This window comes from Rhizobium sp. CCGE531, from assembly GCF_003627795.1.
Taxonomy (GTDB): domain Bacteria; phylum Pseudomonadota; class Alphaproteobacteria; order Rhizobiales; family Rhizobiaceae; genus Rhizobium.
On the sequence record NZ_CP032684.1, the window covers coordinates 3,105,003 to 3,334,011 of the forward strand.

214 protein-coding genes, 1 tRNA gene and 1 other RNA gene (1 of these 216 running past the window's edge) are annotated in these 229,009 nt (G+C 61.1%); 110 read left to right on the plus strand and 106 right to left on the minus strand.

Going from position 1 to position 229,009, the window contains the following annotated elements:
* From CCGE531_RS15145 to ruvC, 6 genes are all read right to left on the minus strand, one after another.
* Positions 1-372 carry the 5' portion of a metallophosphoesterase gene (locus CCGE531_RS15145; protein ID WP_120664913.1) on the minus strand. 531 nt of this gene lie to the left of the window's left edge, so 372 of the gene's 903 nt are visible here — the first part of the coding sequence; the start codon lies at positions 370-372; its stop codon lies off the left edge, out of view.
* Complete coding sequence (gene ruvB / locus CCGE531_RS15150) at positions 373-1,413, minus strand: Holliday junction branch migration DNA helicase RuvB (RefSeq protein ID WP_120664914.1); 1,041 nt, start codon at positions 1,411-1,413, stop codon at positions 373-375. It abuts the gene before it with no gap.
* A gap of 153 nt (positions 1,414-1,566) precedes the next feature.
* Complete coding sequence (gene ruvA, locus CCGE531_RS15155; protein WP_120664915.1) at positions 1,567-2,181, minus strand: Holliday junction branch migration protein RuvA; 615 nt, start codon at positions 2,179-2,181, stop codon at positions 1,567-1,569.
* A gap of 12 nt (positions 2,182-2,193) precedes the next feature.
* Positions 2,194-2,607, minus strand: a complete 414-nt coding sequence (locus CCGE531_RS15160) for a type II toxin-antitoxin system VapC family toxin (protein ID WP_120664916.1) — start codon at positions 2,605-2,607, stop codon at positions 2,194-2,196.
* 2 nt (positions 2,608-2,609) lie between these two features.
* Positions 2,610-2,861, minus strand: a complete 252-nt coding sequence (locus CCGE531_RS15165; protein WP_120664917.1) for an AbrB/MazE/SpoVT family DNA-binding domain-containing protein — start codon at positions 2,859-2,861, stop codon at positions 2,610-2,612.
* Positions 2,862-2,921: 60 nt separating this feature from the next.
* Positions 2,922-3,434: a crossover junction endodeoxyribonuclease RuvC gene (gene ruvC / locus CCGE531_RS15170; RefSeq protein ID WP_120664918.1), complete on the minus strand. Its 513-nt coding sequence runs from the start codon at positions 3,432-3,434 to the stop codon at positions 2,922-2,924.
* Between the two features lie 192 nt (positions 3,435-3,626).
* Between ruvC and CCGE531_RS15175 the strand changes: the two genes are divergently transcribed.
* Positions 3,627-4,625, plus strand: coding sequence for an LLM class flavin-dependent oxidoreductase (locus tag CCGE531_RS15175; RefSeq protein ID WP_120664919.1), 999 nt, complete (start codon positions 3,627-3,629; stop codon positions 4,623-4,625).
* Positions 4,626-4,693: 68 nt separating this feature from the next.
* Here the strand turns inward: CCGE531_RS15175 and CCGE531_RS15180 are convergent, their stop codons facing one another.
* The 3 genes from CCGE531_RS15180 to CCGE531_RS15190 form a co-directional block, all read right to left on the minus strand.
* Positions 4,694-5,131, minus strand: a complete 438-nt coding sequence (locus tag CCGE531_RS15180; RefSeq protein WP_120664920.1) for a DoxX family protein — start codon at positions 5,129-5,131, stop codon at positions 4,694-4,696.
* A gap of 104 nt (positions 5,132-5,235) precedes the next feature.
* A complete protein-coding gene (locus CCGE531_RS15185; RefSeq protein ID WP_120664921.1) occupies positions 5,236-5,697 on the minus strand; it encodes a tetratricopeptide repeat protein in 462 nt (153 codons plus the stop codon).
* 24 nt (positions 5,698-5,721) lie between these two features.
* Positions 5,722-6,696, minus strand: a complete 975-nt coding sequence (locus CCGE531_RS15190; RefSeq protein WP_120664922.1) for an MBL fold metallo-hydrolase — start codon at positions 6,694-6,696, stop codon at positions 5,722-5,724.
* A gap of 342 nt (positions 6,697-7,038) precedes the next feature.
* On the opposite strand from CCGE531_RS15190, the gene CCGE531_RS15195 reads away from it, so the two are divergent.
* Complete coding sequence (locus CCGE531_RS15195; RefSeq protein WP_120664923.1) at positions 7,039-7,803, plus strand: sigma-70 family RNA polymerase sigma factor; 765 nt, start codon at positions 7,039-7,041, stop codon at positions 7,801-7,803.
* On the plus strand, positions 7,800-8,603 hold the full coding sequence (locus CCGE531_RS15200; protein ID WP_120664924.1) for an anti-sigma factor: 804 nt from the start codon (positions 7,800-7,802) through the stop codon (positions 8,601-8,603). The genes CCGE531_RS15195 and CCGE531_RS15200 overlap by 4 nt, the downstream gene beginning before the upstream one ends.
* A gap of 159 nt (positions 8,604-8,762) precedes the next feature.
* Here CCGE531_RS15200 and CCGE531_RS15205 read toward each other — a convergent pair whose 3' ends face one another.
* The 8 genes from CCGE531_RS15205 to CCGE531_RS15245 form a co-directional block, all read right to left on the minus strand.
* A complete protein-coding gene (locus CCGE531_RS15205) occupies positions 8,763-9,509 on the minus strand; it encodes a YebC/PmpR family DNA-binding transcriptional regulator (RefSeq protein ID WP_120664925.1) in 747 nt (248 codons plus the stop codon).
* Positions 9,510-9,642: 133 nt separating this feature from the next.
* On the minus strand, positions 9,643-10,512 hold the full coding sequence (locus tag CCGE531_RS15210) for an MBL fold metallo-hydrolase (protein WP_120664926.1): 870 nt from the start codon (positions 10,510-10,512) through the stop codon (positions 9,643-9,645).
* Positions 10,513-10,628: 116 nt separating this feature from the next.
* Entirely contained in the window at positions 10,629-11,453 is an 825-nt protein-coding gene (locus tag CCGE531_RS15215) for a TIGR00282 family metallophosphoesterase (RefSeq protein WP_120664927.1), read from the minus strand.
* A 3-nt stretch (positions 11,454-11,456) separates the two neighbouring features.
* Positions 11,457-12,044 (minus strand): 5-formyltetrahydrofolate cyclo-ligase, encoded by a 588-nt coding sequence (locus CCGE531_RS15220; protein WP_120664928.1) that lies wholly within the window; start codon positions 12,042-12,044, stop codon positions 11,457-11,459.
* A 104-nt stretch (positions 12,045-12,148) separates the two neighbouring features.
* Positions 12,149-12,823: an HAD family hydrolase gene (locus CCGE531_RS15225; RefSeq protein ID WP_120664929.1), complete on the minus strand. Its 675-nt coding sequence runs from the start codon at positions 12,821-12,823 to the stop codon at positions 12,149-12,151.
* Between the two features lie 196 nt (positions 12,824-13,019).
* Positions 13,020-14,378, minus strand: coding sequence for an AcvB/VirJ family lysyl-phosphatidylglycerol hydrolase (locus CCGE531_RS15230; protein ID WP_245459160.1), 1,359 nt, complete (start codon positions 14,376-14,378; stop codon positions 13,020-13,022).
* A gap of 35 nt (positions 14,379-14,413) precedes the next feature.
* Positions 14,414-17,023: a bifunctional lysylphosphatidylglycerol flippase/synthetase MprF gene (gene mprF / locus CCGE531_RS15235; RefSeq protein WP_120664931.1), complete on the minus strand. Its 2,610-nt coding sequence runs from the start codon at positions 17,021-17,023 to the stop codon at positions 14,414-14,416.
* 467 nt (positions 17,024-17,490) lie between these two features.
* On the minus strand, positions 17,491-17,973 hold the full coding sequence (locus tag CCGE531_RS15245) for an SRPBCC domain-containing protein (RefSeq protein ID WP_120664933.1): 483 nt from the start codon (positions 17,971-17,973) through the stop codon (positions 17,491-17,493).
* Positions 17,974-18,046: 73 nt separating this feature from the next.
* Here CCGE531_RS15245 and CCGE531_RS15250 point away from each other — a divergent pair, with 73 nt between their 5' ends.
* Positions 18,047-18,370, plus strand: coding sequence for a helix-turn-helix domain-containing protein (locus CCGE531_RS15250; RefSeq protein WP_120664934.1), 324 nt, complete (start codon positions 18,047-18,049; stop codon positions 18,368-18,370).
* 36 nt (positions 18,371-18,406) lie between these two features.
* On the opposite strand, the gene CCGE531_RS15255 is transcribed toward CCGE531_RS15250, so the two are convergent.
* Positions 18,407-19,270, minus strand: coding sequence for a helix-turn-helix transcriptional regulator (locus CCGE531_RS15255; protein WP_120664935.1), 864 nt, complete (start codon positions 19,268-19,270; stop codon positions 18,407-18,409).
* Positions 19,271-19,370: 100 nt separating this feature from the next.
* Here CCGE531_RS15255 and CCGE531_RS15260 point away from each other — a divergent pair, with 100 nt between their 5' ends.
* Both CCGE531_RS15260 and CCGE531_RS15265 read left to right on the plus strand, forming a co-directional pair.
* On the plus strand, positions 19,371-20,189 hold the full coding sequence (locus CCGE531_RS15260) for an SDR family NAD(P)-dependent oxidoreductase (protein ID WP_120666867.1): 819 nt from the start codon (positions 19,371-19,373) through the stop codon (positions 20,187-20,189).
* Positions 20,190-20,234: 45 nt separating this feature from the next.
* On the plus strand, positions 20,235-20,951 hold the full coding sequence (locus CCGE531_RS15265) for an SDR family oxidoreductase (RefSeq protein ID WP_120664936.1): 717 nt from the start codon (positions 20,235-20,237) through the stop codon (positions 20,949-20,951).
* 38 nt (positions 20,952-20,989) lie between these two features.
* Here CCGE531_RS15265 and CCGE531_RS15270 read toward each other — a convergent pair whose 3' ends face one another.
* Entirely contained in the window at positions 20,990-21,427 is a 438-nt protein-coding gene (locus CCGE531_RS15270) for a helix-turn-helix domain-containing protein (protein WP_120664937.1), read from the minus strand.
* Between the two features lie 328 nt (positions 21,428-21,755).
* Here CCGE531_RS15270 and CCGE531_RS15275 point away from each other — a divergent pair, with 328 nt between their 5' ends.
* A complete protein-coding gene (locus CCGE531_RS15275) occupies positions 21,756-23,555 on the plus strand; it encodes a chloride channel protein (RefSeq protein ID WP_120664938.1) in 1,800 nt (599 codons plus the stop codon).
* A gap of 93 nt (positions 23,556-23,648) precedes the next feature.
* Here the strand turns inward: CCGE531_RS15275 and ssrS are convergent.
* The 3 genes from ssrS to CCGE531_RS15290 form a co-directional block, all read right to left on the minus strand.
* Positions 23,649-23,807, minus strand: a non-coding RNA gene (ssrS, locus tag CCGE531_RS15280) — 6S RNA.
* 67 nt (positions 23,808-23,874) lie between these two features.
* Positions 23,875-24,252, minus strand: coding sequence for a cell division protein ZapA (locus CCGE531_RS15285; protein ID WP_120664939.1), 378 nt, complete (start codon positions 24,250-24,252; stop codon positions 23,875-23,877).
* A 47-nt stretch (positions 24,253-24,299) separates the two neighbouring features.
* Positions 24,300-24,575: a DUF4164 domain-containing protein gene (locus tag CCGE531_RS15290; protein WP_015341018.1), complete on the minus strand. Its 276-nt coding sequence runs from the start codon at positions 24,573-24,575 to the stop codon at positions 24,300-24,302.
* Positions 24,576-24,976: 401 nt separating this feature from the next.
* Between CCGE531_RS15290 and tkt the strand changes: the two genes are divergently transcribed.
* The 6 genes from tkt (at position 24,977) to CCGE531_RS15320 (ending at position 33,570) form a co-directional block, all read left to right on the plus strand.
* On the plus strand, positions 24,977-26,959 hold the full coding sequence (tkt, locus tag CCGE531_RS15295; protein ID WP_120664940.1) for a transketolase: 1,983 nt from the start codon (positions 24,977-24,979) through the stop codon (positions 26,957-26,959).
* A 64-nt stretch (positions 26,960-27,023) separates the two neighbouring features.
* Positions 27,024-28,034 carry a type I glyceraldehyde-3-phosphate dehydrogenase gene (gene gap / locus CCGE531_RS15300; RefSeq protein ID WP_120664941.1) on the plus strand — a complete coding sequence of 337 codons (1,011 nt, stop codon included), beginning with the start codon at positions 27,024-27,026 and terminating at the stop codon, positions 28,032-28,034.
* A 2-nt stretch (positions 28,035-28,036) separates the two neighbouring features.
* Entirely contained in the window at positions 28,037-28,621 is a 585-nt protein-coding gene (locus tag CCGE531_RS15305) for a putative glycolipid-binding domain-containing protein (protein WP_120664942.1), read from the plus strand.
* A gap of 583 nt (positions 28,622-29,204) precedes the next feature.
* Complete coding sequence (locus CCGE531_RS15310) at positions 29,205-31,055, plus strand: potassium/proton antiporter (RefSeq protein ID WP_120664943.1); 1,851 nt, start codon at positions 29,205-29,207, stop codon at positions 31,053-31,055.
* Positions 31,056-31,128: 73 nt separating this feature from the next.
* Positions 31,129-32,331 (plus strand): phosphoglycerate kinase, encoded by a 1,203-nt coding sequence (locus CCGE531_RS15315; protein ID WP_120664944.1) that lies wholly within the window; start codon positions 31,129-31,131, stop codon positions 32,329-32,331.
* Between the two features lie 213 nt (positions 32,332-32,544).
* Positions 32,545-33,570 (plus strand): class I fructose-bisphosphate aldolase, encoded by a 1,026-nt coding sequence (locus CCGE531_RS15320; protein ID WP_120664945.1) that lies wholly within the window; start codon positions 32,545-32,547, stop codon positions 33,568-33,570.
* Positions 33,571-33,798: 228 nt separating this feature from the next.
* On the opposite strand, the gene CCGE531_RS15325 is transcribed toward CCGE531_RS15320, so the two are convergent.
* Positions 33,799-34,602 (minus strand): helix-turn-helix transcriptional regulator, encoded by an 804-nt coding sequence (locus CCGE531_RS15325; protein ID WP_120664946.1) that lies wholly within the window; start codon positions 34,600-34,602, stop codon positions 33,799-33,801.
* A gap of 74 nt (positions 34,603-34,676) precedes the next feature.
* Here CCGE531_RS15325 and CCGE531_RS15330 point away from each other — a divergent pair, with 74 nt between their 5' ends.
* The gene (locus CCGE531_RS15330) at positions 34,677-35,618 is read left to right on the plus strand and encodes an NmrA family NAD(P)-binding protein (protein WP_120664947.1); all 942 of its coding nucleotides are present in this window, start codon (positions 34,677-34,679) and stop codon (positions 35,616-35,618) included.
* 158 nt (positions 35,619-35,776) lie between these two features.
* Here CCGE531_RS15330 and CCGE531_RS15335 read toward each other — a convergent pair whose 3' ends face one another.
* Positions 35,777-36,586, minus strand: coding sequence for an SDR family NAD(P)-dependent oxidoreductase (locus CCGE531_RS15335; protein WP_120664948.1), 810 nt, complete (start codon positions 36,584-36,586; stop codon positions 35,777-35,779).
* A gap of 47 nt (positions 36,587-36,633) precedes the next feature.
* On the opposite strand from CCGE531_RS15335, the gene CCGE531_RS15340 reads away from it, so the two are divergent.
* Positions 36,634-37,014, plus strand: a complete 381-nt coding sequence (locus CCGE531_RS15340; RefSeq protein WP_120664949.1) for a helix-turn-helix domain-containing protein — start codon at positions 36,634-36,636, stop codon at positions 37,012-37,014.
* A gap of 134 nt (positions 37,015-37,148) precedes the next feature.
* Positions 37,149-38,066, plus strand: coding sequence for a PhzF family phenazine biosynthesis protein (locus tag CCGE531_RS15345; RefSeq protein ID WP_120664950.1), 918 nt, complete (start codon positions 37,149-37,151; stop codon positions 38,064-38,066).
* A 49-nt stretch (positions 38,067-38,115) separates the two neighbouring features.
* Here the strand turns inward: CCGE531_RS15345 and CCGE531_RS15350 are convergent, their stop codons facing one another.
* Complete coding sequence (locus tag CCGE531_RS15350) at positions 38,116-38,277, minus strand: hypothetical protein (RefSeq protein ID WP_162943910.1); 162 nt, start codon at positions 38,275-38,277, stop codon at positions 38,116-38,118.
* Between the two features lie 226 nt (positions 38,278-38,503).
* Here CCGE531_RS15350 and CCGE531_RS15355 point away from each other — a divergent pair, with 226 nt between their 5' ends.
* The 4 genes from CCGE531_RS15355 to CCGE531_RS15370 all read left to right on the plus strand — a co-directional run bounded on the left by CCGE531_RS15355 (position 38,504) and on the right by CCGE531_RS15370 (position 43,091).
* The gene (locus CCGE531_RS15355) at positions 38,504-39,778 is read left to right on the plus strand and encodes an MFS transporter (protein ID WP_120664952.1); all 1,275 of its coding nucleotides are present in this window, start codon (positions 38,504-38,506) and stop codon (positions 39,776-39,778) included.
* Between the two features lie 28 nt (positions 39,779-39,806).
* Positions 39,807-39,998, plus strand: a complete 192-nt coding sequence (locus CCGE531_RS15360) for a DUF1192 domain-containing protein (RefSeq protein ID WP_120664953.1) — start codon at positions 39,807-39,809, stop codon at positions 39,996-39,998.
* Positions 39,999-40,358: 360 nt separating this feature from the next.
* Positions 40,359-40,874: a DUF1465 family protein gene (locus tag CCGE531_RS15365; protein ID WP_120664954.1), complete on the plus strand. Its 516-nt coding sequence runs from the start codon at positions 40,359-40,361 to the stop codon at positions 40,872-40,874.
* Positions 40,875-41,153: 279 nt separating this feature from the next.
* Positions 41,154-43,091, plus strand: coding sequence for a TetM/TetW/TetO/TetS family tetracycline resistance ribosomal protection protein (locus CCGE531_RS15370; protein ID WP_120664955.1), 1,938 nt, complete (start codon positions 41,154-41,156; stop codon positions 43,089-43,091).
* Positions 43,092-43,167: 76 nt separating this feature from the next.
* Here CCGE531_RS15370 and rpmE read toward each other — a convergent pair whose 3' ends face one another.
* Complete coding sequence (gene rpmE / locus CCGE531_RS15375) at positions 43,168-43,389, minus strand: 50S ribosomal protein L31 (RefSeq protein ID WP_120664956.1); 222 nt, start codon at positions 43,387-43,389, stop codon at positions 43,168-43,170.
* A 192-nt stretch (positions 43,390-43,581) separates the two neighbouring features.
* Here rpmE and CCGE531_RS15380 point away from each other — a divergent pair, with 192 nt between their 5' ends.
* From CCGE531_RS15380 to CCGE531_RS15395, 4 genes are all read left to right on the plus strand, one after another.
* On the plus strand, positions 43,582-45,384 hold the full coding sequence (locus tag CCGE531_RS15380) for an ABC transporter transmembrane domain-containing protein (protein WP_120664957.1): 1,803 nt from the start codon (positions 43,582-43,584) through the stop codon (positions 45,382-45,384).
* Positions 45,385-45,493: 109 nt separating this feature from the next.
* Positions 45,494-45,682 carry a YegP family protein gene (locus tag CCGE531_RS15385; RefSeq protein ID WP_120664958.1) on the plus strand — a complete coding sequence of 63 codons (189 nt, stop codon included), beginning with the start codon at positions 45,494-45,496 and terminating at the stop codon, positions 45,680-45,682.
* A 247-nt stretch (positions 45,683-45,929) separates the two neighbouring features.
* Entirely contained in the window at positions 45,930-46,268 is a 339-nt protein-coding gene (locus CCGE531_RS15390; protein ID WP_120664959.1) for a YciI family protein, read from the plus strand.
* Between the two features lie 5 nt (positions 46,269-46,273).
* Positions 46,274-47,521 carry a DUF6596 domain-containing protein gene (locus CCGE531_RS15395; protein WP_120664960.1) on the plus strand — a complete coding sequence of 416 codons (1,248 nt, stop codon included), beginning with the start codon at positions 46,274-46,276 and terminating at the stop codon, positions 47,519-47,521.
* A 4-nt stretch (positions 47,522-47,525) separates the two neighbouring features.
* Here the strand turns inward: CCGE531_RS15395 and CCGE531_RS15400 are convergent, their stop codons facing one another.
* From CCGE531_RS15400 to CCGE531_RS15420, 5 genes are all read right to left on the minus strand, one after another.
* The gene (locus tag CCGE531_RS15400) at positions 47,526-48,557 is read right to left on the minus strand and encodes a peptidoglycan -binding protein (protein WP_120664961.1); all 1,032 of its coding nucleotides are present in this window, start codon (positions 48,555-48,557) and stop codon (positions 47,526-47,528) included.
* Positions 48,558-48,560: 3 nt separating this feature from the next.
* Entirely contained in the window at positions 48,561-49,604 is a 1,044-nt protein-coding gene (locus tag CCGE531_RS15405; RefSeq protein ID WP_120666869.1) for a flagellar motor protein MotA, read from the minus strand.
* Between the two features lie 135 nt (positions 49,605-49,739).
* The gene (locus CCGE531_RS15410) at positions 49,740-50,540 is read right to left on the minus strand and encodes an inositol monophosphatase family protein (RefSeq protein ID WP_120664962.1); all 801 of its coding nucleotides are present in this window, start codon (positions 50,538-50,540) and stop codon (positions 49,740-49,742) included.
* A 191-nt stretch (positions 50,541-50,731) separates the two neighbouring features.
* The gene (locus tag CCGE531_RS15415; RefSeq protein WP_120664963.1) at positions 50,732-51,952 is read right to left on the minus strand and encodes a tetratricopeptide repeat protein; all 1,221 of its coding nucleotides are present in this window, start codon (positions 51,950-51,952) and stop codon (positions 50,732-50,734) included.
* 9 nt (positions 51,953-51,961) lie between these two features.
* Complete coding sequence (locus CCGE531_RS15420; RefSeq protein WP_120666871.1) at positions 51,962-52,612, minus strand: thiamine phosphate synthase; 651 nt, start codon at positions 52,610-52,612, stop codon at positions 51,962-51,964.
* Between the two features lie 223 nt (positions 52,613-52,835).
* Between CCGE531_RS15420 and CCGE531_RS15425 the strand changes: the two genes are divergently transcribed.
* On the plus strand, positions 52,836-53,096 hold the full coding sequence (locus tag CCGE531_RS15425; RefSeq protein ID WP_034476040.1) for a metalloregulator ArsR/SmtB family transcription factor: 261 nt from the start codon (positions 52,836-52,838) through the stop codon (positions 53,094-53,096).
* Positions 53,097-53,268: 172 nt separating this feature from the next.
* Here the strand turns inward: CCGE531_RS15425 and CCGE531_RS15430 are convergent, their stop codons facing one another.
* Positions 53,269-53,442 (minus strand): DUF465 domain-containing protein, encoded by a 174-nt coding sequence (locus tag CCGE531_RS15430; RefSeq protein WP_120664964.1) that lies wholly within the window; start codon positions 53,440-53,442, stop codon positions 53,269-53,271.
* Between the two features lie 231 nt (positions 53,443-53,673).
* Here CCGE531_RS15430 and CCGE531_RS15440 point away from each other — a divergent pair, with 231 nt between their 5' ends.
* From CCGE531_RS15440 to CCGE531_RS15465, 6 genes are all read left to right on the plus strand, one after another.
* The gene (locus CCGE531_RS15440) at positions 53,674-53,877 is read left to right on the plus strand and encodes a DUF465 domain-containing protein (RefSeq protein WP_120664966.1); all 204 of its coding nucleotides are present in this window, start codon (positions 53,674-53,676) and stop codon (positions 53,875-53,877) included.
* Between the two features lie 19 nt (positions 53,878-53,896).
* Entirely contained in the window at positions 53,897-54,391 is a 495-nt protein-coding gene (gene purE, locus CCGE531_RS15445) for a 5-(carboxyamino)imidazole ribonucleotide mutase (protein WP_113371182.1), read from the plus strand.
* A complete protein-coding gene (locus CCGE531_RS15450) occupies positions 54,388-55,446 on the plus strand; it encodes a 5-(carboxyamino)imidazole ribonucleotide synthase (RefSeq protein WP_120664967.1) in 1,059 nt (352 codons plus the stop codon). Before purE ends, CCGE531_RS15450 begins: the two co-directional genes overlap by 4 nt.
* 153 nt (positions 55,447-55,599) lie before the next feature.
* Positions 55,600-55,725 carry a type B 50S ribosomal protein L36 gene (gene ykgO / locus CCGE531_RS15455; RefSeq protein ID WP_003582204.1) on the plus strand — a complete coding sequence of 42 codons (126 nt, stop codon included), beginning with the start codon at positions 55,600-55,602 and terminating at the stop codon, positions 55,723-55,725.
* Between the two features lie 92 nt (positions 55,726-55,817).
* Positions 55,818-56,447, plus strand: a complete 630-nt coding sequence (locus tag CCGE531_RS15460; protein WP_120664968.1) for a hypothetical protein — start codon at positions 55,818-55,820, stop codon at positions 56,445-56,447.
* A 127-nt stretch (positions 56,448-56,574) separates the two neighbouring features.
* Positions 56,575-57,624, plus strand: coding sequence for an alpha/beta hydrolase (locus CCGE531_RS15465; protein WP_120664969.1), 1,050 nt, complete (start codon positions 56,575-56,577; stop codon positions 57,622-57,624).
* On the opposite strand, the gene CCGE531_RS15470 is transcribed toward CCGE531_RS15465, so the two are convergent.
* The gene (locus CCGE531_RS15470) at positions 57,603-58,544 is read right to left on the minus strand and encodes a LysR substrate-binding domain-containing protein (protein WP_120664970.1); all 942 of its coding nucleotides are present in this window, start codon (positions 58,542-58,544) and stop codon (positions 57,603-57,605) included. The two genes, CCGE531_RS15465 and CCGE531_RS15470, sit on opposite strands and share 22 nt — an antisense overlap.
* A gap of 110 nt (positions 58,545-58,654) precedes the next feature.
* On the opposite strand from CCGE531_RS15470, the gene CCGE531_RS15475 reads away from it, so the two are divergent.
* The 4 genes from CCGE531_RS15475 (at position 58,655) to CCGE531_RS15490 (ending at position 61,085) form a co-directional block, all read left to right on the plus strand.
* Complete coding sequence (locus tag CCGE531_RS15475; RefSeq protein ID WP_120664971.1) at positions 58,655-59,047, plus strand: tautomerase family protein; 393 nt, start codon at positions 58,655-58,657, stop codon at positions 59,045-59,047.
* Between the two features lie 5 nt (positions 59,048-59,052).
* Positions 59,053-59,448, plus strand: coding sequence for a cupin domain-containing protein (locus CCGE531_RS15480; RefSeq protein WP_120664972.1), 396 nt, complete (start codon positions 59,053-59,055; stop codon positions 59,446-59,448).
* A gap of 3 nt (positions 59,449-59,451) precedes the next feature.
* A complete protein-coding gene (locus CCGE531_RS15485; protein ID WP_120664973.1) occupies positions 59,452-60,024 on the plus strand; it encodes a DUF4865 family protein in 573 nt (190 codons plus the stop codon).
* Between the two features lie 89 nt (positions 60,025-60,113).
* Positions 60,114-61,085 (plus strand): threonine/serine dehydratase, encoded by a 972-nt coding sequence (locus CCGE531_RS15490; protein WP_120664974.1) that lies wholly within the window; start codon positions 60,114-60,116, stop codon positions 61,083-61,085.
* A 1-nt stretch (position 61,086) separates the two neighbouring features.
* Here CCGE531_RS15490 and CCGE531_RS15495 read toward each other — a convergent pair whose 3' ends face one another.
* From CCGE531_RS15495 to CCGE531_RS15515, 5 genes are all read right to left on the minus strand, one after another.
* Positions 61,087-61,722, minus strand: a complete 636-nt coding sequence (locus CCGE531_RS15495) for a LysE family translocator (RefSeq protein ID WP_120664975.1) — start codon at positions 61,720-61,722, stop codon at positions 61,087-61,089.
* 385 nt (positions 61,723-62,107) lie between these two features.
* Positions 62,108-63,175 carry an IS5 family transposase gene (locus tag CCGE531_RS15500; RefSeq protein WP_162943911.1) on the minus strand — a complete coding sequence of 356 codons (1,068 nt, stop codon included), beginning with the start codon at positions 63,173-63,175 and terminating at the stop codon, positions 62,108-62,110.
* Positions 63,176-63,304: 129 nt separating this feature from the next.
* Positions 63,305-64,186: an NAD(P)-dependent oxidoreductase gene (locus tag CCGE531_RS15505; protein ID WP_120664976.1), complete on the minus strand. Its 882-nt coding sequence runs from the start codon at positions 64,184-64,186 to the stop codon at positions 63,305-63,307.
* Positions 64,187-64,318: 132 nt separating this feature from the next.
* Positions 64,319-65,758, minus strand: coding sequence for a pyruvate kinase (pyk, locus tag CCGE531_RS15510; protein ID WP_120664977.1), 1,440 nt, complete (start codon positions 65,756-65,758; stop codon positions 64,319-64,321).
* Entirely contained in the window at positions 65,758-66,246 is a 489-nt protein-coding gene (locus CCGE531_RS15515) for a DUF1036 domain-containing protein (RefSeq protein WP_120664978.1), read from the minus strand. The genes pyk and CCGE531_RS15515 overlap by 1 nt, the downstream gene beginning before the upstream one ends.
* Positions 66,247-66,449: 203 nt before the next feature.
* Between CCGE531_RS15515 and CCGE531_RS15520 the strand changes: the two genes are divergently transcribed.
* From CCGE531_RS15520 to CCGE531_RS15530, 3 genes are all read left to right on the plus strand, one after another.
* The gene (locus CCGE531_RS15520; RefSeq protein ID WP_120664979.1) at positions 66,450-67,244 is read left to right on the plus strand and encodes an N-formylglutamate amidohydrolase; all 795 of its coding nucleotides are present in this window, start codon (positions 66,450-66,452) and stop codon (positions 67,242-67,244) included.
* A 40-nt stretch (positions 67,245-67,284) separates the two neighbouring features.
* A complete protein-coding gene (locus tag CCGE531_RS15525) occupies positions 67,285-67,590 on the plus strand; it encodes a DUF1244 domain-containing protein (RefSeq protein ID WP_120664980.1) in 306 nt (101 codons plus the stop codon).
* A gap of 171 nt (positions 67,591-67,761) precedes the next feature.
* Positions 67,762-68,013 (plus strand): DUF2312 domain-containing protein, encoded by a 252-nt coding sequence (locus tag CCGE531_RS15530; protein WP_015341059.1) that lies wholly within the window; start codon positions 67,762-67,764, stop codon positions 68,011-68,013.
* A 77-nt stretch (positions 68,014-68,090) separates the two neighbouring features.
* Here the strand turns inward: CCGE531_RS15530 and CCGE531_RS15535 are convergent, their stop codons facing one another.
* From CCGE531_RS15535 to CCGE531_RS15545, 3 genes are all read right to left on the minus strand, one after another.
* Positions 68,091-69,143 carry a nitronate monooxygenase gene (locus CCGE531_RS15535; protein WP_120664981.1) on the minus strand — a complete coding sequence of 351 codons (1,053 nt, stop codon included), beginning with the start codon at positions 69,141-69,143 and terminating at the stop codon, positions 68,091-68,093.
* A gap of 280 nt (positions 69,144-69,423) precedes the next feature.
* A complete protein-coding gene (locus CCGE531_RS15540; RefSeq protein ID WP_120664982.1) occupies positions 69,424-70,521 on the minus strand; it encodes a branched-chain amino acid aminotransferase in 1,098 nt (365 codons plus the stop codon).
* A gap of 191 nt (positions 70,522-70,712) precedes the next feature.
* The gene (locus CCGE531_RS15545; RefSeq protein WP_120664983.1) at positions 70,713-71,975 is read right to left on the minus strand and encodes an NAD(P)/FAD-dependent oxidoreductase; all 1,263 of its coding nucleotides are present in this window, start codon (positions 71,973-71,975) and stop codon (positions 70,713-70,715) included.
* A gap of 334 nt (positions 71,976-72,309) precedes the next feature.
* On the opposite strand from CCGE531_RS15545, the gene CCGE531_RS15550 reads away from it, so the two are divergent.
* Positions 72,310-72,579: a hypothetical protein gene (locus CCGE531_RS15550; RefSeq protein WP_120664984.1), complete on the plus strand. Its 270-nt coding sequence runs from the start codon at positions 72,310-72,312 to the stop codon at positions 72,577-72,579.
* A 132-nt stretch (positions 72,580-72,711) separates the two neighbouring features.
* Here CCGE531_RS15550 and CCGE531_RS15555 read toward each other — a convergent pair whose 3' ends face one another.
* The 5 genes from CCGE531_RS15555 to CCGE531_RS15575 all read right to left on the minus strand — a co-directional run bounded on the left by CCGE531_RS15555 (position 72,712) and on the right by CCGE531_RS15575 (position 78,948).
* Complete coding sequence (locus CCGE531_RS15555) at positions 72,712-73,413, minus strand: polysaccharide deacetylase family protein (protein ID WP_120664985.1); 702 nt, start codon at positions 73,411-73,413, stop codon at positions 72,712-72,714.
* An 11-nt stretch (positions 73,414-73,424) separates the two neighbouring features.
* On the minus strand, positions 73,425-74,267 hold the full coding sequence (locus CCGE531_RS15560) for a glycosyltransferase family 25 protein (RefSeq protein WP_120664986.1): 843 nt from the start codon (positions 74,265-74,267) through the stop codon (positions 73,425-73,427).
* 119 nt (positions 74,268-74,386) lie between these two features.
* A complete protein-coding gene (locus CCGE531_RS15565; RefSeq protein ID WP_120664987.1) occupies positions 74,387-75,004 on the minus strand; it encodes a hypothetical protein in 618 nt (205 codons plus the stop codon).
* Between the two features lie 217 nt (positions 75,005-75,221).
* Positions 75,222-77,192 carry a DUF882 domain-containing protein gene (locus CCGE531_RS15570; RefSeq protein WP_120664988.1) on the minus strand — a complete coding sequence of 657 codons (1,971 nt, stop codon included), beginning with the start codon at positions 77,190-77,192 and terminating at the stop codon, positions 75,222-75,224.
* A 175-nt stretch (positions 77,193-77,367) separates the two neighbouring features.
* A complete protein-coding gene (locus CCGE531_RS15575; protein ID WP_120664989.1) occupies positions 77,368-78,948 on the minus strand; it encodes a sigma-54 dependent transcriptional regulator in 1,581 nt (526 codons plus the stop codon).
* A 220-nt stretch (positions 78,949-79,168) separates the two neighbouring features.
* Between CCGE531_RS15575 and CCGE531_RS15580 the strand changes: the two genes are divergently transcribed.
* From CCGE531_RS15580 to hemH, 9 genes are all read left to right on the plus strand, one after another.
* Positions 79,169-81,013: a M3 family oligoendopeptidase gene (locus CCGE531_RS15580; protein WP_120664990.1), complete on the plus strand. Its 1,845-nt coding sequence runs from the start codon at positions 79,169-79,171 to the stop codon at positions 81,011-81,013.
* Positions 81,014-81,297: 284 nt separating this feature from the next.
* Positions 81,298-82,458, plus strand: a complete 1,161-nt coding sequence (locus tag CCGE531_RS15585) for an aminodeoxychorismate synthase component I (RefSeq protein WP_120666874.1) — start codon at positions 81,298-81,300, stop codon at positions 82,456-82,458.
* Entirely contained in the window at positions 82,443-83,084 is a 642-nt protein-coding gene (locus tag CCGE531_RS15590; protein ID WP_120664991.1) for an aminotransferase class IV family protein, read from the plus strand. The genes CCGE531_RS15585 and CCGE531_RS15590 overlap by 16 nt, the downstream gene beginning before the upstream one ends.
* 4 nt (positions 83,085-83,088) lie before the next feature.
* Positions 83,089-83,373, plus strand: coding sequence for a YciI family protein (locus CCGE531_RS15595; RefSeq protein WP_120664992.1), 285 nt, complete (start codon positions 83,089-83,091; stop codon positions 83,371-83,373).
* 262 nt (positions 83,374-83,635) lie between these two features.
* Positions 83,636-85,087 carry a homospermidine synthase gene (locus tag CCGE531_RS15600; protein WP_120664993.1) on the plus strand — a complete coding sequence of 484 codons (1,452 nt, stop codon included), beginning with the start codon at positions 83,636-83,638 and terminating at the stop codon, positions 85,085-85,087.
* 181 nt (positions 85,088-85,268) lie between these two features.
* Positions 85,269-85,655: a hypothetical protein gene (locus tag CCGE531_RS15605; protein ID WP_120664994.1), complete on the plus strand. Its 387-nt coding sequence runs from the start codon at positions 85,269-85,271 to the stop codon at positions 85,653-85,655.
* 28 nt (positions 85,656-85,683) lie between these two features.
* Entirely contained in the window at positions 85,684-86,007 is a 324-nt protein-coding gene (locus CCGE531_RS15610) for a hypothetical protein (RefSeq protein ID WP_120664995.1), read from the plus strand.
* A gap of 148 nt (positions 86,008-86,155) precedes the next feature.
* Positions 86,156-88,273 (plus strand): 5'-nucleotidase C-terminal domain-containing protein, encoded by a 2,118-nt coding sequence (locus CCGE531_RS15615; RefSeq protein WP_120664996.1) that lies wholly within the window; start codon positions 86,156-86,158, stop codon positions 88,271-88,273.
* Between the two features lie 97 nt (positions 88,274-88,370).
* Entirely contained in the window at positions 88,371-89,396 is a 1,026-nt protein-coding gene (hemH, locus tag CCGE531_RS15620; protein ID WP_120664997.1) for a ferrochelatase, read from the plus strand.
* 125 nt (positions 89,397-89,521) lie between these two features.
* On the opposite strand, the gene CCGE531_RS15625 is transcribed toward hemH, so the two are convergent.
* A complete protein-coding gene (locus CCGE531_RS15625; protein WP_120664998.1) occupies positions 89,522-90,430 on the minus strand; it encodes a S1C family serine protease in 909 nt (302 codons plus the stop codon).
* 302 nt (positions 90,431-90,732) lie between these two features.
* On the opposite strand from CCGE531_RS15625, the gene CCGE531_RS15630 reads away from it, so the two are divergent.
* Both CCGE531_RS15630 and CCGE531_RS15635 read left to right on the plus strand, forming a co-directional pair.
* Positions 90,733-91,749, plus strand: a complete 1,017-nt coding sequence (locus tag CCGE531_RS15630) for an SPFH domain-containing protein (protein WP_120664999.1) — start codon at positions 90,733-90,735, stop codon at positions 91,747-91,749.
* A gap of 1 nt (position 91,750) precedes the next feature.
* A complete protein-coding gene (locus tag CCGE531_RS15635) occupies positions 91,751-92,209 on the plus strand; it encodes an NfeD family protein (RefSeq protein WP_120665000.1) in 459 nt (152 codons plus the stop codon).
* Here CCGE531_RS15635 and CCGE531_RS15640 read toward each other — a convergent pair whose 3' ends face one another.
* Positions 92,210-93,205 carry a KpsF/GutQ family sugar-phosphate isomerase gene (locus tag CCGE531_RS15640; RefSeq protein ID WP_120665001.1) on the minus strand — a complete coding sequence of 332 codons (996 nt, stop codon included), beginning with the start codon at positions 93,203-93,205 and terminating at the stop codon, positions 92,210-92,212.
* Positions 93,206-93,402: 197 nt separating this feature from the next.
* On the opposite strand from CCGE531_RS15640, the gene CCGE531_RS15645 reads away from it, so the two are divergent.
* A complete protein-coding gene (locus tag CCGE531_RS15645) occupies positions 93,403-94,929 on the plus strand; it encodes an outer membrane beta-barrel protein (RefSeq protein WP_120665002.1) in 1,527 nt (508 codons plus the stop codon).
* Positions 94,930-95,020: 91 nt separating this feature from the next.
* Here CCGE531_RS15645 and galU read toward each other — a convergent pair whose 3' ends face one another.
* Positions 95,021-95,908 carry a UTP--glucose-1-phosphate uridylyltransferase GalU gene (galU, locus tag CCGE531_RS15650; RefSeq protein ID WP_120665003.1) on the minus strand — a complete coding sequence of 296 codons (888 nt, stop codon included), beginning with the start codon at positions 95,906-95,908 and terminating at the stop codon, positions 95,021-95,023.
* 202 nt (positions 95,909-96,110) lie between these two features.
* Between galU and CCGE531_RS15655 the strand changes: the two genes are divergently transcribed.
* Complete coding sequence (locus CCGE531_RS15655; protein ID WP_120665004.1) at positions 96,111-97,334, plus strand: lytic murein transglycosylase; 1,224 nt, start codon at positions 96,111-96,113, stop codon at positions 97,332-97,334.
* A 79-nt stretch (positions 97,335-97,413) separates the two neighbouring features.
* A complete protein-coding gene (locus CCGE531_RS15660) occupies positions 97,414-98,604 on the plus strand; it encodes a DUF459 domain-containing protein (RefSeq protein WP_120665005.1) in 1,191 nt (396 codons plus the stop codon).
* 124 nt (positions 98,605-98,728) lie between these two features.
* Here CCGE531_RS15660 and CCGE531_RS15665 read toward each other — a convergent pair whose 3' ends face one another.
* Together CCGE531_RS15665 and gltB are read right to left on the minus strand one after the other, a co-directional pair.
* On the minus strand, positions 98,729-100,183 hold the full coding sequence (locus CCGE531_RS15665; RefSeq protein ID WP_120665006.1) for a glutamate synthase subunit beta: 1,455 nt from the start codon (positions 100,181-100,183) through the stop codon (positions 98,729-98,731).
* A 177-nt stretch (positions 100,184-100,360) separates the two neighbouring features.
* Complete coding sequence (gene gltB / locus CCGE531_RS15670) at positions 100,361-105,100, minus strand: glutamate synthase large subunit (protein ID WP_120665007.1); 4,740 nt, start codon at positions 105,098-105,100, stop codon at positions 100,361-100,363.
* A 567-nt stretch (positions 105,101-105,667) separates the two neighbouring features.
* Between gltB and CCGE531_RS15675 the strand changes: the two genes are divergently transcribed.
* Positions 105,668-106,714 (plus strand): low specificity L-threonine aldolase, encoded by a 1,047-nt coding sequence (locus CCGE531_RS15675; protein WP_120665008.1) that lies wholly within the window; start codon positions 105,668-105,670, stop codon positions 106,712-106,714.
* A 402-nt stretch (positions 106,715-107,116) separates the two neighbouring features.
* Here CCGE531_RS15675 and CCGE531_RS15680 read toward each other — a convergent pair whose 3' ends face one another.
* A complete protein-coding gene (locus CCGE531_RS15680) occupies positions 107,117-107,974 on the minus strand; it encodes a LysR family transcriptional regulator (RefSeq protein ID WP_120665009.1) in 858 nt (285 codons plus the stop codon).
* A gap of 110 nt (positions 107,975-108,084) precedes the next feature.
* On the opposite strand from CCGE531_RS15680, the gene CCGE531_RS15685 reads away from it, so the two are divergent.
* Complete coding sequence (locus CCGE531_RS15685) at positions 108,085-109,107, plus strand: bile acid:sodium symporter family protein (RefSeq protein ID WP_120665010.1); 1,023 nt, start codon at positions 108,085-108,087, stop codon at positions 109,105-109,107.
* A 105-nt stretch (positions 109,108-109,212) separates the two neighbouring features.
* On the opposite strand, the gene CCGE531_RS15690 is transcribed toward CCGE531_RS15685, so the two are convergent.
* The gene (locus tag CCGE531_RS15690) at positions 109,213-109,677 is read right to left on the minus strand and encodes an Hsp20 family protein (RefSeq protein WP_120665011.1); all 465 of its coding nucleotides are present in this window, start codon (positions 109,675-109,677) and stop codon (positions 109,213-109,215) included.
* Between the two features lie 416 nt (positions 109,678-110,093).
* The gene (locus tag CCGE531_RS15695; protein WP_120665012.1) at positions 110,094-110,510 is read right to left on the minus strand and encodes a DUF2000 domain-containing protein; all 417 of its coding nucleotides are present in this window, start codon (positions 110,508-110,510) and stop codon (positions 110,094-110,096) included.
* Positions 110,511-110,641: 131 nt separating this feature from the next.
* Here CCGE531_RS15695 and CCGE531_RS15700 point away from each other — a divergent pair, with 131 nt between their 5' ends.
* The 3 genes from CCGE531_RS15700 (at position 110,642) to CCGE531_RS15710 (ending at position 113,479) form a co-directional block, all read left to right on the plus strand.
* On the plus strand, positions 110,642-111,121 hold the full coding sequence (locus tag CCGE531_RS15700; RefSeq protein WP_120665013.1) for an Lrp/AsnC family transcriptional regulator: 480 nt from the start codon (positions 110,642-110,644) through the stop codon (positions 111,119-111,121).
* 114 nt (positions 111,122-111,235) lie between these two features.
* Positions 111,236-112,303 carry a cyclic nucleotide-gated ion channel gene (locus tag CCGE531_RS15705; RefSeq protein WP_120665014.1) on the plus strand — a complete coding sequence of 356 codons (1,068 nt, stop codon included), beginning with the start codon at positions 111,236-111,238 and terminating at the stop codon, positions 112,301-112,303.
* A 201-nt stretch (positions 112,304-112,504) separates the two neighbouring features.
* Entirely contained in the window at positions 112,505-113,479 is a 975-nt protein-coding gene (locus CCGE531_RS15710; protein WP_120665015.1) for an alpha/beta hydrolase, read from the plus strand.
* Between the two features lie 101 nt (positions 113,480-113,580).
* On the opposite strand, the gene hisN is transcribed toward CCGE531_RS15710, so the two are convergent.
* Positions 113,581-114,354, minus strand: coding sequence for a histidinol-phosphatase (gene hisN, locus CCGE531_RS15715; protein WP_120665016.1), 774 nt, complete (start codon positions 114,352-114,354; stop codon positions 113,581-113,583).
* A gap of 553 nt (positions 114,355-114,907) precedes the next feature.
* A complete protein-coding gene (locus CCGE531_RS15720; RefSeq protein ID WP_120666876.1) occupies positions 114,908-115,792 on the minus strand; it encodes an N-formylglutamate amidohydrolase in 885 nt (294 codons plus the stop codon).
* Positions 115,793-116,080: 288 nt separating this feature from the next.
* On the opposite strand from CCGE531_RS15720, the gene cpdR1 reads away from it, so the two are divergent.
* Positions 116,081-116,443: a response regulator CpdR1 gene (gene cpdR1 / locus CCGE531_RS15725; protein WP_004117561.1), complete on the plus strand. Its 363-nt coding sequence runs from the start codon at positions 116,081-116,083 to the stop codon at positions 116,441-116,443.
* Positions 116,444-116,527: 84 nt separating this feature from the next.
* Positions 116,528-116,602: transfer RNA gene (locus tag CCGE531_RS15730), tRNA-Val, on the plus strand.
* 137 nt (positions 116,603-116,739) lie between these two features.
* On the opposite strand, the gene CCGE531_RS15735 is transcribed toward CCGE531_RS15730, so the two are convergent.
* A complete protein-coding gene (locus CCGE531_RS15735; RefSeq protein ID WP_120665017.1) occupies positions 116,740-117,048 on the minus strand; it encodes a hypothetical protein in 309 nt (102 codons plus the stop codon).
* Positions 117,049-117,260: 212 nt separating this feature from the next.
* Here CCGE531_RS15735 and CCGE531_RS15740 point away from each other — a divergent pair, with 212 nt between their 5' ends.
* Together CCGE531_RS15740 and CCGE531_RS15745 are read left to right on the plus strand one after the other, a co-directional pair.
* Positions 117,261-117,503, plus strand: a complete 243-nt coding sequence (locus tag CCGE531_RS15740; protein WP_120665018.1) for a hypothetical protein — start codon at positions 117,261-117,263, stop codon at positions 117,501-117,503.
* 172 nt (positions 117,504-117,675) lie between these two features.
* Positions 117,676-118,146 carry a hypothetical protein gene (locus tag CCGE531_RS15745; RefSeq protein WP_120665019.1) on the plus strand — a complete coding sequence of 157 codons (471 nt, stop codon included), beginning with the start codon at positions 117,676-117,678 and terminating at the stop codon, positions 118,144-118,146.
* Between the two features lie 33 nt (positions 118,147-118,179).
* Here the strand turns inward: CCGE531_RS15745 and CCGE531_RS15750 are convergent, their stop codons facing one another.
* Positions 118,180-118,431, minus strand: a complete 252-nt coding sequence (locus tag CCGE531_RS15750; RefSeq protein WP_120665020.1) for a hypothetical protein — start codon at positions 118,429-118,431, stop codon at positions 118,180-118,182.
* A 419-nt stretch (positions 118,432-118,850) separates the two neighbouring features.
* Here CCGE531_RS15750 and CCGE531_RS15755 point away from each other — a divergent pair, with 419 nt between their 5' ends.
* From CCGE531_RS15755 to CCGE531_RS15815, 13 genes are all read left to right on the plus strand, one after another.
* Complete coding sequence (locus CCGE531_RS15755) at positions 118,851-119,963, plus strand: DUF475 domain-containing protein (RefSeq protein WP_120665021.1); 1,113 nt, start codon at positions 118,851-118,853, stop codon at positions 119,961-119,963.
* Positions 119,964-120,254: 291 nt separating this feature from the next.
* Positions 120,255-121,682 carry a mannose-1-phosphate guanylyltransferase/mannose-6-phosphate isomerase gene (locus tag CCGE531_RS15760; RefSeq protein WP_120665022.1) on the plus strand — a complete coding sequence of 476 codons (1,428 nt, stop codon included), beginning with the start codon at positions 120,255-120,257 and terminating at the stop codon, positions 121,680-121,682.
* 182 nt (positions 121,683-121,864) lie between these two features.
* Positions 121,865-125,185 carry a transglutaminase family protein gene (locus CCGE531_RS15765; protein ID WP_120665023.1) on the plus strand — a complete coding sequence of 1,107 codons (3,321 nt, stop codon included), beginning with the start codon at positions 121,865-121,867 and terminating at the stop codon, positions 125,183-125,185.
* A 13-nt stretch (positions 125,186-125,198) separates the two neighbouring features.
* Positions 125,199-127,616, plus strand: coding sequence for a circularly permuted type 2 ATP-grasp protein (locus CCGE531_RS15770; RefSeq protein ID WP_120665024.1), 2,418 nt, complete (start codon positions 125,199-125,201; stop codon positions 127,614-127,616).
* 4 nt (positions 127,617-127,620) lie between these two features.
* Positions 127,621-128,499 (plus strand): transglutaminase family protein, encoded by an 879-nt coding sequence (locus CCGE531_RS15775; RefSeq protein WP_120665025.1) that lies wholly within the window; start codon positions 127,621-127,623, stop codon positions 128,497-128,499.
* A gap of 148 nt (positions 128,500-128,647) precedes the next feature.
* Positions 128,648-129,850, plus strand: coding sequence for a pilus assembly protein (locus CCGE531_RS15780; RefSeq protein ID WP_348633012.1), 1,203 nt, complete (start codon positions 128,648-128,650; stop codon positions 129,848-129,850).
* 295 nt (positions 129,851-130,145) lie between these two features.
* Positions 130,146-132,608 (plus strand): glycogen/starch/alpha-glucan phosphorylase, encoded by a 2,463-nt coding sequence (locus tag CCGE531_RS15785; protein WP_120665026.1) that lies wholly within the window; start codon positions 130,146-130,148, stop codon positions 132,606-132,608.
* A complete protein-coding gene (gene glgB / locus CCGE531_RS15790; protein ID WP_120665027.1) occupies positions 132,605-134,812 on the plus strand; it encodes a 1,4-alpha-glucan branching protein GlgB in 2,208 nt (735 codons plus the stop codon). The genes CCGE531_RS15785 and glgB overlap by 4 nt, the downstream gene beginning before the upstream one ends.
* 26 nt (positions 134,813-134,838) lie before the next feature.
* Positions 134,839-136,101, plus strand: coding sequence for a glucose-1-phosphate adenylyltransferase (gene glgC, locus CCGE531_RS15795; protein ID WP_120665028.1), 1,263 nt, complete (start codon positions 134,839-134,841; stop codon positions 136,099-136,101).
* A gap of 3 nt (positions 136,102-136,104) precedes the next feature.
* The gene (gene glgA, locus CCGE531_RS15800; RefSeq protein WP_120665029.1) at positions 136,105-137,547 is read left to right on the plus strand and encodes a glycogen synthase GlgA; all 1,443 of its coding nucleotides are present in this window, start codon (positions 136,105-136,107) and stop codon (positions 137,545-137,547) included.
* A 4-nt stretch (positions 137,548-137,551) separates the two neighbouring features.
* Positions 137,552-139,180, plus strand: a complete 1,629-nt coding sequence (locus CCGE531_RS15805) for an alpha-D-glucose phosphate-specific phosphoglucomutase (RefSeq protein WP_120665030.1) — start codon at positions 137,552-137,554, stop codon at positions 139,178-139,180.
* Between the two features lie 214 nt (positions 139,181-139,394).
* Positions 139,395-141,365, plus strand: a complete 1,971-nt coding sequence (gene glgX, locus CCGE531_RS15810; protein WP_120665031.1) for a glycogen debranching protein GlgX — start codon at positions 139,395-139,397, stop codon at positions 141,363-141,365.
* A gap of 68 nt (positions 141,366-141,433) precedes the next feature.
* A complete protein-coding gene (locus tag CCGE531_RS15815; protein WP_120665032.1) occupies positions 141,434-141,922 on the plus strand; it encodes a MaoC family dehydratase in 489 nt (162 codons plus the stop codon).
* Here the strand turns inward: CCGE531_RS15815 and CCGE531_RS15820 are convergent.
* The 6 genes from CCGE531_RS15820 to CCGE531_RS15845 form a co-directional block, all read right to left on the minus strand.
* Positions 141,919-142,467: a sarcosine oxidase subunit gamma gene (locus CCGE531_RS15820; RefSeq protein ID WP_120665033.1), complete on the minus strand. Its 549-nt coding sequence runs from the start codon at positions 142,465-142,467 to the stop codon at positions 141,919-141,921. The two genes, CCGE531_RS15815 and CCGE531_RS15820, sit on opposite strands and share 4 nt — an antisense overlap.
* Positions 142,460-145,456 carry a sarcosine oxidase subunit alpha gene (locus CCGE531_RS15825; protein WP_120665034.1) on the minus strand — a complete coding sequence of 999 codons (2,997 nt, stop codon included), beginning with the start codon at positions 145,454-145,456 and terminating at the stop codon, positions 142,460-142,462. Before CCGE531_RS15825 ends, CCGE531_RS15820 begins: the two co-directional genes overlap by 8 nt.
* Positions 145,453-145,818 (minus strand): sarcosine oxidase subunit delta, encoded by a 366-nt coding sequence (locus CCGE531_RS15830; protein WP_120665035.1) that lies wholly within the window; start codon positions 145,816-145,818, stop codon positions 145,453-145,455. Before CCGE531_RS15830 ends, CCGE531_RS15825 begins: the two co-directional genes overlap by 4 nt.
* 15 nt (positions 145,819-145,833) lie before the next feature.
* Positions 145,834-146,253, minus strand: coding sequence for a hypothetical protein (locus CCGE531_RS15835; protein WP_120665036.1), 420 nt, complete (start codon positions 146,251-146,253; stop codon positions 145,834-145,836).
* On the minus strand, positions 146,253-147,506 hold the full coding sequence (locus CCGE531_RS15840; RefSeq protein ID WP_120665037.1) for a sarcosine oxidase subunit beta family protein: 1,254 nt from the start codon (positions 147,504-147,506) through the stop codon (positions 146,253-146,255). Before CCGE531_RS15840 ends, CCGE531_RS15835 begins: the two co-directional genes overlap by 1 nt.
* A gap of 162 nt (positions 147,507-147,668) precedes the next feature.
* A complete protein-coding gene (locus tag CCGE531_RS15845; protein WP_120665038.1) occupies positions 147,669-147,947 on the minus strand; it encodes a hypothetical protein in 279 nt (92 codons plus the stop codon).
* 348 nt (positions 147,948-148,295) lie between these two features.
* Here CCGE531_RS15845 and rpsU point away from each other — a divergent pair, with 348 nt between their 5' ends.
* The 4 genes from rpsU to CCGE531_RS15870 all read left to right on the plus strand — a co-directional run bounded on the left by rpsU (position 148,296) and on the right by CCGE531_RS15870 (position 152,827).
* A complete protein-coding gene (gene rpsU / locus CCGE531_RS15850) occupies positions 148,296-148,508 on the plus strand; it encodes a 30S ribosomal protein S21 (RefSeq protein WP_004117638.1) in 213 nt (70 codons plus the stop codon).
* Between the two features lie 138 nt (positions 148,509-148,646).
* Positions 148,647-149,522: a tetratricopeptide repeat protein gene (locus CCGE531_RS15855; protein ID WP_120665039.1), complete on the plus strand. Its 876-nt coding sequence runs from the start codon at positions 148,647-148,649 to the stop codon at positions 149,520-149,522.
* Positions 149,523-149,846: 324 nt separating this feature from the next.
* Entirely contained in the window at positions 149,847-150,917 is a 1,071-nt protein-coding gene (locus tag CCGE531_RS15865) for an FAD-binding oxidoreductase (RefSeq protein ID WP_120665041.1), read from the plus strand.
* 254 nt (positions 150,918-151,171) lie between these two features.
* The gene (locus CCGE531_RS15870) at positions 151,172-152,827 is read left to right on the plus strand and encodes a sensor histidine kinase (protein ID WP_120665042.1); all 1,656 of its coding nucleotides are present in this window, start codon (positions 151,172-151,174) and stop codon (positions 152,825-152,827) included.
* A gap of 106 nt (positions 152,828-152,933) precedes the next feature.
* Here CCGE531_RS15870 and CCGE531_RS15875 read toward each other — a convergent pair whose 3' ends face one another.
* From CCGE531_RS15875 to CCGE531_RS15915, 9 genes are all read right to left on the minus strand, one after another.
* On the minus strand, positions 152,934-154,190 hold the full coding sequence (locus CCGE531_RS15875; RefSeq protein WP_120665043.1) for an RNA polymerase sigma factor: 1,257 nt from the start codon (positions 154,188-154,190) through the stop codon (positions 152,934-152,936).
* A complete protein-coding gene (locus CCGE531_RS15880) occupies positions 154,187-154,591 on the minus strand; it encodes a YciI family protein (protein WP_120665044.1) in 405 nt (134 codons plus the stop codon). Before CCGE531_RS15880 ends, CCGE531_RS15875 begins: the two co-directional genes overlap by 4 nt.
* 233 nt (positions 154,592-154,824) lie before the next feature.
* Positions 154,825-156,219, minus strand: coding sequence for an NAD(P)(+) transhydrogenase (Re/Si-specific) subunit beta (locus tag CCGE531_RS15885; RefSeq protein WP_120666880.1), 1,395 nt, complete (start codon positions 156,217-156,219; stop codon positions 154,825-154,827).
* A gap of 10 nt (positions 156,220-156,229) precedes the next feature.
* Positions 156,230-156,628 (minus strand): NAD(P) transhydrogenase subunit alpha, encoded by a 399-nt coding sequence (locus CCGE531_RS15890; protein WP_120665045.1) that lies wholly within the window; start codon positions 156,626-156,628, stop codon positions 156,230-156,232.
* 1 nt (position 156,629) lies between these two features.
* Complete coding sequence (locus CCGE531_RS15895; protein ID WP_120666882.1) at positions 156,630-157,793, minus strand: Re/Si-specific NAD(P)(+) transhydrogenase subunit alpha; 1,164 nt, start codon at positions 157,791-157,793, stop codon at positions 156,630-156,632.
* A 110-nt stretch (positions 157,794-157,903) separates the two neighbouring features.
* Entirely contained in the window at positions 157,904-158,128 is a 225-nt protein-coding gene (locus CCGE531_RS15900) for an aa3-type cytochrome c oxidase subunit IV (protein ID WP_120665046.1), read from the minus strand.
* 278 nt (positions 158,129-158,406) lie between these two features.
* Positions 158,407-159,162, minus strand: coding sequence for a hypothetical protein (locus CCGE531_RS15905; protein WP_120665047.1), 756 nt, complete (start codon positions 159,160-159,162; stop codon positions 158,407-158,409).
* A gap of 356 nt (positions 159,163-159,518) precedes the next feature.
* On the minus strand, positions 159,519-161,822 hold the full coding sequence (locus CCGE531_RS15910; protein WP_120665048.1) for an EAL domain-containing protein: 2,304 nt from the start codon (positions 161,820-161,822) through the stop codon (positions 159,519-159,521).
* A 228-nt stretch (positions 161,823-162,050) separates the two neighbouring features.
* Entirely contained in the window at positions 162,051-163,157 is a 1,107-nt protein-coding gene (locus CCGE531_RS15915) for a TRAP transporter substrate-binding protein (RefSeq protein ID WP_120665049.1), read from the minus strand.
* Positions 163,158-163,567: 410 nt separating this feature from the next.
* Here CCGE531_RS15915 and CCGE531_RS15925 point away from each other — a divergent pair, with 410 nt between their 5' ends.
* Positions 163,568-164,356: a gamma-glutamyl-gamma-aminobutyrate hydrolase family protein gene (locus tag CCGE531_RS15925; RefSeq protein ID WP_120665051.1), complete on the plus strand. Its 789-nt coding sequence runs from the start codon at positions 163,568-163,570 to the stop codon at positions 164,354-164,356.
* Here CCGE531_RS15925 and CCGE531_RS15930 read toward each other — a convergent pair whose 3' ends face one another.
* The 3 genes from CCGE531_RS15930 to CCGE531_RS15940 form a co-directional block, all read right to left on the minus strand.
* Positions 164,357-165,325 carry a 2-hydroxyacid dehydrogenase gene (locus tag CCGE531_RS15930; RefSeq protein WP_120665052.1) on the minus strand — a complete coding sequence of 323 codons (969 nt, stop codon included), beginning with the start codon at positions 165,323-165,325 and terminating at the stop codon, positions 164,357-164,359.
* A gap of 41 nt (positions 165,326-165,366) precedes the next feature.
* Positions 165,367-166,386: a LacI family DNA-binding transcriptional regulator gene (locus CCGE531_RS15935; protein WP_112335169.1), complete on the minus strand. Its 1,020-nt coding sequence runs from the start codon at positions 166,384-166,386 to the stop codon at positions 165,367-165,369.
* Positions 166,387-166,505: 119 nt separating this feature from the next.
* On the minus strand, positions 166,506-167,018 hold the full coding sequence (locus tag CCGE531_RS15940) for a MarR family winged helix-turn-helix transcriptional regulator (RefSeq protein WP_120665053.1): 513 nt from the start codon (positions 167,016-167,018) through the stop codon (positions 166,506-166,508).
* An 86-nt stretch (positions 167,019-167,104) separates the two neighbouring features.
* Between CCGE531_RS15940 and CCGE531_RS15945 the strand changes: the two genes are divergently transcribed.
* From CCGE531_RS15945 to CCGE531_RS15980, 9 genes are all read left to right on the plus strand, one after another.
* Positions 167,105-167,896: a creatininase family protein gene (locus tag CCGE531_RS15945; protein ID WP_120665054.1), complete on the plus strand. Its 792-nt coding sequence runs from the start codon at positions 167,105-167,107 to the stop codon at positions 167,894-167,896.
* Between the two features lie 75 nt (positions 167,897-167,971).
* Positions 167,972-168,232 carry a type II toxin-antitoxin system prevent-host-death family antitoxin gene (locus CCGE531_RS15950; protein ID WP_120665055.1) on the plus strand — a complete coding sequence of 87 codons (261 nt, stop codon included), beginning with the start codon at positions 167,972-167,974 and terminating at the stop codon, positions 168,230-168,232.
* Positions 168,229-168,627 (plus strand): type II toxin-antitoxin system VapC family toxin, encoded by a 399-nt coding sequence (locus CCGE531_RS15955; protein WP_120665056.1) that lies wholly within the window; start codon positions 168,229-168,231, stop codon positions 168,625-168,627. Before CCGE531_RS15950 ends, CCGE531_RS15955 begins: the two co-directional genes overlap by 4 nt.
* A 107-nt stretch (positions 168,628-168,734) precedes the next feature.
* A complete protein-coding gene (locus tag CCGE531_RS15960) occupies positions 168,735-169,823 on the plus strand; it encodes a GTP-binding protein (protein ID WP_120665057.1) in 1,089 nt (362 codons plus the stop codon).
* Complete coding sequence (locus CCGE531_RS15965) at positions 169,823-170,812, plus strand: WD40 repeat domain-containing protein (protein ID WP_120666884.1); 990 nt, start codon at positions 169,823-169,825, stop codon at positions 170,810-170,812. Before CCGE531_RS15960 ends, CCGE531_RS15965 begins: the two co-directional genes overlap by 1 nt.
* A gap of 118 nt (positions 170,813-170,930) precedes the next feature.
* Positions 170,931-171,746, plus strand: coding sequence for a serine O-acetyltransferase (gene cysE / locus CCGE531_RS15970; RefSeq protein ID WP_120665058.1), 816 nt, complete (start codon positions 170,931-170,933; stop codon positions 171,744-171,746).
* A gap of 41 nt (positions 171,747-171,787) precedes the next feature.
* Positions 171,788-171,946 (plus strand): hypothetical protein, encoded by a 159-nt coding sequence (locus CCGE531_RS34275; RefSeq protein ID WP_205586447.1) that lies wholly within the window; start codon positions 171,788-171,790, stop codon positions 171,944-171,946.
* 423 nt (positions 171,947-172,369) lie between these two features.
* Entirely contained in the window at positions 172,370-173,998 is a 1,629-nt protein-coding gene (locus CCGE531_RS15975) for an alkaline phosphatase family protein (protein ID WP_120666885.1), read from the plus strand.
* A 20-nt stretch (positions 173,999-174,018) separates the two neighbouring features.
* A complete protein-coding gene (locus CCGE531_RS15980) occupies positions 174,019-175,398 on the plus strand; it encodes a cytochrome c peroxidase (protein WP_120665059.1) in 1,380 nt (459 codons plus the stop codon).
* A 58-nt stretch (positions 175,399-175,456) separates the two neighbouring features.
* On the opposite strand, the gene CCGE531_RS15985 is transcribed toward CCGE531_RS15980, so the two are convergent.
* Both CCGE531_RS15985 and odc2 read right to left on the minus strand, forming a co-directional pair.
* Positions 175,457-176,047, minus strand: a complete 591-nt coding sequence (locus CCGE531_RS15985; protein WP_120665060.1) for an N-acetyltransferase — start codon at positions 176,045-176,047, stop codon at positions 175,457-175,459.
* Positions 176,048-176,215: 168 nt separating this feature from the next.
* Positions 176,216-177,349 carry an ornithine/lysine decarboxylase gene (gene odc2 / locus CCGE531_RS15990; RefSeq protein ID WP_120665061.1) on the minus strand — a complete coding sequence of 378 codons (1,134 nt, stop codon included), beginning with the start codon at positions 177,347-177,349 and terminating at the stop codon, positions 176,216-176,218.
* 528 nt (positions 177,350-177,877) lie between these two features.
* Here odc2 and CCGE531_RS15995 point away from each other — a divergent pair.
* The 3 genes from CCGE531_RS15995 (at position 177,878) to CCGE531_RS16005 (ending at position 180,629) form a co-directional block, all read left to right on the plus strand.
* Positions 177,878-178,771, plus strand: a complete 894-nt coding sequence (locus tag CCGE531_RS15995) for a LysR family transcriptional regulator (protein ID WP_120665062.1) — start codon at positions 177,878-177,880, stop codon at positions 178,769-178,771.
* Between the two features lie 68 nt (positions 178,772-178,839).
* The gene (locus tag CCGE531_RS16000) at positions 178,840-179,523 is read left to right on the plus strand and encodes a DUF1007 family protein (RefSeq protein WP_120665063.1); all 684 of its coding nucleotides are present in this window, start codon (positions 178,840-178,842) and stop codon (positions 179,521-179,523) included.
* Positions 179,517-180,629: a nickel/cobalt transporter gene (locus CCGE531_RS16005; RefSeq protein ID WP_120665064.1), complete on the plus strand. Its 1,113-nt coding sequence runs from the start codon at positions 179,517-179,519 to the stop codon at positions 180,627-180,629. The genes CCGE531_RS16000 and CCGE531_RS16005 overlap by 7 nt, the downstream gene beginning before the upstream one ends.
* 6 nt (positions 180,630-180,635) lie before the next feature.
* Here CCGE531_RS16005 and CCGE531_RS16010 read toward each other — a convergent pair whose 3' ends face one another.
* From CCGE531_RS16010 to CCGE531_RS16020, 3 genes are all read right to left on the minus strand, one after another.
* On the minus strand, positions 180,636-180,878 hold the full coding sequence (locus CCGE531_RS16010; protein WP_120665065.1) for a hypothetical protein: 243 nt from the start codon (positions 180,876-180,878) through the stop codon (positions 180,636-180,638).
* A gap of 55 nt (positions 180,879-180,933) precedes the next feature.
* Positions 180,934-181,647: a tellurite resistance TerB family protein gene (locus tag CCGE531_RS16015; RefSeq protein WP_120665066.1), complete on the minus strand. Its 714-nt coding sequence runs from the start codon at positions 181,645-181,647 to the stop codon at positions 180,934-180,936.
* Between the two features lie 127 nt (positions 181,648-181,774).
* Positions 181,775-182,413 (minus strand): 2-dehydro-3-deoxy-phosphogluconate aldolase, encoded by a 639-nt coding sequence (locus CCGE531_RS16020; RefSeq protein ID WP_120665067.1) that lies wholly within the window; start codon positions 182,411-182,413, stop codon positions 181,775-181,777.
* A 158-nt stretch (positions 182,414-182,571) separates the two neighbouring features.
* On the opposite strand from CCGE531_RS16020, the gene CCGE531_RS16025 reads away from it, so the two are divergent.
* From CCGE531_RS16025 to CCGE531_RS16040, 3 genes are all read left to right on the plus strand, one after another.
* Positions 182,572-183,057: a CYTH domain-containing protein gene (locus tag CCGE531_RS16025; RefSeq protein ID WP_120666887.1), complete on the plus strand. Its 486-nt coding sequence runs from the start codon at positions 182,572-182,574 to the stop codon at positions 183,055-183,057.
* A complete protein-coding gene (locus tag CCGE531_RS16030) occupies positions 183,035-183,946 on the plus strand; it encodes a CHAD domain-containing protein (protein ID WP_120665068.1) in 912 nt (303 codons plus the stop codon). Before CCGE531_RS16025 ends, CCGE531_RS16030 begins: the two co-directional genes overlap by 23 nt.
* A 270-nt stretch (positions 183,947-184,216) precedes the next feature.
* Positions 184,217-185,158, plus strand: coding sequence for a rhodanese-related sulfurtransferase (locus CCGE531_RS16040; protein ID WP_120665070.1), 942 nt, complete (start codon positions 184,217-184,219; stop codon positions 185,156-185,158).
* Between the two features lie 36 nt (positions 185,159-185,194).
* On the opposite strand, the gene CCGE531_RS16045 is transcribed toward CCGE531_RS16040, so the two are convergent.
* The 3 genes from CCGE531_RS16045 to CCGE531_RS16055 all read right to left on the minus strand — a co-directional run bounded on the left by CCGE531_RS16045 (position 185,195) and on the right by CCGE531_RS16055 (position 189,601).
* Positions 185,195-187,405 carry an EAL domain-containing protein gene (locus CCGE531_RS16045; protein WP_120665071.1) on the minus strand — a complete coding sequence of 737 codons (2,211 nt, stop codon included), beginning with the start codon at positions 187,403-187,405 and terminating at the stop codon, positions 185,195-185,197.
* Between the two features lie 109 nt (positions 187,406-187,514).
* A complete protein-coding gene (locus CCGE531_RS16050) occupies positions 187,515-188,063 on the minus strand; it encodes an NADPH-dependent FMN reductase (RefSeq protein WP_205586448.1) in 549 nt (182 codons plus the stop codon).
* A gap of 164 nt (positions 188,064-188,227) precedes the next feature.
* Positions 188,228-189,601 carry a GH1 family beta-glucosidase gene (locus CCGE531_RS16055; protein ID WP_120665072.1) on the minus strand — a complete coding sequence of 458 codons (1,374 nt, stop codon included), beginning with the start codon at positions 189,599-189,601 and terminating at the stop codon, positions 188,228-188,230.
* A gap of 237 nt (positions 189,602-189,838) precedes the next feature.
* Between CCGE531_RS16055 and CCGE531_RS16060 the strand changes: the two genes are divergently transcribed.
* Positions 189,839-190,243, plus strand: a complete 405-nt coding sequence (locus CCGE531_RS16060; RefSeq protein ID WP_120665073.1) for a DoxX family protein — start codon at positions 189,839-189,841, stop codon at positions 190,241-190,243.
* Between the two features lie 52 nt (positions 190,244-190,295).
* On the opposite strand, the gene CCGE531_RS16065 is transcribed toward CCGE531_RS16060, so the two are convergent.
* The 5 genes from CCGE531_RS16065 to CCGE531_RS16085 form a co-directional block, all read right to left on the minus strand.
* Positions 190,296-191,483 carry a Gfo/Idh/MocA family oxidoreductase gene (locus CCGE531_RS16065; protein WP_120665074.1) on the minus strand — a complete coding sequence of 396 codons (1,188 nt, stop codon included), beginning with the start codon at positions 191,481-191,483 and terminating at the stop codon, positions 190,296-190,298.
* A gap of 293 nt (positions 191,484-191,776) precedes the next feature.
* Complete coding sequence (locus tag CCGE531_RS16070; protein WP_120665075.1) at positions 191,777-192,832, minus strand: sugar phosphate isomerase/epimerase; 1,056 nt, start codon at positions 192,830-192,832, stop codon at positions 191,777-191,779.
* Between the two features lie 259 nt (positions 192,833-193,091).
* The gene (locus CCGE531_RS16075; protein WP_120665076.1) at positions 193,092-194,039 is read right to left on the minus strand and encodes a substrate-binding domain-containing protein; all 948 of its coding nucleotides are present in this window, start codon (positions 194,037-194,039) and stop codon (positions 193,092-193,094) included.
* Between the two features lie 69 nt (positions 194,040-194,108).
* Positions 194,109-195,119, minus strand: a complete 1,011-nt coding sequence (locus CCGE531_RS16080; protein WP_120665077.1) for an ABC transporter permease — start codon at positions 195,117-195,119, stop codon at positions 194,109-194,111.
* A gap of 61 nt (positions 195,120-195,180) precedes the next feature.
* Positions 195,181-196,704, minus strand: a complete 1,524-nt coding sequence (locus CCGE531_RS16085; RefSeq protein WP_120665078.1) for a sugar ABC transporter ATP-binding protein — start codon at positions 196,702-196,704, stop codon at positions 195,181-195,183.
* Between the two features lie 166 nt (positions 196,705-196,870).
* Here CCGE531_RS16085 and CCGE531_RS16090 point away from each other — a divergent pair, with 166 nt between their 5' ends.
* Together CCGE531_RS16090 and CCGE531_RS16095 are read left to right on the plus strand one after the other, a co-directional pair.
* Positions 196,871-197,896: a LacI family DNA-binding transcriptional regulator gene (locus tag CCGE531_RS16090; protein WP_120665079.1), complete on the plus strand. Its 1,026-nt coding sequence runs from the start codon at positions 196,871-196,873 to the stop codon at positions 197,894-197,896.
* 12 nt (positions 197,897-197,908) lie between these two features.
* Positions 197,909-198,313: a VOC family protein gene (locus CCGE531_RS16095; protein ID WP_120665080.1), complete on the plus strand. Its 405-nt coding sequence runs from the start codon at positions 197,909-197,911 to the stop codon at positions 198,311-198,313.
* Here the strand turns inward: CCGE531_RS16095 and xylA are convergent.
* From xylA to CCGE531_RS16120, 5 genes are all read right to left on the minus strand, one after another.
* Complete coding sequence (gene xylA, locus CCGE531_RS16100) at positions 198,304-199,614, minus strand: xylose isomerase (protein ID WP_120665081.1); 1,311 nt, start codon at positions 199,612-199,614, stop codon at positions 198,304-198,306. The genes CCGE531_RS16095 and xylA overlap by 10 nt on opposite strands.
* A 169-nt stretch (positions 199,615-199,783) precedes the next feature.
* Positions 199,784-201,241 carry a xylulokinase gene (gene xylB, locus CCGE531_RS16105; protein ID WP_120665082.1) on the minus strand — a complete coding sequence of 486 codons (1,458 nt, stop codon included), beginning with the start codon at positions 201,239-201,241 and terminating at the stop codon, positions 199,784-199,786.
* Positions 201,242-201,278: 37 nt separating this feature from the next.
* Entirely contained in the window at positions 201,279-202,304 is a 1,026-nt protein-coding gene (locus CCGE531_RS16110; protein WP_120665083.1) for a LacI family DNA-binding transcriptional regulator, read from the minus strand.
* A gap of 150 nt (positions 202,305-202,454) precedes the next feature.
* On the minus strand, positions 202,455-204,068 hold the full coding sequence (locus tag CCGE531_RS16115; protein ID WP_205586504.1) for a DHA2 family efflux MFS transporter permease subunit: 1,614 nt from the start codon (positions 204,066-204,068) through the stop codon (positions 202,455-202,457).
* Positions 204,069-204,091: 23 nt separating this feature from the next.
* Positions 204,092-205,312 carry an HlyD family secretion protein gene (locus CCGE531_RS16120; protein WP_120665085.1) on the minus strand — a complete coding sequence of 407 codons (1,221 nt, stop codon included), beginning with the start codon at positions 205,310-205,312 and terminating at the stop codon, positions 204,092-204,094.
* Positions 205,313-205,475: 163 nt separating this feature from the next.
* On the opposite strand from CCGE531_RS16120, the gene CCGE531_RS16125 reads away from it, so the two are divergent.
* From CCGE531_RS16125 to CCGE531_RS16135, 3 genes are all read left to right on the plus strand, one after another.
* On the plus strand, positions 205,476-206,162 hold the full coding sequence (locus CCGE531_RS16125; RefSeq protein ID WP_120665086.1) for a TetR/AcrR family transcriptional regulator: 687 nt from the start codon (positions 205,476-205,478) through the stop codon (positions 206,160-206,162).
* Positions 206,163-206,270: 108 nt separating this feature from the next.
* On the plus strand, positions 206,271-207,110 hold the full coding sequence (locus tag CCGE531_RS16130) for an AraC family transcriptional regulator (protein WP_120665087.1): 840 nt from the start codon (positions 206,271-206,273) through the stop codon (positions 207,108-207,110).
* Positions 207,111-207,258: 148 nt separating this feature from the next.
* Positions 207,259-208,002 (plus strand): TerC family protein, encoded by a 744-nt coding sequence (locus tag CCGE531_RS16135; protein ID WP_120665088.1) that lies wholly within the window; start codon positions 207,259-207,261, stop codon positions 208,000-208,002.
* A 47-nt stretch (positions 208,003-208,049) separates the two neighbouring features.
* On the opposite strand, the gene CCGE531_RS16140 is transcribed toward CCGE531_RS16135, so the two are convergent.
* On the minus strand, positions 208,050-208,460 hold the full coding sequence (locus tag CCGE531_RS16140; RefSeq protein ID WP_120665089.1) for a hypothetical protein: 411 nt from the start codon (positions 208,458-208,460) through the stop codon (positions 208,050-208,052).
* Between the two features lie 357 nt (positions 208,461-208,817).
* Between CCGE531_RS16140 and gltX the strand changes: the two genes are divergently transcribed.
* Together gltX and lysS are read left to right on the plus strand one after the other, a co-directional pair.
* The gene (gltX, locus tag CCGE531_RS16145; RefSeq protein ID WP_120665090.1) at positions 208,818-210,275 is read left to right on the plus strand and encodes a glutamate--tRNA ligase; all 1,458 of its coding nucleotides are present in this window, start codon (positions 208,818-208,820) and stop codon (positions 210,273-210,275) included.
* 15 nt (positions 210,276-210,290) lie between these two features.
* Positions 210,291-211,787, plus strand: coding sequence for a lysine--tRNA ligase (lysS, locus tag CCGE531_RS16150; protein ID WP_120665091.1), 1,497 nt, complete (start codon positions 210,291-210,293; stop codon positions 211,785-211,787).
* Positions 211,788-211,967: 180 nt separating this feature from the next.
* Here lysS and CCGE531_RS16155 read toward each other — a convergent pair whose 3' ends face one another.
* A complete protein-coding gene (locus tag CCGE531_RS16155) occupies positions 211,968-212,804 on the minus strand; it encodes a hypothetical protein (RefSeq protein ID WP_120665092.1) in 837 nt (278 codons plus the stop codon).
* A gap of 195 nt (positions 212,805-212,999) precedes the next feature.
* Here CCGE531_RS16155 and CCGE531_RS16160 point away from each other — a divergent pair, with 195 nt between their 5' ends.
* The 7 genes from CCGE531_RS16160 (at position 213,000) to CCGE531_RS16190 (ending at position 220,179) form a co-directional block, all read left to right on the plus strand.
* Positions 213,000-213,908 (plus strand): LysR substrate-binding domain-containing protein, encoded by a 909-nt coding sequence (locus CCGE531_RS16160; protein WP_120665093.1) that lies wholly within the window; start codon positions 213,000-213,002, stop codon positions 213,906-213,908.
* A 173-nt stretch (positions 213,909-214,081) separates the two neighbouring features.
* A complete protein-coding gene (locus tag CCGE531_RS16165) occupies positions 214,082-215,242 on the plus strand; it encodes an ABC transporter substrate-binding protein (protein ID WP_120665094.1) in 1,161 nt (386 codons plus the stop codon).
* Between the two features lie 193 nt (positions 215,243-215,435).
* Positions 215,436-216,422: an ABC transporter ATP-binding protein gene (locus tag CCGE531_RS16170; RefSeq protein WP_120665095.1), complete on the plus strand. Its 987-nt coding sequence runs from the start codon at positions 215,436-215,438 to the stop codon at positions 216,420-216,422.
* Entirely contained in the window at positions 216,419-217,393 is a 975-nt protein-coding gene (locus CCGE531_RS16175) for an ABC transporter permease (RefSeq protein ID WP_120665096.1), read from the plus strand. Before CCGE531_RS16170 ends, CCGE531_RS16175 begins: the two co-directional genes overlap by 4 nt.
* Positions 217,383-218,198: an ABC transporter permease gene (locus tag CCGE531_RS16180; RefSeq protein ID WP_120665097.1), complete on the plus strand. Its 816-nt coding sequence runs from the start codon at positions 217,383-217,385 to the stop codon at positions 218,196-218,198. Before CCGE531_RS16175 ends, CCGE531_RS16180 begins: the two co-directional genes overlap by 11 nt.
* 13 nt (positions 218,199-218,211) lie before the next feature.
* On the plus strand, positions 218,212-219,639 hold the full coding sequence (locus tag CCGE531_RS16185) for a gamma-aminobutyraldehyde dehydrogenase (protein WP_120665098.1): 1,428 nt from the start codon (positions 218,212-218,214) through the stop codon (positions 219,637-219,639).
* A gap of 366 nt (positions 219,640-220,005) precedes the next feature.
* A complete protein-coding gene (locus CCGE531_RS16190) occupies positions 220,006-220,179 on the plus strand; it encodes a DUF1328 domain-containing protein (RefSeq protein ID WP_015341190.1) in 174 nt (57 codons plus the stop codon).
* 33 nt (positions 220,180-220,212) lie between these two features.
* Here the strand turns inward: CCGE531_RS16190 and CCGE531_RS16195 are convergent, their stop codons facing one another.
* The 10 genes from CCGE531_RS16195 to CCGE531_RS16240 form a co-directional block, all read right to left on the minus strand.
* A complete protein-coding gene (locus CCGE531_RS16195; protein ID WP_120665099.1) occupies positions 220,213-220,887 on the minus strand; it encodes a DUF1345 domain-containing protein in 675 nt (224 codons plus the stop codon).
* A gap of 106 nt (positions 220,888-220,993) precedes the next feature.
* Positions 220,994-221,725 carry an SDR family oxidoreductase gene (locus tag CCGE531_RS16200; protein ID WP_120665100.1) on the minus strand — a complete coding sequence of 244 codons (732 nt, stop codon included), beginning with the start codon at positions 221,723-221,725 and terminating at the stop codon, positions 220,994-220,996.
* A gap of 106 nt (positions 221,726-221,831) precedes the next feature.
* Positions 221,832-222,965: an extracellular solute-binding protein gene (locus CCGE531_RS16205; RefSeq protein WP_120665101.1), complete on the minus strand. Its 1,134-nt coding sequence runs from the start codon at positions 222,963-222,965 to the stop codon at positions 221,832-221,834.
* Positions 222,962-223,423: a MaoC/PaaZ C-terminal domain-containing protein gene (locus CCGE531_RS16210; RefSeq protein ID WP_120665102.1), complete on the minus strand. Its 462-nt coding sequence runs from the start codon at positions 223,421-223,423 to the stop codon at positions 222,962-222,964. The genes CCGE531_RS16205 and CCGE531_RS16210 overlap by 4 nt, the downstream gene beginning before the upstream one ends.
* A gap of 3 nt (positions 223,424-223,426) precedes the next feature.
* Positions 223,427-224,500, minus strand: a complete 1,074-nt coding sequence (locus CCGE531_RS16215; RefSeq protein WP_120665103.1) for a Gfo/Idh/MocA family oxidoreductase — start codon at positions 224,498-224,500, stop codon at positions 223,427-223,429.
* A gap of 173 nt (positions 224,501-224,673) precedes the next feature.
* On the minus strand, positions 224,674-225,003 hold the full coding sequence (locus CCGE531_RS16220) for an L-rhamnose mutarotase (protein ID WP_120665104.1): 330 nt from the start codon (positions 225,001-225,003) through the stop codon (positions 224,674-224,676).
* Between the two features lie 13 nt (positions 225,004-225,016).
* Positions 225,017-226,129 (minus strand): mandelate racemase/muconate lactonizing enzyme family protein, encoded by a 1,113-nt coding sequence (locus tag CCGE531_RS16225; protein WP_120665105.1) that lies wholly within the window; start codon positions 226,127-226,129, stop codon positions 225,017-225,019.
* Positions 226,130-226,140: 11 nt separating this feature from the next.
* Positions 226,141-227,238 (minus strand): sn-glycerol-3-phosphate ABC transporter ATP-binding protein UgpC, encoded by a 1,098-nt coding sequence (gene ugpC / locus CCGE531_RS16230; protein WP_120665106.1) that lies wholly within the window; start codon positions 227,236-227,238, stop codon positions 226,141-226,143.
* A gap of 5 nt (positions 227,239-227,243) precedes the next feature.
* Entirely contained in the window at positions 227,244-228,110 is an 867-nt protein-coding gene (locus tag CCGE531_RS16235; RefSeq protein WP_120665107.1) for a carbohydrate ABC transporter permease, read from the minus strand.
* 2 nt (positions 228,111-228,112) lie between these two features.
* A complete protein-coding gene (locus tag CCGE531_RS16240; RefSeq protein ID WP_120665108.1) occupies positions 228,113-229,006 on the minus strand; it encodes a sugar ABC transporter permease in 894 nt (297 codons plus the stop codon).
* Positions 229,007-229,009: the final 3 nt, after the last annotated feature.

A 229,009-nucleotide genomic window follows, 5' to 3' on the forward strand; every position in this document is an offset into this window, starting at 1 on the left:
GGCGTGAACGCCGAGCGGCGCCCGCAGCTTTGCCAGTTCTGCCGCCCATAGGCGGTGATCGACCCGGGCGGTAATGAGATCGGTTCCCGACGTATAATCGCCGAGCAACAAAATAATGTCGCCGCCGAGTTGGTTTGCGCGGGCACAGATCGACGCGATGCGCTCGGTGCTCATCCACGGTTCGCAGGCATGGAAATCGGCAAGCGCCACGATCCTGAGCTTCAGCCCCTGCGTCCATCCCGGCGGGACCAAGGCGTAGCGGGTGACATTGAGACGGACGACCGGCTCATACCCGAAGGCATATCCCCCAAGTGCCATCAATCCGAATATGCTGCCGCCGAAAAGCTTCAAAAAGGCACGACGGCCGAGCATTCAATCTTCCTCCCGGAACAACCCGAACTGTGCGGCCTCCAGATCCTTGGGCGGCTGCATGCCGAGATGTTTCCAGGCGATCGCGGTCAAAACACGGCCGCGGGGCGTACGCTGGATGAAACCCTGCTGGATCATATAGGGCTCGATAATATCCTCGATCGCATCGCGTGGCTCGGAGAGGCCGGCGGCAATGGTTTCGATGCCGACTGGACCGCCCCCGAAATTGACCGCGATCATGTTGAGATAGCGTTTGTCGAGCTGATCAAAGCCGACATTGTCGACGAGAAGCCGCGTCAGGGCCTCGTCGGCAACCTCGCGCGTCACCGCTTCGGCCTTGGCGACCTCGGCGAAATCGCGCACGCGCCGCAGCAGCCGGCCGGCGATACGCGGCGTACCGCGCGCACGGCGCGCGATCTCGCGCGCGCCTTCATCCGTCATGCCGAGACCCATCAGCCGCGCACCGCGCCGAACGATCAGCTCCAGCTCCTCGACCGTATAGAAACTCAGCCGCACCGGGATGCCAAAGCGGTCCCGCAACGGCGTCGTCAGCAGGCCGAGACGGGTGGTGGCGGCGACTAGCGTGAACTTGGCGAGATCGATCTTGACCGAACGCGCTGCCGGTCCCTCGCCGATGATGAGATCGAGCTGGAAATCCTCCATCGCCGGATAGAGGATCTCCTCGACGGCCGGATTGAGACGATGGATCTCGTCGATGAAGAGCACGTCGCGCTCCTCGAGATTGGTGAGCAGCGCCGCAAGATCGCCCGCCTTGGCGATGACGGGGCCGGAGGTCGAACGGAAATTGACCCCGAGTTCCTTCGCCATGATCTGCGCCAGCGTCGTCTTGCCGAGGCCGGGCGGACCGACGAACAGCACATGATCCAGCGCCTCGCCGCGCCCCTTGGCCGCTTCGATGAAGATCTTCAGATTGGCGCGCGCCTCTGCCTGGCCGGTGAATTCGTCCAGCGATTGCGGCCTGAGCGTCACATCGATGTCTTCGCCCCGCTTTTCCGGCGATATCAGACGTGCGGCTTCACTCATGTCAGAGGTTCCATTCCCGGTATGCGTTTTGCGGCTCCCGCGCCGAAGGCGGTATCAAACCCACCACATCAAAAATATTTTTTGACGAAGGAACGCCGAAGCTCGATCCCTCGACTTTGCGACAATAGTAAGGATTGCGGAAGGTGCAAAGCCTCACCGCGACAGTTCCTTGAGGCCGAGCCGGATCAGCTTGGCGCTATCGGCATCCTCGCCGGCCGCCTTCATCGCAGCTGCGACGGCATTGGCGGCCTGATCGCGCGAATAGCCGAGATTGGTCAGCGCCGAAACGGCGTCGGCAACGGGTGCAGCGGCAACCCCTTCGCCCAGCTCCTGCTTGAGCCCGATATTGATCGCATCGCCGGCAAGGGCCGGCGCCTTGTTCTTGAGTTCGGTCACGATGCGCATGGCCACTTTCGGGCCGACGCCCGGCGCCCGCGAGACGGCGGCACGATCCTGCAAGGCGATCGCATTGGCGAGCTCAGCCGGCGTGAGGGTCGACAGCAGGGCGAGCGCAACTTTCGCTCCGACACCCTGAACCGTCTGCACGATGTTGAACCATTCGCGTTCCATGGCTGTCATGAAACCAAAGAGCCGGATCTGGTCCTCGCGGACGTAGGTTTCGATGAAGACAACGCAGGCCTCGCCGACGGAGCCGAGCTTCGACAGCGTGCGCGCCGAGCAATAGGCGACATAGCAGACGCCATGGACGTCCACGAGCACATAGTCCTCGCCGATCTCTTCGATTGTGCCTTTCAGCTTGCCGATCATGGGTGATGTCCGTCAGGGGTGGGTTTCGGGAGAGATGAGGTCAAGCGAGGGAAAGTAGACACGGTAGCCCTTGGGATCTCGCGTCAATATGGAATAGCCGCGCACCGCAGCGTGTGCGCCGATCAGAAAATCAGGAAGAATGCGTTCTCTCCCGCCGCCAGCCTGACGATAAACCCGAAAAGCCGCCGCTGCGGCGAAGGCTGCTGACCAGGGCAGGCTTTCACGGCGAAACTCGCTTTGCGGCAGCAGCTCATCCACTCGATCCATGCTGCTGTAACGCACCGAGAATTCCGCATAGATAATGGGGTTGATGACAACAGGCCCTCGCTTGAAAGCGGAGAAAACCTGGCCGCTGGACCAGCCATGCCAAGCTGAACCAGGTATCGCCAGATCAACCAGCACATTCGTGTCGACGATGGTGACCATGATTACCGGTCACGCGTCATCGACATCAGCGCTTCGGCGTCGATATCCTGATCGCCGGTCCCTTCCAGGCGCTTGAGAGTGGCCATGAACCGATCGAGCCGCTGCCGATCCTCGATTTCCCGCTTACCATTCTTGGGCGAAACGACCAGCTTTCCATCCTCGATGGAAAATATGACTTCGCTGTTGAGCTCTATGCCGGCCAACTCGCGCAAGTCACGAGGGATGGTCACCTGTCCTTTGGATGTCACACGCATTCCTGCTCTCCAATCTCGCGGTAAGAATTATCATTACCACAAGAACAAGTCAAGAACAAACTACCCTGCCAATGCCGCCTGCCGCAGCCGGCTGGCGCCGCGGTTATGGGCATGGCAGATGGCGATAGCAAGCGCATCGGCCGCGTCGTTGCCCTTGAACTCGGCCTTGGGCATCAGGATTTTCAGCATCATATGGATCTGCTGCTTTTCGCCGTGACCGACGCCGATCACTGCCTTCTTCACCGCATTCGGCGCATATTCCGAAACAGGCAGGCCGGCGCGAGCCGGGACCAGCATGACGACGCCGCGCGCCTGTCCGAGCTTCAGTGTCGCTACCGCATCCTTGTTGACGAAGGTTTGTTCGACCGCCGCCTCATCCGGCTGATAGCTGTGAACGATATCGGCAAGCCCGTCATGCAGCTGGCAAAGACGGGATGCGAGATCCATGTCGCCATCCGACGTCACGGTTCCCGATGCCACGAAACGCAGGGAATTACCGAGCGTATCGATGATACCCCAGCCGGTGCGGCGCAGGCCTGGATCGATGCCGATGATGCGAATCGTATTCTGCATGGGGTCAACCTATCTTTCAGGCCTGACATGTGCCAGAAAAATGTGAACAAAACAAAAACAAGACACAGTTTGCGCCTCTGAGCGCCACGCCGAAAACATCGTGACGAAATTGCGGCGACAGGGTTTGGAATGAGCGGCCGGCACTCCTACATGTGGAGGCAACCCTCCCGTCCACCACGCAGGTTTCTTGCCATGGTTCCCTTTTCCATCCTCGATCTTTCGCCCGTTGCCGAAGGCAGCACCATCCGCCAGTCCTTCGACAGTTCGAAGCGCATGGCGCAGAAGGCGGAAGAGCTGGGCTATAACCGGTTCTGGCTCGCCGAGCATCACGGCATGCCGGGCGTCGCCAGCGCCGCGACATCGGTCGTCATCGGCCATGTCGGCGCGGCAACCTCGCGCATCCGCATCGGTTCGGGCGGCGTCATGCTGCCGAACCATTCGCCGCTCGTGATTGCCGAGCAGTTCGGCACGCTGGAAGCCCTGTTTCCCGGCCGCGTTGATCTCGGCCTCGGCCGCGCGCCGGGCACCGACATGCGCACCGCGCAGGCCCTGCGCCGCAATATCGAGGCCGGCGCGCAAAGCTTCCCCAACGATATCGTCGAGCTGCAGCATCTCTTCAGCCCCGCCGACGAGAACCAGATCATCCTTGCCGTTCCCGGTCATGGCGCCAATGTGCCGATCTGGCTCCTCGGCTCCAGCCTCTACAGCGCCCACCTCGCCGGCATGCTCGGCCTGCCCTATGCCTTCGCCTCGCATTTCGCGCCGGAAGCACTGTTCGATGCCATCGGCATCTACCGCGAGCGCTTCACGCCATCGGCCACGCTCGGCAAGCCCTATGTCATGGTCGGCGTGATGGGCGCGGTGGCCGACACGGATGAAGAGGCGCAATATCACTTCACCTCCGCGCAGCAGCAATTCGTCAATCTTCGCCGCAACGTGCGCGGCCCCTTCCCGCGCCCGCGCAGCGACATGGATGATTTCTGGACGCCGATGGAAAAGCTGAACGTGGAAAATACGTTGCGCTACGCCGTGGTCGGCTCGCCGGCAACAGCCGAAACGAAGCTCTCGCAATTCATCAAGGACACCGAGGCCGATGAGGTCATCATTTCGATGCCGATTCACGACATCGAGGCACGCTTGAAATCGGTGGAGCTGTTCGCGACACTTCCAAGCTTCCAGAAAGTGTCCTGATTTTCCAGAAAAGGAGAATATCCGGTGAGCCGATTTCGTATATCCGGCTCACCGGATGACGGACGGGCTCAAGCCACGAGCCTCGTCTTCCAATGACGCCGGATGAGCATGTCCAGGGACAGCTTGCCGGCGCCGGCGACGATCAGCGCGAACATGCCGCCCGAGATCGCCAAATCCTTTTCGAAGTGCAGCAGCTCGTTGTGGCTGGCAAAGTTCGTGTGAAAGAGCATTGCCGTCAGCAGGCAGAACAGCCCGAGGCCGAACGCCGCCAACCGGGTCATCAGACCAAGCGCAATGGCGAGACCCGCGCCAAGCTGCAGCACGATGGTTGCAATCGCGACGGGGGCCATGACGCCCAGTCTGGCCATGGCATCCAACGCATTGTCGAGATTACTGGCAAGCTCGATGCCCTCTTCCAGGAAGAGCAACGACAGTAGTATGCGGCCGAACAGCAATGCCATATCGGTCATATTGACAAGAACGGCACTCTCCTCTTCGAATTCCATGGCCTATCTCCTTCCCATCAAGATCCGCGCGGCTTCCGATCCCGCCCGGCGGCATCTCCACGACTCGGTCGAATGGAAATGCCGCCGGATCGGTTGAGGCCGAGTTAGTTGGTTGCCTTGGCGGTAATCGCCTTGGTCAGGTCCTCAAGCTCTTCGCAGCCCGCTGGGCAGAGCTTGGTGAGCGCGGCAAGCTGCTCGCGAGCCTTGGGCATTTCGCCGGTTTCGACATAGAGTTCGCCGAGATATTCGTGCGCACCCTTGTGATCCGGCTGTAGTTCCAGGGCCTTGGTGTAGTAGGTCAGCGATGTCCGGAAGTCGCCGGTCTTGCGCAGGGTGAAGCCCATCAGGTTGTAGACATCGGCCTGCTGATGCTCCTCGGCAATGTCGCGAAGCTCGGCGAGCGCGCCGGTATAATCCTTCGCATCGATCTTGGCACGCACCGAGGTCAGATCCGGCGCGTCGGTCGATTCCATATTGTCGACGGCAAAGGCGACGCCTGCGGTGGCGGCCGGAAGGATGGTGACGGCACACAGGCCGGCGAACCCGAAAATGGCATATTTGAACATGGTCTTGCTCCTCTGTTTGGCCGTTCAGGCCTGGATGGTGGGGGTGAATCCGTAGGTATTGCCGTCCTTGACGAAGGTGCCGGAGCCCGGGAACGGGAAATGCGAGCCGCAGATCCTGATCTTGTCGGCAATGACGCGATCGATCAGCTTGCGGCGGGTTGCAACGGCCATCGGACCGTCCTGGTCGTAAGCGCCTTGCCATTCCGGATGCGGGGCGAGCAGCGCCGGCACATACATGATGTCGGCCGAGACCATCAGCTGCTCGCCGCCGCCGTCGACGAGGAAGATCGAATGGCCCGGCGTATGGCCGGGTGCCGCCATGATGCGCACGCCCGGTGCCACTTCGGCACCATCATCGACCAGCTTCCAGTTCTTCCATTTCGGGAAGACGGAGGCGATGCGCCGGCCGGCCTCCTTGCGGCCCTCCGCCAGCTTGTCGACGCGGCCGGGATCGGTCCACCAATTGTATTCGGCCGCGTTGACGATCAGCTCGGCATTCGGGAAGACGGCCTCATTCGTTCCCTTTTCCATCAGGCCCCAGACATGGTCCGGATGGAAATGCGAGATCATGATCGTATCGATCTTTTTGTAGTCGATGCCGGCGGCGGCCATGTTGGCCGGCAGATGCGTGGCATTGGTCTGCCATTGCCCGACACCCGAGCCGGCATCCATCATGATCTTGCGCCCGCCGATATCGAGAACGACGACCGTCAGCGGAATGGGCATGAACTCCGTCGTCAGGCCGGCCTTGGAGAGTGCTTCCTTGGTGTCGTCGACGGAAGCATTCTTGATGAAGGCCGGGTCGTGCGGCTTGCGCCAGATACCGTCATAGACGGCCGTGACCTCGATCGAACCGACCTTGTATTTGTAGAAGCCGACCGTCGGCTCCAGCGGTGTTGCGGCAAAGGCTTGCGGGATGAATTCGAGCTTCGACGACAGCCCGAAGGCTGCCGCGGCGGCGGCCGTGCCGAGCACGGCGCGGCGGGTCATATCAAACATCGCACTATCTCCTCAGGGTTATGGCTTTCGGGCCAAGCGGAGGTCGCGAGTGATCGCGGCCATCCGCTGAGGAAGAAGATCGGCGGTCGTGGGTACTTATTCCCCGCAGCACGCGGAATTCTCGCAAGCTATTGAAATATATTTGATTATTTTAGCGAACATGGATTGAAACGATGGAATGGCGCGCATCCGCTTTTCGCGCCCGCGAATTTTTGTATTCGATCGGGAATAAAACCTGCGCGAGCGCGATCTAGCCTTTCAGGCAACATTGCAAGCGCCCTATCCGAAGCTTACAGTCGGCATCGGCGTTTTGCGGGGATCATGATGACAGACGCCCGAATTATGAGTTCGATAACGTTCGGCGACCCATTCCACACATGGACCTGGTGGACCTGGCGCTGGCTGCGAGACACCGCGACAAGCAGGCTGGCGCGACTTCCGACCCGCCTGCGCGCGCTTGTTGCTGAACCGAAAACGCTCAAACGCGCCGTCCTCATGACGATGGCGAAACCATCGGCAGATGCCGCGTCGTTGCAGCATGCGATCTCCTCTCCCGACGAGACCATGCGACGCTTCCAGCACACGATCATCCCGCATCTGGACGCCGCCTATAATTTCGCGCGCTTCCTGAGCCGGGACGCCAATGCCGCCGAGGACATCGTGCAGGAGGCATATCTTCGCGCCTATCGCGGCTTTGGCGGTTTCCGCGATGGCGATGCGCGGGCCTGGACCTTCACCATCGTCCGCAACTGCTATCACGCCTGGCTGCAGGAGGGGCGGCGCAAGGCCCGTTATGAACAGCCGATGGGCGACGACAGAGACTTCGATGAAGGCTCGCCCTCCCCCGATCCCGCATCCGAAGAGGACACGCCGGAGGCAGCCTTTATCCGCAAGACGGAAACGCTGCGCGTGCGCGAGGTCATCAACAAGCTGCCCGATACCATGCGCGAAGTCCTGGTCCTGCGCGAGCTGGAGGATCTCTCCTATAAGGAAATCGCCGAGATCATCGATGCCCCGATCGGCACCGTCATGTCGCGCCTCGCCCGGGCCCGTCGCGATTTCGGCGAAGTCTGGCGTAGCCTCGAAGGAAATGAGGCGGCGCGATGAGCGGTGGGAAGCACAATGATCATGGCGAATGGGCGGATTTGCTGCACGGCTTCATCGACGGCGAACTGGACGCAGCCAATGCCGCGCGTTTCGAGGCGCATCTGGCTACCTGCCGGGAATGTGCCGACGAGATGGAGAATGCTCTGATGGTCAAGCGTGTTTCAGCGCACGAAGGCGTGAAATGGCAGGCGCCGGAGGCTGTCCATGCCCGCGTGCGGGCGGCGCTTACACTGGAACAGGCCATGATGAGGCGCGCAACGATTACCGCGAGCCAATCGGAAAGCCCGTGGCAACGCTTCTGGCGGTTCGTCCGAGAATGGAGCTTCGTGCCGTCGCTCGCGGTGCTCGCCGCAAGCCTCATGCTGGTGCTGAACGTGCCGCAGCAGAGCCAGACCCTCGAAGACCAACTTCTTGCGAGCCACGTCCGCTCCATGCTGGCCGATCATCTGACCGACGTGCTGACCTCCGACCAGCATACCGTGAAGCCATGGTTCAACGGCAAGATCGATTTTTCACCGCCCGTGGTCGATCTGGCGGTGCAAGGCTTTCCGCTCGTCGGCGGCAGGGTGGATTATCTCGACGGCCGCGTGGTGGCGGCGCTGATCTATCATCGGCACGGCCATGTCATCAATCTCTTCATCTGGCCGGGCGCGTCGGGAACTCGGGGAACCGCCGAAAAGGACGGCTACAATTTCGTCGAATGGTATGCTGACGGGCTGGTCTTCTGGGCCATCTCCGATGTCGCTGCACCGGATCTTACCGCCTTCCGCGACGACTTCACCCGCGCGACGACCCCATAAAGCAGTTCCGGGAAAAGTGCGCGGCGGTTTTCCGTCCGGAATTGCGCAAAGAAACAACGCGATAGAGCGTTTTCGCATTTCGGAGAAAAGCGGAAATGCTCTCAAGCAAAAAAGCCGGCCGCATCGCTGCAGCCGGCTCTTCTGATTCATTGCGAGGGGTCAGGCCGAGAGCTTGGCCAATACTTCCTCGGAGACTTCGAAGTTCGAATAGACATTCTGAACGTCATCGTCATCTTCGAGGCTGTCGATCATCCTGATCAGCGACTGGGCCTTTTCTTCATCGACCGGCACGTTGTTCTGCGCGCGCCAGATCGTCTTGACCGTTTCGGCTTCGCCGAGCGTCGCTTCAAGCGCCTTGGCAACTTCGCCGAGGGATTCGAAGGCGCAGATGATCACATGGCCCTCCTCGTCGCTTTCGACATCGTCGGCGCCGGCTTCGATCGCCGCTTCCATCACCTTGTCGGCATCGCCGACTGATGGCTTGTAGGTGATTTCGCCGACGTGGTCGAAGGAGAAGGATACCGAACCGGTTTCACCGAGCACGCCACCCGCCTTGGTGAAGATCGAGCGGACGTTGGAAGCCGTGCGGTTGCGATTGTCGGTCAGCGCCTCGACGATGATCGCCGTGCCGCCTGGGCCGTAGCCTTCGTAGCGGACCGCATCGTAATTCTCGGTGTCGGCGCCGGAGGCCTTCTTGATGGCGCGATCGATATTGTCCTTCGGCATCGACTGCGCCTTGGCGTTCTGGATCGCCAGACGCAGGCTCGCATTCATGGTCGGGTCGGGCAGGCCCGTCTTGGCGGCGACGGTGATTTCACGCGCCAGCTTCGAGAACATTTTCGAACGCACCGAGTCCTGACGGCCCTTGCGGTGCATGATGTTTTTAAACTGTGAATGGCCAGCCATGGCACCCCTGTTCACGTCTTTTGTTGGGAATGGCGCCTTATAAGAGCGAAGCGGCCTTCATTCAAGCAAAAAGCCGGATAATGGGGATGGAGGATGCTGCATATCAAGAAGATCGCAGGGGCGGCCGTGGCGATCAAAGCCCCTTGAGCACATAGATCAGCGGCTTGCGCGGCAAGGTCTTCACCGACACCGTGACACTTGGCGTCGGCGCATAGGCTACGTCGAAGTCCGGGCCGAACAGGGCAAGGAACTGGTCGACCGGCGGACCCCAGCGATGCATGGGCAGGATGAGCGACGAGCGCAGCCGCTTGACCACGCGGCTCATGCTGTCGGCCCCCATGGTCAGGCCACCGTCGACCGGCACCATCACCACATCGAGCCTGCCGATCTCGGCATATTGCTGATCGGTCAGCTCGAAATGCAGATGTCCGAGATGGCCGATGCACAGGCCCGCCACCTCGAAGATGAAGATCGAATTGCCGTTGGCCTCGATGCCGCCACCGCCCCAGGAGCGAATGTCGGTGACGACATTGCGGATCAGCGTGTCGCCCACGGTCATATGGATCTTTGCCGGCTCTCCCGGCACATCGCTCCACCCGTGCAGCACATATTTGATCGCCGGATCGGGCGTCAGCGTATAGTGGCTCGGATGCGCCTTGTTCATCGTCACGACTTCGGGCGTATAGGGCGGCGGATATGCGCCGCTATAATCCGTGGCGATGGAAACGCCGCCCGGCGTTTCGATGAAGAGCGTCGCGTGGCCGAGGAACGTGATCTTCACGTCGCCACCGATGGGGCCATTGATGACGCCATCGACGGGATCATTGGCAAGCGTCGGACCAGGAGGAGAAAAGCTGGCGAATGTTGCCTTGGGCAGGGATTGCGCGATCGCCTGGCATTGGCTGGGCTGCGGGCGCAAAGGCTCTTGCTGGGCCTCAGCCGCGCTCCAGCAGAACATCATCGACAGGAAGAACACGGCAAGGACAGGAAATCGCGGCATCATGCCATCCCCTCAAGCCCGAGAGGATGCGGCATGAGCGGACACGGGTCCAGCAACAATCAGGCGCGATTGCTCACATTCTTGTCATCGTGTGGCGATGATGAATTGTCGTGCAGCGATCAGCGCCAGAAGTCCGGAATGGTCTCGGAAAGCCGTGGGCCGAGCCGCAGCGGCGCGATCTTTTCGGCCAGCCCCGTCGCATCGGAAATCTCCACCCCGACGCCGCAGATGGTGGCCGGCCCCGAAGCCGCTTCGAAACGGCCCTTCGGCATCTTCGAAATAAAGCGGTTGAGCGGCTCTTCCTTCTCCATGCCAAGCGAGGAATCGTAGTCACCGCACATGCCGGCATCCGATATATAGGCCGTGCCGCCATTGAGAATCTGCGCGTCGGCGGTCGGCACATGCGTATGCGTGCCGACGACGAAGCTCGCGCGACCATCGACGAAATGGCCGAAGCACTGCTTCTCGCTCGTCGCCTCAGCATGGAAATCGAAGATAATGGCATCGGCCTGTTCCTTCAGCGGACAGGCATCGAGGATGGCTTCTGCCGATTTGAAGGGATCGTCCAGCTCCGGATGCATGAAGACCCGGCCCATGATGTTGGCAACGAGGACGCGGGCGCCATTGCGGGCATAATAGATACCGGAGCCGCGACCGGGCGTGCCGGCCGGATAGTTGGCGGGGCGCAGGAACTGGTCGTGGCGCTCGCAGAAAACGACGGCTTCCTTCTGGTCCCAGACATGATTGCCCGTCGTCACGACATCGGCGCCGGCATTGATCGTCTCGAGGAAGATATCCTCGGTAATGCCGAATCCGCCGGCGGCATTCTCGCCGTTGACGATGACGAAATCGAGCTTCAGGTCGGATACGAGCCCCGGCAGGCGTTCCCACACCGCGCTTCGTCCCGTCTTGCCGACCATGTCACCCAGAAAAAGCAGCCGCATTCGCTATCCAATCACTTCCGAAACGAAACTGAGTCCGCTCTCGGTCAAAATCGCGTCAAGACGGACATCATGCGGCTCAGCCGGTACTGATGGCACTTCTTGGCAATCGAATGCAATGCCGATCAGCTGGGGATTCAACCCTTTTTGATGCAACCGCTCGATCGCGCGATCATAATAGCCGGCCCCATAGCCGATGCGATGGCCGGTGTTGTCGAACGCCGAAAGGGGTACGAGCATGACATCCGGGTCCAGTTCTTCCGCATCAGGTCCCGGCCCAAAGGTCCCAAACCCACTTTGGACTAACGCCGCACCCGCAACGAGCTCCCGGAAGACGATCGTGCTGCGGTCGAGGATCACAGGCACGCAAAGCCGCCCGCCGCGCTCCCGCAGCCGCGCCATCAATGGCCTTATATCCACTTCGGAGCGGATCGGCAGGAAGCCGGAGACAACCCTTCCCGGTTCGACATCGATGACATCGCCGCCATGGGCAAGCATGGCAAGGCCTTTTTCGATACGCTCATCGGCCGGGATGGCATCGCGCGCCGCCAGGCATTCGTTGCGATATCGGGCTTTCAGCTCTTTAGGGGTCATCGGATCCTAGCGAAATTCATGAGATCACGAAAACATAATGAGCCGGCGGCCTATTGCAATGCGCGAAAGCGACATGCAAGCCCGCCGGTGAATGCGCGATGAGATCAATCCCTGTGAAGGATCGACAACAGACCTTCGCCAGCCACGTGTGCCCGGACGTTTTCATAATTCTGCAGCATCGTGTGATTGGTTTCGATCGGATGCGAATGCGTCGCGGTGATAACAAGCACATCGGCACCCGCCGCCTCGCCCGCCTTGACGCCGGCCAAGACGTCTTCAAACACCAGACATTCCGAAGGGCTGAGGCCAAGGCGCTGCGCGCCGAGGATATAGCCTTGCGGATCAGGCTTGCCGACCTTCACATCCTCGGCCGTGACGATGAAGCGCGGCACCGGGATCCCCGCAGCGTCCAGCCGCGCCAGCGCCAGACGATAGGGCGACGAGGTAACGATCGCCCAGCGCTCCGGCGGCAGTGACGCGAGGAAATCGACGGCGCCCGGCAGTGCGACCACACCCTCGACATCGGCAATCTCGGCTTCGGTGATCTTCAGTGCCTCCGCGACCGGATCGACGCCAGGCAGATTCAACTGGCCAATCGTATCAACACCGCGCTTGCCATGCATGGTCGGCATAAACTTTTCGACATCGAGACCCTTGCCGCGGGCCCAATTGCCCCAGACGCGCTCGGCGGCCGCGATCGAATTGATGATCGTGCCGTCCATGTCGAACAGGAAACCGGAATAGGTCTTGGTGAAGGCGGAGGACGATGCAGCGGACAAGGGTGGGCCTTTCTGGATCTGACGGCGAGCGGCGTCGTAAAACAGGCGCTCATGCTATGCGCCCTTCCCGACTAGCGGCAGCCGCGGCAAGAAGCAAATGAATGCTGCGCCGGGCATCCGGGAAAAGGCATCTGCCTGTGGTGACGGGGAAGGACGGGAAGGAACGCGGCAATAAGGGTGCCGCGCGCCATGAGTGCTATTCGCCAAGGCGGCTCTTCAGGCCATTGATGATATGGTTCGCCAGGGCCTCGTAGTCGTCATCGAAATGATGACCGCCATCCATGGCGATGACTTCGGCGCCGGTGCCCTTCAGCACCGGGCATGCGACGTCCTCGTCATCGTCCTTGCCGTAGACGCACTGCACCATCTTCGGATTGACGGACTTGAGGTCATTGACGGGATCGCCGCCCTTGCCCGCGCTTGAAGCGCCAAGCCAGCCCATCACCGAGATCACATAGTCGACCTTCTGCGACAGCGACAGCAGCGACATCTGGACGATCTTGTCCTTTTCGGCCTGCTTCAGGCGGTTATAGCTCGCCGGCAACACATCGGCGCCGAAGGAATAACCCACCAGCACCACATGCTTGACCTTGAAGCGCTTGGTGTAGAAATCGATGATCCGGGCAAGGTCATCGGCCGTCTGCTGCGGATCGCGCTCCGACCAGAAATAGTGCAGGGAATCGATGCCCACGACCGGGATGCCCTGATCCTGCAGGTAGCTGCCGACTTCCTTGTCGATATCGCGCCAGCCGCCATCACCCGAATAGACGATCGCAAGCGTATCCTCGGTCGGCGTGGTTTCCATAACGTCGAGAGGAAGGCCGAGCGGCGACTTGGAGCTGTCGATCGACTTCATCAGGTCGGCGAGCGAAGCCTCGAGCGCCGCATAGGTATCTGCATTGCCGGAATCGGTCGACTGGACGTCGGGGTGCTCCTTCTGGATCTCCTCGACATGGTCGCGACCATCCTTCGGTGCATTCGGCGTGAAGGTCACGAGGATAGGATTGGGCAAAGCGCCTTCCTGCAAGCCCAGGGAGACCATGTCGCCATCGGTCTTCTTTTCGGCAGGCGTGCAGAGCTCCTGCTTCAGCCCGATGCCGGCTGTCGGATCGACGGCCAGCGTGCCGGCGACCGTCGCATCCGGCGTCTGGGCGGCAATGGTCAGCGCCATGGCGCCGCCCGCGCCGACGCCGGCAATGATGGGCAGCTGATAGGTGCTGTCGGCAAAGGAGCGCTGCACCTGCTGGCTCAGCGATTCCAGATCCGCGACGATATAGATGCAGCCGTCATTCTGACTGACGTCGTATTTGTTGAGCGAAGCCAGAAAGGACGGATAGTCGATGCCGATGACCAGCGAGCCGCTGGCGACGAGTTTATCGGCGACCGCCTTTTCCTTGTCGCTCCAGCCGGCGAGGTCTGAAATCAGAATGACTTCGCTCGTCACCTTGCCCTGCGGACGCATGATATGCGGCGCCGGAATCACGCCCAGATCGTATTTGGCATCGTCAGCTTCAGCCCGGGCCGAGCCTGATACCAGAAGGCCCAGCGACACCATGCCTGCGAAAGCCAACGACATTGCGTATTTCAAGATCATTTCCTCACGACCCCCTTAAGTCCGCCTCCGATGAGGAATGTGGCATCCATCAACGCGATCATTGGACTGACACCTCCCGAAACAGCCAGATAGCGCGGCTGCCATTCGGGATGGAATTTGGATTTGAAGGCACGAAGCCCCTTGAAGTTGTAGAAGCGCTCGCCGTGTTCGAACACAGTCCCCCCGACCCTGTCCCAAACCGGCGCCGATTCCCGTCTCGACATGCCCGACAGCGGCGCCATGCCGAGGTTGAAACGCTGAAAGCCCTGTTCCTTAAGGTATTCGAGAATCTGCACGAACAGAAAATCCATCGAACCCTTCGGGGCATCGGGCGAAAAACGCATCAGGTCGACGGAACCCTCCTCCTTGGTTTCCGTCATCAGAATATTCGCAAATGCGACGATCTTTCCATCCTTTTTCAAGACGCCGATCAGCTGCGAACACACATAATCCGGATCGAACGCGCCAAGCGAAAAGCTCTTTTCCTTGGCATTGTGATCGGAGAGCCATGTGTCCGACACATGGGCAAGCTCATCCATAGCAGCGGGTATATCTTGAGGCTCGATAACGGCAAATTCTAGTCCGTCGCGAACCGCACGGCTCGCGGTCTGCCTGAGGTTGGCCCATTTGCCGCCCTTCAGCTCGAAATTGGCGAGGTTGACCACGGCCAATTCACCCAGCTTGAAGGCGCGCAAACCGGCATCCGCGCAATAGGACAGAAGCGCCGGCGAAATCTGGTAGAACACCGAGCGGCATCCCGCGGCTCGCGCGGCCTCGACGAAGCGCCAAATGAGATCGGGGAGCGCCTGACGCGGGCCGACCGGATCGAACAACGCAATCCAGGAACGGCCCTGCTTGCCGTACATGATGAAGGCATCGCCCTTTTCCGAGAACATGATGCTCTTGTCGCCCATGCGCACCAGATTGGCGTCGGCGACACCCTGCTTGCGGACGATTTCCACGGCGCGCGTCACCGCATCGTCGGTCACGGGCTCCAGCCGCTTTGTCGCGGGACGCAACAGGCTGAAGATCGCGATCGCCGAGGACAGGATGGAAATGCCAAGGGCTGCTCGAAGGCCGCGCGGCGCCTCGTCGGCAAACTCGAACTGCCACCAGAGCTGGTTGCTGTATCCGACATCGCGATAGACGAAAAACAGGACCACGATAGCGCCGATGCAGATGACGGCAATCGCCGTCAGCCATCCTGCGGTGAGCGTCTGGTTGAGAAGCGAAGCCGGCCGCTTGAACAGGCGACGGCTGACGACGAGATTGAAGACGAAGAAGGCGAGCAGCCCGGCCTCGACGAGGGCAATGGCCTTCAGCAGCGACAGGAACAGGGCGAGCAGCGACGAGAAAATCGAGACCCACCAGGCGCCGTCGAGACGCTGGCTGAGGCCGCGCGCTGCGACGATGATCGCAAGGCCGAGAAGGCTCGACAGGAAATGCGCGCTTTCGACGAGCGACAGCGGCAAGTAATCGGAAAGCACGATCAGGTTCCGGTCCGGCGTCGGCGTCACGCTCGAAAAGACCAGCATCATGCCGAGCAGCAGGGCAAAGGCCGACAGCAATTGCGGCATGAGGCGAGCGCCGATGCGGCGCATGCTCGAAGCGACGGGATGATCGACGAAACGGCGCAGCTCCGCCACCGAGATCGCGGCAATCGCGATGACGAGCGGAATGACGTTGTAGATGACGCGGTAGAGGACCAGCGAGCTCAGAACCGCATCCGCGTTCACCGAGCTGCCGAGCCAGGCAATGATGATCGTCTCGAAGACGCCGAAGCCAGCCGGGACATGGCTCAACACGCCAAGACCGACGGCGATGGCATAGATGGCGAAGAAGCCCGGCCAGCCGATCGACGATTCCGGCAGCAGCACGTAGAGCACGGAAGCCGATGCGGCGATATCGAATGCGGTGACGAGGAACTGCCGGGACCAGGTGCGCGAATCCGGAAGACGGACGGCGATCGGCCCGATGCGAACCTCGCGGCCGTTGCGCCCGGCATGGACGACGAAGGCCAGTGCCGCAAGAATGGCGATGGCAACCAGCCGCAACCACAATCCATCGACATTGATCAACGGGCCGATCTCGTCGGCGATAATAAGCAACGCAATGGCGCCGACGGCTGCCAGCCCGAGACCGAAGGCGAGCGTCACGAAGGCGATGACGCGGGTGATGTCATCGGGTGACAGGCCGAGCCGGGTATAGGCGCGATAGCGGATCGCACCCGCGCTGAGCGCACCGAAGCCGGCGGTATTGCCGACCGCATAGGCGCTGAAGGAGGTCAGCGCCACATGCGGGAACGGTAACCGCTTGCCGATATAGTCAAGCGCGTTCTGGTCGTAGAAGATCAGGGAAGCAAAACTCAGGCCGGTGAATAGCAGCGCGAGCAGCACCGATGAGATCTTCGTTGTCGTCAAGGCGTGGACGACGTCGTCATAGCGCACTTCATTGGTCAGGTCGTAGATCGCATAGCCGGCGATGCAGAAGACGGCGACAGTGAGAACGGCGATGATCAGCGCGCGATAGCGGTTCAGCAAACCGACGATACCGCCGCGCTCTTCCAATTCCTCATCGGCATTTTCCAGATCGATTGGGCTCGACATGTTCTACCTGTTTATAGTGACCTTCGTCGGTCCCGATCGTTGCGAATATCCAGTAACACCGACGATGCGTCTTCGTGTTGCTGCATACACTTCTTTCGATAGGCCCGTTGTGACGCGCGCTCCCATCGTTCTGAATTTAGGCAATTTTGGCGCAGGCCCCGTTCCACCACCAATGAATCTGCTATTATTTAAAGGATTTTGTCATTCACCCGGCTTTTGAGCTTATCCACACACAAAAATGATCTTCCCATTCCCCCTGAACGTTGCTCCCTATCAGGAATCCGCGGCGCGGTCACCTGCAGTCGCCGCCGTCCACTCAGGCATTGCCTCCCACCGGCAGACCATCCAAGCCGGGTCGTTCGGCAAGATTCCAATCAGGCGGCATCATCAGGCCAAAATGAAACCGGCCGCCGGCACGGGTTGGTGCGGGCGAGCCGGAAGCATGTTTTGTCGATGTCGAGATTCCTTCAACGATCCGGCGCTTGCGCCGGCTCACCGCGCATCTCGCTCAGGAAAAAGCCTTCGCGCAGGTTGATGCCGTATTCGACGAAGGCCTTCATGCAGCAAAGCATCTGCGTCCAACCCTCGCAATTCAGATAGGTGCCGCGACGGCCGGCTTCGTCCTCGCGCCAGCCGGATTCCTCGATAATGACAAGCGTGCCGCCATCGTCCAAGGCATCGAACGTCATCTCCACTCTGGTCCTGTAACGGACACCGTCTTCCCCGGTGCCGCCTTCCCAGTGGAAGACGATGCGCCTGTTCTCCTCGACTTCATTGACTTCGACGGGCGCATTTTTCCACCAGATGACGGTGGTTCCCGCCACGAGCGGCGCGCTGGCGCCGCCGACGGTGGTGAAATAGCTCGAAAGCTTCTTCGGATTGACGACCGCATCGAAGACTTCGTCGACCTTGCGGCCGATCCGTCCTGAAATCCGAACGTTCAATGCCATGGCATTTCCTCCGTTATCTGTCTGTCGCTATCGCTCCATTGCGAGCGGCCTTATTATGTTATAAAAACATAACATGTCAAACGAATCGGATAGCGACCTCATCTTCAAGGCACTCGCCCATCGTCGCCGGCGCGAAATCCTGGACATGCTCAAGGATGCGCCGCGCACCACGGGCATGCTCTGCGAAACCTTCACGGATATGGACCGCTGTACTGTCATGCAGCATCTGAAAGTGCTGGAGGAAGCGGATCTCGTGATCGCCAAAAAGGACGGACGCGAGCGCTGGAACCATCTGAACAGCCTGCCGATCAAAAAGATCCACGACCGCTGGATCAGCGCTTATGCCAGCCATGCGCTATCTATCCTCGATCGACTGAAAAGCGATTTGGAAGATTGAAAAGGGAAATGATGGCGCGGTCGACGCAAGCCGGATTTATACCGCACCAGCTCGATGCAACAGTTGCTCCAGCCTGTCACTCGTTCCATCCCCATCGAGCGGGGTATAGACCACCAGCTTCATATCGGCGCGATCCATGACGGCAAGCGCGGTATATTCGAATGTCATGAGGCCACCTTCGGGATGGCGCAGGCGCTTGTGACCGGTCAATGGCCGCAACACGTCTTGCCTCGGCCACCAAGCCCGAAATTCCGGACTTGCCTGCGTCAAACCGGTGATCAGCCGCTCGAAATCCGGATCACCGGCATAACGGGCACTATCGGCACGAAACATCGCCAGCGAATTCGCAGCCACAATCTCCCAATCGACCAATAGCTGCCGATGGGCGGGATCGGTGAATACCCGATGGATGCTGTTGCGCGCATCGCCCTGCAACCGGCTGTAATCGCCGAATATTGCGACTGCCGCCGCGTTCCAGGCCAGCACATCCCAGCGCCGGCCGAGAACATAGGCGGGCTGGCCCTTAAGGCTCGCAAGCATGCGCAGCAACGCATCCGGCACATCCTCGGGTCCGCGCGACGGAACCTCCGCCGACGGCCGGTCGCTCAGCGTAAAAAGATGCCGCCGCTCGGCCGGATCGAGACGCAGCGCGTCGGCCAGCGCCGAAAGAACCTCCGCGGAGGCGCGTACGTCCCGGCCTTGTTCCAGCCATGTGTACCAGGTGGTGCCGACACCGGCGAGCAACGCCACCTCTTCACGCCTGAGCCCCGGCGTGCGGCGTCGAAACCCCTCAGGAAGCCCAACGCCTGCCGGGGTCAATTTTTCTCGGCGAGAGCGCAGGAAGGCAGCGAATTCGCGGCGCCTGGCTTCGAGAATGGTCTGGTTTTGATTGATGGTCATCGCTCATCATAGCAGGATTAATACTAGGATAAAACCGGAACTGTTTGTCGCCTCGGCAAGCTGCCAAATATCGGATGCAAACTATATGGAGGCTGTTGCGATGGACATGAGCGGCAAGACGATCCTGATCACGGGCTCGACCGATGGCGTCGGTCGGCGGATTGCCGAAAGACTGGCGGAGACGGGTGCCAGGGTGCTGATCCACGGCCGCAACCGGGCGCGGGCCGAAGAGGTAGTCTCCGGCATTCGCGATAAAGGCGGCAATGCGGCCATCTATCTCGCCGACTTCTCCTCGCTGGACGAAGTCCGCGCACTTGCCGATGCCGTCGAACGCGACCATGATCGCCTTGACGTCCTCATCAACAATGCCGGCATCGGCACCAGCGGCGGCGCCGCGGGACGCCAGGAGAGCCGCGATGGGCATGAGCTGCGCTTTGCGGTGAATTATCTCGCCGGCTTTCTGCTGACGCGCCGCCTCCTGCCGCTGTTGAAGGCAAGCACTCCCGCCCGCATCGTCAATGTTTCCTCGGTCGGTCAACAGGCCATCGACTTCTCCGATGTCATGCTGACATGCGGCTATAGCGGCGTGCGCGCCTATTGCCAGAGCAAGCTGGCGCAGATCGCCTCCACCTTTGATCTTGCCGAGGAGCTGGCCGGTTCCGGCGTCACCGCCAACTGCCTGCACCCGGCAACCTATATGGACACGACCATGGTGCGCCAGGCAGGTGTCGCACCGCTGAGCTCCGTCGATGAGGGCGCCGATGCGATCCTCAATCTGGCTGTCGGCAACGCCTTGGAAGGGCGCACAGGCCTCTATTACGACGGACTGCGCCCGTCCCGCGCCATCGCCCAGGCCTATGATGCGACCGCGCGACAGAACCTGCGAACACTCAGCCAAAGCCTTACCCAGCTCGCCTGAGCGGTAACCTTCCCACAACTTCCCCAGCCCAGAAAGGAGACACTCATGTCGTCTCAACACGCAGTTATTGTCGGCGGTTCATCCGGTATCGGCCTTGCGACCGCAGCCCATCTTCTCGAAAAAGGATATCGCGTCACGATCACGGGTCGCGACGCGGCGAAACTCCAGGTAGCCGCACAAAGCCTGCATGGCGATGTCACCGCCACCGTCATGGATGCGGCCGACTTTACCGGTCTTGTCAAAGCCTTCCAGGCAATTGGACCGCTGGATCATCTCGTCCTGGCACTGGGCGGCGGAAATGGGGCCGGTCCCTTCGCCACCGTTGATCTCGCCGATGTCAGAAAAGGTTTCGAGCAGAAGACGTTGGCGCACTTCGCCTGTGCCCAGGCTTGCCTTCCCCATCTCTCGAGACAGGGCAGCATCACCTTCGTCTCCGCCGTATCGGCGCAGGCGGCCATGCCCGGAACCGCAGGCCTCGGAGCCATCAATGCCGCCATTGCCGCCTTAGCACCGATCCTCGCCGTCGAACTCAAGCCCATCCGGGTGAACTGCGTTTCCCCAGGGGTCGTCGACACGCCCTGGTGGGATTTCCTATCCGCGGAGCAGAAAGAGCCCACCTTCGCCGGCTTCGCGGCACGCACCCCGGTTGGCCGCGTCGGTAGCCCACGGGAGATCGCCGAAGCCATCGCCTTCCTGATCGGCAACGGCTTCACAAGCGGTCATACGCTGATCTGCGACGGCGGCATCCGGCTCGGCCAGTAATCCCCAGCACCATTGCCGGCCACACCCGCGATGGCGCTTCAGCCATTGCGGGCATCCGCCTGAAGCTGCGTGAGGATTTCGATCAGTCTTGGCGCCATTTCACGGATTTCGACCAGATGGATCGAGCTCAGCGCTTGAAGAACCTCTTCGGACTTATCCGTCAATTGCAGGGTCTGGCGGCGCTTGTCCGTGGGGTCGGGATGGCGGGTGACATAGCCGCCATCGATCAGCCGTCCCACAAGCTCCGTCGCCGTATGCGGCGCAATCAGCAGCTTTTCCGCCAGCATGCCGATAGTCATCGCCTCGCCGGCGCTGTTCCCCTTGATGGCAAGCAACGCCTGATGCTGCTGCGGCGGCAAACCTGCCTCATGCGCCGCCGAGGTGCTGAAATCCATGAACTTGCGCAGGGTATGGCGCAGTGTCGCCAGCGCCTCGTAATCCGCCTGAGAAAGGCTTTTATCCAAACGTCGCACCATCAAATCGTCCTCATTGCCGCAGTTCGCGGTCCTACAGCATGTCGCGCAGAATGTTCAGCGGTTCTGCAGCAACATCGCGCTCCAGATCAAGGAACTATAGTGCCGAAAACGAATCTTGCAGATCGCGATACGCTTTGGTTGATTTATATCGCATTACGATATATTTGCCATCTCGAAGCGGGGAGCGGCTGAAAAGGACGGCCCCGCGCTTGGAGCATTCCAGGAAAAGTGCGCAGCGGTTTTCCGTCCGGAATGCGTAAAAACAGGAAGATAGAGCGCTTTCGCTATTCGAAGAAAAGTGAAAGCGCTCTGGCACAGAAGGCCTCCAATGCAGGACACCCCCATCCAACCAAGTCACAGTCACGATTTCTCTGCCGGCGCCTCGCGCAAGGACAATGGCGATTTCACCACGGACAAGCGCGTCTTGGTGCTGATTGCCATGGCGCTCGTCGTGGGCACGGGCGGCGCCTTCGCCGCCTGGGTGCTCATCAATCTCATCGCACTCGTCAGCAATGCCGTCTGGCTGTTCAAGATCAGCACCGAGCCGTTGTCCTTCACCATGGTGACGCGCTCGCCCTGGATGGTCGCCGCGCCCGTTCTCGGCGGCATCGTCATCGGCCTCATGGCGCGATACGGCTCTGAGAAGATCCGCGGCCACGGCATTCCCGAAGCCATCGAGGCGATCCTGATCGGCGGCAGCCGCATGTCGCCGAAAGTGGCGGTGCTGAAGCCACTATCGTCGGCAATCTCGATCGGCTCCGGCGGCCCCTTCGGCGCGGAAGGTCCGATCATCATGACGGGCGGTGCCATCGGCTCGCTCTTCGCACAGCTCTTTCATATGAGTGCGGCCGAGAGAAAGACCCTGCTCGTCGCCGGCGCCGCAGCCGGTATGACCGCGGTCTTCGGCACGCCGATCGCCGCCGTCATGCTCGCAGTCGAACTGCTGCTGTTCGAATGGAAGCCGCGCAGCTTCATCCCCGTCGCGGTCGCGGCCTGCGTTTCGGTCGTCTGGCGTCCGTTGCTGATCGGCGGCGGCGCGTTGTTTCCCGCCCATTTCGATGTGCCGCTCTCCTGGTGGGGCGTCGTGCTCGCCGCCGGCCTCGGCATTATCTCGGGCCTGCAGTCCGGCCTGCTGACGACCCTGCTCTATAAGATCGAGGATGCCTTCGAAAAGCTGCCGATCCACTGGATGTGGTGGCCAGCACTTGGCGGCCTCATCGTCGGGGTCGGCGGATTGATCGAGCCGCGTGCGCTGGGCGTCGGTTACGACATCATCGCCGATCTCCTGCACAGCCATGTCACCATCGGCGCCGTGCTGGCGATCCTGCTGGTCAAGGCAGGCATTTGGCTGGTGGCACTATCCTCTGGCACATCGGGCGGTGTCCTGGCGCCGCTGCTCATCCTCGGCGGCACGCTCGGCTGGCTGGTGGGCCTTACCCTGCCCGGCGATCCCGGCTTCTGGGCGATGCTCGGCATGGCCGCAATGATGGGCGGCACCATGCGCGCGCCGCTCACCGGCACCTTCTTCGCCGTCGAACTGACGGGAGACACCAGCGCAATGGTGCCTCTGCTTGCCGCGACAGTCGCGGCCTATGCCGTCACCGTGCTGCTGCTGCGCCGCTCCATCCTCACGGAAAAGATCGCGCGGCGCGGCCAGCACATCACCCGCGAATATGGTGTCGACCCGTTCGAACTGACGCGCGCCCGCGATATCATGATCGCCAAGGTGGACACCCTGCCCGCCTCCATGCGCCTGTCGGAAGCGCTGGCGCAGATGACGGAGCAGCCGGATGCGCATCGCTTCTATCCGGTCGTCGGGGACAACGATCGCCTCGTCGGCATGATTTCGCGCGCCGACGCCCTGCGCTGGCAGAGCGAGCCGGATCTGATGGATCAATCGCTCTATGACGTGATCTCGGATACGTCGCTCCCGGTCGCCCATGCCGACGATACGGTCGGGCGCGTCGCGGATATCATGATCCATGCCGATACGGGACGCGTTCCCGTCGTCGAGGCCCAGACCGGCCGCCTCGTCGGCCTGATCGCCCGCAAGGACCTGCTGCGGCTGCGCAGCGCGACGAACCGGGCGGAACTCGAGCGCGGTGCCTATCTCAGGTCGAAAGGATAAGGGGAGGAGGAGTGGCGTCAGCGCGGCGGAAGAACTGCGCGGCGCCTTCCTTGGCCATCTGCTGGAAAATTGGCCATCAGCCGGAAAATTCGAGAGCGATCCACGACGACCGATGGATGTTTACGATCCTGGGTGCCTACAAACGTAGGTGGGCACCGTGTGTCCAGGCCCACAGGCCTAGTCAGGGACAGCTCCCTTTGGATCGAGTATGGCCCCAGGGATTGTGGTTCCTGTCGGGAAGCGCAGACCGCTTGAGCTATATAGAGCGAATTACGCCGTCGCACCAGAGGCCCGCAGTTGGCATCCGCAGAAATAAACTTTAAGCCTGCTCGGCGCCCGGCCGCTCCAGAAGCTTCTCGGTAATGCCGTGAATGCGCATCGTCACCTCGTCGATGACGCTTGCCAGTGTTTCCTCCGCGCGCGCATTGGCGGCCACGGTCGTATCCCGGCTGCTGGTCAGGGTTTCCAGTTCGGCCTCCAGCGAAGACACGCGCCGCGTCAATTCGCTCACCTCGTCCATGATCATGATGCCGGCCATGACCGTCACCCGCAGATCGCCGATTTCGCCGAACTGGCTCTTCAAATGCATGACATAGCGGTCGAAGCGATTGGCGAGATCCGTCAGATGGTCTTCCTGCCCCTCTTCGCAGGCCATCCGGTAGGCTTTGCCGTCGATCGTTACCGTTACTTGCGCCATTCGACTTTCCGATCACTGCCGCGCTGCGACGGCTGCCTCCCGAGGGATCAGCGGTCCAGCACGGCTCTTATGGTTTCCATCGCCGTAACCAGCCGGCGCGACACTTCACGATTGACCTCCTCGAGCCGGTTCGCGCGGAACTCGGCCTGATCCAATTCCTGGGCAAGGCGCGAACGGTCGGCGTGAACCCTCCGGACCTCGCCTTCTATATCGCTCTGTGCCCGTTCCCGCTCGAACCGTCCGTCGACGGCGCTCTCCAAAGTCGAGAGTGCCTGGCGCAATTGGGCGAGCGCCGCATCCACCGTTTTGCCTGAAGGTGTCATACCCTTCGCTTCTCCGCGCAAGGCCCGAATCAAAACATCCGGCCACTTGTCTGATTTCGCAACAATATTCAACTCGGCAACAGCACGTCAATAAAGGCTGTCATGTGACACCCCTCCTATTCTGTGGATGAATACCGCCTTTTCCGGCTGCACAGGCCTTGTCGCACTATTGTCGTCTTTTGTAAAAGTGAACGGGCAAATGTTAAAAAATTGCCGCGGGAGGGTCTGATTGAGCCCTCGATTTGTTGACTTGCTCGCCCTAACTGCTATGTCTCAGCCGCCTGAGGCGACGTTGGAAATGACGTTCGGAAGAGCGTCGCCTTTCACCCGCCTTTCAACCGATGGCCCTCCTTCCCAAGCGTGCGGCCATCCCCCGAACCCGGAACATTGCGGAAAAACCCATGAACTCTCGCGAACAACACGACCGGATGGCGAATGCGATCCGTTTCCTTGCCATGGATGCTGTCGAGAAGGCCAATTCCGGTCACCCCGGTTTGCCGATGGGGATGGCCGATGTCGCCACCGTTCTCTTTGGCAAATATCTGCGCTTCGATCCGAAGAACCCCCATTGGCCGGACCGCGACCGTTTCGTCCTGTCGGCTGGCCACGGCTCGATGCTGCTCTATTCGGTCCTTTACCTCACCGGCTATCCGGACATGACGGTCGATGAGCTGCAGCGCTTCCGCCAGCTCGGCTCCAAGACCGCGGGCCATCCCGAATATGGTCATGCCACCGGCATCGAAACCACGACCGGCCCGCTCGGCCAGGGCATTGCCAATGCCGTCGGCATGGCGATCGCCGAACGCAAGCTGCGCGAGGAATTCGGCGCCGACCTGCAGGATCACTACACCTATGCCATGTGCGGTGACGGCTGCCTGATGGAAGGCATCAGCCATGAGGCGATCGCGCTTGCCGGCCACCTCAAGCTCAACAAGCTGGTCCTGTTCTGGGACAACAACTCCATCACCATCGACGGCGCCGTCTCGCTGTCGGATTCGACCGACCAGGTCATGCGCTTCAAGGCCGTTCACTGGAACACGATCGAAGTTGACGGTCACGACCAGGCCGCCATCAGCGCCGCCATCGAAGCCGCCCACCAGTCCGACCGCCCGACGCTGATCGCCTGCAAGACGATCATCGGCTTCGGCGCTCCGAACAAGCAGGGCACCCACAAGGTCCACGGCTCGCCGCTCGGCGCCGAGGAAATCGCCGCGACCCGCGTCGCGCTCGACTGGCCCTACGAGCCTTTCGTCATTCCGAACGACATCCTCGGTGAATGGCGCGCCGCCGGTGAACGCTCCATCGGCACGCGCGAAGCCTGGGAAGGCCGCCTTGCCGCCGCCGATGCGGCCAGGAAGGCCGAATTCAACCGCCGCTTCGCCCATGAGCTGCCTGCCGGTTTCGACGCCGCCATCAGCGACTACAAGAAGAAGCTCGCCGAAACCAAGCCGACGGTCGCCACCCGCAAGGCATCGGAAGACGCGCTCGAAGTCATCAACGGCTTCCTGCCGGAAACGCTCGGCGGCTCCGCCGACCTGACGCCGTCGAACAACACCAAGACCAGCCAGATGAAGTCGATCACCCCGACCGATTTCTCCGGCCGCTACATGCACTGGGGTATCCGCGAACACGGCATGGCAGCTGCCATGAACGGCATCGCGCTGCACGGCGGTCTGATCCCCTACAGCGGCGGCTTCCTGATCTTCTCGGACTATTGCCGCCCGCCGCTGCGCCTGGCCGCCCTGATGGGCATCCGCTCCATCCACGTCCTGACGCATGATTCCATCGGCGTCGGCGAAGACGGCCCGACCCACCAGCCGGTCGAGCAGGTCGCCAGCCTGCGCGCCATCCCGAACTTCCAGCTGTTCCGCCCTGCGGACGCAACGGAAACGGCCGAATGCTGGCAGATCGCCATCAAGACGACGAACCGTCCGTCCGGCCTTGCGCTGACCCGCCAGAACCTGCTGGCCGCTCGTACCGAATACAGCGAGAAGAACCTCTGCGAACTCGGCGCTTACACGCTGGCAGGCAATGCCGACGCCAAGGTGACGATCTTCGCTTCGGGCTCTGAAGTCGAACTCGCCGTTGCCGCCCGCACCGTTCTCGAAGGCAAGGGCGTCTCCACGCGCGTCGTCTCCGTTCCCTGCACCGAACTCTTCTTCGAGCAGCCGGACGCCTACCGCAAGGACATCATCGGCAATTCGCCGGTCAAGGTTGCCGTCGAAGCCGGCGTTCGCGAAGGCTGGGATGCCTTTATCGGACCGGAAGGCGCCTTTATCGGCATGAAGAGCTTCGGCGCTTCCGCTCCGTACAAGGACGTCTACAAGCATTTCGGCATCACGACGGAGGCCGTTGTCGCCGCCGCCGAGGCAAAGCTTTCCTGAGGGCGCTGACAAGCGCTCTCAAATCCAATAGATAAACACCCTGAGTGAACGGGAGTGAATTTCAATGACTGTAAAAGTTGCCATCAACGGCTTTGGCCGCATCGGCCGTAACGTTCTGCGCGCAATCGTCGAATCCGGCCGCACCGATATCGAAGTCGTCGCCATCAACGACCTAGGCCCGGTCGAGACCAATGCCCACCTGCTGCGTTACGATTCCATCCACGGTCGCTTCCCGGCCGAAGTGAAGGTCGAAGGTGACACAATCATCGTCGGCGGCGGCAAGCCGATCAAGGTCACGGCGATCAAGGACCCGGCAACCCTGCCGCACCGCGATCTCGGCGTCGACATCGCGATGGAATGCACCGGCATCTTCACGTCTCGCGACAAGGCTGCCGCCCACCTGACGGCCGGTGCCAAGCGCGTCATCGTTTCGGCTCCTGCTGACGGCGCCGACCTGACCGTCGTTTTCGGCGTCAACCACGACCAGCTCACCAAGGAGCACTTGGTCATCTCCAATGCTTCCTGCACCACGAACTGCCTGGTGCCGGTGGTCAAGGTTCTTGACGACGCCGTCGGCATCGACCACGGCTTCATGACGACGATCCACTCCTACACCGGCGATCAGCCGACGCTCGACACCATGCACAAGGACCTGTACCGCGCCCGCGCCGCAGCCCTGTCCATGATCCCGACGTCGACGGGCGCCGCAAAGGCCGTCGGTCTGGTTCTGCCGCATCTGAAGGGCAAGCTCGACGGCACGTCGATCCGCGTTCCGACCCCGAACGTCTCGGTTGTCGACTTCAAGTTCGTGGCCAAGAAGGCAACGACGGTCGGCGAAATCAACGAAGCCATCAAGGCTGCGTCGAACGGCAAGCTGAAGGGCATCCTCGGCTACACCGACGAGCCGCTGGTTTCCCGCGACTTCAACCATGACAGCCACTCGTCGATCTTGGCGACCGACCAGACCAAGGTCATGGAAGGCAACTTCGTGCGCGTCCTGTCCTGGTACGACAACGAATGGGGCTTCTCCAGCCGCATGTCCGACACGGCCGTCGCGCTTGCCAAGCTGATCTGATCATGGCCTTCCGCCCGCTCCTTCCGACGACAGTCCGCTGGCGTCCCATGGAAGGAGACGGGCTGGAGCACTTAACGATCGCTCCTATCGACAATGTCGGCGCCGCGGCCATCCGCGCCGCCGGCATTATCATTGGCGGACGCGGCGGCACGCCCTACGGCGTCTCCTACCGCATCGATTGCTCCGCCGAGTGGGCCGTTCTTTCCTTCTCCGTCGAAACCACCGATGGACGCCGTCTCGCGCTAAACTCGGACTGCAAGGGACATTGGCGCACCGAGGACGGCGTGGCGCTGCCGCAATTCGATGGCTGCATCGATATCGATCTCTACGGCTCACCCTTCACCAACAGCCTGCCGATCCGCCGGCTTGAGATGACGCCGGAAAGCGGAACCGCCAGGCTTTCCATGCTCTATTTCCCGTTCGACACGTTCGAACCGATGCGCGATGGGCAGCACTACACCTGCATCGTGCCGGAGAAACTTTATCGCTACGCCGCCGAAGACAGGGATTTCACCGTCGATCTTCCGGTCGACGCGGATGGGCTGGTGATCGACTATCCGATCTATTTCAGGCGCGTGGATGTTTGAGCTGCGGTATCGATATCGATACCCTTGCTCATTCGGCGAGCAGCGACGCTTGTGCATGGATCCTCGGGTCAAGCCCGAGGATGACGGAGCATTTGGGTTAGGCCGGCGGGCAGACGATAGTTTCTTAGATAAGAGTTCACTGTCGCAAAGCAGTCAATCAACGAAATGCATCTCCAAAGTCGCTATGTATCTTTGGCCTATCCTCAAGCACCGTCATCCTCGGGCTTGACCCGAGGATCCACGCACAAGCCTTTCGGTGTGTCTCTAAAGCATCGTGAGCACTAGTCGCAATTGCCCTTCAAAACGCCCCAATCTTTGCTCTCCCTGCCCTGCTATGGTCCAGATTTACCAATAAATTTTGGGTAGGAAGTCTCCCAGAGCATTCCAAGCCGCTTCGCCGTTCTGGCTAGGCGCATCACACCATGACGTCGCAATCGTCGGAGCGGGCTTCAGTCGTAAAGCTCTCTCTGAACGATGCCATATTTGCCAATGTGGCCGGCAAGACTGCATGATGGGATGACGAAGGGATTTCCGTATTCCGGGCTTTTGGCCCAGGAGCGGCGCACGGAAAGGGGAAGACAAGGTGGAGGCATTTTACGTCATCGTGCTGGTCAGCACGGTCCTTGTTCTCATTGCGGCCTTTTCCAGCCTTCTCGCCTTCCGCTTCGGCGCGCCCTTGCTGCTGCTTTTCCTGATGATCGGGCTTGCCGCCGGCACCGACGGGCTCGGCATCGAATTCTCCAACAATTATCTCGCCTATATTCTCGGTTCGCTGGCCCTCGCCATCATCCTCTTCGATTCCGGCTACGGCACGCCGATCCAGGCCCTCAAGCTTGCTGCGGCACCAGCGCTGACCATCGCCTCTGTCGGCGTCATCGTCACGGCGGCGCTGTTCGGCCTTGCCGCCACCTGGCTGCTCGGCTTCACCTGGCTGCAGGGCCTCCTGCTCGGCTCGATCGTCGCCTCGACGGATGCCGCGGCCGTCTTCTTCCTGCTGCGCATCGGCGGCATCAATATCCGCGACAAGGTGCGCTCGACGCTGGAAGTCGAATCCGGCACCAACGACCCGATGGCGATCTTCCTGACGCTCGCCTTGGTCGAGCTGCTGGCAAGCGGCGAAGGCTACGCCGGCATCAATCTCGCCATGCTCGCCACCTTCGTCCAGCAGATGGGGCTTGGCGTCATCCTTGGCCTGCTCGGCGGCATGATGATCGTGCTCATCGTCAGCCGGCTGGAAACCGATCGCGGCCTGACGCCCATCTTCGTGCTGGCGCTGGCGCTCCTCGTCTTCTCCTTCACCGGCGCCGTCGGCGGCAGCGGCTTCCTGGCCGTCTATGTCGCCGGCATCTATGCCGGCAATCGCAAAATGCCGGCCTCAGCCTCGATCAAGCGCTTCCAGGACGGCATGACATGGCTGGCGCAGATCATCATGTTCCTCGTCCTCGGCTTGCTCGCGACGCCGTCGCAATTCCCGGCCATCGCCATTCCCGCCGTGGCATTGGCTCTTTTCCTGATCTTCATTGCCCGGCCGATCGCCGTGTGGCTCTGCCTGCTGCCCTTCGACTACACCCAGCGCGAGACCGGCTTCGTCGCCTGGGTCGGCCTGCGCGGCGCAGTCTCCATCCTGCTTGCCATCATGCCCGTCCTCGGCAACCTGCAGGCCGGCCAGACCTATTTCAACGTCGCCTTCATCGTCGTGCTGGTGTCGCTGCTCGTCCAGGGCTGGACCATCAAGCCGATGGCGCGCCGCCTCGGCCTCATCATTCCGCCGCGCATGGGAGCGATCGACAAGGTCGAAGTCGACCTGCCCGGCACGGTCAACCACGAACTTCTCTCCTATCGTGTCGTGAAGGATAGTCCGGTTCTGCGCGGCGAGCGCATTCCGCGTTGGGCCATGCCCTCGCTCGTCATCCGCGACGGCAAATCCATGCGCTATCAATATGCCGGCCGCCTGCGCGAAAACGATATCGTCTATCTCTTCATCTCGCCCAATTATTCGCGGCTTCTCGACCGGCTTTTCGCCAGCCGCGCACCCGTCGACCCTGACGACGCCGAATTCTTCGGCGCTTTCTCGATCTCGCCGCTGCGCCCCGCCGCCGATCTCGATGCCGCCTATGGGCCTGGCCTGCTGAGCGAACAGGAAAAGGGGCTCACCATCGCCGAACTCATGCGCCATCGCCTGGGCGGCAAGGCCGACTATGCGGATCGCGTTCGCCTGGGCGAGATCATCCTCATCGTCCGTGATCTCGACGAGAACGACCATATTCAGTCGGTCGGCATGTCGCTCGAGGCGGTTGAACCGCCCGTCATCCTTCCGATCTTCATCAATCTCCACGATATTTTTAAGAACATTCGCGCTCACCTGCAAAAGCGCCGGGAACACCCGGAAGACGGCGTTTCAAACGATTCAAATGCCGGGAAAAACGACGCCTGAATGGCCTTGCGTCTCCGATCATCCGTAGTATGGTCGGCGCACTTTTCGCCACCAACAACATTGGATCCTCCCCATGGCAGCCTTCAAAACCCTCGACGATCTCACCGACATCACCGGCAAGCGCGTGCTCGTGCGCGTCGACCTCAACGTGCCGGTCAAGGATGGCAAGGTCACCGATGCGACCCGCATCGAACGTGTCGCTCCGACGATCCTCGAACTGTCCGAAAAGGGCGCCAAGGTCATCCTGCTTGCCCATTTCGGCCGCCCGAAGGATGGCCCCTCCCCGGACCTTTCGCTCGGTCTTATCGTGCCCGCCGTCGAGGAAGTTCTGGATCATGCCGTTCTCTTCGCCTCCGACTGCATTGGCGCTCCTGCCGCCGACGCGGTTGCTGGGATGAACAACGGCGACATCCTGCTGCTGGAAAACACCCGCTTCCACAAAGAAGAGGAAAAGAACGACGCAGCCTTCACCAAGGCGCTTGCCGCCAATGGCGATATCTACGTCAACGACGCCTTCTCGGCCGCCCACCGAGCGCATTCCTCGACTGAAGGCCTCGCCCACCTGCTGCCGGCCTATGCAGGCCGCACGATGCAGGCGGAACTCGAAGCCCTGGAGAAGGGCCTCGGCAATCCGGTCCGCCCGGTCGTCGCCATCGTCGGCGGCGCCAAGGTTTCCTCCAAGATCGACCTGCTGATGAACCTCGTGAAGAAGGTCGACGCGCTTGTCATCGGCGGCGGCATGGCGAACACCTTCCTCGCAGCTCGCGGCACCAATGTCGGCAAGTCGCTCTGCGAACACGATCTCGCCGACACCGCCAAGCAGATCATGATCGAAGCGGCCACGGCCGGCTGCGCGATCGTCCTGCCGGAAGACGGCGTCGTTGCGCGTGAATTCAAGGCCGGCGCTGATAACGAGGTCGTGGCGATCGAGGCCATCCCGGCCGATGCCATGGTGCTCGATGTCGGCCCGAAGTCGGTCGAGGCCGTCAACGCCTGGATCGGCCGTGCCACGACGCTGGTCTGGAACGGCCCGCTCGGCGCCTTCGAAATCGCTCCCTTCGATGCCGCAACCGTCGCGGCCGCCAAATATGCCGCCGAATGCACCAAGGCCGGCAAGCTGACCTCGGTCGCCGGCGGCGGCGACACCGTCTCGGCACTCAACCACGCCGGCGTTGCCGACGACTTCACCTATGTCTCGACGGCCGGCGGCGCCTTCCTCGAATGGATGGAAGGCAAGGTTCTTCCCGGCGTCGCCGTTCTGCAGTCTGCCAAGTAAACAAGCCTCTTTGCCATCATTGACGGAAGCCGCGAAAGCCAAGACTTTCGCGGCTTTTCCATGAGTGCTAGGATGACATCCGAAACATTCAAACGGTTGAAATCATTTCAATCGTTTCAATTAGTTAGCCTGCCATTTCCCTCCTTCTACACTTCTGTTATCGCCGATCTATATTGATCCTGTCGCCGACTGAAATCGCCTTGGAGAAACAAAATGAGCGAACGAATTGAAGACATTGCCGTAAAGATGGTTGCTGGTGGCAAGGGCCTCCTGGCGGCGGACGAATCCACCGCCACAAACAAGAAGCGCTTCGACACCATCTCTCTCGTATCAACGGAAGAGAGCCGCCGCGACTATCGCGAGATGCTCTTCCGCTCAGACGACGCCATGAAGAAGTACATCTCCGGCGTCATCCTCTATGAGGAAACCCTTTTCCAGAAGGCTGCGGATGGCACCCCCTTCGTCGACGTCATCAGGGCTGCGGATAGCATTCCCGGCATCAAGGTCGATATCGGCGCCAAGCCTTTGGCCGGTTTCCCCGGCGAAACCATCACCGAAGGCCTCGACGGCCTCGCCGATCGCCTGGCGAAATATTATGACGCCGGCGCCCGCTTCGCCAAGTGGCGCGGCGTAATCGCCATTTCCGACACGCTCCCGACCTATGGCGCCGTCAAGGCCAATGCCCACGCGCTTGCCCGCTACGCCGCCCTTTGCCAGCAGGCAAAGATCGTCCCGATCGTCGAGCCGGAAGTGCTGATGGATGGCGAACCCGGCACGCAGAGCCTCGACCGCAGCGAGGAAGTTACCCGCTGGACGCTGCAGATTGTCTTCCAGGAACTGGCGGAAGCCCGCATCAACCTCGAAGGCATGATCCTGAAGCCGAGCATGGTCATCGACGGCAAGAAGGTCCGCAAGGCCTCCGTCGAGCAGGTCGCCGAGCGCACCGTCAAGGTTCTGAAGGAAACCGTTCCTTCCGCGGTGCCGGGCATCGCCTTCCTCTCCGGCGGCCAGTCGACCGAAGAAGCGACCGCCCACCTCTCCGCCATCAACTCCGGTTACGACCTGCCCTGGCATGTGACCTTCTCCTACGGCCGCGCCCTGCAGGACAGCGCGCTGAAGGCATGGGGCGGCAAGGCTGAGAACGTCGCCGCCGGCCAGCGCGCCTTCACCCACCGCGCCGAGATGAACTATCTCGCCGCGAAAGGTAGCTGGACGAAGGACAGCGAAAAGGCTGCCTGATTTCAGGTAGCGTTCGCATGAACAAAAAGCCCTGATCGCGATGCGGCCGGGGCTTTTTGCGTCTATCCTGTCAATACAATTGGAAAGCCCGCTTCCTTTCCCAACAAGTGGCAGAGAAGGATGCGATCTTATTTAACAAGTGCCGGCAATGACTACTTTCGGCCCATTGCGGTCACGGCACGTGCCGTAAAGGCCGACCAGTGTTGCCGAATTCGGCCACTCGGCAAATCATCTCGCGAAGTAGCGCGTTGGCGTTGTGCCCAATGCCTTCTTAAACATGACGATAAAGGCGGTAGCGGATTCATATCCCAAGTCGCTCGACACCCTCTGGACCGTCGCGCCGCTGGCCAGTTCGCGCAACGCGATGACTAGGTGCAGTTGCCGCCGCCATCGGCCGAAGGTCAGTCCCGTTTCCTGGACCATCAGCCGCTTTAGGGATCGCTCACTCATGGCAACGTGTGCCGCCCAATCGACCAGGGTGCGACGGTCGCTCGGCTCCGCCATCAGGGCAGCAGTGATCGCGGCGATTTTGGGATGGCTGGACGCGGGTAAGTCCAGCCCCTGTATCGGCATTTGCGCGAGTTCATCCAGCAAGACCCGCACCATACGGCCGACATGATCCTCCGGAGCAGAATTGACCGGTACATCCGCCAGTCGGAGGATCATCTCGCGGAGCATCGGCGACACAGACAGAGTGCAGCACTCCTGCGGCAGCTTGGCCGCTTCAGGTTGAACGAACAGATAGGACAGGCGTGCGTTGGACGTGACCTGGTTGCTGTGGGGCACGCCGCCGGGTATCCAGACTCCGCAGTCCGGTGGGACAATCCAGATGCCATTCTCCGTCCTGCATGTGACGGCCCCGTGCAGAGCCAAAATGAGCTGCCCTTCCTTGTGCTGGTGCTGGGGCACTTCAGCCTCATAGTCACTGAAGTCGAGGCGGACAGCGACGGCCGGGCGATCTGACCAGTCGGGATCAAAGTCGTCGTAGCAGGAACGCAGCAGTTTTGCGGATTGACCCGATTTGGAGATCATTTGGCATTATCTCCAAATTCGTACGGACTGCAATAGTCTACTACTGGGTGGTCAACAACCGAAAGGAGACTGTCATGCGAATTTCTGTCGTCGGCGCCACGGGACGAGTTGGCGCTAAGCTGACCCGGACCCTGCTGAGCGCCGGGCATCAGGTCAGAGCGTTGTCGAGAGGTGGCCCAGCGCTTGACGCACTGGTCGAGCTCGGAGCAGAGCCATTCCTGGGAAGCTTTGACACAGGAGCGGGAGACCTTGACCAATTTTTCCAGGGTGCAGATGCCGCGTTCCTGATGGTGAAGACCGATTGGAACAACATCGAGGGACACTACCCCGCTGTTGCCCAGCGCTTTGTCGATGCGCTCGAAAAATCCTCCGTCAAACTGGCCGTAAGCCTAACGGCCATGGGTTCGGACGTGAAGGGGAAAACGGGTCATTTCGAGTGCTTCCACGATCTGGACGAAAAGCTCAACGAACTCAGCAATATCAATTTGGTCCACCTGCGCGCCGCCTGGTTCATGGAAGACGTGTCGGCGTGGACGGGGCCGGTTGCCAAATACGGTCGAATTGCCTGGTTCTGCAAACCTGATTTAAAGATGCCCTGGGTGGCGACCGATGACATCGCATGGCTGGCAGCGAAGGAACTGACCAATCCGACGGGCAGACACCGCGTCTATCTCGAAGTCGGCTCGGAAGATGTCTCGATGAACGAACTGGCCGTGATCATTGGCAAGGAGATCGGCAGGCCGGTGGAGTACCGATACATCGAGACAACCCGCAAAGACGTGGAAGCTGAATTTCTGGCGCGGTTCGGGACGCCGGAGAAATGGCAGGACGACACCCTGAGTGCTGACGCTTTGAACAATGGCATCGTAAGGTTCCATGGGGAGCACGAGGATCGTCCGAAATTGCCCACAACGATGGAGGTGTTCATTGGTGACGTTTGGAAGCCGCGTTACCTGGAGGCGGTCAGAGCGGGAGACCAACGAGAGACGTTTCCCATGTGGACCGCCAGGGACTAGCTGGATGTCATGCTGGTTCTTTTGAATTGTCCCAGCAATCTCGAGTCTTTATTGGACGCTACCGCAAATTATTAAATTGCGGTAGCTATATGACCGCAATTGGCGCGTTCGAGCCATGATGCTGTCGGCCTAATGCGGCCATCTCCAACAAACTCTTCCTAGATAGTCGGCAACATTCCGCCGTCAAGCCTCAGATTGACACCGGTTATGTACGCGGCCCGCGGACTGACGAGGAAGGAAACGGCATCGGCTATCTCCTCCAGGGTTCCCACCCGGCCTGCGGGCACCTGGGCGAACGTCGGAAGCACGGCTTGTTCGATCGCCTCCCACGGAGCATCTTCCGCAAGTCCTTGCTCCACGGCGACCTCGCGAAACCGCGCGTCCAGCCTGGCGCTGCGTATAGTGCCTGGCGATACCGTATTGACTGTGACCCCGTCGGCCGCGACCGCTTTCGCCATGGAGACCGTCATTGCGTTCATGGCGGCCTTGCAGGCGGAATAATCCGGCCTCGAGGCCGGTGGCATCAAACCGGCCAGGCTGGAAATGTTGACGACCCGTCCCCACTTGGCTTGCCGCATTCTTGGCAGCAGCAGGGTCGTGACTCTCACGGCGGCGAGGACGTTGCGGTCGTAGGCGGACATCCATGAGGCGGGGCGGCTGCTGGTCCAATCCTCCGCGTCACCTGAGCCCCCGGCATTGTTGATCGCGATGTCTATCGGACCGGCAAGCGCTTGCGCCTCATCGACAAGCCGGCGCACGTCGTCATCGATCGTGAGGTCCCCGAGAACGGCGTGGGCACGTCCTCCTTCGGCGATGATGTCCTGGGCGACCCGCTCCGTCTGTGTCCTGTCGCGGCCGTGGACGACGACGACCGCCTTCTCACGAGCAAGCCCTCTAGCGATCGCTTCTCCTATGCCCTTGCTGCTCCCGGTGATGAGCGCTGTCTTCCCATCCAGTTTCAAATCCATTGTCCGGTACCTATCTTGAAGTCGGTACCTCACAAAAGAACAGAACGATGATCGAGACAATTACGCACTTTAAAGTGCCTGTAGAACGCGAAGACCGATCCGTATGCCTTGGTCCGGACGGATCCGTGGCGCATGTCACCAGGATGCTTCGAATGATCAGCGGGCGCTGGAAGCTTCCGATCCTGTTCCGCCTCTTTGCCGGGCCATCGATGCGCACCTCGCAATTGAAACGGGACATGCCGGGCATTTCGCAAAAGATGCTCACGCAACACCTGCGGGAGCTTGAAAATGACCGCCTTGTCGAGAGGCGGGATTTTGGCGAGCAGCCGCCCCGCGTGGAGTATCAGCTTACCGACGCCGGTCGAGGGCTTATGCCTGTCCTGATGGCCGCAAGGGAATTTTCGATACGCCATGTCGCCGAAAGGTAGTTCCCTACCTGCGTTCGGATTTTACTCGAATTATGCGGACGACCTGAACTTGTCACCAGCACAAGTTCTCGCTTCAAGCCATGGTCGGGCAGCGTCTATATCCTGACAGTCCCATGAAAGCATCAGGAGCCGCCATGAACACCGTCGCTTATGTCACCGTCGACGTCTTCACATCGGAGCGCTTCGTCGGCAATCCACTGGCTGTGATCCCCGATGCCCGTGGCCTCGGCAGCGACGCCATGCAGAAGATCGCAGCCGAGTTTTGTTATTCGGAAACGACCTTCGTGCTGCCGCCGGAAAGCCACGATCACACCGCGCGCGTCCGCATCTTCACGCCGACGGCCGAAATTCCCTTTGCCGGCCATCCCAATGTCGGCACCGCTTTCGTTCTCGGGCAACAGCGGGAAATCTTCGGAAAGCCCGCGGGCGACAGGCTGACCTTCGAGGAGGATGCCGGCCTGGTGGAAGCAACGCTGCTGCGCACCGATGGTGCCGTCACCAGCGCAAGCATACGTGCGCCGGCGAGCCTGACGATCGGCGAAACGATTGCCGACGAATTGATTGCGCGTTGCGTCCAGATCGACCCACAAGCGATCCGCAAAACCACGCATGCTCCGACCTTCGCCTCGGTTGGCCTGCCTTTCGCCTTTGCGGAGCTGGACAGCCTCGGGGTGCTTGGAAAGGCAAGGCCGAACGCGGCGGTTTTTGCCGAAGCGGCCGCGCGGCATAAAGAGGACAAGACCGGCTTTTCACTCTTTCTCTACGTGCGTTCCGCCGAAAATCCCTGGCATATCCGCGCCCGCATGTTTGCGCCGCTCGACAATGTGACGGAAGACCCCGCGACCGGCAGCGCCTCCGCGGCCCTCGGCGCGTATCTGACCTCCCTGCTGCCGGCACCGGACGCGGAAGTGAAAATCACCATCGAGCAGGGCGTGGAGATGGGAAGACGCAGCCTCATCGGCGTCGAAGTCAAGAAAACCGCCGGCACGGTAAATGAAGTCTTGCTGTCGGGCAGCAGCGTCTCCGTTATGCGCGGAGAAATCCAACTTTAGGAAGCGGCGCATGGCGGGGCCGAAGCTCCGGCGTCCAGCCTGAAATACGCTAAAACGTCTCGTTGATGACCAGCGCCACCGTCCAGATGGCAAAGGCGAAGATGGCGATCTTCCAGAAATCTGCCCTGCGCTTCAGTCCCGGCAGTCCCAGGGGCTTGATGATATGCACCGCCATGGCGAGCAGAAGAAGCACCGCTATGGCTTTTGTCACGCTCTTTTTCCCCGTTTTCGCAAGAGTGAGAGCCGCCGCGACCAAAAATCGCTGCATAGCTTTCGCGTTCATGCTGTAATCGCCACAGGACGGACATCTTTCCGCGCCAACAGACTGTTTCTACAGGCCGATAGCGGCAATCCGGGACACAATCAATAGTGAAAACAGGCAGGGCGGGATCCTGTCTTATCGGTTCCTTAAGCGGAGCCGCATGAAGGTGGGGAGCATGAAAAGAAATATTTTGCCCGTACTCGCTCTGCTGTTCGGTACGCTCTTCCTCTTCACGGGAAACGGCCTGCATAGCCTGCTGCTGCCGATGCGCGGCACGGCCGAAGGCTACGCGACCACGACGCTCGGCCTGCTCGGCACGACCTGGGCCACTGGCTTCGTACTCGGCTGCCTGACTGCGCCGAAGCTGGTCAGGCGCATCGGCCATGTTCGCGCCTTTTCGGGCTTCATCTCCGTCATCGCCATCATCGCGCTGCTGACCGGCATCGTCGTCGATCCGATCTGGTGGGTGGCGCTGCGCGCCGTCACCGGCTTCTGCACGGCCGGCACCTCGATGATCATCGAAAGCTGGCTCAACGAACGCGCCACCAACGAGAGCCGCGGCGCGATCTTCTCGCTCTATATCGGCATCACCCTCCTCGGCGCCGTCGCCGGCCAGATGATGGTGCCCTTTGCCGATATCCACACGCCCATCCTCTTCATGATGTGCGGCATCTGCTATTGCGTCGCCATGCTGCCGACCACGCTGTCGACCGCCGCCTCCCCGCAGCCGCTCAAGGCCGTCAGCCTCGACCTGAAGGCGCTCTACCGCAATTCGCCGGTCGCCTCGATCGGCATCCTGCTCGTCGGCATCGCCAACGGCGCCTATGGCACGCTCGGCGCCGTCTTCGGCGCCAATGCCGGCCTTTCCCAAAGCGATATCGCGCTGATGATGAGCTTGACCATCTTTGCAGGCGCCGTCATGCAGTTGCCGGCAGGCCGCCTTTCCGATCGCATCGACCGCCGCTACGTACTGGCGGGCATGGCCGCCGTGGCAGCACTCGACGGCCTGCTGCTTTTCCTGGTGCAGCCCGGCAATCCCGCCTTCCTCATCGGCATGGTGGTGATCTATGGCGCGGTCGCCAACACCCTCTATCCGATCGCGGTTGCCCATGCCAACGACTTCGCCGCACCGGAGGATTTCGTCAAGGTTTCCGGCGGCCTGTTGCTGCTCTATGGCATCGGCACCATCATCGGCCCGACGCTCGGCGGACCGGTCATGTCCTCCGTCGGCCCCTACTCGCTGTTCTTCCTCACGGCCGTCGCCCATGTGCTGATCACGGCCTATTCGATCTTCCGCAGCCGCATGCGCGCCGCCAAGCCGGCGGGCGATCGCGACGCCTATACGACCATGCCTTCAGCCAATGCGCAGATGATCACGCCGGAGAGCATGGCACTCGCGCGAAGCGAGACTTCAAAAAAGGACGATATAACTGTAAATTACGGCACCTGATCCCCCAAAAGGGAAAGGAGGAGCCGAAATGAGCTTATTCGACGATGATCGTTCGCAGCAGCCGTCAGCCCACGAGATCGGTAGCGACTTGTCGCTGCTATCAGTGGACGAGCTGAAAAACCGCATAGCATTGCTCCAGGGCGAGATCGCCCGGCTGCAAGAGGAAATCGAAACCAAGGCATCCGGACGCAAGGCGGCAGAGGGCCTCTTCCGTTTCTGAAGCCTCCGGCGGCAGCGGCGGAGGTCCAAGATCAAGGCATGCTCAACCGAATATTAAGCTTTACGACATATTACTATGACCATCCAGATTCGCTCTGGACTCAGACAGTTCCTCCACTCGGCGAATTGGTCTGATTTTTCTCCCTGTTTTACCTTGAGAGCCGCTTTTGCGGCTCTTCTTTTTTCATCCTGTAACACCGCCTTCATCGAAACTGTGGAGATTAACCCTTTCTTAAGAATGGCCTTGCGGATTTCAGTTAAAACCAGCATCCTAAAGTCATAAAAGCGGATGCCGAAAGCTCTTAGGGACTTGACCGGCTTTTCCTGAACAAAAGTGTTGCGTGAAGCAGGGATTTATTCGATGTCGGAACTTGGGTTGAACACGATCAGCTTTGCTGGCCATGCCGCATCGTCGGCACAGTTCAGGGTACTGTATTCTGAAGGCATGTCGCTGGTCGAGGAAACCGCCAGCTATCTTGACGGCCAGGGCCGTGCTGCCTCCAAGGTTCTGCCGCGCATGGCTTCCGTGCTCTACGCCGCCGAATCCATGCGGCTGACGACCCGCCTGATGCAGATGGCCTCCTGGCTGCTGCTGCAGCGCGCCGTCAACAATGGCGAAATGTCGCGCGACCAGGTGCTGGCCGAGAAGAACAAGGTTCGTCTCGACGGCTTCAACGTCGATCGCAGCGCTCCGGGCTGGAACGACCTGCCGGAAGCTTTCCGCGATCTGGTCGAGCGCTCGCTGCGCCTGCAGAACCGCGTCGCCCTGCTCGACCGCGAGATCTATCGCCCGACCGAGCCCGCCATCGTTCCGGACAACCAGAACAGCGTCAAGGCACAGTTGACCCTGCTGCAGACGGCCTTCGGCGGCAACTGAGCTACCGAACCATCGGTAATGAATTTGAACCGGTCGCGCCTGGCGCGGCCGGTTTCGTTTTGGCAACCATGCCACACTCGGATAAGGCACGCGCGGAGTTAAGCCCAGAGTAGAAACCGGGCCAGGCTTGACGGATTCCGTGAAACATCTGTAAAACGGGTGCCAGCTTCTCCCAACCGGAGCGGCTGGCAAGCCGATATCGAATGTGCGTGGAGGACCCAATGCGCCGACTCACTTCTCACGAAAATCAAATCCGAAATTCTGAGAAGATGATGAACCATGCGCACATTGAATCTGGGCATTCTCGCCCATGTAGACGCGGGCAAGACTAGCCTTACGGAACGACTCCTTTTCGACACCGGTATTATCGGCAAACTCGGCAGCGTCGACGCCGGCAATACGCAGACCGATAGTCTCGAACTCGAAAGACAACGCGGCATCACCATCGCCGCGGCAGTGGTCTCCTTTACCATCGGCGATGTGGCGGTAAACCTCATCGACACGCCAGGCCACCCGGACTTCATCGCCGAGATCGAACGGATCCTGCAATTGCTCGATGCGGCCGTGGTCGTCGTTTCGGCCGTCGAGGGCGTGCAGCCGCAGACCCGCGTGCTCGTCCGGGCATTGCGACGCCTCGGCATTCCCTTCCTATTCTTCATCAACAAGGTCGATCGCCTCGGCGCGCGCTACGACGACGTTCTTGAAGAGATTTCGACCCAGCTGGCGGTTTGCCCCGTTGCAATGTCGGATGTCAGCGATGCCGGCGGCAGGCTCGCCGCCGTGGGAGCCGTCGATATCGAAAGCGATCCCCATTTCTCGCGCCTATGCGAGGTGCTTGCGAGCAACGATGAGGCGCTGCTGAACGATTATGTGCTTCATCCGGAGTGCCTGACGAGACAAAGGCTGGAGCGCGCCCTTATCGATCAGGTGGCGAAAGCTCTCATTCATCCGGCATTTGCCGGTGCGGCCACAAGGGACCTCGGTATCCCCGCCCTGATCTCGGCGATCGAGACCCTGCTTCCCAGCCGCCGCCCGAATCCTGATGGTCCGGTCTCCGGGAAAATCTTCAAGATCGAGCGAGGATGGGGCGGGGAGAAGCTCGCCTATCTCTATCTGGCGTCAGGCACGATCGGACTTCGTGACGATCTCGAACTCCCGAATGGCCCGGCAAAGATCAGCAGCCTTCAGCTTTTCCGGGACGGCCGGGCGGACAAGGTCACACAGTTCAGCGCCGGGCGGATCGCCAAGGTCGGCGGGCTCGCGAATGCCCGCATCGGTGATTGGATCGGCACCGAGACGTCCCCCGGCACCCTTCGCCACTTTGCGCCGCCCACTTTGGAAACCCGCATCCGCCCGATGCGTCCTTCCGAAAACGCGGCGCTGTGGCTGGCCCTTGGCCAGCTCGCAGAGCAGGATCCGCTCATCAACCTGCGCGCCAACGAGGAAACCGGCGACATGTACGTCTCGCTCTATGGCGAGGTGCAGAAGGAGGTCATTCAGGCAACGCTGTCGAGCGAGTTCGGCCTGGATATCGCCTTCGAGGAAAGCACCGTCATCTACGTCGAGAGGCTGGTCGGAACCGGGAGCGGGCTGGAGCTGATATTCAAGGAGCCCAATCCGTTTCTCGCAACGGTCGGATTGCGCATCGAGCCGCGGCCGGAAGGCGCCGGCAACAGCTTTGCCCTGGAGGTGGAGGTCGGCCAGATGCCCGCAAGCTTCTATAGAGCTGTCGAGGAAGCCGCTTTCGAAACGCTCAAGGAAGGTCTTTTCGGTTGGCAGGTCATCGATTGCCATGTCGCGATGACATCAGCGCGCCAAAGCTCGCCGGCCACGACCGCTGTGGATTTCCGCAAGCTGACGCCGTTGGTGCTGGCATCGGCGCTTTCGTCCGCGCGCACGATCCTATGCGAGCCCGTTGAGCATTTTCACATCGAAATACTGGCAACGGCGCTCACCGGCATCCACAGCCTGCTGGCAAAATCCGGCGCATCGATGAAGAAAACGCTGATCGACGGTGGGCTGGCGCGGCTGGAAGGCACGGTGGCGTCCTCGATGATCCAGAACATTCAAAGGCAGTTGCCAGGATTGTCGGGCGGAGCGGGCGCCTTGGATCACGCCTTCGACCACTACGCGCCGCTGGCCGGTCCGCAGCACTTGCGAGAGCGCGCGGGCGCAAACCCGTTCGATCGCGCCGATTACCTGCGGCGCGTGCGATGAGGCGCCAAAGCTCCGTATGAAACGCAAAAAAGCCCGGCAAAACCGGGCTCTTTTCAAACAGCAAATCGCAGAGCGATTAGATGCCGAGACCGCCGAAGCGCTTGTTGAACTTCGAAACGCGGCCGGCACGGTCCATCATCTGCTGGTTGCCGCCCGTCCAAGCCGGATGGGACTTGGAGTCGATTTCGAGGTTCATGACAGCGCCTTCAGAACCCCAGGTCGAGCGGGTTTCATATTCGGTGCCGTCGGTCATGACTACCTTGATAACGTGGTAGTCGGGATGAATGTTGGCCTTCATAACAATCTTCCTGTCATGCCAGGGTCCATTTGTCGCAAGCCATTGCGGCAACCGAACCGATTGAATAAATGAAGCCGCAGTCCGTTAAAGGCCACGGCTTCCAATTAAGATGGCGTGCCTATACATGAAGGCAGCGGCGATAACAAGGGGCGAAACGTCGAGTCCCTTGCTGATATGGGGATTGGAGACGACTTGTCAGAGACTGGCCAGGCAGAGGAAAAGAAAACCCGATCAATCCGTCCCCTTGGGCGATTGACGCCGTACCTCGGGCGATATCGCGGCATGGTGACCGGAGCGCTTGTCTCGCTCGTCCTCGCAGCCGTCACCTCGCTCGCTCTGCCGGTCGCCGTCCGCCGCATGATCGACCACGGCTTCGATGAGGCCGACCGCGGACTGGTCGACAGCTATTTCATCGCGATCATGGGCATGGCCCTGGTGCTCGCCGCGGCGAGCGCGCTGCGCTACTATTTCGTCATCTCCATCGGCGAGCGCATCGTTTCCGACATGCGCCGCGAGGTCTTCGACCACGTCACGCGGCTGTCGCCCTCCTTCTTCGACGTCAACCAATCCGGCGAAATCGTCTCGCGGCTGACGGCCGACACGACTCAGATCAAATCCGCCGTCGGTGCCACTGCCTCGGTCGCCCTGCGCAACCTCATCCTCTGTCTCGGCGCCGTGATCATGATGATCGTCACCAGCCCGAAGCTTTCCAGCATCGTCCTGATCGCCATCCCGATCATCGTGCTGCCGCTGGTCAGCTTCGGCCGTTCCGTGCGCAAGCGCTCGCGTGCCGCCCAGGATACTTTGGCGCAGGCATCCGCCTATGCCAATGAGACCATCGCAGCCAACCGCACCATACAGGCCTACAACGGCGAGATCGCCGCTTCCCAGCGTTACGGAGCTACGGTCGAGGATGCCTATCAGGCGGCGCGCGCGGCGATCAAATCCCGCTCGCTGCTGACGGGCTTCGCCATTGCCATGATCTTCGGCAGCATTGTCGCCGTTCTCTGGGTGGGGGCGCAAAATGTGCTCGCCGGCACCATGTCGGCCGGCACGCTCGGCCAGTTCCTGCTCTATTCCGTCATTGCCGGCTCCTCGCTCGGTTCACTGTCGGAAGTCTGGGGCGAGCTGTCGCAGGCCGCGGGCGCGGCCGACCGCCTGGGCGAGCTGCTTGCCGAGGTTTCGCCGATTGCCGCTCCGGCCAATCCCCTGCCCTTGCCGCAGCCGGCGCAAGGTCGCGTGGAATTCACCGATGTCCATTTCTCCTATCCGTCCCGTCCCGGCAGATCGGCGCTGCATGGGCTCTCCTTCTCGGTGAAGCCGGGCGAGACGGTCGCGATCGTCGGGGCATCTGGCGCCGGCAAAAGCACCATTTTTTCGCTGCTGCTGCGCTTCTATGATCCACAGAAGGGCGGTGTCGCCATAGATGGCGTCGACGCTCGCGATGTTCTGCCGGACGCCCTGCGCGAGCGCATCGCCATCGTGCCCCAAGACACGACGATCTTCGCCGCTTCCATCCATGACAACATCGCCTTCGGCCGCCCGGATGCCTCTCGCGACGAAGTATACGCCGCCGCCATCGCCGCACAGGCGGACGAATTCGTCTCGCGCCTGGAAAAGGGATACGACACGCAAGTCGGCGAGCGCGGTGTAACGCTCTCCGGCGGCCAGCGGCAACGCATCGCCATTGCCCGCGCCATCCTGAAGAACGCGCCGATCCTGCTGCTCGACGAGGCAACCTCCGCGCTTGATGCGGAAAGCGAAACCCTGGTGCAGAAGGCCCTGGAAGGCCTCATGGAAACACGCACCACCCTCGTCATCGCCCATCGCCTGGCGACCGTGCTGAAGGCTGACCGCATTCTGGTGCTGGATCAGGGCCGTATCGTCGAGGAAGGCACGCATCAAAGCCTGATTCGTCACGGCGGCATTTACGCGAAGCTTGCGCGCCTGCAGTTCGATGCCGGCATAGAGGAGCACATGCTTATCGCGAAATAGTGTGTGCAGTGTTCGGTTGCCGCAAATACAACCATATGGAAATAACTTTGAAGTTGAGCTAGATTTTCCGCGTTATCCCGCGCTGACGCGATTCTAGGAGACGTGAACCATGTATAAATTTGAAGTCTACAAGGACAAGGCCGGCGAGTTTCGCTTCCGCTTCAAAGCCTCGAACGGCGAAACCATGTTCGGTTCCGAAGGCTACAAGGCAAAGGCTTCGGCTCTGCATGCCATCGAATCGATCAAGGCTCATGTCGGCGCCGCCGCCATCGACGACCAGACCACCGCAACGGCCTGAGGCTTCGCGTCAAGCATCCGCTGTAAAGCCATATCCGGCCGGCTGCCCCTGGGCATGCCGGCCGTTTTGATTTTTCGGCGATGAATTCAAAAATCTTTCTGCGCGTGTCGAATTCGCCCGAGCTCGCGGCTCATTATATCGAAGCGGCAGGAAGCCGTTTTGCCAGCGGTGTTGTATATTCCGGCATTCAGCTTTGTGGGATACGCCGTCCGGCCATCGTCAAAACTGCAAATGGGAGAATTATCTCATGCAATATGCTTTGATCATCCGTGAATCAGCCGAGGATTTCGAGCGTCGCGCGGACCCGACCTATAAGAACAGCTGGATTGCCTACACGCAGGCGCTTATCCAGGCCGGCATCATGACTGGTGGCGCGGGATTGACCGCGCCGGAAACGGCAACTGTCGTCCGTCGCCAAGGCGAGGACCACGAAGTGCAGGACGGTCCCTTCCCTGACGGTAAGGAGCAGCTTGGCGGCTTCTATCTGATCGAGGTTCCGGATCTCGATGCCGCGCTGGAATGGGCCCTGCGCATACCGATCTCCCAGCAAGGCTCGGTCGAGATACGGCCGCGATTGCAGATGTAGCCATCATGGCATTGGATGCCCGACGCGCTGCAGAGCAAGCAGCGCGTCAATCCTACGGCAAGCTGATTGCTTTTCTCGCCGCGCGCTTCCGTGACGTGCCGGCGGCTGAGGATGCTCTGTCCGATGCGATCGCGGCAGCGCTGAGTACCTGGCCGGAGCGCGGCATCCCCGACAATCCTGAAGCCTGGCTGCTGGTTGCGGCCAAGCGTAATCTCCTTCGCCGGGTCAGGCACGAGAACGTCAGGGCCGGCGCGCGCGACAGGATCATGATGGCCTTCGAAGAGGCAGAGGAACGCATGAATGCCGATAATCCAACATTTCCGGATGAACGGTTGAAGCTCCTCTTCGTCTGCACCCATCCGGCTTTGCATCGCTCCGCTCACACCCCGCTGATGCTGCAATCCGTACTGGCCGTCGATGCCGCAACCATAGCCAAGGCCTTCCTCGTTTCGCCGCAAGCCATGAGCCAGCGGCTCGTGCGGGCAAAAATCAAGATCCGCGACGCACATATTCCTTTTATCGTTCCGGAGCGGTCCGTGTTGCCGGACCGATTGGAAAGCGTGCTTTCGGCGATATATGCCGCCTACGGCCTCGGCTGGGACGGGGTCGACGGAGAGACCGGCAAGCAAGGCTCGCTCGCGGAGGAAGCCATCTGGCTCGGCCGCACACTGCTTGCAACCCTGCCCCAGGAACCGGAGGCGGCGGGCTTGTTGTCGCTGATGCTCTACAGCGAATCCCGTCGTGAAGCACGGCGCGATGCGAATGGACGATATGTCCCGCTCGACCAGCAGGAACCCGCGCTCTGGAATGCCGAAATGATCGCCGAGGCCGACAATCTGCTGCGAAAGGCCGGTGCAGTCGGCCGTTTCGGCCCGTTTCAGTGTCAGGCCGCGATCCAGTCCGTACATGCCGAACGGCGACGCTCCGGCGCGACCGACTGGGCCGCGCTTGCCAAGCTCTATGAAGCGCTTGTGATCATGAAGCCGACAGCTGGCGCCCGCGTCAGCCACGCGGCCGTGACAGGCAGAGTAAAGGGTCCGTCAGCCGGCCTGGCGCTCCTTGACCGGATAGCCGAGCGCGACATGGTCACTTATCAGCCCTATTGGGCTGTGCGCGCCCACCTCCTGGCCGAGACGGGGGATACGGAAAACGCCGCCAGCGCATATCGCACCGCGATCGGCCTCAGCGACAGCGAAGCCGTGCGGCAATTCCTGCAGGCACGCCTCGATAGCGTCGCATCGCCGGGGCGCTGATCGACTATTTTTCCGTCAGCTTCAGTTCGATGCGCCGGTTGGTGGCACGAGCATCCGGCGTATCGCCGGGTGCGATCGGCTGGAATTCGCCGAAGCCGGCCGCAACCAGCCTATCGGCGGGGACGCCCTGCGAGATCAGGAACTTGACGACGGCGATGGCGCGCGCCGACGACAGCGCCCAGTTGTCCGGATAGCGGCCACTGCCCGAAAGCGGCACATTGTCCGTATGGCCATCGACGCGCAGCACCCAATTGATTTCAGGCGGGATTTCCTTGGAAAGATCGATGAGAGCCGCCGCGAGCTTGGTCATCTCCGCCTGGCCGGCCGGATTGAGATCGGCCGCTCCCGACGGGAACAGCACTTCCGACTGGAACACGAAACGGTCGCCGACGATGCGGATATTATCACGGTCGGACAGGATTTCGCGCAAGCGGCCAAAGAAATCCGAGCGGTAGCGGTTCAGTTCCTGCACACGCTGGGCCAGCGCCACGTTCAGCCGCCGCCCGAGATCGGCGATCTTCACCTGCGACGTCTGGTCCTTGGTCTCGGAAGCCTGCAGTGCCGCCTCCACGGCCGCGATCTGGCTGCGCAGAGCGGCTATCTGCTGATTGAGGAGATCGACCTGGCTGAGGGCCCGCGTACTCACCTGCTTCTGCTCGTCGAGCTGCTGCGACAGCGTACCGGCCCGCTGCTCGGCGGCCTGGCTATTGCCGGACCCCGCGGCAAGCAGGGTCTGCAGGCGCGAGCGCTCGCCCTCCGCGGCGGAAAGGGAGGCTTGCAGATTGGCGACGGTATCTTCCAGATCCTGCTTGCCATTTTTTTCGAGCGCCAGCTGCTCCACCAGATCGTTGATGCGGCTGTTGAGACGGTTGAGAACCTCGTCACGCCCGGAGATTTCGCGACTGAGGATGAATTGGCCGACGACGAATACCGTCAGCAGGAACATGATGGCCATCAGCAGCGTGGACAGCGCGTCGACGAAGCCTGGCCAGTAGTCGACGCTTCTCTGGTGGCGTCGGTTGCGGGCGAGCGCCATGGCCTACTTGCTCCCGGTCTTCTCGGTGTGACCGATGCGGTCGGCAAGGCGATCGAGCGTGCGGCGCATCGATTTCGCCTCTTCCTGCTGTGCCTCGATCCAGTCCCGCAGCATCTGTTGTTCGTTGCGCATGTTCTTGACCAGGCCCTGAATGCCTTCGGCGAGGTTGGCCATGGCGGTTACCGAGCGCTGGCCGCCGCCTTCGTCGGCGATCTTGCGCAGATAGTCCGACAGCGCCCGCACATCCTCCGAGGAGGCACCGGCCGCGCCTTCGATGACGGGGGCGATATCGGAGCCGACATCGGTGACCGACGAGAGCCAGTTTTCGAGCTCGGTATAGAAGCGGTTCTGCGCGCGGCCGGCCTGCAGGTCGAGGAAGCCGAGGATCAGCGAGCCGGAAAGGCCGAGCAGCGACGACGAGAAGGCCGTGCCCATGCCGACCAGCGGGCCGGAAAGCCCGCTCTTCAGGGCGCTCAGAATATCGCCGCTGCCGCCGGTGCCAGCATCGAGGCCCTGAATGACGTCGTTAATCGAGCCGATCGTACCGATCAGACCCCAGAAGGTGCCGAGCAGGCCCAGAAAGACCAGCAGGCCGATGAGATAGCGCGAGGTATCGCGCGATTCGTCGAGGCGCGTGGCGATCGAATCGAGAATGGAGCGCAATGTCGCCGTGGAGAGCTGCATCGCGCGGCGGTTGCCGAGCAGCGCGCGCATCGGCGCGAGAAGCCGCGGATTGCGGCCAACCTTGTCCGCATTGCCGACGGCGCGGAAATGATTGAACCAGCGAACCTCAGGCCTCAGCATCAGCACATGATTGAAGACCAGCAGGATACCGACGGCCAGAACGCCGAGGATCAGGCCGTTGAGGCCGGGATTATGGAGGAAAGCGACCTGGGCCTGACGGAAGAGGATGGCCACTATGAAGCCGACGATGATCAGGAAAAGAACCATCGTCCAGAAAAAGGCCATCGGACTTGAGAGCTTGTAGGTGTAAGTGCCCGATACGTTGTCGGTCGATCCCAGATCCGACAGATTCACATTTTCCATCATACGCTCCGCCACCGCATTTTCCGCAGGCGGAGACTAGAGCAACATTGTGCCGAATTGAAGAGACGGAAAGCACAAAACAGTCCGTTGGCAACAGACTGTTTTGTCATTCGAAAAAGCGAACTGGGGAATGGCTTACTTCGTCGGGATCGGACGCTTGATCACTTCGGCGAGCGCCTTCTGGATGTGCTCGTTGCCGCAGATGATCGAACTTGTGCCGAGCATGTCGTTGCCGCCATGGAAATCCGAGACGAAACCGCCGGCTTCACGGATCAGCAGAATGCCGGCCGCGACATCCCAGGGGGACAGGCCGGTTTCCCAGAAACCGTCGAAACGGCCGGCCGCGACATAGGCGAGATCGAGCGATGCGGAGCCGAGGCGGCGCACACCGGCGACTTCGCCCATGACGTGGCGCAGCTCGACGAGGAATTTGCCGTGATTGCCGCGGCCGAGATGCGGGACACCACAGCCGATGACGCTGTCCGACAGTACGCGGCGCGAAGCGACGCGCAGGCGGCGATCGTTGAGGAATGCGCCGCCGCCGCGTTCGGTCGTATAGAGTTCGTCGGTCGCCGGATTGAAGATGACGCCGGCAACGATCTCGTCATTGCGCTCAAGCGCGATCGAAACGGCGAACATCGGAATACCGTGCAGGAAGTTGGTGGTGCCGTCGAGCGGATCGACGATCCAGCGATGCGCGCCGTCGGTTCCCTTGATCTCCTCGTCTTCTTCGCCGAGGAAACCGTAGGTCGGGCGGGCCTTCAGGAGTTCGTCACGAATGATCTTCTGTGCCTTGAGGTCGGCCTGGCTGACGAAATCGCCCGGCCCCTTCACCGAAACCTGCAGGTTCTGCACTTCGCCGAAATCGCGGCTGAGCGACTTGCCTGCCTTGAGGGCAGCCTGAACCATGACATTGAGAAGAGCAGAACGGGCCATCGGGTTTCCTTGGATAATGCAGAAAGCGCTGACCGGGCCCGAAAGCAGGCCCCGACGGAGCGGGAGCGTCAGCGGAAATAAAGATTGGCGGCCTCAAGACCATAAAATCGGGGGAATTTCAAGTGGTGAGGCTATGCCACGCGCAAACTGACGTCATATCGGGCCCGTTACGGCTGGTTTCGGCCTCGCTGCTACCGCGCGCGACGATACTTGTTCGCAGCGTCGATGGCCGCCTTCTGCTGATAGTCCTCGATGCCCTGATAGAAATCCTCGAGCTCTGCATCCTTCAGACCGGCGCGGCGGGAAACGACATACCAGGTGGCCGCAGCCACCGGATCCTGCTTCGTGCCGATGGCGTTGATATAAAGGTGCGCCAGCTTGTTCTGGGCGACGACATTGCCGCGAAAGGCGGCGACCCGCATCCAGTTGAAGCCGTTTTCCAGATCCTTGCCGCCGCCGATGCCGTTGATGAGCCACAGGCCCATGTCGAGCTGCGCGGTGTCGAAACCGGAATTGGCGGCGCGCGACAGCCACTCCCGCGCGCGGGCCTTCTTCTCCGGCGGCAGGTCGGGAAGATTGAGATAGAGCTGCGAGACGGCATATTGCGCGTCGGCGATGCCCTGCTGGGCGGATTTCTCATAATAGGGAAGCGCCATTTGCAGGCCCTTCGCGCCGGGATTTTCGGCCGTCAGCATCTGTGCCACGTTGAATTCGGCCGAAGGCTGCCCGGCTTCGGCAGCCTTCCTCATCCATTCATCCGCCTTCTTCTGATCGCGGGGCACGTCGCGACCTTCCATCAGGATCAAGGCGTATTTGAACATCGAGGTCGCATCGCCGCCATCGGCGGCCTTGCTGTACCAGAAAGCGGCATCCTTGGTGTCGCGCTTGACGCCCAATCCCTGCGACATCAGCTCGGCAATGAGGGTCTGCGCGGCCGGGTCGCCGAGCTGCGCCCGCGGCAGCGCCCTCTGAAAGGCGGTCAGATAATAGCCGCGCTGGAAAGCGCCATAGGCGTCATCGACCTTGCCCTTGAAGGGTTTTTCCGGCGGCAGAGCGGGCAGATTGGCGCCCATGCGCTCGAAGACGCCGACGCCTTCGGAGGGCTTGACGTCGCCGTCGGCCTTCGGCTCGGCACCCGGCTGGATCTTCTCGGTCTTGAAGGTACCGGCATCGGTACCCAGCGGCCGCGTCACGATGCTTTCGTTGGCCGCCGGCGCATCCGGCACGGTGGATGCGTCGTCGGACTGCGCCTTGTCGTCGGGCCTCGCCCCCTTGTCGGCCGGTACCGCGACGCCCGGCAGCGACGTGGCGCCATTATCCGATTGCGCTGCAGCCAGCAGTGGAAATATCGCCAAGCCGGCCGTGAGCGCGACAAGAAAAGGTTTATGGCGGAATCGAGGCTTTGACGACATGAAACGCTATCAATCCTCAAACCGTGGCGCTTTTTCGTCCAGAAGCGCATTCACTTGCGCAACGATGGACGGAGCCGCCGCAGGATCGGCAAAAACCGCTGTACGCAACGCGACGAACTCGGCACCCGTCAAGGCCACTTCGAGTGCCGATTGCGGATCGGTGCCACCCATGACGATACAAGGGATTTCCACCATCGAGGCCCACCATTCGCCGAGTGCCAGATTCTTCGGATGCGCCTCCGGCTTGATGTCGCCGTCCAGCTTGCCGAAAAAGATATAATCCGGTCGCAACTCGCCGACCTCCAGCGCGCCGTGCCTGTCGGCAGCGCTTCCGCCGACGATCAGCTTCGGCACGAATTTTTCGACGGCATCGGCAAGTTCCGTGCGATTGCCGGCAATATGCAGCCCGTCGGCCTTGACCCTGCCCGCCACGCGGCTGTCGCCGGCAATTAATGCCGCAGCCCCCGCCGCCTGCACCGCTGGCACCAGTTTTTCCGCATGTTTCTGGAAAGCGCCGTCATCCAGCCCGTATTGGGGAATGATCACCGAGGCGACGTCTCCGCCCCTAAGCGCGTCGGCCACGACCTTCGCCTGCAGCTCGATATCGGCAATATCGGGAACGATGAGAACGAGGCGGCAACGATCTTCGGGCACGGTCATGCGAGCTTCCATGGTTTTGGCTTCCATCGTCAGCGATGGCTCACCGGTTCGACAATCGTGAGTAAATCCGTTAGCTCTGTCTGACAAGGGGCAGCGTCCGAAACCGCCGGCCCGCGGGAAGATGAAGTGCTCGCCAAGTTCAAGCAATCGGCTAGGTCGCACAATATATCATGCAGCGCACAATTAACTTGCCGCCCTTTGGTGTTTGACGTAGCTTTCCGCCATGTCGACCATGGACCCTTTCGCAGCCATCGCGGATCCGAACCGGCGCTACCTGCTGGAGGAATTGCGCCGCGCACCCAAAACGGTCAACGAACTGGCGCAGGGCCTGCCGATCAGCCGCCCGGCGGTCTCGCAGCATCTCAAGGCGCTGCTCGACAGCAATCTCGTTTCCGTCACCAATGAAGGCACGAAACGCATATACGCGGTCAACAGCCGCGGTTTCGACAAGCTGAATTTATGGCTGGATCAGTTCTGGTCCTGAAAACGCTTCGCTTTCGCTGCTTCAGGAAAATTGCGCCAACTTCTACCCCTAACGCTATGATGTTGGCGCATCCGTTTTTGACGGGAATGCTCATCGACCCTGGCTGGAAAATTTTTGATCCGCCTCTCTTGCCCCCAAGATCAATGGCTTCTTGACCTTTAAAAACGTTATGTCAGTGAACCGGCGAACGCAGACGTTGGATTTCGTCCTTGACGCGCAGTTTTCTGCGTTTGATGTCGGCTATTTCCGTATCATTCATAGAGGGAGATGACAGTGCCAGATGTAGCTCCTCCTCGAGAGCAACATGTTTCTTTTCGAGCGATTCAAGATGAGCTTGAACAGTCATATGACCCTTCCTTCCTCTTTAAGAGCCCTGACCATCCATTCGCCAAGACTCTGGGTGTCAACCCTCCCACTGTGCCATAATATCGAGCCTTTGTCGAAGGCGAAAACGTGGCCTATAAGCGGCAAATTCGTGATGAAGGATAACTTCCCGTTATCGCCATTTGGTGATAGGAGCTTGCGGGATTCAGGAGACGGAACGAACGCGATTCCGCTATATGCTGGGGAAATGAACATGGCCGATCAGGAACAGGCGGAAATCAGGCTGGTCGTGGCGCGGCTGCGCCAGGAACACGAGGATTATGATACCGCAATCAATGCCATGATCCAGACGGGCTGCGATGCCCTTCGAATCCAGCGCATGAAGAAGAAGAAGCTCGTCATCAAGGACAAGCTGACCAAGCTGGAAGACCAGATCATTCCCGACATCATAGCCTGAGGAGGACAACGGAACGATGATGACTGAAAGACCGCCTGTCGCCATCATCATGGGAAGCCAGTCCGACTGGGAAACCATGAAGAATGCCGCGGACACTCTGGAAGCGCTTGAGATCACCTATGATGCGCGCATCATCTCGGCTCATCGTACGCCCGACAGGCTGATGAACTTCGCCAAGGGCGCAAGGGACGAAGGCTTCAAGGTGATCATCGCCGGCGCGGGCGGCGCGGCGCACCTGCCGGGCATGGCCGCATCCATGACGCCTCTGCCTGTTTTCGGCGTGCCGGTGCAGTCCCGCGCGCTGTCCGGACAAGATAGCCTCCTTTCCATCGTCCAGATGCCGGCCGGCATTCCCGTCGGGACGCTGGCGATCGGCAAGGCCGGCGCGATCAATGCCGCCCTTCTTGCCGCCGCCGTGCTCGCGCTTGGCGACGAGGAGATCGCCGACCGGCTCGACGAATGGCGCGCGCGCCAAAGTGCTGCGGTCGCCGAATATCCGATGGACGACCTATGAGCGCGAAGACAATCGGCATCATCGGCGGTGGCCAGCTCGGCCGCATGCTGGCCATGGCGGCTGCGCGCCTGAGTTTTCGCACCGTCATCCTCGAGCCGCAGACGGATTGTCCCGCAGCCCAGGTCGCCAGCGAGCAGATTGCCGCCGCCTACGACGATGCGGCCGCTCTCGCCGAGCTGGCGAAGCGCTGCGATGTCGTGACCTACGAGTTCGAGAACGTCCCGGTTTCCGCCGCCGAGGAACTTGCCTCGCAGATAACCGTCTATCCGCCCCCCAAGGCGCTGGAGATGGCGCAGGACCGGGTGACCGAGAAGCAGTTCATCAATGATTGCGGCATTCCGACAGCCCGCTTCCATGCCGTCGACAGCCAGGCCGATCTTGAAAAGGCGCTGGCCGATTTCGGCGGGCAAGGCGTGCTGAAAACCCGCCGCCTCGGTTATGACGGCAAAGGGCAACGCGTCTATCGCTCTACCGCCGACAGCGCCGAGGGCGGCTATGCTGCGCTCGGCAACGTGCCGCTCATTCTCGAAAGCTTCGTATCCTTCGAGCGCGAGATTTCCATCATCGCCGCGCGCGGGATCGACGGAGAGGTCGCCTGTTACGATCCGGCCGAAAATATCCATCGCAACGGCATTCTACACACGTCCACCCTACCCGCAGCCATTTCGGACCATACTGCCAAAGCTGCCCGGGAAGCCGCAGAGAAGATCCTGACGGCTCTCGGCTATGTCGGCGTCATCGGCATCGAGTTCTTTGCACTGGCCGACGGCAGCCTGATCGCCAATGAAATGGCGCCGCGCGTACACAATTCCGGCCACTGGACGGAAGCCGCCTGCGTCATCTCGCAATTCGAACAGCATATCCGCGCCGTCGCCGGCCTGCCCCTTGGAAAGCCTGAGCGTCATTCGGACTGTGTCATGACGAATCTGATCGGCGACGACATCGACGCCCTGCCGGAATGGCTGCGCCTTGACGACACGCTGGTGCATCTTTATGGCAAGACCGAAGCGCGGCCGGGCCGCAAGATGGGGCATGTTACACAGCTTCTCCGCTAAGAGCGGCGGGAAAAAGCCCCTGACATGGTTGACAGGGCACGGGCGACAGGGTATTTGCTCCCCACCCTAAAGAGCGCGCCCTGAGCGCGCTTTTGATTGTTAAAAGACACGGGCGAATGTGACATTCCCCCTCAGAGATCGCGGATCAGAAAAATGAAGATCAAGAATTCGCTCAAGTCGCTCAAGGCGCGTCACCGTGACAACCGTCTGGTCCGCCGCAAGGGCCGCATCTACATCATCAACAAGCTGAACCCGCGCTACAAGGCTCGTCAGGGCTGATATAGCGCGCGGCTCGGATCCTATGGATTCGACGCTCAGTTTTAGTTGATCGCATCAAATTTGGTTTTGATCTTCGACATTGGCGGGCTACTATGCCCGCCATGCGCGTTTTTGCTTTGTCATATCTAGCCCTGCCGATTCTTATTGCTCTCACGGCCTCCGCCGCCCATCCGGCCTTGGCGGATGAACCGGGCATAATGGAGAAGAAGAATCCCGGTGATTCCTCCGGCAGCCTGTCGCCGAAGCAGCAGCTCGACAATCTCTTCACGGCGCTGAAGCGCCAACGCGATCCCGATCAGGCAAGCCTGATCGCGGATCAGATCAACACCGAGCTCAGCAATTCCGGCAGCGCCACGATCAATCTCCTGATGCAATGGGCCGACAAGGCCATCCGGGACAAGCGCAATGCCGCCGCCATGGACTATCTCGATCAGGTGATTTCGCTGAAGCCCGACTATGTCGAGGGCTGGAATCGCCGTGCGACGCTCAACTTCGCCATCGGCGACTATCGCAAGTCGATGGAAGATATCAATCAGGTCCTCCGGATAGAGCCGCGCCATTTCGGCGCGCTGGCCGGCATGGCGGCAATCCTGACCGAAGGCGGCAATGACGCGCTCGCCCTCAGGGCTTGGGAGCGCTTCCTGGAAGTGTATCCGGCGAATCGGTCGGCTCAGGAAGAAGCCGGCAAGCTCGCGGAAAAGGTTGCCGGCAGCCGCACCTGAGATCATGGCCGCGAACGCTCTTTCCTTCGTTGAATCAAATGCCCCTTCGTTGAAATCGCGTTGGAAGGGATGAAAAGCCGCGAGAATGCGCTAGATTAGTGGCATACGATATTTGATCCGTGCTGCAATGTTTGATTCTCTTCTCGCCGCCATTGTCATGCTTCTTGCCGTTGCCGCGGGCTTCTCCGCCTACAAGACGCGCGCCATAGAGCAGACCTATCCCAATATCGGCGAGCTCACTGACATCGGCGGCTACCGCCTGAACGCCGTGCATCTGCCACGACCGATAACGGCGGACCTGCCGGCTCTGGTCTTCATCCACGGCGCCAGCGGTAATCTGCGCGATCAGTTCGAGGCCTTTGCGGCACCCTTAAGCGGCCGCGCGGAAATGCTGTTCGTCGATCGTCCCGGTCATGGCTATTCCGAGCGCGGGACAGCCGAAAACGCCCTTCCCTCCGGCCAGGCCGATACCATCGCCAAGCTGATGGAGAGGCGCGGCATCAAGAGTGCCGTCATCATCGGTCATTCCTTCGGCGGTGCCATCGCCGCCGCCTTCGGCATGCGCCATCCCGAAAAGACCGAAGGGCTGCTCTTCCTCGCTCCGGCGACACATCCCTGGCCCGGCGGCGTCGACTGGTACTATACGCTCGCCGCCATGCCGGTCTTCGGCTGGCTCTTCACCCAGCTCTTCGTCATTCCGATCGGCCTGCGCCGGGTCGATACCGGCACGCTCAGCATCTTCCATCCGAACACGCGGCCGATAGACTATATCATGAAGACAGCGCCGGAACTCGTGCTGCGGCCACAGACCTTCCGCAACAATGCAATCGACGTGGTCAATCTCTTTGCCTATGTCTCCGCCCATGCGCCGCGTTACAGCGAGATCAAGGCGCCCACCGTCATCATCACCGGCGACAGCGACGATATCGTGCTGGAGGAATTGCATTCACGCGGGCTTGCGCGGGATATCGCCGGTGCCGAACTCATCACCATCCGCAATCTCGGCCACAAGCCCGATTATGTGACGACGGATGTTGCGATCGCAGCCATCGAACGTCTGGCGGGCCAGCCGCGTGACCTGGAGATACTGGCAGCCGAGGCCGAAATCCGGATAGCCAGCTTGCCGAAGGAGCCTTCCGAATCCAGCGCCGTCTCTCAGGCCGTAACGACATCATAGTCTGGCGCATCCTCGAATATCCGGCTCTGCGGCACGGTGTCGACCGTCTGCCGTACGGCCTGCAGCATGATCGATGCCAGCCGTTCCGTTGCCGGGCTCGCCTCGGCCTCGGCACGATGCAATACGAGATCGAGCTTCGGCAGGGCTGGCAAACCGGCTTCCCTCGGCGTCAGTTGCCGTACCTTACTTGGCAAGCCGAGCGGGGTGCGCAGCGCCAGGCCGAGGCCCGCCGCCGTTGCTGCCCAAAGGCCTCCGAGGCTCGGGCTGACGAAGGATATCCGCCAGCCGATACCGGCGCGATCGAGCGTCTTCGTGGCGATCGTCCGCAGCAGGCAGGGTGCCTCGAGCGAGGCCAGCGGCATGACCTCACCGCTGTCAGCGTGCCAATGCACCGCACCATTCGCCGGGCCGACCCAGCAGAGGGGTACTTCGGCGATACGATCCGTATGCGCCGTGCGAAAACCGTCACTCCAGGCAAGCGCCAGATCAAGCTTGCCTGACGTCACCCGCTCGACCAGCTCGGCATTGCGCACGACGCGCGCCTCGATGCGCACCTTTGGATGCGCGCGCGCGAAACGTCCAAGCACTTCCGGCAACAGGGTTTCCCCAAAATCCTCCTGCAAGCCCAGGCGCACCCAACCTTCCAGTTCGGTGCCATGGAGCGCCGTGGCCGCCTCGTCGTTCAGGTCCAGCAGCCGTCGCGCATAACCGAGCATCGTCTCGCCGGCCTCCGTCAGCGCCAATCCTCGCCCTACCTTGCGGAAGATCGGCGTACCCGCCTGCTCTTCCAGCTTCTTGAGCTGGGCGCTGATCGCAGACGTCGAACGCCCGAGCCGGTCGGCTGCCTTGGCATAACTGCCAAGATCCATGCCGGTGACGAAGCTGCGCAGCACATCGAGATCGAAGATAATCTTCCGCATGGATAACCATCCATATTTTTGGGACTATAAATCCAGAATTATCTGATTTTCAGGATGATTATCTGCTGGCATTCTATGCTCGTCAAGTGACACGGAAACAGGAGCATCCCATGCCATTCACCCGCATCACCCTTCTGCGCGGCAAGTCGCCGGAATATCTAAAGGCGCTGTCCGATAATTTTCACCGTGCCATGGTCGAAGCCTTCGACGTGCCGCCGACCGATCGCTTCCAGGCCATTCATCAGTTGGAGCCGCATGAGCTCGTCTTCGATCGGACCTATTTCGCCGGCACTCCGCGCTCGGATAATTACATCTTCTTTGATGTCACGATCGGCAAGCCGCGCAGCACCGAGGTCAAGAAGGCCTTCTATCGCCGCGTCGCCGAGCTTCTTGGCGAGGCGCCCGGCATCCGTCCCGAGGACATCATGATCACCATCACGACGGCGACGCGCGAGGACTGGTCCTTTTCCGATGGCCGCGCGCAGATGATCGAGCAGGTCTGAAAGCGATGCCTCAGACCACATCCGCCCAATCGCCCGCCATTCACCGTGCCGGCACGAACATGCGACCATCGCCCGAGGGCATCGCCACCGCTTCCTTCTGGGTGGAGTCGCTCGTGGAGAATGGTGACAACGGCGGCCTGACCGCGATGCGCTGCAGCCTTGAGCCCGGCGTCATGTCGCGCTGGCATACGCACCCGCACGGACAGATCCTCTATGTTCTGTCCGGCGTCGGGCTAGCCGAACGTTTCGGCGGCTCGGCGGAGGAGCTGCGGGCCGGCGATTGCATCAGCTTCGCGCCCAATGAACGCCATCGCCACGGCGCGGCAGCGGAAAGCACCTTTTCCTATATCAGCATCCAGGCGGCGCAGGATGGCAGCGCCGTGACTTGGTTGGAGGAATGACCAATGATCGCCATGCAGTATAATTTCCCCCTGCCCGCGGATTACGACATGACGATCATCGATCGCCGCATCCGTGACAAGGGTCCTCTGCTCGACAATCTCCCGGGCCTGAAGTTCAAGGCCTATCTTACGACGAGAAAGGGCGATGCGGTGACGGGAAGCCGCGAAAATCTCTATGCCCCCTTTTACGTCTGGCAGCAGGAGGAAGGTCTGAGCGATTTCGTCTGCGGCCCCGGCTTCGTGGCCTTGACCGAGAGCTTCGGCCGCCCCCGGGTCAACACGTGGATCGCCTGGCACGCCGATACCTCGGCGGATATTCGCAGCGCCAGCTTCGCCACCCGCGAGGTGGTCGCAATCGATCCCAGCGCATCACTCGCCGAACTCCGGCAAGAACAAAGCGAAGCTGCGGCCAAGGCGATATCAGATGGCGCAGCACTCGCTTCGGTCGTGGCTTTCGAGCCGACCCATTGGACGCTTGTGCGCTTCCGCCTCTTGGCCGAACCGCAGAAAGATCCAGCCCGGTCCGGCCTGCAGGCCTATAATGTCGGGCATCTCTCGCTGCCAGGCGTTGCCTGAAGTGTCACGGAGACAATCTCCTTGTTTCAAAGAGAAGCTGTGCGCCTTATGGATGGAAAGCCTTTCTAAATCAGAAGAGTGATCCCTCCATGGTCGATATCGCAATGATCGAAGCCGCCCGCGCTCGCCTCGGCAGCCGGGCCCGGCGCACGCCGCTTCTCTCCTCGCCCTTTCTCGATGAGATTGCCGGGCGGCGCTTGTTCGTGAAGGCCGAATGCCTGCAGCACTCCGGCTCCTTCAAGTTTCGTGGCGGCTGGTCGGCAGTCTCGGCGCTGGAGCCGTCCGTGCGCGCCAGGGGCGTCATCGCCTTCTCGTCCGGCAACCATGCGCAGGGCGTGGCGCTGGCAGCAAAGCTGCACGGCATCCCCTCTGTCATCGTCATGCCGATGAATGCTCCGAAGCTGAAGATTGCCAATACTCGAGCCTTCGGCGCCGAAGTTGTGCTCTACGATCGCATCAAGGAAGATCGCGACGAGATCGGCGCGCGCCTGTCGGAGGAGCGTAACCTGACGCTCATCAGGCCCTTCGACGAACCGCAGGTGATCGCCGGCCAGGGAACCACGGGACTGGAAATCGCCGAACAGGCAGCCGAAGAAGGCATTGAGGCTGCAAGCGTGCTCGTGCCTTGCGGCGGTGGCGGCCTGACCTCGGGTATCGCACTGGCGCTCGAATCCCGCGCGCCGGGCTTCAAGGTGCGCCCATGCGAACCGGAAAATTTCGACGACACCGCCCGTTCGCTGGCCTCGGGCAAGATCGAGCGCAATGCCGCGCTGCAAGGCTCGATCTGCGACGCCATCATCGGCCCGCAACCGGGCGACATCACCTTCCCGATCCTGAAGCGCCTCTGCGGCCCCGGTCTCGTCGTGACGGATGAGGAAGCGCAAAAGGCCATGGCGCTCGCCTTCACCCGTTTGAAGATCGTCGTGGAACCGGGCGGCGCCGTCGCACTGGCCGCGGCGCTCTTCCACGGCGGGGATATCGACAGCGATACGGTGATCGCTGTCACGTCAGGCGGCAATGTCGACCAAGATGTCTTCGAAGCGGCGTTGAGCCGTCGTTAAATCAATTGACGGCGCGACGATAGAGCGCCAGTGACCCGGCAAGAGCCAGCAGCGCGCCGCCACAGGCGCGCTCGAGCCATTTCGCCCCTTCCGATTTCAGGACGCGAACGGCCTGCGAGCCGAACACCGCATAGCCGAACATGATCATGAAATCGAGTGTCGCGAAGATGGCGCCCAGAACGACATATTGCTGCAGCTGCGGCGCGGAGGGATCGATGAACTGCGGCAGGAAGGCCGAGAAGAAGAGATAGCCCTTGGGGTTGGTGACGGCGACCATGAAACTCTTCAGGCCGATGGCAAAGGCTGTGCCCTTCGGCAGGCTCGCGCTCGCCTGCAAAGCCCCGTCGATGCTTCCTTTCGAACGCAGCATCATGATGCCGAGAAAGGCGAGATAGGCAGCACCCACCCATTTCAGGGCCGAGAACCAGAATTCGGAAGCCGCAAGCAGGGCGCCAAGACCGATGGCGACGGCGCTGATCAGAACGGCATCGGAAAGAACGGCACCAACCATGCCCGGCAAGGCGCGCCTCACGCCGAAGCGCGAACCGTTCGTCAGCGCCAGAAGTACGGTCGGCCCCGGCGTCGCAATACCGATGAAGGAAACGGCGGCAAAGGCTAGCAACGTGGTGAGATGCATGGGGTCCCTCCTCTTTGAGCGAAGAAGGTTGCATGCGGTGCGGCGGTTAGCAAGTGTCTGCTTGCTTCCAGTCTGCCGCACCTCTGATACCCCCCTCTGTCGCTGCCGCGACATCTCCCCCACAAGGGTGGAGATTGGTAGCTCGCGGCACCGATGGTCTTCAAATGAACATCGAGTTCGCAGAGCCTGTTGTTTATCGATTTGGGAAGAACGGGCAGCAGGCTCCTAACGATCTCCCCCCTTGTGGGATCGTTGCATAAACGAGAGCAGAGACACGGCCTAAGGGTTGGGGCGGAGTTTTTGGGTCCGCTATGTTGGTGAGCGGGCTGTTTTTAGGTGGCTGTTTTGGTTTTGAGCGGGTGGCGGACAGAGTCCGCCCCTCGGATTAGGCGGTCAGCGTCACCCAGCGGCGCATGTTGAAGGCGATTGCCGTCATCAGCACCTGGGCTTGCGCCTTGATCAGTCCGCGATAACGAATGACCGAAAGACCCATGCGGCGCTTCCATGTAGCAAAGGTCGTCTCGACGGCAGCGCGCCGGCGAGCGATCAGATCATTCAAGCGTTGCAGCTTCGGGGGCAGTGTGCGGTGATGTTTGTTGGGCCGGCGCATCAGCCGCGCCTTGATGCCCCTGGCCTTCAGCGTCTTCTCGCGGGCATGGGTATGATAAGCGCTGTCGGCCAATACCGCCTGTTCGTCACCGCAGATCAGATCATCGGCACAGACCGTATCGTTGACATTGGCCGGGGTGGTGATCAGCCGGCGCACCAGGCCCGAGCCCTCATCGACGCCGACATGGGCCTTGTAGCCATAGGACGAGCCCTGCCGGCCCTTGCGCCGCGTGAAACGGGCGTCCGGGTCGCTCAGCCTCACCGGCGGCACCGTGTCCACGCCATCGGCATCTCCCCCACGCTCGGCAATCTCCCGTCCGGGCTCCTGTCCGGGCTCCCGTCCCGGCTCCTGTCCAGGCAGGCGCCCCTTCGGCGGCCGAGCCGCTCCCGTCTCGATGATGGTGGCGTCCAGCATCGTGCCACGCCGCAGAATCAACCCGGCTTTGTCCAATTGACTGTCGAGTTCAGCAAACAGCGCCTCCAGCAGTCGCGCCTCGATCAGATGATTGCGGAACCGGCACAAGGTCGTGTGATCGGGAACAGTCTCTTCCAAGCTCAGGCCAACAAAGCGGCGGAACGACAGCCGATCATACAGCGCTTCTTCCAGCTCCATGTCCGACAGGCCGTACAGCGACTGCAAGAGCAGTGCCTTGAACATCATCAACGGTGGATAGGCCGGGCGGCCGGCAGCCGCATCATTGCGCAGCCGCTGCAGCACCTTCTCGAACCGGTACCATTTGACAAGACCCGATAACCGATCCAGACGCTGGTTGCCGCCACCGGCCGGCATCAACGCATCCACAAAACTGAACTGACCTGTCCGCTTCAGCACCATGACAATCATCCCCGTTCAATAACAGGGAATCATATCCACTCAATTTTGCAATAGTCCCCTTGTGGGGGAGATGTCACGATAGTGACAGAGGGGGGTGCACACTCTCCACAAACTCGAACGTCGATGGGACGCCCCGATTTACTCCACCAATCCCGCATCTTTCGCAGCCAGCGCCCCGATGGCCGACCAATCCAACTCCTCGCCGCCATGGGCAAGCAGGGTCAGGAACCGGTCGCGCAGCAGGCTGGCAAGCGGCAGCGGCACGTTCAGCGCCTCGCCGGCGGCCAGTGCCAATCGGACATCCTTCTGGCCGAGCGGTGCGGTGAAGCCGGCGGGCTTGAACTTGCGGTCCGCGATCAGCCCGCCATAGGTCTTGTAAACAGGCGCATTGAAGAGCGTCGATGTCAGCAGATCGAGATAGGCATGCCGGTCGACACCGCCCTTCTCCACCAGCGCCATGGCCTCGCCGAGCGACTCGATGACAGCGGCGATGAGGAAATTGCCGCTGAGCTTGACGAGATTGGCAGCCTTCGGCTCCTCGCCAAGCACGAAAGTGCGTTGGCCAATCGCCTCGAAGAGCGGCGCGACCGACTGGATGGCATCCGGCGCACCCGCTGCTGCAATGAAGAGCTTTGCCGCGGCGGCAGCTTCCGGACGGCCGAAGACGGGTGCTGCAACGAAACGCTGGCCGGCGGCGGCATGTTCCCCGGTCAGCCGTTCGGACAAGGCGACGCTGATCGTGCTTGCGGAGATATGGACCGCACCCTTGCCAAGGCTCTTGAGAACGCCGCCATCGCCGTGAACGACGGCCGACAACGCATCGTCATGGGCAAGCATGGTGAAGACGGCCTCACCGCCGCAGGCCTCCGCCACTGTTCCAGCGACCTTCGCGCCCTCGCCGGCCAGAGCCGCGGCTTTGTCCCGCGAGCGATTGTAGACCGTCACCTCATGCCCGGCCCTGACGAGATTGACCGCCATGGCGCTGCCCATCTGGCCCAATCCGATAAATCCGACTTTCATTAGCATATCTCCTTCTCAATCCGCCTGCCCGGGGGATGATCGCAGGCGCTTCGGCTTCAAGAAAAAACCCGCCGTCTTTCGACAGCGGGTTTCGGATGTTTCAGGGGTGCTGCCGTAATCGGATGTCGGCAATCACACGCCGGACTGGCCGTCCGAACCGATATAGGCAATGCGCAGCATGTTGGTGGCGCCGGGCGTGCCGAGCGGAACACCTGCCGAAATGATGATACGGTCGCCCGGCTTGCCGAAGCCTTCCTCGGCAACGATGCGGCAGGCATTGTTGACCATGTCGTCAAGATCGGTCGCATCGTGCGTGACGACACAGTGCATGCCCCAGACGACGGAGAGGCGGCGTGCCGTCTGGATGATCGGCGACAGCGCCAGGATCGGAACCTGCGGACGCTCGCGCGAGGCACGCAGGCCTGTCGTGCCCGACGAGGTGTAGCAGACGATGGCGGCGAGCTTCAGCGTCTCGGCGATCTGGCGGGCGGCTAGCGAGATCGCATCGGCGCCGGTCGCTTCCGGAAGGGCGCGCTGGGCATAGATGATGCCCGGATAATGTGGCTCGCGCTCGATGGTGCCGGCGATCGAGGCCATCATGGAGACGGCTTCGACCGGATAGTCGCCGGATGCGGATTCCGCCGAGAGCATGACCGCATCGGCGCCTTCGAAGACGGCGGTTGCCACGTCGGACACTTCGGCGCGGGTCGGAACCGGCGCGGAAATCATCGATTCCAGCATCTGCGTGGCGACGACCACCGGCTTGCCGGAACGGCGGCAGGCGCGGATCAGCTGCTTCTGAATGCCCGGAACAGCCTCCAGCGGCATTTCCACGCCGAGGTCGCCACGGGCCACCATCAACGCATCGGAAAGCTCGATGATTTCCTCGATGCGCTCGACGGCCTGCGGCTTCTCGATCTTCGACATCAGGCCGACGCGGCCATGGGAGATCTTGCGGACCTCAATCAGGTCTTCGGGGCGCTGGATGAAGGAGAGCGCTACCCAGTCGACTTCGTTGGTGGCGAGAACAGCATCGAGGTCGACGCGGTCCTTGTCGGTCAGCGCGCCGACGCCAAGCAGCGTGTCGGGCAGGCTGACGCCCTTGCGGTCCGAAATCTTCGTGCCCGAAATAACTGTGGTGACGATGCTCTTGCCATCGCACTTCTCGGCACGCAGCGCCAGCTTGCCATCGTCGATCAGCAGGCGATGGCCTGGCTGGACCGATTCCAGGATTTCCGGATGTGGCAAGAACACGCGCGTGTTGTCGCCGGGCGTATCCTGATTGTCGAGTGTAAACGTCTGGCCGGGCTTGAGATCGACCTTGCCTTCGGCAAACTTGCCAACGCGCAGCTTGGGACCCTGCAAGTCGGCGAGAATGCCGATCGGGCGACCACAGCGGGCCTCGACGGCGCGAATACGCTGGATCAACATGCGCATCACATCGTGGCTGGCATGGCTCATGTTGATGCGGAACAGATCTGCCCCGGCCTCATGGAGCTTCTGGATCATTTCCTCCGAAGAGGAGGCTGGACCGAGCGTTGCGAGGATTTTGACTTTGCGGTTGCGTCTCATCAATTCTGGCTTTCTTGGCTGCCCGAGGTATCGGAAAGCTGAACCATCCAGCTCGCCTGACGCCCCGTGTCGTATTCCTTGAATCCCATCTTCTGATAGCCACGAGCGTAGCAGTCCTTCACGCCTGGGATTTTGAATTCATTTTCCGCCACGCACATTTCGACGTCGCCCGTCCAGCGGCCGCCACGAGCCGCATCTTCTGCGTAGAGATAATAATAGCGGGATTGAAGCGGTCCCTCGATCAGCGTGGCGCAGGTGGTCGCCGGAACCTGCCACCATCCCTCCGTCATCCAGCCATCCTTTGCGCGATAGCCGATCGCGACACCGACGAGAGTCTGCGTGCCGTTGCAAACGCGGAAGTCGGCATGAGCCGCATTTGGCATGAAGAAGAACGGCGCTGCAGCAGCGAGAATGAGGAAGGTGATTCGGGCGAGCGGACCTGACCGCTTAACGAAACGTGGCGCGACTTGGCTGGACACGGCTTCCAATTGGCTCCCGGTTATTCGTTGTTGCGTCTTCTTGCGCCGCCATCCCATGAATGTCAACGCAACTCTAATCGATTGTATTTTCTTCACGGCACCGTGACGACGCGCTGCGCCGCCTCCGTCCGATCGAAGCTGCAAACCTTGCACCTTCCATCCGCACATGCAATCAAACAAAGAGTTGAAAATTTCGATAACCGACAATCCGCATGACCGACTTCAGACCGTTTGAAATCATATCCGGCAATCGTGACAAAGGCATGGTCATTCTCGGCGATCATGCCATGCGGCATCTGCCCGAACGCTATGGCAGCCTCGGCTTGCCGGAAGCCGCCTTCTCCCGCCACATCGCCTATGATATCGGCATCGAAAACCTGTGCCGCCATCTCTGCGAGAGATTGGACGTGCCGGGCGTGCTCGGTGGTTTTTCCCGCCTGCTGATCGACCCGAACCGCGGCGAGGACGACCCGACCCTGATCATGAAGATCTCGGACGGCGCGATCATATCAGGCAATCATCCGATCACCGACGAGGAATGGAACTACCGCATCGAAGCCTTCCACCGGCCCTATCATCGCGCCGTCGACGAGACGATTTCCGCCGTGGCGGAGGCGACGGGCAAGGCACCGCTGGTGCTATCGATGCATTCCTTCACCCCGGCCTGGAAGGGTGTAGCAAGACCCTGGCATGCGAGCGTGCTCTGGGACAGCGACGATCGTGCCGTTACGCCGCTTCTTGCAAAGCTCGGCGCCGATACCAATCTCGTTGTCGGAGACAATGAGCCCTACGACGGCGCCCTGCGCAACGACACCATGTTCCGCCATTGCATGATGAAGGGCATTCCGCATGCGCTGCTGGAGGTCCGGCAGGATCTGATCGGCAACGAGGCCGGCATCGCCGAATGGACCGACCGGCTGACACCGATCTTCGCCGAGATCAATGACGATCCGGCCCTGCACGAATACAAGCGGTATCCTTCGCGCACCGGGCCTTATGAGGCGTAGGATGATGCGCACCGCCGAGAGCGAACCGAGGAGAATAGAAATGACCACGCTCACCAAGGAACAAGAGACCCAGCTCGAGGCCGCCGCCTTCCGCCGTCTCGTCGCGCATCTGCGCGAACGCGGCGACGTTCAGAACATCGACCTGATGAACCTTGCCGGCTTTTGCCGCAACTGCCTCTCCAACTGGTATCGCGAAGCGGCCGAAGAAGCAGGCCTGCCCGTCAGCAAGGACGAGTCGCGCGAGATGATCTACGGCATGCCCTATGAAGATTGGAAAAACCTGCACCAGAAAGAAGCCTCGCCTGTGCAAAAAGCCGCTTTCGAGCAGAACAAGCCAAAAGATTAACCCTCCCTTCACCAATCCGGCTTGACCTTGCGCACCATTCGCGGCAGGTCAACTGCCCGATCGAATTCGAAATACCGTGCAGACCCTGAAGCGATGTGCCGTATCGGTGATTGACCGATCTCATTGGCGACCGGCTGCAAGCGACCCTTTAAGACCCCTTAGGAGAAGTGCATGGAAGAGAACAGCGTCGAGAACGTGGCCGCGGCGGAACTGCGTCAATTCATCGAACGGATCGAACGCCTGGAAGAAGAAAAGGCCGCGATCGGCAGCGACATCAAGGATGTGATGGGCGAAGCCAAGGGTCGCGGCTACGACACCAAGGCGATCCGCACTATCATCCGCCTTCGCAAGAAGGACGCGAATGAACGTCTGGAAGAAGAATCCATCCTGCAGACCTACATGGCCGCACTCGGCATGGAATAATCAAGGCTCTCATCAGCCTCGCGAGACGATCGGGAGCCGGCTTGCCGGCTCCTTTCTTTTTGGAACGCGTGAAAGCATCACTCCGGAAAGAGGCGGTCGATCAAGGCGGCAGTACTGCCCTGCCAGAGTTCGCCGTTGCCGGTTCCCGACCAGAGAGACAGGAAATCCGGCAATCCCTTCGCCGTCGATGCGCCGCGCATATCCCGTGTGAATTTGTTTTGCGCCGGAAAGGGAAGGATGGCATCCGGTTTGCCATCCATCTCATCCATGAAGCGATTTTCGATGCCGCGTGCGAAACGGCCAGAAAAGGCGCGTGTCGTGCGCGTCCAGCGCTCGGAGGTTTCGAGAAGCTTCCTGCGATAGGGTGCCGAAGTTCCGGCTTCCGCGCAGGCGAGAAACGCCGTGCCCATCTGGACCGCCTGCGCACCCGCCTGCAGCGCCGCCCGAATATCGCTTGACGTCATGATGCCGCCGGCTGCGATGAGCGGGACGCGAATGGTGCCGGCGCATTGCGCCAGGAGATCGTGCATCCCGATTTCCGGATCCGCCGCCCCGGCATCGAAAATGCCGCGATGACCGCCCGCTTCGAAGCCCTGCAGCACGATCGCATCCACGCCGCTCTCTTCCAGAGCCCTCGCCTCATCGAGCGTCGTCGCCGTGCCGATCAGCGGAATGCCGGCCTTTTTCGCCTCATGGACATGATCGGCGGAGAGCAAACCGAAGACGAAGCTGAAGCATGCCGGCTTGACGCGCAACACAGCTTCGAACTGCGCATCGAAATCCTCCTCATAGGGAGCCTCAAGCTGCGGCGAAGGCAGCTCCAGTTCCTGTCGATAGCGAGCGGTCGCCGCCACCGCGCGCTCAAGACGGTCGGCCGCAACATCGGCGATCGAATGCGGAATGAAGAGATTGATCGAAAACGGCTTGTCGGTTCGCTGGCGCACCTGATCCGCAAAAGCCTCGATGGCCGCGGCGTTGGAATAGGCGCCACCCATGGCGCCAAGCGCGCCCGCGGCCGACGCAGCCGCCGCGAGCTCCACCGACGAGGGACCGCCGGCCATCGGCGCGACGATCAGCGGGTGCTTCAAACCGAGTTGGCGAAAGAGATTGCTATTCGCGGCAGCCGGCATATCCGTCTTCCTCTCGGGAGTGTTTCCGTCTCAATGCAACATAGGTGCGGGCGCGACGCTTTCCCAGGATCGGTCGAGAGCGTCGCGGGACCTCACTCCAGCACCGTTTCACCCGGCTCGACGCCGGGACGCTCGCGGACGTTGGTCATCATAACAACTCCGATGTCTCGGGTGACTATGCGATCTCTCACGTCAGAGCCCGGCGGGAGAGCCGATATGCGTTTCCCGCCGAGTATCGATCAAAGTCCGGTCAGAACCTGACGCGGATCAAAGTTTCCAATCAGAACAGGCGGTCCAACCACTCATGCTTGTCGGGCGCGCGGCCGAACTGGATGTCGGTCAGCGCGGCCTTCAGGCGCATGGTCGTGGGGCCGGCATTGCCGTCGCCGATGGTGAAGCCGTGCTTGCGCCCCTTCAGCTTGCCGATCGGCGTGACGACCGCTGCCGTTCCGCAGGCGAAGGCTTCGCTCAGGCGCCCGCTCTCGGCATCGGCCTGCCACTGCTCGATCGAATAGGGCTCCTCGCGAACGGTCAGGCCCATGTCGCGTCCGAGCTTGATCAGCGAGTCGCGCGTGATGCCGGGCAGGATCGTACCGCCGAGCGGCGGTGTCTGCAGCGAGCCGTCATCGAAGACGAAGAAGACGTTCATGCCGCCAAGCTCTTCGATCCAGCGCTTTTCGACGGCATCGAGGAAGACGACCTGCTCGCAGCCTTCGCGCTGACCCTCCGCGACCGCGGCAAGGCTTGCGGCGTAATTGCCGCCGCACTTGGCAGCACCCGTACCGCCAGGAGCGGCGCGCGTGTAATTCTCGGAAACCCAGAGCGTGACGGCCGATGCGCCGCTTTTGAAATAGGAGGCGACCGGAGAGGCAACAACGCAGTAGAGATAGTCTGTCGCGGGCCGCGTGCCGAGCGCGGCTTCCGAGCCGATCATGAACGGCCGTAGGTAGAGCGATGCGCCCTCGGCGGTCGGGATCCACGCGCGATCGATCTTGACCAGCTCGCGGACGGACTCGACGAACAGATCCTCGGGCAAGGTCGCCATCGCCAGCCGCTCGGCCGAATTGTGGAAGCGCCGTGCGTTGGCGCTCGGGCGGAAGAGCGCCGCACCCCCGTCTGGCAGATGGTAGGCCTTCATCCCTTCGAAGATTTCCTGCGCATAGTGAAGCACCACGGTCGCCGGATCGAGAGCCAGCGCCTTGCGCGGCTCGATCTTGGCGCTATGCCAGCCGCGATCCTGCGAATAGCGGATCGTCACCATGTGATCGGTGAATACGCGACCGAAACCCGGATTTTGCAGTAGCGCTTCGCGCTCGCTGGCCGTTGCAGGGTTCGGATTTTTCTCGATGGCGAAGGTTAACGTGTCGCCGTTGCTCATGGCTCCTCCAATGCTGCATTAATCGCGGCTTTCGCCGCCCATCTCCCGAAGGATGGTTTAAATCAAATCGGGTGGTGTTTGATTGCGTTTACGCCTGTTCCTGCGCAAGTTTAAGAGTGATTTTCAGAAATTCATGGGGCAAACCGCCATTTCCCGTCCGCAACCGGCACGCCCCTCCCATCCGCCTTCCGTCACAGCGCTTTCGCGACAGCTTCGGCGGCACCGGCACCGGTCTCATAAGCACCATGCGCCGTCGAATATCGTGCCCTCGAACAGGCTTCTCCAGCAAAGAACAATCGGTCGTCCCGGGTGGCTGCCAGTACCCCACGGAGATCGGACGCGCCAGGCGTCGCATAGGAATAGGACCCGCCGACGAAAGGCTCGCCCGCCCAGGCGGACCTGACCAAAGGCGACAGTTTCGCACCGACATCCGAACCGAAGACGCGCTTCAGCTGTTCCACCGAAAAAGCAAACATCGCCTCCATAGCTTGCCGTTCCAGATCGAGCGCAAGATCGCCGGCAAAATAGGCTTCGATGACGGGCGCGCCGAACGGCCTCAGCTGATAGGCGCCTGTCCGGCGGCTGTGCTGCGATCCCATGACATGCGTATCCTCCGGAAACATATCCGGCTCGGCGATGCGAATGAAAAGCTTGTTCGCCAGACCGAGCGGCAGGCGCGACGCCGCCTCGATCTTCTCCGGCAGCGGCGGCCAGAAGGCGATGCGTTCGGCAGCGAGCACGTTGGTGGAGACGGTGACGATAACGGCCTTTGCCCGCAGTTGGCCCTTGCTCGTGGAAAGCACGATATGGCCGATGGCGCCATGGTCGATGCGACTGACCTCGACGCAAAGGACGGTCGGCACCGGCAGGCCATAGGTCGCAACCAGCGTTCCATAACCCTGCCGCACCCGCCAATCCGGACCAGGACCGGGATCATAGCGGCCAAGATCGATCACGGAGGACTTGTCGAGCTCTCCCCCGGTCATGAACGCCCCGACGGCATGGATCCGTTCGCTCCATGGATCGTCGGGCGCCATCAGGGTCGAAAGATCCGCATCGTCATCGCCCTCATATGCATAGGCGCGTTCGAAAAATCCGTTCACCGCCGCTCCGGCCGCCTTTACCCCGGGGTCGTCCTGCTCGAGCCGATGCCCGCCATCGCTCCAGGGCGCCGGCGTGCGATCGACGGTCAGGCCGACCTCTTCGGCGATCCCGGTCCAGGCATTGGTTCGCGCGCCATGCAGCCAGCCGCAACCAAGATCGAGCCCGGCCCCATCCGCGCCGAACGGATGGATCGTGCGAGCACGACCGCCGACGCGATCAGAGGCTTCCAGCAATAGGATGGAGAGATCCGGGCGAAGCAACTGCAATTGCCGGGCGGCGCCCACACCGGCGGCTCCGGCACCGATCACGGCAACGTCGACCTCGCCGCCTCTCCAGGACATGATGGGCATTCCAATTCCTTTGCGCACAAGCGCCGGAGTGCGATCCGGCCGCGCGCGACGATAGACGATAGGAGGCCCGCCAATCCGCCAGCGCGAGCTCTCGCAATCATCTGTAGCCGACCTCGACGCGGCATGTAAACGGGCGCGACGGCGGCGATACCAAATTGCCGCATTGAGCTGAAACGGCGAATGTCGTACCTGCTTCATCCAGACAGACAATGGAGAGAGATCGTGCGCAAGCGGGTCTTCGCAACAACGCAATGGCCAGTGCGCATTCTATGCGCCGTCCCGTTGATGTCTGTCGGCCCCTACTCTGCCTGGACGCCTAGTTTTGGAGGCAACGATGCCGACACAGCTTAATAAGACGGCGGCCGGCCGCCGCGCCACGTTCAAGCCTCGCCGGCAGACGCCGATGTTCACGAAAGAATGGTCCGTTCCGGCGATTCTCACCGTCTTTCTGTTCGGTGTCTGCGGCCTGATCGCCTATTTCACATGGACCCTAATGCCGCCGGCAACGACGGTGCGAAACCATGTCGGCAGCCCTATCACGCTCAGCGACATCAATGGCAAGCCCATCGCGGATCCCGCTCCCGCACCGAAAAAGCAGCCATAACCGGTGCCGCCGCGAATTAGAGCATTTCCAGGAAAAGTGCGCAGCGGTTTTCCGTCCGGAATGCATTAGGAAATAAGAAGATAGAGCGTTTTCGCGATTCGAAGAACGGCGAAAAGCTCTAACGGCAGCCCGCTATCCGACAACGCATTTCTTGACGAAATGCAGCCAGCTGTCGTTGCGCCGCACGGTTACACGCGGCAAGCCGAATGGGTCATTGCCCGGCCGCGCCCGGCCGCGCCGCGTGGTCGTCGCGGCACTATAGCCTGCCTCGTAGGTCAGCACCCGGTCGAGCGGCGTTTCGTCGCCATAGGGGAAGCAAAAAGACGAGATGCCCTCGTCGAGCAGGTCTTCCAGCAACTCGCGCGAATGCGTAATCTGGCGGCGCGCCTCTTCCATCGGCAATTGCGGGAGGCGCACATGATCGAGCGTATGCGATCCCACCTCGTGCCCCAGGCTGTGCCAGCGGCGCAACTGTTCGACCGACATGCAGGGCGCATACTCTACACCGATGGGCGTATCCCAGACGTTGCTGCCGCCGATCTGGTTCACCACCACGAAATTCGTGGCGGTAAAGCCGAACTCCTGCAACACGGGCAATGCATTCTCGTAGACATTGGCATAGCTGTCGTCGAAGGTGATGGCGGCGACCTTTCCGGTCTTTTCGCCCCGGATGTAGGGCATTGCTTCGCGCAGCGAGATGCCCTGAATACCCAGCCTTTTCAGCCATTCCATCTGGCGATGGAAGGCTTCGGGATGGACGACCATGCTTCTGAACGGCGTCTTGCGCGAAGGCGGCACCGCAATCTGATGATAAGCGAGGATTGGAACGGTCACGATATGGCGTCTCAGATGAAGCGGCGCGAACGAAGGGCTATTTTCGCGCGATAGAGTGGCCGCAACACCTCTCTGGAAAGCCGCTCCGCCAACGTCTTGTTGCTTTTGATGGTGCTGCCGCCAAGCTGCGGGGAAATTTCATGCACCCCGCCCGGCAGGACTGCCAGCGGGGATACGCGGGTGAACCAACTCATCTGCACGGTCGTATCCACGGGCCGATCAAAAACCGCCGTCGCCTCCAGCAGGCGGATGGCAGCATCGCGGCTGACGAGCTGGGCCACCATGCCGAGACCGATTCGGGTCGGCTGAATGACATTGGCCTGCCCCTCGGAGAGAACGCACTTGCCATGCTCCTTGCCCATGCGGAATGGAAAACGAATGAACGAACCCGGCTTCAGGCAAGCCTTGGCCGCGGTAAAGGCAGTCCGGAACGCATCGTCGATCTCGACGTCATCCTCGAAGACGAGACCGGCGTCGATTCCCTGCTCGACAATGGCGGCCCATGCCTTGCGGTGCGACAGGAAACAGGCAATTTCGCCGCTGCTCATTGCAAAGGGATAATACGGCTTCTGCAGCCGGCGGCGATAGACGCGCTCGACCTCGCCATCCGTCAGGGTGCGGCCGTCGACCGCTTGGATGATCTCGCTTGGCACCGGAAGCTTGGCCGCAAGCCGTTCGACCTGGGGCATGCGGTCGCGGGCGCGCTCCAGATGGATGATGAAGCCGCGAATGACGGGCTGTTTGGCTTCTTCCAGTCTGGCGCCGACGGAACTCTGCGCATGATCGAACTCGAATCCCGTATGAGATCTTTCGAGCGGCATCGCCGAAGACGGGTTGAATTCGTGGGTTTGCATTGAGAATACCTCGGTCAATTTCGCGAGGCTCTAGCAACCCTGAATGAAAGCGGGCTTAGGCAAACCTGAGCCGAAACTGAAAACGGTTGTTTTCAACCGATCTGACAACTGAAGGAAGGTCAGACGAGCAGGCTGATGCGCCCGCTCGCCATCTTGTCGTCGACCCAGCGGCGCTCATCCAGCCAGGCATGACGCTTCCATCCTTCCCAGCTGAAGCCGCACAGCTTCACGTCCCACTCGTCGGCGGGCAACCGCGACAGGACATAGCGGATGCCGAAAAACCCGGTGCTTGGAAAGAGTTGGCGCATCCGGCATTCGCTCACGCCAAGCTCCGCACAGCCTTCGATATAGAATTGCGGCGGCATGATGCGGATCTCCTTGCCGGCAGCACCGATGAGTTCGACCGTCCGCATCGTCCAGTCGCTTCTCCTGCCCTTCAGGCGCGAGAGGAAATTGGGCTTGGGGTGATATTTGCTGATGATGACTGGATGGTAGGCAAGCACGACCTCCTCTGCGGCCTTGAAGGTGGCGCTGGTCAGGAAGGCCGGGTCCGTCAGCCGGCGTTGCATCGGCTTGCTGGAGGCTGCGAGCATGAGAATATCGGTGCGCGATCCGCTCATGCCGATCGACGCCTTCGGCTCGTTGAAGCGCATCGTGAAATCCGCCTTGTCCACGATCTCCGAGAGATCGCGCTGCAGCTTGCCATTGCCGATAATGATTGCCGTTTTTCGGTTCAAACGCGGATATCCAGCCCTTGCGAAGACTGCCGCCCTAATCGGGTTGAATGAAGCGAAGCTGAAAGAAGCGTGAGGCCGGGATGAATAAAATCTGACTTGAACCTGAAAGCGGATACGGTGTCACCTGCAAGCAACAGCACTGCATCTCAGCTGCGCCCGCCATATGCAAAGGGAGCCCAAGCGACTCCCTCAAAACTGCATCGAGCAGGAAATCAGCCTATTCGACAGAATTGAACTTCTTCACCTGGAGGAAATTCACGGCGGAACCGCTGAAACGTTCCGGATCGATCGATGCCGTCTGCATCTTGAAGCCATCCGTATAGACGGCCGTCGGCTGGGCACGCAGCGTCGGGCTGACGAAACGCGGCGCCTTGACCGGACGATTGACGACCTCGACACGAGCCTTTGCAATCGCCCATTGCGAAATCATCTTCTCCGTCAGGGTCGGCGCGGTCGTCACGGTAGCCCGGCCAGCATCGGCCTCGGCCGCATCCTGCCTGCTCGGCCGCGAGCCCTTGGTCGCGATGCCAGCGGCAATCGGACGTTCCTGCGGGGTCACCGTATCGAAGCTGTCGTTGAAACGACGGCTGCTGCTGGCTTTGACCTCGTTGCGGATCGGCGCCAGCGCCGCCACCTGCATCGGCATCTGCTGCGCCGGTCTCTGCTGCGGCAGAACCGAAGCAATAGCCTGGGCGGCACCGTTCCCGGCTGCGGCTCCATCATTGACCGGCGCGATCTGATCTTTCGACGCAACATTGTTGAGCGGCGAGGCTACCGTAGCATTCGCATCGGATCGATCGGGACGGCTCTGCTCGAGAGCAGCGACCACCGAGGGCGAAAGTGCGGCGACATCGGCCTGATCGTCGAGCGCCTCCTGATCCGCATCAGTGGATGCCAAAAGGTTCTCGGCAAGTTCGGGGCGTTGTGCCGGCACAGGTACGGCAGCGACCTGGCCCTTCACGTCAGCTTCGGCCGAGGCCAGCTCGGCATCGCCAGGCGTGCGCCGATCGAGCAGGGACGGCACGGGTACGTTATAGGAGCGAAGATCCGCATATTGCGGCTGATCGTCCGTATTCGGCATCGCGGCGGCAAGCGCGTCCTGCGCGGCGTTACGCGATGGCGAGACGAGCGCGGACGCAACATCGCTGCCGGCGGGCTGATTGCCGAAAGCCGGGCGAACCTGCGGAACGGGCGCGTTTACGCTTGCGACCTGAACCTGGGCCGGAGTTACCTGAGCCGGAGTTTGGACCGGAGCGGCGCTATCGTCACCCTCGTCGCTTGCGGCCGGAGCCGGCTGACCCTTGCGGGTAGCCGAAGCGACGGCCACCGGTGCCGCCGCTACGCCGCTTTCCGCATTGTCCTCTTCCTCATCCGCACCGCCGCCACCAAACAGGCGGGCGAAGAAGCCTCGGCGCGGCGACGAGGAGCTGGCGACCTGGATATCGTCGGACGATATGCGGCGCTTGTAATCGGCAACCGCCTGCTGGTAGCCCGGCAGCGGCCGGCCATCAGCCGGAATATGCATGGTCTTGCCGTCCGGGAACAGGCGGACGAGATCCTGGCGATCCATGCGCGGCCAGGCGCGCACGCCGCCGACATCCATATGGACGAAGGGGGAACCGGAGGTCGGATAATAGCCGACGCCACCCACCTGCAGCTTCATGCCGATTTCGCGCAACTTGGAAAGCTTGACGTCCGGAAGATAGAAATCCATCGCATTGCCGAGCATGTGCTGGCTTTTCTTGGCAACGCCGGTATGGGAGGAACGCGTGCGCAGCATCTCGTTGGTGCCTGGAGACCGGAAACCGCAGATCACGTAGATGAATTCGTGCGATCCGCTTTCGCGATAAGCTTCCCAGATGAGGTCGAACAGGCGCGGGTTCATCTTGGTCGGCTGATTCTTGCGCCAGTCGCGCAGGATGCGGTTCAGCTTCTCCAGGCCGTCCGGATCGAACTTGCCATTGCGCTTATAGGTGATGACGGCCTTTTCGCCGGTGTGAACGTAATAGATCTTGAGGCTGCGGGTTTCGCCGCCAGCCTGCGAGGGAGTGCCGACGAAAACTGGAGTGGAAACAGCCAAAGCAAGGAGGCCAACGGCTGCAACCTTGGCCACCTTGCGAAATAAGTCCGAGCACGCAGAATGCCAGCTCAAGCTTTTAGGCTTGGTATTTCCACTCAGATTCGGCAATTCGATCCCCGTCCGACAGACAATGTCGCATCGTGTTCCAAATGGCTGTCAATTGCGGTGACACGATGGCAAAAATGCCACACATGGTCGCCCTCTTCATACATGGTGAACGATGCACTAACAAGTGCTTTACGACGGGTAACAAAATATGCTTGCCTAAACGTTAAGTGACCACTCATGCGGCGTTTTTTTGCGGGTCATCCGGGTCTATGCCATAGTCCTTCAACTTCCGATAGAGAGTTGAGCGGCCGATACCAAGCTTCCTTGCGACCTGACTCATCTGCCCGCGATAGAATTTCAGGGCAAATCGGATCAATTCCTCCTCGACATCCGCCAGTTTCCTGACGTCGCCTGATGTATTGGTGCTGACGATGACATTGTCGGAGCCGCTCTCCGAAGCGTCGCCGCTTTGGAGCGAAGAGGTTGCAGCCGCGCCTTGAAAAAGCGGGCGTGCGACCCGCTCCGTTCTCTCGGCGGCAACGGCCTCGGCAGCGTGCACATGCGAATTATCCACAACTAAGGTCGGATGCTCGGCGGCGAAGTAGCCTGGCAACTGCGCGGCAATCTGCGGGAAATCGCTATCGAGCAGTTCCGGTCCTTCGGACAGGACGACCGCGCGGAAGATCGCATTTTCGAGCTGGCGGATATTGCCCGGCCAGTCATAGGCCGTCAGCAGCGCAAGCGCGTCGTTGCTGATCCCGAGCGGATGGTCAAGTTTCTGCTCCAGCGCGAACCGGTCTACGAAGGCGCGTGCAAGGTGCGGAATATCTTCCTTGCGGCGGCGCAATGCCGGCATGGTGATCGGGAAGACGTTGAGGCGATAGTAAAGGTCCTCGCGGAATCGCCCCGCCTTGACCTCTTCGATCAGGTCCTTGTTGGTCGCCGAGATCAGCCGGACATTGACCCTCTGCGCGATGCGCGCCCCGACGGTCTCGATTTCACCCTGCTGGACGGCGCGCAGCAGCTTGACCTGGACGTCCAGCGGCAGATCGCCGATCTCGTCGAGGAACAGCGTGCCGCCATCAGCTTCCATGAACTTGCCGACATGGCGCTCCGCAGCACCCGTAAAGGCGCCCTTCTCGTGGCCGAAAAGGATGCTTTCGACCAGATTATGCGGAATGGCGCCGCAGTTGACCGTCACGAACGGCTTGCCGGCCCGGTCGCTGGCGGCCTGGATGGCGCGCGCGACCAGTTCCTTGCCAACGCCGGATTCGCCTTCCAGCACGACCGGAATATTCGATTGCGCCGCGCGATGCGCAAGATCGATTACGCGCATCATCGCCGGGCTTGCCGAGACGATGTCGTCGAAGGTGATGCTGCTCGAGCGCGACTTGCGCCCGGCGCGGGCCTTGGCCTCGCGCTGATCGAGCTTCAGGGCGTTGGCGATCGATGCCGCGATGCGCTCAGGCGATACCGGCTTGACGACGAAGTCGAAGGCGCCGGCCCGCATGGCCTGCACCACCGTGTCGATGCCGCCCTGCCCCGTCTGAACGATCACGGGCAGATCGATGCCCATATCGTTCAGGGCGCCCAGGAACTCGATGCCGTTCATTTCCGGCATCATGAGATCGAGCACGATCACATTGATCTGATCGCTGTTGCGCTTCAGAACTTCGAGGCCGAGACGGCCATTCTCCGCCAGATGAGCAACGTGTCCGTGCCGCTCGATGGCATTCTTCAGCAGACGACGTTGAATCGGATCATCCTCAACAACGAGAATCTGCGCGCCTCCCTTGGCGCTGGTATAAACGGTCATTGGTGCCTCACTTCATGCGAAACCTGAAGCGAACACTCGCAGAAAGGCTTGAACACGAAGTTTTGCCAAATCGTTGCATTTTAATCATTATGACGAATGTAATATCGCTTATGTTTCAAGCGCCAACGCAGGGAAATCAGGCCTTGCCGCAGGCTTTGCAGCCGAATAGACACGAACGGACCGGACGTTCGGAAAAATAAAAACAGAGGAAATATCGCCCATGAGCCCGACCTCGCTCCATCAATCCCTTAACTTCTCCGCGAGCCAGGCTGCCGGCCAAGCGCTTGGCGACCTGCCAGCCTGGAAGCTCAGTGATCTCTATCCGTCCGCGACCTCGCAGGCCTTCCTCGATGACATGGAAAAGGCTGGCAGGATGGCTGTCGCCTTCGAGGAAAAGTGGAAGGGAAAGCTTACCGATGCCGCCGCCAAATCGGGCGATGCCGGTATCGGCGCGGCCCTCAAGGAGTACGAGGCGCTTGACGACATCATGGGCCGTCTCGGCTCGTTCGCCGCGCTCAACTACTTTTCCAATACGATCGATCCGAACAACGGCAAGCTCTATGGCGACGTCCAGTCGAAGCTGACGGACTACTCCTCCCATCTCTTATTCTTCCCGTTGGAACTGAACCGCATCGATGACGCCGTGATGGACGCCTGCATGGCGAAGGACCCCGCCGCCGGCCACTATCGCCCGTGGATCGTCGACCTGCGCAAGGACAAGCCGCACCAGCTCGAAGATAGGCTGGAGCAGCTGTTCCTGGAAAAATCCATGACGAGTGCCGCCGCCTTCAATCGCCTGTTCGACGAGACGATGGCGGAGCTGCGCTTCGAGATCGACGGCGAGAAACAGCCGCTGGAAGTCGCCTTGAACATGCTGCAGGAACAGGATCCGGACGCTCGCCGCAAGGCCGCCATGGCGCTTGCCGAAACCTTCAAGGCCAATCTGCGCACCTTCACGCTCATCACCAATACGCTCGCCAAGGACAAGGAAATCGCCGATCGCTGGCGCGGCTTCGAGGATATCGCCGACTCGAGGCATTTGGCCAATCGTGTCGAGCGCGAGGTGGTGGATGCGCTGGCGGCCGCCGTGCGCGAGGCCTATCCGCGCCTCTCGCATCGCTATTACAAGATGAAGGCCAAGTGGCTCGGCATGGAACAGATGAATTTCTGGGATCGCAATGCGCCGCTGCCGGAAACGCCCAATGCGTTGATCCCCTGGAACGAGGCGAAGGACACGGTGCTATCAGCCTATGGCAGTTTCGCTCCGGAAATGGCCGCAATCGCCAAGCGCTTCTTCGATGAGGAATGGATCGATGCGCCGGTGCGCCCGGGCAAGGCGCCGGGCGCTTTTGCGCATCCGACTGTCCCGTCGGCCCACCCTTACGTTCTCGTCAACTACATGGGCAAGCCGCGCGATGTCATGACGTTGGCCCACGAGCTTGGCCATGGCGTGCACCAGGTGCTGGCCGGCGGCCAGGGCGCCTTGATGTGCCAGACGCCGCTGACATTGGCGGAAACTGCCTCCGTCTTCGGCGAAATGCTGACCTTCCGCGCGCTCCTCGACAAGACCACCGACAAGCGCGAGCGCAAGGCGATGCTGGCGCAAAAGGTCGAGGACATGATCAATACGGTCGTGCGCCAGATCGCCTTCTATGAATTCGAGCGCAAGGTGCATTCGGCTCGCAAGAATGGCGAGCTGACGTCGGACAATATCGGCGAGCTATGGCTCTCCGTACAGGCGGAAAGCTTAGGCCCGGCGATCAAGATCTCCGAGGGCTACGAGACCTATTGGGCCTACATCCCCCACTTCATCCATTCGCCCTTCTACGTCTATGCCTATGCCTTCGGCGATTGCCTGGTGAATTCGCTCTATGCGGTCTATCGCAACGCCGAAAAAGGTTTCCAGGACAAGTATTTCGAGCTGCTGAAGGCTGGCGGCACCAAGCATCACTCCGAACTCCTGAAGCCTTTCGGCCTCGACGCGACCGATCCGTCGTTCTGGAGCAAGGGACTGTCGATGATCGAAGGGCTGATCGACGAACTGGAAGCGCTAGATAGCAAATAAGATCTCTCGCCTGCTCTGAAAAGGGAAGCAGGCCAGGCACCTTCGCCGTTGCCGCATCTTCGCGCATGGCCCCTCACCCCGACCCTCTCCCCGCCAATGCGGGGAGAGGGAGCTAAGGCAACCGCCATTCCATCGTCTGCACAGAATGGTACGGCGGATGCTGAACCAGTCCCCTCTCCCCGCTCGCGGGGAGAGGGCTAGGGTGACGGGCCAGGTGCTGAATGACGGCATATACGATCATGTCTGACGATCGATTTGACAAAGCACTGGATCGAAATTCGCGCATGGCCGATGCCATACCCTACGTCCTTTTCAGGGACGACAGCACAGGACAGGTGATGCTCTTCGCCGAGCCGGCCGAGATCATCATAGCCCATACGCGCGCGCAGTTTTTCGATGCGCTGGACCGCATGGAAAAGGCCAAGCGGCAGGGGAAATGGCTGGCCGGCTACATGGCCTATGAGGCCGGCCATCTCTTCGAGGAAAAGCTCACGGCGTTTGCTGAGGAAAATAGGGAAACGCCGCTGCTCTGCTTCGGGGTTTTCGATGCGCCCGCCGCCGACGGCCATCCGCTTGGCCAGCCGGCACAGCGCCTGGAAAACCAGGAATTCCTGACGGAGCCGAAAGCGGCGTGGAATTTTGAAGTATATAAGGAACGCTTCGACAGGCTGCATTGGCATCTGCGCCAGGGCGATTGCTACCAGGCGAACCTCACCATGCCGATCCATGCCCGTTGGAACGGCGACCCACGCGCCGCTTTCTGGTCGCTGATCGAACGGCAGCCGGTGAAATACGGCGCGCTCGTCGATCTCGGCGGTCCGATCATCCTGTCGCGCTCGCCGGAGCTTTTCTTCCGCACCGACGAGGACGGCTGGATCGAGACGCATCCGATGAAGGGCACGGCCAAGCGCGGCAAGGATGCCGCCGAGGATGACGAGATCATCGCCACCATGCTTGCCGACGAAAAGACGCAGGCCGAAAACCGCATGATCGTCGACCTGCTTCGCAACGATATCTCGCGCATCACCGAAGTCGGCACGCTCGACGTTCCCAGGCTTTTCGAGATCGAGACCTATCCCACGCTGCACCAGATGGTGAGCCACGTGCAGGCCAGGCTGCTTCCCGGCATATCAATCCGCGATATCCTCGCCGCACTCTTCCCCTGCGGCTCGATCACCGGCGCGCCGAAGATGCGGGCAATGGAAATCCTGCATGAACTCGAAGACACCCCCCGCGACGCCTATTGCGGCGCGATCGGCATGATCTCGCCGACAGGCGCCATGCGCTTTTCCGTGGCGATCCGCACGATCACGCTTTTCGAAGACGGCCGCGCGGTGTTCAATGTCGGCGGAGGCATCGTCTTCGATTCGACGGCGGAAGCGGAATATGAGGAATGCCTCCTCAAGGCGCGCTTTGCCGTGGGGGACCGATGGATCGACCGGTAGAGGATTTTTCCCTGATCGAGACCCTGCGCTACGAGCCGGAAACCGGCTTCGTCCGCCTACGCCTGCATCTCGCCCGGCTGCAGCGCTCCGCCCGCCGCCTCGGCTTTTCAGCGCCGAAGAACGTTCTCGGAAAACTCGAGCAGGCTGTTACCGGTGCAGCCACGCCCTTGCGGGTTCGGTTGACGCTGGACCGCGAGGGGCAAACGGCAGTGACGACGGCCCCCTTTACGCCGCTGCCGCCCGACACCCTCTGGCGCGTCCGCATCGCCGCGACCCGGCTCGATTCCGCCGACAAGCTGCTGCGCGTCAAGACCACGCGCCGTGGCGTCTATGAAGCGGCGCGCGCCGAATATCGGCCCGATGAAGCAGACGAGGTGCTGCTGCTCAATGAGAAGGACGAGGTGTGCGAGGGGACGATCACCTCGGTCTTCATCGAGGATGGTCCGGACGCGTTACGCACTCCGCCGATTTCCGCCGGCCTGCTGGCGGGCGTCTTGCGTACCGAACTTATCTGCCAGCGCAAGGCCTGCGTCGGCCGGATCCGGCTCGACGACCTCAAAGACCACACCCTTTACATCGGAAACTCCCTGCGCGGCCTGATCCGCGCGCAACTCCTATGGAATTGATTGAATGTTCATTCTCTCGCTCACCTATCTTAAGGGCAATGACGAAGCCGACAAATACATGGAGCCGCATATGGCCTGGGTGAAGGAAGGCTATGCCAAGGGATGGTTTTTAGCCTCGGGCCGCAAGGTGCCGCGCACCGGCGGCGTCGTCTTCGCCCGCGGCGAGCGGACGGAGCTAGAAGCCTATGTCGCAGCCGACCCCTTCACCATCCATGGCATCGCCGTCTACGAGGTCCAGGAAATCGCCCTCACCACCGTCACCGATGGCTTGGAAGCCCTAAAGGCCTGATCGACGAAGGCGGCCGCCGGAGCCCAGTTCCTCCTAGGTCAGTGAAAACAAACCTTGAAGGCAACAAACTCGTCGCATATGGCGTGTATGTTGGCCTTCTTGACTTTGCCCGGCTAACCCTGAACAGCTCTTTATTGTGACATCAAATTATGATTAGAGCCGCTCATCTCGCGTTTTCGCGCAAACTCTGCCAGCGCTTTCGCGCAAACTCTGATTGAATTTCGCAAACCGAACGGCGTCCTGCCTTTCGAAGGAGAAAAGAATGACGGAAAAGAACTATCCGGTATATGCCGAAATTACCGGTCCGATCGTGATGATCGGCTTTGGCTCCATCGGCCGCGGCACCCTGCCCCTGATCGAGCGCCATTTCAAATTCGACAAAAGCCGGATGGTGGTCATCGACCCGCAGATGGATGCCGAGCACCTGGCGATCCTCGAAAAGCATGGCGTCCGTCATATCAAGGAATATGTCACCAGGGACAATTACAAGGACCTCCTGAAGCCGCTCCTGACGGAAGGCGGCGGCCAGGGCTTCTGCGTCAATCTTTCGGTCGACACCGGCTCGCTCGATTTGGTCAAGCTTTGCCGCAAGCTCGACGTGCTCTACATCGACACCGTTGTCGAACCCTGGCTCGGCTTCTATTTCGACAAGAGCCTGAAGAACGCCGACCGCACCAACTACGCGCTGCGCGAAACCATGCGCAAGGAAAAGGCGAAGAACCCAGGCGGTGCGACGGCCGTTTCCACCTGCGGCGCCAATCCGGGCATGGTCTCGTGGTTCGTCAAGCAGGCGCTCGTCAACCTCGCCAAGGATATCGGCCTGAAGTTCGAAGAGCCGGACCAGCACGATCGCGAAGGCTGGGCCAAGCTGATGAAGAAGGTCGGCGTCAAGGGCGTCCACATTGCCGAGCGCGACACGCAGCGCACCAAGCATCCGAAGCCGCTCAACGTCTTCTGGAACACCTGGTCTGTCGAAGGCTTCATCTCCGAAGGCCTGCAGCCGGCCGAACTCGGCTGGGGCACCCATGAAGAATGGATGCCGAAGAACGCCAAGAAGCACAAGAAGGGCTGCCAGGCCGCCATCTATCTGGAACAGCCGGGCGCCAACACCCGCGTCCGCACCTGGTGCCCGACCCCCGGCCCGCAATATGGCTTCCTCGTCACGCACAATGAGTCGATCTCGATCGCCGACTATTTCACCGTGCGCGACAAGGACGGCGAAGTCACCTTCCGCCCGACCTGCCATTACGCCTATCATCCCGCCAATGACGCCGTGCTTTCGCTGCACGAAATGTTCGGCAACGGCGGCACCGCGCAGCCGGTCCATCACGTTCTCGACGAGGACGAGCTCGAGGACGGCATCGACGAACTCGGCGTGCTGCTCTACGGTCATGCCAAGAATGCCTACTGGTACGGCTCGCGCCTGTCTCTCGAAGAGACCCGCCGCATCGCTCCCTACCAGAACGCCACCGGCCTGCAGGTGACCTCGGCCGTGCTCGCCGGCATGGTCTGGGCGCTGGAAAACCCGAATGCCGGCATCGTCGAAGCCGACGAAGTCGACTACAAGCGCTGCCTCGAAGTGCAGCTGCCCTACCTTGGCCCGGTCGAAGGTCACTACACGGACTGGACGCCGCTCGACGGCCGTCCGGGCCTCTTCCCGGAAGACATCGACACCAAGGATCCCTGGCAGTTCAGGAACATTCTGGTTCGCTGAAAGCGATAGCGTTCGTCCGATAGAACGCTTCAATGCCCGCACAGGTCGTGCGGGCATTTTTGTTACGCAAGCCAGATAAATCAAGCAGATCGGCCGTGAAGCCTTGCTTTAGCCCGATGGCCGCGTCATCTTCCTTGCAACCGATGCGCCTCTAGTCCGCCCTTATTCGCGGGAGACATTTATGAAGATAAGAACCTTGCTTGCCCTCGTTGCCGCCGCGTCGGCCCTGTCCGCCTGCGTCGATTTCGGCGGATCGAGGCCGCCGCCGATGGGAATGAACACCGGCGCCCAGCCGCGGACGAACTCGGTGGAAGGCAGCTGGGCCGATACGAACGGCCTGAACTCGACCTTCAACGCCGGCCGATTCGAAACGCACACCACGGACGGCACGAACCAGCAGATGGCCTCGGGAACCTACACGACCGATCCGTCGGGCACGATCCAGATCAATCTTTATTCGAACATCAAGCGCACATCGTCGAAGGTGAATTGCTTCCTGGCCAATCCGAGCCAGCTCAATTGCACCTCCGAAACCGGCGGGCATTTCTCGCTCAATCGCCAGGGCTGATATGAGCCCGCTGGACGGATAAGGCATCATGCGCGGCGTGCTGGTCCTCTATCTGGCTCTCATTGCAGCCTTCCCCGTCGCCCTCCTGGCGACGGTTCTCCCCGTCAACACCTATCGGGCGCAGGGCATCGAGGCGCTCGATTGCGATGGGCCGATCAGCGTCCTCACCTTCGCCCTGCCGGCCCTGCTGATCTATGGCGCCGGCGCGATCCTTCTCTACCGGAAGCGGAAACGGCGCTTTCATCTCGCGGCTTCCCTTTGCTGCCTGCTGGTCTTCTGCACCGTCGGCTGGAATGCCGCCGCGGCATTGCGGGAATCCTACGGCCCCGCCTCCGTCGAGGCATGCGCCTGATCCGGCGGCTCATTTCGCCGCTTGCAAAAATCCTAATGAAGCCAACAGCTTTTGCTTGCACTCGCTTGTCCGTGATGAAAACATCAACGCGGGAGGGCCGCCGTGGGGCATAGGCGGACCGGATTGCGATGACCAACAGGAGAGACAGATGAAGCAGGCCTTCGGAGTGGGCCTTTTGGCCGCCACGCTGCTGGCGCTCAGCACCAGCGCCGCCTTCGCGGACTATCAGCTCAACATCCTGCACTTCAATGATTTCCATTCGCGCGTGGAATCGATCAACAAGTTCGATGCGACCTGCTCCGCGGCCGAGGAAGCCAAGAATGAGTGCTTCGGCGGCGCAGCCCGGCTGAAGACCATCATCGACCAGCGCCGCGCCGCGCTTGCCGGCCAGAATGTGCTGGTTCTCGATGCCGGCGACAATTTCCAGGGCTCGCTGTTCTACACCACCTACAAGGGCGCGGCCGAAGTCGAATTCCTCAACGACGTGAAGATCGACGCCATGACGGTCGGCAATCACGAGTTCGACGATGGCGAAGGCCCGCTTGCGGCCTTCCTCGACAAGGCGCAGTTCCCGGTCGTAACCGCCAATCTGGTGGTCGACGACCAGTCGAAGCTTGGCGAGCGCATCAAGAAATCCATCGTGCTCGATATCGGCGGCCAGAAGATCGGCATCGTCGGCGCCGTGACGACCGAAACACCGGAGCTGGCCTCGCCCGGCCCGCATGTGAAGATCACCGACGATGCCGCCGCCATCAGCGCCGAGGTGGATGCGCTAAAGTCGCAGGGCGTCAACAAGATCATCGCCCTTACCCATGTCGGCTATCCACGCGATGTCGAGAAGATCGCCAAGATCGCCGGCGTCAGCATCGTCGTCGGCGGCCATTCGCACACGCTTTTGTCGAATACCGACCCGAAGGCAGCCGGCCCCTATCCGACCATGGTCGACAATCCGGCGGGCTATAAGGTGCCTGTGGTACAGGCCGCCTCCTATGGCAAGTATCTCGGCGATCTCGTCGTCACCTTCGACGACAAAGGCGTCATCAAGGATGCCAAGGGTGACCCGATCCTGCTCGATGCCTCCATCAAGCCCGATCCGGCGATCGCCGCTCGCGTGCAGGAAATGGCCAAGCCGATCGAGGAACTGCGCAAGAAGGTCATCGGCAGCTCGCAGGCCCCGATCGAAGGAGCGCGTGAAATCTGCCGCGTTCAGGAATGCTCGATGGGCAATCTCGTTGCCGATGCGATGCTCGACCGCACGAAGGCGCAAGGAATTTCCATCGCCGTCCAGAACGGCGGCGGCCTGCGTGCCTCCATCGGCGCCGGCGATGTCAGCATGGGCGATGTCCTGACCGTGCTGCCCTTCCAGAACACGGTCGCGACCTTCCAGCTGACCGGCGCGGAGGTAAAGGCGGCGCTGGAAAACGGCCTCAGCCAGATCGATGAAGGCGCCGGCCGCTTCCCGCAGGTTGCCGGCCTCAAATACAGCTTCGACAAGACAAAGCCGGCCGGTAGCCGCCTGGTATCCGTCGAGGTGCAGGAAGGCACGGAATTCAAGCCGATCGATCCTGAAAAAGCCTATGGTGTCGTCAGCAACAATTATATGCGCGCCGGCGGCGATGGCTATGCGGTCTTCGCCAAGGATGCCAAGAACGCCTATGATTTCGGCCCCAATCTGGAATCGGTGGTCGCCGACTATCTTGGCGCGCACAACCCCTACAGGCCCTATACGGACGGTCGCATAAGCCAGGTCGGCGCAGCCACGGCAGCGGCGCAGCCCGAGCCGGTAAAGCCGGCCGATACTGCCACACAGCAGGCCGCGCCCGAGCAAAAACCGGTACCGGCCACCGACGGTGGCGCAGCCTCTTCCACTGCGACGCCGCCCGCCTCTTCGGCTCCCAAGGTCACGATACCCAGCACGACCATGCCGGCAAATCCGGCGGCGACGCCATCCGCTCCGGCAAAATCGGACCCGGCAACGTCGACGCCCGCCACAGCGGCGCCCGCGACGGAAACTCCGGCAACCGCGACACCCGCGACGAGCGCTCCCGCCGCAACAACGCCGGAGGCAACCGCACCGGCAGTTTCGGCCAGTGAACCGCCAAAGACGCCGACGACGCATGTCATCGTCGCCGGCGATACGCTCTGGGATCTTGCCAAGACCTACTATGCCAATGCCGGGCAATGGCACAAACTTCTGGCCGCCAACCGCAATATCAAGCCGCATCATCTCCCGGTCGGCGAAAAGTTGAGGATTCCGTCCAAGTAAGGACGATTTGTCTCGCATGAGAGAGTCGGTCCGGGCTTTCCCGGGCCGGCTTTTGTTCTTATGTGAAGTGCTTCGTTTCGCTTAGAAGGTATGATTGATGACCGCAGCAGCCGTGACCGGCCAACCACAACAGCAATCCGGCAAGATCGGCGTCCTCCTCGTCAACCTCGGCACCCCTGACGGCACCGACTACACATCGATGCGGCGCTATCTGCGTGAATTCCTGACCGACCGGCGGGTGATCGAATGGTCGCGTTGGAAATGGTATCCGATCCTCTTCGGCATCGTCCTCAACACCCGGCCGCAGAAGGTCGGCAAGGCCTATGAGACGATCTGGAACAAGGAAAGGAATGAGAGCTTCCTGCGCACCTATACCCGCAACCAATCGGAGCTTATGGCGGCGCGGCTAGCGGACCTGCCTGATGTCATCGTCGACTGGGCGATGCGCTACGGCACGCCATCGATTGGTGAGCGCATTCAGGCGCTGCAGGATCGCGGCTGCGACCGCATCGTACTCTTCCCTCTCTATCCGCAATATGCGGCGGCAACCACCGCCACGGTCAACGACAAGGCTTTCGAGAAACTGGTGAAGATGCGCTGGCAGCCGGCCCTGCGCACCGTGCCGGACTATCATACCGACCCGACCTATATCGAAGCGCTTGCCGCTTCCGTCACCCGGCATCTTGCGACGCTCGACTGGCAGCCGGAAAAGGTACTGGCCTCCTTCCATGGCATTCCGCTGTCCTACTCACAGAAGGGCGACCCCTACTACGGCCAATGCATCGAAACCGGCCGCCTGCTGCGCGAAAAGCTCGGACTTACGGAGGATCAGTTCATGGTCACGTTCCAGTCCCGTTTCGGTCCGGAGGAATGGCTGCAGCCCTATACCGACAAGACGGTGGAAGAGCTTGCCAAAAGCGGCACCAAGCGTATCGCCGTTCTCAATCCGGGCTTCGTCTCCGACTGCCTGGAGACGCTGGAGGAAATCGCCGAGCAGGCAGCCGAATCCTTCCATCATAATGGCGGCGAGAAATTCACCCATATTCCCTGTCTCAACGACAGCGAAGACGGCATGAAAGTGCTCGAAAAGGTCGTGCGGCGGGAGCTGCTGGGCTGGGCGTGAGAGGCCCGCCGGCGGCGGACGTCTAGAGCAATTCCAGGAAAAGTGCGCAGCGGTTTTCCGTCCGGAATGCGTAGAAAAACAAGAAGATAGGGCGTTTTCGCGATTCGAAGAAAAGCGGAAATGCTCTATTGCAGCTGCGGCTTCTTGAGGAAGCTGCCGCGATCGGCCGACTTGACACGCAGCCAGGCTTCGCGGCCATCGCGCAGCACCCGCATGGGGATCTCGGCGCCGGCCGGCCCGCTCTCCCATACCTTGCGGTAGAAGTCCGCGAGACCGTCCACTTCTCCGTCGCGGATCTCCGAAATGACGTCGCCACGGCGCAATCCCGCCTTGGCCGCCGGACCGCCCTCGGTGACGCTCATGACAACGACTTCGCCATTGCTTTCGGCCGAGAAGGCCCCAAGCCAGGGCCGTGGCGGCTTGCTGACCCGCCCGCGCTTGATGAGATCGTCCAGGATCGGCAATAGCAGGTTGATCGGCACGATCATGTTGATGTCGGCGCTATCGCCGTTCTCGGTTGCCATCTGCAAATGCAGCGAGCCGACGCCGAGAAGCTTGCCATCTTCGTCGAGGAGAGCCGCGCCGCCCCATGAGGGATGCGCCGGCGCAACGAAGATCGCCTCATCGACCAGATATTCCCAATAACCGGCAAACTCCTGCTTGGCGACGATCTTCGCCTCGACGAATTGACCGATCCCGTCGGCAACGACGACCGCATCGCCGATCTCGGCCTTGTCCGCGTCGCCGAATTCCAGGGCGGGCACGTCGAGTGGACCGAGCGCCTGCACCAGACCGAACCCGGTTTCCTGATCGTAAGCCAAGGCATGGCCAGGCACGACGCGGCCGCTATTGGTCGTCAACCAGACATTGTCGGCTTCGGTAATCAGGTAGCCGATGGTCAAGACGAGCCCGTTGCCCCGGATGACCACGCCGCTGCCTTCCCTGCGGGTGCCGAGCGTTGCCGCTGTGAAGGCATCTTCCGGAATTGAGGCGTGCACGGCCACGACCGACCGCAAGGTCCTATCGATATTCATAGCTCCACCCTGGTGATGCGCGATGACATGGCCCAAAAGGCTGCTTAGCAGCGGGGCCGGAATTCTTACAATAAAGTATGAAGATCAACCGCCGGAAGCAAGACCCGGTCGCGATTGATTGATTCGAACTTGCCAGCGCCTTCCCTTTCGACGCCCATTCCTCACTTGTCGAGAACATGTTAACCCACCACATCTGATTGAGCTGCCGCCTCGTATGCTCGACCGAGCGATCGAAGGCAGAACGGCAGCGATTGACGCGACGCGGTTTCGCTGCAGGCGGGGCGCGCCCATGGAGGAGTTTGATGGTAGTCGGTGGTTTCAGCATCGTCGTGATTGCCCTGATCGTCTTGGTCATCCTAGTGCTGTTCGCAGGGATCAAGACCGTGCCGCAGGGCTATCGATACACGGTCCAGCGCTTCGGTCGCTACATCCGCACATTGGAGCCGGGGCTCAACCTGATCGTGCCCTTCATCGAAACGGTCGGCGCGCGCATGAACGTGATGGAACAGGTGCTGGCCGTGCCGACACAGGAAGTCATCACCAAGGACAATGCCAGCATCGCGGCCGATGCGGTCGCCTTCTTTCAGGTGCTGAACGCGGCCCAGGCCGCCTATCAGATCACCAATCTCGAAAACGCGATCCTCAATCTCACCAAGACCAACATCCGCTCCGTCATGGGCTCCATGGACCTCGATGAATTGCTGTCGAACCGCGATATGATCAACGAGCGGCTGCTGCGCGTGGTTGACGAGGCGGCCGAACCCTGGGGCATCAAGATGACGCGCGTCGAGATCAAGGACATCCAGCCGCCGAAAGATCTTGTGGATGCCATGGCGCGGCAGATGAAGGCCGAGCGTGAAAAGCGCGCGCAGGTCCTGGAGGCAGAGGGCCTGCGCAACGCCCAGATCCTGCGCGCCGAGGGCGCCAAGCAGGCAGCCGTGCTGCAGGCGGAAGGCCAGCGCGAAGCCGCGTTCCGTAATGCCGAGGCGCGCGAGCGTCTTGCCGAGGCCGAAGCCAAGGCGACCCGCGTGGTGTCCGAGGCCATCGCCGAGGGCAATGTGCAGGCGATCAATTACTTCATTGCGCAAAAATACACCGAAGCCCTGACCGCGATCGGCTCCGCCGGCAATTCGAAAATCGTGCTGATGCCGATGGAGGCCAGCTCCCTCATCGGCTCGCTCGGCGGCATCGGCGCCATCGCCCGCGAAGTCTTCGGCGACAATGGCGGCGGCAACGGCGCTCCGCAACCTTCCCAGCCACGGTCGGGCACGGTTCGCACCACGCCGTCCGTCAATCCGCTGCCCTCTCGGGAGAGCTGAGATGTTCGACAATCTTGTCGTGGAACTCGGCCCCTGGAGCTGGTGGCTGTTCGGATTGGTGCTGCTCGCCGCCGAGCTGATCCTGCCGGGCTTCTTCCTGGTGTGGGTCGGCCTGGCCGGCATCATCGTCGGCGCCTTGTCACTGCTTTTCTGGGATAGCGCCTTCTGGGTCTGGCAGGTGCAGGGGCTCGTCTTCGCGGCCACGGCCGTGATCGTCACCCTGATTGGGCGCCGCTATCTCTACAATAACAACCAGGTTACGGATGAGCCGTTCCTGAACCAGCGCGGCGCCAGCCTGGTCGGGCGCACGGCAACCCTCGAGCAACCGATCGCCGAAGGCCGGGGGCGCATTCGCCTGAACGATACCTACTGGACGGTCAGCGGGCCGGACTTGCCTGTCGGCACGCGCGTCAAGGTCATCGCCAGCAACGGCCGTGAGCTTACGGTCGAACCCGTCTGATCAGACAACGCCGATCCGCAGCAGGTCGTGGAAGTGCACGAGACCGATCGGACGCCGCTCATTGTCGACGACAATCAGCGCCGAGATATTGTGGCGATTGAGCACGGCCATGGCGCTCGTCGCCAGCGTCGTCTCCTTCACCGTCTTCGGATTGCGGGTCATCACCTCATCCACGAGCTTCTCGGCAAGGCTGGTGCCGAGATTGCGGGCGATGTCGCCATCGGTGACGATGCCGCAGAGGCAACCGTCGTCGTCGATCACGCCGACACAGCCGAAGCGCATTCGCGAGAGCCTCATCGCCGCTTCCGGCATGCCGGTGCCGAGCTTGACCAGGGGCACACGATCGCCCTTGTGCATGATATCGGCGACGTGCGAGAGGCTGGCGCCCAGCTTGCCGCCCGGATGGAAGGTACGGAAATCCTCAGCTGTAAAGCCCCTCGCCTCCAGCAGCGCCACGGTCAGCGCATCGCCGATGGCAAGCTGGAGCAGCGTCGATGTCGTCGGCGCCAGCCCGTGCGGGCAGGCCTCCTGCTCCTTCGGCAGCAGCAGAACCACGTCCGACTCGCGTGCAAGGGTGGAAGTCTCGCCGGCGGTGATGGCGATCATCGGGATCGAGAAGCGGCGGGAATAGCTGATAATGCCGCGCAACTCGGCGCTCTCGCCGCCCCAGGATATCGCGATGATGACGTCGTCCTGCGTGATCATGCCGAGATCGCCGTGATTGGCTTCGACCGGATGCACGAAGAAAGCCGGGGTCCCCGTGGAGGCCAGACTGGCGGCAAGCTTGTTGCCGATATGGCCGCTCTTGCCGACGCCGGTGATGACGACGCGGCCGCTGATGTCGCCGATGATCTCCACCGCGCGGCTGAAAGGCTCGGCCAGACCGTTGGTCAGAGCGCGTTCCAGCGCCTCCATGCCCCGCCTCTCGGTCTCGATCGTCCGCATGGCGGATTCGATCGCACCGTTCTCGATGAGTCTCACAGCTCTCTTATTCATGAGGGAGGCCTAACGCTTTTCTCCAAATCTGTCCACAAAAGATCGACTTATGGCCCAACGCCGGCCTGCTGTGCCATGTCGACAATATTGCTGATCCGCATCCGTAGGCAGTCCTTTGGCAACCAAGCGTTAACCACGCGGCTTTACACTTGGGTAAGAACTTTAAGACATTTCCAGCAGGGCCAGACATAAACAAAATGAACATCGGCAAGGACAAGGCGGGTCACGGTGCCCTCCGGCTGACGGCGTGGGCGACCTCCGCCGTGCTCGGCTGGGGCATCGCATTCGCCGCGCCGATGTCGGTCAACGCGCAATCGCTCTCGCCCGGCCAGGACCTCGGCGACACCTTACCTGCGTCGGCATCGGCATACCCGGCCGATCCGACGGCAATCTCGTCGGGCGGTACGCAAGCGGCCCCACCGACGAACCGGGCGTCCACGAGCGCGTCGAATAGCGACATGCCGCCGAACATGCGCCTTCGCCTCGACAGCGTCGATCCCACGACCACCGGCTCCACGCTCGATAACGACCTGCGCCGCGTCAACCTGGCGGAACCGACCGTCGACGGACTGAAGGCGCGCCAGCATCCGGATCGCGCGGATGTCCAGGGCATACCGCTCGGCACCTTCACCCTGCGTCCTTCCGTCAACCAGTCGATCAATATCGAGCGGGATCGCACCGGCTCCACCGAGGACAACCGCACCTTCCTGCAGACGGATCTGCGCAGCACCTTGACCTCGGATTGGGACCGGCATGCCCTGACCGTTACCGGCGAAGGCGTCTGGCAAAAGAACCTCAGCGGCAAGAGCGAAGAAAAGCCGACCATCAATCTCAACGCCGACCTGCGGCTCGATCTTCCCGCCGATACCACCGCGCATATCACCGCCGGCTATCAGTTCTACCGCGAGGACACGAGCGACCCGAATGCGATCGCCGGCGCCTCGAAGCAATCGGCCGTCAACCAGTTCACAACCGGGCTTTCGCTGGAACGCGACTTCGGCCTGCTGCGCGGTACGACCGCACTGGCGCTGACGCGCACGGTCTATTCCGATGCCGTGCTTTCCGACGGAACCAAGGTCACGCTCAGCGACCGTGACCAGACGGCCGGCACCTGGCGCGGACGTATCGGCTATGAGCTTTCGCCGGCCATCATTCCCTTCGTGGAAGTCAATCTCGGCCGAGCCTTCTACGATCAGGCGCGCGACAGCAACGGCTATGCCCGCTCGAACCAGAGCTATGGCGGCAAGGGCGGCGTTGAATTCGACCTTGGCGAAAAGTTCAAGGGCGAGCTCGGCTTCGGCTATCAGCACACGCAATTCGACGATTCGCGCCTGGCCTCGGTTGACTCACCGACGATCGACGGCAATCTCGCCTGGTCGCCGCAGCGCGGTACGGATATCAGCGTCGGCCTTTCGACCACGGTCCAGCCCTCCACCACGGCTGGCCTCAGCGGCTATACCGCCTACCAGCTCACGAGCACCGTAAGCCATCAGCTGCGCGACGATCTGACCGCCAAAGTGACGGGCGGAACGATCTGGCGCGACTATCCTTCCAACGGTGGCGCCTCCGACGAAACCGAATACGACACGGCTTTCGGCCTGACCTGGGGGATCAACCGCTACCTCGATCTGACCAGCAATATCGGCTATCAGCTGACCACCAGAAAGGCCGGCGACGATACGCACCAGCTGCAGGCCGGCGTCGGCCTGACGGTGAAGCGTTGATCTAAAGCATCCGTGACGTTTTGTCAGCGCAAACGAAATGAGGCCCGGCATGACCGGGCCTCGATGCTTTGCCTGTGAAGATTACAAGCGCTTATTTCAGGGCTGCGATCAGCGCCTTCAGCTCGTTTTCGATGGTCGGGCGGATGTCCGCGCGCGCCAGTGAGAAAGCGACGTTGGCGAGGATGAAGCCATCCTTTGCGCCACAGTCGAAGGTCTGGCCCTCAAAGTGATAGCCGGCGAAATCCTGCGTCTGCGCGAGCTTCAGCATGCCGTCGGTCAGCTGGATCTCGTTGCCAGCGCCGCGCTCCTGGCTTTCAAGGATACGGAAGATTTCCGGCTGCAGGATGTAACGGCCGTTGATGAAGAAGTTGGACGGAGCCGTACCCTTGGCCGGCTTTTCGACCATCTCGGTGATGCGGAAGCCATTGCCGATCGTCTCACCGACGCCGACGATCCCGTATTTATGGGTCTGGTCAGGCGCACATTCCTCGACGGCGATGACATTGCCGCCGCTATGCTCGTAAAGCTCGATCATGCCCCTCATGCAGCCCTTTTCGGCGCGCATGACCATGTCGGGCAGCAGCAGCGCGAAGGGCTCGTCGCCGACGATCTCGCGGGCACACCAGACGGCGTGGCCGAGGCCGAGCGGTTCCTGCTGGCGCGTGAAGCTCGCCGTACCCGCCTTCGGCAGCAGGCCGTTCAATAGCGACAGTTCGGCATTCTTGTTGCGCTGGCGCAGCGTATGCTCGAGCTCGAACTGGATATCGAAATAATCTTCGATGACGTGCTTGCTGCGGCCCGTCACGAACACGAAATGCTCGATGCCCGCTTCCATCGCCTCGTCGACGACGTATTGGATCACCGGCTTGTCCACGACAGTCAGCATTTCCTTCGGCACCGCCTTGGTCGCCGGCAGGAACCGCGTCCCTAGTCCGGCAACCGGAAATACTGCCTTACGCACCTTCTTATGCTGTCCCACTCATACCTCCTGGGCATTAAATCGCTGGCGCCAAGCCATTCGAAACGTCAGTAGATTAAATTTGCTACTGTTTTGCAAATAATGACTGGCCCTCACTTCCATGGTAAAGAATTTGTTGACTTCGTTCCTTTAGTGTCACGCTCGGGCGAATGCCATTTGCTTCGCCGCACCGAAATCCAACGATTGATGGACACGGCTGTAGATGACTGTAAACCGCAAAAACTCCCTTCGTGGTCTCGCTCTGGCGCTCGCGCTCGGCGCTTTTGCGGGATTCTTCCCCGTTAACGCCAACGCTGACCCTGGGTTCCAGAAATGGATCGCGGGCTTCTACGCCACCGCTGCAAAGAGCGGCATTACACAATCGACCTATCGCGATGCATTTGCCGGCGTGACGGACCCCGACCCCACGGTCCTCGAAAAAGCGCAGTATCAACCGGAGTTCAAGTCCCAGATCTGGGACTACCTCGACTCCCGTGTCAATCCCTATACCGTGGATATTGGCCGGAAGATGGCGGTCAAATATGCATCCACGCTGCGCGTGCTCGAGCAGCGCTTCGGCGTCGACAGAAACATCATGCTGGCGATCTGGTCGATGGAATCGAACTACGGCGCCGTGCTGGCCAAGAACGATCGGCTGCATTATGTGCCCCGCGCGCTTGCGACGCTCGCCTACGCCGATCCCAAGCGGGCCAATTATGCCAAGAAGCAGCTGGTCGCCGCACTGAAGATCCTGCAGAAGGGCGATATCTCGCGCAAGGAGCTGAACGGCTCCTGGGCCGGCGCCATGGGCCATACGCAATTCATCCCGACAAGCTACCTGCTCTATGCCGTGGATGCCGACGGCAGCGGCCATCCAGACATCTGGAACTCCATCCCGGACGCCTTGGCGACCACGGCCAACCTTCTTGCCAAGAACGGCTGGGATGCGGGGCGCACATGGGGCTATGAAGTCGTTGTACCATCGGGCGGCAGCGCCCAGGCAGGCAAGACCCATACCGTCGCACAATGGGCAGCCCTTGGCTTCGTCCGTCCGAACGGCAAGAGCTTCCGCATGACCTCCGACCGCGCCCAGCTGAAGATGCCGGGCGGCTTGGATGGCCCGGGCTTCCTGATGACCGGCAACTTCTTCACCGTCAAGCGCTACAACGCCTCCGACAGCTATGCACTGGCCGTCGGCTTGCTCGCTGACCAGATCGCCGGCTATGGCGGCATGCAGCAATCCTGGCCGCGCCCGAGCGGTGCACTCGACGTCAAGCAGAAATTCGAGCTGCAGACGCGCCTGAAGGAACTCGGCTATTACGACGGCGTCGTCGACGGCAATTTCGGATCGGGCTCCAAGGCTGCGATATCAGCCCTTCAGCAACGCATGGGCATGGATGCGGATGGCGAGCCCTCGATGGGCCTGCTGAAGGCATTGCGCAAGTAGGCCGCATAGAACGAATCCTGGGTCGCTGGACGGGAAAAATGTCCTCATGCGACCGCGGAGCGTGAGCGGAAAAGAAGCTATGATAAAACGACCTGCCCGCGCGACCATGACAACAGTAAGGATTGTCCTCACGGCATTTCTCGCGGCCGTCATCATGGTTGGCTGCCTGTCGAGCGTGGCCGAAGGGCAGGAACGGCCGCGCAGAAACCTGCTCGATATGCTGTTCGGCACCCGCGGACCCGACTATCCCGATCAATCCGCCGACCAGCCGCCACCACGGCGAAAGGCCCAGCCGCGCAAGCGGCCGAGCCCGCCACCCCGCCAGCCGGTCGTGCAGCCGGAAACGCCGCCAGCGACAGAAAAGCTCCCCGATGCCAAGACCATCCTCGTCGTCGGCGACTTCCTGGCGAGCGGCCTGGCAACCGGACTGGAGGAGGCTTTCTCCACCTCCCCCGGCATTGTCGTCCAGTCGCGTGGCAATGTCGCTTCCGGCCTCGTCCGGCAGGACTATTACAACTGGCCCCAGCAATTGCCCGGCATGATCGATCAGTTGAAGCCGGCCATGGTCGTCGTCATGATCGGCGCCAACGACCGCCAGCAGATGATCGGTGACGGGCTCAACGAGAAATACGGCACCGACCCGTGGTTCCTCGCCTATGAAGAGCGCGTGCAGCAATTTGCCAAGCTGGTGACGAGCCGTCATATTCCGCTGCTCTGGGTGGGGCTGCCTTCCTTCGGTTCGGACCAGTTGAGCGCCGGTGCGGTCAAGCTCAATCAGGTCTACCAAAGTCAGATGACCAGCGTCGGCGGCGAATTCATCGACATCTGGGACGGATTTACCGACCAGAACGGCGAGTTCATCGTCACCGGCTCCGATATGAACGGCCAGCAGGTTCGATTGAGGACGGCTGATGGCGTCAACCTGACGGCGGCCGGCAAGCGCAAGGTCGCCTTTTATGTCGAGAAGCCGGCGCGCCGGATATTGGGAGATCAGGCAAGCCCCGATATCACCCGCCTCGACACGGGCAATCCGCTGCCGGCACAGCAGGCCAACCTGCCCGCAACCGAGATGGAAAAAATAACCCGCACGCAGCCGATCAGCCTCTCCGACCCCGATCTCGACGGCGGCTCGCAGCTTCTGGGCGGCACGCCCGCTCCCGCCGTGACGACACCCTCGCCACGCGATCTGCTCGTCGACAAGGGTCGAATGGATCCGGCGCCGGCCGGCCGCGTGGACGACTACCGGCTGCCAGGATCGTCGGCGCGGTAGGTGCTGCGTCTGGCAGGCCGAGAAATCCTATAGGCGGGAACAGGACCAGCCGGTCAAAAACAAAGGAGGCCGGGTTCATCCCGAACCCGGCCTCCAATAACCTACGTGAAGACGGCGGCAAATCTTACTGCGGCAGAACCGTCGAGCCCATCAGTGCCTCGTCGATGGCGCGGGCGGCCTGGCGGCCCTCGCGGATGGCCCAGACTACCAGCGACTGGCCGCGGCGAACGTCGCCGGCCGTCCAGAACTTGTCGATCGAAGTCTTGTAGTCTTTGTCGTTGGCAACGACGTTGGTCGAACCGCGGCGATCCGTGTTCAGCGTCAGCTTGCCGTCGAGTTCCTTCAGCACGCTGTCGTTGAACGGGCCGCGGAAGCCGATGGCGATGAAGGCGAGATCGGCGCGGATGACGAATTCCGTGCCGGCGATCGGCTTGCGGCGCTCATCCACTTCGCAGCACTTCACGCCCGTCAGCATGCCGTCTTCGCCGATGAATTCTAGCGTCGCGACCTGGAATTCACGAACCGCACCTTCGGCCTGGGAGGACGACGTGCGCATCTTCGTCGCCCAGAACGGCCAGACGGCGAGCTTGTCTTCCTTTTCCGGCGGCTGCGGGCGGATGTCGAGCTGGGTCACCTTCACCGCACCCTGGCGAAATGCCGTGCCGACGCAGTCCGACGCCGTATCGCCGCCGCCGACGACGACGATATGCTTGCCGCCGGCAAGGATCGGATCGCCGGGCCAGCCGACGCTATCGATATTTTCGCGGCCGACGCGGCGGTTCTGCTGCACAAGATAGGGCATGGCATCATGGACGCCGGCAAGCTCGACGCCGGGAATGCCTGCCTCGCGCGGAGTTTCCGAGCCGCCGCAATAGAGAACGGCATCATGGTCCGCCAGAAGCTGCTCCACCTTGACATCGACGCCGACATTGACGCCGCAATGGAAGGTGACGCCCTCGCCCTTCATCTGCTCGACGCGGCGGTCGATGAAGTTCTTTTCCATCTTGAAGTCCGGGATGCCATAGCGCAGCAGGCCGCCGGCCTTGCTTTCGCGCTCGTAGAGATGAACCTCATGGCCGGCGCGGCCGAGCTGCTGGGCGGCCGCCATGCCGGCGGGGCCCGAGCCGATGATCGCGACCTTCTTGCCTGTATGCACGGTTGCCGGCTGCGGGCGGATGAAGCCGAGTTCATAGGCCTTGTCGGCAATCGCCTGCTCCACGGTCTTGATGGCGACCGGCGCATCTTCCAGGTTCAGCGTGCAGGCCTCCTCGCAGGGTGCGGGGCAGACCCGGCCGGTGAATTCCGGGAAGTTGTTGGTCGAATGCAGGTTGTGGATCGCCTGCTCCCAATTGTTATTGTAGACGAGGTCGTTCCAATCGGGGATCTGGTTGTGCACCGGGCAGCCGGTCGGGCCGTGGCAATAGGGAATGCCACAGTCCATGCAGCGGGCTGCCTGTTTCTGCACTTCCTGGTCCGACATGGGGATCGTGAATTCACGGAAATGCCGGATGCGATCCGACGCCGGCTGATACTTCGCCACCTGCCGGTCGATTTCCAAGAAGCCTGTTACCTTGCCCATGCTTTCGTTTCCTCACTCTAAAAGAGGAGCTTATGGCTCCCGTGCCTGAGGGTCATCCAAGTTTCCCTGTCCGGCACTTTAATTCAAATCCGATTCCGCTGTTCGACAGTCGCGATCGCCAGGGCGGCGATCGCAGTGCGAGGCGAAACCCTCGGCTGGCTTTTGAGCCGGGGCGGATTACTCCGCCGCCACGCTCATCCGGCTGCGCTCCATTTCCTCAAGGGCGCGGCGGTATTCGACCGGCATGACCTTGCGGAATTTCGGGCGGTAGTCGGCCCAGTGATCGAGGATATCCTTGGCCCGCGTCGAGCCCGTATAGTGGACGTGGTTCGAAATCAGCTGGTAGAGACGCTCTTCATCGTGGCGGGTCATGTCGTCGGAGACGTCGACGCGTCCCTTGTGCATGATGTCGCCGCCATGATGATGCAGCTTCTCCAAGAGCTCATCCTCTTCGGGAACCGGTTCCAGTTCGACCATGGCCATATTGCAGCGACGGGCGAAATCGCCCTTCTCGTCGAGCACATAGGCCACCCCGCCCGACATGCCGGCCGCGAAGTTGCGCCCGGTCTCGCCGAGCACGACGACGACACCGCCGGTCATGTATTCGCAGCCATGGTCGCCGACGCCTTCGACGACGGTGATCGCGCCGGAGTTTCTGACCGCAAAGCGCTCGCCCGCGACACCGCGGAAGTAGCACTCGCCTTCGGTTGCGCCGTAGAGCACGGTGTTGCCGACGATGATCGAGTTCTCTGCGACGATCTTCGAGTTCTCCGGCGGACGGATGATGATGCGGCCGCCCGAAAGGCCCTTGCCGACATAGTCGTTGCCGTCGCCGACGAGGTTGAAGGTCACGCCGCGCGCCAGGAACGCGCCGAAGGACTGACCGGCGGTGCCCTTCAGGGTGACGTTGATCGTATCGTCCTTCAGGCCGCGATGACCGTAGCGCTTGGCGACTGCGCCCGACAGCATGGCGCCGGCCGAGCGGTCGACGTTCTTGATATCGACCTCGAAGGCGACGGGCGTCTTGGAAGAAAGCGCCGGTTCCGCCTTCTCGATCATCTTACGGTCGAGAATGTCGTCGATCGGATGCTTCTGCACCGTCGTCCAGTAGGTCTCTTCCTTCGGCGCATCGACCTTGTGGAAGATGCGGCCGAAATCGAGGCCCCTGGCCTTCCAGTGGGCGAGCATATCGTCCTTTTCCAGAAGCTCGGAAGCGCCGATGATATCGTCCAGCTTGGCAACGCCAAGCGAAGCGAGGATCTCGCGCACTTCTTCGGCCACGAAGAAGAAGTAGTTGATGACATGCTCCGCCGTGCCCTTGAAGCGCTTGCGCAGGACCGGGTCCTGGGTGGCCACGCCAACCGGACAGGTGTTGAGATGGCACTTGCGCATCATGATGCAGCCGGCCGCGATCAGCGGCGCGGTGGCGAAACCGAATTCGTCGGCGCCCAGCAGCGCGCCGATAATGACGTCGCGGCCGGTCTTCAGACCGCCATCCACCTGCAGGGCAATGCGCGAACGCAGCCCGTTCAGCACCAGCGTCTGCTGCGTTTCGGCAAGGCCGATTTCCCAAGGCGAGCCGGCATGCTTCAGCGAGGTCAGCGGCGAAGCGCCGGTGCCGCCATCATAGCCGGAGACGGTGATATGATCGGCGCGCGCCTTGGCGACGCCGGCGGCAACCGTGCCGACGCCGACTTCCGAGACGAGCTTGACCGACACATCCGAGGTCGGGTTGACGTTCTTCAGGTCGAAGATCAGCTGCGCCAGATCCTCGATCGAATAGATGTCATGGTGCGGCGGCGGCGAGATCAGGCCGACACCCGGCGTCGAATGCCGGGTCTTGGCAACGGTCGCATCGACCTTGTGGCCGGGCAGCTGTCCGCCTTCGCCGGGCTTGGCGCCCTGTGCCACCTTGATCTGCAGCATATCGGCATTGACCAGATATTCGGTCGTCACGCCGAAGCGGCCGGAGGCGATCTGCTTGATGGCTGAGCGTTCCGGATTCGGCGAGCCGTCAAGGAGCGGCATGTAGCGGTCGGATTCCTCGCCGCCCTCGCCGGTGTTCGACTTGCCGCCGATGCGGTTCATGGCGATTGCCAGCGTCGTATGCGCCTCGCGGCTGATGGAGCCGAAGGACATGGCGCCGGTCGAGAAGCGCTTGACGATATCGGCGGCCGGCTCGACCTCGTCGACCGAGATCGGCTTGCGTCCGAGTGCCTCTGCACCCTTGATCTTGAACAGGCCGCGGATGGTGTTCATCCGGAGCGCCGACTCGTTGACCATTTCGGAGAATTCGCGGTAGCGGTCCTCGGCATTCCCTCGCACCGCATGCTGCAGGGCGGCCACGGCATCCGGCGTCCAGGCGTGGCTTTCGCCGCGCATGCGGTAGGCATATTCGCCACCGATATCGAGCGTGCTCGCCAGCAGCGGATCGCGGCCGAAGGCAGCCTTGTGACGGGATACGGTTTCCTCGGCGATCGTCTCCAGACCGATGCCCTCGATCATGGTCGCCGTGCCGAAGAAATACTGGTCGACCAGCTCCTGCTGCAGGCCGATCGCATCGAAGATCTGCGCGCCGCAATAGGACTGATAGGTCGAGATGCCCATCTTCGACATGACCTTGAGGATGCCTTTACCAACGGCCTTGATGTAGCGGTAGACGACTTCCGTCGCATCCACTTCCTTCGGGAATTCGCCGCGCTGGTGCATGTCGAGCAGCGTGTCGAAGGCGAGATAGGGGTTGATCGCTTCCGCGCCGTAGCCGGCCAGCAGGCAGAAATGATGCACTTCGCGCGGCTCGCCGGTCTCGACGACGATGCCGACGGAGGTGCGCAGGCCCTTGCGGATTAGGTGGTGATGCACGGCCGCGGTCGCCAGCAGCGCCGGGATCGCGATGCGGTCCGGACCGATCTGGCGGTCGGAGAGCACGATGATGTTGTAGCCGCCGCGAACGGCGGCTTCCGCCCGTTCGCAGAGACGATCGAGCATTTCGGGCATGCCTTCGGCGCCACGTTCGACATCATAGGTGAAGTCGAGCGTCTTGGTGTCGAAGCGGTCCTCGGTGTGGCCGATCGAGCGGATCTTTTCGAGATCGCCATTGGTCAGGATCGGCTGGCGAACTTCCAGGCGCTTGGCGTTTGCCATGCCGGTATGGTCGAGCAGGTTCGGGCGCGGGCCGATGAACGAGACGAGGCTCATGACGAGCTCCTCGCGGATCGGGTCGATCGGCGGGTTCGTCACCTGCGCGAAGTTCTGCTTGAAGTAAGTGTAGAGCAGCTTCGGCTTGTCGGACATGGCCGAGATCGGCGTATCCGTGCCCATGGAGCCGACGGCTTCCTGCCCCGTCGTCGCCATCGGCGACATCAGGAGCTTGGTGTCCTCGGTGGTGTAGCCGAAGGCCTGCTGGCGGTCGAGCAGCGACACGTCGCGGCGCAGCGCCCGCGGCTCCACCGGCTTCAGGTCTTCGAGGATCAGCTGCGTGCGCTTGAGCCAGCTCTGATAGGGATGCTTGGTGGCAAGCTCGGACTTCACCTCGTCATCGGAGATGATGCAGCCCTTTTCCATGTCGATCAGCAGCATCTTGCCCGGCTGCAGGCGCCACTTCTGAATGATCTTCTCTTCCTCGACCGGCAAAACGCCAGCCTCGGACGCCATGATGATGCGGTCGTCGTTGGTGACCAGATAGCGGGCCGGACGCAGGCCGTTACGGTCGAGCGTCGCGCCGATCTGCTTGCCGTCGGTGAAGGCAACAGCCGCCGGACCATCCCACGGCTCCATCAGGGCAGCGTGATATTCGTAAAACGCCTTGCGTTCGGCAGCCATCAGCTGGTTGCCGGCCCATGCCTCGGGGATGAGCATCATCATCGCATGCGCCATGGAATATCCACCGCGCACGAGTAATTCGAGCGCGTTGTCGAAACAGGCCGTGTCCGACTGCCCCTCATAGGAAATCGGCCAGAGCTTGGAGATATCCTCGCCGAACAGCGGCGAGGATACCGATGCCTGGCGCGCGGCCATCCAGTTGACGTTGCCGCGCAGCGTGTTGATTTCGCCGTTATGCGCGACCATGCGGTAGGGATGCGCGAGCTTCCACGACGGGAACGTGTTGGTCGAGAAACGCTGGTGCACCAAGGCAACCGCCGTCTCGAAACGCGGGTCGGACAGGTCCTTATAATAGGCGCCGACCTGGTAAGCCAGGAACATGCCCTTGTAGACGATGGTCGAGCTCGACAGCGACACGGGGTAGAAGCTGCTCTCCTCGCCCTCATATTCCGCATAGATACGGTTGGAGATCACCTTGCGCAGGGTGAAGAGGCGGCGCTCGAACTCCTCGTTCGTGCCGGCATCGCGGCCGGCACCGATGAAGACCTGCACATGGTGCGGCTCGGTGGCGGCGATATCGGGCGCCTTCGACAGTGAGGAATTATCGACAGGCACATCGCGGAAGCCAAGCAGCACCTGGCCTTCCTCGGCAACGACCTGCTTGATGGCGGTCTTGAAATGCTCGATCAGCGCCTCGTCGCGCGGCAGGAAGAAATGGCCGACGCCATACTCGCCCGCTTTCGGCAGGACGATACCCTGCAGGGCCATCTCCTCGCGGAAGAAACGGTCGGGGATCTGCACGAGAATGCCAGCGCCGTCGCCCATCAGCGGATCGGCGCCGACGGCACCGCGATGCGTCAGGTTCTCGAGAATGAACAGGCCGTCGCGCACGATCTGGTGCGACTTCTGGCCCTTCATGTGCGCGACAAAGCCAACGCCGCAAGCATCATGCTCGTTGCGCGGATCGTAGAGGCCCTGCTTCGGCGGGATGCCGACCGATGGCAAACGATCGGCGCGTTTCGACGTCTTGGCCGTAGCGGTAGCATTGGCTGCTGCGGCCTGGTCAAAACTCGTGGACGTCGTCCTGTTCGTCATCGTCTTCCCTCCGGTAAGGCCCGCGTCGCGGGCGCTCCTTCGTCCCGCGCGGTCCGTTTCCGGGGCCGACGCGCGACAGCGCTGTTGCATTGTGAAGATCCGGCCGCGAACCGCGACCCCCACGGGGGAGCCCGTCGTCAGCGTTCCGCGCCTTGCTATTCCACCGCCGCATTGCCGATCGCCTGAAAGGCTTGAAAAGGCATGCTCCGGATAACTATAGCTTGAAATCCCGACATCGTCAGGACCCTCCAGCACATCTTCGGCCTCGGCGGCCAAAATAGGACAGCAACACTGTCCTAATTCATCAGCTCTATGCCAGAAAGCGACCGCCTTCGCAAGAGCAAAACGGCAAAATTTCGTCAGCGAAAGACTGAAGATTGCCAATGCCGCATAAATCAAGCAATAAAGTTTCGCTGCGGCGCATCATTTTATTTATTGATTGCGTACATCAATTTCTGTGATGCATTCTTCAAGTTCATGCGCTTGATAGGTTCTTGCATTGGCGTAATGTCCCGCCGGGCCTATTTATCCCGCCTGCAATTCACTCCTTACAATTGGTGTACTCTAATGTTTTTTGCCTCTGATAACTGGGCCGGCGCCCATTCCAAGATCGCGGAACGTCTGCTTGCCGAGTCCGGCGGCTTTGCGACCGCATACGGCTTGAGCGATCTGGATCAGAAAGTAGAGGCAAAGTTTTCGGAGATCTTCGAGCGCGACGTCGCCGTCTTCTTCGTTGCGACCGGCTCCGCCGCCAATTCATTGTCGCTCGCCAGCGTCCAGAAGCCAGGCGGCATCACCTTCTGCCACAGCGAGGCGCATGTTTCCGAGGACGAATGCGGTTCGCCGGACTTCTTCAGCAGCGCGCGTCTGGCAACGGTCAAGGGTGGGTCCGGCAAGATCGACCCTGAAGCGCTGGCCGCGAAAATTGCCCGCTTCCCGCAGGATGCCATCCATCACGGCCGCGCCGCCGCCGTGACGATCACCCAGGCAACCGAGATCGGCACTGTCTATTCGCTCGACGAGATCGATGCCATCGCCGCCGTCGCCAAGGCGGACGGCCTGCCGCTGCATATGGACGGCGCGCGCTTCGCCAACGCCCTGGTCGCGCTCGGCACCAGCCCTGCCGAGATGACCTGGAAGCGCGGCGTCGACATCCTTTCCTTCGGCGGCACCAAGAACGGCTGCTGGTGCGCCGAGGCGATCGTCTTCTTCGATCCCGAGAAGGCAAAGGAAATGCACTTCATCCGCAAGCGCGCCGCCCAGCTTTTCTCGAAATCCCGCTTCATCGCCGCCCAGTTCGACGGTTATTTCCAGGACGGCCTCTGGCTCGATCTGGCCCGCCATTCCAATGGCATGGCCGATCGCCTGCGCGCCGGCATCGAAAATGCGCGAGGCGCCCGCCTCGCCTGGCCGACGGCGTCGAACGAGATTTTCGCGATCATACCGAAATCCTCTGCCAAGACAGCCGAGGACAAGGGGGCGAAGTTCTACGAATGGCCGATCCCGGAATCGCAACCGGATCTGGTCGGCAATGATGAAACCCTGATCCGTCTCGTGACGAGCTTCGCCACGACCGAGGCCGATGTGGCGAACTTTCTCGCCTGCCTGGCCTGACCGCATAAAAAAGAGCGCCGGAGCCGGCTTCGAGCCGGACGGCGCCAAAAATGGCGACAACGAGGGTTAGTTTTGTTTCCGATAGGCGAATATTGCAAAGTTCGATAAATCATCGCGATCGGACGCGGGCTTATGATGAATGATCATCGTCATTGCCGCGACGCAGACTACAAGTCCGGAAATGAAGATGGCATCATATGTCATCGGGACGGATATCCTCCCGCAGTTCACCCATCGCCACCTAAGATAGCAGCGGAAGCTGACTTTGAACTGAAACCCACGCGCCGTAAGTCACGGCGCGAGAAAGAAAACGACAGCCGGCAAAGGAGATGCCGGAAAATTCCCAGCGCTATCCGCATGATCCGCATTGCTTTTATCGTGAGGTCGCGATTGGCATCACACTCAGTTCGATTTTGGCCCCCGGACCTTTGTCAGAATGTCTTCCGACAGGGCGTTGATCAGCAGTTGATTGGCGCCCTTGCGCGGCACCAGCACGAATTCGACATCCTCCAGCGCCGGCAGCCAGCCCGGCGTAATCTCGCTCAAGCCGGCAGGCGCCATGCTCTGCGGCTGGACGAGAACGCCCATGCCAGCGCGGGCAGCCGCCGTCAGCCCGCTGAGGCTGCCGCAGGTGCAGACGATTCGCCACGGCACCTGCTGCCGGCGTAACGCCTCCAGCGCCGCCGCACGAGTAACGCTGGGCGCGGGAAAGGCAATCAACGGCAAAGGTGCCGCAAGCCTGCGAATGCGCTCCGGATCGCGCGCCAGCCAGACCAGCGGCTCGCGATAGACGAGCTTGCCCCTTGCATCGCCGAGCCGGCGCTTGGCAAGCACCAGATCGAGATCGCCATTGTCCTGCATTTCATAGAGCGTGCCGCTGAGCGCGACCGTCAGCTCGAGATCGACGGACGGATGCGAGCGGACGAATTCCTCCAGCACGTCGGGAAGCTGGCTGGTGACGAAATCCTCGGAAACGCCGAGCCGAAGATTGCCGCGCAGGCTGTTGCCGGCAAAAAGTTGCCGCACCTCCCCTTCGATCGACAGCATCTGGCGTGCATGCCCGAGCAAGGCCTCGCCGTCGCCGGTCAGGATGACCCGATGCGTGTCGCGCGCCAGCAACTTGCGGCCGAGCTCCGTCTCCAGCCGCTGTATATGCTGGCTGACGGTCGATTGTCCGAGGCCGAGCCGTTCCGCCGCCAGCGTGAAGCTGCCCATCTGCTCGACGGCGACGAAGCTGCGCAACTGGGTAAGGTCTAGCATCGCGCTTATCCTATATTACGATAACTGTTATTCCTTGCATCGTGGATCAGGATAGGTCTATCTGCAAGGAATAATCTTCAAGACTTATAACTGCGATTGGGGTAGGCACGATGCGCCGCTTTCTTCCTGACACCTTCACCATGCTGCTGGTGCTCACTGTTCTGACGGCGTCCTTCTTTCCGGTGCAGGGTGCAAGCGCTCACTATTTCGGCATCGCCACCAACTTCGCCATCGGGCTGCTGTTCTTCCTGCATGGCGCGCGCCTGTCGCGCGATGTCGTCATCGCTGGCATGCTGCACTGGCGGCTGCATCTCGTCATTCTGCTGACGACCTTCGGCATCTTCCCTCTGCTGGTGCTGGCCATGGGCCATATCGTCCCGAACAGCATCCTGCCCGTGTCGCTCTATACCGGCATGCTGTTCCTGAGCGTGCTGCCCTCGACGGTGCAATCCTCCATCGCCTTCACCTCCATCGCCGGCGGCAACGTGCCCGCCGCGATTTGCGCCGCCTCCGCCTCCAACATTTTCGGCATGTTTCTGACGCCGCTGCTCGTCGGCATCCTGTTTTCGGTCGGCGGCCAGGGCGGCTTTTCCTGGGATGTCCTGTGGCAGATCATGCTGCAGCTGCTCGCTCCCTTCATCGCCGGCCAGTTGCTGCAGCCTTGGATCGGCGGCTGGATCCGCTCGAAGAAGAAGATCCTGATGCCGGTCGATCGCGGCTCGATCCTCATGGTCGTCTATTCCGCCTTCAGCGAGGCCGTGGTCGAGGGGCTGTGGCACACGTTTTCGGTGATCGACATCGCCACCGTCATCGTCGCCAACATGGTGCTGCTCGCGATGGTGATCTGCATCACCATGTTCGGCAGCCGCGCCCTTGGCTTCTCGAAGGTTGACGAGATCACCATCACCTTCTGCGGCTCGAAGAAGTCGCTGGCAAGCGGCGTGCCGATGGCCAACGTCATCTTCGCCGGCCAGGGCATCGGCGCCATCGTGCTGCCGCTCATGCTGTTCCATCAGATCCAGCTGATGACCTGCGCCGTGCTTGCCCAGAAATATGCCGACGCGGCCAAGCGACGCGAGGCTGCGAAGGCACAGGCAGACGCAAAATCAGGCGAAGCCACCAACGCGGCCTGAGCCCTTCGACATCACGACAAAGCAAAAGCGGCGCCCCGATAGAGCGCCGCTTCTTTTGATCTTGGGAGGATCAAAGGCTTGAGGGTCGAAGACCGCCAGCCTGCATTAGTTGATATGTGCCTCGATGGCCTTGGCGGTTTCCACGGTCTCGGCCGCGATGGAGATGCGGCGGGGCTTCATGGCTTCCGGAATGTTGCGCAGCAGATCGATGTGCAGCAGACCATTCTTCAGCGAAGCAGCCTGGACCTCGACATGATCGGCGAGCTGGAAACGACGCTCGAAGGCGCGCTTGGCAATACCGCGATAGAGATATTCGCCGGCCTCGGTCGGCTCTTCGCTCTTTTCGCCCTTGACGTGAAGGACGTGGGCGTGAGCCTCGATGCTCAGTTCCTTTTCATCGAAACCTGCAACGGCCATAGTGATGCGATAGGTGTTTTCACCGGTGCGCTCGATGTTGTAGGGCGGATAGGTCTGGGCCTGTTCCGGCTGGGCAAGGCTGTCGAGCATGGTGAACAGACGATCGAAACCGACGGTGGAACGATAAAGGGGAGAGAAGTCTACGTGACGCATGGAGTCCTCCTGTGAGCGACAATTGCGATTTCAAGCTTTGCCCCACGGCCCCACTCCTGGCGGCCTCGGGACGGTTCTGCGAGCCCGTTTGGCACCCGCAGGATGGAGATGGGGATCGCGTTTCCGGAGTTCAAGGCCCCTGCGCGCTTCGGTAAAATCCCAAGGAAAAACACTGCGTGAACCACAGATGAACGCATGGTTCGGAACCCGTTCAGGCTGGCCGGCCTACCAATCGACCATCGGAACACCATCGTCCGATGACTGAAGTGTATCGTCCCTTCTTCTTCAGTCCTTGCTCGGCCGGCGAAGCGGATCTCTCTATCTCCGCAAGCCGGCCTTTTTTCTTTTGGGCGCCCAAGCAATTCCAGGAAAAGTGTGAAGCGGTTTTCCGTCCGGAATTGCGTCAAAGCACACAGCTACCGCAGCAATTTCAGCGAACCGGTGAGCGACTTCACCCATTTCGAAGGCCCCGCCAGCCCCAGGCCGTCGATCGTTTCACCAGCGAGATCGCGATCGGGAAACGTCGCCTCATATTCCCTGTAATCATGCAGCGAGCGGGCGAAACCGGGAAAGGGAACGACCGCGCGGTCGTCTTCCACCGGCAAGGTCTTCAGCAACAGAGATCGTATGGTCTCGGCATCCGCCTGCAGTATCGGAACGGGCATGTTCGAGCTGATGTCGATGGTCCTCCCTTCCCTATCGGTCAATTGACGCGCCGCAAGTGCGGGAAATTTCGCACTCAGCCCGATCGCGATGGCGCCGGTGGTGTTGGCGATCAGGCCGAGCGGCAATGCCGGATTGATGACGATGGCAAGACGAATATCGGGAAGCATGGAGACCTGCTGCTGTTGAGATTATGTGCGCACAGGATATCTCCGAGATCCGGGATATTCTTACCTTTCATTGCCACTATGAATATAATTATGGTAGAGTCTACCAAATTCAACTGAGACTTAGGTAGGATATGCCTGATACCCTTGAACCCATCGATCTGCGCATCCTCGGCGCGCTCCAGAAGGACGGACGCCTGACCAACCAGGCGCTTTCCTCCGAAGTCGGGCTCTCGACATCACCATGCTGGCGGCGCGTGCGCCAGCTCGAGGAAACAGGCGTGATCCAGGGCTATTCGGCCACGCTTGACCGACGCCGGATCGGGCTCGGCGTTCTCGCCTTCATCAGGGTGAAGATCGACAGCCACAGCGAGGCCGAAGCCGAGGAGTTCTCGCGCGACGTCCTGAAGCTCAGCGAAGTCGTAGCCTGCTACAGCATCGCCGGCGACGCGGATTTCCTGCTGCAAGTGGTCGCGACCGATCTCGACAGCTATGCGGATTTCGCCATGGCCGTCGTTCGCCGATTGCCGCGCATCAAGGAAATGCAGACGACCTTCGTGCTCAAGGAAATCAAACCTTTCAAGGGCCTTCCGCTTGAGGTCGGGCAGCGATAACACACAACGCCTGGCTGTCGCGCATATCCTGCGAGCCCTTTACGTTTGGATAGAAGCCATCCTATTCTAGGTCATCCTATTCTAAGTAAGTGGCAGCCCACCCCGGGGTATTGAATGTCGGCGCTCCCTTTTTCGAAGATCTCCGCATCGCTGAACGCGGTGCTCGCTGCAATCGGTCTGTTGACCGTGGCGGCACTCACGACGCCTGATATAACCGGACTGACCAGGCTCATCCTGCACGTTCTGCTCGCCGGCATCTGGGCTGCCTACGGTCTGCAACTGATCGAGACGCTGATCATGCAGCGGACGAGAGGCGTTCGCGGCAGGGCGCTGGAAATCACCATCGACGTGCTTGCCGTATTAGTCCCCGTGGCCGCATTCTTTTTCGTCCGGGGGCGTGACCAAGGCCTCTATTGCGCCATATGGCTCTTGAAGCCGCTGCGCGGCTCGACCTTCTTCCGGCTGCTGGGCAGGGTCCTGACCAAGGAAGCGCGCAACCTGATCGGCGTCACCTCGATCTTCGGCATCGTCCTGTTCGGCGCGGCACTCGCAGCTTATATCATCGAGCGCGACGTCCAGCCGGACAAGTTCGGCAGCATCCCGCTGGCAATGTGGTGGGCGGTGGTCACGCTGTCGACCACGGGCTATGGCGACGAAATTCCGCAAAGTTTCGCCGGCCGCGTCCTTGCCGGGCTGGTCATGATGAGCGGAATCGGCATCTTTGCGCTCTGGGCCGGCATCCTCGCCACCGGTTTCTACGAAGAAGTTCGTCGCCAGGACTTCGTGCGCAATTGGCAGCTGGTTGCGGCGGTGCCGTTGTTCCAGAAGCTGGGCTCGGCCGCGCTCATCGAGATCGTGCGGGCGCTGAGACCCCGTGTCGTACCGGCCGGCGGTATGATCTGCCGCAAGGGCGAGACCGGCGACCAGATGTTCTTCATCGTCGAGGGCCGCGTCAGCGTCGCCACACCGAACCCCGTGGAGCTCGGCTCCGGCAGCTTCTTCGGCGAGATGGCGCTGATCAGCGGCGAGCCCCGCTCGGCGACCGTCAGCGCCGCAACTGAAGTCTCCCTGCTGTCGCTCTATTCGTCGGATTTCCAGATGCTGTCGAGCAGCAGCCCGGAGATCGCCGACATCATCCGCAAAACAGCGCTCGAACGCCGCGGTGCGACGCCGAAGACCTGATGCGGACGACCTTCGCGCGGAAGGAGATCAAGCCTTTCAAGAGCTTTCCTCTCGATATCGGGCAACGATAGGCAGGTGGAGGACGGCTGTCGCGTCGCCCCGTGCGCACCATTCGGAGAAAAACCATAAACCTGTTGCAATTCGCTCCACCTGCGCTATCCCCTTGAGATGAGCCATTTGTCAGCGAGGCGCGACATCGCCATGGATTCGATTCTCTATTCCACGGCAGATAATCCGGTTCCGGAGAACCGCACCGAGGGGTTTTTCGAGAGCTTCGACGGGCGCAAGCTGCGCTACGCCATCTTCCGCTGCGAGCAGCCGGTTGCCAGGGGGACCGTGGTTCTGCTGCAGGGCCGCAACGAATTCATCGAGAAATATTTCGAGACGATCCGCAACCTCACCGCCAAGGGCCTATGGGTCGCGACTTTCGATCTTCGCGGCCAGGGTGGATCGGAACGGCTGCTGAAGGATCCCTTGCGCGGCCATATCCGACACTTTTCCGACTATGAGTGCGACCTCACGGCCTTCCTCGACAAGATCGTCCTGCCGGATACGCGCCTGCCCTTCTTTCTGCTAGCCCATTCGACGGGCGCGCTGATCGCGCTCTCGGCGGCACCGGGGCTTGCAACCCGCATCGACCGCATGGTGCTATCGGCCCCGTTCATCGGCCTGACCGGTCACGGCGTCTCGCCGGCCTTCATCCGCTTTCTTTCCGGCACAGTCAGCGGCATCGGCCTTGGCCGGATGCAATTCAGCAAGAAATTCAAGGAAAGACCCTTCGCCGACAATCCGTTGACGACGGACGAGCAGCGCTATCGGCGCAACATCGGCATCGGCGCCACCTATCCGCAGCTTTGCCTGGGTCCGCCGACGGCGCGCTGGCTGTCGCAAGCCTTGCGGGCGATCGAACGGGTCAACAGGCCCGAACACCTGTTCTCGATTCACGTCCCCACTGTCCTGCTCGCGCCGACACGGGACGGCGTGGTGCCCTATGCCGATCAAGAACGGCTGTCGCGTTATTTCCGCGCCGCCCAGCTCGTGCCCATTCATGGCGCCAAGCATGAGATCCTGCAGGAGCGCGATGTCTACCGAAATCAGGCGCTCGCCGCGATCAACGCCTTCATTCCCGGCAGCGATGCCGAAACCAACGCCTACGAGATAGAAGCGGAAGCCTGACGCCAAGTGATTTGGCGTTTCATCGAATCGCCAAATCACTCCATTCGTTTGTTTCCGCAATTCCGGACGGAAAACCACTACGCACTTTTCCTGGATTTGCTCTATCGCGACAGGACAGCCAAAGCCTGTTCATAAACGGTGCGGCTGCCGGCAGCGATGATCGTTCCGCCCATCTCCGGCCGGCCGCCATCCCAGGTGGTCATGATGCCGCCGGCCTGCTCGACGACGGGAATGATACCGCCGACATCATAGGGCTTCAGCGAATTCTCGATGACGAGATCGATATGGCCCGCGGCAAGCAGCGCATAGGCATAGCAATCCGTGCCATAACGGAAAAGCCGGACCTGGCTTTCGATCTCGCGATATTTGGCAAGCTCCTCGCCGACGAAGAGATGCGGCGACGTGGTGAAGAGGATTGCATTCGAAAGACTACCGCAATCGCGGACCTGCAGTCGCTTTTCACCATCCGGCCCCGAATAGGTGGAGCCATTGCCGTCGGCAAAATAGCGCTCGCCCGTAAAAGGCTGGTCGATCAGCCCCATGATGGCGCGGCCGTTCTTCTGCAGGCCGATCAGCGTTCCCCAGACCGGAACGCCCGAGATGAAGGCGCGGGTGCCGTCGATCGGGTCGATCACCCAGACATGCTCGCGGTCGAGTCCGACGCTACCGTGCTCCTCGCCCAGAATGCCGTGATCGGGAAACTCGGCCTCGATCAACGCGCGAATCGCCTCTTCGGCGGCGCGGTCCCCTTCCGTCACCGGATCGAAGCCGCTGGCTTCCTTGTTGACCACATCGATGCCGGCGCGAAAGCGCGGCAGGGTTTCGGCCTTGGCCGCCTCGGCCAGACGATAGAAGAACGAGCGATCGGGAAGCATGGTCAATCCGCGTAAGTGACAGGATGGGCGATGTCATATCCCATATAGGCCGTGAAGCAAACCGGATGATGACGCGGCGGGCGGCATGCCTGCCGATCAGGCAGAATTTCCAAATCTGCCTAAATATTTTGCAGTGCAATAAAGTGCTTGACATTTGTGCAATGCGGTATCAATATCCGGCTACAGTCTTCTGACTGTAAATACCCTCCTTGGGTGTTTCCTCCCTAGACTTAGCCGCGCCACAAGCGCGGTTCTTTTTTGGAGGAAAGCCTTTTTTTATTTCATGGGATGCGACAAGCACGAGGTGATCTCGCCCTTGGCGGGCGAGAAAGCAATTTCACTGGTTTAGGAATTGCGCTACCGAGTGTGCTACGTATTCAAAAGCCTGGCGCAATTTCTAAGCCATTGAAATTGCCAGAGCGGGGGTCCGTTTCTTGCTCGCCCTATTCGGAGACTGCGTGCGCCACGCCTACCCCCTCTCTTGCAAAATCTAGCACTTAGCTAAAGCTAAATGCTGATTTTGCTTTCTCGCCCGCAAGGGGCGAGATAGTCCCTATTCGGCAGCCAGCGCCGGATCGCCCGTATAGGATTCCACATGCTCGGCCATGCGCTTCATGAAAAGCGTAATGGCGGTGGCGACCTCGTTGAAATCCGGACGCTTCTCCAGCGTCGTCTCGTCGACATAGAGCGAGCGGTTGACCTCGATCTGCAGGGCATGCAGCCCGCGGGAGGGACGGCCGTAATGCTCGGTGATGAAGCCGCCGGCATAGGGCTTGTTGCGCACCGCGTTGAAGCCGAGCTCCTCGAGGATCTGCATGGCGGCACGCGAAAGCTCCGCCGAAGCGCTCGTTCCATAACGGTCGCCGAGGATGAAATCGGGCCGCATATTGCTGCCGGCGATCCGGATATTGCCGGGCATGGAATGGCAATCGACCAGCACGCCGAAGCCGAATTTGACATGGGTGCGCGCAATCAGCCGCCGAAGCGTCGCATGATATGGCTTGTAGATCGTGTCGATGCGCATCAGCGCATCCTCGACCGGCACGCGCCGCGCATAGATTTCCATGTTTTCGGCGACGATTCGCGGGATAGTGCCGAGCCCGCCGGCGACCCGCAGCGAATTGATGTTCGCGTAGGGCGGCAAGGCGCCGTCGAACATGCGCGGGTCGAGCTCATAGGGCTCGCGATTGACATCGATGTAGGCGCGCGGAAAATTGGCCAGCAGCAGCGGCGCGCCGAGGGAGCCCGCCGCCGAAAAAAGCTCGTCGACGTAGTGATCTTCCGAGCGGCGGATGGCGATGCCCTGGAGGCGGGATTGAGCGATGAAATCGGGGGGGTAGATGCGACCACTATGTGGCGAGCTGTAGACAAACGGTATCGTCTGGGAGGCGGGCTCCAATACCTCGAAAATCTCGAAACTACGCATTTCCGCGGACATCAACGTCTTTACCATGTCAACAACTTGTCGCAGCAATCATGTTGCCAGTTGCATGACCGCAAGTCCATAGTAACTTGACCGAAATGGCCTTAATCCAAAGCGCAGTATTCGAAATCTCCCGATGTCCGCTCAGCGGAAACGCAGGGCGTTTTCGCGGAACGAAGTCATGCTTTGAACAAAAGCGGGATTGGCGCGTTTTGGCCGACTATTCACGGCTTGTTTACGGCGTGGCGCTAACCTAAAAGCTGGACAAGTCCAACAAGACAAAGTTGATTAGCGATAGAGATGATGACCCAGAAGATACTTCTTGCCGAAGACGACAACGACATGCGTCGCTTTCTCGTGAAGGCACTCGAAAAAGCCGGCTACAAGGTCTTGTCCTTTGACAATGGAGCAAGCGCCTATGACCGGCTGCGCGAAGAGCCCTTTTCGCTGCTCCTGACCGATATCGTCATGCCGGAGATGGACGGCATCGAGCTGGCGCGGCGCGCCACCGAACTCGATCCGGACCTGAAAGTCATGTTCATCACCGGCTTTGCCGCCGTCGCGCTGAACCCCGATTCGAAAGCGCCGAAGGATGCCAAGGTCCTTTCCAAGCCTTTCCACCTTCGCGAGCTCGTCGACGAAGTCAACAAACTCCTTGCCGCGTAAGGCTTTCGGCGGCCACGTCACAAAACCGAAAAAAAGCCTATTGACGGCCACCGAGGTTTTGTGATCTATGCGCCGCCATCGGATGGGCGTGTAGCTCAGCGGGAGAGCACTACGTTGACATCGTAGGGGTCACAGGTTCAATCCCTGTCACGCCCACCATCCTAATTCGCTGAAAAGCAAGGCCTTTCGAGAAATCGAAAGGCCTTTTTCATTTCATATCGGCGGGTAAAGCCCGAGCATCACCAAAGCGGATCTGGCCGAAGAAAAGCCCTCGGCCTGAAGCGAATTGCAGACTATCAGCGATCCAGAAAATGGCGGAACACTGCCGTCGTCGGGTATGCGTAGGCGCCGCGATCGACAAAGCCTTGACGGTAGAGGCAGGCTCTCAGTGCCAGCCAATAGAGGGTGCTGTTCGGATCCGGCGAGCCGCGGTACCAGGAATAGGCCTCGGGCTCGCAGCGATTGAGGGCCTGGTCGTATTTTGCCAGCACCACCGGATCGCTGTCGGCGCGAATACCGTGATAGGTCTGATAGTTTGAAGGCGCCTCACCCGCGGAGACGCATGCCAGGCTTAAAATCGCTCCCAGCGCTAACATCATTCTCATGTGCTTCGATCTCCAACTTGCAGCGTCTCGAAAATTCGAGCGCAGGTCGAGAATAATCGCCTTTTGGAAGATAGCCAATCACATGCTGATGTCCGCGGCGATTGCGAGTCGCACGCTGCCTGCGACACAAGTTCCCGCCAGAAGCCGCTTGACTTCCGGCCGCGCCGTCATCCTACTGTCATATCAGCGCATCGATCATACGGGAGGATGAGATGACGGTGATGAAGCGGCAGTTCTACAAGAACCACAAGGTCAATGGCGACGAATACATGTTCCACCTCGCCCGCGACACCGACAGCGGCGAGGTCTACGTCATTCGCCAGGCGGATTACGTCGTCGACGGCGGCAGCGAGAAAACCATGACCCTCTACGAATTCCTGGCTGGCGGCGGCGACCGCCAGAATGCCTTGCTGCAGCTGATCGGCTCGCTCGTCCAGGAAGCAGCCCCGCACTAAGGTCTGCTCAACCCTGAGCGGTCGTTTTGCGATGGCGGCGTGCTCCGGTCACGAGCCTGAAGCGCAATGATCGATCGGATCGATCGCCAGCCGCTTTGGGCTTGCGCCCTCCTTGGGTTGACTGCCACATTTTGATCGGCGAACCTGCGCGGGCTTGAAAGGAGCCCCTCTTATGCGATTCGCAGGCATTGCTTTTGGATTGACCGTCTTGGCCGCCACGTCGGCCAGCGCAGTGGAAAATTTTCCGTCGCAAGGCGTCACCGTCGTCAGTGGAAAATGTTCCAAACTCGTGGTCGGCAAGTTCGATGCCTCCAAGGGGTGCAAGGCCGAAATCGCCAGCGTGACCGGCCCCGACGGCTCGGTGACCTTCATCTTCACATCGGGCGGCAAGATGCTCGGCTTCCAGGGCAACGGCAAGGGCATCAAGCCCGGCAATCAGCAGGGAACCGCGCAGCTCCCGATCGATGTCATCTCGACAGGGGCCGGCAGCAAGATATCCGGCCAGGTCGAGGCAAAGGGCACGTGCACCTTTGCCAATCCCTATGCAGGCAAGCCGGTCGCCATCCAATGCTCGGCAAAATCCCCGGAAATGAGCTTCAACGGCAGCTTCACCTCCGACGGCAAGGCCCCCCGGCACAAGTAAGCAAGCATTTTCGTCGCACCAGGCTCGGCCCGGTTAATGCCGCCGGCCACTCTTTTGTTTGTGGTCATGGTTGTCGTCGGCCGGCGCTTCACGCGAGAGGTCCGCGCCGTTGACATGGGCGGGGACGTGCACATCCTCATGTGTCACGGGATGCAGCGTCAGATCCACCTGATGTGGCGGCAGTACCTGCGCCTGGCGAAGCGTGTTCGGCCGCGCCTTCTTCTGCCGCTCCGTCAATTCCGGCTTCCGCGGTTGTTCCTTGCGGTGAATGGGATCGGGGCTCATGGGAGCTTCTCCTGTCGATCGCTGTTTTGAAGGTAACAGATCCGCCTGAGGGATCCGCTTGGCGGACGGCGCAAACATGCCTGAAGGCCAAACGCGGCCCTTTCTGTTTGGTTCCCCAAATTCGCAATTATTGGGAGCAACGGGGGCGACCGCTATTTCAACTCTTGACCTGTGTCGCGACTTCACTAACTATTGGCTATCTCCGCGCCTTCCTGACATCGGCGACGGATTGGACTTTGGTGCCGGGCCCCTCTGGCGAGAGTTTTCACGGCGCTCTCGCGATGTCGGTACCGCCTGCAGATGAGCCGGCGGACTTCTTTCATGAACAGCTCGACCATGCCTCGCCCGCATGCCGTCCTCGGCATACGGCTGCCCGCTCCATCCGAAAATCATCAGTCCCTTTGCGGCGAGGTGCGCCCATGACGCCGCCCACCGCCTCCAAATCCGTGCTCGGCTATTTCGGCTGGGCCTTCGCCGTCACTATCGGCGGCCTTGCTCTCGGCGCCTTCCTGGGCTGGAATACTACCGGCACCATGGGTGGCCTCGCCACGGCCTTCTTCATCTGCGCGGTCCTCGCCGTATTGGAGATTTCGCTCTCCTTCGACAATGCCATCGTCAATGCCAACAAGCTGAAGGAGATGACGCCGGTCTGGCAGCATCGGTTCCTGACATGGGGCATCATCATCGCCGTCTTCGGCATGCGCATCGTCTTTCCGCTGGCAATCGTCGCGATCGCCGCCTGGATCGATCCATGGGAGGCACTGAAGCTCGCCGCCACCAGACCGGAGCAATACGCTGAGATCATGCAGAATGCGCATCTGCCGATCGCCGCCTTCGGCGGCACATTCCTGATGATGGTCGGCCTGACCTATTTCTTCAACCACGAAAAGGATGTGCACTGGATCGGCTTCATAGAGAAGCGCATGGCGCATTTCGCCACCGTCAAGGGCGTGGAAATCGCCTTCGTGCTGATTCTCGTTCTCATCTTCAGCTCCGTGCTCGACGGCGACGATTCGACGACCTTCCTGCACGCCTCGATCTACGGTCTCCTGACCTTCCTCCTGGTCGAAGTCCTGGCCGGCTTCCTGGATGCTTCGCAAAAGACGATGAGCGCGGCCGCAAGGGGCGGCTTCGGCGCATTTCTCTATCTCGAAATCCTCGATGCCAGCTTCTCGTTCGACGGTGTCATCGGCGCGTTCGCCCTGACGCAGAACCTGTTCATCATCGCCATCGGCCTCGGCATCGGCGCCATGTATGTCCGCTCCATGACGATCATGCTGGTGGAAAAGGGCACACTTGCCCATTACCGCTATCTCGAGCACGGTGCCTTCTACGCCATCCTGATCCTCTCCGTGATCATGTATGTGCAGACGCTGATCCACATTCCGGAAGTCATCACCGGCCTCGGCGGCGCGGCCCTGATCGGCATCTCACTCTGGTCGTCGATCCGCTACAACAGGCGCAACGGCCTCGACCATGTGCCAGCGCACGACAAACAGCACGACGAAGAACAAGACAGGGCGGAAGCGTAGACAGCAAAGCCCCGAAGGCTGCCGCTTGCGGACGAGTCATGGTGCATTTATGGCGGAGGCCGCTTCTCGGCGGCGTCCGTCTTTTCACTCGGGATAGCGCCTCCAGCGGATTTTCATTGGAGTTTCCAGGCGAAGATCGCCGAATGTTTACGTTGCCGGCATATTAGCGCTAGCGTTTTGCCAAAAAATATCGCAATGGCGATTGACGTTGTCGAAGGAGCATGGCGGAAGCGCAGCGGTTGCGCTTCCTGGCGGTCGGCTCTCGAATGAAGTGTCTAGGAGAGGCAGAATATGACAGCAAAGATCGTTCCGGTGATTATGGCAGGCGGCAAGGGTACACGGCTATGGCCGCTATCGCGCGCATCCGCTCCGAAGCAATTCATCCAGTTCATCGGCGACAAGACGCTGTTTCAGAACACGCTGGAGCGCGTGGCCGATCCCGAGCTTTACGAAGCGCCGATCGTCCTGACTAATGAGGAATTCCGCTTCCTCGTTGCGGAACAGGCCCGCGAGCTCGACCTGAAACTGGCAGCCGTGCTGCTGGAGCCGGTCGCCCGCAACACCGCCGCCGCCGTCGCAGCCGCCGCCGCGCTCGTCACCGAGCTTTTCGGCAAGGACGCGATCATGCACGTCCTCGGCTCGGACTATGAGATCGACGCCAACGCGACCTATTACGATTGCGTGCGCCAGGCGCGCGACACCGCGCTTCAGGGCAAGCTCGTCACCTTCGGCATCAAGCCGACGGAACCAGCCACCGGCTACGGCTATATCGAAAGCGGCAAGGCGCTTTCGACGGGCGCCCATGCCGTCAAGCGCTTCGTCGAGAAGCCGGCGCTGGACAAGGCCGAGGAGATGGTTGCCAGCGGCCATTTCTACTGGAACTCCGGCATGTTCATGTTCTCGGCCGCTCAGCTTCTGGACGAAATGAAGGAATATGCGTCCGACGTCGAGAAGACCGCCAGCAAGGCCGTTTCCAAGGCAACCCGCGACCTCGATTTCACCCGTCTGGATGCCGACGCCTTCGCCAAGAGCCCCAACATTTCCATCGACTACGCGCTGATGGAAAAGACGGCGAACGCCGCGGTCGTTCCCTCGCCCTTCACCTGGTCCGACCTCGGCAGCTGGGATGCCGTCTGGAAAGTCGGCAAGCGCGATGAAAGCGGCAACGTGTCGGCCGGCGCCACGACACTGGTCAACACGAAGAATTCTCTCGTGATGACGCATAGCCTTCATGTCGCCGTGCAGGGTCTTGAAGACGTCGCCGTCATCGCCAGCGAAGACGCCGTCTATGTCGGCCATATCAAGGACAGCCAGGAAGTCGGAAAGCTCGTAAAGCTCTTGGCGAGCGATAAGAAGACGGCCAAGCTCACCGAGACGCATCCGACCTCCTATCGCCCGTGGGGCGGCTATACGTCGGTGCTGAACGGCGAGCGCTTCCAGGTCAAGCGCATCTTCGTACTTCCCGGCAAGAAGCTGTCGCTGCAGAAGCATCACCATCGCTCCGAGCATTGGATCGTCGTCAAGGGCACGGCCGAAGTGACGGTCGGCGAGAACGTGCAGATGCTGCGCGAAAACGAGTCGATCTATATCCCGCTCGGCGAAGTACATCGCCTCTCCAATCCCGGCAAGATCCTGCTGGAGCTGATCGAAGTGCAGACCGGCTCCTATCTCGGAGAGGATGACATCATCCGCCTGGTCGACGAGTTCGGCAGAAGCTGATCAGAAGCAGCAAACCAGCGATTTCAGAACGGCGGGCAAAAGCTCGCCGTTTTTGTTTCGGCGTTACACGGTAGGACTTCCCGAAGCGCCGAGAGACGCCTTGCTTTCTTTCGCTGCATTGCACACACTACCCGTGGGAACAGCAATCACCGCACAACGATGCGGGCTAGGCGAAGAGACATATGGCGATCAAGGCAAGCATTTATCATCTCACCCATTATAAATACGACAATCCGGTTCGCCTCGGTCCCCAAATCATCCGCCTGAAACCCGCCTCGCATTCCAAGACGCGCGTGCTGAGCCACTCGCTGAAGGTCACGCCGTCAAATCATTTCGTGAACCTGCAACAGGATCCCTACGGCAATTATCTCGCCCGCTTCGTCTTTCCCGATCCGGTGACCGAGCTGAAGATCGAAGTCGATCTCGTCGCCGACATGACGGTCTACAATCCCTTCGACTTCTTCGTCGAAGAGGAAGCCACCAAATGGCCTTTCGACTATCCCGAGACGATCCGCGAGGATCTCTCCATCTATGTGAAGCCGGAAGAGCCCGGCCCCAGGTTGAAAGCCTTCCTCGCCACACTTGATCGCTCGGAACAAAAGACCGTCGACATGATCGTCGGCCTCAATGCACGGCTGCAGCGGGAGATCGGCTATGTCATCCGCATGGAAGCCGGCGTGCAGGCGCCCGAGGAGACGCTGGAAAAAGCCAGGGGGTCCTGCCGCGACACCAGCTGGTTGCTCGTTCAGGTGCTCCGCCACCTTGGCCTCGCCGCCCGCTTCGTCTCCGGCTACCTCATCCAGCTCACACCGGATCTGAAAGCGCTCGACGGCCCTTCCGGCACGGAGGTCGACTTCACCGACCTGCATGCCTGGGCCGAAGTCTACCTTCCCGGCGCCGGCTGGGTCGGCCTCGACCCGACCTCGGGGCTGCTCACCGGCGAGAGCCATATCCCGCTTGCCGCTACGCCGCATTACCGCAACGCCGCGCCGATCTCGGGCGGCTATTTCGGTGAGGCCAACATCGAATTCGACTTCGACATGAAGGTCGTGCGCGTCGCCGAGCACCCTCGCATCACCAAGCCTTTCTCCGACGAAAGCTGGGATGCGCTGAATGCTCTCGGCAACGAGGTCGATCGTATTCTCAACGAAGATGACGTGCGCCTCACCATGGGCGGCGAGCCGACCTTCGTCTCGATCGACGACTTTCAGTCGGAAGAATGGAACACCGCCGCGGTTGGCCCGACCAAGCGCGACATGGCCGATCAGCTGATCCGCCGCCTGCGCGATCGCTTCGCGCCCGGCGGCTTCCTGCACTACGGCCAGGGCAAGTGGTATCCGGGCGAAAGCCTGCCGCGCTGGACCTTCTCGCTCTACTGGCGCAAGGACGGCAAGCCCGTTTGGCAAAATCCCGCCTTGATCGCCGAAGAGACAGCAAGGACCGGCGCGAACGCCGAGGATGCTGGTAAGCTTCTGACCGCGATCGCCAAGGAGCTGGCGATCGAGCCCGACATGGTGCTGCCGGCCTACGAAGACCCGGCCGAATGGATCATCAAGGAAGGCGGCCTGCCGGAAAACGTCGACCCGTCCAATTCGAAACTCAAGGACCCCGAGGAGCGCAGCCGCATCGCCCGCGTCTTCGAGCGGGGCTTGACGACAGCGACCGGCTTTGTCCTTCCCGTGCAGGCCTGGAATGCACAAGCCTCAGGCACGCGCTGGGTTAGTGAAAAATGGAGCACGCGACGCGGCAAGATCTATCTGATGCCGGGTGACTCGCCGATAGGCTACCGCCTGCCACTTGGCACCCTGCCCTATGTGCCGCCGTCGCGTTATCCCTATATCCACACGGTCGACCCCTCCATTCCGCGCGCACCGTTGCCCGATGTCATCGTGCCGGCGGGCCGTGCCATGCCGGAAGCCTCGTTCCAGGCCGGTGAGAGCACACAATCACGCGTCGAACAGACACTCGGCGATATCCGTGGCGCGGTGCGCACGGCCATCTCAGTCGAGCCGCGTGACGGCCGCCTCTGCGTCTTCATGCCGCCGACCGAAGGGATCGAGCAGTATCTCGAACTTTTGGCGGCAGCCGAGAATGCAGCCGCCAATCTCGGGCTGCCGGTCCATATCGAGGGCTACTCGCCGCCGCAGGACGAGCGCATCAACGTCATCCGCGTCGCGCCCGATCCCGGCGTCATCGAGGTCAACGTCCATCCCGCATCGAACTGGCAGGAATGCGTCGACATTACCACGGCAGTTTATGAAGAGGCGCGGCAAACGCGTCTCGGTACAGACAAGTTCCTGATCGACGGCCGTCACACCGGCACCGGCGGCGGCAACCATGTCGTCGTCGGCGGCGCCAATCCGAACGACAGCCCGTTCCTGCGCCGTCCCGATCTGCTGAAGAGCCTGGTGTTGCACTGGCAGCGCCACCCTTCCCTTTCCTATCTATTCTCTGGCCTGTTCATCGGCCCGACCAGCCAGGCGCCCCGCATCGACGAGGCGCGTCACGACAGCCTTTACGAGCTGGAAATCGCGATAGCCCAGGTGCCGGCACCCGACCACGGCATCCCGCCTTTGCCTTGGCTTGTCGACCGGCTGTTCCGCAATCTTCTGACCGATTCCAGCGGCAACACCCATCGCTCTGAAATCTGCATCGACAAGCTGTTTTCGCCGGATGGACCGACGGGGCGCCTCGGCCTCGTCGAATTCCGCGGCTTCGAAATGCCGCCGAATGCCCGCATGAGCCTTGCCCAGCAATTGCTGGTGCGCGCGCTGATCGCTCGCTTTTGGCGCAACCCCATCGACGGCAAATTCGTGCGCTGGGGCACGACGCTGCATGATCGCTTCATGCTGCCGCACTATGTCTGGCAGGATTTCCTCGACGTGCTCGCCGATCTCCGCGAAAACGGCTTCGATCTGCGCTCCGAATGGTTCCAGGCGCAGCTCGAATTCCGTTTCCCCTTCTGTGGCGAAGTGGAATATGAGGGCAGCAAGCTGGAACTGCGCCAGGCGCTGGAGCCATGGCATGTGCTGGGCGAGGAAGGCGCGGTCGGCGGCACTGTGCGTTATGTCGATTCATCGGTGGAGCGTCTGCAGGTTCGGTTCGAAACCTCCAATCCATCGCGCTATACGGTGACATGCAACGGCCGGCCCGTGCCGCTGACGCCGACGGGAATTTCCGGCGTTTCGGTCGCCGGCGTGCGCTACAAGGCATGGCATCCGGCCTCGGGCCTGCATCCCGTGCTGCCCATCGATACGCCGCTGACCTTCGATATCTACGATACATGGTCTCGCCGTTCGATCGGCGGCTGCATCTACCATGTTGCTCACCCGGGCGGCCGGAACTACGACACATTCCCCGTCAACGGCAACGAGGCTGAAGCGCGACGTCTTGCGCGTTTCGAACCTTGGGGGCATACAGCGGGTGGCTACGCCTTGAGACCGGAGACTGCGTCGGTGGAATTCCCCTTGACGCTCGACCTCAGGCGGCCGGCGGGAATTTGAGACGGAACTGTGAATGGCTAGAAAATCTGCGACGGAACGGCGGGACCAAATAAAGACCGGAACCGGCAAGGATCCGGCCTTTGCCTATCGTCCCTTGCCTGGCGTCGCCGACGAAATGGTCGACAATAAAGGCGCTGTTCGTCCAGTCTGGCAAAACCTCCTGTCGGCGCTGTCCCGCATGTCGGAACAGGAGCTGACGGAGCGCTTCGCCCGGGCCGACCGCTATCTGCGCGATGCCGGCGTTTTCTATCGGGCCTATGGAACGACGGGTGTCAGCGAACGCGGCTGGCCGATCTCGCATATTCCTGTGCTCATCGATGAACGCGAATGGCAATCGCTTTCGGAAGGGCTGCGCCAGCGCGCCGATCTGCTCGAAGAGGTCATCGCCGATATTTACGGCGACAGCCGGCTGGTGAGCGAAGGTTTGCTGCCGCCGGCCTTGATCGCGGCCAATCCGGAATTCCTGCGTCCGCTCGTCGGCGTCAAGCCCGCGAACGGTCACTATCTGCATTTCCTGGCGTTCGAAGTCGGCCGCGGCCCGGACGGTAACTGGTGGGTGCTGGCCGACCGCGCACAGGCGCCGTCAGGCGCCGGTTTTGCGCTGGAAACCCGCGTCGCCACCACCCGCGCCTTCTCCGATATCTATGCCGAAACCAAGGTCCATCGCCTTGCTTCCTTCTTCGGCGCTTTTCGCGATGCGCTGCTGGGCGGCAAGCGCGGTAGCGAAGGCCGCGTCGCGGTGCTGACGCCGGGACCCGCCAACGAGACCTATTACGAGCACGCCTATATCGCCCGCTATCTCGGCTTCATGCTGCTCGAGGGCGAGGACATCACCGTCGTCAACGACCAGCTGATGGTGCGCACCGTCGCCGGGCTGCGGCCGATCAGCGTGCTCTGGCGCCGCCTCGATGCCGCCTATACGGACCCGCTGGAGCTCAACCAGCACTCTCATATCGGCACGCCGGGCATGATCGAAGCCTTGCGGGCGCAGACGGTGACCATCGTCAATGCGCTCGGCTCCGGTATCCTCGAGACGCGCGCCCTGCTCGCCTTCATGCCGACCATCTGTCGGCACTTGCGCGGCGAGGAATTGAAGCTGCCGTCGATCGCCACCTGGTGGTGCGGCCAGAAGACCGAGCGCGAGCATGTCGCCGCCAATATCGAGAAGATGGTGATCGGCCCGGCCTATTCCTGCATGCCCTTCTTCGACGACAACGGCCAGTCCGTGCTGGGCTCGACTTTGCGCAGCACTGCCCGCGATTCGATCGCGGACTGGCTGGCGAGCGAAGGTCACAAGCTGGTCGGCCAGGAGGTCGTCACGCTTTCGACCACGCCGGCCTGGGTCAACGGCAGGCTGACGCCACGGCCGATGAGCCTGCGCGTCTTCGCCGCCCGCACGGAAAACGGCTGGCAGATCATGCCCGGCGGCTTTGCCCGCATCGGCAGCGGCGATGATGTCGCGGCTATCGCCATGCAGTCCGGCGGCTCGGCCGCCGATGTCTGGATCGTCTCCGACAAGCCCGTCGAAGCCCATACGCTGCTGCCGGCCGAAGAAACCTTCACCCGCAACATGCCTGGCAGCCTGCCGAGCCGGGCCGCCGACAATCTCTTCTGGCTTGGCCGCTATATCGAGCGCGCCGAAGGCGCCTTGCGCATCCTGCGCGCCTGGCATGGGCGGTTTGCCGAAGCGGCGGATCCGAAGCAGCCGCTGCTTGCCGACGTCAGCGCCTATCTCGCCGCCATCGACATCGACACCCGGGAAGCGGTACCCGAAAACCTGTTGCGCAACATAGACAGCGCGGTTTACTCAGCCAGCAACATCCGCGACCGGTTTTCCCCGGACGGCTGGCTCGCGTTGAACGATCTTGCCAAGACCGCGCGCCGGTTCAAGGAAAGGGTGAAGCATGGCGATGACGCCAGCCATGCCATGACGATCCTGTTGCGCAAGCTCGCGGGCTTCGCCGGCCTCGTGCATGAAAACATGTACCGCTTCACCGGCTGGCGTTTCCTGTCGCTCGGGCGTTACATCGAGCGCGGCCTGCATATGACGCGGCTGCTCGGCCATATGTCCGGCCCCGATGCGCCCGATGGCGCGCTCGACATGTTGCTGGAAATTGGCGACAGCGTCATGACCCATCGCCGGCGCTACAACGTCAATACGGCCCGCCTGACGGTGACCGACCTTCTGGCGCTCGACCCCCTCAATCCGCGCTCGATCCTTTTTCAGATGAACGAGATCCATCGCGAAGTGGAGCAGCTGCCGAATGCCTTCGTCAACGGCCAGATGTCGCCCTTCTACCGGGAGGCGATGCGACTGCATTCGGGTCTCGCCGTGATGACGCCCGAAACGATGACCGTCGAAGTCTATCAGCAGCTGGCGCGTGAATTGGAGCGGCTTTCCGACCTGCTGGCACGCACCTATCTCGGATGACGTAATGCTTTACGACCTCTCGCTTCACATGGGCTACATATACGACGCGCCGGCAAGCGGCGCTCGGCATATATTGCGCGTCATGCCGCTATCCCTGCCGAACCGGCAGCGGCTGATCGCCGGCTCGGTGAAAATAACCCCAGGCCCGGACGAGCAATCGAACTTCACCGATTTCTTCCAGCACCCGGCAACCTCGATCCTGGTGCGCGATCCGCATGAAAAGCTCGACATCCGCATGCAGGCGCGCGTCCAGGTGGAAAGCCAGCCCGTCGTGGCGGACTTCTCGCCCCTGCTCGCCAAATTGCCTGAAGAAATCGATGATTGCTGGTCGATCGATCCTTCTTCGCCTTACCATTTCCTCGGCAGCAGCCCGCGTCTGCCGGAAACAAGCGAAATCGCGGATTACAGCAGGCAGTGGCAATCGACCGATCTGACGACCCTGCAGATCGCGCATGCGGTCTGCGCGCAGATACACAAGGACTTCACCTACGACGCGAAGGCGACGACGGTGGATACCACGCCGAAGGAGGCCTTCCGTCTCAAGCGCGGCGTCTGCCAGGATTTCTCGCATGTGATGATTATCGCGCTGCGCAGCCTCGGCATCCCCGCCGGCTATGTCAGCGGCTTCCTGCGCACCATTCCGCCGCCCGGCAAGGAACGGCTCGAGGGCGCCGACGCCATGCACGCCTGGGTGCGCGTCTGGTGTGGGGAAACGGCGGGCTGGATCGAGCTTGACCCGACCAACAATATTCCCGCCGGCACGGACCATATCGTCGTCGCCTATGGTCGCGATTATTCCGATGTCGCGCCCGTCATCGGGGTGCTCAAAAGCTATGGCAGCCAGAAAGCCGTTCAGGCTGTAGATGTTATTCCGCTAAAATAGCAAAACTTTAAATAGTAGAAATTCGCATCAAATTGCAACCGATCAGGCGCTTCATTAAAAATCAACCAGACGTATAAACGTTCAACTAATGTTTGTAATCGATAGTCCGGCTCGTTCTTGAGATCCCAACTCTTTCCAACAGGCGGACATGATGATTGCCGGTTCAAATTTACTTCGCGCCTTAAAACAACTTCTACGCGATAGAGCTGGAAATTTCGGCATCCTGACGGCGATTTCGATACCCGTACTGGCAGCGGCAGGCGGCATGGCGATAGACGTCACCAATATGTCGCTGTCGCACAGCCAGCTTCAAGAATCGACAGACGCCGCCGCCCTTGCGGCAGCGACGGCGCTTGCCGGCGGAACGGAGACCACGACATCAGCCAAGGATCTCGCCAACAATTTCGTCCTCGGCCAGATGTCGAATTATATCGGCGGGGATACCACGGCAACGAATGCGCTCAAGTCCGGCACATCGACGACGGTTGTCTCGAGTAGCAATTCCTCCGGCGGCACCAGCTATACAGTTACGGTCAACGCTTCCTACAGCATGTCGGTCAACAGCATGAGCCGCCTGCTCGGCATGCAGTCGTTGACAATTTCGTCGTCGAGTTCCAGCACGAGCGGAACAGCCGTTCAAAAAACCGCCCTGTCGATGGAAATTGCACTCGATAAGTCTGGATCGATGCTGCTGAACACGAATGTCATCGACAAGACAAAAACCAGCTGCACGCAGTACTATACCGACGGCAACTATCTGTATCAGTATCCAAATCCGATAAGCCCTTGCTATATCAAGAAAATAGATGCGCTAAAGACAGCAGTTGGCAATCTTCTCGATCAGTTGGACGCTGCCGATCCCAAGTCGCAATATGTTCGCACAGCAGCTATTGCCTGGAGCAGCCAGGTCGACAGCTTCAGCAATCTCGATTGGGGAACGAAAACGACCCGTACCAATGTCGTGAGCGGACTGAACGCCGAAGGGGGCACCGAATCGAACGCCCCAATGAAAAAGGCCTATAACAGCGTTACCGCTACCGCCGAGGCAACGGCACAAAGCAACAACGGCAATACGAGCTTTCAGAAATATATCGTTTTGATGACAGACGGCGAAAACAACGACACAAGTTCCGATCAAAAAACGCTCAACACGTGTAAAGCTGCAAAGGACGCCGGCGTGCAGATTTATACGGTGGCTTTCATGGCCCCGACGCGGGGACAGACCTTGCTCGCCGCCTGCGCATCGAGCCCATCCAATTATTTCGATGCGCAGCAAATGTCCGATCTCGTTGCTGCCTTCAAAACCATCGGCGCCCAGGCAGCCAAACAGATGACGCTCCTGACCAGGTGATCGCGACCGGCATCCGGGCCAGGCAACCATAGATGGATGACAAAGAAAAAGCCGCGCGATGCGAGTATCGCGCGGCTTTTCGTTTGATCGATGCGCGAATAAGAGTCCGAAACATCATCGGAATCAAGTCTTTTCCGCAAACGGGAAATCTTTCGCGGCTATTTTCGCATCCGCCCAACTCGCATGTTGCAACTGCTTTACATCAGTGCGTAAACTGATAGTGAAACGGAAGGCAATTTGATTTAGACAGGCGTAACATCCTGAATATAAATCACAAATGGCGAGAGTTGATAATATGAATAACTTGACGACGGCCGATCTCCCCGTTCCCGCCCCACGCAGTTCCCGCCCCGAAATCCTTGCTGAAGAAATCATCGAGCGCCTGACCTATCGCATCGGCAAGGATGCAAAGGTCGCCAAGCCGCATGATTGGCTGACGGCAACGATCCTGGTCATTCGCGACCGCGTCATCGACAGGTGGATTGAATCGACCCGCAACGTCTATGAGACGGGCGCCAAGCGCGTCTACTATCTATCCCTCGAATTCCTGATCGGCCGCCTGATGCGCGATGCCATCTCCAACCTCGGCCTGATGGAGGAGATTACCAACGCTCTTTCCTCGCTCGGCGTCGACATCCGCGTCATCGCCGGCATCGAGCCCGACGCAGCCCTCGGCAATGGCGGCCTCGGCCGTCTTGCCGCCTGCTTCATGGAATCCATGGCGACGGTCGATGTGCCGGCCTATGGCTACGGCATTCGCTATGTGCACGGCCTGTTTCGCCAGCAGATGGCCGATGGCTGGCAGGTGGAGCTGCCCGAAACCTGGCTGGCGCACGGCAACCCTTGGGAATTCGAACGTCAGGAAAGCTCCTATGAAATCGGCTTTGGCGGCGCTGTCGAGACCGTCGGCGGCCATGACGATCAGTCGCGTTACGTCTGGAAGCCGGCCGAGCGCGTCATTGCCACGGCATTCGACACGCCCGTCGTTGGCTGGCGCGGCAAGCGCGTCAACACGCTGCGCCTGTGGTCGGCGCAACCGATCGACCCGATCCTGCTCGATGCCTTTAACGCCGGCGACCATATCGGCGCGCTGCGCGAGAGCAACAAGGCCGAGAGCCTGACGCGTGTTCTCTATCCGGCCGATGCGACAGCCGCCGGCCAGGAGCTGCGCCTGCGCCAGGAATTCTTCTTCTCCTCCGCATCCCTGCAGGACATTTTACGCCGTCATCTGCAGCAATATGACGATCTGACCAATCTCGCCGACAAGGTTGCGATCCAGCTGAACGATACCCATCCGGCCGTTTCCGTCACGGAGATGATGCGCCTGCTGGTCGATGTCCACGGCTTCGAATTCGACAAGGCCTGGGATATCACCAGAAACACCTTCGGCTACACCAACCACACCCTGCTGCCGGAGGCACTGGAAAGCTGGCCCGTTCCGCTGTTCGAGCGGCTGCTACCGCGCCACATGCAGATCATCTACGCCATCAATGCCAAGATTCTTGTCGAGGCACGCAAGCTGCGCAATTTCAGCGATACGGAAATTCGCTCGATCTCGCTGATCGACGAGAATGGCGATCGCCGCGTGCGCATGGGGAACCTCGCCTTCGTCGGCTCGCATTCGATCAACGGCGTTTCCGCGCTCCACACCGACCTGATGAAGGTCACGGTCTTCGCCGACCTGCACAAGCTTTACCCCGACCGCATCAACAACAAGACGAACGGCATCACGCCGCGCCGCTGGCTGATGCAGTGCAATCCGGGCTTGACCGGCCTCGTGCGCGAAACCATCGGCGACGCCTTCCTCGACGATGCCGAGCAGCTGAAGCCGCTGGATCAGTTCGCCCGCGACAGCGCCTTCCAGGAGAAGTTCGCCGCCGTCAAGCGTGCCAACAAGGTGCAGCTCTCCAACCTCGTCGCCAGCCGCATGGGCATCAAGCTCGATCCGAATGCGATGTTCGACATCCAGATCAAGCGCATTCACGAATACAAGCGCCAGCTTCTGAACGTCATCGAAGCCGTGGCGCTTTACGACCAGATCCGCTCGCATCCGGAGCTAGATTGGCAGCCGCGCGTCAAGCTCTTCGCCGGCAAGGCGGCGCCGAGCTATCACAACGCCAAGCTCATCATCAAGCTGATCAACGACGTCGCCCGCGTCGTCAACAACGATCCGTCGGTGCGCGGCCTGCTGAAGATCGTCTTCGTGCCGAACTACAATGTCTCGCTCGCGGAAGTCATGGTTCCCGCGGCCGATCTTTCCGAGCAGATTTCGACCGCCGGCATGGAAGCATCCGGCACCGGCAACATGAAGTTCGGCCTCAACGGCGCGTTGACGATCGGCACGCTCGACGGCGCCAATGTCGAAATGCGCGACAATGTCGGCGAGGACAATATCATCATCTTCGGGCTGCAGGCCGATGAGGTCGCCAACCTGCGCAGCGACGGTCACGACCCCCGCGCCATCATCGAGCGTTCGCGCGAGCTCGCGCAGGCGCTGTCGGCCATCGCCTCCGGCGTCTTCTCTCCCGATGACCGCAATCGTTATGCCAGCCTGATAGAAGGCATCTACAGCCACGACTGGTTCATGGTCGCCGCCGATTTCGACGCCTATGCATCGGCGCAGCGCGAAGTCGATATTCTCTGGGCCAATCCGTCGGAGTGGTATGCCAAGACGATCAACAACACCGCTCGCATGGGCTGGTTCTCTTCCGACCGCACGATCCGTCAATACGCCAAGGAAATCTGGAGAGCCGGATGAAGAAGCCGAAAAAAAACGGTGATGGCACCAGCGTGAAGGATATTTCGGCAGACGAGATTGCCGCGATTCTCGGAGGCACCCATTCCGATCCGTTCTCTGTCCTCGGCGTCCACAAGACGGACGACGGCCATGTGGCGCGTTGTTTCATCCTCGGCGCGGAGGCTGTCACCGCCTTGGCGCTGGACGGCTCGGTCATTGGCGAACTGGGCTGCCTCGATCCGGCAGGTTTCTTTTCCGGTGATGTGAAGCTCGCCAAGCAGCAACCGGTCCGCTATCGCGCCAGGCGCGGTGATGCCGAATGGGCAGTGACCGATCCCTATAGCTTCGGCCCGGTTCTCGGGCCGATGGATGACTATTTCGCCCGTCAGGGCACGCATCTGCGCCTGTTCGACAAGATGGGCGCGCACCCGATGAAGCATGAAGGCGTCCAGGGTTTCCATTTCGCCGTCTGGGCGCCGAATGCGCAGCGCGTTTCGGTTGTCGGCGATTTCAACAATTGGGATGGTCGCCGCCATGTCATGCGCTTCCGCTCCGACTCCGGCATCTGGGAGATTTTCGCTCCGGACGTGCCGGCCGGCGTGGCCTACAAGTTCGAGATCCGCGGCCATGACGGCGTCGTGCTGCCGCTGAAGGCCGATCCCTTCGCCCGCCGCAGCGAACTGCGCCCCAAGACCGCCTCGGTCACGGCCAGCGAGCTAAGCCAGGCCTGGGAGGATTCGGCCCACCGCGAGCATTGGGCAAGCGTCGACCAGCGCCGCCAGCCCATCAGCATCTACGAAGTGCATGCCGGCTCCTGGCAACGTCGCGACGACGGCTCGATGCTCTCATGGGACGAGCTTGCCTCACGCCTCATCCCCTATTGCACCGACATGGGGTTTACCCATATCGAATTCCTGCCGATCACCGAGCACCCCTATGACCCGTCCTGGGGCTATCAAACCACTGGCCTCTATGCCCCGACAGCCCGCTTCGGCGAGCCGGAAGGCTTTACCCGCTTCGTCAATGGCTGTCACAAGGTCGGTATCGGCGTCATCCTGGATTGGGTGCCGGCGCATTTCCCGACCGACGAACACGGCCTGCGCTGGTTCGACGGCACGGCGCTCTATGAGCATGAGGACCCGCGCAAGGGCTTTCACCCCGACTGGAACACGGCGATCTACAATTTCGGCCGCACCGAGGTGCTTGCTTATCTTTTGAACAACGCGCTCTACTGGGCGGAAAAATTCCACCTGGACGGTTTGCGTGTCGATGCCGTCGCCTCCATGCTCTATCTCGATTATTCGCGCAAGCATGGCGAATGGATCCCGAACGAATATGGCGGCAACGAAAACCTCGAGGCCGTCCGCTTCCTGCAGTCGATGAATACCCGGCTTTACGGCGCGCATTCGGGCGTGATGACCATCGCCGAGGAATCCACCTCATGGCCGAAAGTGTCGCAGCCGGTCCACGAAGGCGGCCTCGGCTTCGGCTTCAAGTGGAACATGGGCTTCATGCACGATACGCTGAGCTATCTTGCCCGCGAGCCCGTGCATCGCAAATATCACCACAACGAGCTGACCTTCGGCCTGATCTATGCTTTCTCGGAAAACTTCGTCCTGCCGCTCTCGCATGATGAAGTGGTGCACGGCAAGGGATCGCTGATTGCCAAGATGGCCGGCGACGACTGGCAGAAATTCGCCAACCTGCGCGCCTACTACGCCTTCATGTGGGGTTATCCCGGCAAGAAGCTGCTCTTCATGGGCCAGGAATTCGCCCAATGGAGCGAATGGAGCGAAGAGCGCGCGCTGGACTGGAACCTCCTGCAATACCGCATGCATGAGGGCATGCGGCGTCTCGTTCGCGATCTTAATTTCACCTATCGCAGCAAGGCGGCGCTCCATGCCCGCGACTGCGAGGGCGATGGCTTCGAATGGCTTGTCGTCGATGATTTCGAAAATTCGGTCTTCGCGTGGCTCCGCAAGGCGCCGGGCGAAAAACCGGTTGCTGTCATCACCAATTTCACGCCAATCTATCGCGAAAACTATACCTTGCGCTTGCCGGCGGAGGGGCGGTGGCGCGAGATATTGAATACCGATGCCGATATCTACGGCGGCAGCGGCAAGGGGAATGGCGGGCGAGTGCAAGCCGTCAGCGCGGGCGGAGGCATACAAGCGATCATAACGCTGCCCCCGCTGGCGACGATCATGCTCGAACCGGAATTTTGAGATCACTACGGACAGGGAGGAATAAAATGGTAGAAAAACGTTTCCAGCCGCTGGCGCGCGACGCCATGGCCTACGTTCTTGCCGGTGGGCGCGGCAGCCGCCTGAAAGAACTCACCGACCGCCGTGCCAAGCCGGCCGTCTATTTCGGCGGCAAGACACGAATCATCGATTTCGCACTGTCCAACGCACTCAATTCCGGTATCCGCCGCATCGGCGTCGCCACGCAATACAAGGCACACTCGCTGATCCGCCATATGCAGCGCGGCTGGAACTTCTTCCGCCCGGAGCGAAACGAAAGCTTCGACATCCTGCCGGCATCGCAGCGCGTCTCGGAGACGCAATGGTACGAAGGCACGGCCGACGCCGTCTACCAGAACATCGACATCATCGAGCCCTATGGCCCGGAATACATGGTCATCCTCGCCGGCGACCATATCTATAAAATGGACTATGAATGGATGCTGCAGCAGCACGTCGATTCCGGCGCCGATGTCACCATCGGCTGCCTCGAAGTGCCGCGCATGGAGGCTGTCGGCTTCGGCGTCATGCATGTCGACGACAAGGACCGGATCATCGATTTCGTCGAAAAACCGGCCGATCCGCCGGGCATTCCCGGCAATCCCGATTTCGCGCTGGCCTCGATGGGCATCTATGTCTTCCACACGAAGTTCCTGATCGAATGCCTGAAGCGCGACGCGGCCGACCCGAATTCAAGCCGCGACTTCGGCAAGGACATCATCCCCTATATCGTCAAGAACGGCAAAGCCGTCGCCCATCGCTTCGCGCAGTCCTGCGTGCGCTCCGATTTCGAGCGCGAGGCCTATTGGCGCGATGTCGGCACGATCGATGCCTACTGGCAGGCCAATATCGACCTGACCGCCGTGGTGCCGGAACTCGACATCTACGACAAGTCCTGGCCGATCTGGACCTATGCCGAAATCAGCCCGCCGGCCAAGTTCGTCCATGACGACGAGGATCGCCGCGGTTCGGCGGTCTCCTCCGTGGTTGCCGGTGACTGCATCATCTCCGGCGCCAGCCTTTACAATAGCCTGCTGTTCACCGGCGTACGCGCCAACTCCTACTCCAAGCTGGAGGGAGCCGTGGTGTTGCCGAGCGTGAAGGTCGGCCGGCGCGCCCAGCTGAAGAACGTCGTCATCGACCATGGCGTCACCATTCCCGAGGGCCTGATCGTCGGCGAGGATCCGGAACTCGATGCCAAGCGCTGGCGCCGAACGGAAAGCGGCATCTGCCTGATCACGCAATCGATGATCGACAAGCTGGATTTGTAACTTATGAAGGTTCTCTCGGTTTCGTCCGAAGTCTTCCCCCTGATCAAGACAGGGGGCCTGGCCGATGTGGCCGGCGCCCTGCCCATCGCACTGAAGCCCTATGATGTCGAGACCAAGACACTCATTCCGGGCTATCCTGCGGTCATGAAGGCTATCCGCGATCCGGTGGTCCGTCTGGAGCTTCCGGATCTCCTCGGCGAGCCAGCCACCGTTCTCGAAGTCGAGCACGCGGGCATTTCCTTCCTGGTGCTCGACGCACCGGCCTATTACAGCCGCACCGGCGGCCCCTATGTCGATGCGACGGGCAAGGATTATCCCGACAACTGGCGGCGTTTCGCCGCGCTGTCGCTGGCCGGCGCGGAAATTGCCGCCGGCCTCCTGCCGGGCTGGCGGCCGGATATCGTGCATGCCCATGACTGGCAGTCGGCCATGGTGCCAGTCTACATGCGCTACTATCCGGCGCCGGAATTGCCGAGCGTGCTGACGATCCACAACATCGCTTTCCAGGGCCAGTTCGGCGCCGATATCTTCCCCGGCCTGCGTCTGCCGGCCCATGCCTTTTCGATGGAGGGCGTGGAATATTACGGCGATGTTGGGTTTCTCAAAGGCGGGCTGCAGACTGCGCATGCACTGACCACGGTCAGCCCTTCCTATGCCGAAGAAATCCTGACGCCGGAATTCGGCATGGGTCTCGAAGGCGTCATCGCCAGCAAGGCCTATAACCTCTACGGCATCGTCAACGGCATCGACGACGGCATCTGGAATCCGGCGACCGATCCGATGATCGCGCAGACCTATAGCGCGGCAACGCTGAAGGATCGCGCCGTCAACCGCCACGGAGTCATCGAGCATTTCGGCCTCGACGACGATGATGGTCCGATCTTCTGCGTCGTCAGCCGGCTCACCTGGCAGAAGGGCATGGATCTTCTGGCAAGTGTTGCCAGCGAGATCGTCCACATGGGCGGCAAGCTCGCCATTCTGGGGGCCGGCGACGCGGCGCTGGAGGGCGCGCTGTTTGCCGCGGCCGGCCGTCATCGCGGCCGTGTCGGCGTTTCCGCCGGCTATAACGAACCCATGTCGCATCTGATGCAGGCCGGTTGTGACGCGATTATCATCCCCTCGCGCTTCGAACCCTGTGGCCTCACGCAGCTTTATGGCTTACGCTATGGCTGCCTGCCGATCGTTGCGCGGACAGGCGGGCTCAACGATACGATTATCGACGCCAACCACGCCGCGCTGCAGGCAAAAGCCGCGACCGGAATTCAATTTTCGCCCGTCACCCCCGAGGGGCTGCTGCAGGCCGTACGCCGTGCCATGCACCTCTTCCAGGATCGAAAGGTCTGGACGCAGATGCAAAAGCAGGGCATGAAATCCGACGTATCCTGGGGCAGGAGCGCAGAACGCTACGCCGCTCTCTACTCCAGTCTAGTCTCGAGAGGCGCTTAACCCGATGATTAAAACCATACCCACCACCCCCTACGCGGATCAGAAGCCCGGCACCTCGGGCCTGCGAAAGAAGGTTCCCGTATTCCAGCAGCCGAATTATGCGGAAAACTTCATCCAGTCGATTTTTGATTCGCTCGAAGGCTATCAGGGCAAGTGCCTGGTCATCGGCGGCGACGGCCGCTATTACAATCGCGAAGTCATCCAGAAGGCCATCAAGATGGCCGCCGCGAATGGCTTCGGTAAAGTGATGGTCGGCAAGGGCGGCATCCTCTCCACGCCCGCAGCCTCCAACATCATCCGCAAATACAAGGCCTTCGGCGGCATCATCCTGTCCGCGAGCCACAATCCCGGCGGCCCGACCGAAGACTTCGGCATCAAATACAACATCAGCAATGGCGGCCCCGCGCCGGAGAAGATCACCGACGCCATCTATGAGCGCTCGAAGGTCATCGACAGCTACAAGATATCCGACTTCCCGGACATCAACCTCGATCGCATCGCCCGCGAAGATGTGGGCGGCATGATCGTTTCCGTTATCGACCCCGTCGAAGACTATGCGGCCCTGATGGAAGAGCTGTTCGATTTCGGCGCGATCCGCAATCTGATCAGCCTCGGCTTCCGCCTGAGCTTCGACGCGATGAGCGCCGTCACCGGCCCCTACGCCAAGGAAATCTTCGAAATCCGCCTCGGCGCGCCGGACGGTTCGGTTCGCAACTTCCTGCCGCTGCCGGATTTCGGCGGTCATCATCCGGATCCGAACCTCGTCTACTGCAAGGAGCTTTACGACGACATGATGAGCGACGATGCGCCCGATTTCGGCGCGGCATCGGATGGCGACGGCGACCGCAACCTCATCATCGGCAAGGGCATCTACGTCACCCCGTCCGACAGCCTGGCGATCCTGGCTGCCAACGCCAATCTCGCTCCCGGCTATTCGCATGGCATTGCCGGCATTGCCCGCTCCATGCCGACCAGCGGCGCCGCCGATCGCGTTGCCGAAAAGCGCGGCGTCGGCATCTACGAAACGCCCACCGGCTGGAAGTTCTTCGGCAACCTGCTCGATGCCGGCATGGCGACCATCTGCGGCGAGGAAAGCTCCGGCACCGGCTCCAGCCATGTTCGCGAAAAGGATGGCCTCTGGGCCGTGCTGCTCTGGCTGAACATCCTGGCCGTTCGTGGCGAGAGCGTCATCGATATCGTGACGCAGCATTGGGCCACCTATGGCCGCAACTATTATTCCCGCCACGACTATGAGGGCGTCGACACGGATGCCGCCAATGGCCTGATCTCGACGCTGCGCGAAAAGCTGCCGACCCTGCCGGGCACGAAGTTCGGCGATCTCACCGTTTCCGCCGCCGACGACTTCGCCTATCACGATCCGGTCGACAAGTCGGTCAGCCAGCATCAGGGCATCCGCATCCTCTTCGATGGCGGCTCCCGCGCGGTTTTCCGCCTCTCCGGCACCGGCACGACGGGCGCAACACTGCGCGTCTACATCGAGCGCTACGAGCCCGATCCGACCCGTCACAATATCGAAACCCAGGAAGCACTGGCCGACCTCATCGTCGCTGCCCAGGATATCGCCGATATCAAGGGCCGCACAGGCCGCGACGCACCGACGGTGATTACCTAACGGCAAACTCTGCAGAGTTCCCCCTCACCCTGCCCTCTCCCCGAGGGGAGAGGGGGATTGTGCCATAAGCACCTTCTCCCCTCGGGGAGAAGGTGGATTTCGGTGGTTGAGTAAAGCGAAATCGCCGAAAGACGGATGAGGGGGTTATCTGAGAGCGACGGCAAATTGTAGCACCTGGTCGCTCCAACCTCCGAAAATGGAAAGCCCGCGAGACATGTCAGAGCCGACAACCCGCTGCCTTGGAGCGACCCTCACCGAAACAGGTGTTGAATTTGCCGTCGCATCCAAACATGCCGAGCGTTTGGAGCTCTGCATGTTCGACGCCGAGGGCCACAAGGAGATCGCGCGTCTGCCCATCACCCGTGACGGCGACGAGCACCGCCTCTTTGTGAAGGATGCCAAGGAAGGCACGCGCTACGGCCTGCGCGCCCATGGCACCTATGATCCCGATCGCGGCCTGTGGTTCGACCCGTCCAAGCTGCTGGTCGATCCCTATGCCAGGGAGATCGACCGGCCGTTTCGCTACGATCCGCGCCTGGGGGTCTTCGGGGCCGACACACAGGATCTGATGCCGAAGGCGATCGTCTCGCGCGATGTCGCCGTCAAGCCGGCCAAGCCTTTGTTTCAGCCCGGCGGCCTGATCTACGAGATCGCCGTAAAGCCCTTCACCATGTTGCATCCGGATGTGCCGGCTAAGAAGCGCGGCACGCTCGGCGCCCTCGCCCATCCCTCCGTCATCGCGCATCTCAAGCGCCTGCAGGTTGATGCCGTCGAGTTGATGCCGATTACCGCATGGATCGACGAGCGGCACCTGCCGCCGCTCGGCCTTACCAATGGCTGGGGCTACAACCCGGTCGCCTTCATGGCGCTCGACCCGCGTCTCGTGCCCGGCGGCATGAAGGAGTTGCGCGAGACGGTCGCCGCCCTTCACGCCGAAGGGATCGCCGTCATCCTCGATCTCGTCTTCAACCATACGGGCGAAAGCGACCGCCAGGGGCCGACCTTGTCATTGCGCGGCCTCGACAACCCCACCTATTTCCGCCACCTGCCGGACCAGCCCGGTATGCTCGTCAACGATACCGGCACGGGCAATACCATCGCCAGCGACCAGCCGGCGACGCGCAAGCTCATCATCGACAGCCTGCGCCATTTCGTCCGGGCTGCCGGCATCGACGGCTTCCGCTTCGATCTCGCCACCGTGCTTGGCCGCAACGGCAAGGGCTTCGATCCGGAAAGCATGACGCTGCGCACCATGCTGGCGGACGAGGTGCTGCAGGATCGGATCATGATCGCCGAACCCTGGGATATCGGCGCCGGCGGCTACCAGCTCGGGAATTTTCCCGCACCCTTCCTTGAATGGAACGACCGCGCCCGCGACGACCTGCGCCGCTTTTGGCGCGGCGATGCCGGCATCGGCGATCTCGCGACCGTGCTTGCCGGCTCCTCCTCCATCTTCGGCCGTGACGGGCGCGCGCAGACGCGCAGCGTCAATTTCCTCGCCGCCCACGACGGCTTCACGCTGATGGACCTCGTTTCTTACGAGAACAAGCACAATGAGGCCAATGGCGAGAAGAATCGCGACGGCCACAATGAGAACTTCTCCTGGAACAACGGCATCGAAGGCAAGACCGACGACCCGTCGATCCAGCGCAAGCGCCGCGCCGATATCGAAGCCATGCTGTCGACGCTCTTTGCCACGCGCGGCACGATCATGCTGACATCAGGCGACGAAGGCGGGCGCAGCCAGCAGGGCAATAACAATGCCTATTGCCAGGACAATGCCATCACCTGGATGGACTGGAAGGTGCTGGACGAGGAGCTGATCGGCCATGCCGCATGGCTTGCCGGCCTGCGCCGCCGTTTCGCCGCCTTCGGCGACATGGACTTCTTCCATGGCGATGGCGATGTGTTCTGGTTCTCAAGCGCGGGAATGCCGATGGCGGTGCCGGATTGGGAAGCGCCGAGCGCGAGCGTGCTCGGTATGGCGCTGCGGACGCAGGATCGCGCCACCGGCCGCTCGACACGGCTTGCCATTCTGTTCAACCGCGCAGCCGAAGAGCTCCATGCCACACTGCCCGCCTCGGAAAATGGCGGCTGGTCGCTGCTGACGACGACTGGCGAAACGACAGTCGGTGAGCCAATCACCGTTCCCGCCCGCTCCGTCGCCTTTCTTCTGGAAAAATGATCGCGGTTGCACTTTCAGTCTCGATTCGCCAGAAAGGGTCAGCGGCCACTTAGACTAACGAGGATGGAATGCCCGGCGAAATTTCGCTTGTTGAGATCATGAAACAGACGGGAACGGAGATCGGCATCTCCGATTGGATCATCGTGGAGCAGACGATGATCGACACCTTTGCCGATGCAACGCTCGATCATCAGTTCATCCATGTCGATCCCGAGCGCGCCAGGGCGGAAACGCCCTATGGCGGCACCATCGCCCACGGCTTCCTGACGCTCTCCTTACTCTCGGCGATGAACTACAGCGGCCTGCCGAAGATCCGCGAACAGACCATGGGCATCAATTACGGCTTCGAGAAGATCCGCTTCATGTCGCCGGTCAAATGCGGCGCGCGCGTGCGCGGACGCTTCATGCTTGCCGAAACGCGGCTACGCGGCGCCAGCATGCTGATGCTGACCTATGACGTAACAGTCGAGATCGAGAACGAGCGCAAGCCGGCGCTGACTGCGACATGGACGACCATATCGCAGTTCGACCCGAAGGATCGGCCGGAGGAAAACTAAAGTCCGGCATCCTCCGCGCCCTCGGCCAGAAGGCCGAAGGCGTAGTCGGAGAAGGAGCGCCAGACTTCGACACGGAACGTCTCTTGATCGAGGCGCAGCACCACGACTTCCGCCTTGCCGAGCAGCGTGCGCGAGCAGGCGCCGACGGGAAATGCGCTCAGCGAAACATCCTGCGGGCAGCCGGCGGCAAGTGTTGCTTCCGCGCCGGGACCGGAGACGATCACAGCCGTATTGCGATGCGAGACATCGGTCGCCGAGTGCAGAGCGCCAGCTGATGCGGCCAGGCCGACCAGATCGGCGCCGCTCTCATCGATGACAAGCCATTCGTCCGGACCGAGCCAAAGGGCATGACGCCCGTTGGCGCTGGCAGACGTCTTCGGCCGGGTCGGCACTTGCAGGCCAAGCGCCTGCGAAAGACCGCCGACGGAATCGGCCGGTGCGCGCAGTGCAATGCGGCTTGCGGGGGCTGCGGACGTCAGCCGGACGGTGGAAGAACCTCCGTGGCGGCCGGCGAGCGGCGGTTTGCGGGTAGCGAGATCAGCCATTGATCCGGCCTCCTTCCTTGTCAAAGAACACCAGATCCGTCACCTCGACGGCAATCGTCTTGTCGGGCATCGGCACATAAAGCGTCTTGCCCATGCGCTCTCGCCCGCCGGCAACCAGCGCGAAGGCGATGGAGCGGCCGAGATTTTCGGACCAGTAGGAAGAGGTGACATGACCAAGCATGGTCATCGGCTTCGGTTCGTTCGGATCGGCGACGATCTGCGCGCCTTCCTCCAGCACCACCTTCGGATCGCGCGTGACGAGACCGACGAGCTGCTTGCGCCCTTCCTTGACGAGATCCGGCCGCTTCAAGCCGCGAATACCGACGAAATCGGTCTTCTTCTTGGAAACGGCCCAGGCAAGGCCGGCGTCATCGGGCGTTACCGTGCCATCGGTATCCTGGCCGACGATGATATAGCCCTTCTCGGCGCGCAGCACGTGCATGGTTTCCGTGCCGTAGGCGCAGGCGCCCAGCGGCTCGGCGCGAGCCCAGACGGCCTCCCAGACGGACTGGCCGTAATCGGCCGGCACGTTGATTTCATAGCCGACTTCACCCGTGAAGGAGACGCGGAACAACCGTGCCGGCACGCCGCAGACCTTGCACTCGGCCACGCTCATATGCGGGAAGGCCTCGTTGGACAGATCTTGGCCTTCGACGAGCGGCTCGATGATCTCGCGCGCCTTCGGACCCTGGATCGCGATGACGGCCCATTGCTCGGTGGTCGAGGTCAGCCACACCTTCAGATGCGGGAATTCGGTCTGCAGATAGTCTTCCATGTGATGCAGCACGCGCGGCGCGCCGCCGGTCGTGGTCGTCACATGGAAACGATCCTCAGCCAGACGCCCGACGACGCCGTCGTCATAGACGAAGCCATCCTCGCGGGTCATGATGCCGTAGCGGCAGCGGCCGGGTTTCAGCGTGTCCCAGGCATTGGTGTAGAGGAGGTTCAGGAATTCCGCCGCATCCGGCCCGACCACTTCGATCTTGCCGAGCGTCGAGGCATCGAACACGCCGGCCACTTCGCGCGCCGTGCGGCATTCGCGATCGACGGCCTGATGCATGGTCTCGCCGGCGCGCGGATAGAACCAGGCGCGCTTCCAGTTGCCGACATCTTCGAAGATCGCGCCATGCGCCTCTTCCCAGGCATGCATCGGCGTCTTGCGGGTGGGATCGAAAAGAGGCCCACGCGAATGGCTGATCAGCGTGCCGTAGGTGACAGGCGTATAGGGTGCGCGGAAGGTGGTGAGACCGACCTGCGGAATATCCTTGCCAAGCATTTCGGCGGCAATCGCCAGCCCATGCATGTTGGAAAGCTTGCCCTGGTCGGAGGCCATGCCGTTGGTGGTGAAGCGCTTGATATGCTCGATGGAATGCATGCCCTCGCGCACGGCAAGACGGATATCCTTGGCGCAGACGTCGTGCTGGAAATCGACGAAGGCCTTGGCATTCGTGTCCGGCCCGGCGCCTTCGGCAGCACCGATCATGCCGCCTGTCCACTCGAAAGCCTGCTCGGCATGAAGCTGGATCTTCTCGCCGCCATTGGTCGCGCCGGTGGCGCGCGCCATCAGCTCGCCGGCTGCCAGCGATTCCTCGATCGCCGCCTGCAGGCCATCCGTACCGTTGCACGCACCGACCGAAAGGCAATCCTGAACATAGGTGCCCGGCAGGAAGCGCTGCTTCTCGGCATCGAATTTCAGCTTGCCGCGCGACTGCGAGAAGAGATGAACGGAGGGCGTCCAGCCCGATGAAACCAGCAGGGCATCGATCGCGATCTTGCGCTTGGCGGAGCTGCCGTTGCGCGCGACGGTCATCGAGGAAACGCGAAGCTTGCCGGCCGTATCGATGACGGCATAATCGGTCATCACCTCGATACCGAGCCGCTTCGCCTCGGCCAGAACCGCCTCGCCCGGCCGTGCCCGGCTATCGACGATGGCGGCAACGGAAACGCCGGCACGCTTCAGATCGAAGGCGGCTTCATAGGCCGAATCATGCGCCGTATAGACACCGATTTTCGCGCCGACGGCGACGCCGTAATGATTGAGATAGGCGCGCGCGGCGGAGGCGAGCATGATGCCCGGCCGGTCGTTGTTCGGAAACACCATGTGGCGTTCGATGGCGCCCGTCGCCATGATCACGCGCTTGGTGCGCACCTGCCACAAACGCTCGCGCGGCAAGTCGCGGCCCGGCTTCGCCAGGTGATCTGTCACGCGTTCGGCAAGGCCGACGAAATTATGATTGTAGTAGCCGAAGGCCGTCGTGCGGGTCAGCACCTGGACATTCGGCATCGCCTTGAGCTTGGCGACGATAGTCTGTGCCCAGTCATAGCCTTCGACGCCGTCGATCTTGGTGCCGGTGTCGAAGCGCAGCGCGCCGCCGACTTCCGGCTGCTCGTCGCAGAGGATGACCTTGGCGCCAGTTTCGGCAGCGGCCATAGCCGCGGAAAGACCAGCAATGCCGGCGCCGACGACCAGCACGTCGCAATGGGTATAGCGGCTGGCGTAATGATCCGGATCTTCCTCCGTCGGCGCGACACCGAGACCGGCGGCGCGGCGGATGAAGGGTTCGTAAATGTGCTTCCAGGCCGCCTTCGGCCACATGAAGGTCTTGTAGTAGAAGCCGGCCGCAAAGAACGGCGACATGAGATTGTTGACGCTGCCGACATCGAAAGCCAGCGACGGCCAGCGGTTCTGCGACTGCGCCTTCATGCCGTCGAAGACTTCCTGCACGCTGGCGCGCACGTTCGGCTGCCGCCGCGCCGCATCGCGGGAGATATCGAGCAGCGCGTTCGGCTCTTCGGCTCCGGCTGACAGGATGCCGCGCGGACGGTGATACTTGAAGGATCGGCCGACGAGGTGCACGCCGTTGGCAAGCAGCGCCGAGGCGACAGTATCGCCTTCGAGCGCGGTATAGCTCTTGCCGTCAAAAGTGAAGCGAGCGGTTCTGGCCGGCGTCAGACGTCCCTTGCCCGCGATACGATTGGCGCCGCTCATTCAGCAAATCCCTCTGTTTGTACCGTCTGTTCTTGTTCGTTCTGATGCTGTGCGACCGGCTTGGAAGCGCCCGGCAGCAGCGTCGCGGGATCCGGCTTCGGCTCGCCGGCCTTGTAGGTGCGGTAGAAATGGTCGCTCACCGTGTCGCGCGCCGCGTTGAAAAAGCGGCCGCAGCCATGGATATGCCGCCAGCGCTCGAAGATCATGCCCTTCGGGTTGTCGCGCAGGAAGAAATACTCCTCGAATTCCTCATCCGAGATCCCGGCGATATTGGCCGGCCGCACGATATGCGCGTCGCCGGCGTTGCGGAATTCGAGTTCCGAACGCTCTTCCTCGCAATAGGGGCAGTAAATCAGCAGCATCGTTTTCTACCTGTGTTAAAGCTCGGAGCCGGAAAGGCTTGTGCCGGGAGGCTGGGCGCAGAGCCGCCGTCCCATGATGACGAAAGGTGTTATGCGCTTCAGCAGCGCCTCCAGCGAACCATAGGGTTTCAGCACGTCGGTCATCCCCATATTGACCAGGCTCATGCCGAACAGATCCGTATCGAGCACGAAAGCGCGCGTTGCCTCGGGCTTCTGCTCCGGCACGAAATAAACGGCCGGCTTGTTCAGCACCTTGGCGCAGGCAAGCACGCCGCTCTCGGCCGTGAAAGGCCAGTCGGCCTCATCCTTCGCCTTGTGGATCACCTGCATGCGAAAATCCTTGGCCCCTGGAACAAGATCGTTGACTGCGGTCACGATCGTTCCTGCCGGCAGTGAAAGCCCCGCTGCAAGAACGATCCCGACCGCCGCCGACATCAGTGCGCCACGGCGGCCGCTGCCGCCTCATCGATCAATCGGCCGGTGCGGAAGCGATCCAGATTAAGCCCGGCATTGAACCGATGCGGCTCGTCGCGGGCAATCAGATGCGCGAACAGATTGGCCGAACCCGGCGTCGCCTTGAAGCCGCCCGTGCCCCAGCCGCAATTGACATAGAGCCCCGGCACCGGCGTCTTCGACTGGATCGCCGAACGGTCCGGCGTATTGTCGACGATGCCGCCCCAGGAGCGCATCATCTTCACGCGGCGGAACATCGGGAACAGCTCGCAGATCGCATCCAGCGTGTGGGTGATGATCTGCAGGCCGCCGGTCTGGCTGTAGGAATTATACTGGTCCGTGCCGGCACCAATGACGAGCTCGCCCTTGTCGGATTGCGAGATATAGGCATGCACCGTGTTCGACATGACGACGCAGGGGAAGATCGGCTTCAGCGGCTCGGAGACGAGCGCCTGCAGCGGGCTCGATTGCAGCGGCACGCGCACGCCGGCCATCTGCATGACGACGGTCGTATGGCCGGCTGCGGAAACGCCGATCTTCTTGGCGCCGATGAAGCCCTTGCTGGTGTCGACGCCGGTCACGCGACCATCCGGCCCGCGGCGAATGCCGGTCACTTCGCAATTCTGGATGATGTGCACGCCGCGATCGGAAGCCGCGCGGGCAAAGCCCCAGGCGACAGCATCGTGGCGCGCCGTGCCGCCGCGACGCTGCAGGGCGGCACCGTTGATCGGATAGCGAGCGGTCTTCGAAATATCGAGCGGCGGACAATAGGCCCTGGCCTGTTCGGGCGTCAGCCATTCATTGTCGATGCCGTAGAGACGGTTGGCGTGAATATGCCGTTTGAAGGACTGCTGGTCATGCACATTGTGCGACAGCATCATCACGCCGCGCGGCGAATACATGACATTGTAATTGAGATCCTGAGAAAGCCCCTCCCAGAGCTTCATCGAATGCTCGTAGATGTGCATGCTCTCTTCATAGAGATAGTTCGAGCGGATGATGGTCGTGTTGCGGCCGGTATTGCCGCCGCCGAGCCAGCCCTTTTCGATCACGGCGACATTGGTGATGCCGTGCTCCTTGGCGAGATAGTAGGCGGCACCCAGGCCATGACCGCCGGCGCCGACGATGATGACGTCATACTCCTTGCGCGGCTCCGGCGAGGTCCATTGAGCCTCCCAGCCCTTGTGAGCCCGCATCGCTTCCCGTGCCACGGCAAAAACCGAGTATTTACGCATTCGCCCTCAACTCCTTCAGGCAAGACGCCCTTCTTGTGGGTCATACAAATCGCAAATCAAAAACCGACACAACGGCTCTTTTGCGACGCATTCAGGACCGTCTTTCGACACGGTTAAAATTGCCGCGTTCCCGGTTGGCCCGCTTATGACCTCTTAGCAGTTTTATTTGCGCTGCAGATGGCAGACCTTCACCCGTCCGCCATGACCATCCTTACGCCAGACACACCCCTCTTTCCGCGGCTTCTCATTATAAAGATAGATCCTCGCACGATGCTTGCTGTCGAAGGTCTGATTGGAAAAGTCGTGACCGCCGATGCGGACATTCTTGCCGAGTCGCACTTCGCCGGCCGTGGCGGGTGCAAGCGCTGCGACGAGAACGACGAGGGCAAAGATTGGCGCTGCAAGCAATCTTCCAGCGACAACAAAATCAAGCGATTTCATAAAACGATTCTCCCTGGCCTTAGACAACTGCTTGAATGGCACAATTGCCATAACGCATGAATGATTGTGATCCGGAATACCCACGTGAGCATGTCAATGTCGCAAAGATAGGCGCGCCGATCCGGCACTTAATGGCTTCGACGAAGCCAGACAGGCATCGCCGCCGCAACTCAGCCCTCGACAAACCGCTTTTTCCTCTGCAAAGTCACGATCTGGCTGGACTTTGACAAACCGATCTGTTATCTCGCCTAACCAATCGCAAGGCTGCGGCTTCGCGAACGTTATATTTTTGCCTCCTGGCGCTGCTGTTGCCGCTGGCATCAACCAAACCAAAGGAACGTGATTCTCGTGCAGGTACTTGTCCGCGATAACAATGTCGACCAGGCTCTCCGCGCTCTCAAGAAGAAGATGCAGCGCGAAGGTATTTTCCGCGAAATGAAGATGCGCGACTACTATGAAAAGCCGTCGCAGAAGCGTGCTCGCGAGAAGGCTGAAGCTGTTCGTCGCGTTCGCAAGCTCGCACGCAAGCGCGCTCAGCGCGAAGGCCTGGTTGCCAAGTAATCGCCGTTTTTTCGACGTTTTCAGACGCATGTGGGGCGGGGGCGAGTCGTTCGCCGCCGCCTTTTTGATTTATTCTCTGCGCAAATCGGATTAAATCAGAACAGCCTGATATGACGCATGGGGAAAGCGAACCCGATAATGGCAATGACGACCTCCGTAAAGTTCCGCACTTCGAACCTCTCCTTGCGCGTTTCGAAGCGCGCCGCGGCGATGCCCGCCTTGGCGATACTTGCCGCAATCAGCCTTTCCAGTTGCCAGACCGCATCGACGGACAACGTGATCCGCATCGACAAGGCGCAAGGTTCCTCGGAAAATATCGCTTCGCTGACTTCCGTCATCAATTCCAATCCACAGGATCCGGAAGGCTACAATGTTCGCGGCACGGCCTATGGCCGCGGCGGTGATTTCAACCGCGCCCTTGGCGACTTCAACCAGGCGATCCAGCTCAATCCGAAGTTCTATCAGGCCTACGCCAACCGCGCGCTCATCTACCGCAACATGGGCAAGTTGCCGGAAGCGGTCGCGGACTACAGCGCCGCCCTGCAGATCAACGGCAATTACGATGTCGCCTATATCGGCCGAGGCAATCTCTACCGCCAGTCCGGCCGCGACAACGACGCCTTCAACGACTATTCGAAGGCGATCAGCCTCGGCACCACCGATGGCCGTGCCTATAATGGCCGCGGCGTGATCTTTCAGAAGCGCAATCAGCAGGACAAGGCGATCGACGACTTCTCGAAGGCCATCTCGCTGTCGCCGAACTCGCCGGAACCCTACAACAGCCGCGGCATCTCCTATCTCGCGCAGAACGACGACGACAACGCCTTCGCCGATTTCAACCATGCCATCGATCTCAACAACAAGGTCGCCGAATCCTGGGCAAACCAGGCCTTCGTCTATGAGCGCAAAGGCGACAAGGCGAAAGCTCGCCGTTCCTTTCAGCATGCTGTCAATCTCGATCCGAACTACCAGCCGGCCAGGGACGGCCTGGCGCGTGTCGGCGCCGGCGCCTGATACGCGGGTCGCATCGCGATAAGGACATCGAGCCGCCGGCGATCCTTCGCCCGGCGGCTTTTTTGCGCTGTTGAACGGCTAAGGCGCGTCGCGATCTTTGAGATTCGCTCGGTGCGCGTTACAGCGCCGCGCGTCTTTTAAGACGCGCCAAGGACGCTGTAACACTTTGAAATGCTGCATAATTTTTCCCTTAAATCGATTCCGATTTAAGGAATTATGCAGTAGGCTCTTGATTTTCCGCATGTCGTTATTGCAAAACCGCTGCACAGTTTTTGCGCGACATGCGTTAGTCTCGAAGCATTCCTATCCGAACGAGGCAGCGACATGCCCTCCCCTCAGAAGATCATCGTCATCGGCGCCGGCATCATCGGTGCATCCATTGCCTGGCATCTCCAGCGCAAGGGCGCGTCCGTCACCGTGGTCGCGGAGCAGGCCGGCGGTGTGGCGACGCCGAATTCCTTCGCCTGGATCAATGCAAGCTGGGGCAATCCGGAATTCTATTTCCATTTCCGCCACCGCTCGATGAGCGAATGGTCAAGGCTTGCGGCGGAGCTTCCCAGCCTGCCGCTATCCTGGTGCGGCGGCCTGTGCTGGGATCTCCCGGAGGCAGAGCTGGACGCCTATGCGGCCCAGCATCACGGCTGGGGCTACGGCATACAGCCGGTCAACCGAGCCACCAGCACGATGATCGAGCCGAATCTCGCCAATCCGCCGGACTATGCGATGCATGTCGCCGAAGAAGGCGCCGTCGAACCCGTTGCCGCAGCCGAGCTGCTCTTGAAAGATGCAACGCGGCGGGGCGCTGTCCTGTTGTCCGGCGTCGAAGTCAAACGCCTGCTGAAGCAGGGCGAGCGGATCATCGGCGTCGAAACGAGCGAAGAGGCGATGCGTGCCGACCACGTCGTTCTTGCCGCCGGCGCGGGCACGGCAGCGCTTGCGGCGTCGGCCGACATCCATGTGCCGCTGGAAGCGCCGCCAGGGCTCATCGTTCATTCCCGCCCCGCGCAAAAGCTGCTGAACGGTCTGGTGACGGCGCCGGAACTGCATCTGCGCCAGACGGCGGAAGGGCGGATCATTGCCGGCGGCGACTTCGGCGGCACCGATCCCGGCGACAATCCACAGGCGGCTGCCCGCGAACTTTTCGCCAAGGTCAAAACAACCTTGAAAGGTGGCGAGGCGCTGGAGCTCGATTTCCAAACCGTCGGCTATCGTCCGACGCCTAAGGATGGCCTGCCCATTCTGGGCGGCGTCGATGGCGCGCCGGGCCTCTATCTCGCAGTGCTGCATTCGGGCGTCACGCTGGCGCCGCTCGTCGGCCTGCTTGCGGCCGAGACGATCGTCGACGGCAAAGACGACGATCAGCTTCTTCCCTTCCGCCTTTCACGCTTTGCCTGACCCTCCCCAAAAGCATGGGCGGCGCAACTCAGGGGATGCATCGCCACAGTCGTAAATACCCGAGATCGCTTATGATTTCGAAGCAATGACTTTTCAGATGTTGCAAGGCAATTTACCGAGCCCTAACATGGAGACTTCGAGAGCATGTAGCTCGGGACTGGGCATGGGGGCGCTTGGCATGATGACCAAAACCATTCTTTTCGCGTTTGCCGGCGCTTTGGATCGTCATGGAGGCACGATCGGTTGATCGCCCCATGAGGAAGCCGCATTTCCCGAAAGCGTCGATTGGGGCCTATCTGATCGCCATAGCCCTGGCGATTGCCTTGCCTATCCTGGCCTTCGTCGCCCTCCTTCTCGTCCAGCTCGAGAACAATGAACGCGATGCGCTGAAAGGCGATACGGTTCAGGACGCCCAGGCTTTGGCACGCGTCGTCGACCGCCAGCTGCAGGACATGGCGACGACGTTGCGGTTGCTGTCCTCCTCGCCTGAACTCGAGCGCAACGATATCGCCACTTTCTTCGCCCGGACGGAGACGGTCCTGCGCACTGATTCCCTCTTCGTCCTGCTCATGGAAAAGGATGGCCAGCTGAGATTGAATACCCGCTGGCCGTTCGGCAAACCGCTCGGCAAGACCGGCAATATAGCAGCACTGCAATCGGCGCTGACCTCCGGACGAATCGAGGCATCCGATGTTTTCATCGGTACGAATGCCCGCCGCTGGGTCTATAACGTCACCCTTCCGCTCGAACATTCCCCGGCCGGAGCCGCCTTGGCGGTAACCCAGGATGCGGACGAACTCGCCAAGCTCGTGACCACGGAAGCTTTGCCGCCCGGCTGGTCGGCTGCCGTGTTGGATAAATCCGGCCATGTCGTCGCCGCCGGCGGCCCGACGACGCTCGCGCCGGGCGACGCATTCAAAAAGGATATTCTACCGAAGTTGATCGCATCCAGCGGCGTTTACCAGGATGAGAAGATCCTGCCGAACGCGGTGCTCGGCTATGCGCAAATTTCCGGCTGGTCCTGGAAGGCCGTCGTCTGGGGACCGATCGCATCGGCGCAGGCCTCGCTGATGAGCACCTGGCGCTTTCTGATCTATGGCGGCGTGACGCTGCTGTTGATCGCGCTGATTGCCGTCTATGCGCTGGCGCGGCAAGTGCGCATCACCATTCAAAGCATTGCCGACATGGCCGACCGCATGGGCCGGGGCGAGATCGTATCGCCGGTCGACACCAGCGTCATCGAGGCGAACCAGGTGGCCGTGGCGCTTTCCAACGCATCCTTCGACCGCAGCGTCACGGAAGATCGGCTGCATTTCGTCATGCACGAACTCGTTCACCGCACCAAGAATCTGCTGGCGCTGGCCCAGGCGATGACCCGGCAGCTCGCACGGCAGACCGACAGCGTCGACAGCTTCCAGCGCGCCGTCGCCGACCGGCTGGAAGGGTTGGCGCGTTCGATCGAGGTCCTGACCAGCGAACAATGGTCCGGTGTTTCGCTGCGCCGCGTGATCGACATCCATCTTGCGACCTTCCTGCAGGGACCGCAGCAGCTCGATGTCCTCGGCAACGATTTCCTATTAAAACCGGAGGCGGTGCAGAATCTCGGCCTGGTTCTGCATGAGCTCGCGACCAATTCTGTGAAATACGGGGCGCTTTCGGCTCCCGAAGGCAAGATCACCATCGAATGGACGACAGAGGTCGGCGAAAGCGGACCGATGATCCGCTTCGTATGGACGGAAAGCGGCGGCCCCCCGGTCAATCCGCCAAAGGAAACCGGCTTCGGCACCACCGTGACGAAAACGCACGCCGCTGCGTCCTTCAGCGGTAGCGTCGAGGTCGATTTTCGCCCAACCGGCCTTGTCTGGATATTGATCGCCCTGCGCGGCACGATGGAGCGCGAGCGGAGCTAGAGCAGTTCCAGGAAAAGTGCGCGGCGGTTTTTCGTCCGGAATGCGTAGAAAAACAAGAAGATAAGGCGTTTTCGCGATTCGAAGAAAAGCGGAAATGCTCTAATACCTATGGCTGGATGACGGGAGTATCGGCACGAGCAAGCAACAGGGCTCGCTCTTTTTCATTGTTGGTCAATTCGGCGGCGCGGCGGAATTCCGCGCGGGCTTCGGCCGTTCGTCCCAATTTCGCCAGAAGATCGCCCCGCACTGTCGGCAATAGATGCGATTCCTTCAGGCGCGGCTCATCTCTCAGAGCATGGACGATAGCAAGACCTTGGGCGGCACCGAAGGCCATGCCGACGGCAACCGCTCGGTTGATTTCGACGATCGGCGACGGCGCCGCAAGGGCCAGCGCTTGGTAGTAGGCCGCGATGGCAATCCAGTCGGTATCGGCGGCCGTCACGGCCCGGGAATGACAAGCCGCAATCATCGCCTGTAGCAGATAAGGACCAGGCATCGACGTCAGGACCATGGCGCGGCCCAGACAGTCGAGACCGCTCCGGATCAGCGACCAGTTCCATCGGCTACGGTCCTGGTCGAGCAGCAGGATCGGATTGCCCGTCCCGTCAACGCGAGTGGCAAAGCGCGAGGCATGCAATTCCATAAGGGACAGAAGTCCCAGCACTTCAGGCTCTTCCGGCATCAGCGCCGCCAGCGAACGGCCAAGGCGCAATGCCTCGCCGCACAAATCGGCACGCAGCCAATGCGGCCCTTCCGTTGCCACATAACCTTCGTTGAAGAGCAGATAGACCACTTCCAGCACGGCGGCGAGACGCTCCCGACGCTCCGCGCCGCGCGGCGTCTCGAATGCTATGGCGGCATCGCGTAAGGTTCGCTTGGCGCGCACGATGCGTTGGGCGATGGTGGCTTCGGGCAGCAGGAACGCGCGACCGATCTCCGGCGTAGACAGCCCGCCCAGCAGTCGCAGGGCAAGCGCGGCCCGTTGCTCGGTGGGCAGCACCGGATGGCAGGCGGTGAAGATCAGTCGCAGCAGGTCGTCATCTATATCTTCATCGAGCGCCGCCTCGATATCCGGTATTCCGCGTTCAAGTTCGGCAAAGTCGATAACCAGTTCGCGATGTTTGCCGTCGATCAGCGTTGTGCGGCGCAGCCTGTCGAGTGCCCTGTTCTTGGCGACTTGCGTCAGCCAGGCGGCCGGGTTGCGCGGAACGCCATCGCGAGGCCAGCGTTCGAGGGCCAGCACAAAGGCGTCCTGCGCAATCTCCTCGGCCAGGCCGACGTCGCGCAGCAAGCGGTTCAGCCTGGCGGCGAGCTTTGGCTGCTCGATCCGCCAGACCGCTTCGATGGTACCTGACGTGGTCACCCCTTCAGCTCATCGAAGCCTTCAGCCGCCTTCTGCACATCCTCCGGAAATTCGCTCATCTCGAAGATGCGGCGAACCTCGATGACGTCACTTTCCGATGCCGGGCAACGGCGCGCCCACTCGATGGCCTCGTCGCGCGAACGCACGTCAATGACCCAATAGCCGCCCAGCACTTCTTTGACTTCGGCGAACGGGCCGTCGACGACAGCAGGCTTTCCACCCTTGAAGCTCACGCGAGCTCCGGAGGACGGCGGATGCAGCCCGTCGAGCGCCAGAAGCACGCCGGCCTTCTTCAGCTCCTCATTGTATTTCATCATCGCCTCGACCGCCTCCGCACTCGGCATGGTGTCGGGAGTAGCGGAAGCGTAGCCGCCGGGGATCATCAGCATCATGAATCGCATGGGTCTTTCTCCTTGGTTGGTTAGAACATACCACACGACGAACCAGGCACCGCGAAATCGACGGGAGTTCGAAAATAAATTCATTTTCTTTTGCGGGGCGCGCAGGAATAAGGCAGACGTGAAACTTGGATACGCAGCAACACTCACCTCGACCATCTTCCGGTCAAGGAGGCTTGTCGATCCGACTTCAAATTCAGCCGAACTTCGATCGAATGGGTGGGACGTTTCGACGTCTACTCGTTCATCGCCTTGACGATCTCCTCGGTCACCTTCTTGGCGTCCCCAAGCAGCATCATAGTGCCGTCCTTGTAGAACAGCGTGTTGTCGATGCCGGCATAGCCGGAGCCGAGGGATCGCTTGACGAAGAGGCAGGTCTTGGCCTTGTCGACATCGAGGATCGGCATGCCGTAGATGGGCGAGGTCTTGTCGTCGCGCGCCGCCGGATTGGTGACGTCGTTCGCACCGATGACATAGGCGACATCGGCCTGGGCGAATTCCGAATTGATATCCTCGAGCTCGAACACCTCGTCATAGGGCACATTGGCCTCGGCCAGCAGCACGTTCATATGGCCGGGCATGCGGCCGGCAACCGGATGGATGGCATATTTCACCTCGACGCCGTGCGCCTTCAGCCTATCCGCCATTTCGCGCAGCGCATGCTGGGCCTGTGCAACCGCCATGCCGTAGCCTGGCACGATGATGACCTTGGAGGCGTTCGCCATCAGATAGGCGGCATCCTCGGCCGAACCGAGCTTCACGGTCTTGTCGGAATTATCGGCCCCGCCCCCCGTCGTTTCGCCGCCGAAGCCGCCGAGAATGACCGAGATGAAGGAGCGGTTCATGCCCTTGCACATGATGTAGGACAGGATCGCGCCCGAGGATCCGACAAGCGCGCCGGTGATGATCAGCGCCAGGTTGCCGAGCGTGAAGCCGATGCCGGCGGCTGCCCATCCCGAATAGGAATTCAGCATCGACACGACGACGGGCATATCGGCGCCGCCGATCGGCACGATCAAAAGCACGCCGAGCGCCAGCGACAGCAGCACAACGGCCCAGAAGGCGAAATGGCTCTCGCTTGACGCCAGGCTGATGATGAAAAACACGATCAGGACAAGCAGGGCGGCATTGATGATGTGCCGGTTCGGCAGGAGGACCGGCTTACCGGACATGCGCCCATCCAATTTCAGGAAAGCGATGATCGAGCCGGTGAAGGTCAAGGCACCGATGGCGACGCCGATCGCCATTTCGATGCGGGCTTCCGTATGGATGTGGCCGATTTCGCCGATGCCGAAGGAAGACGGCGTATAGAGCGCCGAAGCGGCCACGAGGACGGCGGCCAGGCCGACCAGCGAATGGAAACCGGCCACGAGCTGCGGCATCGACGTCATCGGAATGACGCGGGCGATATAGGCGCCGGCCCCGCCGCCGATGGCAAGGCCGAGAACGATCAGCACGAAGCCGCCGAAGGATGGCGTCGCCAGCACCAGCGTGGTGACGATGGCAATGCCCATGCCGATCATGCCGTAGAGATTGCCGCGCCGGCTGGTTGCCGGATGCGACAGGCCGCGCAGCGCCAGGATGAACAGGACGCCGGAAACGAGATAGAGGAAAGCCGCGATATTGCTCAGCATGCCGCCCTCACCTGTCCTTCTTTTTGTACATCGCCAGCATGCGCTGGGTGACAAGGAAACCGCCGACGATATTGACCGACACGAGCACCAGCGCCACAAAGCCGAAGCCCGTGGCCAGGCCGCTCGCCGAGATGCCGACGGCCAGCAATGCGCCAACAACGATGACCGAGGAGATGGCATTCGTCACCGCCATCAGCGGCGTGTGCAGGGCCGGCGTCACCGACCAGACGACGTAATAGCCGACGAAGATTGCCAGCACGAAGATCGCAAGCTGAAAGACGAAGGGATCGACCGCCCCGCCGGTTGCGGCGCTGGCGACCTGCGGTGCCTGCGCGGCGGCGGTCCTGACCGCGGTAACGGCATCATTCAGTTGCTGGAGTGCCTGGTCCATTGCTTGGCTGGCCATCTCAGAGATCTCCCTTGTTGACCGTCGGCTGGTCGGGATCGACGAAACTCGGGTGCACGACTTCGCCGTCATCGGTCAGCATCGTCGCCTTGATCAGTTCGTCGGCGCGGTTGAGGCCGAGGCTCTTGCTATCCTTGTCGACCATCGTTTCCAGGAAGGTGACGAGGTTCTTGGCATAGAGGGCCGAAGCGCTGGCCGCGATCCGGCCGGCCATATTGGGATAGCCGATCACTCGAACGCCTTCGACTTCGGCGACCTTGCCATATTCGGCACCCTCGATATTGCCGCCACGCTCGACCGCGAGGTCGACGGCAACCGCGCCCGGGCGCATCGCCTTCAGCATGTCGCGGCTGACGAGCCGCGGCGCGGGGCGACCGGGGATCAGCGCCGTCGTGATGATGATATCCTGCTTGGCGATATGATCGGCGACGAGAACAGCCTGCTTGGCCTGATATTCCCTGGACATTTCCTTGGCATAGCCGCCGGCGGTCTCCGCCGCCCTGAACTCTTCATCCTCGACGGCGATGAATTTCGCGCCGAGCGAGGCCACCTGTTCCTTCGCAGCCGGCCGCACGTCCGTCGCCGATACCAACGCGCCCAAACGCCGCGCCGTGGCAATCGCCTGCAGGCCGGCGACGCCGGCACCCATGACGAACACCTTTGCCGCCGGCACCGTGCCCGCCGCCGTCATCATCATCGGAAGCGCCCGATCGTAGACGGCCGCGGCCTCGATGACAGCCTGATAACCGGCGAGATTGGCTTGCGACGACAGCACGTCCATCGACTGCGCCCTGGTGATGCGCGGCATCAACTCCATGGCGAAACTCGTGAGCCCCGCGCGCGCCATCTCGGCAAGCGCTGCCTCGTTGCCATAGGGATCCATGATGGCGATGATGATCGCGCCGCTCTTGTAGCCGGCGATTTCCTTGGTCGTCGGACGCCTGACCTTGAGGATGACATCCGCCGCCTTCGCATCCTTGATGGAGCCGATCCGCGCGCCGACGACTTCGTATTCCACGTCCGGAATGCGCGATGAAGCCCCCGCGCAAGCTTCGATCACGACATCGAAGCCGAGCCCCCTCATCTTCTTCACCGTCTCCACGGAGGCTGCAACACGCGTCTCTTCCGTCACGCTTTCCTTGGCCACGAAAACCAGATTGCTCAACAGCACCACCCCACATCAAACCGCAGCCCTGCTGGATGCAGCAGCGCAAACACCTGCGAAATCAGGTCATAATTTTCAGCAAAGGCGCGGGCCGGACGGCCCCGCTTCGGTCAACGCGACAATAGGAAGCCGAAGAACGAGAGAACGACGAAAATGATGAAGCCGCCCAGCAGACCGGCATGACCGAAAAAACCCGCCGCCATCGCAATCAGCAAGGCAGCGACGAACGCCGATCCCAGCCTGGCCACGAACAGGAACCCATTATAGGTTTTCTGATGCTCCCTGTAGTCCATGGCGGCGCCTGTTTCGACGGGTCCGGTATGATGTTCGGCCATTCAGAAGTCTCCCCTCAAATTCACTCCCCAACCGGCCATGCAGGCCGGCGGCTGGAGCTATTCCCAAAGGCTGCGGCATCACGGACGCCGCAGCCGAATTTCCTCTATCGAGGCGTTACACAAAGCGAGGAAAAATGCAATGCACGAGAAGGTCGCACGGGCGCGCAGCCTGGAGCATGCCGAAAAGTGTAAGCGGTTTTCGGAAAATTCATGCTCTAGCTGTTTGAATCCAGCGCGGATTCAGATTTTAGGCCGCATCGACCTAAAATCATCCGCCGCTAGCCGAATTGCGCGCGAATTTCGCGGCGACCGCCAATTGCCAGCCGCGCCGTCGGCAGGATGGTCAACGGAGGCGAACCGTTATCCTCGTTGCGGGAAAACATCATGCGCCTTTCATAGGGCTCTGAATCGAAGAACGGATATCGTTGCATCAGCTTGCCCCGAATTTCCTTCGAGCGCGACGCCAGCAGCGTCAGCTCGAAACCGTAGGTCTTGGTCATCCGCGGCGGCACGACCGTATCGGCGTAGAAGACGCGCTTGTAGAAGGCCGCATGCGCCGGGCGGATGTGCTGCATCACGCGATCCGTGTTGAAATAAACGGCGCCGACGATCGCGGGCCGCAGCGTCAGATAGGGCAGAGCCGGCAGCTCCAGCTCGAAATCGGGATCGACGGCAAAGCGTGCGGGGTCGATCAACGTCATGCCGGCATCGAGGAAGGCATGAACCTCCTCGGGGAAAATACCGGTCGACTGACATACGCGATGATCCGGCGTGACATGGTGTATCCGCACCGTGCTCACCAGCTCCTCGTCATAATAGACCCCGAAAACATAGGCGTGATCGTCGAAGTCGATATCGTCGATCAAGTTCTTGGCCGCCACCGGCAAGACGTCGCGCGCCTTGTAGGCCTTGTAGCGTAGCCGCGCGACACCCTCCATGTCCTCGCTGCTTTCGATCCGGCGGTATTCTACGTGATCGAGCACCTCCATCAGCTTGCCGGCAAAGCTGTCTTTCCAAGCACTCATATGAGTCATGATGAATGTTCCATGATGGTTAACGGAACATAATTGGTATTAACTCACAGTTTGATCAACATTTGATTCAATTTTTATTAACTATTAATTCCATTAAGGTTAATTTTTTTAACGAATACCGGTATAGGCCCGGCCGCACGCTGCAACAAAGTTATCGTTGTTATGGCATGGGAAATAAGCAGATTTGCCCGTCTATCAGAGCCGCACAAAACAAGCGCGGATCTTCGATTTACAATTCTCATAGGCAGTCTGTCGCAGGATGATCGATTGGCCCGGATCATTATGGTGGCGTGATACGATCGCCAGTTTCCGGATTATTTTAGCGACAGCGCAATGATACGTTTTCGCTCCTTGCGTCAGGCGACATGACCCTCGCGCACGCCCGGCAGCCGGCGGCTGAGGCCACCCACCATCTCAACCACCTGTTCCCGTGTCACGGGTGCGGAAAATACATAACCCTGGATGATATCGGCCAGGTTCTTCTCAACGACGAGCGCCAGCTGTTCGAGCGTCTCGACGCCCTCGATCACGATGTGGAGGCTGAGCGCGCGGGAAAGATCGACGATGCCGCACAATAGCTTGAAACGGCGGCTGTCCGTCGTGATGTCGCGAACGAAGGACCGGTCGATCTTGACGACATCCACCGGCAGGGAATCGAGGTAGCTGAGGCTGGAAAAGCCCGTTCCGAAATCATCGATCGCGATCGTGATGCCTTTGGCGCGCAGATCGGCAAGGATGGAGCGAACGGTTGCCACCTCATCCATCAGGCAGCTTTCCGTGACTTCGAGATGCAGCCGCGACGGCTCCAATCCCGATGCCGCGAGCGCCTCCACGACGACAGTGACAATATCGTCATTGCGCAGATCCTGAGCCGATAGATTGACCGAGACCGCAAGCGGCGCCGGCCAGGAAACGCAATCCCGGCAGGCCTGGTTGACCATGAAGCGGGTGATGCCAGCAACGATGCCCATTTCCTCGGCGATCTGCACGAAGATATTGGGCGGGATCGAGCCCTTTTCCGGATGAATCCAGCGCGCCAGCGCCTCGCAGCTAACGATGCGGGAGCCGTCCGGCGTAAACATCGGCTGATAGACGGCGTGAAGCCTGCCCGCCTCGACGGCTTCGCGCAGGTCCTCCTTCAGCTTCTGGCGCTCGACGTAGCGCGCGTCCATCTCCTGTTCGAAGGCGCTGCAACCGCCTTTCAAGCGCGACTTGGCGTCGAACAGCGCCAGATCGACCTTGACCTGCCATTCCTCCGAGCGGAACTCCCGGCTCGGCATGGTCACATATCCGCCGCTGAAGGAAACGCGGAAACTGTTGCCGTCGACATTGTAAGCGCCCGTCATCGCCGCGTGCAGCGCGCGAATGCGGCCATCGATCTCCGGAGCGTTGTCCTCGTTCGGAAAGAACAGGACGAATTGATCGCCCACCAGCCGTGCCGCAAGTGCCGCCGTGCCCGCGAGCTCTTTCAGGCGCTCGGCTATGGCAACCAGAAGCCGATCGCCGGTCAGGTGTCCCTTTGTATCGTTGACATGCTTGAAGTCGTCGACATCGAGAACCAGAATTCCGATCCGGCCGTCCCGCGTGCGTGCCGCAAGCTTTTCCTTGACCAGTTCGATGAAATATTCGCGGTTCGGCAACCCCGTCAAAGGATCATAGCGGACCATATGCAGGATCTTGCGCTCCGCCCGGATACGTACGGTGACGTCTTCGAAGATCAGGATGACGATGCCATCGGCGCGACGGCTAGCGGAGAATTCCAGAAATTGCTCCTCGTTGAACTGAATGAGCGTGCGGGAAAGCGTGCCGCTGACGAGCTGTGCCATTTGCCGGTGGATGAGCCCAGGCAGGGATCCGTCAATGAAGGCATGGCGCGCGCCGTAACGCAAAACGACATCGAATTCGCAGTCCTTGAGCTGCTCCGGATGCGCGAAATTCAGGAGTTCGCAAGCCTTGCGGTTGACGACGAGAATGCGGTTGTGGGCGTCCAGCATGAACAGCCCGTGCGTCATATTGTTGAGCGCGGTATCGAACCGGTCGGCGATCAAGGATATCTCGCGCGATGCGATGACGTTCTTGTAGAGAAATTCGCGCACGCCGTTCGCCATCGCGCGCGTCGTCAGCCCGAAGGGAACGAGCATGATGGAGACGATCGCCTTGTAGAGCTGCTGCGACATCAGGCAGGCGATGATGATCGGCAGACAGCAGGCGAGCGTCTGCAGGTCGATCGCCTTCTGGGAACCGTAGTTGCGGCCCACGATCGACACCATCGATGCCATCGTCACGGCGATGCAGATGAATTCCGCCAGCGGATCCTGCACGATCAGGATGGCATAGCCGCTGCCGATGCCGAGGATGGATGCCGTCGCCGCCGCGCCGATCACATAACGCGTTTCCCATTTCGCGATATCGGCCCGCGTGAAACCATGCTTGTCCGCCGCATCGAATTGCCGGAACGAATACATCCGCAAGGCAAACACGGCGCCGAACGCCAGGCAAAGCGAGAGATAGATATTTGCGCGCGTGCTCAGGAAAACGACGACATAGGTGAGGATATGAACGAACACGCCCGTAAACAGCGTTTTACGGTTTCCGAAAAGCGAACTGACGAACGACAGATAAACATCCGTCGGCACGGTGTCCGGGCTTGGAGGCTTCATTCAGACTTCCCCTGATGCGGCGGACACCCTAGCGTAAACGTTTTAAAATTTGATTGCCCAATAGCACCTATCTGGACAGATTTATCAATCGTCTCGGTAACTTACATCGAAGTTAAGCTACGGCCCGCATCGTATTAGTGCAATTATCTCCGCCACACTCAACCTCGAATATAATATTTAAGTCACTAATGAATAAAACAAGATATCACTAAAGACTTATGGATACGATCACAGCTTGCCCGCCCTCTGCTGGATCATCATAAAAGTATCGAAAGTATACTCTGAAAGCTGCATCCAGAGATAGGCATCCTTCTTGTAGGCGACTTGATCCTCGTAGATGCGCTTGAAGTAATCGTTGGATTTGGAGAGATCCGCGTAGAGCGCGCCGGCTGCCTGGAAGCATGCCTCCATGATCTCCTGGCTGAACGGACGCAGCGTCACGCCCTGTTGCACGATATCCTTCAGCGCCTGGGGGTTTTTTACATCGTATTTCGCCAGCATATTGGTATTGGCGAAGGCGCATGCGTCCGCGAGGATTGCCTGGTAATTCTTCGGCAAGGCATTCCATTTCTCCAGATTGAAGAAGGCATGCACCACTGCACCGCCTTCCCACCAGCCGGGATAATAGTAATATTTGGCGATCTGCTGCAGCCCGAGCTTCAGGTCGTCATAAGGGCCGACCCATTCGGCCGCATCGACGGTGCCCTTGCTCAGCGCGTCGTAGACTCCGTTCGCCGGGATATCCTGCTGCGGCGCCACGCCGATCTTTTCGATCACCTTGCCGGCCAGGCCGGCGATGCGCATCTTCAAGCCCTTGAGATCGTCGAGCGTGTTGATTTCCTTGCGAAACCAGCCACCCATCTGCGCGCCGGTATTCCCCGCGGGCAGGCCCAATATGCCCTGCGTGGCGTAGAATTCGTTCATCAGCTTGTTGCCGTTGCCCTGGTAGAACCAGGCGTTGGTCAACCGGGCATTGAGGCCGAACGGCAGCGCCGTGCCGATGGCATAGGTCGGGTCCTTGTTCCAGAAATAGTAGGAGCAGGTGTGCGCCGCATCGACGGCACCGGCACTGACCGCGTCGGCAGCCTGAGCGCCGGGCACGATTTCGCCGGCTTCGTAAGTCTGGATGACGAAATTGCCGTTCGTCGCATCGGAAACATGTGCGGCAATATCTTCCGCGCCGCCATAGATCGTATCCAGGCTCTTGGGAAAGGACGACGTCATCTTCCACGTGATCTTCGGATATTCCTGGGCCAGGGCCGGGCTCGCAAGCGTGGAGGCTGCAGCGCCCGCGCCAACGGCCCCTGCCCGCCTTATGAAGGAACGGCGATCCATCGAATTCTCCCATACGGACGGCATTGCTGGGAAACGGCGCGTTCCCCATTACGGCGCAAGCGATGGAACTAACCATGCCGCACACAGTCTTTCAAGTTTGCTCTCTCGCACCGCATTATGGCGATTCCTGTACATCCGCATGACGAAGGGAAACAAAGCCTTATCGAAGCCCCACGCGTTGCCGCTTGCGCCGTCTTCGCGTAAATTCATGAGGTGGATAATATGCCTTTGGATTGACATCATGATCATCCAGAGGTTTTGCCGCCTAGAGCCGGATGATTTTAGGTCTGTTCGATCTAAAATCTGGATCCGCTCTAGAATCAAAGAAGTAGAGCATGATGTCGTCCGAAAACCGCTCAAACACTTTTCGGCATCATGCTCTAACCGTTTCGCATCCTTCGGAGCCCTGAATGTCCAGACCGATCATCGCCATTCCCGCCGATATCCGCGAATTCGACGGCACGAGCTGGCACGCGGTGCAGCTGCAATATGTCCGTGCTGCCGTGAAGGCCGCCGGATTGATGGCGCTGATCGTGCCGGCGCTTGAAGACGGCAATGACGCGGATGCCATTCTGGACCGGGTCGACGGGCTGCTCGTCTCCGGTTCGGCCACCAACGTGCATCCTTCCCTCTACGGGAAGGAAGCACTTGAGAGCGATGGCCCCTTCGATCCGGCGCGCGATGCGACATCGCTGCCGCTCATCCGCTGCGCCATCGACCGCGCCATTCCGATGCTCGCCATCTGCCGCGGTATTCAGGAACTGAACGTTGCGCTCGGCGGCACGCTCGCAAGCGAAATCCAGGACCAGCCCGGCATCTGGGACCATCGCAAGCCAAAGGATGTCGATCGCGACACGATGTACGCGGTCCGTCAGAGCGTTTTCGTCAAGGAAGGCTCCTGCGTCGCCCGTGTCGTCGGCCCGGGCGAGGTGCGGGTCAACTCGCTGCATCGCCAGGCGATCGCCGATACCGCGCCGAGGCTGCAGGTCGAGGCGCTGGCAGAGGACGGCACGATCGAGGCCGTCTCCGTTATCGGAGCAAAGGCCTTTGCCGTCGGCGTGCAATGGCATCCGGAATATTGGGCGGAAACGGATTCGTCGTCGCTCAAGCTCTTCATGGCCTTCGGCGATGCCGTGCGCGACTATGCGGCTGGCAAGGAGCGGCTTGCCGCCGCTCCCTATCAGCAGAACGCCGGATGATCAGCCGCGCGGCTTGACCGGCGTTTCCGGCACCGGCGTTACCGGCCGACCCTTTGCGAACCATTCGATGATGTTGTCGGAGACGAGATCGGCCATGGCATCGCGCGTCGGCACCGAGGCGGACGCCACATGCGGCAGCAGCGAAACATTCGGCAGCGAGAGATAGCCAGCCGGGACATTGGGTTCGTCATAGAAGACGTCGAGGCCGGCAGCACCCAGCGTTCCATTACCGAGGGCCGTTATCAGCGCGTCGTCATCGACGGACCAGCCACGGCCGACATTGATGAACACGCCCCGCGGCCCAAGCGCCGACAGGATCTCAGCATTGATGACCCTGTGCGTTTCCGGCGTCTTCGGCACGATGGAAATCAGCGTATCCACCGACTGCGCCATCTCCTTCAGGGTCGGATAGTAATCGTAAGGCAGCGAGTCGCGCGGCGAGCGGGTGTGATAGCCGATCTTCACCTTGAACGGCTCCAGCCTTCTTGCGATCTCCAGCCCGATGCGGCCGAGCCCGTAAATGCCAACGCGGCGCCCCTTCATGGAAAAGGGCGAGAGCGGAAAGGCTCCTTCCTTCACCCAGCGCCCCTCGCGCAGCCAGGTCTCCGCCTTCGGAAACTGTCGCAGCGTGTTCAAGAGCAGGGCGATCGCTGTGTCAGCGACCTCGTCGTTCAGGACGTCGGGCGTATTGGTGACGACGATCCCCTTCGAGGCGGCGTGCTTGACGTCGATCCCGTCATAGCCGACGCCGAAATTGGCGATGACCTCGACATTCGGAAAGGCATCGATCCAGGCAGCATCGAACCCGCCTGAGACAGCAACGCCGCGGATGCGGGCGGCGGTTTCCGCATCGACCTTCGGGCCGCCATCGCGTTCGACGGAAAGGATATCGAACTGTTTCCCGAGCCTTTCGAGGACACGCGGGTGTATCTTCCCCGGAACGAGGATGGCGATGCGACTGTCGGACATGGATCTTTCCTCTTGAGAGACGGTTCGGCGCCGAACCGCTGCTAGCGAGCTTTGTAGGGCGCCGTGGATTGGCGGATGCGCATTTCCGGCTTGATAAGATGGATACCATCCGGCTCATGGCTTCCTGCCAACCTATCCAAAAGCGCCCGCGCTGCAAGCCTTCCGACTTCGGCCTGACCGTTCCAGACTGTCGTCAGCGCCGGTGTCGCAATCGCCGCTTCTTCCAGATCGTCATAGCCGGTAACTGAAATGTCCCTTCCCGGCACAAGGCCGGCGCGTGAAATGCCGTTCATAAGGCCGATGGCGACCAGATCGTTCCAGCAGACGGCGGCCGTCGGCTTCTGCGGTAGCGACAGGAAATGCACGGCGGCCTCGAAACCGCCCTGCTTGGAGCGCGCGCCGGGAATACGCAGATTGGGATCGACCTCGATCGCCGCCTTGCGCAACGCATTGACATAGCCCTGGTAACGATCGCGCCCCGTCGAGGTCTGGTCGGTGCCGCCGATCATTGCGATGGAGCGGTGACCGAGGCTGATCAGGTGGTTGGTCGCAAGCGAGATGCCGTAGCTGTCGTCGCCGCGAAAGGTCGGGAGGTCCAGCGCCTCGATCTGTCGTGCAACAAGGATGGCCGGCATGCCGTTTTCTTCCGCCAGCTCGAAATCTTCCGGCGGCGTTCCGATCGCCGGCGACATGATGACGCCGTCGCCACCGAGCTGCAGCAGCGTCTCGATGAAGGTCCGCTGTTTCTCGACCGAATCATAGTGGTTGGAAAGAATGAAGGTATGGCGGCTGCGGTCGAGCTCGCTTTCGATCGCCTTCAGGATTTCCCCGTAGAAGGGGTTCATGATGTCGTGGACGACGACGCCGATAATGCCCGACCGCGATGTCCTGAGGCTCGCCGCGCGGCGATTATAAATATAGCCCAGCGCGCGGGCCTGGTCCTTGATCTTCTCGCGGGTATTGACCGCGACCAGTGGACTATCGCGTAAGGCCAGGGATACAGTTGCCGTTGAAATACCGAGCGTTTCCGCAATCGTAGAAAGCTTTATCTTTTGCGCCACGCACGCACTCCCCCGTGAAACGCAGCCGTCAACATATTCCGTCGTTTTACGATTCCGGAATTTAAAATATTTAATTAAAAGCTTTAATCACATCGCGCAACACGAATTCTCGGGGATTCTCAGAATTCCTCTTCGTCCTCGTCGTCGTCGCCGGCTTGAAGATTGCTCTCGATCGTCTTGAGGAAGCGCACGAGCGAGCGAATTTCCTTTTCGGAGAAACCGCGGGTGGCCAGCTCATCGCAGGTAGCGGCGGAACTTTCGATCTCGCTGACGCTATTGCGGCCCGTCTCGGTGAGATAGACCTTCGTCAACCGCGCATCCTCGGCATCCGGCCGCCGCTCGACGAAGCCTTGCGCCTCCATGCGGCCGATCGTCCTCGTCATGGTCGGCGCCTTGACGCCGAGCTTCTGGGCCAGCGTGCCAGCCGGAAGCCCGTCATTCGCCGCCAGTGCCAGAATGACGCCGTCCTGCCCGGCATAGAGACCGCTCGCCGTCAGGCTGCGCGTCATCACCGTGCGCATGGACCGCGCCGCCTGCGTCAATGCCGGCGACAGATCGGCAAGCGTGTAGTCCCGGTGATCCTTCTTCTTACCCGACTTACTTTTCTTCCCGACCTTGTTCTTCTTGCCCATTGTGATTCCGTTGACCTTTTCGCCGCTAAGTCATCACGCTATGACATTGCGCAGGTTATTGACATAAACAAGAGGCACATCCTCAGATGGCGTATCCTTTGCCATGTTTCGATGACAATGATGAAACATTGACACCGCAGGAGCGATCAAAATGGATCGCCGTGCTGCCGCTTGGCGCCTATGAGCAACACGGGCCGCATCTGCCGTTCGAAACCGATACGCTCATTGCCGAGGGAATCGTTTCACGTCTCAAGGGTGCCTTGCCAGCCAAACTACCGGTCACCTTCCTTTCCGTCGAGGCCGTCGGCTACTCCATCGAGCATATGGATGTCGCCGGCACCAAGAGCCTGGCCTTCGACGAGGCCGTCAGACGCTGGCTGGGCATCGCGGAGCGAGTGAACAAGCTCGGCATCCGAAAATTCGTCATGCTGAACGCGCATGGCGGCAACTCGCCCCTGATGACCATCGTCGCGACGGAAGCGCGCATGCGTTTCGACATGCTGGCGGTGGCCACGAGCTGGACCCGCTTCGGCGTGCCGGACGGCCTGATTTCCCCGGACGAAAAGGCCATCGACATTCATGGCGGCGATATCGAGACATCTGTCATGCTCGCCCTCAACCCTGAAAAGGTCGATATGTCGAAGGCGGAAAACTTCCCCTCCCGCCAGTCCGATTTCATCCGGAATTTGAAGCACCTGCGCGCCTATGGCCCCCATGCCTTCGGCTGGAAGATGTCCGATCTGAGCACCCAAGGTGTCACCGGCAATGCGGGCGCCGCGACCGCGGAAAAGGGCGAAAAGCTGATCGCGCATGCGGTACAAGGGCTGGTGGAGCTTTTGCAGGATGTCGATCGGTTCGATGTGGCGAAGCTGCGATAGTGCTGAAACCTTGTAGATAGCCATGGAATACACCATACTATTCCGAGATACTGAATTATTTCGCGGAATCCGAAGATGCGTATTTCCATGACGGAGGCAGCAAGGCAGCTACCTGAATTGGCGCGCCTTGCGGATCAGGGCGAGGAAATTGTCTTGGTCCAGGACGGTTACCCTGACGTCCGCCTAACGCCGACACGTAAGGCGCTTAGCCCGGAACAATGGGATAAGGCAATTCGTGAAATTCAGCGGCAGGTGAAGAAGAAAAACCTACCGGCAGGCCCAGACGCAGCCCGAAGCCAGGATTTTCTTTATGATGAATATGGCTTGCCAAAGTGATCGTTGTTGATACGTCGGCATTGATAGCCCTCGTGCAAAGCGAAGCGGCCGCTGATCAATGTCAGGCGGCATTGCGAAACCAGGATCAGCTCATCATCTCAGCCGGCACCTATGCAGAAGCACTGATCGTGGCAACGATGCGCGGGCTAAGGGAAGAGATGGATAAGCTCTTCGAAATCACTGTCTTTCAAATCGTTCCGGTCACGCCGGAGCGCGCTCGTCTGGCCGCCGCAGCCTATAGCCTGTGGGGTAAGGAAGCCCACCCCGCTTCCCTGAATTATGGCGATTGCTTTTCCTATGCGACGGCTAAGGAGTTCGATTGTCCGCTTCTTTACATCGGGAATGACTTCACACGCACCGACATTGTTTCTGCAATCTCCCCCTCACAAACCTAATGTGATCTTATAACATATAAAAGCCTTTGAACTGACGTCTCCAACCCCTTATATGGAACCCGACCAATGTCTGCCCCCGGGGCAACCTTCCATATTTCGAGGCTCCCATGACCGAAACAGCCACGCAAAAGCCCGTTCCCGTCACCGTTCTCACCGGCTATCTCGGTGCCGGCAAGACGACGCTGCTCAATCGCATCCTTTCCGAAAACCACGGCAAGAAATATGCCGTCATCGTCAACGAATTCGGCGAGATCGGCATCGACAACGATCTCATCGTCGAATCCGACGAAGAAATCTATGAAATGAACAATGGCTGCGTCTGCTGCACCGTTCGCGGCGACCTCATCCGCGTCGTCGAAGGCCTGATGCGCCGCCCCGGCCGCTTTGACGGCATCATCGTCGAAACCACTGGCCTTGCCGATCCGGTTCCCGTCGCCCAGACCTTCTTCATGGACGACGATGTCCGCGCCAAGACCGAACTCGATGCCGTCGTCGCACTCGTCGACGCCAAGCATCTGCCGCTGCGCCTCAAGGACAGCCGCGAGGCCGAAGACCAGATCGCCTTTGCCGACGTCGTCGTCATCAACAAGTCCGATCTCGTATCGCCTGCGGAACTGGCCCAGATCGAAGATATCGTCCGCGCCATCAACCCGGCCGCCCGCGTTTACAAGACGACGCGCTCCGGCGTCGATCTCGCCCGCGTGCTGAACCAGGGCGCCTTCAACCTGGAACGCGCGCTCGAAAACGATCCGCATTTCCTCGAGCACGGCCATGAGGATCATGTCTGCGGTCCGGATTGCGATCATCAGCATGACCATGATCACGACCACCATCATGATCATCACCACCATGATCACGACCATCATCACCACCACGCTCCGTCGCCGATCCACGACGTGACCGTTCAGTCGGTCTCGCTGCGCGGCGGCGAGATGAATGCCGAGCGCTTCTTCCCCTGGATCCAGAAGATCACGCAGACGCAGGGGCCGAACATCCTGCGCCTGAAGGGCATCATCGCCTTCAAGGACGACCCCGAGCGTTACGTCGTTCAGGGCGTGCACATGATCATCGAAGGCGATCATCAGCGCCCGTGGAAGGATGGCGAAAAGCATGAGAGCCGCCTCGTCTTCATCGGCCGCGAGCTCGACCGCGAAAAGCTGGAACAGAGCTTCAAGGCATGCGAGGCGTCCGCCTGATGCCGACTGTTGCTCCGCTTGATATCGACGGCCACGTTCTGGCCGTCGAATTTTTAGGTGACACCCCCTTCTTCGCCAGCGCCGCCGGCGCGATCCATCGCCTCGAAGGCGGGGAGAAGGTCACGGATGCCCATCGGGGCATGCTGACCTGCATCCGCGATCCAAACAGCGAGAGCCTGATTTCGGGCGGCGAGGACGGCAAGGTTCTGCGGATCGCCGCAGACGGCAGCGCGACGATGCTGGCCGAAGCACCGCGCAAATGGATCGGCCAGGTTGCCGCCGGCCCGCAGGGCGCGGTCGCCTATTCCTATAGCAAGAGCGCCTTCGTGCGCCTCGCCGACGGCACCACGAAGGAGTTCCCGGAAGAGCGCACCGTCGAGGGCATCGCCTTTGCTCCCAAGGGCATGCGCATCGCCGTCGCTCGCTACAACGGCGTGTCGCTGCATTGGGCCGGCATGAGCGCTCAGCCGGTCAATCTGGAATGGAAGGGCGCCCATACCGGAGTCACTTTCTCGCCGGACGGCCAGTTCATCGTGACGACGATGCAGGAAAACGCCCTGCATGGCTGGAAGCTGGATGCCAAGCCGGGCGCGGAAGCCAGGCACATGCGCATGACCGGCTATCCCGCCAAGGTGAAATCGCTTTCCTGGTCCAACAAGGGCAAATGGCTTGCCTCGTCGGGCGCCCCGGCGGCGATCGTCTGGCCCTTCCAGGGCAAGGACGGCCCGATGGGCAAGGCGCCGCTCGAGCTCGGCACCCGCGCCAACATCATGGCAACCTCGGTGAAGTTCCATCCCGCGGAAGATATCCTCGCCATCGGCTTCATCGATGGTATGATCCTTGCGGTGCGCATCGGCGACGCCAAGGAGGCGCTTCTGCGCCGGCCCGGCAAGGGTGCGATCACGTCGATGAGCTGGAGTAAAACCGGCAAGCTGCTCGCCTTTGCCTCCGAAGCCGGCGATTGCGGCGTCATCGACATTTCCGCCTAAGAGCAATTCCAGGAAAGTGCGTAGCGGTTTTCCGTCCGGGATTGCGCAAAAGCAAACACATGGAGTGGTTGAGCAAGACAGTGAAGCGCTCAACCACTCTAAACAGAAAGGCAGGATCATGCCCCAGTCAGGAACGGCAGCCGCCGGAAATAATCCTGCCTCTACCCAGAACGTCTGGGATGTGATCCGTTGCGAAGCCGCCGAGCTTGCGGCGCGCGAGCCGACGCTCGCCCCGCTGCTGCAGGCGCAACTGATCGCCAGCCGCTCCAACGCTGAAAGCCTTGCCAACGTGCTGGCAGCGCGGCTCTGCGTCATCAGGATCGAGCATGGTGACCTGCTTTCGCTACTGTCCGACGTGCTGACACGGCATCCCGCGATCCTGCGGGCAACGGAAGCCGATCTCGTCGCCGTGCGAACCCGCGACCCCGCCTGCACCACCTATCTGCATGCGCTTTTGAACCTGAAGGGCTTTCACGCCCTGCAAGCGCATCGCATCGCCCATGCGCTCTGGACCGAAGGCCGCACGGAAATTGCCAGCTGGCTTTCCAATCTTGTCTCGCTCGTCTTCGGTCCGGATATTCATCCTGCTGCTGAGATCGGCTCGTCGATCATGCTCGATCACGGCTCCGGCATCGTCATCGGCGAGACCGCCGTCATCGAGGATGAGGTCTCCATCCTGCAGAACGTCACGCTCGGCGGCACCGGCAAGGAAAGCGGCGACCGGCATCCGAAGATCCGCCACGGCGTCATGATCGGCGCCGGCGCCAAGATCCTCGGCAATATCGAAGTCGGCGCCTTCAGCAAGGTTGCGGCCGGCAGCGTCGTGGTAAAAGCCGTTCCCCCGCATTGCACTGTCGCCGGCGTACCCGCCACAGTCGTCCGCATCCATCGCGCCGATGAGATCCCGGCTGAGACGATGGATCAGAACATCTAGTCGTGAGGGACTGTGGCCGCCTCGTCCTTCGAGGCATTTCTATGCTTCGCTCCGAAATGCACCTCAGCAAGGTTGCGGCCGGCAGCGTCGTGGTAAAAGCCGTTCCCCCGCATTGCACTGTCGCCGGCGTACCCGCCACAGTCGTCCGCATCCATCGCGCCGATGAGATCCCGGCTGAGACGATGGATCAGAACATCTAGTCGTGAGGGACTGTGGCCGCCTCGTCCTTCGAGGCATTTCTATGCTTCGCTCCGAAATGCACCTCAGGATGAGGCGGAGCAGGCCAACGGTGCGATACCCTTATTAACGAACAGAGGAGGAGCCCTCATGGTGAGGAGGCCGTAGGGCCGTCTCGAACCACGAGGGCGGATGAGGGAACTCATCTTCCTGCCTGGCCGTGACATAAGGTAGCAACGTCACTTTTCCCGGCAGGCGCTCTCCGTAGGTCATCGGCCCTCACAGCAGAATCAATTGCTTGCCGGAAACGAGGCGACAAAGGCGAAATCCCCTCCCCTTACCCTTCACGGAACTGTCATACTCCGTTGATAGCTCGAAAGGGTTCTCTATGCCCGGCGTGGCGCAAATGCGCCGGAGCAATGCCCCCACTCGAAGAGGATATGACGATGACCAGTCTTTCACGTCGCGCCGCCCTTACCGCCGGCAGCGCGCTCAGTCTTGTTTTGCTCTGTTCCACCGCCGGTGCCGCCGACCTAGCGCCGGCACCGAATACCGCGACGCCGATCAAGCATCTGGTCGTCGTCTTCCAGGAAAACGTCTCCTTCGACCATTATTTCGCGACCTACCCCAAGGCCGCAAACGTCGCCGGCGAGCCTGAATTCAAGGCGGCCGACAATACGCCGACCGACATCAATACGCTCGCCAATGCCGGCCTTGTCGACACCAACCCGAACAAGACCAACACGGCAAACGGCGCCGATGCCGCCGCTCCCTTCCGACTCGACCGCACGCAGGCGGCGACCCAATCGCAGAACCACGGCTATACCGCCGAACAGGCCGCCTATGACAACTTCGCCATGGACCTTTTCCCGGCCAATACCGGCAAGGGCACCAAGGGTGCTGCCGGCGCATTCGGCACCAAGGGACAGGTCATGGGCTATTACGACGGCAATACCGTCACGGCTCTTTGGAACTACGCCCAGCACTATGCACTGAACGACAATTCCTTCTCCACCAACTTCGGCCCCTCGACCCCCGGCGCGCTGAACCTGATCTCCGGCCAGACCAATGGCGCCATCCTGCCGCCGGGCTACACGCTGGAAAGCGACGGCACCTATTCCAAGGGCCGCATCGTGCCTGACGGCAATGGCGGCTGGACCGTCATCAGCGACTTCGACCCGACGGGCGATGTCTGCTCGGTCGGCCAGACGGCGCTGATGTACGGCAAGAACATCGGCGACATGCTGAACGAACACAAGATCACCTGGGGCTTCTTCGAAGGCGGCTTCGATCTGACGCTGACCAACCCGGACGGCACGAGCGGCTGCAAGCGCGCGACGACCTCGACTGTGACCAAGGTCAATTACGGCGACTATATTCCGCATCACCAGCCGTTCCAGTACTACGCCTCGACTGCCAACCCGACGCATGCGCGCCCGTCTTCCGTGGCAGCGATCGGCACGGCGGATGCGGCCAATCACCAGTATGACATGACCGACTTCTACGCGGCCCTGAAGAACGGCAATATGCCGTCTGTCAGCTTCCTCAAGGCGCCCGCCTATCAGGATGGCCATGCCGGCTATTCCGACCCGCTCGACGAGCAGGAATTCGTAACGCAGGTGGTCAACACGGTTCAGGATTCGCCGGACTGGAAGGACACCGCCATCATCGTTCTCTACGACGATTCCGACGGCTGGTATGACCACGCGCACGCGGTCGTCAATCCATCGAAACTCTCGGTCAAGGGTTACGATGTCTTGAGCGGCGACAGCTGTTCCACCGGCACGGCGCTGCCTGGTGTCAACGGCCAGCCGGCTGAGGGACGCTGCGGCTACGGCACGCGCCAGCCGCTGCTGGTCATCTCGCCCTACGCCAAGGTCAACTTCGTCGACCATACGCTGACCGACCAGACCTCCGTCATGCGCTTCATCGAGGATAACTGGATGGCCGGCGCCCGCCTCGGCGGCGGTTCGTTCGATGTGCTCTCGGGTTCCCTGAACAGCATGTTCGACTGGTCCAAGGGTGATGCGCCGAAGCTGATCCTCGATCCAAAGACCGGCAATCAGCCATCGTAGAACCATAGGGGGAGACGGAAATGCCCTTGATCGACCGCCGTCTCCTGCCGCTCCTCGCACTCGCGGGCCTTTCGCTCGCGGGTGCGGCTGTCGGCATGGCAAGCGAACCGGCCGCCAATGCTTCGGCAACCGACGGCTATGATGATCAGGCACCGCTGAGCGCGGTGGCGCAGCTCGGCAAGAGACTATTCTTCGATCCGTCGCTCTCGGGTGGCGGCCAGATGTCCTGCGCCACTTGCCACGATCCCGCCAACCACTATGCGCCCGCCAACGACCGAGCCGTTCAGTTCGGCGGCCCGCATCTCGATCAGCCGGGCATCCGCACCGTGCCCAGCCTCGCCTACAAAGTGTCGACGCCATCCTTCTCGATCGGGGAAGAAAGTGCTGCCGACGAAGCCGCGGAAGCCTCGCCGATGACCGAAGCATCGGGCGTGGCGCTCGCCAATGCGCCCGCCAGCGTCGCCGGCCCGCTGACCGCCCAGGCCGTCGTCAAGGCCGGTGCAGCCGCTGCAAACCTCGTGCCGCAGGGCGGCATGTTCTGGGACGGGCGCGTCGATTCGCTGGAAGAACAGGCCCTGCAGCCGATGATCTCACCCTTCGAAATGGCGAATGCCGACACGGCCACCGTCTATGCGAAGCTGAAGAAGGGGTACGGCAAGGATATTTCCGCGCTGTTCGGCGACAATGTCCTTAACGATCAGGACATGACGATTTCAGAGATCGGCTTCGCGCTTGCCCGCTATCAGATCGAAGAACCTTCCTTCCATCCCTATACGAGCAAGTATGATTACTACCTGCGCGGCAAAGCGGTGCTGACGGATGCGGAAGCGCGGGGATTGAAGCTGTTCGACGATGCGAACAAGGGCAATTGCGCCTCCTGTCATCTGGACAAGATGACGGGTGACGGCCAGATGCCGAACTTCACCGATTTCGAATTCGAAGCCTTGGGCGCGCCGCGCAACCCAGCCATTCCGGCCAATGCCGATGCGCATTATTACGACACCGGCATTTGCGGACCGCTGCGCAACGATACCTATTCCGCCCAGCAGCAGAATTGCGGGCTGTTCAAGACGCCGACGCTGCGCAATGTCGCCGCCCGCCATGTCTTCTTCCACAACGGCGTCTACCGGACCCTTGAGGATGTCACCCGCTTCTATGTGAAACGCGATACCAATCCGGAGGAGATCTATCCGAGGGATGCGAGCGGCAAGGTCCTGAAATACGATGACCTGCCGGCGCGGTACCAGGCCAATATCGACGTCATCGACGCGCCGATGAACCGCAAGCTCAGCGATGCCCCCGCCCTGAACGACGTCGAGATCGCCGACGTCGTAGCCTTCCTGAAAACGCTGACGGATGGCTACGACCCGGCGAAAGATGGCATGAAGGCCGCCAAATAAAAGCGCCTCCGCTCGGATGGGCGAAGGCGCTTTGGAAACTCTGAGCTATTTGTGCGTTTTACGCAGCCTTTGATATCGGCGGCTGCGCGAGCTTGCGGCCGCTGGCGACGATCATGCCGGCGGCACTATCGAGCCAGCCTTCCTTGAGCTCGAGAGCAAGGAAGCGCTCGCGCTGGAACGGGCCTGGCATCACAAGATGGCGGGTCTTTGCGGCAAAGAAGCCGAAGCGCTCGTAATAGGGCGCATCACCGACGAGCAGGATCGCGCCGTGACCGCGCTTCTTCGCTTCCATGATGGCTGCGCGCATCAGCGCCGAACCCATGCCCTTGCCTTCATACGCCGGATCGACGGCCAGCGGGCCGAGCAGCAGCGCATCGACCGGACGGGTTTCGCGGTCGACACCCGCTTCGACATTCCACAAACGGACGGTGCCGACGACATGACCGGCACGGTCGCGCGCGACCAATGCCAGGCCTTCAGCCGGAACGCGGCCCTGACGCAGCTTCTCGGACGACTTCTTGCGGCGGCCGGCGCCCATGGCGCGATCCAGCAGGTTTTCGCGCGCGACGACATCGCCTGCGTTTTCCAGGTCGAGGGTGAAAGTAGACGGCGCAAAGAATGCGCGGACAGAATCAAGAACAGCGGCCATCTCGGCCTCCCGTGCCCAATACCGTTATCAGCGGCGATGACAGATTATTGTGAGGGTGCCGCCCCGGCTGGTTACGGGGGCGGCGATAGCGGACCTCAGCCTCGGCTGAGATATTTCTTTGGCATGATCTTATCCGAAAACCGCTTCGCACTTTTCTGGATGCATGCCTTAGATGATGTAGGCCTTCAGCGGATCGAAACCGTTGAACGCTACAGCCGAGTAGGTCGTGGTATAGGCGCCGGTGCCTTCGATCAGGACCTCGTCGCCGATGGTGAGCGTCACCGGCAGCGGATAGAGGTTCTTCTCGTAGAGCACGTCGGCCGAATCGCAGGTCGGGCCGGCAATGACGCAGGGCTCCATTTCGTCGCCGTCGCGTACCGTGCGGATCGGGTAGCGGATCGCCTCGTCCATGGTTTCGGCGAGACCGCCGAACTTGCCGATGTCGAGGAAGACCCAGCGAGCGGCGTCATTGTCCGACTTCTTCGAAATCAGGACGACTTCAGCCTTGATCACGCCGGCATTGCCGACCATGCCGCGGCCCGGCTCGATGATCGTGTGCGGGATCTGGTTGCCGAAATGGGCACGCAGAGATGCAAAGATCGCCTTGCCATAGGCTTCGGCCGAGGGAACGTCGCGCAGGTACTTGGTCGGGAAACCGCCGCCCATGTTGACCATCTGCAGGTGGATGCCCTGCTTGGCGAGCGAAACGAAGACGCGCTTGGCATCGGCAAGAGCGGCATCCCAGGCATCGACCTTGGTCATCTGCGAGCCGACGTGGAAAGACACGCCATAGGATTCCAGACCCAGCTGATGGGCGTAGACGAGAACGTCCACAGCCATCTGCGGGACGCAGCCGAACTTGCGCGACAGCGGCCATTCGGCACCTTCGCCATCCGTCAGGACGCGGCAGAACACGCGAGCGCCGGGAGCGGCACGGGAAATCTTCTCGACTTCCTCGTGGCTGTCGACGGCGAAGAGATTGATACCGAGTGCATGCGCACGGGCGATATCGCGCTCCTTCTTGATCGTGTTGCCGTAGGAGATGCGGTTAGCGGTCGCGCCGGCATCGAGCGCCATTTCGATTTCAGCCACGGACGCGCAATCGAAGTTGGAGCCGAGGCTTGCAAGCAGGCGCAGCACTTCCGGAGCCGGGTTTGCCTTGACGGCGTAGTAGATGGCGCTATCGGGCATGGAATGACGGAAGGCATGAAAGTTGTCGCGGACGACATCGAGATCGACCACCAGGCAAGGACCGTCCGGACGTCGGGTAGCGAGGAAGTCGCGAATACGTTGCGTGGTCATGTCAATTCCCTTTCAAATTCCAAAAGCTCCGGGCAAGACCCAGAGGACAAAGGGCGACGCTCATTCGCTTTGGAACCAGCCGGTGGAGACCCCGGTACCGTGCAAATGCGCGAAGCGCGGATAATGAACGAGTGCCGCAAGCGGCGCTAATTCGCTTTGTCTGCCATGGATTGGAGGGATAGTCCCAACCGCACTTCCGGCAATGAAGGTGTGCCTCTTCAGTAACCCCGGCTGATGGAAAGCCGGGAGAGAACAAAAAGGCCCGCACCGTCGTTGCTTCAGATGTCCTCGCATTTTTCGGTTGGCCGAAATAGCGACTGGAGGGGTTAGTTCCAGGTACCTTACCGATTTTCTCACCACATCGAGGATCGGCGGACACCCACGGGCACGTGCGACTTTGGGCTGATCCCGAAATAGGTGCATTCGCGGTCATAATCAAGAATTTTTTTCGCCGCTGTCTCAAAAAAATAATTGAACAAATCGACGCGTTTTGTTCAACATCCGGAAACAGTTAACGGGGGCTTCATCATGGATACTTTGACCCGGATTCGCGCCTTCATCGACGTGGTGGAAGCCGAGGGATTTTCGGCCGCTGCGCGCAAGACGGGACGATCCAAGGCGCTGCTGTCGAAATATGTCCGCGAGCTGGAGGACGAACTCGGCGCGCTGCTGCTCAACCGCACGACGCGCCAGTTCTCCATGACGGAGGCGGGCCATACCTATTATCGTACCGCCTCCGACATATTGAAGGAGATCGACAATCTTGCCGACCTCGTGCGCGAGAACAACCAGCAGCTTAAAGGTCGGTTGCGCGTTTCGGTGCCGCGCACCTTCGTCGACGCCGATGTCGGGCAGTCGCTGATCGACTTCGCCAAGGAGAACCCCGATCTCGCGCTGGAAATCGCCGCCGATGACCGTTTCGTCGATCTGATCGAGGAAGGCTTCGATGTCGCCGTGCGCATCACCAAGCTTGAGGATTCCGGCATGATCGCCCGCAAGATCTCGGACTTCCGCATCCATCTCTGCGCAACAGAGGCGTTCCTCGACCGCTATCCGACGCTGGAGCATCCAAGCGATCTTGCGCGCGTGCCTTTCATCATCGATACCAACACCCGCTCGCAAGGCAATATTCGCTTCGTCGATGCCGACAGCACCACCTTCAACGTCGCCATCAACGGCACGCTCGAAGTCAACAGCCCGCATGCGACGCTGCGCGCCGCGCTTTCCGATCTCGGCGTTGCCATCGTTCCGGATTTCATCGGCCGCAAGGCGATCGAAAGCGGGCAACTGCTGACCTTGTTCAACGACTACCTTCCCACCGACCGCGGCATCTATGCCGTCTATCCTCACCGCCGCTACCTTCCGGCAAAGGTGCGCATGTTTGTGGACTACCTGCACAACTGGTTCCGCAAGAATGGCTGAACGACGCTAGACGGGTAGGCTCGGTCCCAATTCCGTCTCATTTCCTGACCAGAAAACGAAGTGAATCAATGCTCGCGAAACCTATCGGACGCATGAGAAAATCCACGACCGCCTATGCTCTTGCCCTGACCGGCGGCCTGCTTCTTGTGCCGCCCGCAGCATCCGCGCATCCGCATATTTTCGTGGAAGCCCGCCTGGAAGTGTTGTCAGGCCCGGATGGCAACGTGCAGGAGCTGCGCAACGTATGGCGCTTCGACGAGGTATTCTCCTCTTCCGTGCTGATGGATTTCGACAAGAACACCAATCTGAAGCTCGATCCGGACGAGCTGAAGGAGGTCGGCAAGACGGTGCGCGACTCGCTTGTCGATTACGATTATTACGCGAACCTGACGCTGAACGGCAAAATGATCAAGGTGAACAAGCCCGACGTCATCAATGTCGACTATCGCGACGGCCAGCTCCTGATGTTCTTCGCCGTCAAGCCCTCCGGGCCGATGCCGCTCGCCAAGGGCAACAAGCTGAGCTTCGGCATTTACGACCCGACGCTTTACACCTCGATCGACTTCCCGGGCGACAACGAGCTGGTGACGGAGGGCGATGCCTTCAAAAGCTGTACGCAGAAGGTCGTCCGCCCCAATCCGGACGAGGTTATCGCCGAGAACAGATCGACATTGACGGATGCCTTCTTCAACGATCCGACGGGGACGACCATGTCGAAACTCTTCGCAACGCGGATAGACGTCCAATGCTGATTTCGAGAGCAGGAAAGCTCGGTCCGGCTGCAACGCTCGCCCTTTTGGCGGCCGCCGGTCTGGCGCATGCCGCCGGTTCCCCGCTCGGCATCGGCACGGCGGAGCCGAGCTTCCAGCCGATGGGCGGGCCGCTGGCGCCGATTTTTCTCTATGTGAATTACGAGCAGCAGGCTTTCTACCGGGCGCTCACCAAGTCCATCGAAGCGATGCGCCAGGATCCCTGGCAGCTCTGGACCCTGATCGGCCTTTCCTTCGCCTATGGCATCTTTCACGCCGCCGGCCCCGGCCACGGCAAGGCTGTCATTTCCTCCTACATGGTCGCCAACGAGATCGAGCTGAAACGCGGCATCGGGATCTCGTTCGTCTCCGCGCTCATCCAGGGCCTTGTCGCCGTCCTTGTCGTGGGCGCCGCCTATTTCGTCCTGCGTGGCTCCGGCATCACCATGACAATGGCGACCAACGCCATGGAGATCACCAGCTTCGTCATGGTCATCCTGTTCGGCAGTTGGCTGCTGTTCCGCAAGCTGCGTGCTATGCTGCAGAGCCGGACGCAGCGCCAGGAAATGCAGCTGGCGACATCGGCGGGCCCGATCAGCCTCTCGCTTTTCGAAGGAGCGGCGACGGGTACGGAGTCTGTGAGAGGTTTCGCGCATGGCCGCGCAACGATGCCGGCCGCCAGCGGCTATCAATGCTATGATCCCGCCCATGCGACGGGCGACGGCGCTTTCTGCGAGACCTGCGGCCACGCCCATCTTCCCGATCCGAAGATGCTGTCGAACGAAAAATTCAGCACTCGCGAAGCCTGGTCGGCCATTGTTGCCGTCGGGCTGCGGCCTTGCTCGGGCGCTCTTCTGGTCATGACCTTTTCGATGCTGAACGGGCTCTATCTCGGCGGGCTTCTGTCCGTGCTGGCCATGTCGATCGGCACGGCGCTGACCGTTTCGCTGCTTGCCATCATCGCCGTTTTCGCAAAAGGCACCGCCGTCCGCTTCACCGGCAAGGGCTCAAGGCTTTCGGCTTGGGTGGGCAATGGCATCGAGATTCTCGGTGCGCTGCTGGTTATCTGCACGGGCGTCATCCTGCTGGGCGCTTCGCTGCAGAACTGACGGCCTTTAAGAGCCTCTGCGCCGCTGATAGCGAGCCCGAAGCCAGAATACGAAAAAGAAGGCCAGAATGACCAATACGCCGAAGCCGGTGCCGAGCCACGGCGAGATCGTTCCGAGCCAGACGATCACGTTCGGCATCAGGTAAAGCACGGCAGTCGCGACCAGCAGAATTATGCCGGCTGCGATTGCCGCCGAGCGGGTTTCGCTTTTTCTATCCGTCAATGTAGCCGATCCCTGGCGCCGTAACATCTGTTTCGGCGAAGGCTTAGGCCAGCCGCCGCCGAAAGGCAACCGGCGCTACCAGTCAGAGCTGGACTTTGGCGCCCGCAACCGTCGCCTCGATATGGTCGACCAGGGCGTCGGCCAAACCGAGCCTGCCGGCCAGCAGATCGAGATAGCCGCGCTCAGCCCGTGAATCCGGCTCGATCGCCAGGCGTGACGCCGTATAGACCTGCACCCGCTGCTCCTCCGTCCCAGCCGAAGCGACGATGGCATTGAGATCGACGGGATTGGCAAGCTCGCGCTGGAAGAAGGCTTCCGCCTCGGACCCGACGCCCGCCTCCTGCACCTTGCCGAGAATGCGCTGACGCTCAGCATCATCGATGTGGCCATCGGCGCGCGCAGCCGCGATCATCGCCCGGACCAGCGAGAGGGTAAAATCGTTGCTTGCGATTGCAGGCGCGGTGCTGAAGCCGGAGTTCGATGGCGGCGGCAGGAACTGCGGCTCGGCCTGCGGGGTCGATTGGGGCGCCGGCTGCGGCTGATTGCCATCGCGGTAATTCTTGTAGGCCTGGTAGCCAAGCCCGGCTATGGCTGCAAGCCCGCCGAGCGCCAGGGTGTTACCCGCGATCTGCCGTCCGGTCTTGGTGCCGAGCAGGACGCCCGCAATCGCGCTGGTCGCCATTGGATTGTCCCTGGCGAGATTGATGGCTTGCGTCGCCTTGTCTTTCACGGTTCCTTGCATCCCAGGAACCTGCGACCCCAGGAATTGGTCAAGAAGCTTGCGGGCGTCGATCATGCGGATGGTCCTCCGTCCTTGTGATGGTGACAGGGAGATAGGAAGCGCAACCGCAAATACAAATCCGCGGAATGCAAAAAGGCGCCCATGTCTCCATGAGCGCCCTGAAAATCGAATTGCGCCTGCTTCAGCCCTTGAGTGCCGCGGCCTCGGCGGCAAGCTTGGTGATGCCGGCCCAGTCGCCGGCGGCAACCAGCTCCTTCGGCGCCACCCAGGAACCGCCGATGCAGATGACGTTCGGCAGCGACAGATAGTCATGGGCATTCTTCAGCGAGATACCGCCGGTCGGGCAGAAGATCGTGCCTGCGAGCGGCGAGGACAGGGCCTTGAGATAGGCAGCGCCGCCGGCCTGTTCGGCCGGGAAGAACTTGAGCACCGTATAGCCCTCTTCGCGCAGCGCCATCACTTCGCTTGCGGTGGCGGCACCTGGCAGCAGCGGCACATGCGAGGAGCGTGCGGCGTCAAGCAGTTCCTGGGTCGTGCCGGGGCTGACGATGAACTTGGAACCGGCTTCGACGGCCGCATCCCACTGGCTGACGTTGAGGATCGTGCCAGCGCCGACTTCGGCCCCTTCCACTTCTTCGGCCACGGCCCGGATGGCATCGAGCGCGCCGGCGGTGCGCAGCGTGATCTCGATGGCCTTCAGACCGCCGGCGACCAGCGCGCGTGCAAGAGGAACGGCCGATTTCGCATCGTCGACGATCAGCACCGGGACGACGGGCTGCAGTTTCAGAATGGAAAGAAGCTTTTCGGTTTTCTCGCCCATGGTCGGTGCGCTCCTTTAAAACGATTGAAACCGGCTCTCGAATAACCTCCCCGAGAATGCTTGTCGAGACAAAAGCACGCTTTGGACGGGACGGGTAGGAATTCGTCGTGACATACTATAGTCTGCCGCGATCTATGCCGGTGGAGCATGTCAAACGCATGGCAAAAGAGATCGAGCGAAAGTTTCTGGTGCGCGGCGATCATTGGCGCGATCTCGCTTCGGAGAGGCTGATCCTGCGACAGGGATATATTGCCTCCATGAACGACCGCTCCGTGCGGATACGGCTGACGAACGAGACCACGGCGACCTTGACCATCAAGATCGGCAAGGCGATGACAAGGGATGAGTTCGAATATGAGATCCCCGTCGATGAGGCCGAGGAGCTGCTGGGAACGGCGATTGGCATCGTCATCGAGAAGACCCGCCACAAGGTGCCCTTCAAGGGATTTGTCTGGGAGGTGGATGTCTTCCGTGGCGCCCATCGCGGTCTTGTGATCGCCGAAGTGGAGATGGAAGACGAAAGCGATGATCCGGAACTGCCTGATTGGATCGGCCGCGAAGTGACGGGCGAATACCGCTATTCCAATCAGGCTCTCGCGACGCAGTTCGAACAGGAGTACGATGAGCTATCGCATACGGCCTGACCGGGCTCTTGATGGCGAGGTGCACAAAGCCGCCGCGCATCAACTCGGCAAAGCGATGGCTGTCCTGACAGATAGGCCCCAAGGCCTGCACGAAGCGGTTCATGCAGCGCGCAAGAACATCAAGCGCGTGCGCGGGCTCTACCGCCTGATAGCGCCGATCGCGCGTGAATTTCAACAGCGGGAGAATGACCGGCTTCGCGACATGGCCCGCTCGCTTTCAGGCGTGCGCGACGCGACCGCGCTGATAGAGGTCAGCCACTACCTGCGGACGACAGCGGCATCCGAGGATGAGCTGCAGGCACTTACCCGCGTAACCGATGTTCTGACCATCAGGCGCGACTGCCTCGCTGAGGCCGAGACCGAGCTCGAAAACAAGGCACAGGCGGCAGTCGCCACCTGCAACGAGGCGCTCGAGGCGTTGAAGGACGCATCATTCGAGGGCGGCCGGCGCGATACGGCCCGTCTTTTCCAGAAGAGCTGGCGCAAGAACGTCGGCAAGGCGATGCAGGCGCTTTCCGAGTGCCATGCGGAAGCGGCCCATGTCGAGTGCTTTCACGATCTGCGCAAGCGCAGCCAGGATTACTGGATGCATCACATGCTGCTGCGCGAGGCCTGGCCGGCGGCCATGCGTGCCAAGCAGCTTGAGGCCAAGATATTGGTCGATGTGCTCGGCCGCTATCTCGACATGTCGATACTGTCTGACGTCGCGGACCGCGAGCCGCATCTCTTCAACGGGAGCGACGATCACGCGCGCCTGCTGGAGGCGATCATTTCCCGGCAGCAGACGGCCCGTGAGGAAGCGCTGGACAGGGCGCGCTGGGTCTTTGCCGACAAGCCGGAGCGCGAGGCGCGAACCATGAAGCGCCTCTGGCTGGAAGCTGCGGACTGAGGCGGACGAGACCCCTCACCCGCCCTCGTACTTCGAGGCTTCGGCCTGACGGCCTGCGCACCTCAGCATGAGGGTTGGTCACCAGCGCCCGGCCCATCACTGCGGAGCACTGTCTGAAGCGCAGAGGCCACTCCACCCTCATCCTGAGCCCGTCGAAGGACGAGGGTGGCCCCGGTGGCGATGCCTCGAAGGATCGAGGCTGCCTGGTCGCATAGTTTCAAAATACGAATCCCGATTGCCTGAAAGCCCACAAAATTGTATTTCCCCGTCATGACCGACATGCTTTCAGATCCACGGCGCGACGCGACCGGCGCATTCCTCGTTGCAGCGCTCTATCATTTCGTTTCCATTCCGCGCTTCGAAAGCCTGCGCGAGCCCTTGTTCGCGCTCTGCGAGGAAAATGGCGTCAAGGGCACGCTGCTGCTCGCGCATGAAGGGATCAACGGCACCATCGCCGGCACGGACGCCGCCATCGGCGCCGTCCTTTCCTTCCTGCGCGCTCAGCCGGAATTTGCCGGCCTCGAGCACAAGGAAAGCCGCGCGTCGAAAATGCCATTCGTGCGCATGAAGGTGAAGCTCAAGAAAGAGATCGTCACCATGGGCGTCGAGGATATCGACCCGACCAGGGTCGTCGGCACCTATATCGCGCCGAAGGACTGGAACGCGCTGATCTCCGATCCCGATACCATCGTCATCGACACCCGCAACGACTATGAGACCGCCATCGGCGTCTTCAAGGGCGCGGTCGATCCGAAGACGAAGACCTTCCGTGAGTTTCCCGAATGGGTGCGTGAGAACACCGGCCTGCACAACAAGCCGAAGATCGCCATGTACTGCACAGGCGGCATTCGCTGCGAAAAGGCGACGGCCTTCATGAAGCAGCAGGGCTTCGACGAGGTCTACCATCTCAAGGGCGGCATCCTGAAATATCTGGAGGAAGTGCCGACGGAAGAGAGCCTCTGGGAAGGCGCCTGCTTCGTCTTCGACGAGCGCGTCTCCGTCGAACATGGCCTGAAAGAGGGCAATCACAAGCTCTGCCACGCCTGCCGCAATCCCATCACGGCCGAGGAAGTGACCTCACCCTTCTACGAAGCCGGCGTCTCCTGCAGCCATTGCTATCACGAGCGCAGTGAAGAGGATCGCGAACGTTATCGCGAAAGGCAGCGACAGATCGCGCTCGCCCGCAAGCGTGGTCACGAGCATATCGGCTAAAGCATTTCCGGGAAAAGCGGAAATGCTTTGAGCATATCAGGCGGCGGCGTGCTCCTCGTCCAGCACCGCGGCCATCTGCACCGCGAGGCGCTTGCCGATCTCGGCTTCCGGCATCGGCTTGCCGTAGAAATAGCCCTGCAGCTCATCGCAGCCGAAGCCTTCCAGCGCCCTTCCCTGCGCCTCCGTCTCGATGCCTTCGGCCGTGACGGGAATATCGAGCGAACGGGCCAATGCCACCGTCGCCTGCAGCATTTCGCGGGCGCGGTCGTCTTCCAGCACGTTCATGGTCAGTGAACGATCGATCTTGATGCGATCGAAGCCGAACTGGCGCAGATAGCCGATGGAGGAGAAACCGGAGCCGAAATCGTCCAGCGCCACCTTGACGCCAAGCCTCTTCAGCCGCTCGATCGACTGACGGGTGCGCTCCGGATTCTGGATGATATAGCCTTCGGTGATTTCCAGCGTTACCCGCTCGGCCTCTATCTCCGTCCTGTTCAGCACGCTGCGGACGTAGTCGGCGAAGGCAGGATTGCGGAACTGCCCCGGCGACACGTTGACGGCGATCCGAAGATCCGGCCATTGCCGCGCGGCCTCGCAGGCCTTGCGCAGGACAAGCAGCCCCAGCGCTTCGATCAACCCGCTGGTTTCCGCAATGGGGATGAAGTCCTCGGGGGAGATCGGACCATGACCGGGACGGTTCCAGCGCACGAGCGCTTCGACGCCGGTCATTTCGCAGCTCGATGCATCGACCAGAGGCTGATAGGCGAGCGTCAATTCCTCCATCTCGATGGCGCGGCGCAGGTCGAGCTCCAGCGCGTTGCGCTCCTCGCGATCGGCATCCATGGCCGTGTCGTAGCAAGTCATGCGGGCGCGGCCGGCCTCCTTGGCCTTGTACATGGCAAGATCGGCCCGCCGCACCAGTTCCTCTCTGTCGATACGGCCTTCGGGCGAACTCGCGATGCCGATGCTGGTGCCGACGACGACCACCCGCCGGCCGATTTCCAAGGGTTCGGAGAGAAAATCCAAAATCTGTTCCGCCAGCTGCAAGGCAGGCGCGTCGTTGAGCTCCTTGGTCGGAAAGACGATGGCGAATTCGTCTCCTCCAACTCTCGCCAGCGCTGCCTGTGGCGGTACGAGCACGCTGAGGCCCGCCGCCACGGCGCGAATGAGCTGATCGCCCGTCCCATGCCCATAGGAATCGTTGATTTCCTTAAAGCCATCGAGATCGAGATAGAGAAGCAGGACGTTGGTGCCGTCGGAGCGCGCCCGTTCGACCAACCGGTCCACATCGAGCCGCAACCCCTCCCGATTGAGGAGGCCGCTCAACCTGTCGCGCAACGAAACCTGCCGCGCCTGAACCTCCTCCGACCGCAACCGGCGCCCGGCCAGTGATCCCAGGATCAGCAGCACGACAAAGAACAGGCCGACAAGGCCGAGCGCGCCGAGAACCAGTGGGCGGACCTTCTGGTAGCTCATGTCGCCAGGTTCACGCGAGCTCCAGACCAGCCGCCCCAGCGACTTGCCCAGTGGATCGACGATGGAAACGGCGTAGCGAGCCACGGTCTCCGGCGGCATCAGCGTCAGACCGCTGATGACATAGGTGTTGGAGAGCATCTTGATCCGGGCAGCGTCGAGATAGCGCACGAGGATCAGGTAACGCCGCTGGCCTTCCGGCACCGGAATGCGGCCGGATCTTTCGCGGATCGTCGCGGCGCCGGCGGCGGCGATGCCATCCCTGGTCATGATGTAGCCCGAGGCTTCCGGCACGCCGGTCACGCGCATGGTGCGCGCCTGATCGACCAGGGCCCACATGGCGGTACCGAGGACGTCCTCGATATTCTCCGTCAACGGCACGCCATCATGATAGGCAATGATCGGTTTGTTATTGTCGTCGACGATGACGGCGGTATCGAACAACGCGCCATTGGAGGAGATGGCGCCGTAATTGCCGGCGATCCAGCCCTGATCATCCGTCCCATAGATGCTGCGCGCCGCGTCGTTGCGCGCGGAATGGTCATGCAGCGTCGCTTCCAGCTGCCCCTGGAAAGTTTTCAGAGCGCCGACGGTCGTCTCCCAGGAGCGCTCGTCATCCAGCTTGTTGGAGTAGTCGGCGACGCGGCCGATTGCGGTCAATACCATCAGGGTCACGACGGCAACCACGAGAGCGAAGGAAATCAAAACGGCCGTCACAATGGAATGACGACCGATTCGTGTCGCTTGCCGCAATGAATTGAAAGTTGCTCCCACGCCTTTTCTCCTTGGCACGGAAGTCTGCCGTCAGGTCTTCAACAAACGGTTAAGGCGTATCGGAGATTCCTACATGAAAGGGTTGCATATTTGCCGAAGCCGGAGAAATTCACGTCCTGGCGGCAATCCCCTGCGCGAAACGGCCGAGAGCCGACGGCAAGAGCCCATTTTCACGCGCCTCCAGGAGCATGGCCGCCTGCGCTTCATCGCTCTTGCCCGCAATCGGCAGGCGCAGGAAAGCGTCGGCTGCGATGTGCAGCGACATGGTCTGCAGGACCTCGGTCAGCTGTGCCAATACGAGGTCGCCGCGATGCGAAGCATGGGCAAACATCAGCGGCTTGAACGGCACCTCGTCCCGTGACACCAGCCAGTCCAGCGCATTCTTGAAGCCGCCGGGTATGCCATGGGCATATTCCGGGCAGGACACGATCAGCCCATCGGCTTTGCGGATTTCGTCCGCAAATTTCTCGACCACGGGCGGCGTCTTGTCGCCCTCATTGTCGGGATTGAAGATCGGCAGATCGCCGATCAGGTCACAGATCGCAATAGTGACACCGTCAGGGCAGGCAAGCTGCAGCGCCTCCAGCAGCCTGCGGCTAGTCGAGGCCTGCCGTTGGCTGCCGCAAAGCGCATAAAGGGAAATCGGCCGCTGGATCATGCCTGATGTCTATCAGGCCGCACTGATTCGAGCGATAGATACCCTCCCCTTGAGGGGGAGGGCCGGACCGAAGGTCCGGGGTGGGGTGATCCATCGCGGACACCGGGAATCACCCCCACGGGCGCGTTCCGCGCAACCTCCCTTGTGGGGAAGGCAGAGCCGCGTCAATCCGCCTTGTGATTGCCCTTCGGAAACTGCGCGGCAAGCGCCTTGTACCACTTGCCGCTCTTCTTGATCGTGCGGACCTGCGTCTCGTAGTCGACATGCACGAGGCCGAAGCGCATGCGATAGCCTTCCGCCCATTCGAAATTGTCCATCAGGCTCCAGGCGAAATAGCCGCGCATCGGATAGCCGTCCTTGATGAGATCGGCGACGATGCCGAGATGCTCGACGTAATAGTCGAGGCGCGGTTGGTCATCGACCTCGCCATTGACGACGCCCATATTGTAGCAAGCACCGTTTTCGGTGATGTAGCATTCCGGCAGTTCGTAGCGCTTGTTGAGATCCTCCACGACGTGCTTCAGGCCCGGCGCATAGATTTCCCAGCCGATATCGGTCTTCACGTCGCTTGCCGGCGGCGCTTCCTTCGTCCAGGGGAAATCGCCGCTTTTCGACGCATCATTGAAGACGCGGCTCGGCATATAGTAGTTCAGGCCCCACCAATCGAGCTTCTGGTTGATGGTCTTGAGATCGCCGTCCTCGATGACAGGCATGCGATCGCCTAGAGCCTCGACGAATTCCTTCGGATATTCGCCCTTGAAGATCGGATCGAAGAAGGCGCCGTTGTGGAACTGATGGGCGCGCTCGACGGCGGCCAGATCTTCCGGGCGGTCCGAGCCCGGCAGGATGGATGCGGCATTGAGCACGATGCCGACAGGCACCTTGGGCGCAACGGAGCGGATCGCCTCGACGCCGAGACCATGCGCAAGGTTCATATAGTGCATGGCGTAGAGCGCCGCCTGCATGTTGCGCTCGCCCGGCGCGTGAACACCATAAAGATGGCTTAGCCAGACGATGCACCAGGGCTCGTTGAAGGTCGCGACGGAATCCAGACGGTCGCCGAGGCGGCTCATGACGGTCTTGGCGTAGCGCTGGAAGGCATGCGCCGTCGACCGCGCCGTCCAGCCGCCGTCGCCGGCAAGCGTCAGCGGCAGATCCCAGTGATAGAGCGTCGAGAAGGTCTTGATCCCCCGCGCCTTGCAGCCGTCGACGAGACGATCGTAGAAATCGAGGCCGGCCTCGTTCACGGGGCCGGTACCATCGGGAATGATGCGCGGCCAGGCGATCGAGAAGCGATAGGCCTCGACGCCCATCTCCTTGATCAGATCGAGATCCTGCTCCAGCCGGTTATAGTGATCGCAGGCGACATCGCCATTCTGGCGCTGGAAGACGCGGCCGGGCATGTTGGCGAAGGCATCCCATATGGACGGCTTGCGGCCATCGGCCTTGGTGGCGCCTTCGATCTGGAACGCGGCCGTGGCAACACCGAACGTGAAATCGCCGGGGAAGCGATCGGCAAGAAGCTTCGGATCGATCATGATGAAAATCCCGTCTGTTTTGGCTTCGTTGCCTGCGGTTTAGCCAACCCGGATGGCAAAGTACAGTGTCGAATTGAGGAAGCTGCAACGTTGCAGATGCCAGGAAACGCAGCCGGCTACCGGCTTTGCCCAGGGGTTCCTCGCGGCGCGATAACATCAATGTCAACAGTCGTGACTTGTCTTTTCGAGGCGGATCAATTGAGGGTAGTGCCCAAACTTGACAACGAAAGGATAGAAATGCTCGCTGCGCTCCATACCCTCCACCCCTATCTGCTGAGCCTTCTGCGCATCGTCGCTTCGCTCGTGCTGTTCAGCTACGGTACGCAGAAAGTGCTGCATTTCCCGGCGGCCGAGAATGTGCCTGGTGTCGGATCGCTCCCGTGGATCGCCGGCCTGCTTGAACTGACCCTCGGCTTCCTCGTCCTGATCGGCTTCCAGACGCGGATCGCGTCTTTCATCCTGTCAGGCCTGATGGCTTTCGCCTATTTCCTGCGCCATGCGCCGCAGAGCTTCTATCCCGCGCAGAACGGCGGCGTCTCCGCCATCCTCTTCTGCTTCATCTTCCTGTTTCTCGTCGGCGCCGGCGCCGGCCCGTTGAGCGTGGATGCGCTGACGAAGCGCAAGCAGGAAGCCGTTGCCTGAATAAGCAGGTTCGAGGCGGTTTCACCGCCTCGAACCTCACTTAAGCCGGAACTTAGAGCTTGACCCAGGCGCCGTTGCGCTTCGAGGAAGCGACGCAAGCCTCGACGAAGGCAACACCCTTCACGCCGTCATCGACGGTCGGATAGACCACGGCCGGATCGACCGCCACACCCTTCTTGGCGGCGTTGATGGCACGCGCAGCCTCGGTATAGATCGTGGCGAATGCTTCCAGATAACCTTCCGGATGACCCGACGGGATGCGCGAGACGCGGGCAGCTGCAGCCCCCGAGCCGGCGCCGTTGCGCGTGATCAGCCGCTTCTCATCGCCGAACGGCGTGTACCACAGATAGTTCGGATCAGCCTGCGTCCATTCGATGCCGCCCTTCGTGCCATAGACACGGAGCTTCAGGCCATTCTCATGGCCGGGCGCCACCTGGCTGCACCAGAGCATGCCCTTTGCCGGCTTTTCCGAACCCTTCGCCTTGAAGCGCAGCATCACATGCGCGTTGTCATCAAGGCGGCGGCCTTCGACAAAGCTGTCAAGATCGGCGGCAAGGCTGTCGAGTTCCAGGCCGGTGACGAAGGAGGCGAGGTTATAGGCGTGCGTGCCGATATCGCCCGTGGAGCCGCCGGCGCCGGACTGGGCCGGGTCGGTGCGCCAGGCCGCCTGCTTCTGGCCGGACTGCTCGATATTTTCCGTCAGCCAGTCCTGCGGATATTCCGCCTGCACGATGCGGATATCGCCGAGTTCGCCGTTCTCGATCATCTCCCGCGCCTGGCGGATCATCGGATAGCCGGTGTAATTATGCGTAAGGATGAAGAGCGCGCCGCTTTCATCGGCCACCTTCTTCAGCTTCTTGGCATCGGCAAGATTGGACGTCAGCGGCTTGTCGCAGATGACGTGGATGCCGCGCCGCAGGAATTCCTTGGCAGCATCATAGTGAACGTGGTTCGGCGTGACGATCGAAACCGCCTCGATGCCGTTCTTCAGCTTCGCTTCGCGGATCGCCATGTCGCGATAGCTGGAATAGGTGCGTGAGGGATCGAGGCCGAGATCGCGGCCGGAAGCCACGGCCTTTTCCGGTGAAGACGAGAGCGCGCCGGCGATGAGATCGAACTGGTCGTCAATGCGCGCGGCGATGCGATGCACCGCGCCGATGAATGCGCCGGCGCCGCCGCCCACCATGCCAAGCCGGATGCGCGGCTCCCGCGTCTGTTCCGATGATCCTTCGATTGCCATTTTGTCCTCCTGAATGAATGAGATTCACCCCCTTGCAGGGGAAGATACTTGCTGCTTGCCCTTCCAAGCCACCCGCCTCGCCCTTCGAGGGCCCTGCGGGCCACCTCAGGGTGAGGCTGATCCCTTGCGCCAAGACCTACGCCGCTTCACCGATTGCTGCCACGAGTGGCTCCAGTGAAATTTCGCGCAAGTCGCTCCGCCCTCATCCTGAGGTGCGGAGCCTCCTGAGCTTGGCGAAGGAGTGAAGCCTCGAAGGACGAGGGTGGCCCCATTTCCCCATCAGGGGAGACGGATCAAGACAGTCCCAGCATGCGCCGGTTGGCCGCCTGGTCCGTGCCGCTGCCGGCAAAGTCGTCGAAGGCCTTCTCCGTGACGCGGATGATGTGCGCCTTGACGAATTCGGAGCCTTCGCGCGCGCCGTCTTCGGGATGCTTCAGCGCGCATTCCCATTCGACCACGGCCCAGCCGTCGAAATTGTTGGCGGTCATCTTCGAGAAGACGGCACCGAAATCGACCTGGCCGTCGCCGAGCGAACGGAAGCGGCCGGCGCGCTCGACCCAGCCCTGATAGCCGCCATAGACGCCCTGACGCCCGGTCGGATTGAACTCGGCATCCTTGACGTGGAACATCTTGATGCGGTCCTTGTAGATGTCGATGTTCTCGAGATAGTCGAGGCACTGCAGGACGTAGTGCGAGGGATCGTATAGCATGTTGGCGCGCGGATGGTTCTTCACGCGCTCCAGGAACATCTCGAAGGTGATGCCGTCATGCAGGTCTTCGCCGGGATGGATTTCGTAGCAGACGTCGACGCCGTTTTCATCGGCATGGTTGAGGATCGGCGTCCAGCGACGGGCAAGCTCTTCGAAGGCAGTTTCGACGAGGCCGGCGGGGCGCTGCGGCCAGGGATAGATGAAGGGCCAGGCAAGCGCGCCGGAGAAGGTCGCATGCGCCTTGATGCCGAGATGCTTCGAAGCTGTCAGCGCCATCTTCACCTGCTCGACGGCCCATTCCTGCCGCGCCTTCGGATTGCCGCGCACTTCCGGCGCCGCAAAGCCGTCGAAGGCTTCGTCATAGGCGGGATGTACGGCGACGAGCTGGCCCTGAAGATGGGTGGAAAGCTCGGTGATTTCGACGCCGTTGGCGCGTGCGACACCGGCGAATTCGTCGCAATAATCCTTCGAGGAGGCCGCCTTCTTCAGGTCGATGAGCTGGCTTGCCCAGGTCGGAACCTGCACGCCGACATAGCCGGCGTCAGCTGCCCATTTCGTGATCGAATCCCACGAGTTGAATGGCGCCGTATCACCGGCGAACTGGCCAAGAAACAGGCCTGGACCCTTGATCGTCTTCATCAGTAATTCCTCCCTAATCGCGTTCTGTAAACGTTTCCGATGCCTTTCCAACCTGCATCCGAGGCGGCTGCGATGCCGTAACCTCAAAAAACTATAGGGTCGTCGGGCTGAAAGTCGAATGCCCCGTGACCTAACCACGGCCCGCCGCCGACGGCAAGAGGTACGTGCCGCAAAAATCGCCACAGCGTACGAAGCGAGACGGCAGCCGCATAAAAAACGCCCGCCGGAACCGGCGGGCGCATCTGTTTGAATTAGCCGATCAGAACGGTGAATCGGCGAAGTAGAAGTCCTTGGCGTTGTCCTTCGTGACGAGCGTCGCATCGAGGATGTAATTGCCGCGAACCGGAACCTGATCGTAGAAATTGGCGGCAGTCAGCTCCATGGCGGTCCCGACCATTGCCGGCGGATAGAGCACGTCGACCGGGATCAGCTTGTCACCGTCCATGACCTTCTTGACCATGTCCTTCGAACCGGCACCGGCGATGACATACTTGATGTCGGTGCGCTTGGCCTGGTCGATAGCCTGCAGCACGCCGACGGCCATGTCGTCATCCTGGCACCAGACGACGTCGATCTTCGGGAACTTGGTCAGGTAATCCTGCATGACCTTGAAGGCGTCGTCGCGGTTCCAGTTGCCGTACTGGCGGTCGAGAACCTTGACGTTCGATCCGGCAATGCCCTTGTCGAAGCCGTCCTGGCGCTGCTGGTCGATCGGGATCGGCAGGCCGCGAATGACGACGACCTGGGCGTCCGGCGTGTTCTTCTTGATGTATTCGCCAGCGGTCTGGCCGAGGGCCGGATTGTTGCCGGCGACATAGAGGTCACGGACGGAATTGTCGTTGTTGCTCGGCGCGCGGTCGACGAGCGCCACGAATTTGCCCTTGCCCTTGACTTCCTTGATGGCGTTGACGAGCGGATCCGGGTCGGACGGCAGGATCACGAGAGCATCGATGCCCTGTGTTTCGAGATCCTGCACCGCATTGGCCTGGCTCGCAGCGTCAGGCGAGGTCTTGACGATGACGTTGAGCCCCGGATGCTCCGCCATCAAGAGCTTGGCGACACGCTCGGCATGGAACACCACGCCCGAGGTCCAGCCGTGGTCGGCGGCCGGAATGGAAACGCCGATCGTCACTTTCTTGTCTGCGGCATGTACCGTACCGGCTAGAGCCGCCATCACGACAGCCACGCCCAATAGTCTTTTTCGCATGTTTCATCCTCCCAGATAGAGACAGGGCCTTGTCATTAAGGACCGGGCGCCCCCTGACCCGGTTATTCGCTATTTGCGAGCAAGCGAGCGCTGAACCAGCATGGCGATGATGATGATCGCGCCCTGGATGGCACTGAGCAGATACTCGCTGATGAAATTGGAAAGCAGCATGATGTTGCCGACCAGTTCAAGGATGAAGGCGCCGCAGATCGTGCCCCATACCCTGCCCGCTCCGCCCTTCAGCGCCGTGCCGCCAACGACGACGGCGGTGATCGCCTGCAACTCCCATAGGCTGCCCGTCGTCGCCGATGTCGAACCAAGCCGCGGGACATAGAGAAGCACGGCGATCGCCACGCACAGGCCCTGAATGACGAAGGCGATGGTGCGCACGCGATTGACCGCCACGCCGGAATAGCGCGCAACGTCGCGATTGGAGCCGACGGCGATGACGTGCCGTCCATAGCGGGTACGGTAAAGAATGAAGGCCGCAATGCCGGTGACGACAAGGATGACCAGGATCGGCACCGGCACGCCGAGCACGGAGCCGTAATAGGCGGGCTTGTAAAGAGCCTGCAGATCCGCCGGCCGCAAGGTGATTGCGCCGCCCTGCGACAGCCAGGTCGTCAAGCCGCGGTAGACGCCCATGGTGCCGAGGGTCGCGATGAACGGTTCGATCTTGCCCATGGTCGTGATCAGGCCGTTGGCCAGGCCGCACAGGACACCGGCGATGATCGAGAACAGCACGGCCGCCGCCAGCATCAGGGCGGGATCGGCGATGACACCCGAATTCATCAGGAGGATCATCAGGCTTGCGACGAAGGCGACCATCGCGCCAACGGACAAATCGAGATCACCCGCCGAGATGACGAAGGTGGCACCGACCGCGATGATCGCAATATAGGCGCATCGCGTCGCGACATTGGTGAGATTGGTGATGCCGATGAAGTTCGGGTTGACCAATGCGCCCACGATCAAAAGCAGCACCAGCGCTGCAAACGGCGCGACGGCCCTGAGATCGACATCCCGCCAGGAACGCCCCCGCCGACCGGCTTTTCCGCTGCTGTCTTCACCCACGCTCATAACCAAAACCAACCTCCCGTCCCATGACTGCTGGGAATTCGCCCTGCCCTTTGCCGCCTGTTCAGGCAGCGGTCTTTTTCTTCAGGCCCGCCGCATAACGCATGATTTCCTGCTCGGAGATCTCTTCGCCTTCGAGCACGCCGACGATCCGGCCCTCGCGCATGACAGCGATCCGCGTGCACAGCCCGATCACCTCGGGCATTTCCGAGGAGATCACGATGATCGAATGCCCGTCGCGCGCCAGCGCCGAAATGAAATGATAGATCTGCTGCTTGGTGCCGACGTCGATGCCCCGCGTCGGCTCGTCGATGATGATGATCTGCGGCTCGGTCTCCATGACCTTCGCCAGAAGCAGCTTCTGCTGGTTGCCGCCGGACATGCGGCCGGCAACGATATTTCCGTCCCGAACCCGGATGTCGAAGCGGCGGCGCGCCCGCGCCAACGCATCCGCCTCGCTGGAGGCGCTCAGATAACCGAACTTGCCGTGCCGGTCGAGCGACTGGAGGGTCAGATTGACGACCATGCCCGAATTCAGCAGCAGACCCTTCGACTTGCGGTCCTTGGTCATATAGGCAAGCCCGGCATCGATGGCCGCATGCACGTCATGCGGCGGCACCGTTTGGCCGTTGGCCACAACGTCACCGGCAGCGCGCGAGCGCAGGCCGACGACCGCCTCCATCAGCTCGGTACGGCCCGAGCCGATCATCCCGGAAAAGCCGAGAATTTCGCCCTTGCGCAGCTCGAAGCTCGCATCATGGACGTAGCCCGTCGAAAGGGAAACGACGCTGAGCACGACCTTCTCATCGACATCGGGCTCGTTCTTGGCGGGATAGAGGCTCGAGAGCTCACGCCCGACCATCAGCTGGGCGATCGATTCGCCGTCGAGCAGCGAGGTCGGCGATGTCTTCACCCATTGGCCGTCGCGCAGCACCGTGACCCGATCCGTCAGCTCCATGACTTCATCGAGCTTGTGGGAAACGAAGACGAAACTCGTTCCCTTATCCCGCAGCTTGCGCACCTGCTTGAACAGGAAATTGGTCTCCTCGCGCGAGAGAACGGCGGTCGGCTCGTCCATGAAGACGATCCGCGCATCGCGGCTGATCGCCTTGGCGATTTCCACCATCTGCTTGTCGGCGATGGAGAGCGTGCTGATTATGGCGTTCTCGTCGACATGCGAGCCGAGAAGGTCGAGCACGCGCCGCGTTTCGGCGCGCATATGCTTGCGATCGAGCACGCCCAAGCGTGTGACTTCGCGGCCGAGAAACAGGCTCTCTGTGACGGTCAGATGCTCCGCAAGATTGAATTCCTGATGGATGATGACGATGCCGAGCGCCTCCGCGGCGCCGTTCGGCGGCAGCTTCACCGGCTTGCCATCGAGCAGGATCTCGCCTGATGTCGGCTGCTCGAAACCGGACAGGACCTTGACCAGCGTCGACTTGCCGGCGCCGTTTTCGCCCATGAGCGCGTGGATCTCGCCGGCCCGAAGATCGAAGTTGACGCTGAACAGCACCTGCACGCCGTTGAAGGATTTCGATATCCCTCGCGCAGACAGCACCACCGTACCGTCGACGGCTCCCAAACTCATTGAATCCTCCCCGCGGTCCCACCCGCTTTCCCTGTTGTGTAAACCTTTACATAACCTGTGTAAAGGTTTACATCATTGGATATCGCATAAATTTTCGCGGTCACCTTTGACCTCCACCGAAGTCTGTGTAGTCTCCAGCCCCAGACGAGACCCAAGGCAGAGCGCAGTGTCGAATTCCACGCCCGCAACTATCGAAGACGTCGCCCGAATTGCCAATGTTTCGATAGCAACGGTTTCGCGGGCAATCCATATGCCGGAGAAAGTCGCCAATTCGACGCGGCTGAAAGTCAATCAGGCGATCGCCATCACCGGTTATACCACCAATGCGGTGGCGCGCAGCCTCCGGCTCGGCCGATCGAACATGATTCTCGTCGTCGCGCCCGATATCGGCGACCCCAATTTCTCCAATATTCTCATCGGCCTGGAGAATGAGGCGCGTTCGCACGGCTACGGTATCCTCATCGGCCATACGCAGAACGATGCGCAGCGCGGGCTCGAATATCTGAAGTTCCTGAATTCCAACCAGGCGGCCGGATTGATCCTCTTCACCGGCATCCTGCCCTTCGGGCACCAGACGATGACGGCGCGGCTGCCGCCGAGCGTCGGCGTTTTCGAGCCGGTCTTCAATGGCGGCATTCCCTATGTCGGCGTTGATGATGTCGCAGGCGCGCGCAAGGCCATCGACCTGCTGATTGCCGAGGGTCATCGCAAGATCGCCTTCATCGGCGATTCCCGCACCCGCCTCGCCTATAGCCGCAGACGCATGGGCTATGAAGCCGGGCTCGATGCGGCCGGCATCGGTCATGACGTCCGCATCATCTTGGACGGCGACGGCACCATCGAAAGCGGGCGGCTCGCCGTCGAGCAGCTCTTCATGCGCGACACGCTGCCGACAGCCTTCATGTGCGTCAACGACCAGACGGCGATCGGCGTGATGATCGGCCTGAAGGCGCGCGGCTACGACATCCCCGAGGATTTCTCGGTGACCGGCTTCGACGACGTGCCGCAGGCCGTCTTCATGACGCCGTCGCTGACGACGATCCGGCAGCCGCGCACCGCCATCGGCAAGCATGCCATGGCGCTGCTGCTCGAACTGCTGTCGGATGGCGAGCCCGCCGAGACGGAAATCCTGTTGCGGCCGGACCTCGTGGTGCGAAACTCGGTGGCGGCGCCGGCGCGCACCCGCCGCTAGGGACGCATAGCCATGCCACTTGGTCGACTCGTCCTTTATGTCCGAGATGTGGAAGCGACGATCAGCTTTTACGAGAAGCATTTCGGGTTCAAACCGCTCCGGCAGGAGGGTGATCGGATTGTGGAGCTACTGGCGCAGGATGGCGGCGCCAATCTGATGATCCATCCAGCGGGCAAGGCGCAGAAAATGGGCCAGGTGCTGGTAAAACTGGTCTTCGACGTCGAACATGTCGAAGCTTTCCACGCGAAATGCGCGGAAGAAGGACTCGAGTTCGGCCCCGTCCATCAGGCCGACGGCTATCTCTACGCCAACGCCAAGGACCCTTCGGGAAATTCCATAGCTATTTCCAGCCGCGCATTCCGGCTGAAATCGGGAGGCGATGAACCACCGCCTCCCGAATTTATCGATCAAACATAGCGATTGACGATGTTTTCCAAGAGTTCCTGCTTGCCGGACTTGGGCTGCGGGTTGACGTCCTTGGTCTCGACCCACTGGGCGATCTGATCGAGCGAATATTCGCCGCGCAGCAGCTTCTGCCCTTCGGCCGAATCCCAGCCGGCGTAACGATCGGCGAGCGGCTTGGAGAGTGCCTTGTCCTCGATCATCTTGGCCGCCGCCTTCAGGCCGCGGGCGCAGCAATCCATGCCGCCGATGTGGCCAATCAACAGGTCTGCGGGATCGAGCGACTGACGGCGCAGCTTGGCGTCGAAGTTCGTGCCGCCGGTCTTGAAGCCGCCGCCTGCCAGAACCTGGTAGTATGCCAGCGTCATTTCCGGAACATTGTTCGGGAACTGGTCGGTATCCCAGCCGGACTGGTAGTCGTTGCGGTTCATGTCGATGGAGCCGAAGACGCCGAGCGCGTTGGCGAGCGCCAGCTCATGCTCGAAGGAATGGCCGGCGAGGATCGCATGGCCCTGCTCGATGTTGAGCTTCACTTCGTTTTCCAGGCCGTACTTCTTGAGGAAGCCGTAGACCGTGGCGACGTCGTAGTCATACTGGTGCTTGGTCGGCTCCTGCGGCTTCGGCTCGATCAGGATCGTGCCCTTGTAGCCGATCTTGTGCTTGTACTCGACGACGAGATTGAGGAAGCGGCCCATCTGGTCCAGTTCGCGCTTCAGGTCGGTGTTGAGCAGCGTCTCATAGCCCTCGCGGCCACCCCAGAGGACATAGTTCTCGCCATTGAGCTTGTGGGTGGCGTCCATGCAGGTCTTCACGGTCGCAGCCGAGAAGGCGAAGACGTCCGGATCCGGATTGGTCGCAGCACCCGACATGAAGCGGCGGTTCGAGAAGAGGTTCGCCGTACCCCAAAGCAGCTTCACGCCCGTATCGGCCTGCTTCTGGGCGAAATAGTCGACGATCTCGTTGAGGTTCTTGGTGTTTTCGGCGAAATTCTTGCCTTCCGGACGCACATCGGCATCGTGGAAGCAGTAGTAGGGAGCGCCGAGCAGGGTGAAGAATTCGAACGCAACGTCGGCCTTCAGCTTGGCGGCTTCCATCGTCTCGTTGAACCAGGGGCGAAGGAAGGTCTGACCGCCGAAGGGATCGCCGCCCGGCCAGGTGAAGGTGTGCCAGTAGGCGACGGCAAAGCGCAGATGCTCTTCCATACGCTTGCCGGCAACGACTTCGTCCTTGTTGTAATAGCGGAAGGCCAGCGGATTGGTGCTGTCGGGGCCTTCGTACTTTACGCTCTTGATGTCACCAAAAAATCCGGTGCTCATATCTCATCTCCTTGGGTTGGTATTTCGGTATTGTTGTTCATCTGTCGGCAACGCCCCCTCATCCGACCCTTCGGGCCACCTTCTCCCCGAGGGGAGAAGGTATGGGCGGCTGCCGCAAACTCGGTCTCACCCTCTCCCCTCGGAAAGAGGGCAGGGTGAGGGGGTCACCTCAAGCTATGCTCAGCGGCTTGATCGCCGGATAGACCGCCCGGTAGCGCTTGTAGGCATCCGCATAGGCATCCGTCAGCGACGCCACGGGATCGATCGTGCCGGCCGTCTGTGGCGGGGTACAGACCGCGACCGGATCGGCGCCGGTGGCCGCGATCAGGCCGAGGCGCGCGGCGCCGAAGGCCGCGCCGAAATCGCCGTCCGCCGGCAGGTCGACGGGCACGCCGAGCGCGGTGGCGATCGAGGCCAGCCAGTAGCGGGAGCGCGAGCCGCCGCCGATCGCGGTCACGCGCGCGATGTCAGTGCCGGCCGAGCGCAGCGCTTCCAGATTGTCGCGAATGGCGAAGGAGACGCCTTCGAGCACGGCTTGCGTCAGCACGGCGCGGCCGCTTTCATGGCCGAGGCCGATGAAGGCGCCGCGGATCGTCGCGTCGTTGTGCGGCGTGCGCTCGCCCGAGAGATAGGGAAGGAATGTAACGCTGGTCGGTGCCTTCAGCGTGTCGCCAAGCTCGGTGGTGAGTTCGGCGGCGGACTTGCCCGTCACATGCGAATGCCAGTTGAGCGCATCGGTTGCCGACAGAATGACGCCCATCTGGTGCCAGGTGTTCGGCAGTGCGTGGCAGAAGGCATGGACGGCGCTTTCCGGCTTCGGCAGATAGGAGCCGTTGGCCGCAAAGAGCACGCCCGAAGTCCCGAGCGAAACGAAAGCGGCGCCGTGGCTCACCGTGCCCATGCCGCAGGCCGAGGCCGCATTGTCCCCTGCCCCGCCGGCCACGACGACATCGCCGCCGATACCCCATTTCGAGGCCAGCTCGCCGCGCAGCTTGCCGGCAACGTCGGTACCTTCGACCAGGGTCGGCATCTGCTTCTCATCGAGATTGGTCGCCGCCAAAAGCTCGGAAGACCATTTGCGCTTGCCGGTATCGAGCCAGGAGGTGCCGGCCGCGTCAGACATTTCCGACATGTGCTCGCCGGTCAGCCACAGGCGCAGATAATCCTTCGGCAACAGCACCCAACGCACCCTCGCGAAAATCTCCGGCTCATGCTTGGCGACCCATGCGAGCTTCGGGGCGGTAAAGCCCGGAAAGACGATATTGCCTGTCAGCGCGCGGAAGCGTGGATCGGCGTCAAGCGCGGCGGCTTCCTGATAGCTGCGGGTGTCGTTCCAGAGGATGCAGGGGCGCAGCACCTTGTCGTCGGCATCGAGCAGCGTCGCGCCATGCATCTGGCCGGAAAGGCCGATGCCGCGCACGGCAGCCAGCTCTTTCGGATGCGCCGCCTTCAGCCCGGCAACGGCTTCCTCCGTCGCCCGGATCCAGTGGGCCGGATCCTGCTCCGACCAGCCGGGATGTGGGCGCGACACATCAAGCCCGCCATTGGCCGAGCCGATGATCTTCTGATTGCCGTCGATCAGCATCGCTTTGACGCCGGACGTTCCGAGATCGAGACCCAAATACATCAGATGTAACTCCCTATGCTCTGCCGCGTTCGAATGCTCAGGGCAGATTGTCCTTCAAGAAAATATCGAGGCGGATGCGCTCTTGATCGGCGATGACGGCCTGGCCGTCGGCGGTCGCCTTCATGACGCGGATGGCGCTGCGCACTTCATGGCCGGCATCCTGGTTGAGAACGGCATCGACCGTGCCGTCCACCAGTGCTGCACGCGTATGCTGCGTCAGTTCATGCACGACAACGGTCAGTTCGCGCTCGGGCCTGACGGCTTTCAGGGCCGCGATCAGGCCCCTGTTGCCGGCGCCGAGATTGTAGATGCCGATAATGTCCCGGCTTTCGGACAAGGCCCTGGAAACGAGCGATCCGGCGAGTTCCGGATCGTCACGCCCTTCCAATACGGGCAGCAGCCGCAGCCTGGGAAACTCCTCGGCCATGACGTCGGAGAAACCCTGAAGACGCTCGCGATGGTCGCGCACCAGCATGGAACCGGCAAGAACGGTAATTTCACCCTCGTGGCCGCCAAGGAATCGCCCGAGCAGCCGGGCAGCTGTGCGGCCGGCGGCGATGTTGTCGATGCCGGCGTAGTGATGCCGGACGGAATCGGTCAGATCGGAAACAAGCGTTACGACGGGGATGCGCTCGGAGACCAGCCGGCCGACCGCCGACCGCACCTCGGGCGCGTCGGTCGCCACCAGGGCGACCCCGGCGATATCCTGCCCCTGCAATGCGTCGAGCGCCGCCACCAGCGCCGGCACATCGAAGGGTGGCACCTCGACGATGCGGATATCCGTGCGCTCTATGCTCGCCCGCAAAGTCGCATGATGCACCTCTGAACGCAGGCCATGCATGAAGGAATTGTCGCCTGTCGGCACGATGAATACGAGAGGATAGACACGGCCCTTGGCCAGATTGGCGGCAGCGACGTCGCGAATATAGCCGATCTCGCGAATAGCGGCCTCCACCTTCTCCCGCGTTACCAGCCGCACGCCCGGCCGCTGGTTCAAGACGCGGTCCACGGTGGCGAGGCTGACGCCCGCGGTGGCGGCGATATCATGCACGGTCGGTCTCATCGGCTCCTCCTGCCGCAATCCTTTACCGCCATTTCTGATGTACGTAAATCAAAAATTTCCGGCCGCTCGATTTTCCACCGATGGCCATAAATAAAAAAAGGCCCCTCACGAGGAGGGGCCATGCCTTGGGAGCATTCTTGAAGCGCTGGATCAATGGCCTCCACCTCCACCGCCACCGCCGCCTGTCGGGCTCGGTTTGCTCAACATGAGCACGCCGAGGATCATCGCCAGGAACAGCACGGTCAGCATCAGGAAGATATCCCCGAAGGACATGACGACCGCCTGCCGCGTCGCCATGTTGACCATCTGTTTCAACGCGGCCTGCTCGCCGTCGAGGCCGGCTGCGTTGAAGTTGGCGGCCATGTTGTTCAATTGGGTGACGGCGGCATGGCTGCCCCAATGAATATGGTCGCGCAGGCTGAAGTAATGCTGGTCCTGCCGGTTCGTCAGCAGGGTGTTGATAATGGCAAGACCCACGGCACCGCCCAGATTACGGGTCAGGTTGAACAGGCCGGACGCGCCGCGCATGCGCGCCGGCGGCATGGTTCCGAGCGCGATGTTGTTGATCGGCACCATGCAGAGCATCAGACCGAAGCCGCGCAGGATCTGGGGAATCATCAATTCCCAGAAATCCCAGTCCGTCGTCAGGTGCATCATGATGTAGGTACCGGCAGAGAAACTGGTGAAGCCGATGATCATCAGGATGCGAAGATCGACCCTGCTCGCAAGGAAGCCGGCCAGCGGCGCCGTGAAGAACATGGCAAGGCCGGACACGAACATCGTCTCGCCGATCTGCAGGGAGTCGTAGCCGCGGATACGCCCCAGGAAAACCGGATAGATATAGGTCAGGCCATAAAGGCCGATACCCATCACGAAGGAGAACATCGAGCCGAACGCGAAATTCTTGTTCGTGAAGGCCCTGAGATCGACCACGGGGAATTCCACCGTAAAGGCACGGTAGAAGAAGATGATCGCTCCGATCGCCGAGGCTATCGCACCCGCGACGATGAAGTTATCGTTGAACCAGTCGTTGGTATTACCTTCTTCGAGAACATATTCCAGAGCGCCCAGAAAAACGCCCATGGAAAAAAGTCCCCACCAGTCGAATTTCTTCATCAGCGACAGTTCGGGCTTGTCGAAATCGATAAAGTTCCAGGTGACGATGGTGACGACGATACCCGGGGGGATGTTGACCAGGAACAGCCAGTGCCAGGAAAAGGCGTTGGAAAGATAGCCGCCCACGGTCGGGCCTATGGTGGGCGCGAGCGTCGCGATCAGACCGATGATCGGCGAGACGACATTGCGCTTGGATGGCGGGAAGATCGTGAATGCCGCCGCGAACACGGAAGGGATCATGCCGCCGCCGATGAACCCCTGGATGGCACGGTAGATGATCATCTGGTCGATATTCGTCGCGGTCGCGGCAAGCGCGCTCGCTGCGGTGAAGCCGGCGGCCGAGATCGCGAAGAGGTAGCGCGTCGAGATGATGCGCGCCAGCGTTCCCGACAGCGGGATCATGATGACTTCGGCGATCAGATAGGCCGTCTGCACCCAGCCGATCTCATCCGAGCCGGCGCTGAGGCCGGCCTGGATTTCGCTAAGCGAGGCGGAGACGATCTGAATGTCGAGGATCGACATGAACATGCCGAGCACCATCGCCAGAAAGGCGATGAGTTTTTTCGTCTCGATATGATCCGCCGCTGGTGCGGCGGGCCCGGCCGCGCGTGGAGGCGACCCGGCTGTAGTGCTGGCGGACGACATGATGCGTCTCTCCCGAGCTTGATCGCTTACTTGTCCGGCGCCGTGCGGGTGTCGACGTCAACGACGACGCTGAGGCCCGCGCGCAAACGGCCGGTATTGAGCGCATCCTGCGGCAATGCGATGCGGACAGGCATGCGCTGGATGATCTTGGTGAAATTACCCGTCGCATTTTCCGGCGGCAGCAGCGAGAAAACCGAGCCGGAAGCCGGCGAGATCGACTCGACGGTGCCGACGATCGGATGGTCGCTATAGGCATCGACGTGAATATTGACCTTGGAACCGGGAACCAGATGCTGGATCTGCGTTTCCTTGAAATTCGCGTCGATATAAAGCTGGCGGATCGGCACGATCGCCATCAGCTTCTGGCCGGGAGAGACAAGGTCGCCCTCCTGCACCGAGCGATTGCCGACGATGCCGTCATAGGGCGCCTTCAGCACGGTGAACGACAGGTCACGGGAGGCCTTGTCGCGAGCGGCTTCCAGCCCCTTGATCGTGCTTTCGGCCTGCCGGCGCTGGGCCTGCAGCAGGTTGATATTGGCCTGCGCCGAAGCGATGGCGGCATCGCCGCCGACCAGGTTGGCCTTGGCTTGGTCGAGCGCGATGTTGGCGCTATCCAAGGCGGCCGTGGTGCCGACCGACTTCGACTGCAGTTCGGCAGCGCGCGTCTGGGTGATCTGCGCGCCACGGACTGTGGCTTGCAGGGCAACCTTCTGTGCCTGCGACTGCGCAAGAGCGGCCTGGCCGGCTGCGATCTGTGCATCGATGGTATGGAGCGAAAGCTGTTCGGTATCGAGTGAGGCCTGAGCCTGTTCCAGCGCCAGCTTGTAATCGCCGTCGTCGAGCGTCGTGAGAACGTCGCCGGCCTTGACCTGCTGGTTGGCAACGACGTTCACCTTGGCGACGTAGCCGGTAACCTTCGGCTGGATGGTCGCGATGTCGCCGCCGATATAGGCGTCATCGGTCGAGACCATGAAGCGGCCGTTCGTCCACCACTCATAGCCGTACCAGCCACCAGCTGCGAGAGCGACGACAAGGATGATCGGAAAAGCCAGGCTGCGCCGCTTCTTCTCCGGCGGCGGTGGGGCCGCAGGGACCGGAGCAGTGGGCGCAGCCTGGGCGGGGGCAGGATTGCCGCGCGTTTCGGCCACGGGAGTCTCGGCAGACACGCCGGCTTCCCGGGCTTCCACCTCGGCATCGGCGGGCTCGTCCACGATGCGCGCTACATTGTTTCCATGACTTGACGACATTGCCTTACCACCGAAATTCTGGCTAAATTAATCGAACCGAACGGTTCAGTTCAATTGACATAGAGCCTTTTTCATTCCATATCAAGAGATATCGAACTGAGCGGTTCGATTTATTTGGCGAATCTGTTTAAGATTCAGAAAAAATGATCGAGTGAAGGAGACAATGAAACACGAATCGCAAAATGCCGCTGTGTTGAACGCGCCCGCACCAGGTTCCGGTGGACGTTGGGCGGCGGGCGAAGATCCGGTCAAACGCCATCAAATTCTGGAAGGCGCCAAACGCGTTTTCATGAAGATGGGCTTCGATGCGGCGAGCATGAACGATGTCACCCGCGAGGCCGGCGTCTCTAAGGGCACGCTTTACGTCTATTTCGCCAACAAGGAAGACCTGTTCGCCGCCATGGTAAACAGTGAACGCGCGCATTTCGTCGAAATCGTGCGTGCCGCCCTTGTCGACGATGTCGACATTGCATCCAGCCTTCTTGAATTCGGCAAGGTGTTTGCGACGCACGTCACGTCGGATAAGACCATCAGCGCCATGCGGACCGTTGTCGGCGTGCGCGAACGCATGCCGTCGCTCTGTCAACGCTTCTTCACCGGCCCCGACAATCTGCGTACCGTCTTGCGTGGCTTTCTGGAGCGCAAGGCCGAGGCGGGCAGCGTGGAGATACAGGATTTTGACCTAGCCGCGCGCCAATTCCTTGAGATGGCCAGCGGCGGCTACTTCAAACTGCGGCTGTTCGGCGACATGGATGCCCCTCCTTCGATAGAGGAAATCGATTATGTCGTGCGCGGCGCCGTGCGCGTCTTCCTCGCGGCTTACGGCACCGATCGCCGCAGTCGAGACTGACTGCCCTTCCCTGTTGCCTGCGAATGGAGGCACACAACTCCGCAACGGCGATCAAGCATCGCCGCCATCGGAAGCCTATGACTGGCCCGGCAACCAGGGGAGTTTGGCATGAGCGCGATCGGAAGAGCGATATGGTTTATCGAAAGCCATTTTGCATCCGACATCTCGCTCGACGAGATTGCCGAGACGGCCGGTCTGTCGCGCTATCATCTGTCGCGCGTCTTCGGACTGACGACAGGCCATTCAATCAGCGGCTATATCCGGAGCCGCCGCCTCAGCGGGGCAGCTCTCGCCCTGATCGAAAGTTCTTCTTCCATTCTCCAGGTTGCCCTCGATGCGGGCTACGGCTCGCACGAGGCCTTCACCCGTGCCTTCCGCGAGCAGTTCGGCATGACGCCGGAAAGCCTGCGCAAGCAGGGGCACGTTTGCAACCTAGCTCTACAGGAGCCGATCAGAATGGACGACACCCGCCTTCCCAAGCTTGACGCCCCGCGCTTCGAGACCCATCCCGCTATGCTGCTTGCCGGCCTTGCGGAAACCTATGCCTATGAGGCCACGCAGGCGATCCCATCGCTCTGGCAGAAATTCAACCAGCATTTCGGCCATATTCCCGGCCAGGTCGGCAATGTCGCTTACGGTGTGTGCACCCAGGCGGAGGAAGGCAGCGAAGGCTTTCGCTATATGTCCGCCGCGGAGGTAACCAGTACCGACGACCTGCCTGAAGGCTTCGTCGCCATGAGATTGCCGCAGCAGCGTTATGCGATCTTCACGCATCGGGGCCATATTTCCGGCATCTCCGCCACCGTGCACCAGATCTTCGGCGAATGGCTCCCGCAATCGGGCCAGCGGCACGCCGGCACGCCCGACATGATGGAACGCTACGACGAGCGCTTCGACCCGCGCACGGGCACGGGCGTGACGGAGATATGGATCCCCCTGAAAGCCTAGAAACAAAGCCCGGAAACAGGGCCGCCGCCGCCACGAAATTGGCGGCGGCGCTTGTACGGACGACGTCGCTCCTTACATTACGGCCATTCTGGAGAGGCCGGAGCTGGGGGTCAGCATCGGCGAATGCTGGCAAAAGGGGAAGTCGTTTATGGATATTGTTGGGCTGCTACAGGATCCCGCCGCGTGGGTGGCGCTCGTCACGCTCGTCGTCATGGAGGTCGTCCTCGGCATCGACAACCTCATCTTCATCTCGATCCTGACCAACAAGCTGCCGGCCGAACATCGCGACAGGGCACGCAAGATCGGTATCGGCCTTGCCCTTGTCATGCGCCTTGCCCTGCTCGGCACGGTCGCCTGGATCGTGCAGCTCACGCAACCCGTCTTTGAGATCTACGGCCAGGGCTTCTCCTGGAAGGACATGATCCTGATCGGCGGCGGCCTTTTCCTCGTCTGGAAGGCGACGAAGGAGATCCATCACAATGTCGACCCCCAGGAACAGGGCGAGGATTTCATCGCCAAATCGACGACCTCGACCTTCGCCTCGGCCATCGGCCAGATCCTGCTGCTCGACCTGGTCTTCTCGATCGACAGCATCATCACCGCCGTCGGCATGACGCCACATCTGCCGATCATGTTCGTCGCCGTCATCGCCGCCGTCACCGTAATGCTGGTGGCCGCAAACCCGCTCGCCAATTTCATCGAGAAGAACCCGAGCATCGTCATGCTCGCGCTCGCCTTCCTGCTGATGATCGGCACGACGCTGATCGCCGAAGGCATGGGCGTACACGTGCCCAAGGGCTACATCTACGCCGCGATGGCCTTCTCGGCGCTGGTGGAAGTGCTCAATATGCTGGCACGCAACCGCCGGAAAAAGGCATCCGGCAGCCATTGATCGCGAAAGCCGCACCCCGAAACGGGTGTGGCTTTCATATCGTCTGATCAGTCCTGAACAGTGATGTCGACCCACTGGCCGATGTCACCGTGTCCGTAGATATCGACCTTGATCCAGACGTTGCCGCGAACGATGAGGTTCCCGGCGTCGTTGGCGATATTGCCGTCTGCCAGCATGGCTTCCAGCTTCTGTCGATTGGACGCCTGCGAGAAGAAGCTGTCGCCCTGGTCGCCACGGTCGCGGCGGCGATAGGCGTGATAGTTCGCGCGGTCCTGGCGGATGATCTGCCAGGGCGCCGTCAGGCGCTCTCCCTTGGAGTTGTAAAGATCGTCGCTGCCGATATAGGCGCGGTAGGATTCGATCAGGCGCGCCGAACCGTCGCGCTTAATTGTCGACTGGGCCGCAGCGACGTCGATCATCGAGACCGCCAATAACAAGCTCAAAATCAATTTTTTCATTGTATCCCCACGGTGAACGATTGAAGACCTATTTCGCTACTGCCGCGAAAATTGCAAATCAAATTGGGCAAGCGTAAGGCTTTTATCCCGAAGCCCTTACGAAGGGTAAAGACGCTTCATGAATTCGCGAGGCCGGCTCCTTTCGATGCAGCATGATGTCCTTGGCATCTCGACCCGCTACGGCGCAGTTTCCCTTGACGTCACCCGTTGAATATGGCCTAAGGCCAGCCATACGGAAAACGCTGATAGAAGCGGCAAGACGCCCTTTTCCCACCGATTTCCTGATCCAGATAGACATTTTCGGCTGGACGGCGCTTGTCCCAGGCGCGGCCCGGCCTTTTATGACGGGCAAACAAAATGACCACTTCAGGCGTTCGCGTCCGCATCGCACCCTCTCCCACCGGCGAACCGCATGTCGGCACCGCCTATATCGCGCTGTTCAATTACCTCTTCGCCAAGAAACACGGCGGCGAGTTCATCCTGCGCATCGAGGATACCGACGCGACCCGCTCCACCCCGGAATTCGAGACCAAGGTGCTCGATGCGCTGAAATGGTGCGGCCTGAAATGGTCCGAAGGCCCCGATATCGGTGGCCCCTACGGCCCCTATCGCCAGAGCGACCGCAAGGAACTCTACAAGCCCTATGTCGAACAGATCGTCACGGCCGGTCACGGCTTCCGCTGCTTCTGCACGCCGGAGCGCCTGGAAAAAATGCGCGAGGCGCAGCGCGCCGCCGGCCTGCCGCCGAAGTATGACGGCCACTGTCTGAATCTTTCGGCCGAGGAAGTCACCTCGCGCGTTGCTGCCGGCGAGCCACATGTCGTGCGCATGAAGATCCCGACCGAGGGCTCCTGCAAGTTCCATGACGGCGTCTACGGCGATGTCGAAATCCCGTGGGATGCCGTCGACATGCAGGTTCTACTCAAGGCCGACGGCATGCCGACCTATCACATGGCCAACGTCGTCGACGACCATCTGATGAAGATCACCCATGTCGCGCGCGGAGAAGAGTGGCTCGCCTCGGTGCCGAAGCACATCCTGATCTATCAGTATCTCGGATGGGAACCGCCTGTTTTCATGCACCTGTCGCTGATGCGCAATGCCGACAAGTCGAAGCTGTCGAAGCGCAAGAACCCGACGTCCATCTCCTATTATACGGCCCTCGGCTATATCCCCGAGGCGCTGATGAACTTCCTCGGCCTGTTCTTCATCCAGATCGCCGAAGGTGAAGAACTTCTGAGCATGGACGAGCTTGCCGCACAATTCGACCCGGAAAACCTCTCCAAGGCCGGCGCGATCTTCGACATCCAGAAGCTTGATTGGCTGAACGGCCGCTGGATCCGCGAAAAGCTCTCGGAGGAAGAATTCCAGCACCGCGTCCTGACCTGGGCGATGGAAAACGCCCGCCTGAAGGAAGGCCTGAAGCTCTCGCAGTCGCGCATCACCAAGCTTGGCGAGCTGCCCGACCTCGCCGGCTTCCTGTTCAAGTCCGACCTCAACCTCGATCCCTCGGCTTTCGCCAGGATCAAGTCGACGCCGGAAGAACTGCTCGAAATCCTGAACACGGTACAGCCCGATCTCGAAAAGATCCTCGAATGGAATGTCGAGACGATCGAAGCCGAGCTGCGCGCCATCGCCGACCGCATGGGCAAGAAGCTGAAGGTCATCGTTGCGCCGCTTTTCGTTGCTGTCTCGGGCTCCTCGCGTTCCCTACCGCTTTTCGATAGCATGGCAATCCTCGGCCGTTCCGTCGTGCGTCAGCGGCTGAAACTTGCCGCGCAGACCGTTGCGACCCTCGTCGGCCCGAAGAACTGAACCGGACTTAGAACCATGAACGACAAGACCGAAACCGCTACCCTCTCCTCCGACGCAACAGAAGTTCGCGCGCAGAAGCTGAAGCTGCTGCGCGAGCAGATCGGCGACGTCTATCCGGCGCATTTCCACCGGACGCTGACCAACGCCGAACTCGCAGCGAAATACGAAGGCCTGGAGCCGGATACGGAAACCGGCGATGTCGTCACCGTTGCCGGCCGCGTCTATTCCTCGCGCAATTCCGGCATGTTCATGGACATCCATGACGCCGCTGCCAAGATCCAGATCTTCAGCCACAAGGACGTAACAGGCGAAGAGGCCCGCGCCCTGCTGCCGATGATCGACATCGGCGACATCATCGGCGTCACCGGCGTCGTGCGCCGCACCAAGCGCGGCGAGCTGACGATCAATGCGCGTGAGATCACCATGCTGACCAAGTCGCTGCTGCCGATGCCGGAAAAGTGGCATGGTCTCTCCGACATCGAGCTGCGCTATCGCAAGCGCCATCTCGACATCATGACCAACGAGGAATCGAAGCTCCGCTTCCAGCAGCGCAGCCGCATCGTCTCCGGCATCCGCCGCTTCATGGAAAATGACGGCTTCATGGAAGTCGAGACGCCGATGCTGCATTCGGTCTATGGCGGCGCCACCGCTGAGCCATTCAAGACGCATCACAACACGCTGAAGCTCGACATGTACCTGCGCATCGCGCCGGAACTGTTCCTGAAGCGCACCCTTGTGTCCGGCCTCACCGACAAGGTCTTCGAGATCAACCGCAACTTCCGCAACGAAGGCGTCTCCACCCGGCACAATCCCGAATTCACCATGATGGAGTGCTATTGGGCCTACGCCGATTACGAGGACATCATGGACCTCGTCGAGCGGCTGTTTTCGACGCTCGCCATGTCGATCCACGGCAGCACCGAATTCGCCTTCGGCGACAAGCAGATCTCCTTCAAGGGTCCGTTCCGTCGCGTACCGATGCCCGACGCCGTCAAGGAAGCGACCGGCATCGACTTCCTGGCGATCAAGACCGATGAGGAGGCACGCGATGCTTCCAAGGCCGCCGGCTTCGCTGTCGAGAAGGACGCGACCTGGGGCGAATGCCTTGCCTTCATCTTCGAAGAGAAGGTCGAGGGCACTCTGATCCAGCCGGCGCACGTCACCCACTTCCCGAAGGACATCTCGCCCTTCGCCAAGGAAGTGCCCGGCGAGCCGCGTCTCGTCGAGCGCTTCGAGACCTATTGCAACGCCTGGGAACTCGGCAATGCCTTCTCGGAACTCAACGATCCGGAAGAGCAGCGCGCCCGCATGGTCGAGCAGCTCGAGCAGGCGCATGCGCGCGGCGAAAAGCAGAAGGAACTGGACGAAGAGTTCCTCGATGCGATCGATCAGGGCATGCCGCCGGCAGGCGGTCTCGGCATCGGCGTGGACCGCCTCATCATGCTTTTGACCAACTCGCCGTCGATCCGCGACATCATTCTCTTCCCGGCCCGTCGCAGCAAGGTCGATTGATCAAGCCAGCAATTTCAGGCGCCAGGCAAGCGAGGGAAACGACGCTGCCTGGCGCTTTTCTTTTCGAGCAAATTCCAGGAAAGCGCGTGGCGCTTTTCCGTCCGGAATTGCGTAAGAACAAACAGATGGGGCGTTTCAGCGTTTCGCGGAACCGCCCCATCTGGAATAGCGCCGGTGGCGTCAGTTCGTGACGGGCGACCGGCGGTCGGCGGCACCCGTCATAGTCGGATCCAGTCGCGATGACGGGGCCTTCTCCTTGCTGCGGGCGTCGGCGCCGATGAACTCGCCGTTCTCGTCATAGCCGGGCTGCACATTGCCGGTCGATTTCGGCTCCGGCAATAACGGCTTGGCATCTTGCCCTTCTTCTTTCGCCGTTGCCTTTTCTTCCGCTGCGATCGCCGCTTTCATCTTGTCCTTCTTCGCGGTCCCGCCAGCATTGTCGGCCGTCAGCGCGTTGTCGCAATCGCTATAGTCCTTCAATCCGGCAAGCGCGGCATCGATATCCTGCGGCAGCATGGTGATCTGCTCGCCGTAAAACAGGCCGGCATTGCTCGCGCCGCCGTCATAGTAGCGTGCCGTCACCGGCGCCTCGGGGCTGCCGTCGGCAAGCTTGTCCGAGTGCGGCACGTAGACCACATCCGCCCCCAGCGCCCGGCCGCGTATATCGGAGCGCAGTGTCGGTCCGTTCCTGTCGAGGACCACAACCTGAACGAGATCCGGCTTCTGCTCCTGATACACCGCCTTGGCGACCCGGAGCGCGGTTCTGACCCGCGTCAGGCCGTCGGTCGGTTCCGTGCGGATATATTTACGCACCCAGAAGCGATTTTCCTTGCGGATGGTAACGAGATTGACGTCCATGCACTGAAGCCCGTTGGGGGATGCGGATGCGAGGCCGAGCAATCTGTCCTTGCCGACACAAAGCGCCAAAACGCCGGAGGAGCCCACGAGAAAGGCCACTCCGCCGATCATGACGACAAACTTCCGGTGTGCCCGGAAAATGTGCAGTAAGGCGCTCACGCCAACTGCTCCAGCATAGACCACTCCAAACCGACAAAGATGATCAACCCTCACGTTAGGGAGAGGGCGTTTCGGAATACTTAAAACGGGCGCAAAACTTGCAACTCTGACGGCATAGTTACCAAAAAAGGTCCAAATTTTCACAGCAATGAGGGGTGCTTGCCTTCCACGCCGCGAGCATGCTCTAACCAAAGCATGGCCTTCACCCTGAGACAGCTGCAATACTTCGTCGCCGTGGCCGAACAAGGCTCCGTGACGCGCGCCGCGCAGAACCTCTCCATCTCGCAATCTTCCGTCACGGAAGCCCTCAAGGAACTCGAAGGCGATCTTGGTGTCGAGCTGTTCGAGCGTCATCCGCGCGGACTGTCCATCACCCATAATGGTCACCAGTTCCTGCGCCATGCGACGAAGATTTTAGCGACCGTTTCCGATGCGCGCACCAGCTTTTCCGGCAAGCGGAACGAGGCCGGCGGCACGCTGAACATCGGCGTGACCTCGCTCGTCGCCGGCTATGTTCTGTCCGATCTTCTGGCCCGCTATCGCCGCGCCTGCCCCGGCGTCGAGGTCAGCGCCATCGAGGACAATGGCGGCTATCTGGAGCATCTTCTGGTGGGCGGAGAACTCGACGTCGCCGTCATGGTCATTTCCAACCTGCGCGACCGGATGGCCCTGCAGGCCGAAATCCTCGAGACGTCGCCCTATCGCCTCTGGCTGCCGATGGGCCACCCCCTCGTCTCGGCCGATATCATCAGCGTTGCCGACATCAGCCGCGAACCGCTGATCATGCTGACCATCGACGAGATCGAGGAGAACACCGGCAAGCTCTTGATCGCACTCGGCGCCCGCCCCCATGTCGCCTTCCGCACCCGCTCGGTCGAGGCGGTGCGCAGCCTTGTCGCCACCGGCGCGGGCGTCGCCCTCCTACCTGATCTCGTCTACCGCCCCTGGTCGCTGGAAGGCGATCGCATCGAAAGCCGCGATGTTTCCGGCTCTCTGCCGGTCGTGCAGGTCGGTATGGTCTGGCGCAAGGGATCGAGCCTTCCCCAGGCCGCGCGCGACTTCGTCGGCGTCGCCGAAAGCATGCGCTCGGGACGCCAGCGCTAGCAGGGAGCTAGTCCTTGCTCATGCGTAGGCACAGCCAGGAATCGGAAATTCCGATACTGCCTTTCTGATAAATGAATTTGCGAATGCGGCGAAAACGCGTCACCTTTTCTTCCGGGAACAAGAAGCCAGCCACTGGCTCCACAAAATCAAGGCTCAAAAACCGGGAGAGTCCGATGAAGCATCTGCTGAAATCATGCACGGCCGCATTCGCGTGCCTCAGTTTCGCAACGCAGGTCATTGCCGCCGAGCCGTTGAAGGTGCTCGGCAAGGGCGAAGGCGCCGTCAGCATCGTCGCGTGGGCCGGCTATATCGAGCGCGGCGAAAGCGACAAGAATTACGATTGGGTCACCGGCTTCGAGAAGGAAACCGGCTGCAAGGTCAGCGTCAAGACAGCAGCGACATCGGACGAAATGGTCGCGCTGATGAACGAAGGCGGCTTCGACCTCGTGACCGCTTCCGGTGACGCTTCGCTGCGGCTCGTTGCCGGCAAGCGCGTCCAGCCGATCAATACAGATCTGATTCCGAGCTGGAAAAACCTCGACGACCGCCTGAAGAATGCTCCCTGGCATACGGTCAACGGCGTTCATTACGGCGTGCCCTATCTCTGGGGGCCGAACGTGCTGATGTACAACACCGCCGCCTTCAAGGGTCAGGCGCCGAAGAGCTGGAACGTCGTCTTCGAAGAAATGAACCTGCCTGATGGCAAGTCCAACAAGGGCCGCGTGCAGGCCTATGACGGCCCGATCTATATCGCCGATGCCGCCCTCTACCTCATGGCCCACAAGCCCGAGTTGGGCATCAAGGATCCCTACGAGCTTAACGAAGACCAGTACAAGGCTGCCCTCGAGCTGCTGCGCGGTCAGCGCAAGATCGTCAGCCGTTACTGGCATGACGCGATGATCCAGACCGACGACTTCAAGAACGAGGGCGTCGTCGCCTCCGGTTCCTGGCCGTTCCAGGTCAACCTCTTGCAGTCCGACAAACAGAAGATCGCCTCCACCTTCCCCGACGAGGGAACGACCGGCTGGGCCGATACCACCATGCTGCATGCCGACAGCGAGCATCCGAACTGCGCCTATATGTGGATGGAGCACTCGCTGCAGGCCAAGGTTCAAGGCGACGCGGCCGCCTGGTTCGGCGCCGTACCCTCGGTTCCGGCAGCCTGCAAGGGCGATGAACTCCTCACCGACAGCGGCTGCGCTACCAACGGCTATGATCATTTCGACAAGATCAAGTTCTGGAAGACGCCTGTCGCGAAATGCAGCGCGCAGAGCGAATGCGTGCCCTATCACCGCTGGGTTTCCGACTATATCGGCGTGATCGGCGGCCGGTAAAGTTCGCAGGGCTTATACCTTCTCCCCTCGGGGAGAAGGTGGCCCGAAGGGTCGGATGAGGGGGTAGTGCGGCATCGGAAGGGTTGCTTTTCGCTTACCGCTCAAAGCCCGCCTCGCGCCCCCCTCATCCGCCCTATCGGGCACCTTCTCCCCAAGGGGAGAAGGGAAAAACCAACATTCCTGGAGCACCCCAATGAACGCCGTTCGTTTCCAGCAGGTGTCGCGCCATTTCGGCCAGGTCCGCGCCGTGGACCGCGTCGATCTGGAGATCGCGCCCGGCGAATTCTTCGCCATGCTCGGCCCTTCCGGTTCCGGCAAGACCACTTGCCTGAGATTGATTGCCGGCTTCGAGCAACCCACCGGCGGCCATATCGAGATCTTCGGCGAAACCGCCGAAGGCGTGCCGCCCTACAGGCGCAACGTCAACACGGTCTTCCAGGACTATGCCTTGTTTCCGCATCTCAACATCCTCGACAACGTCGCCTATGGGCTGATGGTCAAGGGTGTCGGCAAGAGCGAACGGCTGCGCGCCGCCGAACAGGCGCTGGAGCTGGTGAAACTGCCGGGCTATGGCGCCCGTCGCCCCGGCCAGCTCTCCGGCGGCCAGCGCCAGCGCGTGGCGCTCGCCCGCGCCCTCGTCAACAAGCCGAAGGTCCTGCTCCTCGATGAGCCGCTCGGCGCGCTGGACCTGAAATTGCGCGAGCAGATGCAGGAGGAGCTGAAGAGCCTGCAGCGCGCGCTCGGCATCACCTTCGTCTTCGTCACCCACGATCAGGGCGAAGCATTGTCGATGGCCGACCGCGTCGCCGTCTTCAACGATGGCCGCATCGTGCAGCAGGGCACACCGCACGACATCTATCAACAGCCGAAAACTCGCTTCGTTGCCGATTTCGTCGGCTCCTCCAATGTCATCGCCCCCGAAGTCATGTCGTCGCTCGGCGGCGAGCGGCGCTGGGCAAGCCTGCGCCCCGAGGCCATCCGGTTGACTGAGGAGAGCGGCGTGGCGGCCACCGTGAAAGCGACAAGCTTTCTCGGTGCCGCTACCCGCCTCTCTGTCGAGGCCAATGGCGCACGCCTGCATGTGACTGTGCCAGCCGGCCAGTCGGCACCCGATACCGGCGCTGCGGTCCGCCTCGCATGGCTGCCAGCGGATGTGCACTACATGGATGGCGCCGCATGAACGCCGCCACCTTCCCCGCCTCGACGAAGCAAGCGCCGGCCTCGATCCTTCCCAGCCGCGGCGGCGTCTTCGGCCGCCTCTCCGATCTCTTCTGGCGCCGTCCGAAACTGCTGCTGTTCCTGATGCTGACGCCGCCACTACTCTGGCTCGGCATCATCTATATCGGCTCGCTGATCGCGCTTTTGCTGCAGAGCTTCTTCTCGATCGACGACTTCTCGGGAATGGTGAACTACGAATTCACGCTGTCGACCTATGCACAGCTCCTCAATACAGCCAATTTCGACATCATCGTGCGCACGGTGGTCATGGCGGCCCTCGTCACCATCGCCTCCGCCTTCGTCGCCTTCCCGATCGGCTATTACGCCGCACGTTATGCGCAGGGCAAATGGAAGGCGCTGTTTTATCTCGGTGTCATGCTGCCGCTCTGGTCGAGCTATCTGGTCAAGGTCTATGCCTGGAAGCTGATCCTCGCCAAGGAAGGCATCCTCACCTGGATCTTCGACAAGCTGCATCTGAGCTGGCTGCTCGACGGCGTGCTCGCTCTGCCCGTCATCGGCGGCAACTCGCTCTCGGTCAGCTATATCGGCACCTTCCTCGTCTTCGTCTATATCTGGCTGCCTTACATGATCCTGCCGACGCAGGCCGCGCTCGAGCGCGTGCCGGCCAATCTGCTGGAAGCCTCGTCCGATCTCGGCGCGACGCCGAACCAGACCTTCCGTACGGTGCTGCTGCCGCTGGCATTGCCGGGTGTCGTCGCCGGCTCCATCTTCACCTTCTCGCTGACCTTGGGCGACTACATCATCCCGCAGATCATCGGTTCCTCGCGCCTCTTCATCGGCCAGGCCGTCTATGCGCAGCAGGGAACCGCCGGCAACGTGCCGCTGGCCGCAGCCTTCTCGGTGGTGCCGATCGTCATCATGGCCATCTATCTCTGGATCGCCAAAAAGCAGGGAGCTTTCGATGCGCTCTGATCGTGGCCAGCGCGCCTCCTTCCCCTTAAAGATCGCAGCCGCAGGCGGCCTGCTCTTTCTTCACCTGCCGATCCTCCTCATCTTCGTCTATGCCTTCACGACGGAGGAAAAAAGCTATCAGTGGCCGCCGCCGGGCCTCACCCTGCAATGGTTCGGCATCGCCTGGAACAGGCCCGATGTCTGGTCGGCGCTGGCGCTTTCGGTGCAGGTCGCGACCATCGCAACGATCATCGCGCTCTTGCTCGGCACGCTCTGCGCCGCCGCCGTCAGCCAGACGAAGTTCTTCGGCCGCGAGGCAATCTCGCTGCTGGTCATCTTGCCGATCGCGCTGCCCGGCATCATCACCGGTATCGCATTGCGCTCCGCCTTCAGCCTGTTCGACATTCCATTCTCAGTCTGGACCATCGTTCTCGGCCATGCGACCTTCTGCGTCGTCGTTGTCTATAACAATGCCGTCGCCCGTTTCCGCCGTACCTCCGGTTCGCTGATCGAGGCGTCGATGGATCTCGGCGCCGATGGTTTCCAGACTTTCCGCCATATTGTCCTGCCGAATATCGGCACGGCGCTGCTTGCCGGCGGCATGCTCGCCTTCGCGCTCTCCTTCGACGAAGTCATCGTCACCACCTTCACCGGCGGCCAGCAGATGACCTTGCCGATCTGGATGCTGGAAGAACTCATACGCCCACGCCAACGACCGGTGACCAACGTCGTCGCCATGGTCGTGGTGCTTGTCACCTTCCTGCCGATCCTGGCAGCCTACTATCTTACCCGCGACGGCGACCAGATCGCCGGCGGCGGTAAATGAAAGGGAGATAAATATGGATACCCAGATGCTGATCGGCTCCCGCTTCGAAGCCGGCACGGAAACGGAAGAACGCGTGCTGAACCCGAAGACGGGCGAGACGGTGCTCAACCTGCCTGAGGCGTCGCTCGGCCAGATCGATGCCGCCGTCGACGCCGCCGAAAAGGCTTTCACGAGCTGGTCGCAGACGACACCGAGCCAGCGCTCGGCCTATCTCCTCAAGATCGCCGACGCCATCGAGCGGGATGCCGAAGGTTTTGCAACGCTCGAGGCGCTGAACTGCGGCAAACCGATCAACGCCGTGCTCAATGACGAAATTCCGGCGATCGTTGACTGCTACCGCTTCTTCGCCGGCGCGGTGCGCAATCTGCATGGCCCGGTCGCCGGCGAATATCTGCCCGGCCATACCTCGATGATCCGCCGCGATCCGATCGGCATCGTCGGCTCGATCGCACCGTGGAACTATCCGCTGATGATGATGGCCTGGAAACTGGCGCCGGCCATTGCCGGCGGCAACACCGTTGTCTTCAAGCCCTCCGAGCAGACACCGCTGACGGCGCTGAAGATGGCAAAGCTGCTGGCGGATATCCTTCCCGAGGGCGTCGTCAACGTCATCCTCGGCCGCGGCGAAAGCGTCGGCAATGCGCTGATCAACCATGCCAAGATCAGCATGGTCTCCATCACCGGCGATGTCGCCACTGGCAAGAAAGTGCTGCAGGCAGCCGCCAAGACCGTGAAGCGCACGCATCTGGAACTCGGTGGCAAGGCTCCCGTCATCATCTTCGACGACGCCGATATCGACGCCGTCGTCGCCGGCATCCGCACCTTCGGCTATTACAATGCCGGCCAGGACTGCACCGCCGCCTGCCGCATCTATGCCGACGCGAAGGTTTACGACAATTTCGTAGCCGACCTGACCTCCGCCGTATCAAGCATCAAGTTCAACCTGGCCGACGACACGGAGAACGAGATCGGGCCGCTGATCTCCAAGCGCCAGCGCGATCGCGTTGAAAGCTTCGTGACCCGCGCCGCCGAGCACAAGCACATGGAAATCACCACCGGCGGCAGGATCTCCGGCGAACGCGGCTTCTTCTATGCGCCGACCATCGTTGCCGGCGCCACACAGGATGACGAGATCGTCCGCCGCGAGGTCTTCGGCCCTGTCGTCTCGGTGACGCGCTTCACCAATGCCGACGATGCTGTTACCTGGGCCAATGACAGCGACTACGGCCTCGCCTCCTCGGTCTGGACCAAGGATATCAGCCGCGGCATGCAGACCGCCGCACGGCTGCAATATGGCTGCACCTGGATCAACACCCATTTTATGCTGGTCAACGAGATGCCGCATGGCGGCCTGAAGCAGTCCGGTTATGGCAAGGATATGTCAGTCTACGCTATCGAAGATTATACGGCCGTCCGGCATGTGATGATCAATCATGGGTGAGAGGGGTTGGGGGTAAAACAAACACCCTCTATGTTTGCCGTACCACTGTACCCCCCTCTGTCACTGTCGTGACATCTCCCCCACAAGGGGGGGAGATCGTTGGGAGCATGTCGCCTGCTCTGTAAAAAACAATGAGCCTCGAATTCAACAGACGCAATGTTGGTTTGGATGCGAGAGGTCGCTGCGCATTACCAATCTCCCCCCCTTGTGGGGGAGATGTCACGACAGTGACAGAGGGGGGTCCCGCACTCCCCACAGACTCCCAGGCACCTGCCAAAGCCACGATACTTCCATAACCAAAACACCTTCGGAACAATTCACCCTCCTTCCGCGTCTTTAAGGAATACAACGCAGAGGAGATTGCTAATGCTGAAATGGGCTCTCATTTTCTTTGTGATTTCGCTGATCAGCGGCTTTTTTGGCTTTTCCGGAGTATCGGCGGCAACCGCAACCATTGCGCGCGTTCTCTTCGCCATCTTCCTGATCATCTTCCTGGTGTTCCTTATCCTGGCCGTCATGGCCGGCAACGCCGTCGTCTGACCATACAAGCCACGACTGTCGAAGGGGGCGGGCCTAGATCAGGCTCGCCCCGACGTTTATGGCAAGCGCCAGGATGGTCGTGTTGAACAGGAATGACAGAATGGCATGCAGAAGCACCAGCTTACGCATGCCGACCGTGGAAACGCCGATATCGGCCGTCTGCGCGGCAACGCCGATGGTGAAGGAGAAATAGAGGAAATCCCAATAGATCGGCTCCTCCACCGGCTCGGCGAATTTGAGCCCTTCTCCCTTGCCCGGATTGCTATGAAATTTATGCGCATAATGGATCGTGAACAGGGTGTGCAGGAATGTCCATGAAATCAGGATGGTCACGATTGCCGTCATCACGCGGAAGAAGGCAACTTCGGGCGATGCATCCTTGATGCCGATGAGATCGAGCGCAATGCCGCCGACGCTGGCGATCGCCGCCGCGATCGATAGGAACAGCAGCAAGCCATCCGAAAAATCGAGGTCGGCCGAGCGCTCGCGGATGCGAAGCGCATTGGCCGTCAGCATCCGATAGAGGCTGTAGGCAATGAAGACGACGGCGGTCGTATCCCAGGCGATCAGCAGGTTGCCGGCATTGAAAGCACGCGATGTCAGAAGCAGGAAGACGGCAATACCGGCAAGCACGGAAATCAGGATGACATGGTGCTTGCGCCACAGCACGAGACCTCTGGAACGATGCAAAAGTCCGTTCGCATCCATGCCGCTCTCCTGATCGCAAATCGCCGTTACAAACCGATTCGCAAACGAGAGTGGCAAATAAAAGGAGGCCTCGCAACACGAAGCCTCCGATGGTGGAAATGAAGCCTCAGCCTGTCCAGCCGCCGTCGATGACGTGGGTCTGGCCTGTCGTGAAGCCCGCCTCGTCGCCGGCCAGATAGGTCACCAGGGCGGCGATCTCCTCTGCGGTCGCGATACGGCCCATCGGCTGACGGGCAATGAAATCCTTCATCGCCTTGTCGTAATCGCCGGTCGCCCGCAGCCGCTCATGCAGCGACGGGCTGTCGACGGTACCCGGGCAAATGGCGTTAGCGCGGATGCCCTTGGAAACGAAATCGGCGGCGATCGATTTGGTCAGCCCGATGACGGCAGCCTTGGAGGCACAATAGGCGAAACGGTTGGGCACGCCCTTCACGCTGGAAGCGACCGAGGCCATGTTGACGATCGAGCCCTTGCCCTTCTCCAACATGCCCGGCAGGAAGGTGCGGCAGGTCGTGTACATCGCCTTGGCATTGAGGTTGAAGGAGAAATCCCAGTCCTTTTCCTCGCAGTCAAGGATCGTGCCGGAATGCACGAAACCGGCGCAGTTGAAGAGCACGTCGATCGGGCCGACCTCTTCCGAGAAAGCCTTGACGGCGGCGCCGTCGAGCACGTTCAGAACATGCTTGCTGGCACCCTCCAGCGTCGAGAGCGTTTGCTCGTTGATGTCGGTGGCGTAGACATGCGCGCCAAGCGAGATGAAGCGCTCAGCCGTTGCCCGGCCGATGCCCTGCCCCGCCGCCGTGATGACGACCTTCTTGCCTTCCAACCCGTGACCCATAATCCTGATCCTTTCCTCGGGACTATGATCTCATCCATTCCGCCGGCCGCGTAGCCGGCGCCTCAGACAAGATCATGCAATAACAATCAGTTGGCGCAGCCTCTCGCTAAGCTTCGAAGGACTGCGCGAAGCGGCGGTTCAGCTTATCGATGAGGACTGTATGCCGCTCGCCCGTTCGCAGTCCATCGCTAATCACCTCGGATGCGTCGCTTTGAAACGCCATGTAGCCGTCGTGCCGCGGCCGCACATACGCGCCCTCCAGCGTCGCGCGCGTATTGCGGTAAAAATCGAGCGCCGGCGCATTGACCGCATCACTGACCCAGGCGTCGGCATGGCCCGGCTGACCGTTGCTACCAGCATAGATCCCTGATTGCACGGGGCCGCCGGCGATCCAGCGCGCGAAGGCCTTCGCCTCTTCCGGGGCCTGCGTGCGTGCCGATACGGCAATCCCCGTACCGCCCAGCGCCGAGCCATTCGGCGGGCGGCCGTCGATGACGGGCATATCCGCGAAGGCGATGCGTGCCGGCCTGAAACCGGCAAAGGAATAATTGACGTAACCGTAAATGAAGGGCGTCGCCACATAGGGACTGTCCGTCTGGCCCATCAGATCGAACACCGCGATCGGGTCCATCTCGTAGCAGCTGATATCCATGCCGGAGACGAGCCGCGCCATCCAGTCGAGCACGGCTTCACCATCGGCTTTCGCGATGAAATCCGGGCCTTCGATGCTGCAGGGCGTGCCGAGGTGCGCCGCCAGCGAGATGAAGGTCATCAGCGAATGCGGCGGCCGCATCGGCAGGATCGCCCTGCCTTCCTTGGCGAGCGTCACGAACTCGGCGAGATCCTTGACCGGCGCGTTCAGGCGGTCGGGCCGGTATGCCTGCACCTGCGTTGCCGCATCGAGCGGAAAGGCCCACTGGCGGCCCTGCCAGTTGTAGCTCGGATAGGAGCGCCCGACGGTGCCGGCTGCGATCGCGGCGATTTCATCCGCATGGGCGGCATCATCGAGCGGCAGCAGGCAGTTCTCGCGCGTGATCTGCCCGACATGCGGATGATCGATGACGATGAGATCGTATTGGGCGGCAAGTTCCTCCACCGGAAAGGTCTCGAAATCCTGCAGCGAGCGCTTTTCCCAGCTGATCGCGACGCCGGTCTTTTCCTGCCACTGCTTCGAGCAGGCGATCATCGGATCATAGCCGCGCGGATGCGACCAAGTCATTCCCTTCAGCTTCACCATCATGCCTTCTCCGCGCCTGGTTTGCGCTCGACGACCAGAATGTGATCGGCGGCGAGCACGACTTCGTCGCGCTGGTTCAGCACCTCACAACGCTCGACGACGCGACCGGCCGCCGGACGCTTCGGATCATCCTCTTTCGCCGAAATGGTGACGCGGGTGTGGATCGTGTCACCGATATGCACCGGACGGACGAAGCGGAGCCGGTCGTAGCCATAGGAAAAGGCGACGGGATTGATGAGCGAGGCCGTCAGCCCGACGCCGATCGCAAAGATCATCGTGCCATGGGCGATGCGCTGGCCGCCGGGCAAGGTCTTGGCAAATTCCGCATCCATGTGATGCGGGAAGAAATCGCCGGTGTGGCCGGCATGGACGACGAAATCGGTCTCGGTGATCGTCCGTCCCGTGGTCACTCGGACATGGCCGAGTTCATAGTCTTCGAAATAGATGGTTTGTTCTGCCATTCCTCAAGCCTTTGGAAGTTCTGCAATCGGCGTCGCCGGCGCGGCGCTCGATTGATAAGCGGCCTCGACAAGCGCCATGGTTTGCCATGCATCCTCGACGGAGCCGACCAGCTCCTGGTCCTCGCCGGATGCGAAGCGCTGCAGGTTTGCCATGCGATTGACGAAAGCGTCGGGGAACCAGGCACCCTCCAGCTTGACCTCGATCCAATCGCTGCCGCCGGCGGGGCGTATCCACAGTTCGTCCGGCTCGCCGCGCGGATAGTCGAGATTCACGCCGAGCTTGACGTAGGCCGCGCCCTTGGTGCCGGAAATGCGAAACTCGCAGGCCTGGAACTTGCGGCCGAAATCGTGGTCATGATTGACCGAAAGCACGCAGCGGACCTTGTCGCCATAATCGAGGATCGCCGCGGTGCGCGTCTGCGCGACATCATGGTTGGGATGGCCGATAGTCTTGGCGTGGATCCCCTGAGGATTGCCGAGCAATCCGCGAATGAAATCGAGATAGTGGATCGAGTGCATGGCGATCTCGATCCGCGGCAGGCCTTTCAGGAAAGGCCATAGCCCCCAAGGGGTGGCGAGTGCCAGCCAGGCATCGAAATCGACGACCTCGCCGAGATAGCCCTTGTCAACCGCATCATGGAGCGCCAGCATCATCGGCGCAAAGCGCAGCTGGAAATTGACGGCCGCCTTGATGTCCCGCTCGCGGCAGACCCGCAGAATTTCGGAGGCGCCGGCGAGATCGCTGCCCATCGGCTTCTGGATCAGCGCTAGGGAGCCGCGAGGCAATTTCGCAAGGATCGTGGCATGAGCGGAAGGCGGCGTCGCCAGATCGAAGATCGCGCCCTCGACGGCAAGCGCCTCGGCTTCGGACCCAAAGGCTCGAATGCCCCATTGAGCGGCCAACGCTGCTACCTTTTCGGCATTCGGATCATAGAGACCTGCGACCGGAAAACCGGCTTGCTTATAGGCCGGCAGATGCGCGTCGCCGACGATACTGCCCGCTCCGAAAATCACGATCGGCCGGGGATTCGACGGCTTCGGCCACCATTGGCGAAGGGATTGGGGGTCGAAGGTCATCTCACCCTCCCCTTGAGCGGGGGGTCGGACCGAAGGTTCGGGGCGGGGTGATCTCTCCTCGTGCAAGGAAAACAGACATGTGCGCCCGCAGCGTCACCCCCACCCGCGCGCTTCGCGCGACCTCCCCCCTCAAGGGGGAGGTGACCGCTTCGCGGTCCGTTCCATTCCAGTCCCTAATCAAGGTGAAACACCCCTTCCATCATGGCCCACCACTCGCCCTCCTTCCGGGTCTCGAACGGCTTCTGGCAAGGTATACACACCGACCACCATTCCTGGTTTTTCGGGCTGGCGGCCATCTTTGCCATATCGGCCTCGAAATCCGTGCCGACATATTCCCAATAGCCGAAGAGCAGGTTTTCCGGCTCCTTCAGGAAGATCGAATAGTTGGTGACGTTGCATTCGGAGATCAGCGCCAGGATCTCGGGCCAGACGGCCGCGTGGAGCGCCTTGTATTCCGCGACTTTGGCCGGCTCCAGGCCGATCACCATTCCCATCCGCTGCATGGCCAGTTCCTCCTCAGCCGTGGATTTCCCGGGTGAATTCGCCGATCGAGCGCGCCTTCACCGCCTCCCAGTCCCAGGCGATGCCGATGCCAGGCTCTGAAGGAGCCAAGGCCATGCCGTCGACGATCTCCATGCCCTTGGTGGTGAGATCATCGAGCTGCGGGATATATTCGACATACTTGCCGTTCGGCACGGCGCAGGTGAGGCTGACATGCAGCTCCATCAGGAAGTGCGGGCAGACGGGAATGTCGAAAGCTTCCGCCGCATGCGCCACTTTCAGCCAAGGCGTGATACCGCCGATGCGGGCAACGTCCACCTGCACGATCGAGCAGGCGCCCTTCTGCATATATTCGCGGAAATGCCGGATCGAATACATGGATTCCCCGACCGCAATCGGCGTCGGCGTCGAGCGGGTCAGCCGGATATGGCCGTCGAGATCGTCTGATGGCAGCGGCTCCTCGATCCAGGCAAGGTCCAACTCCTTCAAGCGTGCCGCCCGGCGGATCGCCTCATCGACGGTAAAGCCCTGATTGCAGTCGGTCATGATCTCGAAGCCGGAGCCGAGCGCCAGGCGCATGGCCGAGAGCCGGTCGTAATCCTCGGAGCCATGCGGCTTGCCGATCTTCACCTTGGAGCCGGAAAAGCCCTTGGCCTTCGCCTGCAAGGCGTCTTCGACCAAGGCCTCCTTCTCGATATGCAGCCAGCCGCCCTCAGTCGTGTAAAGCGGGCAACGATCCCTGGCGCCGCCGGCGAGCTTCCACAGCGGCAGAGCCTGCTTCTTCGCCCGCAAGTCCCAAAGCGCCGTATCGACGGCGGCGAGCGCCAGCGCCGTGATGGCGCCGATCGTCGTCGCATGCGTGGCGAATTCCATTTTGTGCCAGATCGCCTCGATGCGATCGGCATCCTCGCCGATCAGCAGTGGCACAAGATGGTCCGACAGCAGCCGCATGACGGAGGAACCGCCGGTGCCAATCGTATAGCTGTAGCCGGTGCCGACGGCGCCGTCGCTATCGGTGATGGTGACGATCGGCGTCTCCTGGCTGACGAAGCTCTGGATCGCATCCGTCCGCTTCACCTTCGGCGGCAGGTCGACCATGCGTAGCTCAATTTTTTCGATACGTGCCATGGGTCGGCTCCTCAGCTTGCCAGGCTCTTGCCGGTTTCAACGGAGAAGAGGTGCGCCTGACTGAGATCGAAGCTCATCTTCAGCTGTTCGCCGCTCTTCAATGAGCGCGGATTGAGCATGCGCGTCACCCATTCGCGTCCGGCGAATTCGACGAAGACGAGCGTCTCATTGCCGAGCGGCTCGGTGATGGCGACGGGCAAGGTCAGTTCATAGACAGCCGATTCCACGCCGGAATGCAGGCCATGTCCCGTCGGGAAGATATCGTCGGGCCTGAGGCCGAAGGCGACCTTCTCGCCTTCCCTGACCTTACCGGCAAACTGGCCCGGCTGCGGCAGCCGGTCGCCATTCTTGAAGACGAGTTCGCCTGCGTTCAGCGTCGCCTCCTCGATATTCATCGGCGGCGAGCCGATGAAGCCGGCGACGAATCGCGTGGCCGGCCGCTTGAACACCTCGTCCGGCGTGCCGACCTGCTCGATATAGCCGTCGCGCATGATGACGATGCGGTCCGCCAGCGTCATGGCCTCGACCTGGTCGTGCGTAACGTAAACCACCGTCGACTGCACCTTGGCATGCAGCTTCTTGATCTCGGTGCGCATCTGCGTGCGCAGCTTGGCGTCGAGGTTCGACAGCGGTTCATCGAAGAGGAAGACTTCCGGCTGGCGCACGATGGCGCGGCCCATGGCGACGCGCTGGCGCTGGCCGCCGGAAAGCTGTGCCGGGCGGCGATCCATCAGGGCATCCAGGCTGAGAATGGCGGCCGCCTCGTTGACGCGCTTGTCGATCTCGGCCTGCGGCTGCTTGGCGATCTTCAGCGAGAAGCCCATGTTCTCGCGCACCGTCATATGCGGATAGAGCGCATAGGACTGGAACACCATGGAGATGTTGCGATCGCGCGGCGGCAGGTCGTTGACGACCGTATTGCCGATCTCGATCGTGCCATCGGAAACATCCTCCAGGCCGGCGATCATGCGCAGCGTCGTCGACTTGCCGCAGCCGGACGGGCCGACGAGCGCGATGAACTCCTTGTCCGCGATGTCGAGATCGATCCCGTGGACGATTTCCAGCGCGCCATAGCGCTTGACGAGTTTTTTGAGGGAAACCTGAGCCATGGAGATCAACCTTTGACCGCACCGAATGTCAGACCCGACACCAGATGCTTCTGAATGATGAAAGTGAGAGCGAGCGCCGGAATGATCATCACGACCGCGAGTGCGCACATGCCGCGCCAGTCGATGGTGAACTCGGCCGTATAGTCGAGCAAGCCCACAGGCAGCGTCTTGGAATTGACGGAGCGCGTCAGCTGCGAGGCCAGTGCATATTCGTTCCAGCAGGTGAGGAAGGCGAAGATGCCGGCGGATGCGATGCCGGGGCCGGCAAGCGGGAATTCCACCTGCCAGAAAGCCTGCCAGCGCGTGCAGCCGTCGATCTGGGCGGCTTCGGCGAGATCCTTCGGCACCTGCCGGAAGAAACCGTCGATCAGCCAGATGGTGAAGGGCACGTTCAGCGCGACATAGGTGAGGATCAGGCCGAAATGCGTGTCGATGATACCGAGCCGCGCATAGACCATGAAGAGCGGCAGAGACAGAGCGACGCCGGGCACGGAGCGCGTCAGCATCAGCCCGAGGAACACGGCCGATTTGCCCGAGAAACGGAAGCGGGCGAAGGCATAGCCGCCGGACATGCCGATCACCAGTGCGATGGCGGTCGAGGTGACGGAGATAACAAGCGAATTGCGGAAATAATCCCAGACGGGAATGCCGCCCTGCCCCACGCCGCTGAACATCGAGCGATAGGCTTCCAGCGAAAGCTCCTGCGGGATCCAGATCGCCGGCTTCGCCATGATTTCCACGGTCGGGCGCAGCGAGCTAAGGACGATCCAGAAGCCGGGCAGGCATATGACGAGCATCGCGAGGAAAAGGCCGATGAGATAGGCGATGTTCCAGAGGCGGCGCTGCAGGCGTTGTTGAGCGTTGCGATCCATGATTACCACTCCGCTCCGATCTGGGTGCGGGCAAGCGCCAGCTTACGGAAGAAATAGACGGTGAAGACGATCGAAAGGATGATCGAGACATAGGCCATGGCATTGGCGAGACCCATCTGCGCATCGGCATAGGCGGTGCGCCCGACCAGCGTCCAGATCAGCTCCGTGCGCCGCGCCGGCCCGCCATCCGTCATGATCTTGACGATGTCGTAGGCACGCGCGACATCCAGCGAGCGGATCGTCATGGCGATGAAGGCAAAGGGCATCAGGAACGGCCAGGTGACGTAACGGAACGTCTGCCAGCTGGTGCAGCCGTCCACTTTGGCGGCCTCGACCGGCTCCTGCGGCATGGCGAGCAGCCCGGCAAGGATGAGGATTGCGAAGACAGAGGTCGAAGACCAGACTTCGGCAATCACGATGGAGAGCAGCGCCAGATTGCCGTCGATCAGCCAGGGAATGGCCGCTTCGGTCATGCCCAGGGATTGCAGGGCATTGTTGATGATGCCGACATTGTCGTTGAACATGAATTTGAACTGGAAGCCGACGAGAACAGGCGAGAACATCATCGGAAACATCATCAGCGTGCGCAGCACGCGCTTGCCATGGGTCGCCTTGTTGACCAACAGGGCCAATCCCAGGCCGAGCAGCATTTCCAGATTGAGCGCGATCGTCAGCAGCACCACGGTGCGCACGAAGGCCGCGAGAAATACCGGATCGCTAAGGATGCGGATGTAATTGCGCAGGCCGATGAAGGTGAAGAGCGTGGCCGGCCGCGTCAGGCGAAACGGCGTGAAGCTGGAATAGAAGGAGAGAAGCAGCGGAAAGAGAACCACCGCCACAAGGACGATGATCGCCGGGAGAAGAAGCAGGACCGGTGGAGATATTCTTTTGAGCATGGT

Coding starts and splice junctions, on each gene's coding strand:
- ruvB (WP_120664914.1), bottom strand. CDS start 1,413: ATGAGTGAAGCCGCACGTCTGATATCGCCGGAAAAGCGGGGCGAAGAC.
- ruvA (WP_120664915.1), bottom strand. CDS start 2,181: ATGATCGGCAAGCTGAAAGGCACAATCGAAGAGATCGGCGAGGACTAT.
- CCGE531_RS15160 (WP_120664916.1), bottom strand. CDS start 2,607: ATGGTCACCATCGTCGACACGAATGTGCTGGTTGATCTGGCGATACCT.
- CCGE531_RS15165 (WP_120664917.1), bottom strand. CDS start 2,861: ATGCGTGTGACATCCAAAGGACAGGTGACCATCCCTCGTGACTTGCGC.
- ruvC (WP_120664918.1), bottom strand. CDS start 3,434: ATGCAGAATACGATTCGCATCATCGGCATCGATCCAGGCCTGCGCCGC.
- CCGE531_RS15175 (WP_120664919.1), top strand. CDS start 3,627: ATGGTTCCCTTTTCCATCCTCGATCTTTCGCCCGTTGCCGAAGGCAGC.
- CCGE531_RS15180 (WP_120664920.1), bottom strand. CDS start 5,131: ATGGAATTCGAAGAGGAGAGTGCCGTTCTTGTCAATATGACCGATATG.
- CCGE531_RS15185 (WP_120664921.1), bottom strand. CDS start 5,697: ATGTTCAAATATGCCATTTTCGGGTTCGCCGGCCTGTGTGCCGTCACC.
- CCGE531_RS15190 (WP_120664922.1), bottom strand. CDS start 6,696: ATGTTTGATATGACCCGCCGCGCCGTGCTCGGCACGGCCGCCGCCGCG.
- CCGE531_RS15195 (WP_120664923.1), top strand. CDS start 7,039: ATGAGTTCGATAACGTTCGGCGACCCATTCCACACATGGACCTGGTGG.
- CCGE531_RS15200 (WP_120664924.1), top strand. CDS start 7,800: ATGAGCGGTGGGAAGCACAATGATCATGGCGAATGGGCGGATTTGCTG.
- CCGE531_RS15205 (WP_120664925.1), bottom strand. CDS start 9,509: ATGGCTGGCCATTCACAGTTTAAAAACATCATGCACCGCAAGGGCCGT.
- CCGE531_RS15210 (WP_120664926.1), bottom strand. CDS start 10,512: ATGATGCCGCGATTTCCTGTCCTTGCCGTGTTCTTCCTGTCGATGATG.
- CCGE531_RS15215 (WP_120664927.1), bottom strand. CDS start 11,453: ATGCGGCTGCTTTTTCTGGGTGACATGGTCGGCAAGACGGGACGAAGC.
- CCGE531_RS15220 (WP_120664928.1), bottom strand. CDS start 12,044: ATGACCCCTAAAGAGCTGAAAGCCCGATATCGCAACGAATGCCTGGCG.
- CCGE531_RS15230 (WP_245459160.1), bottom strand. CDS start 14,378: ATGGTGTCGCTGGGCCTTCTGGTATCAGGCTCGGCCCGGGCTGAAGCT.
- mprF (WP_120664931.1), bottom strand. CDS start 17,023: ATGTCGAGCCCAATCGATCTGGAAAATGCCGATGAGGAATTGGAAGAG.
- CCGE531_RS15245 (WP_120664933.1), bottom strand. CDS start 17,973: ATGGCATTGAACGTTCGGATTTCAGGACGGATCGGCCGCAAGGTCGAC.
- CCGE531_RS15250 (WP_120664934.1), top strand. CDS start 18,047: ATGTCAAACGAATCGGATAGCGACCTCATCTTCAAGGCACTCGCCCAT.
- CCGE531_RS15255 (WP_120664935.1), bottom strand. CDS start 19,270: ATGACCATCAATCAAAACCAGACCATTCTCGAAGCCAGGCGCCGCGAA.
- CCGE531_RS15260 (WP_120666867.1), top strand. CDS start 19,371: ATGGACATGAGCGGCAAGACGATCCTGATCACGGGCTCGACCGATGGC.
- CCGE531_RS15265 (WP_120664936.1), top strand. CDS start 20,235: ATGTCGTCTCAACACGCAGTTATTGTCGGCGGTTCATCCGGTATCGGC.
- CCGE531_RS15270 (WP_120664937.1), bottom strand. CDS start 21,427: ATGGTGCGACGTTTGGATAAAAGCCTTTCTCAGGCGGATTACGAGGCG.
- CCGE531_RS15275 (WP_120664938.1), top strand. CDS start 21,756: ATGCAGGACACCCCCATCCAACCAAGTCACAGTCACGATTTCTCTGCC.
- CCGE531_RS15285 (WP_120664939.1), bottom strand. CDS start 24,252: ATGGCGCAAGTAACGGTAACGATCGACGGCAAAGCCTACCGGATGGCC.
- CCGE531_RS15290 (WP_015341018.1), bottom strand. CDS start 24,575: ATGACACCTTCAGGCAAAACGGTGGATGCGGCGCTCGCCCAATTGCGC.
- tkt (WP_120664940.1), top strand. CDS start 24,977: ATGAACTCTCGCGAACAACACGACCGGATGGCGAATGCGATCCGTTTC.
- gap (WP_120664941.1), top strand. CDS start 27,024: ATGACTGTAAAAGTTGCCATCAACGGCTTTGGCCGCATCGGCCGTAAC.
- CCGE531_RS15305 (WP_120664942.1), top strand. CDS start 28,037: ATGGCCTTCCGCCCGCTCCTTCCGACGACAGTCCGCTGGCGTCCCATG.
- CCGE531_RS15315 (WP_120664944.1), top strand. CDS start 31,129: ATGGCAGCCTTCAAAACCCTCGACGATCTCACCGACATCACCGGCAAG.
- CCGE531_RS15320 (WP_120664945.1), top strand. CDS start 32,545: ATGAGCGAACGAATTGAAGACATTGCCGTAAAGATGGTTGCTGGTGGC.
- CCGE531_RS15325 (WP_120664946.1), bottom strand. CDS start 34,602: ATGATCTCCAAATCGGGTCAATCCGCAAAACTGCTGCGTTCCTGCTAC.
- CCGE531_RS15330 (WP_120664947.1), top strand. CDS start 34,677: ATGCGAATTTCTGTCGTCGGCGCCACGGGACGAGTTGGCGCTAAGCTG.
- CCGE531_RS15335 (WP_120664948.1), bottom strand. CDS start 36,586: ATGGATTTGAAACTGGATGGGAAGACAGCGCTCATCACCGGGAGCAGC.
- CCGE531_RS15340 (WP_120664949.1), top strand. CDS start 36,634: ATGATCGAGACAATTACGCACTTTAAAGTGCCTGTAGAACGCGAAGAC.
- CCGE531_RS15345 (WP_120664950.1), top strand. CDS start 37,149: ATGAACACCGTCGCTTATGTCACCGTCGACGTCTTCACATCGGAGCGC.
- CCGE531_RS15355 (WP_120664952.1), top strand. CDS start 38,504: ATGAAAAGAAATATTTTGCCCGTACTCGCTCTGCTGTTCGGTACGCTC.
- CCGE531_RS15360 (WP_120664953.1), top strand. CDS start 39,807: ATGAGCTTATTCGACGATGATCGTTCGCAGCAGCCGTCAGCCCACGAG.
- CCGE531_RS15365 (WP_120664954.1), top strand. CDS start 40,359: ATGTCGGAACTTGGGTTGAACACGATCAGCTTTGCTGGCCATGCCGCA.
- CCGE531_RS15370 (WP_120664955.1), top strand. CDS start 41,154: ATGCGCACATTGAATCTGGGCATTCTCGCCCATGTAGACGCGGGCAAG.
- rpmE (WP_120664956.1), bottom strand. CDS start 43,389: ATGAAGGCCAACATTCATCCCGACTACCACGTTATCAAGGTAGTCATG.
- CCGE531_RS15385 (WP_120664958.1), top strand. CDS start 45,494: ATGTATAAATTTGAAGTCTACAAGGACAAGGCCGGCGAGTTTCGCTTC.
- CCGE531_RS15390 (WP_120664959.1), top strand. CDS start 45,930: ATGCAATATGCTTTGATCATCCGTGAATCAGCCGAGGATTTCGAGCGT.
- CCGE531_RS15395 (WP_120664960.1), top strand. CDS start 46,274: ATGGCATTGGATGCCCGACGCGCTGCAGAGCAAGCAGCGCGTCAATCC.
- CCGE531_RS15400 (WP_120664961.1), bottom strand. CDS start 48,557: ATGGCGCTCGCCCGCAACCGACGCCACCAGAGAAGCGTCGACTACTGG.
- CCGE531_RS15405 (WP_120666869.1), bottom strand. CDS start 49,604: ATGGAAAATGTGAATCTGTCGGATCTGGGATCGACCGACAACGTATCG.
- CCGE531_RS15410 (WP_120664962.1), bottom strand. CDS start 50,540: ATGGCCCGTTCTGCTCTTCTCAATGTCATGGTTCAGGCTGCCCTCAAG.
- CCGE531_RS15415 (WP_120664963.1), bottom strand. CDS start 51,952: ATGTCGTCAAAGCCTCGATTCCGCCATAAACCTTTTCTTGTCGCGCTC.
- CCGE531_RS15420 (WP_120666871.1), bottom strand. CDS start 52,612: ATGACCGTGCCCGAAGATCGTTGCCGCCTCGTTCTCATCGTTCCCGAT.
- CCGE531_RS15425 (WP_034476040.1), top strand. CDS start 52,836: ATGTCGACCATGGACCCTTTCGCAGCCATCGCGGATCCGAACCGGCGC.
- CCGE531_RS15430 (WP_120664964.1), bottom strand. CDS start 53,442: ATGACTGTTCAAGCTCATCTTGAATCGCTCGAAAAGAAACATGTTGCT.
- CCGE531_RS15440 (WP_120664966.1), top strand. CDS start 53,674: ATGGCCGATCAGGAACAGGCGGAAATCAGGCTGGTCGTGGCGCGGCTG.
- purE (WP_113371182.1), top strand. CDS start 53,897: ATGACTGAAAGACCGCCTGTCGCCATCATCATGGGAAGCCAGTCCGAC.
- CCGE531_RS15450 (WP_120664967.1), top strand. CDS start 54,388: ATGAGCGCGAAGACAATCGGCATCATCGGCGGTGGCCAGCTCGGCCGC.
- ykgO (WP_003582204.1), top strand. CDS start 55,600: ATGAAGATCAAGAATTCGCTCAAGTCGCTCAAGGCGCGTCACCGTGAC.
- CCGE531_RS15460 (WP_120664968.1), top strand. CDS start 55,818: ATGCCCGCCATGCGCGTTTTTGCTTTGTCATATCTAGCCCTGCCGATT.
- CCGE531_RS15465 (WP_120664969.1), top strand. CDS start 56,575: ATGTTTGATTCTCTTCTCGCCGCCATTGTCATGCTTCTTGCCGTTGCC.
- CCGE531_RS15470 (WP_120664970.1), bottom strand. CDS start 58,544: ATGCGGAAGATTATCTTCGATCTCGATGTGCTGCGCAGCTTCGTCACC.
- CCGE531_RS15475 (WP_120664971.1), top strand. CDS start 58,655: ATGCCATTCACCCGCATCACCCTTCTGCGCGGCAAGTCGCCGGAATAT.
- CCGE531_RS15480 (WP_120664972.1), top strand. CDS start 59,053: ATGCCTCAGACCACATCCGCCCAATCGCCCGCCATTCACCGTGCCGGC.
- CCGE531_RS15485 (WP_120664973.1), top strand. CDS start 59,452: ATGATCGCCATGCAGTATAATTTCCCCCTGCCCGCGGATTACGACATG.
- CCGE531_RS15490 (WP_120664974.1), top strand. CDS start 60,114: ATGGTCGATATCGCAATGATCGAAGCCGCCCGCGCTCGCCTCGGCAGC.
- CCGE531_RS15495 (WP_120664975.1), bottom strand. CDS start 61,722: ATGCATCTCACCACGTTGCTAGCCTTTGCCGCCGTTTCCTTCATCGGT.
- CCGE531_RS15500 (WP_162943911.1), bottom strand. CDS start 63,175: ATGATTGTCATGGTGCTGAAGCGGACAGGTCAGTTCAGTTTTGTGGAT.
- CCGE531_RS15505 (WP_120664976.1), bottom strand. CDS start 64,186: ATGAAAGTCGGATTTATCGGATTGGGCCAGATGGGCAGCGCCATGGCG.
- pyk (WP_120664977.1), bottom strand. CDS start 65,758: ATGAGACGCAACCGCAAAGTCAAAATCCTCGCAACGCTCGGTCCAGCC.
- CCGE531_RS15520 (WP_120664979.1), top strand. CDS start 66,450: ATGACCGACTTCAGACCGTTTGAAATCATATCCGGCAATCGTGACAAA.
- CCGE531_RS15525 (WP_120664980.1), top strand. CDS start 67,285: ATGACCACGCTCACCAAGGAACAAGAGACCCAGCTCGAGGCCGCCGCC.
- CCGE531_RS15530 (WP_015341059.1), top strand. CDS start 67,762: ATGGAAGAGAACAGCGTCGAGAACGTGGCCGCGGCGGAACTGCGTCAA.
- CCGE531_RS15535 (WP_120664981.1), bottom strand. CDS start 69,143: ATGCCGGCTGCCGCGAATAGCAATCTCTTTCGCCAACTCGGTTTGAAG.
- CCGE531_RS15540 (WP_120664982.1), bottom strand. CDS start 70,521: ATGAGCAACGGCGACACGTTAACCTTCGCCATCGAGAAAAATCCGAAC.
- CCGE531_RS15545 (WP_120664983.1), bottom strand. CDS start 71,975: ATGCCCATCATGTCCTGGAGAGGCGGCGAGGTCGACGTTGCCGTGATC.
- CCGE531_RS15550 (WP_120664984.1), top strand. CDS start 72,310: ATGCCGACACAGCTTAATAAGACGGCGGCCGGCCGCCGCGCCACGTTC.
- CCGE531_RS15560 (WP_120664986.1), bottom strand. CDS start 74,267: ATGCAAACCCACGAATTCAACCCGTCTTCGGCGATGCCGCTCGAAAGA.
- CCGE531_RS15575 (WP_120664989.1), bottom strand. CDS start 78,948: ATGACCGTTTATACCAGCGCCAAGGGAGGCGCGCAGATTCTCGTTGTT.
- CCGE531_RS15580 (WP_120664990.1), top strand. CDS start 79,169: ATGAGCCCGACCTCGCTCCATCAATCCCTTAACTTCTCCGCGAGCCAG.
- CCGE531_RS15585 (WP_120666874.1), top strand. CDS start 81,298: ATGGCCGATGCCATACCCTACGTCCTTTTCAGGGACGACAGCACAGGA.
- CCGE531_RS15590 (WP_120664991.1), top strand. CDS start 82,443: ATGGATCGACCGGTAGAGGATTTTTCCCTGATCGAGACCCTGCGCTAC.
- CCGE531_RS15595 (WP_120664992.1), top strand. CDS start 83,089: ATGTTCATTCTCTCGCTCACCTATCTTAAGGGCAATGACGAAGCCGAC.
- CCGE531_RS15600 (WP_120664993.1), top strand. CDS start 83,636: ATGACGGAAAAGAACTATCCGGTATATGCCGAAATTACCGGTCCGATC.
- CCGE531_RS15605 (WP_120664994.1), top strand. CDS start 85,269: ATGAAGATAAGAACCTTGCTTGCCCTCGTTGCCGCCGCGTCGGCCCTG.
- CCGE531_RS15610 (WP_120664995.1), top strand. CDS start 85,684: ATGCGCGGCGTGCTGGTCCTCTATCTGGCTCTCATTGCAGCCTTCCCC.
- CCGE531_RS15615 (WP_120664996.1), top strand. CDS start 86,156: ATGAAGCAGGCCTTCGGAGTGGGCCTTTTGGCCGCCACGCTGCTGGCG.
- hemH (WP_120664997.1), top strand. CDS start 88,371: ATGACCGCAGCAGCCGTGACCGGCCAACCACAACAGCAATCCGGCAAG.
- CCGE531_RS15625 (WP_120664998.1), bottom strand. CDS start 90,430: ATGAATATCGATAGGACCTTGCGGTCGGTCGTGGCCGTGCACGCCTCA.
- CCGE531_RS15630 (WP_120664999.1), top strand. CDS start 90,733: ATGGTAGTCGGTGGTTTCAGCATCGTCGTGATTGCCCTGATCGTCTTG.
- CCGE531_RS15635 (WP_120665000.1), top strand. CDS start 91,751: ATGTTCGACAATCTTGTCGTGGAACTCGGCCCCTGGAGCTGGTGGCTG.
- CCGE531_RS15640 (WP_120665001.1), bottom strand. CDS start 93,205: ATGAATAAGAGAGCTGTGAGACTCATCGAGAACGGTGCGATCGAATCC.
- CCGE531_RS15645 (WP_120665002.1), top strand. CDS start 93,403: ATGAACATCGGCAAGGACAAGGCGGGTCACGGTGCCCTCCGGCTGACG.
- CCGE531_RS15655 (WP_120665004.1), top strand. CDS start 96,111: ATGACTGTAAACCGCAAAAACTCCCTTCGTGGTCTCGCTCTGGCGCTC.
- CCGE531_RS15660 (WP_120665005.1), top strand. CDS start 97,414: ATGATAAAACGACCTGCCCGCGCGACCATGACAACAGTAAGGATTGTC.
- CCGE531_RS15665 (WP_120665006.1), bottom strand. CDS start 100,183: ATGGGCAAGGTAACAGGCTTCTTGGAAATCGACCGGCAGGTGGCGAAG.
- gltB (WP_120665007.1), bottom strand. CDS start 105,100: ATGACGAACAGGACGACGTCCACGAGTTTTGACCAGGCCGCAGCAGCC.
- CCGE531_RS15675 (WP_120665008.1), top strand. CDS start 105,668: ATGTTTTTTGCCTCTGATAACTGGGCCGGCGCCCATTCCAAGATCGCG.
- CCGE531_RS15680 (WP_120665009.1), bottom strand. CDS start 107,974: ATGCTAGACCTTACCCAGTTGCGCAGCTTCGTCGCCGTCGAGCAGATG.
- CCGE531_RS15685 (WP_120665010.1), top strand. CDS start 108,085: ATGCGCCGCTTTCTTCCTGACACCTTCACCATGCTGCTGGTGCTCACT.
- CCGE531_RS15690 (WP_120665011.1), bottom strand. CDS start 109,677: ATGCGTCACGTAGACTTCTCTCCCCTTTATCGTTCCACCGTCGGTTTC.
- CCGE531_RS15695 (WP_120665012.1), bottom strand. CDS start 110,510: ATGCTTCCCGATATTCGTCTTGCCATCGTCATCAATCCGGCATTGCCG.
- CCGE531_RS15700 (WP_120665013.1), top strand. CDS start 110,642: ATGCCTGATACCCTTGAACCCATCGATCTGCGCATCCTCGGCGCGCTC.
- CCGE531_RS15705 (WP_120665014.1), top strand. CDS start 111,236: ATGTCGGCGCTCCCTTTTTCGAAGATCTCCGCATCGCTGAACGCGGTG.
- CCGE531_RS15710 (WP_120665015.1), top strand. CDS start 112,505: ATGGATTCGATTCTCTATTCCACGGCAGATAATCCGGTTCCGGAGAAC.
- hisN (WP_120665016.1), bottom strand. CDS start 114,354: ATGCTTCCCGATCGCTCGTTCTTCTATCGTCTGGCCGAGGCGGCCAAG.
- CCGE531_RS15720 (WP_120666876.1), bottom strand. CDS start 115,792: ATGTCCGCGGAAATGCGTAGTTTCGAGATTTTCGAGGTATTGGAGCCC.
- cpdR1 (WP_004117561.1), top strand. CDS start 116,081: ATGACCCAGAAGATACTTCTTGCCGAAGACGACAACGACATGCGTCGC.
- CCGE531_RS15735 (WP_120665017.1), bottom strand. CDS start 117,048: ATGAGAATGATGTTAGCGCTGGGAGCGATTTTAAGCCTGGCATGCGTC.
- CCGE531_RS15740 (WP_120665018.1), top strand. CDS start 117,261: ATGACGGTGATGAAGCGGCAGTTCTACAAGAACCACAAGGTCAATGGC.
- CCGE531_RS15745 (WP_120665019.1), top strand. CDS start 117,676: ATGCGATTCGCAGGCATTGCTTTTGGATTGACCGTCTTGGCCGCCACG.
- CCGE531_RS15750 (WP_120665020.1), bottom strand. CDS start 118,431: ATGAGCCCCGATCCCATTCACCGCAAGGAACAACCGCGGAAGCCGGAA.
- CCGE531_RS15755 (WP_120665021.1), top strand. CDS start 118,851: ATGACGCCGCCCACCGCCTCCAAATCCGTGCTCGGCTATTTCGGCTGG.
- CCGE531_RS15760 (WP_120665022.1), top strand. CDS start 120,255: ATGACAGCAAAGATCGTTCCGGTGATTATGGCAGGCGGCAAGGGTACA.
- CCGE531_RS15765 (WP_120665023.1), top strand. CDS start 121,865: ATGGCGATCAAGGCAAGCATTTATCATCTCACCCATTATAAATACGAC.
- CCGE531_RS15770 (WP_120665024.1), top strand. CDS start 125,199: ATGGCTAGAAAATCTGCGACGGAACGGCGGGACCAAATAAAGACCGGA.
- CCGE531_RS15775 (WP_120665025.1), top strand. CDS start 127,621: ATGCTTTACGACCTCTCGCTTCACATGGGCTACATATACGACGCGCCG.
- CCGE531_RS15780 (WP_348633012.1), top strand. CDS start 128,648: ATGATGATTGCCGGTTCAAATTTACTTCGCGCCTTAAAACAACTTCTA.
- CCGE531_RS15785 (WP_120665026.1), top strand. CDS start 130,146: ATGAATAACTTGACGACGGCCGATCTCCCCGTTCCCGCCCCACGCAGT.
- glgB (WP_120665027.1), top strand. CDS start 132,605: ATGAAGAAGCCGAAAAAAAACGGTGATGGCACCAGCGTGAAGGATATT.
- glgC (WP_120665028.1), top strand. CDS start 134,839: ATGGTAGAAAAACGTTTCCAGCCGCTGGCGCGCGACGCCATGGCCTAC.
- glgA (WP_120665029.1), top strand. CDS start 136,105: ATGAAGGTTCTCTCGGTTTCGTCCGAAGTCTTCCCCCTGATCAAGACA.
- CCGE531_RS15805 (WP_120665030.1), top strand. CDS start 137,552: ATGATTAAAACCATACCCACCACCCCCTACGCGGATCAGAAGCCCGGC.
- glgX (WP_120665031.1), top strand. CDS start 139,395: ATGTCAGAGCCGACAACCCGCTGCCTTGGAGCGACCCTCACCGAAACA.
- CCGE531_RS15815 (WP_120665032.1), top strand. CDS start 141,434: ATGCCCGGCGAAATTTCGCTTGTTGAGATCATGAAACAGACGGGAACG.
- CCGE531_RS15820 (WP_120665033.1), bottom strand. CDS start 142,467: ATGGCTGATCTCGCTACCCGCAAACCGCCGCTCGCCGGCCGCCACGGA.
- CCGE531_RS15825 (WP_120665034.1), bottom strand. CDS start 145,456: ATGAGCGGCGCCAATCGTATCGCGGGCAAGGGACGTCTGACGCCGGCC.
- CCGE531_RS15830 (WP_120665035.1), bottom strand. CDS start 145,818: ATGCTGCTGATTTACTGCCCCTATTGCGAGGAAGAGCGTTCGGAACTC.
- CCGE531_RS15835 (WP_120665036.1), bottom strand. CDS start 146,253: ATGTCGGCGGCGGTCGGGATCGTTCTTGCAGCGGGGCTTTCACTGCCG.
- CCGE531_RS15840 (WP_120665037.1), bottom strand. CDS start 147,506: ATGCGTAAATACTCGGTTTTTGCCGTGGCACGGGAAGCGATGCGGGCT.
- CCGE531_RS15845 (WP_120665038.1), bottom strand. CDS start 147,947: ATGAAATCGCTTGATTTTGTTGTCGCTGGAAGATTGCTTGCAGCGCCA.
- CCGE531_RS15855 (WP_120665039.1), top strand. CDS start 148,647: ATGGCAATGACGACCTCCGTAAAGTTCCGCACTTCGAACCTCTCCTTG.
- CCGE531_RS15865 (WP_120665041.1), top strand. CDS start 149,847: ATGCCCTCCCCTCAGAAGATCATCGTCATCGGCGCCGGCATCATCGGT.
- CCGE531_RS15870 (WP_120665042.1), top strand. CDS start 151,172: ATGAGGAAGCCGCATTTCCCGAAAGCGTCGATTGGGGCCTATCTGATC.
- CCGE531_RS15880 (WP_120665044.1), bottom strand. CDS start 154,591: ATGCGATTCATGATGCTGATGATCCCCGGCGGCTACGCTTCCGCTACT.
- CCGE531_RS15890 (WP_120665045.1), bottom strand. CDS start 156,628: ATGGCCAGCCAAGCAATGGACCAGGCACTCCAGCAACTGAATGATGCC.
- CCGE531_RS15900 (WP_120665046.1), bottom strand. CDS start 158,128: ATGGCCGAACATCATACCGGACCCGTCGAAACAGGCGCCGCCATGGAC.
- CCGE531_RS15905 (WP_120665047.1), bottom strand. CDS start 159,162: ATGACTCATATGAGTGCTTGGAAAGACAGCTTTGCCGGCAAGCTGATG.
- CCGE531_RS15910 (WP_120665048.1), bottom strand. CDS start 161,822: ATGAAGCCTCCAAGCCCGGACACCGTGCCGACGGATGTTTATCTGTCG.
- CCGE531_RS15915 (WP_120665049.1), bottom strand. CDS start 163,157: ATGGATCGCCGTTCCTTCATAAGGCGGGCAGGGGCCGTTGGCGCGGGC.
- CCGE531_RS15925 (WP_120665051.1), top strand. CDS start 163,568: ATGTCCAGACCGATCATCGCCATTCCCGCCGATATCCGCGAATTCGAC.
- CCGE531_RS15930 (WP_120665052.1), bottom strand. CDS start 165,325: ATGTCCGACAGTCGCATCGCCATCCTCGTTCCGGGGAAGATACACCCG.
- CCGE531_RS15940 (WP_120665053.1), bottom strand. CDS start 167,018: ATGGGCAAGAAGAACAAGGTCGGGAAGAAAAGTAAGTCGGGTAAGAAG.
- CCGE531_RS15945 (WP_120665054.1), top strand. CDS start 167,105: ATGGCGTATCCTTTGCCATGTTTCGATGACAATGATGAAACATTGACA.
- CCGE531_RS15950 (WP_120665055.1), top strand. CDS start 167,972: ATGCGTATTTCCATGACGGAGGCAGCAAGGCAGCTACCTGAATTGGCG.
- CCGE531_RS15960 (WP_120665057.1), top strand. CDS start 168,735: ATGACCGAAACAGCCACGCAAAAGCCCGTTCCCGTCACCGTTCTCACC.
- CCGE531_RS15965 (WP_120666884.1), top strand. CDS start 169,823: ATGCCGACTGTTGCTCCGCTTGATATCGACGGCCACGTTCTGGCCGTC.
- cysE (WP_120665058.1), top strand. CDS start 170,931: ATGCCCCAGTCAGGAACGGCAGCCGCCGGAAATAATCCTGCCTCTACC.
- CCGE531_RS34275 (WP_205586447.1), top strand. CDS start 171,788: ATGCTTCGCTCCGAAATGCACCTCAGCAAGGTTGCGGCCGGCAGCGTC.
- CCGE531_RS15975 (WP_120666885.1), top strand. CDS start 172,370: ATGACCAGTCTTTCACGTCGCGCCGCCCTTACCGCCGGCAGCGCGCTC.
- CCGE531_RS15980 (WP_120665059.1), top strand. CDS start 174,019: ATGCCCTTGATCGACCGCCGTCTCCTGCCGCTCCTCGCACTCGCGGGC.
- CCGE531_RS15985 (WP_120665060.1), bottom strand. CDS start 176,047: ATGGCCGCTGTTCTTGATTCTGTCCGCGCATTCTTTGCGCCGTCTACT.
- odc2 (WP_120665061.1), bottom strand. CDS start 177,349: ATGACCACGCAACGTATTCGCGACTTCCTCGCTACCCGACGTCCGGAC.
- CCGE531_RS15995 (WP_120665062.1), top strand. CDS start 177,878: ATGGATACTTTGACCCGGATTCGCGCCTTCATCGACGTGGTGGAAGCC.
- CCGE531_RS16000 (WP_120665063.1), top strand. CDS start 178,840: ATGCTCGCGAAACCTATCGGACGCATGAGAAAATCCACGACCGCCTAT.
- CCGE531_RS16005 (WP_120665064.1), top strand. CDS start 179,517: ATGCTGATTTCGAGAGCAGGAAAGCTCGGTCCGGCTGCAACGCTCGCC.
- CCGE531_RS16010 (WP_120665065.1), bottom strand. CDS start 180,878: ATGTTACGGCGCCAGGGATCGGCTACATTGACGGATAGAAAAAGCGAA.
- CCGE531_RS16015 (WP_120665066.1), bottom strand. CDS start 181,647: ATGATCGACGCCCGCAAGCTTCTTGACCAATTCCTGGGGTCGCAGGTT.
- CCGE531_RS16020 (WP_120665067.1), bottom strand. CDS start 182,413: ATGGGCGAGAAAACCGAAAAGCTTCTTTCCATTCTGAAACTGCAGCCC.
- CCGE531_RS16025 (WP_120666887.1), top strand. CDS start 182,572: ATGGCAAAAGAGATCGAGCGAAAGTTTCTGGTGCGCGGCGATCATTGG.
- CCGE531_RS16030 (WP_120665068.1), top strand. CDS start 183,035: ATGAGCTATCGCATACGGCCTGACCGGGCTCTTGATGGCGAGGTGCAC.
- CCGE531_RS16040 (WP_120665070.1), top strand. CDS start 184,217: ATGACCGACATGCTTTCAGATCCACGGCGCGACGCGACCGGCGCATTC.
- CCGE531_RS16050 (WP_205586448.1), bottom strand. CDS start 188,063: ATGATCCAGCGGCCGATTTCCCTTTATGCGCTTTGCGGCAGCCAACGG.
- CCGE531_RS16055 (WP_120665072.1), bottom strand. CDS start 189,601: ATGATCGATCCGAAGCTTCTTGCCGATCGCTTCCCCGGCGATTTCACG.
- CCGE531_RS16060 (WP_120665073.1), top strand. CDS start 189,839: ATGCTCGCTGCGCTCCATACCCTCCACCCCTATCTGCTGAGCCTTCTG.
- CCGE531_RS16065 (WP_120665074.1), bottom strand. CDS start 191,483: ATGGCAATCGAAGGATCATCGGAACAGACGCGGGAGCCGCGCATCCGG.
- CCGE531_RS16070 (WP_120665075.1), bottom strand. CDS start 192,832: ATGAAGACGATCAAGGGTCCAGGCCTGTTTCTTGGCCAGTTCGCCGGT.
- CCGE531_RS16075 (WP_120665076.1), bottom strand. CDS start 194,039: ATGCGAAAAAGACTATTGGGCGTGGCTGTCGTGATGGCGGCTCTAGCC.
- CCGE531_RS16080 (WP_120665077.1), bottom strand. CDS start 195,119: ATGAGCGTGGGTGAAGACAGCAGCGGAAAAGCCGGTCGGCGGGGGCGT.
- CCGE531_RS16085 (WP_120665078.1), bottom strand. CDS start 196,704: ATGAGTTTGGGAGCCGTCGACGGTACGGTGGTGCTGTCTGCGCGAGGG.
- CCGE531_RS16095 (WP_120665080.1), top strand. CDS start 197,909: ATGCCACTTGGTCGACTCGTCCTTTATGTCCGAGATGTGGAAGCGACG.
- xylA (WP_120665081.1), bottom strand. CDS start 199,614: ATGAGCACCGGATTTTTTGGTGACATCAAGAGCGTAAAGTACGAAGGC.
- xylB (WP_120665082.1), bottom strand. CDS start 201,241: ATGTATTTGGGTCTCGATCTCGGAACGTCCGGCGTCAAAGCGATGCTG.
- CCGE531_RS16110 (WP_120665083.1), bottom strand. CDS start 202,304: ATGAGACCGACCGTGCATGATATCGCCGCCACCGCGGGCGTCAGCCTC.
- CCGE531_RS16120 (WP_120665085.1), bottom strand. CDS start 205,312: ATGTCGTCAAGTCATGGAAACAATGTAGCGCGCATCGTGGACGAGCCC.
- CCGE531_RS16125 (WP_120665086.1), top strand. CDS start 205,476: ATGAAACACGAATCGCAAAATGCCGCTGTGTTGAACGCGCCCGCACCA.
- CCGE531_RS16130 (WP_120665087.1), top strand. CDS start 206,271: ATGAGCGCGATCGGAAGAGCGATATGGTTTATCGAAAGCCATTTTGCA.
- CCGE531_RS16135 (WP_120665088.1), top strand. CDS start 207,259: ATGGATATTGTTGGGCTGCTACAGGATCCCGCCGCGTGGGTGGCGCTC.
- CCGE531_RS16140 (WP_120665089.1), bottom strand. CDS start 208,460: ATGAAAAAATTGATTTTGAGCTTGTTATTGGCGGTCTCGATGATCGAC.
- gltX (WP_120665090.1), top strand. CDS start 208,818: ATGACCACTTCAGGCGTTCGCGTCCGCATCGCACCCTCTCCCACCGGC.
- lysS (WP_120665091.1), top strand. CDS start 210,291: ATGAACGACAAGACCGAAACCGCTACCCTCTCCTCCGACGCAACAGAA.
- CCGE531_RS16160 (WP_120665093.1), top strand. CDS start 213,000: ATGGCCTTCACCCTGAGACAGCTGCAATACTTCGTCGCCGTGGCCGAA.
- CCGE531_RS16165 (WP_120665094.1), top strand. CDS start 214,082: ATGAAGCATCTGCTGAAATCATGCACGGCCGCATTCGCGTGCCTCAGT.
- CCGE531_RS16170 (WP_120665095.1), top strand. CDS start 215,436: ATGAACGCCGTTCGTTTCCAGCAGGTGTCGCGCCATTTCGGCCAGGTC.
- CCGE531_RS16175 (WP_120665096.1), top strand. CDS start 216,419: ATGAACGCCGCCACCTTCCCCGCCTCGACGAAGCAAGCGCCGGCCTCG.
- CCGE531_RS16180 (WP_120665097.1), top strand. CDS start 217,383: ATGCGCTCTGATCGTGGCCAGCGCGCCTCCTTCCCCTTAAAGATCGCA.
- CCGE531_RS16185 (WP_120665098.1), top strand. CDS start 218,212: ATGGATACCCAGATGCTGATCGGCTCCCGCTTCGAAGCCGGCACGGAA.
- CCGE531_RS16190 (WP_015341190.1), top strand. CDS start 220,006: ATGCTGAAATGGGCTCTCATTTTCTTTGTGATTTCGCTGATCAGCGGC.
- CCGE531_RS16195 (WP_120665099.1), bottom strand. CDS start 220,887: ATGGATGCGAACGGACTTTTGCATCGTTCCAGAGGTCTCGTGCTGTGG.
- CCGE531_RS16200 (WP_120665100.1), bottom strand. CDS start 221,725: ATGGGTCACGGGTTGGAAGGCAAGAAGGTCGTCATCACGGCGGCGGGG.
- CCGE531_RS16205 (WP_120665101.1), bottom strand. CDS start 222,965: ATGATGGTGAAGCTGAAGGGAATGACTTGGTCGCATCCGCGCGGCTAT.
- CCGE531_RS16210 (WP_120665102.1), bottom strand. CDS start 223,423: ATGGCAGAACAAACCATCTATTTCGAAGACTATGAACTCGGCCATGTC.
- CCGE531_RS16215 (WP_120665103.1), bottom strand. CDS start 224,500: ATGACCTTCGACCCCCAATCCCTTCGCCAATGGTGGCCGAAGCCGTCG.
- CCGE531_RS16220 (WP_120665104.1), bottom strand. CDS start 225,003: ATGCAGCGGATGGGAATGGTGATCGGCCTGGAGCCGGCCAAAGTCGCG.
- CCGE531_RS16225 (WP_120665105.1), bottom strand. CDS start 226,129: ATGGCACGTATCGAAAAAATTGAGCTACGCATGGTCGACCTGCCGCCG.
- ugpC (WP_120665106.1), bottom strand. CDS start 227,238: ATGGCTCAGGTTTCCCTCAAAAAACTCGTCAAGCGCTATGGCGCGCTG.
- CCGE531_RS16235 (WP_120665107.1), bottom strand. CDS start 228,110: ATGGATCGCAACGCTCAACAACGCCTGCAGCGCCGCCTCTGGAACATC.
- CCGE531_RS16240 (WP_120665108.1), bottom strand. CDS start 229,006: ATGCTCAAAAGAATATCTCCACCGGTCCTGCTTCTTCTCCCGGCGATC.